General features: G+C 69.1%; 192 protein-coding genes, 1 tRNA gene, 1 other RNA gene, 4 pseudogenes and 1 riboswitch (1 of these 199 only partly in view). Of the genes and pseudogenes, 113 read left to right on the top strand and 85 right to left on the bottom strand.

Annotated elements, in window-relative coordinates; translation table 11 throughout:
• Positions 1–341: 341 nt before the first annotated feature.
• The 3 genes from ACQEVY_RS34390 to ACQEVY_RS34380 all read right to left on the bottom strand — a co-directional run bounded on the left by ACQEVY_RS34390 (position 342) and on the right by ACQEVY_RS34380 (position 3,637).
• Positions 342–1,250: a sugar ABC transporter permease gene (locus ACQEVY_RS34390; RefSeq protein ID WP_432953264.1), complete on the bottom strand. Its 909-nt coding sequence runs from the start codon at positions 1,248–1,250 to the stop codon at positions 342–344.
• Positions 1,251–1,263: 13 nt separating this feature from the next.
• The gene (locus ACQEVY_RS34385; RefSeq protein ID WP_432953263.1) at positions 1,264–2,268 is read right to left on the bottom strand and encodes a carbohydrate ABC transporter permease; all 1,005 of its coding nucleotides are present in this window, start codon (positions 2,266–2,268) and stop codon (positions 1,264–1,266) included.
• A 97-nt stretch (positions 2,269–2,365) separates the two neighbouring features.
• Positions 2,366–3,637, bottom strand: a complete 1,272-nt coding sequence (locus tag ACQEVY_RS34380) for an extracellular solute-binding protein (RefSeq protein ID WP_432953262.1) — start codon at positions 3,635–3,637, stop codon at positions 2,366–2,368.
• Positions 3,638–4,018: 381 nt separating this feature from the next.
• Here ACQEVY_RS34380 and ACQEVY_RS34375 point away from each other — a divergent pair, with 381 nt between their 5' ends.
• A complete protein-coding gene (locus ACQEVY_RS34375) occupies positions 4,019–5,053 on the top strand; it encodes a LacI family DNA-binding transcriptional regulator (RefSeq protein WP_328772131.1) in 1,035 nt (344 codons plus the stop codon).
• A gap of 108 nt (positions 5,054–5,161) precedes the next feature.
• Positions 5,162–6,043: a phosphatase PAP2 family protein gene (locus ACQEVY_RS34370; protein ID WP_432953261.1), complete on the top strand. Its 882-nt coding sequence runs from the start codon at positions 5,162–5,164 to the stop codon at positions 6,041–6,043.
• Positions 6,044–6,373: 330 nt separating this feature from the next.
• On the opposite strand, the gene ACQEVY_RS34365 is transcribed toward ACQEVY_RS34370, so the two are convergent.
• Positions 6,374–9,379: a bifunctional [glutamine synthetase] adenylyltransferase/[glutamine synthetase]-adenylyl-L-tyrosine phosphorylase gene (locus ACQEVY_RS34365; RefSeq protein ID WP_432953260.1), complete on the bottom strand. Its 3,006-nt coding sequence runs from the start codon at positions 9,377–9,379 to the stop codon at positions 6,374–6,376.
• Positions 9,380–9,554: 175 nt separating this feature from the next.
• On the opposite strand from ACQEVY_RS34365, the gene ACQEVY_RS34360 reads away from it, so the two are divergent.
• Together ACQEVY_RS34360 and ACQEVY_RS34355 are read left to right on the top strand one after the other, a co-directional pair.
• Entirely contained in the window at positions 9,555–10,058 is a 504-nt protein-coding gene (locus ACQEVY_RS34360) for a pyridoxamine 5'-phosphate oxidase family protein (RefSeq protein WP_432953259.1), read from the top strand.
• A 34-nt stretch (positions 10,059–10,092) separates the two neighbouring features.
• Positions 10,093–10,542 (top strand): VOC family protein, encoded by a 450-nt coding sequence (locus ACQEVY_RS34355; RefSeq protein WP_432953258.1) that lies wholly within the window; start codon positions 10,093–10,095, stop codon positions 10,540–10,542.
• A 63-nt stretch (positions 10,543–10,605) separates the two neighbouring features.
• Here the strand turns inward: ACQEVY_RS34355 and glnA are convergent, their stop codons facing one another.
• Positions 10,606–11,967, bottom strand: a complete 1,362-nt coding sequence (gene glnA / locus ACQEVY_RS34350; RefSeq protein WP_328772124.1) for a type I glutamate--ammonia ligase — start codon at positions 11,965–11,967, stop codon at positions 10,606–10,608.
• Between the two features lie 317 nt (positions 11,968–12,284).
• Here glnA and ACQEVY_RS34345 point away from each other — a divergent pair, with 317 nt between their 5' ends.
• The 3 genes from ACQEVY_RS34345 to ACQEVY_RS34335 all read left to right on the top strand — a co-directional run bounded on the left by ACQEVY_RS34345 (position 12,285) and on the right by ACQEVY_RS34335 (position 15,442).
• Entirely contained in the window at positions 12,285–12,947 is a 663-nt protein-coding gene (locus ACQEVY_RS34345) for a DUF3105 domain-containing protein (RefSeq protein WP_432953257.1), read from the top strand.
• A gap of 52 nt (positions 12,948–12,999) precedes the next feature.
• Positions 13,000–13,620: a DUF305 domain-containing protein gene (locus ACQEVY_RS34340; RefSeq protein ID WP_432955558.1), complete on the top strand. Its 621-nt coding sequence runs from the start codon at positions 13,000–13,002 to the stop codon at positions 13,618–13,620.
• A 67-nt stretch (positions 13,621–13,687) separates the two neighbouring features.
• Complete coding sequence (locus ACQEVY_RS34335; protein ID WP_432953256.1) at positions 13,688–15,442, top strand: NAD+ synthase; 1,755 nt, start codon at positions 13,688–13,690, stop codon at positions 15,440–15,442.
• Between the two features lie 60 nt (positions 15,443–15,502).
• On the opposite strand, the gene ACQEVY_RS34330 is transcribed toward ACQEVY_RS34335, so the two are convergent.
• From ACQEVY_RS34330 to ACQEVY_RS34315, 4 genes are all read right to left on the bottom strand, one after another.
• Positions 15,503–16,720, bottom strand: coding sequence for an MFS transporter (locus tag ACQEVY_RS34330; RefSeq protein WP_432953255.1), 1,218 nt, complete (start codon positions 16,718–16,720; stop codon positions 15,503–15,505).
• A gap of 89 nt (positions 16,721–16,809) precedes the next feature.
• Positions 16,810–17,769, bottom strand: coding sequence for an endonuclease/exonuclease/phosphatase family protein (locus ACQEVY_RS34325; protein WP_432955556.1), 960 nt, complete (start codon positions 17,767–17,769; stop codon positions 16,810–16,812).
• Between the two features lie 354 nt (positions 17,770–18,123).
• The gene (locus ACQEVY_RS34320; RefSeq protein ID WP_432953254.1) at positions 18,124–18,744 is read right to left on the bottom strand and encodes a TetR/AcrR family transcriptional regulator; all 621 of its coding nucleotides are present in this window, start codon (positions 18,742–18,744) and stop codon (positions 18,124–18,126) included.
• A gap of 42 nt (positions 18,745–18,786) precedes the next feature.
• Positions 18,787–20,379 (bottom strand): MFS transporter, encoded by a 1,593-nt coding sequence (locus ACQEVY_RS34315; protein ID WP_432953253.1) that lies wholly within the window; start codon positions 20,377–20,379, stop codon positions 18,787–18,789.
• 252 nt (positions 20,380–20,631) lie between these two features.
• Between ACQEVY_RS34315 and panB the strand changes: the two genes are divergently transcribed.
• The 4 genes from panB (at position 20,632) to ACQEVY_RS34295 (ending at position 24,249) form a co-directional block, all read left to right on the top strand.
• The gene (panB, locus tag ACQEVY_RS34310; protein WP_432953252.1) at positions 20,632–21,495 is read left to right on the top strand and encodes a 3-methyl-2-oxobutanoate hydroxymethyltransferase; all 864 of its coding nucleotides are present in this window, start codon (positions 20,632–20,634) and stop codon (positions 21,493–21,495) included.
• A 685-nt stretch (positions 21,496–22,180) separates the two neighbouring features.
• On the top strand, positions 22,181–23,254 hold the full coding sequence (locus ACQEVY_RS34305; RefSeq protein ID WP_432953251.1) for a sialidase family protein: 1,074 nt from the start codon (positions 22,181–22,183) through the stop codon (positions 23,252–23,254).
• Positions 23,255–23,291: 37 nt separating this feature from the next.
• Complete coding sequence (gene npdG, locus ACQEVY_RS34300; protein WP_328772117.1) at positions 23,292–24,008, top strand: NADPH-dependent F420 reductase; 717 nt, start codon at positions 23,292–23,294, stop codon at positions 24,006–24,008.
• Between the two features lie 58 nt (positions 24,009–24,066).
• Positions 24,067–24,249, top strand: a complete 183-nt coding sequence (locus tag ACQEVY_RS34295; protein WP_328772116.1) for a hypothetical protein — start codon at positions 24,067–24,069, stop codon at positions 24,247–24,249.
• Positions 24,250–24,303: 54 nt separating this feature from the next.
• Here ACQEVY_RS34295 and ACQEVY_RS34290 read toward each other — a convergent pair whose 3' ends face one another.
• Positions 24,304–25,104: a site-2 protease family protein gene (locus tag ACQEVY_RS34290; protein ID WP_432953250.1), complete on the bottom strand. Its 801-nt coding sequence runs from the start codon at positions 25,102–25,104 to the stop codon at positions 24,304–24,306.
• A 165-nt stretch (positions 25,105–25,269) separates the two neighbouring features.
• Between ACQEVY_RS34290 and ACQEVY_RS34285 the strand changes: the two genes are divergently transcribed.
• Positions 25,270–28,569, top strand: a complete 3,300-nt coding sequence (locus ACQEVY_RS34285) for an AfsR/SARP family transcriptional regulator (protein ID WP_432953249.1) — start codon at positions 25,270–25,272, stop codon at positions 28,567–28,569.
• Between the two features lie 46 nt (positions 28,570–28,615).
• Here the strand turns inward: ACQEVY_RS34285 and ACQEVY_RS34280 are convergent, their stop codons facing one another.
• Together ACQEVY_RS34280 and ACQEVY_RS34275 are read right to left on the bottom strand one after the other, a co-directional pair.
• On the bottom strand, positions 28,616–29,431 hold the full coding sequence (locus ACQEVY_RS34280) for an ABC transporter permease (RefSeq protein ID WP_432953248.1): 816 nt from the start codon (positions 29,429–29,431) through the stop codon (positions 28,616–28,618).
• Entirely contained in the window at positions 29,428–30,456 is a 1,029-nt protein-coding gene (locus tag ACQEVY_RS34275; protein ID WP_432953247.1) for an ATP-binding cassette domain-containing protein, read from the bottom strand. The genes ACQEVY_RS34280 and ACQEVY_RS34275 overlap by 4 nt, the downstream gene beginning before the upstream one ends.
• A gap of 245 nt (positions 30,457–30,701) precedes the next feature.
• Between ACQEVY_RS34275 and ACQEVY_RS34270 the strand changes: the two genes are divergently transcribed.
• The gene (locus tag ACQEVY_RS34270) at positions 30,702–31,511 is read left to right on the top strand and encodes a maleylpyruvate isomerase N-terminal domain-containing protein (RefSeq protein WP_432953246.1); all 810 of its coding nucleotides are present in this window, start codon (positions 30,702–30,704) and stop codon (positions 31,509–31,511) included.
• Positions 31,512–31,538: 27 nt separating this feature from the next.
• Here ACQEVY_RS34270 and ACQEVY_RS34265 read toward each other — a convergent pair whose 3' ends face one another.
• Positions 31,539–31,769, bottom strand: coding sequence for a hypothetical protein (locus ACQEVY_RS34265; RefSeq protein WP_432953245.1), 231 nt, complete (start codon positions 31,767–31,769; stop codon positions 31,539–31,541).
• A 61-nt stretch (positions 31,770–31,830) separates the two neighbouring features.
• On the opposite strand from ACQEVY_RS34265, the gene map reads away from it, so the two are divergent.
• On the top strand, positions 31,831–32,688 hold the full coding sequence (gene map / locus ACQEVY_RS34260; RefSeq protein ID WP_432953244.1) for a type I methionyl aminopeptidase: 858 nt from the start codon (positions 31,831–31,833) through the stop codon (positions 32,686–32,688).
• 208 nt (positions 32,689–32,896) lie between these two features.
• A complete protein-coding gene (locus tag ACQEVY_RS34255) occupies positions 32,897–33,556 on the top strand; it encodes a heme oxygenase (biliverdin-producing) (protein WP_432953243.1) in 660 nt (219 codons plus the stop codon).
• 166 nt (positions 33,557–33,722) lie between these two features.
• On the opposite strand, the gene ACQEVY_RS34250 is transcribed toward ACQEVY_RS34255, so the two are convergent.
• Both ACQEVY_RS34250 and ACQEVY_RS34245 read right to left on the bottom strand, forming a co-directional pair.
• Positions 33,723–34,367, bottom strand: a complete 645-nt coding sequence (locus ACQEVY_RS34250; protein WP_432953242.1) for a PhzF family phenazine biosynthesis protein — start codon at positions 34,365–34,367, stop codon at positions 33,723–33,725.
• A gap of 37 nt (positions 34,368–34,404) precedes the next feature.
• Positions 34,405–34,836: an HtaA domain-containing protein gene (locus ACQEVY_RS34245; protein WP_432953241.1), complete on the bottom strand. Its 432-nt coding sequence runs from the start codon at positions 34,834–34,836 to the stop codon at positions 34,405–34,407.
• A gap of 7 nt (positions 34,837–34,843) precedes the next feature.
• Between ACQEVY_RS34245 and ACQEVY_RS34240 the strand changes: the two are divergent.
• The 7 genes and pseudogenes from ACQEVY_RS34240 to ACQEVY_RS34210 form a co-directional block, all read left to right on the top strand.
• Positions 34,844–35,332: pseudogene (locus ACQEVY_RS34240) on the top strand (heme/hemin ABC transporter substrate-binding protein); the annotation flags it as partial.
• A complete protein-coding gene (locus tag ACQEVY_RS34235; protein ID WP_432953240.1) occupies positions 35,329–36,438 on the top strand; it encodes a FecCD family ABC transporter permease in 1,110 nt (369 codons plus the stop codon). The pseudogene ACQEVY_RS34240 and the gene ACQEVY_RS34235, both read left to right, overlap by 4 nt.
• Entirely contained in the window at positions 36,435–37,295 is an 861-nt protein-coding gene (locus ACQEVY_RS34230; protein WP_432953239.1) for a heme ABC transporter ATP-binding protein, read from the top strand. Before ACQEVY_RS34235 ends, ACQEVY_RS34230 begins: the two co-directional genes overlap by 4 nt.
• Before the next feature lie 188 nt (positions 37,296–37,483).
• Positions 37,484–38,638 carry an iron uptake system protein EfeO gene (gene efeO, locus ACQEVY_RS34225; protein ID WP_432953238.1) on the top strand — a complete coding sequence of 385 codons (1,155 nt, stop codon included), beginning with the start codon at positions 37,484–37,486 and terminating at the stop codon, positions 38,636–38,638.
• 89 nt (positions 38,639–38,727) lie between these two features.
• Positions 38,728–39,981, top strand: coding sequence for an iron uptake transporter deferrochelatase/peroxidase subunit (efeB, locus tag ACQEVY_RS34220; RefSeq protein ID WP_432955554.1), 1,254 nt, complete (start codon positions 38,728–38,730; stop codon positions 39,979–39,981).
• Positions 39,982–39,984: 3 nt separating this feature from the next.
• Positions 39,985–40,842 carry an iron uptake transporter permease EfeU gene (gene efeU, locus ACQEVY_RS34215; protein ID WP_432953237.1) on the top strand — a complete coding sequence of 286 codons (858 nt, stop codon included), beginning with the start codon at positions 39,985–39,987 and terminating at the stop codon, positions 40,840–40,842.
• Between the two features lie 122 nt (positions 40,843–40,964).
• Positions 40,965–41,960 (top strand): hypothetical protein, encoded by a 996-nt coding sequence (locus tag ACQEVY_RS34210; protein WP_432953236.1) that lies wholly within the window; start codon positions 40,965–40,967, stop codon positions 41,958–41,960.
• 200 nt (positions 41,961–42,160) lie between these two features.
• Here the strand turns inward: ACQEVY_RS34210 and ACQEVY_RS34205 are convergent, their stop codons facing one another.
• From ACQEVY_RS34205 to ACQEVY_RS34195, 3 genes are all read right to left on the bottom strand, one after another.
• Positions 42,161–42,895, bottom strand: a complete 735-nt coding sequence (locus ACQEVY_RS34205) for a bifunctional DNA primase/polymerase (RefSeq protein WP_432953235.1) — start codon at positions 42,893–42,895, stop codon at positions 42,161–42,163.
• Positions 42,896–43,108: 213 nt separating this feature from the next.
• Positions 43,109–43,753 (bottom strand): TetR/AcrR family transcriptional regulator, encoded by a 645-nt coding sequence (locus ACQEVY_RS34200; protein ID WP_432953234.1) that lies wholly within the window; start codon positions 43,751–43,753, stop codon positions 43,109–43,111.
• Positions 43,754–44,315: 562 nt separating this feature from the next.
• Entirely contained in the window at positions 44,316–45,305 is a 990-nt protein-coding gene (locus ACQEVY_RS34195; protein WP_432953233.1) for a small ribosomal subunit Rsm22 family protein, read from the bottom strand.
• A 78-nt stretch (positions 45,306–45,383) separates the two neighbouring features.
• On the opposite strand from ACQEVY_RS34195, the gene ACQEVY_RS34190 reads away from it, so the two are divergent.
• Positions 45,384–45,683: a zinc-ribbon domain-containing protein gene (locus tag ACQEVY_RS34190; protein WP_432953232.1), complete on the top strand. Its 300-nt coding sequence runs from the start codon at positions 45,384–45,386 to the stop codon at positions 45,681–45,683.
• Between the two features lie 36 nt (positions 45,684–45,719).
• Here the strand turns inward: ACQEVY_RS34190 and ACQEVY_RS34185 are convergent, their stop codons facing one another.
• From ACQEVY_RS34185 to ACQEVY_RS34170, 4 genes are all read right to left on the bottom strand, one after another.
• The gene (locus tag ACQEVY_RS34185) at positions 45,720–46,550 is read right to left on the bottom strand and encodes a hypothetical protein (RefSeq protein ID WP_432953231.1); all 831 of its coding nucleotides are present in this window, start codon (positions 46,548–46,550) and stop codon (positions 45,720–45,722) included.
• Between the two features lie 64 nt (positions 46,551–46,614).
• Positions 46,615–48,276, bottom strand: coding sequence for an arginine--tRNA ligase (argS, locus tag ACQEVY_RS34180; protein WP_432953230.1), 1,662 nt, complete (start codon positions 48,274–48,276; stop codon positions 46,615–46,617).
• A 358-nt stretch (positions 48,277–48,634) separates the two neighbouring features.
• Positions 48,635–49,006: an antibiotic biosynthesis monooxygenase family protein gene (locus ACQEVY_RS34175; protein ID WP_432953229.1), complete on the bottom strand. Its 372-nt coding sequence runs from the start codon at positions 49,004–49,006 to the stop codon at positions 48,635–48,637.
• A 91-nt stretch (positions 49,007–49,097) separates the two neighbouring features.
• On the bottom strand, positions 49,098–49,892 hold the full coding sequence (locus tag ACQEVY_RS34170) for an alpha/beta fold hydrolase (protein ID WP_432953228.1): 795 nt from the start codon (positions 49,890–49,892) through the stop codon (positions 49,098–49,100).
• 144 nt (positions 49,893–50,036) lie between these two features.
• Here ACQEVY_RS34170 and ACQEVY_RS34165 point away from each other — a divergent pair, with 144 nt between their 5' ends.
• The 5 genes from ACQEVY_RS34165 (at position 50,037) to ACQEVY_RS34145 (ending at position 55,128) form a co-directional block, all read left to right on the top strand.
• Positions 50,037–50,636, top strand: a complete 600-nt coding sequence (locus ACQEVY_RS34165) for a TetR/AcrR family transcriptional regulator (RefSeq protein WP_432953227.1) — start codon at positions 50,037–50,039, stop codon at positions 50,634–50,636.
• A gap of 906 nt (positions 50,637–51,542) precedes the next feature.
• Positions 51,543–52,727 (top strand): amidohydrolase family protein, encoded by a 1,185-nt coding sequence (locus tag ACQEVY_RS34160; RefSeq protein ID WP_432953226.1) that lies wholly within the window; start codon positions 51,543–51,545, stop codon positions 52,725–52,727.
• A 175-nt stretch (positions 52,728–52,902) separates the two neighbouring features.
• Entirely contained in the window at positions 52,903–53,301 is a 399-nt protein-coding gene (locus ACQEVY_RS34155) for a glycosyltransferase (protein ID WP_432953225.1), read from the top strand.
• A complete protein-coding gene (locus ACQEVY_RS34150) occupies positions 53,270–53,974 on the top strand; it encodes a response regulator (protein WP_432953224.1) in 705 nt (234 codons plus the stop codon). Before ACQEVY_RS34155 ends, ACQEVY_RS34150 begins: the two co-directional genes overlap by 32 nt.
• A gap of 23 nt (positions 53,975–53,997) precedes the next feature.
• Positions 53,998–55,128 (top strand): sensor histidine kinase, encoded by a 1,131-nt coding sequence (locus tag ACQEVY_RS34145; RefSeq protein WP_432953223.1) that lies wholly within the window; start codon positions 53,998–54,000, stop codon positions 55,126–55,128.
• Positions 55,129–55,309: 181 nt separating this feature from the next.
• Here ACQEVY_RS34145 and ACQEVY_RS34140 read toward each other — a convergent pair whose 3' ends face one another.
• Complete coding sequence (locus ACQEVY_RS34140; RefSeq protein ID WP_432953222.1) at positions 55,310–56,491, bottom strand: serine hydrolase domain-containing protein; 1,182 nt, start codon at positions 56,489–56,491, stop codon at positions 55,310–55,312.
• On the bottom strand, positions 56,443–57,834 hold the full coding sequence (locus ACQEVY_RS34135; protein ID WP_432953221.1) for a Bcr/CflA family multidrug efflux MFS transporter: 1,392 nt from the start codon (positions 57,832–57,834) through the stop codon (positions 56,443–56,445). Before ACQEVY_RS34135 ends, ACQEVY_RS34140 begins: the two co-directional genes overlap by 49 nt.
• A gap of 89 nt (positions 57,835–57,923) precedes the next feature.
• On the opposite strand from ACQEVY_RS34135, the gene ACQEVY_RS34130 reads away from it, so the two are divergent.
• Positions 57,924–58,925 carry a Gfo/Idh/MocA family protein gene (locus ACQEVY_RS34130; RefSeq protein WP_432953220.1) on the top strand — a complete coding sequence of 334 codons (1,002 nt, stop codon included), beginning with the start codon at positions 57,924–57,926 and terminating at the stop codon, positions 58,923–58,925.
• Between the two features lie 267 nt (positions 58,926–59,192).
• Here the strand turns inward: ACQEVY_RS34130 and ACQEVY_RS34125 are convergent, their stop codons facing one another.
• Positions 59,193–60,854 (bottom strand): alkaline phosphatase D family protein, encoded by a 1,662-nt coding sequence (locus tag ACQEVY_RS34125; RefSeq protein WP_432953219.1) that lies wholly within the window; start codon positions 60,852–60,854, stop codon positions 59,193–59,195.
• 142 nt (positions 60,855–60,996) lie between these two features.
• Here ACQEVY_RS34125 and ACQEVY_RS34120 point away from each other — a divergent pair, with 142 nt between their 5' ends.
• A complete protein-coding gene (locus ACQEVY_RS34120; protein ID WP_432955552.1) occupies positions 60,997–61,776 on the top strand; it encodes an SDR family oxidoreductase in 780 nt (259 codons plus the stop codon).
• A gap of 417 nt (positions 61,777–62,193) precedes the next feature.
• Positions 62,194–63,606, top strand: a complete 1,413-nt coding sequence (gene lpdA, locus ACQEVY_RS34115; protein WP_432953218.1) for a dihydrolipoyl dehydrogenase — start codon at positions 62,194–62,196, stop codon at positions 63,604–63,606.
• A 48-nt stretch (positions 63,607–63,654) separates the two neighbouring features.
• Here lpdA and ACQEVY_RS34110 read toward each other — a convergent pair whose 3' ends face one another.
• From ACQEVY_RS34110 to ACQEVY_RS34095, 4 genes are all read right to left on the bottom strand, one after another.
• Entirely contained in the window at positions 63,655–64,020 is a 366-nt protein-coding gene (locus tag ACQEVY_RS34110; RefSeq protein WP_432953217.1) for a MazG-like family protein, read from the bottom strand.
• A 100-nt stretch (positions 64,021–64,120) separates the two neighbouring features.
• Complete coding sequence (locus tag ACQEVY_RS34105) at positions 64,121–64,411, bottom strand: hypothetical protein (protein WP_432953216.1); 291 nt, start codon at positions 64,409–64,411, stop codon at positions 64,121–64,123.
• Positions 64,408–65,121 (bottom strand): SigE family RNA polymerase sigma factor, encoded by a 714-nt coding sequence (locus ACQEVY_RS34100; protein ID WP_432953215.1) that lies wholly within the window; start codon positions 65,119–65,121, stop codon positions 64,408–64,410. Before ACQEVY_RS34100 ends, ACQEVY_RS34105 begins: the two co-directional genes overlap by 4 nt.
• Entirely contained in the window at positions 65,118–66,680 is a 1,563-nt protein-coding gene (locus ACQEVY_RS34095) for a sodium:solute symporter family protein (protein ID WP_432953214.1), read from the bottom strand. Before ACQEVY_RS34095 ends, ACQEVY_RS34100 begins: the two co-directional genes overlap by 4 nt.
• A gap of 227 nt (positions 66,681–66,907) precedes the next feature.
• Between ACQEVY_RS34095 and ACQEVY_RS34090 the strand changes: the two genes are divergently transcribed.
• The 5 genes from ACQEVY_RS34090 (at position 66,908) to ACQEVY_RS34070 (ending at position 72,463) form a co-directional block, all read left to right on the top strand.
• Entirely contained in the window at positions 66,908–67,156 is a 249-nt protein-coding gene (locus ACQEVY_RS34090) for a DUF3311 domain-containing protein (RefSeq protein WP_432953213.1), read from the top strand.
• A gap of 140 nt (positions 67,157–67,296) precedes the next feature.
• The gene (locus ACQEVY_RS34085) at positions 67,297–69,474 is read left to right on the top strand and encodes a carbon starvation CstA family protein (protein ID WP_432953212.1); all 2,178 of its coding nucleotides are present in this window, start codon (positions 67,297–67,299) and stop codon (positions 69,472–69,474) included.
• Between the two features lie 11 nt (positions 69,475–69,485).
• A complete protein-coding gene (locus ACQEVY_RS34080) occupies positions 69,486–69,683 on the top strand; it encodes a YbdD/YjiX family protein (RefSeq protein WP_432955550.1) in 198 nt (65 codons plus the stop codon).
• A gap of 293 nt (positions 69,684–69,976) precedes the next feature.
• Positions 69,977–70,870 (top strand): LLM class F420-dependent oxidoreductase, encoded by an 894-nt coding sequence (locus ACQEVY_RS34075; protein WP_432953211.1) that lies wholly within the window; start codon positions 69,977–69,979, stop codon positions 70,868–70,870.
• 132 nt (positions 70,871–71,002) lie between these two features.
• Positions 71,003–72,463, top strand: a complete 1,461-nt coding sequence (locus ACQEVY_RS34070; protein ID WP_432953210.1) for an FG-GAP repeat domain-containing protein — start codon at positions 71,003–71,005, stop codon at positions 72,461–72,463.
• 140 nt (positions 72,464–72,603) lie between these two features.
• Here the strand turns inward: ACQEVY_RS34070 and ACQEVY_RS34065 are convergent, their stop codons facing one another.
• Together ACQEVY_RS34065 and ACQEVY_RS34060 are read right to left on the bottom strand one after the other, a co-directional pair.
• On the bottom strand, positions 72,604–74,016 hold the full coding sequence (locus tag ACQEVY_RS34065; RefSeq protein ID WP_432955549.1) for a family 43 glycosylhydrolase: 1,413 nt from the start codon (positions 74,014–74,016) through the stop codon (positions 72,604–72,606).
• 118 nt (positions 74,017–74,134) lie between these two features.
• Positions 74,135–75,658: a family 43 glycosylhydrolase gene (locus ACQEVY_RS34060; RefSeq protein WP_432955547.1), complete on the bottom strand. Its 1,524-nt coding sequence runs from the start codon at positions 75,656–75,658 to the stop codon at positions 74,135–74,137.
• Between the two features lie 319 nt (positions 75,659–75,977).
• Here ACQEVY_RS34060 and ACQEVY_RS34055 point away from each other — a divergent pair, with 319 nt between their 5' ends.
• The 4 genes from ACQEVY_RS34055 to ACQEVY_RS34040 all read left to right on the top strand — a co-directional run bounded on the left by ACQEVY_RS34055 (position 75,978) and on the right by ACQEVY_RS34040 (position 82,815).
• Complete coding sequence (locus ACQEVY_RS34055) at positions 75,978–77,447, top strand: alginate lyase family protein (RefSeq protein ID WP_432955545.1); 1,470 nt, start codon at positions 75,978–75,980, stop codon at positions 77,445–77,447.
• A gap of 240 nt (positions 77,448–77,687) precedes the next feature.
• Entirely contained in the window at positions 77,688–80,339 is a 2,652-nt protein-coding gene (locus ACQEVY_RS34050) for an FG-GAP-like repeat-containing protein (RefSeq protein WP_432953209.1), read from the top strand.
• Between the two features lie 242 nt (positions 80,340–80,581).
• Complete coding sequence (locus ACQEVY_RS34045; RefSeq protein WP_432953208.1) at positions 80,582–81,778, top strand: Gfo/Idh/MocA family protein; 1,197 nt, start codon at positions 80,582–80,584, stop codon at positions 81,776–81,778.
• A gap of 38 nt (positions 81,779–81,816) precedes the next feature.
• Positions 81,817–82,815 carry a sugar phosphate isomerase/epimerase family protein gene (locus ACQEVY_RS34040; RefSeq protein WP_432953207.1) on the top strand — a complete coding sequence of 333 codons (999 nt, stop codon included), beginning with the start codon at positions 81,817–81,819 and terminating at the stop codon, positions 82,813–82,815.
• A gap of 26 nt (positions 82,816–82,841) precedes the next feature.
• Here the strand turns inward: ACQEVY_RS34040 and pgm are convergent, their stop codons facing one another.
• Entirely contained in the window at positions 82,842–84,479 is a 1,638-nt protein-coding gene (gene pgm / locus ACQEVY_RS34035) for a phosphoglucomutase (alpha-D-glucose-1,6-bisphosphate-dependent) (protein ID WP_432953206.1), read from the bottom strand.
• Between the two features lie 285 nt (positions 84,480–84,764).
• Here pgm and ACQEVY_RS34030 point away from each other — a divergent pair, with 285 nt between their 5' ends.
• On the top strand, positions 84,765–86,120 hold the full coding sequence (locus ACQEVY_RS34030) for an FAD-dependent oxidoreductase (RefSeq protein WP_432955543.1): 1,356 nt from the start codon (positions 84,765–84,767) through the stop codon (positions 86,118–86,120).
• Between the two features lie 62 nt (positions 86,121–86,182).
• On the opposite strand, the gene ACQEVY_RS34025 is transcribed toward ACQEVY_RS34030, so the two are convergent.
• Complete coding sequence (locus ACQEVY_RS34025) at positions 86,183–86,401, bottom strand: hypothetical protein (RefSeq protein ID WP_432953205.1); 219 nt, start codon at positions 86,399–86,401, stop codon at positions 86,183–86,185.
• Between the two features lie 23 nt (positions 86,402–86,424).
• Between ACQEVY_RS34025 and ACQEVY_RS34020 the strand changes: the two genes are divergently transcribed.
• The gene (locus ACQEVY_RS34020) at positions 86,425–86,973 is read left to right on the top strand and encodes a pyridoxamine 5'-phosphate oxidase family protein (protein WP_432953204.1); all 549 of its coding nucleotides are present in this window, start codon (positions 86,425–86,427) and stop codon (positions 86,971–86,973) included.
• Between the two features lie 222 nt (positions 86,974–87,195).
• Here the strand turns inward: ACQEVY_RS34020 and ACQEVY_RS34015 are convergent, their stop codons facing one another.
• Complete coding sequence (locus ACQEVY_RS34015) at positions 87,196–87,480, bottom strand: AMP-binding enzyme (RefSeq protein WP_432953203.1); 285 nt, start codon at positions 87,478–87,480, stop codon at positions 87,196–87,198.
• 268 nt (positions 87,481–87,748) lie between these two features.
• Here ACQEVY_RS34015 and ACQEVY_RS34010 point away from each other — a divergent pair, with 268 nt between their 5' ends.
• From ACQEVY_RS34010 to ACQEVY_RS33985, 6 genes are all read left to right on the top strand, one after another.
• Complete coding sequence (locus ACQEVY_RS34010) at positions 87,749–88,852, top strand: sugar ABC transporter substrate-binding protein (RefSeq protein WP_432953202.1); 1,104 nt, start codon at positions 87,749–87,751, stop codon at positions 88,850–88,852.
• 126 nt (positions 88,853–88,978) lie between these two features.
• Positions 88,979–89,755 carry an ATP-binding cassette domain-containing protein gene (locus ACQEVY_RS34005; protein WP_328774327.1) on the top strand — a complete coding sequence of 259 codons (777 nt, stop codon included), beginning with the start codon at positions 88,979–88,981 and terminating at the stop codon, positions 89,753–89,755.
• A complete protein-coding gene (locus ACQEVY_RS34000; RefSeq protein WP_432953201.1) occupies positions 89,752–91,029 on the top strand; it encodes a sugar ABC transporter permease in 1,278 nt (425 codons plus the stop codon). Before ACQEVY_RS34005 ends, ACQEVY_RS34000 begins: the two co-directional genes overlap by 4 nt.
• Positions 91,030–91,042: 13 nt before the next feature.
• Positions 91,043–92,248 carry an ROK family protein gene (locus tag ACQEVY_RS33995; RefSeq protein ID WP_432953200.1) on the top strand — a complete coding sequence of 402 codons (1,206 nt, stop codon included), beginning with the start codon at positions 91,043–91,045 and terminating at the stop codon, positions 92,246–92,248.
• Positions 92,249–93,831: 1,583 nt separating this feature from the next.
• Positions 93,832–94,920, top strand: coding sequence for a restriction endonuclease subunit S (locus tag ACQEVY_RS33990; protein WP_432953199.1), 1,089 nt, complete (start codon positions 93,832–93,834; stop codon positions 94,918–94,920).
• 41 nt (positions 94,921–94,961) lie between these two features.
• Positions 94,962–96,464 carry an N-6 DNA methylase gene (locus ACQEVY_RS33985; RefSeq protein WP_432953198.1) on the top strand — a complete coding sequence of 501 codons (1,503 nt, stop codon included), beginning with the start codon at positions 94,962–94,964 and terminating at the stop codon, positions 96,462–96,464.
• Positions 96,465–96,601: 137 nt separating this feature from the next.
• Here the strand turns inward: ACQEVY_RS33985 and ACQEVY_RS33980 are convergent, their stop codons facing one another.
• On the bottom strand, positions 96,602–98,194 hold the full coding sequence (locus ACQEVY_RS33980; protein ID WP_432953197.1) for an HNH endonuclease: 1,593 nt from the start codon (positions 98,192–98,194) through the stop codon (positions 96,602–96,604).
• Between the two features lie 220 nt (positions 98,195–98,414).
• On the opposite strand from ACQEVY_RS33980, the gene pglW reads away from it, so the two are divergent.
• Both pglW and pglX read left to right on the top strand, forming a co-directional pair.
• On the top strand, positions 98,415–103,106 hold the full coding sequence (pglW, locus tag ACQEVY_RS33975) for a BREX system serine/threonine kinase PglW (protein WP_432953196.1): 4,692 nt from the start codon (positions 98,415–98,417) through the stop codon (positions 103,104–103,106).
• Positions 103,107–103,178: 72 nt separating this feature from the next.
• Complete coding sequence (pglX, locus tag ACQEVY_RS33970) at positions 103,179–106,928, top strand: BREX-2 system adenine-specific DNA-methyltransferase PglX (protein WP_432953195.1); 3,750 nt, start codon at positions 103,179–103,181, stop codon at positions 106,926–106,928.
• Here the strand turns inward: pglX and ACQEVY_RS33965 are convergent, their stop codons facing one another.
• Positions 106,929–107,591 carry an ATP-binding protein gene (locus tag ACQEVY_RS33965; RefSeq protein WP_432953194.1) on the bottom strand — a complete coding sequence of 221 codons (663 nt, stop codon included), beginning with the start codon at positions 107,589–107,591 and terminating at the stop codon, positions 106,929–106,931. It lies immediately after the preceding gene.
• A 186-nt stretch (positions 107,592–107,777) separates the two neighbouring features.
• Here ACQEVY_RS33965 and ACQEVY_RS33960 point away from each other — a divergent pair, with 186 nt between their 5' ends.
• Both ACQEVY_RS33960 and ACQEVY_RS33955 read left to right on the top strand, forming a co-directional pair.
• Positions 107,778–108,650, top strand: a complete 873-nt coding sequence (locus ACQEVY_RS33960; RefSeq protein ID WP_432953193.1) for a helix-turn-helix domain-containing protein — start codon at positions 107,778–107,780, stop codon at positions 108,648–108,650.
• Positions 108,647–108,850, top strand: coding sequence for a DUF397 domain-containing protein (locus ACQEVY_RS33955; RefSeq protein WP_432953192.1), 204 nt, complete (start codon positions 108,647–108,649; stop codon positions 108,848–108,850). The genes ACQEVY_RS33960 and ACQEVY_RS33955 overlap by 4 nt, the downstream gene beginning before the upstream one ends.
• Before the next feature lie 106 nt (positions 108,851–108,956).
• On the opposite strand, the gene ACQEVY_RS33950 is transcribed toward ACQEVY_RS33955, so the two are convergent.
• On the bottom strand, positions 108,957–109,109 hold the full coding sequence (locus ACQEVY_RS33950) for a hypothetical protein (RefSeq protein WP_432953191.1): 153 nt from the start codon (positions 109,107–109,109) through the stop codon (positions 108,957–108,959).
• Between the two features lie 21 nt (positions 109,110–109,130).
• Entirely contained in the window at positions 109,131–109,802 is a 672-nt protein-coding gene (locus tag ACQEVY_RS33945; protein ID WP_432953190.1) for a tetratricopeptide repeat protein, read from the bottom strand.
• A 462-nt stretch (positions 109,803–110,264) separates the two neighbouring features.
• Here ACQEVY_RS33945 and ACQEVY_RS33940 point away from each other — a divergent pair, with 462 nt between their 5' ends.
• Complete coding sequence (locus ACQEVY_RS33940) at positions 110,265–112,013, top strand: pentapeptide repeat-containing protein (protein WP_432953189.1); 1,749 nt, start codon at positions 110,265–110,267, stop codon at positions 112,011–112,013.
• 59 nt (positions 112,014–112,072) lie between these two features.
• Positions 112,073–112,300 (top strand): AlbA family DNA-binding domain-containing protein, encoded by a 228-nt coding sequence (locus ACQEVY_RS33935; RefSeq protein WP_432953188.1) that lies wholly within the window; start codon positions 112,073–112,075, stop codon positions 112,298–112,300.
• Positions 112,301–112,328: 28 nt separating this feature from the next.
• On the opposite strand, the gene darG is transcribed toward ACQEVY_RS33935, so the two are convergent.
• Together darG and darT are read right to left on the bottom strand one after the other, a co-directional pair.
• A complete protein-coding gene (darG, locus tag ACQEVY_RS33930; RefSeq protein WP_432953187.1) occupies positions 112,329–113,414 on the bottom strand; it encodes a type II toxin-antitoxin system antitoxin DNA ADP-ribosyl glycohydrolase DarG in 1,086 nt (361 codons plus the stop codon).
• 39 nt (positions 113,415–113,453) lie between these two features.
• Positions 113,454–114,095, bottom strand: coding sequence for a type II toxin-antitoxin system toxin DNA ADP-ribosyl transferase DarT (gene darT / locus ACQEVY_RS33925; protein ID WP_432953186.1), 642 nt, complete (start codon positions 114,093–114,095; stop codon positions 113,454–113,456).
• Between the two features lie 312 nt (positions 114,096–114,407).
• Here darT and pglY point away from each other — a divergent pair, with 312 nt between their 5' ends.
• Both pglY and pglZ read left to right on the top strand, forming a co-directional pair.
• Complete coding sequence (pglY, locus tag ACQEVY_RS33920; RefSeq protein ID WP_432953185.1) at positions 114,408–118,334, top strand: BREX-2 system ATPase PglY; 3,927 nt, start codon at positions 114,408–114,410, stop codon at positions 118,332–118,334.
• Positions 118,335–118,368: 34 nt separating this feature from the next.
• Positions 118,369–121,266 carry a BREX-2 system phosphatase PglZ gene (pglZ, locus tag ACQEVY_RS33915; RefSeq protein ID WP_432953184.1) on the top strand — a complete coding sequence of 966 codons (2,898 nt, stop codon included), beginning with the start codon at positions 118,369–118,371 and terminating at the stop codon, positions 121,264–121,266.
• Between the two features lie 52 nt (positions 121,267–121,318).
• On the opposite strand, the gene ACQEVY_RS33910 is transcribed toward pglZ, so the two are convergent.
• Complete coding sequence (locus ACQEVY_RS33910) at positions 121,319–122,371, bottom strand: CBS domain-containing protein (protein WP_432953183.1); 1,053 nt, start codon at positions 122,369–122,371, stop codon at positions 121,319–121,321.
• Between the two features lie 7 nt (positions 122,372–122,378).
• A complete protein-coding gene (locus ACQEVY_RS33905) occupies positions 122,379–124,187 on the bottom strand; it encodes a GmrSD restriction endonuclease domain-containing protein (RefSeq protein WP_432953182.1) in 1,809 nt (602 codons plus the stop codon).
• Positions 124,188–124,424: 237 nt separating this feature from the next.
• Between ACQEVY_RS33905 and brxD the strand changes: the two genes are divergently transcribed.
• Complete coding sequence (gene brxD, locus ACQEVY_RS33900; protein ID WP_432953181.1) at positions 124,425–125,762, top strand: BREX system ATP-binding protein BrxD; 1,338 nt, start codon at positions 124,425–124,427, stop codon at positions 125,760–125,762.
• Positions 125,763–125,782: 20 nt separating this feature from the next.
• On the top strand, positions 125,783–127,888 hold the full coding sequence (locus ACQEVY_RS33895) for a DEAD/DEAH box helicase (protein ID WP_432955541.1): 2,106 nt from the start codon (positions 125,783–125,785) through the stop codon (positions 127,886–127,888).
• Positions 127,889–127,997: 109 nt separating this feature from the next.
• Here ACQEVY_RS33895 and rnpB read toward each other — a convergent pair.
• The 4 genes and pseudogenes from rnpB to ACQEVY_RS33875 form a co-directional block, all read right to left on the bottom strand.
• An RNA gene (rnpB, locus tag ACQEVY_RS33890) (RNase P RNA component class A) lies at positions 127,998–128,410 on the bottom strand.
• A gap of 154 nt (positions 128,411–128,564) precedes the next feature.
• Positions 128,565–129,416 (bottom strand): annotated as a pseudogene (locus ACQEVY_RS33885) (DMT family transporter); the annotation flags it as partial.
• 19 nt (positions 129,417–129,435) lie between these two features.
• Positions 129,436–130,335: a helix-turn-helix domain-containing protein gene (locus tag ACQEVY_RS33880; protein WP_432953180.1), complete on the bottom strand. Its 900-nt coding sequence runs from the start codon at positions 130,333–130,335 to the stop codon at positions 129,436–129,438.
• A gap of 45 nt (positions 130,336–130,380) precedes the next feature.
• Positions 130,381–130,959: a Uma2 family endonuclease gene (locus tag ACQEVY_RS33875; RefSeq protein ID WP_432953179.1), complete on the bottom strand. Its 579-nt coding sequence runs from the start codon at positions 130,957–130,959 to the stop codon at positions 130,381–130,383.
• Positions 130,960–131,136: 177 nt separating this feature from the next.
• Between ACQEVY_RS33875 and ACQEVY_RS33870 the strand changes: the two genes are divergently transcribed.
• From ACQEVY_RS33870 to eda, 4 genes are all read left to right on the top strand, one after another.
• Positions 131,137–131,937 (top strand): MerR family transcriptional regulator, encoded by an 801-nt coding sequence (locus ACQEVY_RS33870; protein WP_432953178.1) that lies wholly within the window; start codon positions 131,137–131,139, stop codon positions 131,935–131,937.
• Between the two features lie 8 nt (positions 131,938–131,945).
• On the top strand, positions 131,946–132,575 hold the full coding sequence (locus tag ACQEVY_RS33865; RefSeq protein ID WP_432953177.1) for a hypothetical protein: 630 nt from the start codon (positions 131,946–131,948) through the stop codon (positions 132,573–132,575).
• A 12-nt stretch (positions 132,576–132,587) separates the two neighbouring features.
• Positions 132,588–133,370: a peroxide stress protein YaaA gene (gene yaaA, locus ACQEVY_RS33860; RefSeq protein WP_432953176.1), complete on the top strand. Its 783-nt coding sequence runs from the start codon at positions 132,588–132,590 to the stop codon at positions 133,368–133,370.
• Positions 133,371–133,437: 67 nt separating this feature from the next.
• Positions 133,438–134,082 carry a bifunctional 4-hydroxy-2-oxoglutarate aldolase/2-dehydro-3-deoxy-phosphogluconate aldolase gene (gene eda / locus ACQEVY_RS33855; protein WP_432955540.1) on the top strand — a complete coding sequence of 215 codons (645 nt, stop codon included), beginning with the start codon at positions 133,438–133,440 and terminating at the stop codon, positions 134,080–134,082.
• Here the strand turns inward: eda and ACQEVY_RS33850 are convergent.
• The 3 genes and pseudogenes from ACQEVY_RS33850 to ACQEVY_RS33840 all read right to left on the bottom strand — a co-directional run.
• Positions 134,057–134,698, bottom strand: a pseudogene (locus ACQEVY_RS33850) (histidine phosphatase family protein); the annotation flags it as partial. The gene eda and the pseudogene ACQEVY_RS33850 overlap by 26 nt on opposite strands.
• Positions 134,699–134,759: 61 nt before the next feature.
• A complete protein-coding gene (locus ACQEVY_RS33845) occupies positions 134,760–135,503 on the bottom strand; it encodes a zinc ribbon domain-containing protein (RefSeq protein ID WP_432955539.1) in 744 nt (247 codons plus the stop codon).
• Positions 135,500–136,345: a Nif3-like dinuclear metal center hexameric protein gene (locus ACQEVY_RS33840; protein ID WP_432953175.1), complete on the bottom strand. Its 846-nt coding sequence runs from the start codon at positions 136,343–136,345 to the stop codon at positions 135,500–135,502. The genes ACQEVY_RS33845 and ACQEVY_RS33840 overlap by 4 nt, the downstream gene beginning before the upstream one ends.
• A 316-nt stretch (positions 136,346–136,661) precedes the next feature.
• Between ACQEVY_RS33840 and ACQEVY_RS33835 the strand changes: the two genes are divergently transcribed.
• Positions 136,662–137,936 carry a hypothetical protein gene (locus ACQEVY_RS33835; RefSeq protein WP_432953174.1) on the top strand — a complete coding sequence of 425 codons (1,275 nt, stop codon included), beginning with the start codon at positions 136,662–136,664 and terminating at the stop codon, positions 137,934–137,936.
• Between the two features lie 933 nt (positions 137,937–138,869).
• Here ACQEVY_RS33835 and ACQEVY_RS33830 read toward each other — a convergent pair.
• The 3 genes from ACQEVY_RS33830 to ACQEVY_RS33820 form a co-directional block, all read right to left on the bottom strand.
• A complete protein-coding gene (locus tag ACQEVY_RS33830; RefSeq protein WP_432953173.1) occupies positions 138,870–139,811 on the bottom strand; it encodes a 3-oxoacyl-ACP reductase in 942 nt (313 codons plus the stop codon).
• Between the two features lie 109 nt (positions 139,812–139,920).
• Positions 139,921–140,997 (bottom strand): Zn-dependent alcohol dehydrogenase, encoded by a 1,077-nt coding sequence (locus ACQEVY_RS33825; protein WP_432953172.1) that lies wholly within the window; start codon positions 140,995–140,997, stop codon positions 139,921–139,923.
• A gap of 21 nt (positions 140,998–141,018) precedes the next feature.
• Positions 141,019–141,876, bottom strand: coding sequence for a MaoC/PaaZ C-terminal domain-containing protein (locus ACQEVY_RS33820; protein WP_432953171.1), 858 nt, complete (start codon positions 141,874–141,876; stop codon positions 141,019–141,021).
• Positions 141,877–142,199: 323 nt separating this feature from the next.
• Between ACQEVY_RS33820 and ACQEVY_RS33815 the strand changes: the two genes are divergently transcribed.
• Genes ACQEVY_RS33815 through ACQEVY_RS33800 form a run of 4 tightly spaced genes read left to right on the top strand, consistent with a single transcriptional unit; the run spans position 142,200 to position 145,949 of the window.
• Positions 142,200–143,138: an ATP-binding cassette domain-containing protein gene (locus ACQEVY_RS33815; RefSeq protein ID WP_432953170.1), complete on the top strand. Its 939-nt coding sequence runs from the start codon at positions 142,200–142,202 to the stop codon at positions 143,136–143,138.
• A 17-nt stretch (positions 143,139–143,155) separates the two neighbouring features.
• On the top strand, positions 143,156–143,875 hold the full coding sequence (locus tag ACQEVY_RS33810; RefSeq protein ID WP_432955537.1) for an ABC transporter permease: 720 nt from the start codon (positions 143,156–143,158) through the stop codon (positions 143,873–143,875).
• A 42-nt stretch (positions 143,876–143,917) separates the two neighbouring features.
• A complete protein-coding gene (locus ACQEVY_RS33805; protein WP_432953169.1) occupies positions 143,918–145,264 on the top strand; it encodes a sensor histidine kinase in 1,347 nt (448 codons plus the stop codon).
• 52 nt (positions 145,265–145,316) lie between these two features.
• On the top strand, positions 145,317–145,949 hold the full coding sequence (locus ACQEVY_RS33800; RefSeq protein ID WP_432955535.1) for a response regulator: 633 nt from the start codon (positions 145,317–145,319) through the stop codon (positions 145,947–145,949).
• Positions 145,950–146,269: 320 nt separating this feature from the next.
• Here the strand turns inward: ACQEVY_RS33800 and ACQEVY_RS33795 are convergent, their stop codons facing one another.
• The 6 genes from ACQEVY_RS33795 to ACQEVY_RS33770 all read right to left on the bottom strand — a co-directional run bounded on the left by ACQEVY_RS33795 (position 146,270) and on the right by ACQEVY_RS33770 (position 155,436).
• Entirely contained in the window at positions 146,270–147,691 is a 1,422-nt protein-coding gene (locus ACQEVY_RS33795; RefSeq protein WP_432953168.1) for a DHA2 family efflux MFS transporter permease subunit, read from the bottom strand.
• 173 nt (positions 147,692–147,864) lie between these two features.
• Positions 147,865–149,916, bottom strand: a complete 2,052-nt coding sequence (locus tag ACQEVY_RS33790; RefSeq protein WP_432953167.1) for an RICIN domain-containing protein — start codon at positions 149,914–149,916, stop codon at positions 147,865–147,867.
• 112 nt (positions 149,917–150,028) lie between these two features.
• Positions 150,029–152,080: a beta-galactosidase gene (locus ACQEVY_RS33785; protein ID WP_432953166.1), complete on the bottom strand. Its 2,052-nt coding sequence runs from the start codon at positions 152,078–152,080 to the stop codon at positions 150,029–150,031.
• Between the two features lie 59 nt (positions 152,081–152,139).
• Positions 152,140–153,471 carry an ABC transporter substrate-binding protein gene (locus tag ACQEVY_RS33780; protein WP_432953165.1) on the bottom strand — a complete coding sequence of 444 codons (1,332 nt, stop codon included), beginning with the start codon at positions 153,469–153,471 and terminating at the stop codon, positions 152,140–152,142.
• A gap of 83 nt (positions 153,472–153,554) precedes the next feature.
• Entirely contained in the window at positions 153,555–154,505 is a 951-nt protein-coding gene (locus ACQEVY_RS33775; protein WP_432953164.1) for a carbohydrate ABC transporter permease, read from the bottom strand.
• A gap of 4 nt (positions 154,506–154,509) precedes the next feature.
• On the bottom strand, positions 154,510–155,436 hold the full coding sequence (locus ACQEVY_RS33770) for a carbohydrate ABC transporter permease (protein WP_432953163.1): 927 nt from the start codon (positions 155,434–155,436) through the stop codon (positions 154,510–154,512).
• A 195-nt stretch (positions 155,437–155,631) separates the two neighbouring features.
• Between ACQEVY_RS33770 and ACQEVY_RS33765 the strand changes: the two genes are divergently transcribed.
• Entirely contained in the window at positions 155,632–156,714 is a 1,083-nt protein-coding gene (locus ACQEVY_RS33765) for a LacI family DNA-binding transcriptional regulator (protein WP_432955534.1), read from the top strand.
• A gap of 744 nt (positions 156,715–157,458) precedes the next feature.
• On the opposite strand, the gene ACQEVY_RS33760 is transcribed toward ACQEVY_RS33765, so the two are convergent.
• Entirely contained in the window at positions 157,459–159,648 is a 2,190-nt protein-coding gene (locus ACQEVY_RS33760) for an acyl-CoA dehydrogenase (protein WP_432953162.1), read from the bottom strand.
• 194 nt (positions 159,649–159,842) lie between these two features.
• Between ACQEVY_RS33760 and ACQEVY_RS33755 the strand changes: the two genes are divergently transcribed.
• The 6 genes from ACQEVY_RS33755 (at position 159,843) to ACQEVY_RS33730 (ending at position 166,158) form a co-directional block, all read left to right on the top strand.
• Entirely contained in the window at positions 159,843–161,363 is a 1,521-nt protein-coding gene (locus ACQEVY_RS33755) for an MFS transporter (protein WP_432953161.1), read from the top strand.
• A 593-nt stretch (positions 161,364–161,956) separates the two neighbouring features.
• Positions 161,957–162,613: a class I SAM-dependent methyltransferase gene (locus ACQEVY_RS33750; RefSeq protein ID WP_432953160.1), complete on the top strand. Its 657-nt coding sequence runs from the start codon at positions 161,957–161,959 to the stop codon at positions 162,611–162,613.
• Positions 162,614–162,647: 34 nt separating this feature from the next.
• Positions 162,648–163,631, top strand: a complete 984-nt coding sequence (locus ACQEVY_RS33745; protein WP_432953159.1) for an N-acetylmuramoyl-L-alanine amidase — start codon at positions 162,648–162,650, stop codon at positions 163,629–163,631.
• Between the two features lie 161 nt (positions 163,632–163,792).
• Positions 163,793–164,686: a hypothetical protein gene (locus ACQEVY_RS33740; RefSeq protein WP_432953158.1), complete on the top strand. Its 894-nt coding sequence runs from the start codon at positions 163,793–163,795 to the stop codon at positions 164,684–164,686.
• A 106-nt stretch (positions 164,687–164,792) separates the two neighbouring features.
• Positions 164,793–165,800 (top strand): LLM class F420-dependent oxidoreductase, encoded by a 1,008-nt coding sequence (locus ACQEVY_RS33735; RefSeq protein ID WP_432953157.1) that lies wholly within the window; start codon positions 164,793–164,795, stop codon positions 165,798–165,800.
• Between the two features lie 61 nt (positions 165,801–165,861).
• Positions 165,862–166,158, top strand: coding sequence for a hypothetical protein (locus ACQEVY_RS33730; RefSeq protein ID WP_432953156.1), 297 nt, complete (start codon positions 165,862–165,864; stop codon positions 166,156–166,158).
• 91 nt (positions 166,159–166,249) lie between these two features.
• On the opposite strand, the gene ACQEVY_RS33725 is transcribed toward ACQEVY_RS33730, so the two are convergent.
• Genes ACQEVY_RS33725 through ACQEVY_RS33715 form a run of 3 tightly spaced genes read right to left on the bottom strand, consistent with a single transcriptional unit; the run spans position 166,250 to position 169,523 of the window.
• The gene (locus ACQEVY_RS33725; protein WP_432953155.1) at positions 166,250–167,317 is read right to left on the bottom strand and encodes a prenyltransferase; all 1,068 of its coding nucleotides are present in this window, start codon (positions 167,315–167,317) and stop codon (positions 166,250–166,252) included.
• Positions 167,314–168,072 (bottom strand): methyltransferase domain-containing protein, encoded by a 759-nt coding sequence (locus tag ACQEVY_RS33720; protein WP_432953154.1) that lies wholly within the window; start codon positions 168,070–168,072, stop codon positions 167,314–167,316. The genes ACQEVY_RS33725 and ACQEVY_RS33720 overlap by 4 nt, the downstream gene beginning before the upstream one ends.
• Positions 168,066–169,523: a glycosyltransferase family 4 protein gene (locus ACQEVY_RS33715; RefSeq protein ID WP_432953153.1), complete on the bottom strand. Its 1,458-nt coding sequence runs from the start codon at positions 169,521–169,523 to the stop codon at positions 168,066–168,068. Before ACQEVY_RS33715 ends, ACQEVY_RS33720 begins: the two co-directional genes overlap by 7 nt.
• 221 nt (positions 169,524–169,744) lie before the next feature.
• On the opposite strand from ACQEVY_RS33715, the gene ACQEVY_RS33710 reads away from it, so the two are divergent.
• Positions 169,745–170,521, top strand: coding sequence for a TetR family transcriptional regulator (locus ACQEVY_RS33710; RefSeq protein ID WP_432953152.1), 777 nt, complete (start codon positions 169,745–169,747; stop codon positions 170,519–170,521).
• 41 nt (positions 170,522–170,562) lie between these two features.
• Here ACQEVY_RS33710 and ACQEVY_RS33705 read toward each other — a convergent pair whose 3' ends face one another.
• Both ACQEVY_RS33705 and ACQEVY_RS33700 read right to left on the bottom strand, forming a co-directional pair.
• Positions 170,563–170,796, bottom strand: a complete 234-nt coding sequence (locus ACQEVY_RS33705; protein WP_033324547.1) for a ferredoxin — start codon at positions 170,794–170,796, stop codon at positions 170,563–170,565.
• Positions 170,797–170,799: 3 nt separating this feature from the next.
• Positions 170,800–172,263, bottom strand: coding sequence for an aldehyde dehydrogenase (locus tag ACQEVY_RS33700; RefSeq protein ID WP_432953151.1), 1,464 nt, complete (start codon positions 172,261–172,263; stop codon positions 170,800–170,802).
• A 194-nt stretch (positions 172,264–172,457) separates the two neighbouring features.
• Here ACQEVY_RS33700 and ACQEVY_RS33695 point away from each other — a divergent pair, with 194 nt between their 5' ends.
• From ACQEVY_RS33695 to ACQEVY_RS33680, 4 genes are all read left to right on the top strand, one after another.
• Positions 172,458–173,483, top strand: a complete 1,026-nt coding sequence (locus tag ACQEVY_RS33695; RefSeq protein ID WP_432953150.1) for an MBL fold metallo-hydrolase — start codon at positions 172,458–172,460, stop codon at positions 173,481–173,483.
• A 105-nt stretch (positions 173,484–173,588) separates the two neighbouring features.
• A complete protein-coding gene (locus tag ACQEVY_RS33690) occupies positions 173,589–175,133 on the top strand; it encodes a fused MFS/spermidine synthase (RefSeq protein WP_432953149.1) in 1,545 nt (514 codons plus the stop codon).
• Positions 175,134–175,153: 20 nt separating this feature from the next.
• On the top strand, positions 175,154–176,014 hold the full coding sequence (locus ACQEVY_RS33685; RefSeq protein WP_432953148.1) for a hypothetical protein: 861 nt from the start codon (positions 175,154–175,156) through the stop codon (positions 176,012–176,014).
• Positions 176,015–176,242: 228 nt separating this feature from the next.
• Positions 176,243–177,037 (top strand): SDR family oxidoreductase, encoded by a 795-nt coding sequence (locus tag ACQEVY_RS33680; protein WP_432953147.1) that lies wholly within the window; start codon positions 176,243–176,245, stop codon positions 177,035–177,037.
• 37 nt (positions 177,038–177,074) lie between these two features.
• Here ACQEVY_RS33680 and ACQEVY_RS33675 read toward each other — a convergent pair whose 3' ends face one another.
• Positions 177,075–177,764 (bottom strand): phosphotransferase, encoded by a 690-nt coding sequence (locus tag ACQEVY_RS33675; RefSeq protein ID WP_432953146.1) that lies wholly within the window; start codon positions 177,762–177,764, stop codon positions 177,075–177,077.
• 88 nt (positions 177,765–177,852) lie between these two features.
• A riboswitch (cobalamin riboswitch) is annotated at positions 177,853–177,935 on the top strand.
• A 241-nt stretch (positions 177,936–178,176) separates the two neighbouring features.
• Between ACQEVY_RS33675 and ACQEVY_RS33670 the strand changes: the two genes are divergently transcribed.
• The 7 genes from ACQEVY_RS33670 to ACQEVY_RS33640 all read left to right on the top strand — a co-directional run bounded on the left by ACQEVY_RS33670 (position 178,177) and on the right by ACQEVY_RS33640 (position 184,624).
• The gene (locus ACQEVY_RS33670; RefSeq protein WP_432953145.1) at positions 178,177–179,463 is read left to right on the top strand and encodes a prenyltransferase/squalene oxidase repeat-containing protein; all 1,287 of its coding nucleotides are present in this window, start codon (positions 178,177–178,179) and stop codon (positions 179,461–179,463) included.
• 62 nt (positions 179,464–179,525) lie between these two features.
• Positions 179,526–180,170 carry an SCO2322 family protein gene (locus ACQEVY_RS33665; protein WP_432955533.1) on the top strand — a complete coding sequence of 215 codons (645 nt, stop codon included), beginning with the start codon at positions 179,526–179,528 and terminating at the stop codon, positions 180,168–180,170.
• A gap of 16 nt (positions 180,171–180,186) precedes the next feature.
• Positions 180,187–181,359 carry an energy-coupling factor transporter transmembrane component T gene (locus ACQEVY_RS33660; protein WP_432953144.1) on the top strand — a complete coding sequence of 391 codons (1,173 nt, stop codon included), beginning with the start codon at positions 180,187–180,189 and terminating at the stop codon, positions 181,357–181,359.
• Complete coding sequence (locus tag ACQEVY_RS33655; RefSeq protein ID WP_432953143.1) at positions 181,356–183,107, top strand: ABC transporter ATP-binding protein; 1,752 nt, start codon at positions 181,356–181,358, stop codon at positions 183,105–183,107. Before ACQEVY_RS33660 ends, ACQEVY_RS33655 begins: the two co-directional genes overlap by 4 nt.
• The gene (locus ACQEVY_RS33650) at positions 183,104–183,967 is read left to right on the top strand and encodes an ECF transporter S component (RefSeq protein WP_432953142.1); all 864 of its coding nucleotides are present in this window, start codon (positions 183,104–183,106) and stop codon (positions 183,965–183,967) included. Before ACQEVY_RS33655 ends, ACQEVY_RS33650 begins: the two co-directional genes overlap by 4 nt.
• Before the next feature lie 7 nt (positions 183,968–183,974).
• Positions 183,975–184,136 (top strand): type II toxin-antitoxin system Phd/YefM family antitoxin, encoded by a 162-nt coding sequence (locus ACQEVY_RS33645; RefSeq protein WP_432953141.1) that lies wholly within the window; start codon positions 183,975–183,977, stop codon positions 184,134–184,136.
• Positions 184,137–184,195: 59 nt separating this feature from the next.
• The gene (locus tag ACQEVY_RS33640) at positions 184,196–184,624 is read left to right on the top strand and encodes a VOC family protein (protein WP_432953140.1); all 429 of its coding nucleotides are present in this window, start codon (positions 184,196–184,198) and stop codon (positions 184,622–184,624) included.
• A gap of 180 nt (positions 184,625–184,804) precedes the next feature.
• On the opposite strand, the gene ACQEVY_RS33635 is transcribed toward ACQEVY_RS33640, so the two are convergent.
• The 4 genes from ACQEVY_RS33635 to ACQEVY_RS33620 form a co-directional block, all read right to left on the bottom strand.
• Entirely contained in the window at positions 184,805–185,788 is a 984-nt protein-coding gene (locus ACQEVY_RS33635) for a phosphotransferase family protein (protein ID WP_432953139.1), read from the bottom strand.
• Positions 185,775–186,011 (bottom strand): hypothetical protein, encoded by a 237-nt coding sequence (locus ACQEVY_RS33630; protein ID WP_432953138.1) that lies wholly within the window; start codon positions 186,009–186,011, stop codon positions 185,775–185,777. The genes ACQEVY_RS33635 and ACQEVY_RS33630 overlap by 14 nt, the downstream gene beginning before the upstream one ends.
• Positions 186,012–186,872: 861 nt before the next feature.
• Complete coding sequence (locus ACQEVY_RS33625) at positions 186,873–187,277, bottom strand: hypothetical protein (RefSeq protein WP_432953137.1); 405 nt, start codon at positions 187,275–187,277, stop codon at positions 186,873–186,875.
• Between the two features lie 77 nt (positions 187,278–187,354).
• Positions 187,355–187,723 carry an ATP-binding protein gene (locus tag ACQEVY_RS33620; protein WP_432955532.1) on the bottom strand — a complete coding sequence of 123 codons (369 nt, stop codon included), beginning with the start codon at positions 187,721–187,723 and terminating at the stop codon, positions 187,355–187,357.
• 159 nt (positions 187,724–187,882) lie between these two features.
• Here ACQEVY_RS33620 and ACQEVY_RS33615 point away from each other — a divergent pair, with 159 nt between their 5' ends.
• Both ACQEVY_RS33615 and ACQEVY_RS33610 read left to right on the top strand, forming a co-directional pair.
• Positions 187,883–188,731 carry a helix-turn-helix domain-containing protein gene (locus ACQEVY_RS33615; protein ID WP_432953136.1) on the top strand — a complete coding sequence of 283 codons (849 nt, stop codon included), beginning with the start codon at positions 187,883–187,885 and terminating at the stop codon, positions 188,729–188,731.
• A complete protein-coding gene (locus ACQEVY_RS33610; protein WP_432953135.1) occupies positions 188,691–188,978 on the top strand; it encodes a DUF397 domain-containing protein in 288 nt (95 codons plus the stop codon). Before ACQEVY_RS33615 ends, ACQEVY_RS33610 begins: the two co-directional genes overlap by 41 nt.
• Here ACQEVY_RS33610 and ACQEVY_RS33605 read toward each other — a convergent pair.
• Positions 188,962–189,104: pseudogene (locus ACQEVY_RS33605) on the bottom strand (steroid 3-ketoacyl-CoA thiolase); the annotation flags it as partial. The gene ACQEVY_RS33610 and the pseudogene ACQEVY_RS33605 overlap by 17 nt on opposite strands.
• A 263-nt stretch (positions 189,105–189,367) precedes the next feature.
• On the opposite strand from ACQEVY_RS33605, the gene ACQEVY_RS33600 reads away from it, so the two are divergent.
• Positions 189,368–191,863 carry a beta-glucosidase family protein gene (locus tag ACQEVY_RS33600; RefSeq protein ID WP_432953134.1) on the top strand — a complete coding sequence of 832 codons (2,496 nt, stop codon included), beginning with the start codon at positions 189,368–189,370 and terminating at the stop codon, positions 191,861–191,863.
• Positions 191,860–193,452, top strand: a complete 1,593-nt coding sequence (locus ACQEVY_RS33595; RefSeq protein ID WP_432953133.1) for a carboxylesterase/lipase family protein — start codon at positions 191,860–191,862, stop codon at positions 193,450–193,452. The genes ACQEVY_RS33600 and ACQEVY_RS33595 overlap by 4 nt, the downstream gene beginning before the upstream one ends.
• An 84-nt stretch (positions 193,453–193,536) precedes the next feature.
• Here the strand turns inward: ACQEVY_RS33595 and ACQEVY_RS33590 are convergent, their stop codons facing one another.
• Complete coding sequence (locus ACQEVY_RS33590; RefSeq protein WP_432953132.1) at positions 193,537–194,706, bottom strand: steroid 3-ketoacyl-CoA thiolase; 1,170 nt, start codon at positions 194,704–194,706, stop codon at positions 193,537–193,539.
• A 367-nt stretch (positions 194,707–195,073) separates the two neighbouring features.
• Between ACQEVY_RS33590 and ACQEVY_RS33585 the strand changes: the two genes are divergently transcribed.
• The 3 genes from ACQEVY_RS33585 (at position 195,074) to ACQEVY_RS33575 (ending at position 199,168) form a co-directional block, all read left to right on the top strand.
• Entirely contained in the window at positions 195,074–196,309 is a 1,236-nt protein-coding gene (locus ACQEVY_RS33585; RefSeq protein ID WP_432953131.1) for a cytochrome P450, read from the top strand.
• Positions 196,310–196,816: 507 nt separating this feature from the next.
• Positions 196,817–197,284 (top strand): hypothetical protein, encoded by a 468-nt coding sequence (locus tag ACQEVY_RS33580; protein WP_432953130.1) that lies wholly within the window; start codon positions 196,817–196,819, stop codon positions 197,282–197,284.
• A 228-nt stretch (positions 197,285–197,512) separates the two neighbouring features.
• Entirely contained in the window at positions 197,513–199,168 is a 1,656-nt protein-coding gene (locus ACQEVY_RS33575; RefSeq protein ID WP_432953129.1) for a hypothetical protein, read from the top strand.
• Here the strand turns inward: ACQEVY_RS33575 and ACQEVY_RS33570 are convergent.
• Positions 199,122–201,170, bottom strand: coding sequence for a bifunctional glycosyltransferase 87/phosphatase PAP2 family protein (locus ACQEVY_RS33570; RefSeq protein WP_432953128.1), 2,049 nt, complete (start codon positions 201,168–201,170; stop codon positions 199,122–199,124). The two genes, ACQEVY_RS33575 and ACQEVY_RS33570, sit on opposite strands and share 47 nt — an antisense overlap.
• A 292-nt stretch (positions 201,171–201,462) precedes the next feature.
• On the opposite strand from ACQEVY_RS33570, the gene ACQEVY_RS33565 reads away from it, so the two are divergent.
• Positions 201,463–202,143 carry an O-methyltransferase gene (locus ACQEVY_RS33565; RefSeq protein WP_432953127.1) on the top strand — a complete coding sequence of 227 codons (681 nt, stop codon included), beginning with the start codon at positions 201,463–201,465 and terminating at the stop codon, positions 202,141–202,143.
• 43 nt (positions 202,144–202,186) lie between these two features.
• Here the strand turns inward: ACQEVY_RS33565 and ACQEVY_RS33560 are convergent, their stop codons facing one another.
• Positions 202,187–202,582 (bottom strand): hypothetical protein, encoded by a 396-nt coding sequence (locus ACQEVY_RS33560; protein WP_328771991.1) that lies wholly within the window; start codon positions 202,580–202,582, stop codon positions 202,187–202,189.
• Between the two features lie 162 nt (positions 202,583–202,744).
• On the opposite strand from ACQEVY_RS33560, the gene ACQEVY_RS33555 reads away from it, so the two are divergent.
• Positions 202,745–203,158, top strand: a complete 414-nt coding sequence (locus tag ACQEVY_RS33555) for a DUF1992 domain-containing protein (RefSeq protein WP_432953126.1) — start codon at positions 202,745–202,747, stop codon at positions 203,156–203,158.
• Between the two features lie 74 nt (positions 203,159–203,232).
• Here ACQEVY_RS33555 and ACQEVY_RS33550 read toward each other — a convergent pair whose 3' ends face one another.
• The gene (locus tag ACQEVY_RS33550) at positions 203,233–203,634 is read right to left on the bottom strand and encodes a hypothetical protein (protein ID WP_432953125.1); all 402 of its coding nucleotides are present in this window, start codon (positions 203,632–203,634) and stop codon (positions 203,233–203,235) included.
• Between the two features lie 5 nt (positions 203,635–203,639).
• A complete protein-coding gene (locus ACQEVY_RS33545; protein ID WP_432953124.1) occupies positions 203,640–204,317 on the bottom strand; it encodes a hypothetical protein in 678 nt (225 codons plus the stop codon).
• A gap of 133 nt (positions 204,318–204,450) precedes the next feature.
• Here ACQEVY_RS33545 and ACQEVY_RS33540 point away from each other — a divergent pair, with 133 nt between their 5' ends.
• Positions 204,451–204,990 (top strand): GNAT family N-acetyltransferase, encoded by a 540-nt coding sequence (locus ACQEVY_RS33540; protein WP_432953123.1) that lies wholly within the window; start codon positions 204,451–204,453, stop codon positions 204,988–204,990.
• A 63-nt stretch (positions 204,991–205,053) separates the two neighbouring features.
• Here the strand turns inward: ACQEVY_RS33540 and ACQEVY_RS33535 are convergent, their stop codons facing one another.
• Both ACQEVY_RS33535 and ACQEVY_RS33530 read right to left on the bottom strand, forming a co-directional pair.
• Entirely contained in the window at positions 205,054–207,129 is a 2,076-nt protein-coding gene (locus ACQEVY_RS33535; protein ID WP_432953122.1) for a DHA2 family efflux MFS transporter permease subunit, read from the bottom strand.
• 289 nt (positions 207,130–207,418) lie between these two features.
• Positions 207,419–207,592, bottom strand: a complete 174-nt coding sequence (locus ACQEVY_RS33530; protein ID WP_432953121.1) for a hypothetical protein — start codon at positions 207,590–207,592, stop codon at positions 207,419–207,421.
• 730 nt (positions 207,593–208,322) lie between these two features.
• Between ACQEVY_RS33530 and ACQEVY_RS33525 the strand changes: the two genes are divergently transcribed.
• The 4 genes from ACQEVY_RS33525 to ACQEVY_RS33510 all read left to right on the top strand — a co-directional run bounded on the left by ACQEVY_RS33525 (position 208,323) and on the right by ACQEVY_RS33510 (position 213,199).
• The gene (locus ACQEVY_RS33525; RefSeq protein WP_432953120.1) at positions 208,323–209,138 is read left to right on the top strand and encodes a peptidoglycan-binding domain-containing protein; all 816 of its coding nucleotides are present in this window, start codon (positions 208,323–208,325) and stop codon (positions 209,136–209,138) included.
• Between the two features lie 788 nt (positions 209,139–209,926).
• A complete protein-coding gene (locus ACQEVY_RS33520; RefSeq protein WP_432953119.1) occupies positions 209,927–210,271 on the top strand; it encodes a hypothetical protein in 345 nt (114 codons plus the stop codon).
• 115 nt (positions 210,272–210,386) lie between these two features.
• Positions 210,387–211,040: an ABC transporter ATP-binding protein gene (locus ACQEVY_RS33515; RefSeq protein ID WP_432955530.1), complete on the top strand. Its 654-nt coding sequence runs from the start codon at positions 210,387–210,389 to the stop codon at positions 211,038–211,040.
• Positions 211,040–213,199 carry a permease gene (locus ACQEVY_RS33510; protein ID WP_432953118.1) on the top strand — a complete coding sequence of 720 codons (2,160 nt, stop codon included), beginning with the start codon at positions 211,040–211,042 and terminating at the stop codon, positions 213,197–213,199. Before ACQEVY_RS33515 ends, ACQEVY_RS33510 begins: the two co-directional genes overlap by 1 nt.
• Before the next feature lie 216 nt (positions 213,200–213,415).
• On the opposite strand, the gene ACQEVY_RS33505 is transcribed toward ACQEVY_RS33510, so the two are convergent.
• Positions 213,416–214,096 (bottom strand): HAD family hydrolase, encoded by a 681-nt coding sequence (locus ACQEVY_RS33505; RefSeq protein WP_432953117.1) that lies wholly within the window; start codon positions 214,094–214,096, stop codon positions 213,416–213,418.
• A 377-nt stretch (positions 214,097–214,473) separates the two neighbouring features.
• Between ACQEVY_RS33505 and ACQEVY_RS33500 the strand changes: the two genes are divergently transcribed.
• From ACQEVY_RS33500 to ACQEVY_RS33480, 5 genes are all read left to right on the top strand, one after another.
• Positions 214,474–215,118 (top strand): HNH endonuclease family protein, encoded by a 645-nt coding sequence (locus tag ACQEVY_RS33500; protein ID WP_432953116.1) that lies wholly within the window; start codon positions 214,474–214,476, stop codon positions 215,116–215,118.
• 99 nt (positions 215,119–215,217) lie between these two features.
• Positions 215,218–216,951: an alkaline phosphatase D family protein gene (locus ACQEVY_RS33495; RefSeq protein ID WP_432953115.1), complete on the top strand. Its 1,734-nt coding sequence runs from the start codon at positions 215,218–215,220 to the stop codon at positions 216,949–216,951.
• Between the two features lie 191 nt (positions 216,952–217,142).
• Positions 217,143–219,092: an FAD/NAD(P)-binding protein gene (locus ACQEVY_RS33490; RefSeq protein ID WP_432953114.1), complete on the top strand. Its 1,950-nt coding sequence runs from the start codon at positions 217,143–217,145 to the stop codon at positions 219,090–219,092.
• Between the two features lie 87 nt (positions 219,093–219,179).
• Complete coding sequence (locus ACQEVY_RS33485; protein ID WP_432953113.1) at positions 219,180–219,632, top strand: DoxX family protein; 453 nt, start codon at positions 219,180–219,182, stop codon at positions 219,630–219,632.
• 317 nt (positions 219,633–219,949) lie between these two features.
• Positions 219,950–220,573 carry a DedA family protein gene (locus ACQEVY_RS33480; RefSeq protein WP_328771980.1) on the top strand — a complete coding sequence of 208 codons (624 nt, stop codon included), beginning with the start codon at positions 219,950–219,952 and terminating at the stop codon, positions 220,571–220,573.
• Between the two features lie 92 nt (positions 220,574–220,665).
• Here the strand turns inward: ACQEVY_RS33480 and ACQEVY_RS33475 are convergent, their stop codons facing one another.
• Together ACQEVY_RS33475 and ACQEVY_RS33470 are read right to left on the bottom strand one after the other, a co-directional pair.
• Positions 220,666–220,899, bottom strand: a complete 234-nt coding sequence (locus ACQEVY_RS33475; protein ID WP_328771979.1) for a DUF2277 domain-containing protein — start codon at positions 220,897–220,899, stop codon at positions 220,666–220,668.
• Positions 220,900–220,988: 89 nt separating this feature from the next.
• A complete protein-coding gene (locus ACQEVY_RS33470) occupies positions 220,989–221,345 on the bottom strand; it encodes a YciI family protein (RefSeq protein ID WP_432953112.1) in 357 nt (118 codons plus the stop codon).
• Positions 221,346–221,561: 216 nt separating this feature from the next.
• Here ACQEVY_RS33470 and ACQEVY_RS33465 point away from each other — a divergent pair, with 216 nt between their 5' ends.
• Both ACQEVY_RS33465 and ACQEVY_RS33460 read left to right on the top strand, forming a co-directional pair.
• Positions 221,562–221,900, top strand: a complete 339-nt coding sequence (locus ACQEVY_RS33465; protein WP_432955528.1) for an ArsR/SmtB family transcription factor — start codon at positions 221,562–221,564, stop codon at positions 221,898–221,900.
• A 1-nt stretch (position 221,901) separates the two neighbouring features.
• Positions 221,902–222,633, top strand: coding sequence for a cation transporter (locus ACQEVY_RS33460; protein ID WP_432953111.1), 732 nt, complete (start codon positions 221,902–221,904; stop codon positions 222,631–222,633).
• A 96-nt stretch (positions 222,634–222,729) separates the two neighbouring features.
• On the opposite strand, the gene ACQEVY_RS33455 is transcribed toward ACQEVY_RS33460, so the two are convergent.
• Positions 222,730–223,215: an SRPBCC family protein gene (locus ACQEVY_RS33455; protein WP_432953110.1), complete on the bottom strand. Its 486-nt coding sequence runs from the start codon at positions 223,213–223,215 to the stop codon at positions 222,730–222,732.
• A gap of 47 nt (positions 223,216–223,262) precedes the next feature.
• Entirely contained in the window at positions 223,263–223,835 is a 573-nt protein-coding gene (locus tag ACQEVY_RS33450; protein ID WP_432953109.1) for a GNAT family N-acetyltransferase, read from the bottom strand.
• Between the two features lie 138 nt (positions 223,836–223,973).
• On the opposite strand from ACQEVY_RS33450, the gene ACQEVY_RS33445 reads away from it, so the two are divergent.
• On the top strand, positions 223,974–224,321 hold the full coding sequence (locus ACQEVY_RS33445; RefSeq protein ID WP_432953108.1) for a hypothetical protein: 348 nt from the start codon (positions 223,974–223,976) through the stop codon (positions 224,319–224,321).
• Between the two features lie 86 nt (positions 224,322–224,407).
• Here the strand turns inward: ACQEVY_RS33445 and ACQEVY_RS33440 are convergent, their stop codons facing one another.
• Positions 224,408–225,799, bottom strand: coding sequence for a Tat pathway signal sequence domain protein (locus tag ACQEVY_RS33440; RefSeq protein WP_432953107.1), 1,392 nt, complete (start codon positions 225,797–225,799; stop codon positions 224,408–224,410).
• Between the two features lie 201 nt (positions 225,800–226,000).
• Here ACQEVY_RS33440 and ACQEVY_RS33435 point away from each other — a divergent pair, with 201 nt between their 5' ends.
• Positions 226,001–226,429, top strand: coding sequence for a GntR family transcriptional regulator (locus ACQEVY_RS33435; protein ID WP_432953106.1), 429 nt, complete (start codon positions 226,001–226,003; stop codon positions 226,427–226,429).
• Positions 226,430–226,514: 85 nt separating this feature from the next.
• On the opposite strand, the gene ACQEVY_RS33430 is transcribed toward ACQEVY_RS33435, so the two are convergent.
• Positions 226,515–226,586 (bottom strand) — tRNA-Val (locus ACQEVY_RS33430).
• Between the two features lie 231 nt (positions 226,587–226,817).
• Here ACQEVY_RS33430 and ACQEVY_RS33425 point away from each other — a divergent pair.
• The 4 genes from ACQEVY_RS33425 (at position 226,818) to ACQEVY_RS33410 (ending at position 230,371) form a co-directional block, all read left to right on the top strand.
• On the top strand, positions 226,818–227,585 hold the full coding sequence (locus tag ACQEVY_RS33425; protein ID WP_432953105.1) for a DUF4097 family beta strand repeat-containing protein: 768 nt from the start codon (positions 226,818–226,820) through the stop codon (positions 227,583–227,585).
• A gap of 74 nt (positions 227,586–227,659) precedes the next feature.
• The gene (locus ACQEVY_RS33420; protein ID WP_432953104.1) at positions 227,660–229,114 is read left to right on the top strand and encodes a hypothetical protein; all 1,455 of its coding nucleotides are present in this window, start codon (positions 227,660–227,662) and stop codon (positions 229,112–229,114) included.
• A 66-nt stretch (positions 229,115–229,180) separates the two neighbouring features.
• Positions 229,181–229,405 carry an FmdB family zinc ribbon protein gene (locus ACQEVY_RS33415; protein WP_432953103.1) on the top strand — a complete coding sequence of 75 codons (225 nt, stop codon included), beginning with the start codon at positions 229,181–229,183 and terminating at the stop codon, positions 229,403–229,405.
• Between the two features lie 141 nt (positions 229,406–229,546).
• Complete coding sequence (locus ACQEVY_RS33410) at positions 229,547–230,371, top strand: DedA family protein (RefSeq protein WP_432953102.1); 825 nt, start codon at positions 229,547–229,549, stop codon at positions 230,369–230,371.
• Here the strand turns inward: ACQEVY_RS33410 and ACQEVY_RS33405 are convergent.
• On the bottom strand, positions 230,280–230,686 hold the 3' end of the coding sequence (locus tag ACQEVY_RS33405; RefSeq protein ID WP_432953101.1) for an HAD family hydrolase. Its footprint extends 433 nt past the window's final position; the window shows 407 of its 840 coding nt (coding positions 434–840); its start codon lies beyond the right edge, outside the window; its stop codon occupies positions 230,280–230,282. The genes ACQEVY_RS33410 and ACQEVY_RS33405 overlap by 92 nt on opposite strands.

Here is a 230,686-nt window from a genome sequence, read left to right as displayed (position 1 = left end):
GGCGTCCTTGATGCGTAACTGGGGCTGGTTCACGGAGTTCGGTTCACGAAGGTCTGTCGTTGGGGCTACGGATTGACGGGTCCATGGATTCACGGTTCTGGGGAATTGTGGCGCTTGCAGGTTTTCGGCGTTTTACGGAAATCTCGAGGCTCGCCGGGGTACGGCTGTGAGGCGGCCGCGGTGCCGGCGGGGTCGGATGGACACCGCGACCGCCTCTGTCTTCCGGGGGCGCCCCTGTAGGGGCGCGGGGCTGTATGCAACTTGCGGCTCCGCCGCGCGGGCGCGACCAGCCACGATGGCGCCGCAGCCAACCGACGGCCAATCGCGGCCCTCAGCGAGCGTCACCCTTTCGTGCCGCCCGCGGTGAGCCCAGTCACCAAGTTCTTCTGCACAAGGTAGAAGAACGCGGAGACCGGCACCGCGATCAGCACAGCCGTCGCAGCCATGTAATGCCGCTGAGCGTCATGCTCGCTGATGAAGCTCTGCAACCCGACCGCGAACGTGTACTTCGTGTCGGACAGCATGAACGTCGAAGCGAACGCGACCTCGCCGAACGCGGTGATGAAGCTGTAGAACGCGGCGACCGCCAGGCCCGGTTTGGCCAGTGGCAGGATCAGCCGCGCGAACGTGCCGAAGGGGGTCAGCCCGTCGACGCGCCCGGCCTCGTCGATCTCGAACGGGATCGTGTCGAAGTACCCCTTGAGCAGCCAGGCGCAGTACGGCACGGCCGTCGAGCAGTAGACGAGGACGAGGCCAAGGTAACTGTCGATGAGCTGGAGTTCCGACAGAATCTGGTACATGGGCACGATCAGTACGGCGATCGGGAACATCTGGGTCACCAGCAGCACCCACATGAACTTCTTGTAGCCCGGGAAGCGCATCCGCGAGACCGCGTAACCGGTCGTCGAGGCGACCAGTACGCCGATGAGTGTCGCGCCGAGCGAGACGATGAGCGTGCTCGTCAGCCAGTCGAAGAACTTCGTCTCCTGGAGCACGAAGACATAGTTGTCGAAGGTCATCTTCCCGAAGATGCGCCCGGGGTGGAGGTAGTCGTCCTTGTCCGGGCCGAGGGACAGGAAGACCAGCCAGGCGATCGGGAACAGCGCGATCAGGCTCGCGACGATCAGGATGCCGTGGGAGGCGAGGGTGGCGCCGAGGCCCTGCTCACCGCGCCGGCGGACCTTGCGCGGCCGGATCTCGTCCGGGTCCTGATCCGCGGCGGACGTGGTCGGAAGCGTCGTAGTGCTCATGGGGACTCCTGCCTCAGATCGCGAGCTGCGGATCGTTGCGGTTCAGCCAGCGGCGGTAGACGGAGGTGAAGACGATCAGGATGGAGAGGAGCAGGATGCCGTACGCCGCCGACTGCGCGTAGTCGCGTGGCTGCTGGCCGAAGCCCAGGTAGTACGCCCAGGTCACGAGGATGTCGACGTCGGGGGCGGTGTTGCCGAACAGCAGGAAGATGATGGCGAACTGGTTGAAGGTCCAGATGATGCCGAGGAGTACGACGGTGGAGCTGACGGACCGCAGGCCCGGCAGAGTGACGTACCGGAACCGCTGCCAGGCGGTCGCGCCGTCCATCTCGGCGGCCTCGTACAACGTCGAGTCGATGGACTGCAGTCCGCCGAGCAGCGAGACCATCATGAACGGCACCCCGCACCAGGTGTTGACCATGATCGCGGCGAACCGCTGCCAGAAGGTGTCCTCCAGCCACAGCGGCGTCGGGAGGTGGAGCGCGTCGAGGGCCGAGTTGATGACGCCGCTGTCGGCGAGCATGAAGCGCCAGCCGAAGACGGTGACGAAGGTGGGCACGGCCCACGGCAGGACCAGGATGAGCCGATAGAAGGTCCGTCCGCGCAGCTTCTGATTGAGGAGCAGCGCGAGGCCTAGGCCGATCGAGTAGTGCAGGGCGACGCAGGCGGCCGTCCAGGAGACCGTCCAGATGAAGTGCGACCAGAAGCGGTCGTACGCGGTCTCGCCCCACAGGAGGTCGGCGTAGTTGTCGAGGCCGATGAACTTGTACGTGGCCGCGATCTCGTTGACGCCGATCGTGCGGGCCGTGTTGAGGCTGTTGGCGTCGGTGAGCGACAGGTAGAGGCCGTACCCCAGGGGGTAGAGCACGAGGACGCCGAGCACGACGACCACGGGGGTGATCATGGCGTACGCGTACCAGTACTTCTGGTAGCTGTGCCTGAAGCGCCTCAGTGGCCCGGGGCGAGGCGCTCGCTCACCGCGGCGCTTGCCGGTCGCGCGGTCGATGGCGACTGTCATGGTTTCGACACCTTCGGGAGATCAGGGGCAGGGCACGCAGGCCGGTGGCCGTCGGGTCCCTCCCCCGAGTTGAGGGGAACCCGACGGCCACGCGGTGTCACTTGCTGAAGTCCGGGACCAGCTTGGCGATCGCGGTCTCAGCGCTGCTCAGGCCCTCGTCGAGGGACTTCTTGCCGCCGGCGACCTCGTTGAGTTCGGTGTCGAGCGGGGTCCACAGCGAGCTGTACTCGGGCAGCGCCGGGCGCGGCTGGGCGGCCGGGAGTACGTCCTGGTAGCCGGCGATGCCCGGGTCGGCCTTGACCTCTGCGGTGTAGGCGTCGTCGCGGGTCGGCAGCGTGGAATTCTTGAGGGCGATCGTCTCCTGGGACTTCGCGGAGGTCATGAACTTCAGGAACTTCAGCGAGGCCTCCTGGTGCGCCTGGTCCGAGCCGGCGTACACGGAGAGGTTGTGGCCGCCGGTCGGGGCGCCCGCCTTGCCGGTGGAGCCGGCCGGGACGGTGGCGATGCCGAGATTGGCCTTGTCCTTGAAGGCCGAGCCCTTGTAGAAGTTCGTGATCTCCCAGGGGCCCTGGATGATCGAGGCGACCTTGCCGCTGACGAACGCCTCCTGGATATGGGCGTACGCGTCGGCGGTGGTGTCGGCCTTGTGCAGGCCCTTGCCGTCGAAGAGGCTCTCCCAGGTCTCGTAACCCTTGACCGCGGCGGGCGACTTCACGGTGATCTTCTTGGCGTCGGCGTCGACCGTGTCGGCGCCCTCGCCGTAGAGGAAGGACTGCGCGTAGTAGGCCTGGGTGGAGCCCCAGTAGCCGTCGACGCCGGTCTTGTCCTCGATGGTGGCGGCGGCCTTCTTCAGGTCGCCCCAGGTGGCGGGCGGCTTGCTGATGCCGGCCTGCTTGAAGAGGCCCTTGTTGTAGACCAGCGCGAGCGTGTCGGTGACCAGGGGGACGCCGTACGTCTTGCCGTCGTACTTGGCCTGCTCGATCAGGCTGGACTGGAACTTGTCCTGGTCCGCGAGGGCCTCGGTGCCGTCCAGCGGCAGGAAGAAGCCCTTCTTGGCGAAGGCGGGGGTCCAGCCGACCTCGGAACGCAGCACGTCCGGGGCACCCTTGGCGCCGGCGGCGGTGTCGAACTTGTTCTGCGCCTGGTCGAAGGGCACGTTGACGTAGTTGACCTTGATGTCAGGGTTGGCCTTCTCGAATTCCTTGACCAGGGCCTTGTACGTGGGTGCCTCATTGGTGGCGTTGGAGGTGTCCCACCAGGTGATGGTGACCGGACCGCCGGCGTTGTCGCCGCTGTCGCTTCCGCCGCAGGCCGTCGCCGTGAGGGCGAGGGATGCCACCAGCGCGGTGGCCGCTATGCCACGCCGCATGAGTTCTCCTTGAGGGTGAAAGCCCGTGTGGTGTTGAGAGCGGCCCCGTCCGCCGCTCGCCGCCGACTCGCGGACCGCGTCGCTGCCGCCGCCGGGCGACGCTGAACGTAACAGCGCTGCAAGCGTTGCGAAAGAGCTTGCAGCAAAAAAGTGCAAGTGATCTACGAAGTTATCCGGGCGTGACCCTGGAGCGACCGCCGTGAGACGCTTATTTACAGACGTAGGCCAGTCGGCACTGCCTATGCAAGACTCTGCAAGCCCTTGCCGTCACTCTCACCAGGGAGCGCGATGACCCAGCAGCCCGGACCGGGCCGGTCACCAGGTCGCCCACTACGCCGGACCGGTGTGCAAGGCGATCACCGGCCGGTACAGTCCAGCCCTGTGACCACACGGCTTGCCGACATCGCAGCCCAGGCGGGGGTGAGCGAAGCGACCGTCAGCCGCGTCCTGAACGGGAAGCCGGGCGTCGCCGCCACCACCCGCCAGTCCGTACTGGCCGCACTGGACGTCCTCGGCTACGAACGCCCCGTACGCCTGCGGCAGCGCAGCGAGGGCCTGGTCGGCCTGATCACTCCGGAGCTGGAGAACCCGATATTCCCGGCGCTTGCCCAGGTCATCGGCCAGGCCCTGACCCGGCAGGGCTACACCCCCGTCCTCGCGACCCAGACTCCGGGCGGCTCCACCGAGGACGAGCTGACGGAGATGCTCGTCGACCGTGGTGTCGCCGGCATCATCTTCGTCTCGGGCCTGCACGCCGACACCTCCGCGGACATGCAGCGCTACGAGCGACTGCGTGGCCAGGGCGTTCCGTACGTCCTCGTCGACGGCTTCTCGCCGAAGGTCCAGGCCCCGTTCATCTCGCCGGACGACCGCGCGGCGATGGCCCTCGCCGTCACCCACCTCGTCTCGCTGGGTCATACGAACATCGGGCTCGCCCTGGGCCCGAAGCGGTTCGTGCCCGTACAGCGGAAGATCGAGGGCTTCGTGCGGACGATGCAGGACCTGCTGGGCCTGACGACGGACGACGTCGAGAAGCGCCTCGTACAGCACTCCCTCTACACCCTGGAGGGCGGCCAGGCCGCCGCCACCGCTCTGATCGACCGCGGGTGCACGGCCGTCGTCTGCGCCAGCGACATGATGGCGCTCGGTGCGATCCGTGCGGCGCGGCAGCGCGGCCTGGAGGTTCCGCGGGACGTCTCGGTCGTCGGCTTCGACGACTCCCCGCTCATCGCGTTCACCGACCCGCCCCTCACCACCATCCGCAAGCCGGTACCGGCCATGGGCCAGGCCGCCGTACGGACGTTGCTGGAGGAGATCGGCGGAACACCGGCTCCCCACAGCGAGTTCGTGTTCATGCCGGAGCTGGTGGTACGGGGATCGACCGCTTCGTCCCCTGGGGAGCGAAATCGTCCCTAGGCAGTAGAAAACGCCGCGTTCCTACGTCCCTCAGACGTAGAACGTGCGGCCAGGACCCGACCGACGGATGATCGGTGGGGGACGGATTCTCTGGCAGACTCTTTCCCCATGGGCGAGACGACGGTGACGACTCTGGAAGGCCAGCAGGCCGGTCCGACGCCCGTCGCGGACGAGGTGGACGGCCGCCGCCGCGCGGGCCAAGTCTTCCTGCGCCGACTGCGTGCGCCCCGCCGTCCCCGCCTCTGGTTCGAGATCCTGCTGATCGCGGTGAGTTACTGGACGTACTCGCTCATCCGCAACGCCGTCCCCGAGCAGAAGGCCGAGGCGCTGCGCAACGCCGACTGGATCTGGAAGGTGGAGCACCACCTCGGGATCGCCGTCGAGGAGAGCGTCAACCATGCCGTGAACTCGGTGACTTGGCTCATCGTCGGCATGAACTACTACTACGCGACACTGCACTTCATCGTCACGCTCGGTGTCCTGGTCTGGCTTTTCCGTAGCCATCCCGGCCGTTACGCGGCGACTCGCATGGTGCTGTTCGCGACCACCGGTGTCGCCCTCGTCGGCTACTACCTGTATCCGCTCGCGCCGCCGCGGCTGATGAACGGCAGCGACTTCATCGACACGGTCGTCGTCCACCAGACCTGGGGCTCCATGGCGTCGGGCGACCTGAAGAACATGTCGAACCAGTACGCCGCGATGCCCTCCATGCACATCGGCTGGTCCGTCTGGTCCGGCCTGACCATCTTCGCCCTCGCCTCCGTCCCCTGGGTCCGCGTCCTCGGCCTCCTCTACCCCACGGCCACGCTGATCGTCATCGTCGCCACGGCCAACCACTTCTGGCTGGACGCGGTGGGGGGTGTGCTGTGCCTGGGGTTCGGGTTCGGGGTGGCGTGGGTCTGGTACGGGGTGCTGCCGTACGGGTTGCCGCGACTGGTTCCGGCGCCGGCGGGCGGGCGCGAGCGGCGGCTCTTGCCGAGCAGGGCGTGAGGGGGCGGGCCGGGGGGTGTTCGCCCCCGCCGCCCCTACCCGTCCCATACCAAGGGGCTCCGCCCCTGGACCCCGCTGGGGCTGCGCCCCAGACCCCGCTATCGGCCTGAACGGCCTCGTCCTCAAACGCCGGACGGGCTGAAATTCAGCCCGTCCGGCGTTTGAGGAGCGGGGGTTCGGGGGCTGGCCCCCGAAACGGGGTCCGGGGCGGAGCCCCGAGCGGGTCCAAGGGCGCAGCCCATGGCCGGGTCCGGGGCGGAGCCCCGTGGGGGGTCAGGGGCGAAGCCCCAGGGATGGGACGGGTAGGGGCGGCGGGGGCGAATCAAAGCCCTACGCCCCGTAGAACAGCTCCTCCACCACGCCCCGTGCCCGCCGCGTCGTACGCCGATACGCGTCCAGCATGTCGCCCACATGCCCCGGGCCGAACCCCAGATAACGGCCCACGGCCGCCAGCTCCCGCCCCGCCGACGGGAACGTATCCCCGGCCCTCCCCCGCACCAGCATCACCGCATTCCGCACCCGCGTAGCCAGCACCCACGCCTCATCCAGTATCGAGGCGTCCTCGGCGGAGATCAGCCCGGCGGCGCACGCAGCGGCCAGGGCCTCCCGCGTGCGGGTCGTGCGCAGACCGGGCTCCGCCCAGCCGTGCTGGAGCTGGAGAAGCTGCACCGTCCACTCCACGTCGGACAGCCCGCCGCGACCGAGCTTGGTGTGGAGGGTGGGGTCGGCGGCCCGGGGCAGACGCTCGGACTCCATCCGGGCCTTCAGGCGGCGGATCTCGCGTACGGCATCGTCGCCGAGACCCTCCGCGGGATAGCGCAGGGGGTCGATGAGTTCGATGAAACGGCGGCCCAGGTCCGCGTCTCCGGCGACGGGTTCGGCCCGCAGCAGGGCCTGGGACTCCCAGACCAGAGACCACCGGCGGTAGTACGCCTCGTACGAGTTCAGCGTCCGCACCAGCGGCCCCGACTTCCCCTCCGGCCGCAGATCGGCGTCGATCATCAGCGGCGGATCGGAGCTCGGAATCTGCAGCAGCCGCTGCATCTCCGCGACCACGGCGTGGGCGGCCTTCGAGGCCTCCTGCTCGGGCACACCCTCGCGCGGATCGTGTACGAACAACACGTCCGCGTCGGATCCGTAACCCAGCTCGTGCCCGCCGAACCGGCCCATCCCTATCACCGCGAACCGGGTCGGCAGCGTGTCCCCCCAGCCCTGCCGTACGACGGCCCGCAGCGTCCCGGCGAGCGTCGCGGCCGTCAGGTCGGACACCGCGCCGCCGACCATGTCGACGAGCGCGCCCTGGTCGACCTGGTCAGCGGGCGACTCCTCCGTACCGTACGAGCGGACGATGTCAGCGGCGGCCGTACGGAACAGCTCGCGCCGACGCACCCCGCGCGCAGCGGTGACTGCGGCCTCTCCCCCGTCGGCGCGCCCCACGGCGGAGAGGATCTCCTGCTCCAGGTGGGCGCGGTCGCGGGGGCCGAGGCCGCCGCCGTCACCGTTGCCGTCGCCGAGCAGCGCCACCGCCTCCGGGGCCCGCATCAGCAGGTCGGGGGCGAGCCGCCCGGCGGACAGGACGCGGGCGAGGTTCTCGGCGGCGGCTCCCTCGTCGCGGAGCAGCCGTAGGTACCAGGGGGTTTTGCCGAGCGCGTCGGACACTTTGCGGAAGTTGAGCAGTCCCGCGTCGGGGTCGGCGGAGTCCGCGAACCAGCCGAGGAGCACGGGCAGCAGCGTCCGCTGGATCGCGGCCTTGCGGGTGACCCCGGACGCCAGCGCCTCCAGGTGGCGCAGCGCGGACGCCGGGTCCGCGTAGCCGAGGGCGACCAGCCGCTCGCGGGCCGCGTCCGCGCTCAACCGGGCCTCAACGGGCGCGAGTTGAGCCACGGCGTCGAGGAGCGGCCGGTAGAAGAGCTTCTCGTGCAGGCGCCGTACGACGGAGGTGTGCCGCCGCCACTGACGGTTCAGCTCGGTGACGGGGTCGGTGCGCAGACCGAGCGAGCGGCCGATACGGCGCAGATCGGCGTCGCTCTCCGGCACGAGATGTGTACGCCGCAGCCGGTAGAGCTGGATGCGGTGCTCCATCAGGCGCAGAAACTTGTACGCCTCGTCCAGCTGTACGGCGTCGGAGCGACCCACGTAGCCGCCCGCGGCCAGTGCCTTCAGGGCTTCCAGCGTGGTCCGGCTCCGTAGCGACGTATCGGCCCGGCCGTGCACCAACTGCAGGAGCTGTACGGCGAATTCGACGTCCCGCAGTCCACCGGGACCGAGCTTCAGCTCGCGCTCGATCTCGGCCACGGGGATGTTCTCGACGACGCGGCGGCGCATCTTCTGGACATCGGGAACGAAGTTCTCGCGCTCAGCCGCCTGCCAGACGAGGGGGGCGAGCGTGGCGACGTACTCCTCGCCGAGTTCGATGTCCCCCGCGACCGGCCGGGCCTTGAGCAGGGCCTGGAACTCCCAGGTCTTGGCCCAGCGCTGGTAGTAGGCGAGGTGGCTGGAGAGCGTGCGCACGAGCGGGCCGTTTCTGCCCTCCGGCCGCAGATTGGCGTCGACGGGCCAGATCGAGCCCTCGACGGTGGTCTCGGAGCAGATCCGCATCAGGTGGGAGGCGAGCCGGGTCGCGGCGCGCAGGGCCTTGCCCTCGTCGGCTCCGTTCGCGGCCTCCGCGACGAAGATGACGTCGACGTCGGAGACGTAGTTCAGCTCCTGGCCCCCGCACTTGCCCATCGCGATGACCGCGAGGCGGCACATCGCGGCGTCCTCGGGGGCGGCGGCCCGGGCGATGGCGAGCGCGGCGCGCAGGGTGGCGGTCGCGAGGTCCGCGAGTTCAGCGGCGGTCTCGGCGAGGTCGGTCGTTCCGCATACGTCGCGTGCGGCGATGGACAGCAGGCAGCGGCGGTAGGCGACGCGCAGGGACACCGGGTCGGAGGCTTCGGCCAGGCCGCGCTCGAACTCCGCTATCCCGGGGTGCAGATCCTGCGGCTCGTACATCACGAGCGCCTGCCAGTCGAGCGGATGCCGGGCGAGATGGTCGCCGAGCGCGGCGGAGGCGCCGAGCACTCCGAGCAGCCGGTCGCGCAGCGGCTTCGACGCGATCAGTGTGTCCAGCAGCTCGCGCTGTCCCGCGTGATCCTTCTGCGCCTCGACGAGCCGTACGAGCCCGAGAAGCGCCAGGTCCGGATCGGCGGTCTCCCCGAGCGCGTCGAGCAGCACCGGATCGTTCCGTATCGGCGCCAGCTCACCGCTCTCCAGAAGCCGCTCGGCAGCCGACGGATCGGTGAAACCGTGCCGCAGCAGCCGCGAGAACGTACTGCTCCTGCGCCCCGGCGTCGCCATCCCCGGCCTCCCCTCGGATCAAGGTCATACGGCCTTGAGCCTAACCGGAGTGCTTGCGGGAAGCGCCCGGACGGGAGCGCATGCGGTGCAAGCGATGAGTTCGGGCGGGCGGCGGAGTCTGCCGTGGTGAGGAGAAGTCTGCCCTGATGAGGATGAAGAGAAAGGGAGAAGCCGTATGGAACCACTAGCCGAACTCGACGCCCGCTACAGCAGCGAAGACGCCACCGCACCCCCCTGGCCGGAGGCGGAGGCGATGCTCTCCGCGGCCGAGTTGTTCTGGATCTCGACGGTACGGCCCGACGGGCGGCCGCATGTCACGCCGTTGCCCGCGGTGTGGTCGCAGGGCGCGCTGCACTTCTGCACCGGGCCGGAGGAGCGCAAGGCGCGGAATCTGGAGCGGAACGCGAATGTCGTGCTGACCACCGGCACCAACACCTGGAACAAGGGTTACGACCTGGTGGTGGAGGGCGAGGCGGTCCGGGTCACCGACGACGGCCGGCTGCGGGAACTGGCCGCCGTGTGGGAGGAGAAGTACGGCAGTTTCTGGCACTTCGAGGTACGGGAGGGGTATTTCCACCACGGTGCGGGACATGCCGTTGTCTTTTCGGTGGCGCCCCGGGTCGTTTTGGGCTTCGGTAAGGGGGAGCCGTTCAGTCAGACCCGCTGGCGGTTCGAGTGACTCTTTCGTCGGGGCGAACTGGAGGACACCAGTGATGGAGTACACGCTCGAAGTGATCCCGCTGCCCGTGAGCGACATCGACCGGGCCCGCGACTTCTACCGGGACAAGGTGGGCTTCCACGTCGACATCGACCAGGAGGTCATGCCGGGCATGCGGATCGTCCAGCTGACGCCTCCGGGCTCGGGCTGCTCGATCGCCCTCGGCGACTCCCTCTGGGAGACGATGGACGGCCCGACGCCGGCCCCCGGCACGTACCAGGGCCTTCAGCTGTGCGTCACGGACATCAAGGCGGCCCACGCCGAACTGACCGACCGCGGCCTGGAGGTCTCCGAGCCGGTGCAGTACACGCCGGACGACGGCGCCACCTTCATGTACTTCAAGGACCCGGACGGCAACGGCTGGGCCATCCAGGAGTACCGCCGCCGGGCCGAAGAGCCCTTGCACGAGCTGCTGGCCGAGCAGAGGCGGCAGCGGGAGAGCTGAGTACGTACGGGAAGGGGGCGCCGGAACAACCCGGCGCCCCCTTCCCGTCTACACCTGCGGCAGCTACAGAACCGGCAGGTTCTTCCGCAGCTCGAAGGCCGTGACCTCGCTGCGGTACTCCTCCCACTCCTGGCGCTTGTTGCGCAGGAAGAAGTCGAAGACGTGCTCGCCCAGGGTCTCGGCGACCAGGTCGCTGCGTTCCATCAGGGACAAGGCCTCGCCGAGGTTCTGCGGCAGCGGCTCGATGCCCATCGCGCGGCGTTCGGCGTCCGTGAGGGCCCAGACGTCGTCCTCGGCGCCCGGCGGGAGTTCGTAGCCCTCCTCGATGCCCTTGAGGCCGGCGGCCAGCAGGGCCGCGTAGGCCAGGTACGGGTTCGCGCCCGAGTCCAGGGAGCGGACCTCGACCCGCGCGGAGCCGGTCTTGCCGGGCTTGTACATCGGGACGCGGACCAGGGCCGAGCGGTTGTTGTGGCCCCAGCAGATGTACGAGGGAGCCTCGCCGCCGGCGCCGGCGGTGCGGGCTGCGCCGCCCCAGATGCGCTTGTACGAGTTGACCCACTGGTTCGTGACCGCCGCGATCTCCGCCGCGTGCTTCAGCAGGCCCGCGATGAAGGAGCGGCCCACCTTGGAGAGCTGGTACTCCGAGCCCGACTCGTAGAACGCGTTCCGGTCGCCCTCGAAGAGCGAGAGGTGGGTGTGCATGCCGCTGCCCGGGTGCTCGGAGAACGGCTTCGGCATGAAGGTGGCCTGGACGCCCTGCTCCAGCGCCACCTGCTTCATGACCAGGCGGAACGTCATGATGTTGTCAGCCGTGGACAGCGCGTCCGCGTACCTGAGGTCGATCTCCTGCTGGCCCGGCGCGCCCTCGTGGTGCGAGAACTCGACGGAGATGCCCATCGACTCCAGCATCGTGATCGCCTGGCGGCGGAAGTCCATGCCGACGTTCTGCGGGGTGTGATCGAAGTAGCCGGAGTTGTCGGCGGGCGTCGGCCGCGAGCCGTCCAGCGGACGGTCCTTCAGCAGGAAGAACTCGATCTCCGGGTGGGTGTAGAAGGTGAAGCCCAGGTCGGAGGTCTTGGCGAGGGCGCGCTTCAGTACGTACCGCGGGTCCGCGAACGACGGTGAGCCGTCCGGCATGAGGATGTCGCAGAACATACGGGCCGTACCGGGGGCCTCCGCGCGCCAGGGCAGGACCTGGAAGCTCGACGGGTCCGGCTTGGCGATCATGTCGGACTCGTAGACCCGGGCGAAGCCCTCGATCGCGGAACCGTCGAAGCCGATGCCCTCGTCGAAGGCCTGCTCCAGCTCGGCCGGGGCCACGGCCACGGACTTGAGGAAGCCCAGTACGTCCGTGAACCACAGCCGTACGAACCGGATGTCGCGCTCCTCCAGGGTCCGGAGTACGAACTCCTGCTGCTTGTCCATCTTCCGCTTCCACCCATCCTTGCTGGTCAGGCCGCCTGCTCCCGCGCCAGGAAGGCGGTCGGGCACATGAGCATCCCACCACAACACCATTTCGTGCGCGTTGCGGACCTTGATCGGGCGGCCGACCTCGGTCTGAACGCCTCGCGTACGGCAGGTGTCCTGCTCTGCTGCCCATAGTGCCTGCTCACTCGCGCCCCTGTAATGCCGGGGCGGGAAATGTGCGGCCGGCCACCAGGGCCACTACGTACGCCGCTGCCGGCCGGACTACGATCAACCTCACCCGACCGTCTCTCCCCCAAGGCCACGAAGGACTCACCATGGGTTCCGCGAAGAACAAAGCGTCCGCGTCACGCAAGGCGCGCATAGAGGAGATGCGCCGCGCCGAAAAGGCCCGCGAGCGCCGCAACCGGATCCTCACGATCACCGCCAGCGTGGTCATAGTCGGCGGCCTCGTGGCCGGCGGTGCGTACCTGATAAGCACGCAGTCCGAGGACGACAGCAGCACCTCGTCGGCCGCCCAGAAGGGGAAGTTCGTCAAGGGCGAGGACGGCGTCAGGACCTGGAACACGAAGCTGACCCAGGGCCATGTCAGCGGCGACGTCAAGTACGCGATGAACCCCCCGGTGGGCGGCGACCACAACCAGGTGTGGATGAATTGCGACGGCGACGTCTACACCGATGAGATCAAGAAGGTGAACGCCGTGCACTCCCTGGAGCACGGCGCGGTCTGGGTGACGTACAACAGCAAGGCCTCGGACGCGGACGTGAAGGCGCTCGCGGAGAAGGTCGAGAAGACCCCGTACTCGCTGATGAGCCCGGTCGAGGACCAGAAGGACCCGATCATGCTCTCCGCGTGGGGCGCGCAGCGCACGGTGACGAGCGCGAAGGACCCGAACGTGAACAAGTTCTTCGAGAAGTACGTACAGGGCGAGCAGACGCCGGAGAAGGGCGCCGCCTGCACCGGTGGCCTCGCCAAGTAGCAGCCGAGCTGCAGATACGTACGCACGAAGGCAATAGGAAGCTGTGGCAACGATGAAGCACGTCGGCTGGATCGCCGGGGCCGCCGCGGCCGTCCTCGTGGCGGCCGGCGGGGTCACCTACGCGATCGCCGACGGCGACTCGGGCACGCCGGTCCCCGCAGCCGACTCCGCGGACGCGGGCTTCGCGCGCGACATGGCGGTCCACCACCAGCAGGCCGTCGAGATGTCGTACATCGTCCGCGACCGCACGGAGGACGAAGAGGTACGCCGTCTCGCGTACGACATCGCGCAGACGCAGGCCAACCAGCGCGGCATGCTGATCGGCTGGCTGGACCTGTGGCAGCTGCCGAAGGTGTCCTCGGACCCGCCGATGACATGGATGGGCATGGGCAACATGCCCTCCGGCGAGGACGGCGCACTGATGCCCGGCATGGCGACCGACACCGAACTGAAGTCGCTCGAGAAGGCAAGCGGCAAGGCCGCCGAGATCCGATTCCTCCAGCTGATGTACGCCCATCACGTGGGCGGCGTGCACATGGCCGAGGGCTGCGTGAAGCGCTGCGAGGTCGACGTGGAACGCGACCTCGCGAGGGGCATGGTCGAGGCCCAGGAGTCGGAGATGAGGCTGATGACGGACTTGTTGAGGAAGCGGGGGGCTAAGCCGCCCCAGTAGCACCGGAGGCCTTGGCGTGTGGCTCGCCACACCCCATTGTGTCTCTTTGACGATTACACTGGGCCCCGTGCCTCAACTACGCCTCGCCCTGAACCAGATCGACTCGACCGTCGGCGATCTCGCCGGGAACGCCGAGTCGATCGTCCGCTGGACCCGGCACTCCGCCGAGCAGGGAGCGCATCTGGTGGCGTTCCCGGAGATGGTGCTGACCGGGTATCCCGTCGAGGACCTGGCCCTGCGGCCGTCCTTCGTCGAGGCCTCCCGCACGGCCCTGAGGGACCTCGCGGCTCGCCTCGCCGACGAGGGCTTCGGCGGGCTGCCGGTGATCGTCGGCTACCTCGACCGGTCCGAGGCCGCCCAGCCGAAGTTCGGCCAGCCAGCCGGAGCGCCGCAGAACGCCGCCGCCGTGCTGCACGGCGGCGAGGTCGCGCTCACCTTCGCCAAGCACCACCTGCCGAACTACGGCGTCTTCGACGAGTTCCGCTACTTCGTACCCGGCGACACCCTCCCCGTCGTACGGGTCCACGGCATCGACGTCGCCCTCGCCATCTGCGAGGACCTCTGGCAGGACGGCGGGCGCGTACCGGCCACCCGCACCGCCGGGGCCGGGCTGCTGCTCTCCGTCAACGCCTCCCCGTACGAGCGCGACAAGGACGACACCCGTCTCGAGCTGGTGCGCAAGCGGGCGCAGGAGGCCGGCTGCACGACCGCGTACCTCGCCATGATGGGCGGGCAGGACGAGCTGGTCTTCGACGGGGACTCGATCGTGGTCGACCGGGACGGTGAAGTCCTCGCGCGGGCCCCGCAGTTCGCCGAGGGCTGCGTCGTACTCGACCTGGAGCTGCCGGCCGCTGCCGCCGAGCCGCTGTCCGGCATCGTGGACGACGGGATGCGCATCGAGCACCTCCTCATCTCCGGGGACCCGCTGCCCGCGTACGAGCCTGTGCTGGCCGGTGGCTACGCGGACCGGCTGGACGACGACGAGGAGGTGTACTCGGCGCTGGTGGTGGGCCTTCGGGCGTACGTCGCGAAGAACGGTTTCCGTTCGGTGCTGATCGGGCTCTCCGGCGGCATCGACTCCGCGCTGGTAGCCGCGATCGCCTGCGACGCGCTCGGGCCGGAGAACGTGTACGGAGTCTCCATGCCGTCCAAGTACTCCTCGGACCACTCCAAGGGCGACGCGGCCGAGCTGGCGCGGCGCACCGGGCTCAACTTCCGGACCGTACCGATCGAGCCGATGTTCGACGCATACATGGGTTCGCTGGGGCTCACGGGTCTCGCCGAGGAGAACCTCCAGTCGCGGTTGCGCGGCACGATGCTGATGGCGATCTCCAACCAGGAGGGGCACATCGTGCTGGCGCCGGGCAACAAGTCCGAGCTGGCGGTGGGCTATTCGACGCTCTACGGCGACTCGGTGGGGGCGTACGGTCCGATCAAGGACGTCTACAAGTCATCGGTCTTCCGTCTCGCCGCGTGGCGCAACCGTGCGGCGGCCGAGCGGGGCCAGACCCCGCCGATCCCCGAGAACTCCCTCACGAAGCCGCCGAGCGCGGAGCTGCGCCCCGGCCAGGTCGACACGGACTCGCTGCCCGACTATCCGGTCCTGGACGCGATCCTGGAACTCTACGTCGACCGCGACACGGGCGCCGACGCGATCGTCGCGGCCGGCTTCGACCGCGAACTGGTCGTGAAGACCCTGCGCATGGTCGACGCGGCCGAGTACAAGCGGCGCCAGTACCCGCCGGGCACGAAGATCTCGGCGAAGGGCTTCGGCAAGGACCGGCGGCTGCCAATAACGAACCGCTGGCGGGAGCGGGCGTAGCAGTACGAGAGTGGGGCGCCCGGTGCACACCGGGCGCCCCCACTCTCGTATCCAGGCAGGTCAGCGGCGAGCCGCCTCCCGTCGCTGCGGTACATGCGCGGCCACCACACGACCGGTGTGCGTCGGCACCCGTCGCCGGTCCACCGCGTACGCGACCGCCGCAACCCCCAGCCCCAGCACCGCAAGCCCCGCCCCCGCCACCGCCGGCGACGTCGCCCCGAAGCCCGCCGCCAGAGCGAGCCCGCCGACAAGCGCACCACCCGCGTTGGCCAGGTTGAACGCGGCCTGGTTCGCCGAGGAGGCGAGCGAAGGCGCCGCGGAGGCCTTCTCCATGACCATGAGCTGGAGCGGAGAGCCGGTGACGAAAGCCGCCGTGCCGAGCAGGACCACCGCCAGCGCGGCGCTCCACTGCGTGGTCATCAGCAGCGGGAACACGGCGAGCACCGCGGCCAGCGCCGTGAGCCCGCCGAAGAGCGTGCCCCGCAGGGAGTGGTCGGCCAGCCGCCCGCCGAGCAGGTTCCCGACGGTGGCACCGACACCGAACAGCGCCAGCAGCACGGTCACCCGCGAGTCGGCGTACCCGGCGGAGTCCGTCAGCATCGGCGTGATGTAGCTGTACGCGGAGAACAGCGCCCCGAAGCCCGCGACGGTCGTCGCGAGAGCGAGCCAGACAGGAAGGGGGCGCAACGCGGCCAGTTCACCGCGCAGCCCGGCGGCCGGAGCCTGCGTGTGGTCGTGCGGCAGAAGCAGCGCCAGCGAGGCGATGGCAGCGAGCCCGATCGCGCTGACGCCGAGGAACGTGGCGCGCCAGCCGAGGTGCTGGCCCATGAGGGTCGCCACGGGAACCCCGGCGATGTTCGCGACAGTCAGACCGAGGAACATCAGCGAGACCGAGCGCGCCTTGCGCTCGGGAGCGACCAGGCCGGTGGCGACGACGGCGCCCACGCCGAAGAAGGCGCCGTGCGGCAGACCGCTCAGCAGCCGGGCGGCCAGCAGCCAGTGGTGGTCGGGCGCGAACGCCGAGAGCGCGTTGCCCGCGACGAACAGCGCCATCAGACCGATCAGCACCTTGCGGCGCGACATCTTCGCCGTCACCGCGGCGAGCAGCGGGGCGCCGACGACGACACCGATCGCGTACGCCGAGACGAGGTGCCCGGCGGTGGGGATGGATATGTGCAGGTCGTCGGCGACGTTGGGCAGCAAGCCCATCATCACGAATTCGGTGGTGCCGAGACCGAAGGCGCCCACGGCGAGCGAGAGCAGGGGTGCCAGGGGCATGGAGGGCCTTTCAAGTGGAGCGAGCGGAGTTCCGTACATCGTATGTTCAAGTACGGAACAAACTCTCTCAGGCCCAGTATTCCCAGGGGTTACGAGCCGGTGTCCGCAAGCTTCACGCGGGCGGCGATCGGGAGATGGTCGCTGCCCGTCTCCGGCAGCGACCAGGAGGTGACCGGCTCGACGCCCTTCACCAGGATCTGGTCGATCCGCGCCATCGGGAACGACGCCGGCCAGCTGAACCCGAAGCCGCTGCCCGCGGCGCCCTGCGTGGAGCGCATCTGCGAGGTGATGCCGTTGAGCGCACGGTCGTTCATCGTGCCGTTCAGATCGCCGAGCAGGGCGGCCTGCGGCAGCTTCTCGTCGGAGATGGCGTCACCCAGCGCGTCGGCGCTCTTGTCGCGCTGCCGCGCGGTGAACCCGGCCTCGATCTTCACCCGTACGGAGGGCAGGTGTGCCACGTACACCGCGAGCTGCCCGCTCGGCGCGGTGACGGTCGCCCGCATGGCACGGGTCCAGCCGAGCTTGATATCGACGGCCTTGACCTCGCTCAGCGGGTACTTGCTCCACAGGCCGACGGTGCCCTGCACGGAGTGGTACTTGTACGTCGAGGCGAGGGCCTTCTCGTACACCGGGACCGCGGTCTCCGTCAGCTCCTCGAGGGCCACCACGTCGGCGCCGGAGGCGGCCACGGCGCGGGCGGTGCCGGCCGGGTTCGCGTTGTCCGCGTTGACGTTGTGGGTGGCGACGGTGAGGTTGCCGCCGCTGCCGGTCTTGTCGAAGACCAGTCCGCCGAAGAGGTTGAGCCAGACGATCGCGGGCACGAGCACGGCGATCAGTGCGGTCGCGGACCGCCTCAGCAGGGCGAGGCCGAGCAGCAGCGGGATGAAGACGCCCAGCCAGGGCAGGAACGTCTCGTTGAGGGAGCCGAAGTTGCCGACCGCGTTCGGGATCTGTGAGTGCAGCAGCATCACGAGGGCGATGAGGACCGCGAACACGGCGAGGATGATGCCGCGACGCCAGATACGGCGGTCGTTGCGCAGGGCGTCCATCAGGCGCTGAAGCCGGGGCTCTCTGCGGTCGGGCTCCTGGCCGCCGCTGCCCGTCTCCGTCTTGTACGCCTGCGCCATGCTCTCGACCTCACAACGTGCCGTTCACCCATCCCCCGCACCCAAGAACCCTAGGGGATGATCGCGTTCAGTTCGGCCGCCTCGGGGACGGCGATACGGGCACGATGACGTGCCTGCCTGCATGCCCAGTTCCGATGGTCCACCCGGCGGTTGTGGTCTGTGACAAAACACTCACATTCATTCAGGGGTCGGCCGGACTTCATGACTTGGGGCCGTTGCGGCACGGCACCTTCACGACCGGGCGCCTGTACGAAGTGTCGCCTTTTCGACGTGCCTCTACGACTTGGCGGGGCGCAGTCCCTCCAGGACGGCGTCGACGATGTTCTCGGCGAGGTTTTCGGGGAGTTCGGCGTCGGGGCGCATGGAGGTGCGTACGAGCATGGGGCCGCTGAACAGGTCAGCGATCAGCTCGACATCGACGTCGGAGCGGATCTCGCCGTTCTCCTGCCCGCGGCGCACCACCTCGTAGGTGAGCCGGCGCCGTGGCTCGATCACGTTCGCCTGGTACGCCTCCCACAGCTTGGGGCTGCTCTTCATCTGGGCGAAGACGTTGTGCACGAGCGCCGAAGTGCGGTTGGCCAGGCCGCGTCTGCGTATCGACTCGAGGAGGGCGATCAGGTCGTCGCGCATCGAGGTGCCGGGGAGGTCCGAGTCGTCCGGCTGGGCGGCGCGCATGACGTCGCAGAAGAGCTCCTCGCGGTCGCTCCAGCGGCGGTAGATGGTGGCCTTGCCCACCCCCGCGGTGCGGGCGACGCGCTCGATGGAGATCTCCGCGAGCGGGACGCCGTCCTCCAGCAGTCCGATGACGCCCTCGATGATGGAACGCTCCACGCTCTCACTGCGCGGGCGCCCCCTGACAGCCCCACCCCGTCCGGCCCCCTGCTGCGCGAGGTCCACGCCAACTCCGTTCGTCCGACGCCCTGTTCGGGCCCGATTGTCTCAGTGCTCGGCAGCCACCAGTTCGGTTTCCTCGCCTCCGGGCTCCTTCGAGGCCGGTTCCCGGCCAGGCAGGAAGAGCGCCACGACGAGGGTTCCGACCAGGGCGACACCGGCTCCGCCGAGGGCGGTGAGATGCATGGCGTGCAGGAAGGCGTCGTGCGCCGGGGTGACCAGGGCCTCGCCCTGGGGCCCGAGCTTCGCGGCGGCGCCGAGGGTGGCCTCGATGGACTCGCCCGCGTGGTGCCGCAGGTCAGCGGGCAGCAGGGTGAGCTTGTCCTCGATGCCCGAGCGGTACGACGCGGACAGGACCGAGCCGAGTACGGCGATGCCCAGGGCGCCGCCGACCTGGCGGAAGGTGTTGCTGAGCGCGGAGGCGGAACCGGCCTTCTCGCGGGGCATGGTCTGCATGATCACGACGCTGGTGGGTGTCATGACGTGGGCCATCCCGGTGCCCATCAGGAAGAAGATGACCTCCAGGATCCAGATCGGCGTATCGGCGTCGAGGACGGTGAACGCGGCCAGCGTCGCGGCGATGAGCAGCATGCCGCCGGCGGTCGTGACCCGGTAGCCGAAGCGGTCGACGACCAGCCGGGCGCGTGGCGCGAAGGTGAGCTGCGCCGCGGCCAGCGGCAGCATCAACAGGCCGGTCTGGAAAGGCGAGTAGCCACGCACGGTCTGCGTGTAGAAGACCGCGAAGAACGTCACGCCCATCAGCGCGAAGAAGACCAGCCCTATGGCGCCGATCGCCGCCGAGAAGACCCGGTTCTTGAAGTACGTGACGTCGATGGACGGGTGGTCGATGCGCTTCTCGTACCAGACGAATCCGACGAGTACGGCGAGTCCGGCGCCCATGGTGGCCAGCACCTCGGCGTCGGTGAAGTCGGCGAGCTGGCCGCCCTTGATGATCCCGTACACGAGCAGGACGAGCCCGACGACGGACAGCAGCACGCCCACCGGGTCGATCCGGCCCGGCTTCGGGTCGCGGGAGTCGGGGACCAGCCACAGCATGAGCCCGAGCGCGAGGATCACGATCGGCACGTTGATGAGGAACACGGAGCCCCACCAGAAGTGATCGAGCAGCACCCCTCCGGTGATGGGCCCGATCGCGATGGCGAGTCCGACGCCGCCCGCCCAGATACCGATGGCCTTGGGCTGCTCCTCCCGCTCGAAGACGTTCATGAGGACGGCGAGGGTCGCGGGCATCACGAACGCGGCGCCGAACCCCATCAGGGCGCGAAAGCCGATGAGCTGCTCCGGCGATCCCGAGAAGGCGGCGAGCGCCGAGGCGCCGCCGAAGACGACGAGCCCGCCGAGCAGCACCTTCTTGCGGCCGAGCCGGTCGCCGAGGAGGCCGGCCGTGAACAGCAGTCCCGCGAAGACGAGCGTGTACGCGTTGATGGCCCACTCGAGCTCGCTCTGGGTGGCGCCAAGACCGGTCGGGGCGGGCGTAGAGATGGTCTTGATCGCGACGTTCAGGATCGAGTTGTCGAGTACGACGATCAGCAGGCTCAGCATCAGCACGCCGAGGATCAGCCAGCGACGCCGATGCACGGCCTCCGGTACACGGGGCTCGGTGGCGGCGGGAGTAGTCATGCCGTCGAGGCTAGCGAATAACGATACGAGACGGTCTCGTATCGGAACTCTTTTACCGAGTCCTTACATGGGAGGGGGCGGGAGGAGCGCGCCAGGTGCGGGCGGGACTGGAGGAGCCCGTGGAGTTACGGGGATCACAACGGGCCGCGGGTGAGGGCGGACCCCTAGCCGTTCCATGGCACGAGGTGCCACCATGGAAGGGATCCGGGGACGCCGTCAGGGCGCCTCGAGATGACAGAAGGAGCCGTTGCGATGACGCAGCTCTCGGCTGCCCAGAAGGCCCCCGACAGCAGCAAGGCGCTGTACGGGGGGAAGGGCACCCGCCGCATCACTGTCCGCGACCTCAACGCCGCCAAGGAACGCGGCGAGAAGTGGCCCATGCTCACCGCGTACGACGCGATGACCGCGTCCGTCTTCGACGAGGCCGGCATCCCGGTCATGCTCGTCGGCGACTCCGCGGGCAACTGCCACCTCGGGTACGAGACGACCGTGCCCGTCACGCTCGACGAGATGACCATGCTCTCCGCTGCGGTCGTACGAGGCACCTCGCGCGCCCTGATCGTCGGCGACCTGCCCTTCGGGTCGTACCAGGAGGGCCCCGTACAGGCCCTCCGCTCGGCCACCCGCCTGGTGAAGGAGGCGGGCGTCGGTGCCGTCAAGCTGGAGGGCGGTGAACGTTCGCACCGCCAGATCGAGTTGCTCGTCGAGTCCGGCATCCCGGTCATGGCGCACATCGGTCTGACGCCCCAGTCCGTGAACACCATGGGCTACCGCGTGCAGGGTCGTGGCGAGGAGGCCGCCGCCCAACTGCTGCGTGACGCCAAGGCTGTGCAGGACGCGGGCGCGTTCGCGGTCGTGCTGGAACTCGTGCCGGCTGAGTTGGCCGCGGAGGTTACGCGGGTCCTCCACATTCCGACGATCGGGATCGGGGCGGGGCCGTCCACCGACGCGCAGGTTCTCGTCTGGACGGACATGCTGGGACTGACGTCCGGCAAGGTTCCGCGCTTCGTGAAGCAGTACGCGGACCTTCGGTCGGTCATGGGTGCCGCCGCGAAGGCTTTTGCCGAGGATGTCGTCGGCGGGACGTTCCCGCAGGAGGAACACTCCGTCCACTGAGCCATTGCGGCACCGAGGCAGCCCGCCGATCTTCCCCCGTCGGCGGGCTGTCGCCGCGCTTGCCTCCGGCGGTTGAGCAGGGCGCCTACGGGCGAGGTGCCTCCGGCGGTTGGGCGGGTGCGGGTGCGTTGTGGTTGCTCGCGCAGTTCCTCGCGCCCCTTGGGTGGGTGGTGGGTGCGGGGCCGCGTCGGGGGTGTCCGTCCTCGGACCGGCGCGCGTTGCTGTTGGCTGGGAGAGGGTGCCGGTGTGGGCGCGCCGGCCGCTGCGGGCGCACACCCCCGCCCCGTCCCCTTGCCGCCGCGGGCGGCCGCGGGGCCGTGGGGCGCGGGCTCCCTCCGGGCGGGCTTACCAAGCCGCGGGCTTGCTCGGGGCGCAGGCGCCTTCCGGGTGCCGGCAGTCGCAGGCTTTTGCTTTTTAGGGGCGCGGGGAACTGCGCGACCAGCCACAACGCACCCGCACCCGCGACACAACTGTCACCCACCACCCCGGTAGACACCCCACCCACCGCCGAAGGCGCCCACCCACCCCGCCGGAGGCAGGGGGCCTGGGGGCGCAGCCCCCAGTTTCGGGAAGGGGCGGGGCTGGGGAAGAAAAACCCCAACCGCCCACTCGTAACGTGGCGTTCACCCCGAATTGGCCCGCGGCGGGCAAGGGGCCCACCCCACCCCCACCCGTGGAGGCCCCGATGGCAGAAGCATCCGTACCCTTCCGCGCAGGCCAGCACGGCTACGCAAGCTTCCGGATCCCGGCCGTTGTCACCACGGCGGCCGGAACCCTGCTCGCCATGTGCGAAGGCCGCGTCGGCTCCCACGACGACTTCGGCAACATCGACATCGTGCTGAAGCGCTCCACGGACGGCGGCCGCACCTGGGGCCCCCTGGAAGTCGCCGCCAAACACGGCGACAACCTGGCCGGCAACCCCGCCCCGGTCGTCCTGGACACCGGCCGCCTCCTCCTCGTCCACGTACGCAACGCGGCACTGGCCACCGAAGACGCCATCCGGCGCGGCAAGGTGAGCGCCGCCGACGGCCGCCGCGTCTGGGTCCAGCACAGCGACGACGACGGAGTCACCTGGTCGACGGCACGCGACATCACCGCACAGACGAAGAAGGCGAGTTGGCGCTGGTACGCCACCACACCGGGCCACGCCGTCCAGCTCACCGGCGGCCGAGTGGTCGTACCCGCCAACCACTCCCTCCCACCCACCGGCAGGGACAACGGCACCGAGGGCAAGTACAACGGCGGCCACTGCCTCCTCAGCGACGACCGCGGCGAAACCTGGCGCATCGGCTACCTCGACGACAACACCGACGGCTACATCAACGTGAACGAGACGACCGCCGCCGAACTCCCCGACGGTCGCGTCTACTTCAACACCCGTAACGACGCCACAGCGCCCGGCACCCGCGCCGACGCCTACTCCACTGACGGCGGCCAGACCCTCGTGAAGCCCTTCCGGCCGCAGGCGGGGCTGGTCGCGCCCGTCTGCGAGGGCAGCGTTCTCCAGCTCCGCGACCCCGACGTACTGCTCTTCTCCGGCCCCGCCGTCCCCAACTACCGCGCACTCATGACGATCCGCGCCAGCACCGACGCCGGCGTCACCTGGCGGCCCGTGCACACGGTGGACGGACTGCCCGCCGCGTACTCCGATCTCGTACGCCTCGACGCCTCCACCGTCGGCCTCCTCTACGAGACGGGCGACTTCAGCGCGTACGAGACGATCACCTTCCGGAGAGTCCCCGTGACGGACCTCACCTGAGCGTCGGCGCGGCGCGGCGCGGACGTAAAGTCGGGCCATGACCTCTACCGACAACAGTGCACAGCAAGCCGCCAAGGCCCCGGCCAAGGACCCCTGGGACCTGCCCGACGTGTCAGGGCTCGTCGTGGGCGTGCTCGGTGGCACCGGCCCGCAGGGCAAGGGTCTTGCCTACCGGCTGGCCCGCGCAGGGCAGAAGGTGATCATCGGCTCGCGGGCCGCTGAGCGCGCGCAGTCCGCCGCGGACGAACTCGGGCACGGCGTCGAGGGCGCCGACAACGCCGAGTGCGCGCGGCGCAGCGACATCGTGATCGTGGCGGTGCCGTGGGAGGGGCACGGCAAGACGCTGGAGTCGCTCAGGGAGGAGCTGAGCGGGAAGCTCGTCGTCGACTGCGTCAACCCGCTCGGTTTCGACAAGAAGGGCGCGTACGCACTGAAGCCCGAGGAGGGCAGCGCCGCCGAGCAGGCCGCCGCGCTGCTCCCCGACTCGCGCGTCACCGCCGCCTTCCACCATCTGTCCGCCGTACTGCTCCAGGACCCGGAGGTCGAGGAGATCGACACCGATGTGATGGTGCTCGGCGAGGTACGGGCGGACGTCGAGATGGTGCAGGCGCTGGCCGGCCGTATCCCCGGTATGCGCGGCATCTTCTCCGGGCGGCTGCGCAACGCCCACCAGGTCGAGTCGCTGGTCGCGAACCTGATCTCGGTGAACCGCCGCTACAAGGCCCATGCGGGCCTGCGCGTCACCGACGTATGAGCGGTTGGGGGACACTGGTGGGCAGGAAAGCAGTGTCCCCCTGACAGGAGCCCACCCCATGCCCCGCCTGGCCCTCTACGCCCTCGCCGTCTGCGTCCTCTCCGTCGCCGCGGCCGTCGTCTCCTTCGCCAAGGGCTACTGGCTGGGCATCGTGTGGGTACTGCTCGCGGGCCTGTCGTCCAACATGACCTGGTACTACCTGCGGCGCGGCAAGGCGCGGAACGGGTCCGTCACGAACTGACGGTCTGCACGGTCATGCACGGGCGGTCATGCACTGGCGGTCATGCACTGGCGGTCACGAACCGACGCCGCAGAACTGGTCCGTCTCCGTCCAGAAGCGGTAGAGGTTCTGACCGCAGTACGTACTGATCTCGTCGATCCCCAGGCCGCGCAGCAGCGTGTCGATCACGTCGAAGAACACGCTGTTCACGGCCGGTATCCACAGGATGGCGATCACGAGGAGCAGCCCGAAGGGTGCGAGCGGCTCCACCTGCTGGCGGATCTTGTACGACAGCCAGGGCTCGAGCACGCCATAGCCGTCCAGGCCCGGCACCGGCAGGAAGTTCAGCAGCGCGGCCGTGACCTGGAGCAGCGCCAGGAACGCCAGGGCGAACCGGAAGTCGGCCGGCACACCGTCGAGCGCGTCCAGCCAGAACGGGGCCGTGCAGACCACGGCGAACAGCACGTTCGTCAGCGGGCCCGCCGCCGAGATCAGACTGTGCTTCCAGCGGCCCTGGATACGGCTCCGCTCGATCCAGACCGCACCACCCGGCAGCCCGATCCCGCCCATGATCACGAAGAGGACGGGCAGCACGATGCTCAGCAGGGCGTGCGTGTACTTGAGCGGATTGAGGGTCAAGTAGCCCTTCGCGCCTATGGAGATGTCGCCGCTGTGCAGGGCCGTACGCGCGTGTGCGTACTCGTGCAGACAGAGCGAGACGATCCAGGCAGCGGTCACGAACAGGAACACGGCGACGCCGGGCTGTTCCGCGAAACCGGTCCAGGTGGCCCAGCCCGTGACCGCCATGACGGCGACGATCCCGAGAAAGACGGGACTGATCCGCCGGTCGCTGTGGCGAGTGGTAGCGGTGGTCATGGGGTCGGGCTCCCTGGGGTTCGTACAAACGGGCGTGCCCGACCGTACCGGGCGTATGTGGAAAACGTCTCGCGCTCGGCTGTGAGTTCCGTACAGGGTGGGGGGATGTTCGCTCGTCAGCCACGCCGCCCAACCCTGTGACCTTCCCCCAAGCCACCAGAGACAATGGACCCCGTGCGCTATCGCATCCTCGGTACCACCCAGGCTCTTCGTCCCGACGGCAGCACCGTTCCTGTCGGTGGGGCGCGGTTGCGTGCTCTGCTGACCGTGCTTGCGTTGCGAGCCGGTCGTACCGTGCCCGTGGGGCTGCTGGTCGACGAGGTGTGGGACGGGGATCCGCCCGCCGATGCCTCGGGGGCGTTGCAGGCCCTGGTCGGGCGGCTGCGGCGGGTACTTGGGGCGGAGGCGGTCGTGTCCGAGGAGGGCGGGTACCGGCTTGCCGCCTCGGCCGACGACATCGACGTGCACCGGTTCGAGCGGCTCGTCGGCGAGGGTACGCGCGCGTTGGGCGACCGGGACCCCGCCAAGGCGGCCGACGCTCTCGACGACGCCCTCGCTCTGTGGCGCGAGCCCGCCCTCGCCGATCTCCCGGACCGCACCGCCGAGTCGGCCCGCCTGGAGGCCCGGCGGCTCGACGCCCTCCGCGCCCGGCACACCGCCGCCCTCGCCCTGGGCCACGCCGAGCAGTCCCTGCCCGAGCTGACCGCCCTGTGCGACAGCCACCCCCTGGACGAACCCCTCCAGGCCCTCCGCCTGCGCGCCCTGCGCGACGCGGGCCGCCCGGCTCAGGCGCTGGCCGCCTACGAGGACGTACGACAGCTCCTGGCGGACCGGCTGGGATCGGACCCGGGGCCGGAACTGCGGGTGCTGCACGGGGAGTTGCTGAGTGCGGGAGACAGCCTCGCCATGGCCGCGTCCGCTGCTCCGGGCGCCGACAGCCCCCGTACCTCCGAACCCCGTGCCCGTGGCAACCTCCGCGCCCGCCTCACCTCCTTCGTCGGACGTGAGGGCGATATCGAGGCCATCCGTGGTGACCTTGCGACCGCGCGGCTTGTCACCCTGCTCGGGCCGGGCGGGGCCGGGAAGACGCGGCTGTCGCAGGAGGCCGCCGAGACCGTACGGGATGTCGTACGGGACGGGGTGTGGCTGGCCGAGCTCGCGCCCGTGGACGACCCGGAGGCCGTTCCGGAGGCCGTGCTCACCGCCGTCGGGGCCCGCGAGACCGTGCTGTACGGCGCCGGGGCCGAGACCATGCGGGCCGGATCCGAACGGCATGACGACCCTGTCGAGCGGCTCGCCGACCACTGCGGCAAGCGGCGCATGCTGCTGGTCCTCGACAACTGCGAGCATGTCGTCGGCGCCGCCGCCCGGCTCGTCGAGGAGCTGCTGGAACGCTGCCCGGAGCTGACGGTGCTGGCCACCAGCCGTGAACCCCTGGGCGTACCGGGGGAGTTGCTGCGGCCGGTGGAGCCGTTGCCGGAGCCGTACGCGCTGCGGCTGCTCGCCGACCGGGGGGCCGCCGCCCGGCCGGGGTTCCGGATCGAGGACGATCCGGAGGCGGCGGCCGAGATCTGCCGGCGCCTCGACGGTCTCCCCCTCGCCATCGAACTCGCCGCCGCCCGGCTGCGGATGCTCACGCCCCGGCAGATCGCCGATCGGCTGGACGACCGTTTTCTGCTCCTCACCTCGGGCAGCCGTACGGTCCTGCCGCGCCAGCAGACGCTCAGGGCCGTCGTCGACTGGTCCTGGGAGCTGCTGGACGAGGGCGAGCGGGATGTGCTGCGGCGGCTGTCCGTCTTCGCCGGCGGCTGCGACCTCGCCGCCGCGGAGGCTGTCTGCGGGCCGATAGCCTTCGAAGCGCTCGGCTCGCTGGTCGACAAGTCCCTTGTGGTGGCGGCCCCTTCGGGCGACGGCGAGATGCGGTACCGGCTTCTGGAGACGGTCGCGGAGTACGCGGGTGAGCGGCTCGACGAGTCCGGGCGGCGGGCGGAGGCCGAGCGCGCGCATCTGACGTACTTCCGTGAACTTGCCCGCACCACCGAGCCGTTACTGCGCCGCCATGGTCAACTCGCCGCCATCGAACGCCTGGAGCGCGAGAACGAGAACATCCGTGCCGCCCTGCACCATGCCGTCGCCGCGCGGGAGGAGCAGGAGGCGCTGTGCCTCATCCTGTCGATGGCCTGGTACTGGCAGATGCGTGACCTGCGGATCGTCGCCCGCAACTGGTGCCGCGAGGTCGAGGCCCTCGGCCCCGACCCGTTCACCGAGCCCGTGCGACCTGCCGCCCCGCTGTGGGAGCGCTGCACGGACACGCCGCCTCCGTGGAGCGGCGAGGTCCTCGACGAGGCCCGGCGCCAACTGCAACTGATCCATCTCGCCTGCATAGACACGGAGTTGCCTGCCTGGCAGACACTCGAGGCTCAGACGAAGCTCCGAGTCATCTCCGAGACGTATGAGCCGGGACTTCCGCAGGTGAGCCGTTTCCCCGGTGCGGTGTGGTTCTTCGCCGTCATGCTCACCGGTGACATGGAGCGGGTGCGGACGATCGTCGACGCGGCCATCGACACCTGCCGTGATGTGCCCGGATACGAGTGGGATCTGGGCTCCAATCTGCAGATGCGCGCCAACCTTCTCGCCAACCGCGGCGAATGGGAGGGCGACGCCACCCGGGACGCCGACGAGGCGCTGGAGATCTACCGCCGCCTCGGCGATCTCTGGGGCATCGCCGATGCGCTCGCGGCGCGTGGAGAGGCGTATGAGCGCAAGGGCGAGTACGGCAGGGCCGTCGCCGACTTCGAGGCGGCCATCGAAAGTGCCGAACGTCTCGGTGCCCGCGCCCAGATGGGCGTGCTCACCGCCCGGCTCGGCGGCTCGCTGATCCAGGGGGGCGAGGCCGAGCGGGGAGAGCGCCTCCTGCGCGAGGTCATCGAGCAGGGGCGCGGCACCAACGACCAGTCGATGCCCTTCGCCCGGCTGTTCCTGGCCAACTGGCTCGGCATGACCGACCGGACCACCGAGGCGCGTGAGCAACTCCGGCTGCTGCGTGAGGAGTTCACGATCTCCTACTTCATCATCTTCGACGCGTACATTCTCGGCGCCGAGGCCTTCGTCGACGCGGTCGACGGCTGCTACGAGGAGTCCCTGGAGACGATCAGGCGGGCGCTCGAACTTGCCGAGAACCCGCTGTCCGAGGCCATCGCCCCACAGATGCGCTCCACGTATCTGACCACCGCCGCATACGCCCTCGCCCGCGTCGACGGCGGCAGCCGTGCCGGCGACGCCGCCCGCTGCCTCGGCGCCGCCGACGCGCTGCTGCCGCCCCGGCACTGCTGGTCGCCCCTGGAGCGTGAGGTGTACCAGCGGGCGGTGGAGCGCACGCGCGCCGTGCTCGGCGACGAGGCGTACGAGGCGGCGTACGCAGGGGGCGGCGGCCTTTCCTCCGTAGAGGCCGCCGCCCTGGTCTGAGACGCACCGGCGCGGGGCCGGGTACGTCAACCTCAGGTCTTCAACCTCAGGTCTTCGTACGGAACTTGTGGATGGCGATCGGTGCCATGACCGCCGTGAGCCCCACCGACCAGGCGACGGTCACCCACAGGTCGTGCGTGACCGGGCCGCCCACCATCAGCCCGCGCGCGGCGTCCGCGAGCGAGGACAGCGGGTTGACGTCGGTGAAGGACTGCAGCCAGCCCGGCATCGAGTCGGTCGGCGCGAAGATCGACGAGCCGAACTGGAGCGGCATCAGCACCAGGAAGCCAAGACCCTGCACGGACTGCGCGGTCTTCAGCACCACGCCCAGGGTGAGGAACACCCACATCAGCGCCGAGCCGAACAGCGAGGCCAGCGCGATGGCCGCGAGCAGCCCGCCCCAGTTGGTGATGTCGAAGCCGACCAGGACGCCGACGACCAGCATGATCGTGGTGGCGAGCAGCATCCGCAGCAGCTCCACCGCGATCTTGGCGAAGAGCACCGAGCCACGTCCGATCGGCAGGGACCGGAAGCGGTCCATGACACCGGAGTTGAAGTCCGTGTTGAAGCCCGTCCCGACCGACATGGCCATGCTCATGCCCATCATGGCCATCATTCCGGGCACGACGTACTGCACGTAGTCTTCCTGGCCGCCACCGAGCGCCTGCCCGATCGAGCCGCCGAAGACGTACACGAACAGCAGCGTGAAGACGATCGGCATCAGGATGGCGTCGAACATCGACTCCGGGTCCTGCCGGATCCACAGCAGATTCCGGCGGATCAGGGCGCCGGTGTGCCGCAGATGGGCCCGCGGACTGATCCGGGCGTCGCCCTTGATGATTTCGGTACTGATCGCGCTCATACGGAGACCTCTTCGCGGGCGTCGGTGGGCACGGTGTCCTGCGGGGCGCTCGCGCGGTGGCCGGTGAGGGACAGGAACACCTCGTCCAGGCTGGGGAGTTCGGTGGTGATCGAGGCGATTGTGATCCCGCGTGCGGTGACCGCGCCGACCACGGCGGTGAGCTGCTCGTCGCTGAGAATTGGCACGAGGAGCGTGCCGTTCGCGCTGTCCACCGTCGTGCTGGCGAGCCCGGTGATGCCCATCTCGTCGAGCGCGCCGGCGAGCGGGCGCAGTTCAATCGGATCGGCCGGGCGGATCCGCAGGGAGCGGCCGCCGACCTTCGCCTTCAGCTCGTCGATGGCGCCGTTCGCGATGACCTTGCCGTGGTCCACGACGGTCAGTTCGGAGGCGAGCTGCTCGGCCTCCTCCATGTACTGGGTGGTGAGCAGTACGGTCACGCCGTCGCCGACCATGCGCTTGATCTCCGTCCACACCTCGTTACGGGTGCGGGGGTCGAGGCCGGTGGTCGGCTCGTCGAGATACAGCACGGTCGGCTGCCCCATCATCGACGCGGCCAGGTCCAGGCGCCGCCGCATCCCTCCGGAGTACGTGTTCACCGGGCGCTTCGCCGCCTCGGTGAGCGAGAAGCGCTCCAGCAGCTCGTCCGCGCGGGACCTTGCGTCCTTGCGGGGCAGGTCGAGCAGGCGGCCGATCATGTAGAGGTTCTCCCAGCCGGGGAGCTTCTCGTCGACGGAGGCGTACTGGCCGGTGAGGCCTATCACGCGGCGCAGCTGGCGGGGCTGTCGTACGACGTCGTAGCCGGCGACGGTCGCCTGGCCGGCGTCGGGCTGGATCAGGGTGGACAGGATCCGTACGAGGGTGGTCTTGCCGGCACCGTTCGGCCCGAGCACGCCCATCACTGAGCCCTCGCGTACGTCCAGGTCCACGCCGTCCAGTGCCTTGGTCTCGCCGTAGTGCTTGACCAGTCCCCTGACGGTGACCGCACTGCCTGCGCGGGCGTTGGGGTTGTTGTCGATTCGCGTCATGCCGCCACGGTGCCAGGGGGCACTGACAAACCGCCGACAGCCCGCCTACAGGCGGCTGTCGGCGGTTTGTCGACTACGGGGAGGTGGCCCGCAGCCGCGACTCGAAGTGTCACCCACCACCCCCTGGCGGAGGGCTGGGGCGGAGCCCTCCCACGCGGCGGAGCCGCAAATTGATACAGCCGGGAAGGGGCGGGGCTGGGGACAGAACCGCCCGACCGCCGGAGGCAACCCGTTAACGTGACGGAATGACCAGCCCTGGCCCCCTCCTCGACCGCTACGCCGCCCGAATCATCGACCAGACCGCCCAGTTGACGAGGGCCGTCGACGGGACGGGCGCCACGTCGCCCGTGCCCGGCTGCCCGGGCTGGACGCTCGCCCACCTGCTCCGCCACGTCGGCGGCACACACCGCTGGGCCGAGACGGTCGTGCGGACCCGCGCTACGGGCCCCGTCTCGGACGAGCAGGTCAACCTCGTCGAGCCGCACGCGGACGACGACCTCGGCACGCTGTCCGACTGGCTCACCGACGGCGCCGCCCAGCTCGCGGCGACCTTGCGCGAGGCAGGCCCGGACGTCGCGGTGTGGACCGTGGCACCGGGCGGCACCCCGCTGTTCTGGGCCCGCCGGATGACGTACGAAACGGTGATCCACCGCTTCGACGCGACGGCCGCGGTCGCCGCGCCGTACACCCTCTACGCGGACGTCGCGCTCGACGGCCTCGACGAGTGGATGGAGTTCAGCACCCTGCCGCAGGCCTACGCATCGGCGACCGAGCAGAGGGCGCTGATCGGCCCCGGCGACCGGACCCTCCACTTCCATGCCACGGACGCCCCCGAGGGGACCGGGGAGTGGCTGATCGACCTCACCGCGCTCCCGTTCACCTGGAGCCATGCCCACAAGAAAGCGACCACCGCAGTGCGCGGCCCGCTCAGGGACCTCCTGCTGCTCCTGTACCAGCGCCGCTCACCGACCCCTGCCCAGGGCATCGAAGTCCTGGGCGACGAGGCCCTGCTCACCACCTGGCTGCAGGCAGCCGGCGACTGGCTGCGCAGGTGACGGGGTGACGGGCCCCCGACCACCTGCTCAGTCGTCCTCCCCGCCGCGCGGAGCGCCGTCGTGCCAGCGGGGATCCGTCTCCCATTCCACGTTGCGCTCGCGGGCGATCTCCAGCGCGTGTTCGGCCTCGCCTCGGGACGTGTACGGGCCGATGCGGTCCTTCGCGGGGCATTCGGGGCCCTCTTCGACCTTCTTGTGCTCCAGGCAGTAGTACCACTCGCCCGGTTTGCCAACCGTGCGCTTCTTGAACAGGGCCATGGCTCCGGCTCCTTTCGCCAGGGTCATCGTCCCCCAGCCGCCGCTGGTTAGACTCGCTGGCATGTCTGGCCAGTCGCTGCTCGTACCAGGGGAGCTCTCTCCCACCCGTCCCTTCCCGGGAAACATCAGGCGTCCCGAGTACGTGGGCAAGCCCGCCCCGACGCCGTACAAGGGTCCGGAGGTGCAGACCCCCGAGACGGTCGAGGCCATGCGGTTCGCCGGGCGGATCGCCGCGCGGGCGCTGGCCGAGGCCGCGAAGAAGATCGCGCCGGGTGTGACGACGGACGAGCTGGACCGGGTCGCCCATGAGTACATGTGCGACCACGGGGCATATCCGTCCACGCTCGGCTACCGCGGTTTCCCCAAGTCCTTGTGCACCTCCGTCAACGAGGTGATCTGCCACGGCATTCCGGACTCCACGGTGCTGCGGGACGGCGACATCATCAACCTCGATGTGACGGCGTACATCGGCGGGGTGCACGGCGACAACAACGCCACGTATCTCGTGGGCGAGGTGGACGAGGAGTCGCGGCTGCTCGTCGAACGCACCCGCGAGTCCCTGAACCGGGCCATCAAGGCCGTCAAGCCCGGCCGGCAGATCAACGTCATCGGGCGGGTCATCGAGTCGTACGCGAAGAGGTTCGGCTACGGGGTCGTACGGGACTTCACGGGGCACGGGATCAACTCGTCGTTCCACTCCGGGCTGATCATTCCGCACTACGACAACCCGAACGCGACCACCGTCATGCAGCCCGGGATGACGTTCACCATCGAGCCGATGCTCACGCTGGGCTCGTACGAGTACGACATGTGGGACGACGGGTGGACGGTCGTGACGAAGGACCGTAAGCGGACGGCTCAGTTCGAGCACACGCTGGTCGTCACCGACAGTGGGGCCGAGGTTCTTACGTTGCCCTAGGCCGTTGGCCTGCTGCGTCAGGTGTGAGAGCCGCCCGCTCCCTCCCCCTGGGAGCGGGCGGCTTTTTCATGTGGTCCGGCATGTGGGTGTGCTGTTGATTCGGGGTAGGGTTTTGCCGACAGGGTGTCGGGAAATCCATTGACTTAGGTAAGCCTAACCGTAGAAGATGAGCTCGGCTCTCGTCTTCCCTTCGGCCTCGGAGGTCCACATGAACTCGTCGGGTACACCGTTCTCGACGCTCATCCGCACGGCGTCGCATGAGCAGCATGTGGAGGCGGAGACGTCGACGTTCATGAGCGACCTGCTCGGTGGGCGGCTCGGTGTGGACGCTTACGCGCGCTACACCGAGCAGTTGTGGTTTGTATATCGGGCGCTGGAGGAGGAGGCGGAGCGATTGTCGGGCGACTCGGTCGCCGGGCCTTTTATCCAGCCCGAGTTGCTGCGGCTTGCTGCGCTCGAGCGGGATCTTGCGCACTTGCGGGGCGCGGACTGGCGGGCTGGGCTTACGGCGCTGCCGGCGACGGAGGAGTACGCGCGGCGTGTGACGGAGTGCGCGGTCACCTGGCCGGGCGGGTATGTCGCGCACCACTACACCCGTTATCTCGGCGATCTCTCCGGGGGACAGATCATCCGGGACAAGGCGGAGAAGACGTGGGGGTTCGCGCGGAAGGGCGACGGGGTGCGGTTTTACGTGTTTGAGCGGATCGCTAATCCGGCGGCGTTCAAGCGGGGGTACCGCGACCTGCTGGACGGTGTTCGCGCCGATGACTTGGAGAAGCAGCGGATTGTTGCTGAGTGCAAGCGGGCGTTTGCGCTTAACAGCGCGGTCTTTTCTGCGTTGGGGGAAGAGTTTCGCGTCAGCGCGTGAACGCTCCGGGGGGCGCGGTTTGAACGTGCGGGTTCGTTGTGGCTTGTCGCTCCCCCACTCTCGGCTCCGCTCGAGCGGGGGGACCCCCATCGCGGCGGAGCCGCAAATTGACACAGCCCCGCGCCCTAAGAGGCCTGCGGCCTCCCTAGGAGCGCCCCTGTAGCCCTCAGCGTTCCAAGGTCACCCTGCCGCCCACCTCTACCCAGCCCTCCGGCTGTGGTGCCGTCAGGAGTTGGGAGCCCGCGCCCTGGGTGATGTTCAGGGCTCGGCCCAGTTGGGCTGTCAGCTGGAGAGCTGCCGCGCCCGTTGCCTCGTCCTCCTCTATGCCGTCGCCCCGCCCTGGGAAGCCGCGGGCTCGGACACGGCCCGCTGCCTCGTCCTGCCAAGCCCAGGCGTAGAGCCACTCCCCTGGTGGGGGTACCTCCAACGCGTCGACCTCGGCTGCCGAGCCGTACTGGCGCAGCGTGCGCGGCAGGGCCCACTCTGGCCGGGCCTCGATCCAGCTGAACTCGCCGTCCAGGCGGGTCCCCACCACGCCTGCGGGCGTGACGAGTTCCGGCACGTCGAGGAGCCAGGCCGCCCCGACACACGGGTAGCCGGCGAAGGGCAGGCGTGCGCTGGGGGTGTAGATGTCGATGACCCCGCGTTCGGGGTCATCGACGAACACCGTTTCGCTGAAGCCGAGTTGGGCCGCGAAGGCCTGGCGGTCGTCGCGTTGCGGCATTCGGGAGCCGTCGCGTACGACCGCCAGGGCGTTTCCGTGGCGCTCGCCGGGGCCGCAGAACACGCGCAGCACGTCGTAGTCAGTCACTCGGGCATTCAAACATCAACCTGCGGGCGGCTACGGATCAGCCCTTCTCCCCCGCCCTGCGCCGACGTACCGCGAAGACCACGCCAGCGCCCGCCGCGACCGTCACGGCGGCCACGGCGCCAAGGGCTCCGGCCGGGACGGAGGAGCCGGTGGCGGCCAGGCCGCCCGTTACGCCGCCAGTGGTGCCGCCCGTGGTGGAGCCGGTGGTGCCCGCGCCCGTGCCGCCAGCTGTGCCGGAGGCATCCGTCGGGGTCGCGGAAGCGCTCGGGTCGTCAGTCGGCGGGAGCTCGGCGTCAGCCGAAAGGGCTACCGCGAGGTCCAGCGGGTCGAGTTCGGCGCCGGCCTTGTAGAAGCCGCCGAAGGCGTCCGAGCCCGCCGCGGTGAGCTTGGCGGTGACGTCCTGCAGCGTGATGACGTCGCCCTCCGTGACCAGGTCCGCCGACCCCGGCTGAAGGTCGGCGAGGACCACGTCGGCGGCGGTGGCCGGCGCCCTCGGCGTACCCGCCGCCGGGGAGGAGCTGGCACAGCGCTCCGAGCAGCGAATCGCCGCCGTACGCAAGGGAGTTCCGCAGGACGGCGACCAGCCGCGCGTCGTGTTCCTCTACCTCCGTGGCTCCGCCTCCGTCTATCTGATCGGCGGCAAGGGCTCGGGCGCCACCTCACTGCTCGAAGCGGCGGGAGCGGTGGACGCCGGGGCCGAGTCGGGCCTCGAGAAGGACTTCACCGCGATCACCACGGAGGCCCTCGCGCAGGCCACGCCCGACGCGATCCTCGTGATGTCCAAGGGCCTCGAGTCCGTCGGCGGCATCGACGGGCTCGTGAAGATCCCCGGCATCGCACAGACCCCGGCCGGCATGGAGCGCCGGGTCGTTTCGATCGAGGACGGCGTACTCCTCAACTACGGGCCGCGTACGGATGAAGTACTGAAGTCGCTGGTCAGTCAGTTGTACGGGGACGCCGAGTGACCGTGACGGACAAGGGCGCGGTCTCTGACACCGAGGCCCCGGCCAAGGAGGCACCGCCGGCTCCCCGCGAAAGACTCCGGCGTGGCGCCCCCTGGCTCCTCACCGTCACCATGACCGCTCTCCTCGCCCTGCTCACCCTCACCTCCGCGGGGCTCGGCGCGTACGACATCTCCCCCGGCGACGTCCTCACCTCCATCGCCCACCGCGCGGGCCTCGGTGGCAGCGAGCTCGCGCGCGTCCCCGAGTCCGTCCTGTGGAACGTCCGCTTCCCGCGCATCGTTCTCGCGCTGCTCATCGGCGCCTCGCTGGGCTGCGCGGGCGCACTGATGCAGGGCGTGTTCGGTAACCCGCTCGCCGAACCGGGCGTCATCGGCGTCTCGTTGGGTGCGGCGGTGGGCGCGGTCGCCGCGATCTCGCTCGGTCTGAACTTCCTCGGCAACTGGACCATCCCGGCCTTCGCCTTCGTGACGGGCCTCGGCACGGTCCTGCTGGTGTACGCGATGTCGCGCTCGGGCGGCCGTACGGAGGTGGTGACGCTGATCCTCACGGGCATCGCGGTGAACGCCTTCGCGGGCGCGCTGATCGGCCTGTTCATCTTCCTCGCGGACACCGCGGCGGTGCAGCAGATCGCCTTCTGGCAGCTCGGCTCGCTCGCCCAGGCCACCTGGCCGAAGGTGCTCGCCGTGCTGCCGTGCGCGGCCGTCGGATTGGCCGTCGCGCCGCTGTACGCACGCAAGTTGGACCTCCTCTCGCTCGGTGAACGTCCGGCCCGACATCTGGGCGTGGACGTCGAACGGCTCCGGATCACCCTCATCCTGGTCATCGCGCTGCTCACGGCAGCGGCGGTCTCCGTCTCCGGGGTCATCGGCTTCGTGGGCCTGGTCATCCCGCATCTCCTGCGGATGGCGGCCGGCCCCGGCCACCGCTTCCTCATCCCGGGCAGCGCACTCGGCGGTGCGGTGGTGCTGCTCGCGGGCGATCTCGCGGCCCGTACCGTCGCCGAGCCCGCCGAGCTGCCGCTCGGGGTACTGACCGCGCTGTTCGGCAGCCCGTTCTTCTTCTGGCTGCTGCGCAGGACCCGCCGCAGGCAAGGGGGTTGGGCATGAACGGCATGCGCGGCACTCGCGGCATGGGGTGGCTCCGGTTGCCCGGCGCGAGGCCCACGCCTCCCGCCGCCGTGCACCCCGGCGACGTACTCGCCAAGGCCGAGGCCCTTCACGTACGGCTCGGCGCCCGCGAGGTGCTGTCCGGCGTGGACGTCACGGCCCGCGCGGGTGAGGTGCTGGCCCTGGTCGGTCCCAACGGGGCGGGAAAGTCAACGCTGTTGAGCGCGCTCGCCGCTGATCTCCCGGCTGCCGAGGGGGTCGTACGACTCCATGGTCGCCCGGCGTCGGCCTGGTCGGCGCATGAACTCGCCCTGCGCCGCGCCGTGTTGCCGCAGTCCGCGACGCTCTCCTTCCCGTTCGCGGTCGAGGAGGTCGTACGGATGGGCCGGGCGCCCTGGGCCGGAACGGCGCTGGAGGACGAGGACGACCCGGCGGTGGCCGCGGCCATGGCGGCAACGGAGACCACGGAGTTCGCGGCCCGCCCCTTCTCCGCGCTCAGCGGCGGCGAACGGGCCAGGGTCTCACTCGCCCGCGTACTCGCCCAGCGCACCTCGCTCCTGCTCCTCGACGAGCCGACGGCCGCACTGGACCTGCGCCACCAGGAACTGGTGCTGCGGATCTGCCGGCAACGGGCCCTCGCCGGGGACGCGGTGGTGGTCGTACTCCACGATCTGGGGCTCGCGGCGGCGTACGCGCACCGGGTGGTGATCCTGTCCGCCGGACGCGCCGTGGCCGACGGGCCGCCGGCCGAAGTCTTCACGGACCGGCTGCTGTCGGACGTCTACCGGCAGCCCGTCGAGGTCTTCCCGCATCCGCGCAGCGGGGAGATTCTCATTACTCCCCTACGGGGTTCTTGACCCGGCATTGACTGTTTCGTGGGGCGCGGATTGAGCCACCGTGATCTGGCTGTTCTGTACGCGTTTTATGAGAGCTGAATCACTTTACGGGCGGGCTGTACTGAGGTAAGCCTCAGATAAGTTAGGGCGGCCTCACTTGGAGTCTTCGGCTCCTCTGTGCACTTCCCTTGAGCTTCCTTGGAGCCCGTATGCGCGCCGTCCGCCTCTCCGTCGTCACCGCCGCCGCCACCGCGGCGGCGCTGGCCGCCGTCACCGGCTGCACCGAGAAGAGCGATGCCGCGGGCGGCGACGGCGCCATCGCGGTGACCGCTACCGACACCAAGTGCGAGGTGTCCACAAAGGAGTTCCCGGCCGGGCATGTCGAGATCGACGTGGAGAACAAGGGCTCCAAGGTGACCGAGGTCTATCTGCTCTTCCCGGACGACCGGATCGTCACCGAGCGCGAGAACATCGGTCCCGGCACCAGCCAGAAGGTCACCGCCGAGGTGAAGGCGGGCGACTACCGGATCGCCTGCAAGCCGGGCATGAAGGGCAAGGGCATACGCCAGGACGTCACCGCCACCGGCGGCGGCAAGGTCGCCAAGCGCGACCCGCGCCTGGACAAGGCCGTCGCCGACTACCGGGCGTACGCGCAGCAGCAGGCCGACGAGACGCTGCCCAAGGCGAAGGTCTTCGCCGAGGCGGTCAAGGCGGGCGACATCGAGGCCGCGAAGAAGGCGTACGCCGACTCGCGCATCGGCTGGGAGCGCACCGAGCCGGTCGCCGAGTCCTTCGGCGACATCGACCCGAAGGTCGACCTGCGCGAGGACGGTCTGGAGGAGGGCCAGTCCCTGGAGAAGGACTGGACCGGCTGGCATCGCCTGGAGCGGTCGCTGTGGCAGGACAAGAAGCTCACCGACCGCGATTCCGAGCTCGCCGACCAGCTGATCACGGATCTGACGGACTGGCAGAAGCGGGTCGGCAGGGCCGAGATCACCCCGACCTCGATGGGCAACGGCGCCAAGGAACTCCTCGACGAGGTCGCCACCGGCAAGGTCACCGGCGAGGAGGAGCGCTACTCGCACACGGACCTGGTCGACTTCAAGGCGAACGTCGAGGGCGCCGAGAAGTCGTACGAGCTGCTGAAGCCGGTCGCCTCGGAGAACGACGCGGCGCTGACGAAGGAGCTCGACACGCAGTTCGCGGCGCTGAACACGCTGCTCGACAAGTACCGCGCGGACAAGAACTCCTACGAGTTCACCTCGTACGACAAGGTCGGCAAGGCCGAGCGCAAGGAGCTCTCGGACGCGGTCAACGCCCTTGCGGAGCCGCTGTCCAAGCTCGCCGCCGCGGTCGTGAAGTAAGAGGGCCTGCCGCCATGACGGACACCACGAACAGCACGGACAGTACGAGCAGCACGAACAGCACGGAAGCCACGGACGATGCCGAGGCGATGGGCGGGATGGAGGAGTCCAACTCCCGTGCTCCGTCCCGGCGTTCACTGATCGGCTGGGGCGGTGCCGGGCTCGCGCTCGGGGCCGCCGCGGCCGGCGGTGCGGTGGCGATGGCCCGTACGGGCGATGACGCCGAGCCGACCGCCGCCGCGGCGGGCGCCGCGGTCGCCTTCCACGGCGTGCACCAGGCGGGTATCGCCACACCGGTGCAGGACCGGCTGCATTTCGCCGCCTTCGAGGTGAAGACCGAGGACCGGGCCGAGTTCGTCCAGTTGCTGAAGGACTGGACGGTGGCGGCGCGGCGGATGGCTGCCGGGCACACGGTCGGTGAGGGCGCGTATGGCGGTCTGGCCGAGGCGCCGCCGGACGACACGGGTGAGGCGCTGGGCCTCAAGCCGTCGCGGCTGACGCTGACGATCGGCTTCGGGCCGTCTCTGTTCGGGAAGTTCGGGCTTGAGGGTGCGCGGCCCGAAGCGCTCGTTGACCTGCCGAAGTTCGCGGGCGACAACCTCGACAAGAACCGCAGCGGCGGCGATCTGTGCGTCCAGGCCTGCGCGGACGATCCGCAGGTGGCGGTGCACGCGATCCGCAATCTCGCCCGGATCGGCTTCGGCAAGGTCGTCATCCGCTGGTCCCAGCTGGGGTTCGGCAAGACCTCGTCGACGACTCCCGAGGAACAGACCCCCCGCAACCTCATGGGCTTCAAGGACGGCACCCGCAATATCGCGGGCACGGAGACGGACCGGCTCAAGAAGTTCGTGTGGGTGGACTCGGAGGGGCCGTCGTGGATGACCGGCGGCTCGTACCTGGTAGCGCGGCGCATCCGCATGAACGTCGAGACCTGGGACCGTACTTCGCTCCAGGAGCAGGAGGACATCTTCGGCCGCGACAAGGGCGAGGGTGCTCCGGTGGGCAAGGCGAAGGAGCGCGACGAGCCGTTCCTGAAGGCGATGAAGCCCGACGCGCATGTCCGGCTCGCGCACCCCGACTCCAACAACGGGGCGACGCTTCTGCGCCGCGGCTACTCCTTCACCGACGGCACGGACGGTCTCGGCCGCCTGGACGCGGGGCTTTTCTTCCTCGCGTACCAGCGTGATGTGCGCAAGGGCTTCATCCCGGTGCAGCGCAGCCTGGCGATCGACCCGCTCAACGAGTACATCCAGCATGTGGGTTCGGCGATATTCGCGATCCCCCCGGGCGTCCGGGACAAGGACGACTGGTGGGGCCGGGCGCTGTTCTCCGAGGAGGCGTAGCCCGTGTTCAGCAACTATCTGATCGGCCTGCGCGAGGGCCTCGAAGCCAGTCTCGTGGTCTGCATCCTCGTCGCGTACCTGGTGAAGACGGAGCGGCGGGACGCGCTGAAGCCCATCTGGATCGGCATCGGCGTCGCAGTCGGCATCTCCCTGGGCTTCGGCTTCGCCCTCGAATTCGGTTCCCAGGAGCTGACGTTCCAAGCACAGGAGGCGCTCGGCGGTTCGCTGTCGATCCTCGCGGTGGGCCTGGTGACGTGGATGGTCTTCTGGATGCGGCGTACGGCCCGTCATCTGAAGGCCGAGCTGCACGGGAAGCTGGACGCGGCGCTGCAGATGGGTACGGGTGCGCTGGTCGCCACCGCGTTCCTGGCGGTCGGCCGGGAGGGCCTGGAGACGGCCCTGTTCGTGTGGGCGTCCGTGCGCGCCTCGGGCGACGGCACCCAAGCTCCCCTGATCGGCGTCCTGTTGGGCATCGTGACCGCGGTCGTACTCGGCTATCTCTTCTACCGCGGGGCCCTGCGGATCAACCTCTCGAAGTTCTTCACCTGGACCGGCGGCATGCTGGTGATCGTCGCCGCCGGCGTTCTCGCGTACGGCTTCCACGACCTCCAGGAGGCCGACTTCCTGCCCGGCCTGACCAACAAGGCCTTCGACATCAGCACCACCATCCCGCCGGACAGCTGGTACGGCACGCTCCTGAAGGGCATCTTCAACTTCCAGCCGGACCCGACCGTGCTCCAAGTCATCGTGTGGGCGCTGTACTTGGTGCCGACGCTCGCACTCTTCCTGTCGCCGATGCGGCTCGGGGGCGGGCCGGCGAAGAGGCCGGCACCGGTGCGCGAGAAGGTCGAGGAGGCCTGAGGAACGGTCGAGGAGGCCTGAGAGGGGCCTGAGGTGGGCTCTCCGTACGTGGTCCCGTGTGCGGCGCGTTTCCCTGCCCCGATAGGGTTCGCCTCCGGGAAGGGGAAGGTGAAGACGATCCGATGAAGACGCCGCAGACACTTCGCAGGTGGGGCCGGTTGAGCACGTCGGCGGCAGCGGTCACCGTGCTGTCGGTGACGGCGAGCGGGTGCATGGTGGTGCACGGGGAGCGGGAGATCCTCCCGGGGGCCACGAAGACCGAGGCCGCACGCGCCCTCAAGGACTTCACGGCCGCCTACAACGAGGCCAACGCGGCCAACGACCAGGCCCTCGACGCCGCCCGGGTCACCGGCCCGCTCGCCGACATCGACGGCGCCAAGCTCAGGGCGGGCGCGAAGAACCAGCCGGGCGGCAATCCCGACTATGCCCCGCTGAAGCTGACGGACACCGAGTTCACCATCCCCAAGAAGGCGGGCTGGCCGCGCTGGTTCGTGGCCGACTCGAAGGCCAACAAGGGCGCCGGCAACACCCGTTGGCTGCTGGTCTTCACGCGGGGCGGCGCTGACGAGGTGTGGGAGGTCGCGTATCTGACGATCTTCGCCGCCGACGACGTACCGGAGTTCAAGAAGGACAAGGACGGCTGGGCCGAGCCGGTCACCGCGAACGCCGCGGATCTGGCCGTACCGCCGCGGGACCTGGCCGAGACGTATGCGACGTATCTGAAGGACGGCGGCGCCGCCTTCGCTCAGGGCCCGCACACCTCCGCGTGGCGGGACCTCCGCGAGAAGAACGCGGAGAAGCCGGGCTTGGTCCGCCAGTACCTCGACGAGCCGCTGACCTCCGGCGACTACGCCCCCCTCGGCCTGCGCACCACGGACGGCAGCGCCCTGGTCTTCTTCACCACGCGCCACTACGAGAAGCAGACTGCAGCCCAGGGCGTCCCGCTGAACGTCTCCGATGCGAACGTAAAAGCCCTGATGACGGGCGAGGCCAAGCAGTCGATCACCCTGGAGTCGGTCTCGAACCAGGCGGTACTGGATCCGGGGCCGGGCTCGGCGGACCAGAAGGTGCAGTTCTTGGCGCGGATTCAGGGGCTTACTGGGGCGAAGGGGGAGTAAGGGCGTCTTTGGGGGCGGTGACGGGCAAGTAAGCGCCCCTTCGGAGGCGAGGGCCAGGGCGAGTATGGAGGCCCGGGGCCAGTATGGCTCCCTTTGGAAGCGGGGGATGCCGGGCAGCGCCCCGTCAGGGGCGCGGGGAACGGCGCGACCAGCCACAACGCACCCGCAGCTAAATCACAAGCCCCGCGGAGCGCCCGGCGTCAGCCCCGCAGGGGCCAAGCCAATTGCTCCGGCTGCGCCCCGGCGTACCGGCCGCACTCATCCGTAAGGATCTCGAGCAGGGTCAGCGGGTCCGGGAGCGCGTACTCGGGCCCACGTACCCACGTGACCGAAAGGTCACCGGGAAGCTGCGCCGGCGGCACCAGCACATAGGACCCACGGCAGTGCCACCGCAACCCCGGATGCTCATCCATCGTCTCGGGGTGACAGTCCAGCTCACAGGGCCACCACTCGTCCTCGTCCTCAGGCGTACCGCGCGTCGCCGTGAAGAAGAGCATCCGGTCACCGCCGGACTCGGCGACGGGCCCGACCTCGATCCCGGAGGCAAGCAACCGCTCCAGCGCCTCACGACCGGCCTCGAGGGGCACATCGAGTACGTCGTGAACCATCCCCGTCGCGGTGATGAAGTTGGCCTGCGGCTGATGCCGGGCCCACCGCTCGATCTGCGCGCGGTCGGTCGTGGACTGGGTCTGCCAGGCGAACGACACGGGGTGCCGGGCGGGAGTGGGACAGCCGACGCGGTCGCAGGAGCACCGGTAGCCGGAGGGGTGGGCGGCGGGCGCGAGCGGCAGCCCGGCGCCTGCGGCGGCGAGGAGCAGTTCCTCACGGCTGGTGTCGTCGGCGGCATCGCTCGTCGAGGGACGTCGGCGGCCGCGCAGCCACTGGGAGATCCTGCCCTGCCCGCCGCTCGAACGGCGGCCGAACTCTGCGCTCATCTATCCCCTCGCCTCGCTGTTGTGCGGACAGCGTGTTGCGGACAGCATGCCTCATGGTCTCACCATTCGGCGGCACGGGGTGCCGAAGCGCCCGTCCTGGGGTGGGTGGGGCGATGCATGCGTGACACAGGGATCAGGCGCTATCACGCACTTTGAGGGGATTTGGCGGCCGGTTCTACGTACCCCCGGTGTCGCCCTGGTCACAATTGCGAGTCATCGCGGGGCGAGGCCGTGGAGCGCGTAGTCGACGAGGGTCTCGACGTACTCGTACGAGATCGGCCCCGTGCGCTGGAGCCAGCGCTGGGCGAGGGGCGAGACGAAGAGCTCCAGGGCGATGCGGGGGTCGATTTCGGGGCGTACGGCGCCCTGGTCCTGGGCGGCGCGCAGGCGTTGGACGTAGAGCTGGAGCGAGGGTTCGAGGAGCTTGGCCACGAAGACGGCGCCGAGTTGTTCGTTGACGACTCCCTCGGCGGCCAGTGCGCGGCTCGGCGCCTCGAACCGGGGGTTGAGTAGTTCGTCGACGGTGGCGCGCAGCACGAATTTGAGGTCGGCTGCGAGGTCGCCGGTGTCCGGGAACTCGAAGGGCGCCTGCCCTTCCTTCACGGCCAGTTCCGAGGCCTGCTCGCTCAGATCGAGAAAGGCTTCGAGGAGTACGTCGGCCTTTGACGGCCACCAGCGGTAGATCGTCTGCTTGCCGACTCCGGCGCGGGCGGCGATGCCCTCGATGGTGGTCTTGGCGTAACCGACCTCGCCGACGAGGGCGAGGGCGGCGTCGTAGATGGCACGCCGGGATCGCTCGCTGCGGCGGGTGGAGTTGGGGGCGGGCTTCTGCGAGGGCTGGGCGGACTTCTGGGCCATGCGCCGAATTTACCAGCTTGGCAAGACGTGGCGTCTCGCCACGGGCCGCCTCCGGCGCGGGGGTTTCGCCCCCGCCGCCCCTACCCGTCCCATACCAAGGGGCTCCGCCCCTGGACCCCGCTGGGGGCTGCGCCCCCAGACCCCCTCGGGGCTGCGCCCCTGACCCCCCACGGGGCTCCGCCCCGGACCCGGCCATGGGCTGCGCCCCTGGACCCGCTCGGGGCTCCGCCCCGGACCCCGTTTCGGGGGCCAGCCCCCGAACCCCCGCTCCTCAAACTCCCCCAGCTACCGCTGGGAGGTGCCCCCAAGGGGCTGAATTTTTGCGGCCGGGCCGAATTTTCGCAGCGGGGCTGAGTCTTCGCGGCCGAACTTTTTCAGCGCAGGCCCGCATCAACCAGCCCGTCCGGCGTTTGAGGACGAGGCCGCCAGGCCGATGCGGGGTCTGGGGCGGCAGCCCCAGCGGGGTCCAGGGGCGGAGCCCCAGGTGGGGTTCGGGGCAACGCCCCGAGGATGGGACGGGTAGGGGCGGCGGGGGCGAAACAAACCCCGCCGCGAGTCGGCGCTACGCCCCCGAGGGAGGCCACGCGTCTCCCCAGTCCGCGTCGCGAGCCGCCCGGTAAAGCGGGCCATGGCGCTTCGTCACCGTCTCCCGCCGCAGGCGCTCCTCGGTCTCGCAGAGGTCGAGGAGCACCTGACCCTTGCGGATCTGCGGTCGGCGGACCACTCGGGCCGGAGCCGGAGTCGTCGGGAAGCGGGCGGCGGCTACGTAGCTGAACTTCTCGTCCTCGTAGGGCAGGGAGCCGCCCTTGACCTGCCGGTGCAGGGAGGAACGGCTGACCCGGGCCGAGAAGTGGCACCAGTCCTCGCCGGGGACGATGGGACAGGTCGCGCTGTGGGGGCAGGGGGCCGCGATGTGGAAGCCGGCGTCGATCAGGCGGTCGCGGGCCGCGATGACCCGGGCGTAGCCGTCGGGGGTGCCCGGCTCGACGACCACGACCGCCTGGCCGGAGGCCGCGGCGGCGTCGACGACGGCGGCACGGTCGCCATCGGTCAGCTCACCGAGCACGTACGAGATCGTCACGAGATCAGCGCTCTCGATCGTGAGCGCCGCTCCAATGCGAGAGCGCTGCCACTCGGCCGCCTTCAACTCCGGGTTGGCGGCGGCGATCTCACGCCCGACTGCCAGCGCGGGCTCGGCCCAGTCGAGCACGGTAACCGCCCGCTCCCCCGCCCAGGTGGCGCTCACGGCCCAGGTCGCCGCCCCGGTCCCGCCTCCGACATCCACATGACCGGCGGGTACCCACCCGGGCACCGCCTCCGCGAAGGCCTCCAACGCCGAGCGCACCGCCTCGTACGTCGCCGGCATCCGGTACGCCGCATACGCGACCACATCGGAACGATCCCGCAACACCGGCGCATCCGTCGGCGTCCGCCCCCGATAGTTCGCGATCAACCGCTCGACCGCCTGCGCGGCCACCCGCGGCGGCAGTCCGTCGACCAGCCCGGCCAGGGCGGTGCGCAGGGAGTCATCAGGGGATAGTGGGACGTTCACATGGTGATTCTAGGGTTGGGGCCACGACGGTTGAGGCCGCGACGACGACCGAGAGCAGTCCGGGAAGGACAGGCCGACATGATCATCTTTGGCACCAAGGGATACCTCTACCAGCTCGCGATACTGACGGTGATGTGCGGCAGCTGCGGCAACCCCGCCGCGCACACCCTCAAGAAACGCGTCACGAAGTTCACCCTGTTCTTCGTGCCGCTGTTCCCGTTCTCGACGAAGTACATGACGCAGTGCACCTTCTGCGGCGCGGAGACGAAGATCACCAAGGAGCAGGCGGAGCAACTGCAGGCACACGGAACGAACGGACCCGGCGGCCAGGCGTACGGACAGGGCCAGCCCCACCAGCAGCAGCCGTACCAGTCCTGAGGAGCCGAAGGAACCGAGCGGACTCGGACAGACCGCTCAGCCCTCCCCGCCCTTCAGCAGGTCCGCATACCCCCGCGCCCGCTCCGACGCGTTGCAGTGCCAGTCGGACAGGGTGCGGTGTTCTTCCGCGAGGGAGGGTTCGGCGGTGGCGAGTTGGTCGTAGATGGTGGCTATCTCGTCGTGGACCTCGGCGATGGCCAGGCGGTTGGCGCGTACCGCTTTCGCGTGGCCGCGGTGGGCAGCGATCACCAGGGGGTCGCCGGTGGGTGAGGCCGCGGGGCCCTGGGCATGCAGCGTGCCGTACTCGTCGTTGAGCTTCGTGGCCCGCGCGTCCAGGTCCATGCGCCGGGTGTGCAGGGCCAGGCCGCGGGTACGCAGGCTGGCCTCGTACGCGTGGGAGCCGGGGAAGCGGACCGCGTCCAGGCCTGAGGTGACCGCGTGCGGACGGTCCGGGCGCAGGGCGGCGTAGCGGGCGTCCGCTTCCGCCGCCACTTCGAGTGTCTTCAGGTCCGGCGGGAGGGCGCTGCGGCCGGTGGCCGCCCAGGCGTGGACGTCGCGGTACCACTTCTCGTGGGCGGACTGCCGGGTGATGCCGGCGGCCTCGCCGATCTGGTACCAGGTGGTGCCGCGTTCGCGTTCGGCGACCACTGCCTCGCGCACCACGTCCTCCGTACGACGCTGGAGCCGCAGCGCGGTGCGCAGCAGGTCACCAGGCTCGGGGTCCGGCTCGACCGGTACGGCATCCAGTACGGCGTCGGCCAGTTGACGGAGCGTGAGGGCCAGGGCGACTCGGGACTCGTCCCGGGGCGACAGCCTGTGGAACTCGGGTGCGGCCGGAGCGGAGGACGCGTCTGCGGCATCGTTCATGCCGTCAGGCTAGCCCTGACGTCCTGCTGTCAAGAGGGACTTGAGGGCTAGGGCGGTTGGGCGCTCACATTCGTTCCGGTGCCGCGACCCCGAGCAACTGGAGCCCGTTGCGTAGCACCAGCCGGCTGGCGTCCGTGAGCCACAGCCGGGCCCGGGTGCGGTCGTCCGGGTCCTCGCCGGCCCGCGGCAGGACCCGGCAGGCGTCGTAGAAGCGGTGGTACGTGCCGGCCAGCTGCTCCAGGTAGTGCGCGACCCGGTGCGGCTCGCGCAGCGTGGCGGCGGTGGCCACGACCTGCGGGAACTCGGCCAGCATTCCCAGCAGGTCGGCCTCCCGCCCGTGGGTGAGCAGGGAGGGGTCGAAGTCCTGCGGTGTGCCCTTCTCGATCCCGGCTTCCTCCGCCCTGCGCTGTACGGCGCACGGCCGCGTGTGCGCGTACTGGACGTAGTAGACGGGGTTGTCGTTCGACTGCCGGGTGAGCAGGTCGATGTCGAGGTCGATCATCGCGTCCACGCTGGCCCGCGCGAGCGCATACCGCGCGGCGTCCACGCCGACCGCCTCGACCAGGTCGTCGAGGGTGAGGACGGTACCCGCCCGCTTGCTCATACGGACCGGCTCCCCGTCCGTGACCAGGTTGACCAGCTGGCCGATCAGGATCTCCAGGTGCGTGTCGGGGTCGTCACCGAAGCAGGCCGCCATGGCCCGCATCCGGCCCACATAGCCCGCGTGGTCGGCGCCGAGCATGATGACGACCCGCTCGAAGCCCCGGGACCGCTTGTTCAGGTAGTACGCGCAGTCCGCGGTGAAGTACGTCCAGGACCCGTCGCTCTTCATCAGAACCCGGTCCTTGTCGTCACCGAAGTCCGTGGTGCGCAGCCAGACCGCGCCCTTGTCCTCGAAGACGTGACCGCCCTCCCGCAGGCGGGCGACAGCAGCGTCCAGGTCCCCCTGGTCGTGCAGGTCCTTCTCGTTGAAGTAGACGTCGAAGCGGGTACCGAACGCGGCGAGCGACGTCTTGATCTCGTCGAACATCAGCGCCGTGCCCTCCGTCCGGAAGGCGGCAAGGGCTTCGGACTCCGGCAGTTCCAGGGTCGCGGGCCGCCGACGCAGTACCGCTGCGGCAATCTCCTCGATGTACGCCCCGCTGTAGCCGTCCTCGGGCACCGGCGAGCCCTGCGCCGCGGCGAGCAGCGAGCGCGCGAAACGGTCGATCTGCACGCCGGCATCGTTGAAGTAGTACTCCCGCGACACGTGTGCGCCCGCTGCCTCGAGCAGCCGGGCGAGCACATCGCCCACGACCGCCCACCGGGCCCCGCCGATGTGCACCGGCCCGGTGGGGTTCGCCGAGACGAACTCCACATTGAGCCGAAGGCCTTCGAGCCGGTCCGTGCGGCCATAGGCGTCACCGGCCAGGACGATGTCGCGCGCGAGGGCGCCGATCGCCGCGCTCTCCAGCGTGATGTTGAGGAATCCGGGGCCCGCGACCTCGGCCTTCGCTACTCCGGCGGCCGCGCTCACCAATGGGGCCAGCACTTCGGCGACGGCACGGGCTGGCAGACCCGCGGACTTGGCGAGTTGCATGGCGACGTTGGTCGAGTAGTCGCCGTGGCTGCGGTGGCGGGGGCGCTCCACGCGGATCTCCTTGGGCGCCTCTGCTGAGATGCGTCCGGACTGGATGGCCGTGTGTACGCCGTCGGAGATGACGGCCGCGAGATCTGCTGGAGTCACGGCGGCGACGCTACCGGGGCGGACGCCGCAGGAGACACCGATTATTCGGGCGGAGCCCCAGCCCCCTCGAACCACGTCGCTCATCCCGCTCGCCCGGACTGCTCGATGCAGCGGCGGGTCGGCGGTGGCGCTCCACCATGACAGCCTCGCCCATTCGCCGGGCAGACTCCCTCGAGGCGGTGTGACGGCGTTCGCCGCCGCAGAGGACGGGCCGACGACGTTGCGGTGATGCTGCCGCTTCCCCTGAGGGAGTCGAAGCTGCTTTGCCGGCCCTCTGGCGGTACCTGCGGCCCAGGGAATACACGTCGCCACACGTCGTGTGCGTGGCGAACGGCAGCCCGCAATCGGGGAGCGGTCATCATTCCCCTTGGCAGACGCCCTCGACAGCGACCTTCTGATACAGGTGCGGGTAGGCGACGGTGCCGGCAGGGTAGCCCGCCAGGTGCGCAGCGAACTCCGGCGTGCCGAGCGCTGCACGGAGGTGCTCGGTGGATTTCCAGACCGCGACGTTGGTGAAAAGCCGGCTGCCGCCGATGCCCCGGTACAGCTGCACCGAAAGAAGGCTCCCCGACTTCTTCATGTACTCCGCGTCGTCCGCCCAGGCGGCCACCACCTCGTCTTCCTCGCCTTCCGGGGCGACAAACGTGTTGATGATGGTGACCGGGCCGGCCTTCTCCTTCTGCTGCTCGCGGAAGGGGGTGGACTCGTCGAGGTTGCCGAACTTGAGCATGATTCCTCCATGAACTCGAGGGAAAGTGGTGGGCGGTCCGGGTAAGGGGCTACGCCGCCGTTCGCTGCGTGGCCCCACCCGTGGTGCGCTTTCAGGCGTTGCGCTTGCCGAGGAAGTCGGTGATGAGCTGCAGCCACTCCTCGGTCCGCTCCAGCATCGGCAGGTGGCCGGTGGCGATTTCCGCGAGTTGGGCGCCGGGGATGGTCTCGGCGAGGTGGCGGTGCAGGGCGGTGGAGACGAGGCGGTCGTCGGTGGTCGAGACGACCAGGGTGGGGACCGTGATGCCGGTGAGGTCGTCCCGGACGTCGACCTGGCCGACGAGGTCGGTCTGCTCGGGGCTGCCGTCGGCCGCACTAGCGGCGGTGTAGCCGAGGGTCTGCTGCAGTTGCTCGGCCGGCATCGACTCCAGTGCCTGGGTGCCGAGGGCCATCATGAGGAGGAATTCGGCGAGCAGCTCGCGGTCGCCGGACGCGGCGATCTTGCTCTGGATCGAGGAGGCGAGAGCGAGCCGGTTGTCGCGGTGCGGGAAGGCGGCGGTCAGCACGAGTGCGGTGACGCGCTCGGGGTGGCGGGCGGCGGCGCGGATGGCGACCGGGCCGCCGAGGGAGTAGCCGGAGACGGCGAAGCGATCGAGGCCCTCTGCGTCGGCGGCGGCGACGAGCTGGTCGGCGAGGTCGTCGACGGACAGCGGGGTGGTGGAGCGGGGGGTGTCGCCGCTGCCGGGGTAGTCGATGCCGACGACGGTGTGGCGGGCGGCGAGGGCTTCCAGGACGGGGCCGTAGGTGCCGGCCAGGCTGCTGCCGGCGCCGTGGGCGAGGAGCAGGCCAGGGCCGGAGCCGAGACGCGTGCGGGCGAAGGTGGGTGCGGTGAGGCTGCGAGGTGACATGGCCGGTCTGCCTTTCGAATGCGTCGACACGCAAGAATCATCCAGTGCGTGTGATTACTTCCTCAGGTTTATCACACGTCACGTATGATTCGGGCCTGTGACGTCAATCACACGCGCCGTATGATGTGCCGTTAGGCTGGCGGCATGAAGCAGCCCCTCCATCGCCGCCAGCCAACCCCGGGCAACCCGCGCGTGCAGCGCACCCGCAACCGCGTACTGGCCGTCGCGCGAGAACTGCTGCCCCAGGTCGGACCGGCCGGCCTGACCTATGCCCTGCTGGCCGAGCGGGCAGACGTCACCCGCCAGACCCTCTACCGGCACTGGCCCACCCGAGCCGCACTGCTCTTCGACCTCATCCTCGAAGGCCCCGACCTCGGCACCTACCCCGAACCGGGCAGCGACGTGCGTGACGTGGCCACCGCCTGGCTGAAGAGCCTGCGCGCCGGCGTCAGCGTGCCGGCCGTGCGAACCGCGGCCCTGGCCGTCACCGCCCAGGCCGACCACGACCCCGACAGCGCCCAGGCACTCGTCCGCATCGGCGAGGACCGCTACACCGGCTTCAACAGACTGCTGGAACCTTCGGGCATCCAGATCAGCGAAGACGAGTTCACCCTGCTGTACGGGCCCGTCCTCGCCCGGCTCTTCCTCGACCGCGGCCAGGTCACCGACACCTTCATCGACACTGTCGTGGCCCAGTGGCTCACCACGTTGCAACATGCCGACGCACCCCAGGACTCCCGGTAGCACTAGCCGAGCTCTTGACGAAGGCCAACCGGAACAACCGCGTTCAGGCAGCGAAACCGGAGTCGTGTCAACCCGTCATCGCCCCCGCCGAGTCCGGGACATACGCCGGGCCAGATCCGCACCGGTGAACCGTGGATCGCTGTGGACCGCGATCAAAAGGCACGGTCGGCCGACCGTGCCGGTGCGGTCGATCACCGACCTGAGCGAGGCCAGGAAAGGGGCGCCGATCCGGCGATCGGCTTCATGGAAGCTTCATGCGCTGAGTGGTACGTGCCTTATGAGGCGGCTGTTGTCTGGCGGTCATGCACGCACTCCTCGTCCCGCCGGTGGACAGCGTTGACCACCCTGCTGTGCGGCACCTGACTACGGCGGTTCCCACCGCGCTGTCCGGTTCCGTCGTGGTCGGCGCGTTCCTTCGTCTGGAGCCGGCCAGACACGTGGACCCCGTTGGGCCGGCGGTCGGCGAGTACGCGCTGCATGAAGGAAACGCCGGCCTGTTCACGGCCTGTGTGGAGTCTGCGGCGGCGGGGTCGGCGGCGTTGCTCGCGGGTCCGCTTCACAGCCGACTGCCGGCCGGCGCGGCTACGTCGGCGCCATGGAGTTCCCACGCATGCGCACCGCATGGGCCTGCTGGCGGCGACCGGCCCGGCCGAGGAGTGACTTACCCGCTGGCACTCCCCGATCGGCGTGGACCGCGCGCACGCACGCCCGTGGAGACAGCGGTCTCCATTACGGCGAGGGCGGGGGCGGTCGCCGCCCAGCCCAACCAGGACACCGGCCCGCCCCGTTTGGCACGGCACCGGCCCCATCCACCGTCCTGCGCAGACCCTGCCCGGCCTGGCGACGACGCCGTGGCGCACACACATACGACCTGACTCCCACACAGAACGAAGAGGGGCACTGGAAATGAACCTGCGACGGAACATCTCGCGTCGAAGGATGATCGAAGGGGCATCGGCCGCGGCGCTTGTCACGGCGGCGGCGGCCACGGTGCCGGCTGCCATGGCCAGTCCGGAGGCGGCGCCGTCCGGTCAAGGCCTGCCGAAGGGCAACTGGCGTATCGATACCCACGCGCACTACGCCCCCGACGTGTACAACGACTACCTGAAGCGCTATGGCCTGCTCGGCGCCATTACCGGGGCGTACGGTCCGTGGTCGGTCGATCGGCACCTGGCCTTCATGGACCAGTACCGAATCCAGGCCAGCGTCCTGTCGTTCGGCGACCTCCAGGTCACCGTCGGCCCGGTCGACGACCGGCGCGCCACCGCCCGCGCGGTCAACGACTACGCCCGCGACCTGGTGCAGACCCGTGGTGACCGGTTCGGGATCTTCGCGGTCACCCCGATGCCCGACATCGAGGGCTCGGTGGCCGAGGTGGACCGCGCGCTCGGCGAACTGGATCTCGACGGCATCTGCCTTCTCACCAACTACAAGGGCACCTACCTGGGCGACCCTTCCTTCGCGCCTCTGTACGAGATCCTCAATGACCGCGGTGCCTACGTCTACGTCCACCCGACGGGTCCGGAGAACAACCCGGCTCCCAAGCTCTGCTTCGGGCCCGACATCCCGGCCGGGAACAACGTCTTCGAGTACACCTTCGACGCGACCCGCGCCATGACGAGTCTGATCTACAACGGTGTCCTGCGGGACTACCCGAACATCCGCTGGCACTTCACGCACTGCGGCGGGGCACTGCCGTTCCTGGCCTACCGGCTCGCGACCCGGCACTCCGCCTTCCCACCGTTCAACGAGGTGCTGCCGGAAGGCCCCCTCACGTACCTCTCGCGGATGTACTTCGACGACGCACAGGCGTTCACCGCCGCACAGTTGCAGCCGCTGTCGTCGCTGGTGCCCCCCGACCACATCATGTTCGGCAGCGACTGGCCGGCGACCCGCCACCTCTACGCGGCCGACAACGTCGAGACGATGCCCTTCCTCAAGGGCAGCCTGCCGCTTCTCAAGGCAGGCGACCCCGAACCGACCGTCGATGAGGTCTTCAGCCGGCGCCAGCGGATCGCTCTCGAGCGGACCAACGCCCTCGAGCAGTTCCCTAAGCTGCGGGCGCGTATACGCCGCTCCAGCTCGCGCTGAGCCGCGACCGCGCGACAAGCCCGCCGCCCGATGCCCCGCCGACGGGGCGCGGGTGGCGCTCTGTGCAAAGGTCAGCGCCGGCCAGCAGGGGAGGCCGTCGACGGAAATCAGCGTCGGCGCCGGGCAACGCGGCCCGCAGGATGGGGAAGCCGGTTTGCGCAGGTGCGCTTCGTACGTGGCGGGTCGTCTCTCCTGCCGCGCGGAGCTGCAGGGCCTGGTCACCATGGAGGCCGTGGCCGCGGGCAAGCCCGTCGTCGAGGCCGACTCGATGGCGCTGCCGCGCCTGGTCCACCTCGGCCGCGACGGCTACTTCTTCCCGCCCGGTGACGTGCGCGCCGTCGACACCCGCCTCATGGAACTGCTCGACGACCCGGCGGCCAAGCGGCCCGGCGCCGGATGGGCGAGGCCGGCCGGGAGATCGTCGCCGACCGACGTCCCCCGTACGCTGGCCGCATTCGAGGCCCTCTACCTCCATGCCGCCGGTCACACCGCGGCTACGACGGCCCTCCCGATCCCCACGTCGGCGATGGAAAGCGAGCACGATGAGTACGCAGCGCGTTCTGGTCGTCGATGACGAACCCAAGATCCGCATGACCGTGCGCGGCTATCTGGAGGCGGACGGGTTCCACGTCCTCGAAGCCGCGGACGGACCGTCCGCCCTCCAGGCGGTCACCCGTGACCGGCCGGACCTCGTGGTGCTCGACGTGATGCTCCCCGGGCTCGACGGATTCCAGGTCCTGCGCCGCATCCGGGAAGCGAGCCGGATCCCGGTGATCCTGCTCACCGCCCGGGACGAGGAGGTCGACCGGCTGATCGGCTTCACCACCGGCAGCGACGACTACGTCACCAAGCCGTTCAGCCCCCGCGAACTGGCACTGCGCGTACGCGCGATCCTACGGCGCGCCGACAACCGGCCTGAGGCGGCCCACGAGGACGGGGTGCTGCGCTTCGATGGCCTTCGTATCGATCCCGGGACACGGACCGTCCTCGCCGACGCCGACCGGACGGTGGAACTGTCCGCCCTCGACTTCGATCTGTTGTTCGCGATGGCCCGGGTCCCGGGACGGGTCTTCACCCGGCGCGGACTCCTGACGCAGGTGTGGGGCGAGGACTTCTTCGGCGACGAGCGCGTCGTGGACGTACACATCCGTACCCTGCGGCGCGCACTGGGCGACGACGCGAGCGCACCCCGGTTCGTGGGCACCGTCCGCACCATCGGCTACCGGTTCATCGGGCGCCCCGCATAACGGGTCAGGAAGGACACCCACCCATGCCGCCCTCCCGCTTCCCGGCCTACCACAGGTGCCGTGCGCGGCTGCGCCGACTCCAGGAGCGGCTGTCGCTCCGCAACCGGCTGGTGCTCTCGCACGTCATGGTGCTTCTCATGGCACTGGCGGCTATGGCGGCAATCAGCGCGCTGATCGAGGTGTGGCTCGGGTTTGACGACATCGAAGGCGACGTGGTCCTGCAGATCGGCCTCCTGTTCGGCGTGGCCGCGGCCTTCCCGGCGTCCCTCGCCCTGTCCCGGTTTCTGCTGCGTCCGCTCGACAGGGTGCGCGTCGCCACGCGCCGGCTCGCCGAGGGCCACTACGACGACATCCTCGAACTCCCCAGCGAGCCGGGCCTGGCAGCGCTGGTCGAAGACGTCAACACGCTGGCGGCAGCCCTCGCCGACACCGAACGCCGCCGCGCCCGGCTGATCTCCGAGGTCGCCCACGAGATGCGGACCCCCATCACCCTCCTACGCGGCCAGATCGAGGGCGTGGCCGACGGCATCTTCACCCCCGATGAGGCGATGTTCGCCTCCCTCGCCGACGACCTTCACCGGCTGCAGCGGTTGGCAGGCGACCTCTCCAGCCTGTCCCGGTCGGAGGAGGGCGCCTTCGATCTCCACCGCCGGCCCACCGACATGGCCACGGTGGCACGGACGACAGCCGAGCGACTGCGCCCCCAGTACGACGACCAGACGGTGACTCTCGTCGTGGACGCGGGCACCCCTGTCAGCGCCTTCTGCGATCCGGACCGGATCACCCAGGTCCTGGTGAACCTGCTCGGCAACGCACTGGCCGCATCCGATCCGCACGGGCATGTAGCACTGTCCGTGCACACTGAACCGTCTCCCGGCCACCACGTGATCGTCCGTGTCATGGACGACGGCGTCGGCATCGCCGACCACGACCTCGAGCGCATCTTCCACCGCTTCGAACGCCTTGAGCATCCCGGCCGCCCCGCTGCCGCCGGCGGCAGCGGCATCGGCCTGGCCATCGCCCGGGGCATCGCCCGAGCCCACGGCGGAGACATCACCGCGGAATCCGCCGGGCTGGGCAAGGGAGCAACGTTCACCTTGCGCCTACCGCAGGAACCCGCCCCAGGAGGCGGCATGCCTCCGGTCTCCCGCTGACTCCGTCGGCCCATCGGCCCCGGAGGCTTCCTTGCCCACATGGCCGCACACGGGTACGTGGCCCCGCCGCCGGACGAGGCCGCATGGCGCGCGGCACTCGACCAGATACTGGGGCGATAGCAGCGTACGGCCGTCCCTCCGGCCCATCAGCAGGCGCAATGCTCGCTCCGAAGAGCACCGCTCACATCCCCCGCACCGCCCCCGCCAGCCGCGTTCCCGCCGCGGCTCGCGGGCCGTTGTCCGGGGCGGGGCGCCGTCGTGGATGCACCGCGTTCGTCAGCAGGACCAGGAAGGTGTCCGTTGCCGGGTCCAGCACCAGTGACGTACCTGTGAAGCCTGTATGCCCGGCCGCCCCCCGCCCCGCCAACTCCCCCATGAACCAAGGCTGGTCGAGTGCGAAGCCGAGGCCCGGTGGGGTGAAGAGCAGCTCGACGTAGTCGGGGCCGAGGACGCGGGCAGTGCCGTACGAGCCGCCCACGAGTAGCGTGCGGCAGAAGACCGCCAGGTCGCGGGCGGTTGAGAAGAGGCCGGCGTGGCCGGCGACGCCGCCGACGGCCCAGGCGTTCTCGTCGTGGACCACGCCGCGCAGCATGCCGCGGTCCGCCTTGGCCCAGGGTCTTCGCTGGTCCTCGGTGGCCGCCGCAGCCGGGCACGGCCCGAAACGGGTCGCCGTCATGCCGAGCGGCCGGGTGATCCCCTCCCGTACGAGGACGTCGAGCGGGCGGCCGGTGATCCGTTCCAGGACGTGCTGGAGGAGGAGCATGTTGAGGTCGGAGTACGTCTGCTCCTCGCCCGGCTCCGACACCGGCGCCTCCGCCCGCAGCAGGTCGAGCCGTGCCGCGTTGCTGCGGCAGTCGTACAGCGGGAGTTCGGGGCGCAGCCCGGAGGTGTGGGTGAGTAACTGCCGTACGGTGATGCCGTGTTCGGCCGCGGCCGTGAAGTCCGGGAGGTACGCCGCCACGCGCGCGTCGATGCCGAGCGTGCCGCGTTCCAGTTGCTGGACGGCGGCGACGCTCGTGAAGAGTTTGGTGAGGGAAGCGAGGTCGAAGGGCGTGTGCACGCTCGCCGGAACCCATGCGCTGCGCGGCAGCTCGAGGCCGCGGCCGGTGGTCTCGTCGTAGGCGGCGTACCGTACCGCCCAGCCGGCGGCCTCCTCGACGGCGATCACGGGGCCGCGGCCGGCGATCACCACGGCGCCGGCGGCCCAGGGCGGGTCCCCGGTGGTGAGTTCGCGGACCTCCCGTACGAGTTGAGCCAGTTCATCAGGATCGAGCCCGGCACGTTCCGGTGTGCCGGGGCGCAGTCTCGGTGCGCTCAGCTGTCCTCTCCTTTCAGCTCCGCGCGTCGCTGCCAGGGACGGCACAGTCCCATGAAGCAGCCCACGGCCACCAGTGCGCAGGCCAGTTGGACGACGGCCATCGGGACGGCCGTGTGTTCGCCGGCGATGCCCACCAGGGGTGTGGCGATCGCGCCGACGAGGAAGGAGGAGGTGCCGAGCAGCGCGGACGCGGAGCCCGCAGCGTGTGGGGTGCGCATCAGGGCGAGTGCGTTGGTGTTGGGCAGGCACAGGCTCATCGCGGACATCAGCACGAACAGGCCGACGGAGATCGGTACGAGGCCCACCTCGCCGAAGACTCCCGCCGCCATCAGCAGCAGCGCGGCCGACGCGGCGGTGATGATCGCGAGGCCGACCGCGAGCACCTTGTCGAGGCTGACCCGGCCGACGAGGATCTTGCCGTTGATCTGGCCGAACAGCACGAGGCCGACCGAGTTGACGCCGAAGAGGATGCTGAACGTCTGCGGGGAGGCGCCGTAGATCTCCTGGATCACGAACGGCGAGGCCGAGACGTACGCGAAGAGCGCGGCGAAGGCGAAGCCGCCGGTGAGCATGTAGCCGGTGAAGACGCGGTCGGCGAGCAGTCCGCGCATGGTGCGCAGGGCTTCCGCAACGCCGCCGGTGTGGCGTTGTTCGGGCGCGAGCGTCTCGGGCAGGAAACGCCAGACGACGACGGTCAGTACGACGCCGACGGCTGCCAGGATGTAGAAGACGCCCCGCCAGTCGGTGATCCGCAGCACCTGGCCGCCGATGAGCGGCGCGATGATCGGCGCGACTCCGGAGATCAGCATGAGCGTGGAGAAGAACCGCGCCATGTCCACGCCGTCGTACAGGTCGCGTACGACGGCCCGCGCGATCACGATCCCGGCCGCGCCCGCGAGCCCCTGGAGCAGCCGGAAGGCGACGAGGAGTTCGATGGTGGGCGCGAACGCGCAGACGGCGGTGGCGACGATGTAGATCAGCAGCCCCACCATCAACGGCCGCCTGCGCCCCCACTTGTCGCTCATCGGCCCGACGACCAGCTGCCCGAGCGCCATCCCCGCGAGGCACGCGGTGAGCGTCAACTGCACGGTGGCCGCGGGCGCGTGGAGCGCGTCGGTGACCTCCGGGAGCGCCGGGAGGTACATGTCCATGGACAGCGGCGGTACGGCGGTGAGGCCACCGAGGATGAGCGTGACGAGCAGGCCTACGGAGCGGCGGGTGCCCGGCGACCGTACGCCCGGTTCCACACTCGCCCGGGGCGCAGGGATCGCGTCCGCGGCGGCCGCTTCCGTAGCCGAAGCAATCGCCGCGCCTGGCATGTGGCCCTTTACGCCCCCCTGCCCGTCCTGCCCATCCTCGTCCCGCCTCGTACCGCCCTGCTCGGGCATATGCCCCTCCCTGCCGGTTGAACGTTGGACCTATGCTCTCAGCTCGTACAGGGTGGCGAATCACAGATCCGTGGAGCGAGGGGTCGGGGATGGCGGAAGTGGCGGCGGAACGCGTGCGCTGGGGCGTACTGGCGACCGGCGGGATCGCGGCTGCGTTCACGGCGGACCTGGTGGATCTGCCGGACGCGGAGGTCGTGGCGGTGGCGTCGCGGACCGAGGAGTCGGCGAAGGCGTTCGCGGACCGGTTCGGGATACCCAGGGCGTACGGCGACTGGGGCGCCCTCGCGCAGGACGAAGACGTGGATGTGGTGTACGTCGCCACTCCGCACTCGGCGCACCGTGCCGCGGCCGGGCTATGCCTGGAGGCGGGGCGCAATGTGCTGTGCGAGAAGGCGTTCACGCTCAACGCGCGTGAGGCCGAGGAGCTGGTCGCCCTCGCGAAGGAGCGCGGCAGCTTCCTGATGGAGGCCATGTGGATGTACTGCAATCCACTGATCCGGCGCCTCAAGGAACTCGTCGACGACGGCGCCATCGGTGAAGTCCGCACGGTACAGGCCGACTTCGGCCTGTCCGGCCCCTTCCCGCCCACACACCGACTGCGCGACCCGGCACAGGGTGGTGGCGCGCTGCTCGATCTGGGCGTCTATCCGGTCTCGTTCGCACACCTGCTGCTCGGGGAGCCCTCGGAGGTCGTAGCGAGAGCAGTGCTCTCCGACGAGAGCGTCGATCTCCAGACGGGAATGCTGCTCTCCTGGGAGAGCGGCGCTCTCGCTTCATTGCACTGCTCTCTAGTCGGCGGCACCTCCACCTCCGCCTCGGTCACCGGATCACAGGGCCGCATCGACATCCCGTACGGCTTCTTCCACGCAGACCGCTTCGTCCTGCACCGCGACGGCCGCGACCCACAGGAATTCACCGCGGCCGACGCAACAAAGGCCAGCCTCAAACACGAGGCCATAGAGGTCATGCGCTGCCTGCGCGCGGGCGAGACAGAGTCTCCGTTGGTCCCACTGGACGGCACGCTGGCCGTGATGCGAACACTCGACGCAGTACGAAAGCACGTCGGCGTCACTTATCCGGGAGAGGCGTGACCTTTCCGGGGAGGCGTGGCCTTTCCCGGGGAGGCGTGGCCTTCCCGGGGAGGCGTGACCTTTCCCGGGGAGGCGTGACCTGTCCGGGGGAGGCGTGACCTGTCCGGGAGAGGCCAGCTGAGGGAGCGCCCCTTTCAGGCGGGTTCAGCCTGAACAGCGGACGCCCAGGCAAGCGCCCCTTTAGGGGCGCGGGGAACTGCGCGATCAACCACGACGAGCCCGCAGTCGACCATGCACCGCAGTTCCCCGCCTAACCCAGCGGAGCGCCTACGCGGGCTTCAGCCCTTGATCCCCCACCTCGGTGACAAACGACGCGGCGGTCGTGATCGGCGCCCCCGGCGTCGTAACGGCGGACACAGTCTTGAAGTCCACGTTCGCCGCGCCCCGACCAAGCGCAACGGTCACATACCCCCGCTGCCCGTTGTAGTGCTTCATGTGCGGGTTGGCGGCCAAGTACCCCGCCCAGTTCGGCGGCTGAGCAGCCCCGTTCTGCCCGCTGGAGATCGACGTAGTGACGATCTCCGTCCCCACCGTGCGGGAACCCTGGTTGTCGAAGTCCCGCTTGATGTCGAAGCCGTACGACACATGAACGTCACCGGTGAGAACCATCAGGTTCTCCACACCGGCCGCCTCGGCCCCCTTGAGGAGCCGCTCGCGGGACGCCGGGTAACCGTCCCAGGCGTCCATGCTGCGCGTGGTGTTGCCGGCAGTGGCATGGTTGCGGCGGGCGAAGACGACCTGCTGCGGAAGGACGTTCCACAGCGCGTTCGACTGCTTCCAGCCGTCGGTCAGCCAGCGCTCCTGCTCAAGGCCGGGCAGTGTCTGCGACTCGGCCTCGGACTCGGGCGTGGGCGTCTTCCAGCCGTCACCGTTGGCCTGGTTGGTGCGGTACTGCCGGGTGTCGAGGATGTCGAACTGCGCGAGCCGGCCCCAACGCAGCCGCCGGTAGAGCCGCATATCGGGACCCTGCGGCTGCTGCGGACGGCGCAGCGGCTGGTTCTCCCAGTACGCGCGGTACGCGGCGGCGCGGCGCAACAGGAACTCCTCCGGCGGGACATCGTTCTCGGGGTTGTCGTCCGCGTAGTTGTTCTCGGTCTCGTGGTCGTCCCAGGTGACCACGAAGGGGTGCGCGGCGTGCGCGGCGCGCAGATCCGGGTCGGACTTGTAGAGGGAGTACCGCAGCCGGTAGTCCTCCAGCGTGATGGTCTCGCGGTTGAAGATGTCGGGCAGCGTGCGGTCGGTGTAATTGCGGGCGCCGCCGACGGAGTTGACGGCGTACTCGTAGAGGTAGTCACCGACGTGGAAAACGATGTCGACGTCGTCCTCGGCGAGGTGCTGGTACGCGGTGAAGTAGCCGTCGTGGTACGCCTGGCAGGACACGGCCGCCAGCGTCAGTTCGGCTACGCGGGCGCCGGACGCGGGCGCGGTGCGCGTACGGCCGGTCTCGCTGACCCAACGGCCCGTACGGAAGCGGTAGTAGAAGGTGCGGTCCGGGTCGAGGCCGGTCACCTCGACATGCACGGAGTGGTGGAACTCGGGGTGCGCGGCGGTCGTCCCGCGTCTGGCGATCCGGCGGAACTTCGCGTCGTGGGCCAACTCCCACTGCACGGAGACGCGCTGCGGGGGCAGTCCGGAGCCGGCTTCGAACGGGGCCGGTGCGAGGCGGGTCCACAGCAGTACGGAGCCGGGCTGCGGATCGCCGGAGCCGACGCCCAGCGTGAAGGGGTCGTCGGTGATCTTCGCCGCGTCGAGTTCGGCGGCTCCGGCCACGCCCGCGGTCGGCAGGTTGGTGGCGAAGGCGAGCGCGGCGGCGGCGCCGGTGACGGTGAGGAAGCGACGCCGGCCGAGGTGACGGGCGGCGGCGCGAAGCTCGGGGGCGTGCCGTGAAACGCTTTCCTGCGGCGGTAGTTGACGGGCTGCGGGTGTCATCTGGCCCTCCCCTGACGGTTGTTGTACAACGCATTGGAGTGGTCAGGGTCAACGGCAGCCTGTCGCGTACACAACAGACGGATGGCCGAAGGATGAGTTCCGGATGGCGTGCCCTCCCGTACGCTGCGGGCCCATGGACGACATGGACGGCAAGGAAACGAAGATCGCGGTGATCACCGGGGCGGGGTCCGGCATCGGCCGCGCCGTGGCCGTCGAACTCATGGGCAGCGGCTGGTCCGTGGTGCTCGCGGGCCGCCGCGCACACGCGCTGGAGGAGACGGCGGACCTGGCGATCGTCCGGGCGGACGCCCTGGCAGAGGGCGCCTCCCTCTGCGTACGCGCCGATGTCTCACAACCCGACGACGTGGCCGGACTCTTCGCCGCCGTGCGCAGGCGGTTCGGGCGGCTCGATCTGCTCTTCAACAACGCGGGTACGTTCGGCCCTGGCGGCGTCCCGTTCGAGGAACTGCCCTACGACGCCTGGCGCCACGTGGTTGCCACCAACCTCGACGGCGCGTTCCTGTGCGCGCAGGCTGCGTACCGGCAGATGAAGGAGCAGGACCCGCAGGGCGGCCGGATCATCAACAACGGTTCGATCTCCGCGCATACGCCCCGGCCGCACTCGGCGGCATACACCGCGACCAAGCACGCGCTGACCGGGCTCACCAAGTCACTGTCCCTGGACGGCCGTCCGTACCGGATCGCCTGCGGTCAGATCGACATCGGCAACGCGGCGACCGACATGACCGAGCGCATGCGGACGGGAGTACTCCAGGCGAACGGCGAAGTGGTTCCGGAGCCCGTGATGGATGTCGCGGACGTGGCCCGGACGGTGCGGCACATGGCGGAGTTGCCGCTGGAGGCGAACGTGCAGTTCGCGACGGTGCTGGCGACGACGATGCCGTTCATCGGTCGGGGCTGAAGTCGCCGTAAGCGGAATCTGCACAATCGGAATGGAAACATCCGGGGCATTCAGGCCGGTGGCAGGCTTATGCTCGACACTCCTCCACCAGAGCTTCACATTTGGAGCACGAAACTTCCTGATCCACTTTCAAGGGGGATGGGGGGTGGGCAGCCGTTCCGGGCCGCACGGATGGGGGTGGGCTCCCGCGCGGGACCGCGGGAAGACCCGGGCCACGGAACGGCTGCCCCGTATACGAACGCCGATGCCGCCCGCGTGACCAGACGAGTCAGCGGGCCAGGGCTGTGTCCAGCGCCATTGCGCCACACGGGTGACCGGGTCACCCGCCTGTCACCCCCGATGGCGCATGCTGTTTTGAGGACGAGGGCGGTCGCGGCGAGGTGCCGGGTCGCCATTCCTCATTGGAAAGGACACCCCATGGACGAGCAGGGCGAGCGCTTCGATGTCGTCGTACTCGGTGCGGGACCCGGCGGCTACGTCGCCGCCATCCGCGCCGCCCAGCTGGGCAAGCGCGTCGCGGTGATCGAGGAGAAGTACTGGGGCGGCGTCTGCCTGAACGTGGGCTGCATCCCCAGCAAGGCCCTGCTGCGCAACGCCGAACTCGCGCACATCTTCACGCGCGAGGCGAAGACCTTCGGCATCAAGGTCGACGGGCAGGTCTCCTTCGACTACGGCGAGGCCTACCGGCGCAGCCGCAAGGTCGCGGACGGCCGGGTCAAGGGCGTCCACTACCTGATGAAGAAGAACAAGATCACGGAGCTCAGCGGCCGCGGCACCTTCCTCGACGCGCACACCCTCCAGCTGGCCGACTACGACGGCAACACCCGCACCATCTCCTTCGACCACTGCATCATCGCCACCGGCGCCACCCCCAAGCTGCTGCCCGGCACCCGCCGTACGTCGCGCGTGGTGACGTTCGAGGAGCAGATCCTCGCCGAGGACCTGCCGGACTCGATTGTGATCGCGGGCGCGGGAGCCATCGGGGTCGAGTTCGCGTACATCCTGAACAACTACGGCGTGAAGGTCACGATCGTCGAGTTCCTGGACCGTATGACGCCGCTGGAGGACACCGAGGTCTCCGCCGAACTCGCCAAGCAGTACCGCAAGTTGGGCATCGACGTGCTCACCTCCACCCGCGTCGACGCGATCGACGAGTCCGGCCCCCGGGTCCGCGTCACGGTGACGGCGAAGGACGGCTCCCAGCAGGTGCTGGAGGCCGACAAGGTGCTCCAGGCGATCGGCTTCGCCCCGAACATCGAGGGCTACGGCCTGGACAAGACGGGCGTACGGGTCACGGACCGCGGCGCCATCGATGTCGACGGCCGCTGCCGCACCTCCGTCCCGCACATCTACGCCATCGGCGACGTCACCGCCAAGCTGATGCTCGCGCACGCCGCGGAGGCGATGGGCATCGTCGCCGCCGAGACCATCGCCGGCGCGGAGACCATGGAACTGGAGTACGTGATGATCCCGCGCGCCACCTACTGCCAGCCCCAGATCGCCAGCTTCGGCTACACCGAGGCGCAGGCCCGCGAGCAGGGTTACGACGTCCAGGTGGCCAAGTTCCCGTTCACGGCGAACGGCAAGTCGCACGGCCTGGGCGACGCCACCGGTTTCGTGAAGCTGATCAGCGACGGGAAGTACGGCGAACTCCTCGGCGGCCACCTCATCGGCCCCGACGTCACCGAACTCCTCCCCGAACTGACCCTCGCCCAGCAGTGGGACCTGACGGTCCATGAGGTGGCCCGCAATGTCCACGCCCACCCGACGCTCGGCGAGGCGGTCAAGGAGGCGGTCCACGGACTCGCAGGCCACATGATCAATTTCTGAGGGCGGACGCCAGGGGAACTGACCGACGTCAGGGGAACTGACCGACGTTCAGGAGAGCTGACCCGGGCCGAGCGACCGCTTCCGCACCTGCTCCAAGTGGCTCGTGAACACCTCACGAGCGTCGGGTGTCAGCGTGCGCAGCGCGACGGCCGCCGTGATGATCACGTCGCACAGCTCCGACTGCACGTCGTCCCAGGTGTGGCTCGTACCCTTCCGCGGGTTCTGCCCGGTGGCACCGATGACCGCCTCGGCAACCTCACCGACCTCCTCGGAGAGCTTCAACATCCGCAGGAGCAGGGCCTCTTGAGGGGGACGCTCGGGTTGCGCCCGTACGAGCCACTCCTGGAGGCGGCCCACCGTGTCCCACATGTCGTCGTACGTGGCTGGTGTCGCCGTCGCGTCGTGATCGCTCATGGCGGTCAGGGTGCCATGCGCGTCCGCGTGGCGATGGCCGGCTTGCGGACAAGGCCGACGGCCGGGGGGCCGAGCCATCAGTACGCCGCCCCGGCCACCGTCACCTCCAACCCGCCCCCGCCGGAGGCGCACTCACCCCGTAGGAAAAGATCACGCTCGGATCCGACGGCGCCTGGTTCAGTACCCAGAGGCCGATCAGGGTGGCGAGGGTGAAGACCACCGCGATCAGGACGGCCAGGACCACGCGGCGGCGGCGTTCGCGGCGGAGCCAGTCGCCGCGGGCCGTGCGGTAGGCGTCGGGGGCGGCTTGGACCCCGCCGGCGAGCGTTCCGAGCGCTTCGCGGAGGGCCTGCTCCGTACGATCCACTTCGTTACGGTCCACTTCGTTCATCGCCGGGCCTCCATCGCCTGAGTCAGGGCGGCGATACCGCGCGACGTGTGCGTCTTCACCGATCCGGCGGAGATTCCCATCGCGGCGGCTATCTCACTCTCCTTCAGACCGAGCCAGTGCCGGAGCACCAGCGCTTCCCGTTGCCGGGCGGGCAGTTGCTGCAGGGCGTCGATCAGTACGCGCTGGTCGTCGCGGAGCAGCGCCGTGCTCTCGGCGGAGGCGACGACCTCGCTCGGCGGCTGCTGGACGTGCTTGCGGGCGACCTGGAGATGGCGGATGCGCATACGGGTCAGATTGCAGACCGTGGAGCGCAGATACGCCTCCGCCGCCTCGGCGTCTCTGAGACGGCGCCACTTGCGGTAGATCTGGTAGTACGCCTCGGCCACCACGTTCTCCGGGTCGTCGGCGCCGAGGAGGACGGCAAGGCGCAACATCGAGGCGTAGTGCAGCTCGAAGAGGCGGGCCAGGGCGGCCTCCCGCTCGATGTCGGCCGGATCGCTCACGGGCGGGGACAGCACCTCGTCTCCGGTCGGGGCTCCGGCCGGCGGGGACGTCGCCGTCGCGCCGGTGGCGGCGGGTCGCGGGATGCGATCGGTGTCGGCCGGCCGCGGGAAGTGGTCCGTGTCTGCCGGCCGTGGGATGCGGGGATCGGTGACGGCGGCCGGAGCGGCCTGCGGCGCCGGCAGTCGCGTGTGCTGTCTGCGTCTCACGGGTTGCTCGCTCCCGTCTCGGGGCGCCGCCTGACGGTCAGGCGGGACGGTAGGTCGGTGAGGTCGGCGCCGCGCGGGACGCCGAAGCGTTCGAGGGCCGCGGTGGCGGCCACCGCGACGGTGAGGTTGAGCAGCAGGGCGACGAGCCCGGCGTAGATCTCCAGCGGCTGGTCGCCGCCGCCGAACGGAACGATGGACGAGAACCCCTCGCGGACCACCAGGAACGTGCCGGCCACCATGCCCACGGCCCACCCGGCGAGCAGCGCCCGCGGATGCAGCCGGCCCGTGAAGAGCCCTATGGCGACGGCCGGGAAGATCTGAAGGATCCATACGCCGCCGAGGAGTTGGAGGTTGATGGCGTCCTGGTCGCGCAGCCCGAACACGAACGCGACCGCGCCGACCTTCGCGGTGAGCGAGACCGCCTTGGCAATGCGCACCTGTCGTTTGGGCGTGGCGGTGGGGTGGACGTACTCGACGTACACATTGCGTACGAAGCAGGTGGCGGCCGCGATCGACATCACGGCCGCAGGGACCAGCGCGCCCACGGTGATCGCCCCGAAGACGAGTCCGGCGAGCGGGCCCGGCATCAGCCGGTCGACCAGCATCGGTACGGCGGTCTCGGCGCCGCCCTCGGGTGCCCGTACCCCTGCCGCGAGTGCCGCGATGCCGAGGAGGCCGAAGAGGGCGAGGAGTCCCGTCCAGGCGGGCAGCGCGACGGAGACCTTGCGCAGGGTGCGCGGGCTGTCGGCGGCGAAGGAGGCGGTGAGCACGTGCGGGTACATGAGCAGGGCGAGCGCTGAGCCGAGGGCGAGGGTGGCGTAGGCGGGCTGTTGCTCGGGGGAAAGCAGCAGGGCGGAGTCCGCGACGCCGGTGCCCCCGAGCCGTTGTGCTGCGCCGTCGAAGACCGCGCCGGGTCCGCCGAGCCGGGCGAGGACCAGCCAGCACACGGCGGTGAGCGACACGAAGACGGCCACCGCCTTGAACGCCGAGATGACGGTGGGCGCCCGAAGCCCATGCCGGTACGTCGCCACCGCGAGCCCCGCGAACAGCGCGATCAGCACCAGGTCGCCGCTCGCGCCCCGCGGGTATACGCCTCCGGCGGTGAGCACGGCGCGGATGCCCAGCAGTTGCAGCGCGAGGTAGGGCATCGTCGCGAGAATCCCGGTCAGCGCCACCACCAGGGCGAGCGGCGCCGAACCGTACCGCCCGCGCACGAAGTCGCCGACGGTGATGTAGCCGTGCCGGCGGGCCACCGCCCACAGCCGGGTCAGCAGGACGAAGGCGAGCGGGCAGACGATCACCGTGTACGGCACGGCGAAGAAGGCGGGCGCCCCGTTCCCGTACGCCAGTCCCGGTACGGCGGTGAAGGTGTACGCGGTGAAGATCGTGCCGCCGAGCAGCATCCACGTCCAGACGGGGCCCAGGCTCCGGTCGGCCAGCGCCCAGCCCTCCAGGGACGGCAGGCGATCGCTCGGACGCAGCCGGCGCGCGGTGACGGCGAGCAGCGACGCCCCGCCGGTCACGGCGAGAAACGTCGCGGTCATGGCGCTGTCCGCCATGGGTCACCGTCCTTGGTGTGCCTGAGGTCCCATGGCCTGTCCGCCGGACAGGCCATGGCCCGAGCCCTTGCCGGAGAGTTGCGCGGGCGTGCGGTCCGGTTGACACGGGTTTCGGAAAACCGGCGGGAAATCTTCTGGAAATTCCCTGTCAACCACTTCCGGCGGGTGGGCAACTCTTGCACAGACCGACCGCGATCGGGAGAGGCAAGGGGAGAGGAGCGCAGGTCATGGCATCGACCGGCAGCACTGGCCATCAACGGCTACGGCGCTTCGCGATCGCCGTACTGCTTCTCGCGCCCGCCGCCGGACTGCTGTGGGTTCCCTGGTACGCCGGTGCCGAACCGCGGATCGCCGGGACGCCGTTCTTCTACTGGTACCAGCTCGCCTGGGTGCCGGGGTGCGGACTGTGCCTGCTCGCCGCGTACGCGCTGATCAGGCACGACCGCGACGACCAGCACGACCGGCCCGATCCCTGAGCCACCTTCCCGCCACTTCCCCACCGAGTACCGCCCGGCACCACCGCCCACTCAGCACCGCACGCCACCTTCCAGTAGCGCCGCACACCACCACTGAGTAGCGCCGCACACATCACCCAGCACCAAAGCCAGGAGCCGCCATGCCTACGTCAGCCATGCCCGAATCCGCTCCCCCGGCACCGGAAAGCCCGCCCCCCTCCGGATCCGCCCGGCCTCGTATGACCCCCCGCTCCATCCTCCTGTGGACCGCCGTCGCCCTGGTCGGCGCCGTCTGCTGGGGTGTCCTCGCGCTCTCCCGGGGCGAGGAGATCTCCGCGGTCTGGCTGGTGCTGGCCGCCCTCGGCTCGTACGCCATCGCGTACCGCTTCTACAGCCGCTTCGTCGCCCGGCGCGTACTGAAGCCGGACGACAAGCGGGCCACTCCCGCCGAACGCCTCGAGGACGGCGTCGACTTCCAGCCCACCGACCGCCGGGTGCTGCTCGGCCACCACTTCGCGGCCATCGCCGGCGCCGGACCACTGGTCGGGCCCGTACTCGCGGCGCAGATGGGCTATCTGCCCGGCACGATCTGGATCGTGGCCGGCGTGATCTTCGCCGGGGCGGTGCAGGACATGGTGGTGCTGTTCCTGTCGATGCGGCGGGACGGGAAGTCGCTCGGGCAGATGGCCCGTGACGAGATCGGCCGGGCGGGCGGGGCGGCGGCCTTGATCGCGGTGTTCGCGATCATGATCATCCTGCTCGGTGTGCTGGCCCTGGTCGTCGTCAACGCCCTCGCCCACTCCCCCTGGGGCACCTTCTCCGTCGCGATGACCATCCCCATCGCCTTGTTCATGGGCTTCTGGCTGCACCGGATCCGGCCGGGCCGGGTCGTCGAGACCAGCCTGATCGGTGTGGCGCTGCTGCTGCTCGCGATCATCGGCGGCAGCTGGATCCAGGACTCCTCGCTGGCCGACACCTTCACGCTGAGCCCGACGACCCTGGTGTTCTGCCTGGTCGGATATGGCTTCGTCGCCTCCGTACTCCCCGTATGGATGCTGCTCGCGCCGCGCGACTACCTCTCCACCTTCATGAAGATCGGCACCATCGCGCTGCTCGCGGTCGGAGTCGTCGTGGCCGCGCCCGTCATGCGTGCGGAGGCGGTCAGCGACTTCGCCTCCTCGGGCGCGGGCCCGGTCTTCGCGGGCTCCCTCTTCCCGTTCCTGTTCATCACCATCGCCTGCGGCGCGCTGTCCGGCTTCCATGCGCTGGTCGCCTCCGGTACGACTCCGAAGCTGATCCAGAAGGAGTCGCAGGTCCGGATGATCGGCTACGGCGCCATGCTGATGGAGTCGTTCGTCGCGATCATGGCGCTGATCGCCGCGGCCACCCTCGAACCCGGCCTGTACTACGCGATGAACGCACCCGCCGGGCTCCTCGGCACGACCGCCGAGTCCGCCTCGCAGGCGGTGGCGGGCCTCGGCTTCAGCATCACCCCCGACCAGTTGACCCAGGCGGCGAAGGCCGTGGAGGAGCAGACGCTCATCGCCCGTACCGGTGGTGCGCCGACCCTCGCGGTCGGTATGTCGGAGATCTTCTCCGGGGTGTTCGGCGGGGCGAGTATGAAGGCCTTCTGGTACCACTTCGCGATCATGTTCGAGGCGCTGTTCATCCTGACGACGGTCGACGCGGGCACCCGGGTCGGGCGCTTCATGCTCCAGGACATGCTCGGCAACGTCTGGAAGCCGATCGGCCGGGTCACCTGGAAGCCCGGGATCTGGCTGTGCAGCGGACTCGTCGTGGCCGCCTGGGGCTACTTCCTCTACACCGGCGCCACCGACCCCCTCGGCGGAATCAACCAGCTCTTCCCGCTCTTCGGCATCGCCAACCAGCTGCTCGCCGCCATCGCCCTCACCGTCTGCACCACCGTGCTGATCAAGTCCGGGCGGCTGCGCTGGGCCTGGGTCACCGCGGTTCCGCTGGCCTGGGTGGTCGCGGTCACCTTCGTCGCCGGCTGGCAGAAGATCTTCTCCGACGACCCGCGCATCGGCTTCTTCGCCCAGCGCGACCGGTACGCCGACGGCATCGACGCCGGCGAGATCATCGCGCCCGCCAAGACCCTCGACGACATGCACACCGTGGTCACCAACTCCACGGTCGACGGCGTCCTGATCGCCCTGTTCCTGCTCCTGGTCGCCGTGGTGATCGTCAACGCGGCGGTGGTCTGCGTACGGGCCATCCGCTCGCCCGGTTCGCTACCGACGACGGAGGCTCCGTACGTCGAGTCCCGCATCGACGTCCCCGAGCAGGCGGACGAACCGCTGGTGGGAGCCCGTACATGAGCCTGCCGTCCATGAACGCCCGGCACTGGACCAAGGGCGTGCGCTGGGTCCGCTGGTACCTGCGCGAGCTGACAGGCGAGGCGGAGTACGACCGCTACTGCGCCCACCACCGCCGCCGACACCCGGACGCTCCGCTGCCGAGCCGCCGCGAGTACGAGGTCCTGCGGACACACCACCGGGAGAACCACCCGCAGAGCCGCTGCTGTTAGCTCCGCTGGTGGTGCAGTGATTCATCCGCGGGCCGGTGGGGGCTGGTCGCGCCCACGCGGCGGAGCCGCAAATTGATACAGCCCCGCGCCCCTAGGGAGGCCGCAGGCCTCTCAGGGGCGCGGGGAACTGCGCGACAAGCCACGACGTACCCGCAGATACGAACCGCCCCTTCAAGCGGAGCGCCCGGCTTCCGGTCAACGGAATATCCAGCAGGGGCTGCCCGTTGGGGCTGCTGCGACAGGTTCGTACGAGACGTACGACAGTGCACAGCACTCGGAAGGAGTCGGAGCCGATGACGGACAGCGCCACGACTGGGGTTCGCAGCAGTTCACCCAAGGAGGCGGTCGGGCGGTACGGCATTTGGAGTCCCGGGCTGCGTTCGGAGGATCCGGCACAGCGGAGCGAGATTGCCGAGTCCGCCGCCGAGCTCGAACAACTCGGCTTCGGCGCCGCCTGGTTGGGCGGCAACAGCGCGGTACAGCACGCCGTGCCGCTCATCGAGGCGACCTCACGGCTGACCGTGGCGACCGGCATCCAGAGCATCTGGCAGTACGAGGCTGCCGACACGGCCGCGCGTTTCGCCGAGCTGGACGCGACGCACCCAGGCCGGTTTCTGCTCGGACTCGGGGTGAGTCACGCCAAGCTGGCGGACCAGTACCGGCGCCCGTATGCGTCCATGGTCGGCTATCTGGACGCCTTGGACGCCGCCGGACTGCCCGCCGAGCGCCGGGTCCTGGCCGCCCTCGGCCCCAAGATGCTGAAGCTGTCCGGCGATCGCGCCGCCGGCTCGCACCCGTACCTGGTCACTCCCGAGCACACCGCGGACGCCCGCGAGATCCTCGGCGAAGTGCCGCTGCTCGCACCGGAGTTGAAGGTCGTCCTGGAGACGGACCCGGACCGCGCACGCTCGCTCGCCCGCGGCGCTCTCGCCATGTATCTCACCCTGCCGAACTACACCAACAGCTTCCTGCGCTTCGGCTTCACCGAGGACGACTTCGCGAACGGCGGCAGTGACCGACTGATCGACGCGCTCTTCGCCTGGGGCGACGACGACCGCATCCGCGAGCGGATCGACGCCTTTTACACCGCGGGCGCCGACCATGTGGCCTTCCAAGTCGTCACCGACCAGGACGGCTTTGCCCTCCCACGCCCCGAATGGCGCCGCCTGGCCGAGCTGTTGACCTGACGGCGACGGGGTTACGAGCCGACTGTCGGGCGTGGTCCCGTGGTCCCGTTCCCAGAACGGCTGAGCGACGACTGGGCAACGGTCGTCGCATTCGCTGGAGCAGGCTCGGCACGGGATGTGACGGTGAGGCGCATGAAGTCGCGTATCGCCTTGTCGGCCGCCGCCACGTGCGTCGTACTCGCCCCGCTCACCGGATGCGGCAGCGACGGAACGAGCCGCGAACCGTCCCCCTCGGACGGTGGGGCATCGGCCGCCCCGGTCCCCAGCGCGCCCGCCGAGAGCCGGCCACCGACGCCGGGGAAGGGGTCGAAAGACCCCGACGACATCAACGGCGACGGTCATCGCGATCTCCTGGTTCCCGTCGGGGTCGGCAGCGAGCCGGAAACCCCCGGCCGCGAAGAACGGATCGGTGTGGTCTACGGATCTGCCAAGGGCCTCGATCCGGCGACCCGCACGGTCTACGGCCGCGGCGACCTGGGCCTGCCCGGTCTGCCGCCGGGGCAGGCCGGTCCCGACAGTGTTTACGGGCAGTCCTTCGTCACCGCCGATCTGGACGGCGACGGGTTCCCGGACTTCGTCACGAGCATCGCGAGGGAGGAGGCGAAGGAGGGCCAGATCTGGGACCAGCGCATGGTCCCGTACGTGGCGTGGGGCAGCCCTTCAGGACCGCGAACAGGCGCCGAGACAACCGAGGTACGGCTGCCGCAGAACGTGGCCAATCTGGGCGTAGGCCTCGTGGAGCGCGGCGACTTCGACGGCGACGGACACCACGACCTCGCGGCACTCGCACAGAACGAGTCGTCGCTGGTGGTGCTGTACGGCCCGTTCACGCGCGCGGGTGCACCCGCGCGCACCGACACCACCCTCCCCTGGTCGGACGGCAAGCTCATCGCGGACGACATCGACCCGACGGGCAAGACCCGCGCGACGTCTCTACTCCTCCAGGGCACGAACGACGGCGAACAGTCCGCCAACACCCTCTACTCCGCCCGCCAAGGCGAGGGCCCGTCCCCGAACGTCAGGCAACTCCGCCGCGGAAACGCCCACGCCTGGGGCGACTTCGACGGCGACGGCCAACGCGACGTAACCATCGGAGACGACGGCGGCCGCAACAACGAACCGGGCTACGAATCGGAGGCCCCCGAGGTCGACGGCTCACTCACCGTCTACCCCGGCACCGGCGCCACACCGATCACCCACCGCCTGCCCGAGCCACCCGAGAACGCAGAAACCGACTACGGCCCAGGCGACTTCGCAGCCGCCGACCCAGACGGCGACGGCCGCGACGGCATCCTCGTCGCCACATACGAAAACGCCACACTCATAGACGGCAACAAACGCACCCCGGTCCTACGCGAAGGCCCAGCCAAGGCCGACGGCAAAAAGATCCCACCGAAATGGCGCCACGCCCGCCCAGCAGGAGCCGCCGACTTCGACACCGACGGCAAGGACGAACTAATCCTCAACTGGGCCGCAGACTCCCTATTCGGAATCTACGGCCAGCACCCCACCCACTGGTGGATCACAGACGGCACGACCACCCAAGACAAGGTGTCATTCACGACGACGAGCTTCGCCCCGCCCGGCTCTTGAGCACTGATTGCCGGGCGGGGCGGGATCCCGAGGGGGGCCTTGTTGAAGTGCGCTGCGGTATGGCGCCCCTTCAGGGGCGCGGGGAACTGCGCGACCAGCCACAACGAACCCGCAGCCGTCGAACTGCCTAACCAGCGGAGCTATTCGGCATAGTAGGTAGCGTCCTGCCGGTCAAGGCTCGTACTAATCGGCTGGATGTACATCAGGTTCTCGTAGTGCCGGATGTAGCGGCCCGGGAAGTTGTACGACTCGAAGGAGACACCGCTCGCGGTGTCGGCGAGGCCCGCGCGCCGCGAGAAGGTGGCGTCGTTCTTGAAAGTGGTCGACCCGTCGTTCTTCTCCACCCACAACTCATAGTTCTTGTGCCGCAGGAAGTACCCGGGAAAGTTAGCCGACTCCAGGGACACGGTCCCGCTCCCAGCAAGACCGGCAACAACCCGAAACTGCGAGTCGGCAAGATTCGTAACGTTCGGCTCAAGCTTCGCCCGGTACTCCCAGTGCCGGATATACCGGTCGGGGAAGTTGTACGAGGAGAACCGCACCGGAGTCACCCCGTCCGCGACCGGAATGCCGAAGTTCGGCGTACCGTCCGCATTCCAGTAAAGCTTCTGGTAACGAGTCCGACGGTTCGGGTCGTTCAGCGGATCGCCGCTGATGTCCTTGTAGTTGCGGTCGTGATAGACGATCACGTCCGACTTCCCGTCCTCGGAGACGGTGAAGCAGTTATGGCCGGGCCCGTACTGCCCGGTGGCGTCGTTGCTCCGGAGGACCGGCTGCGAACTCTTCGTCCAGGAGCCAGGGTTGAGCAGATCGGCCGAGGCAGAGGCGGTCAGCAGACCGAGGCAGTAGTTGGCGTCGGTGGCGGCGGCGGAGAAGGCCATGAAGACCTTGCCGTTCCGCTGGATGACGGCCGGGCCCTCGTTGACGCGGTGGCCCACGGTCTCCCAGGCGTGGGTCGGCGTGGAGATCCGTACCGGAGTGCCGGTGATGGTCCACGGGTTGGACAGCTTCGCGAGATAGAGGTTGGTTCCGCTGCCCACGGCCGGATCGTTCTGAGCCCAGCTCAGATAGCGGCTGCCACCGACGACGAAGGTCGTGGCGTCCAGCGAGAAGGTGTCCAGCGGCAGGGCGATCCGCCCCTTTTCCGTCCACGTCCCGGTCAGCGGGTTGGCGGAGCTGCTCTCCAGGACGTACGGCCGGATCTTCCAGATGTCGTCGGCGGCACCGGCGGCGAAGTAGATGTACCACTTGCCGCCGATGAAGTGGATCTCAGGGGCCCAGATGTGGGCGCCCATCTCACCGGTCGAGTGCTTGGTCCAGATGGTGGTCTCCGGGGCGGTGGACAGGCCCTGGAGGGTGGTGGCCCGGCGCATCACGATCTTGTCGTACGCGGGCACGGTGGCCGTGAAGTAGTAGTAGCCGTCGGTGTGTTTGTGGATGTGGGGGTCGGCGCGCTGCAAGGCGATCGGGTTGGTGAAGGTCACGGCGGGCGAGGCGGGGGCGGCGGCGTACGCGGTGCCGCCCACGGCCAGTACGGCCGGCCCGGCGGCCATCGCCGTGGCCGCCCCGGCGAGGAAGGTTCTGCGTCTCATGAGGGTCTCCTGATCAGACAGGGTCAGGCGGAGGTCACGCGGTGGTCAGGCGGAGGTCACGCGGTGGGTCAAGCCGCGGTCAGGCGGTGGTGGGCTGGAGCCGCCACTGCTGGCAGTTGTTGTTGAGCCAGCTCCACTGGCGTACGTCGTTGCCGTTGGCCGTGCCGCAGTTGGCGACGTCCATGACCTTGTTGGTGGCTGCGCTGACGATCCGCACGTAGTCGCCGCCGGTGTAGACCATGCGGAACTTCTGGCAGTTGTTGTTCAGCCAGGACCACTGCCGGACGTCGGCGCCGTCGGCCGTGCTGCAGTCGGCGATGTCGGCGACCTTGCCGGTGGCGACGTTGACGAGGCGGCTGGTGTCGTCGGCGCGGTCCTCGATGCGCCACTTCTGGTTGGCCCCGCCGTTGCAGGTCCACTGGAAGATGTTGGCGCCGTCGGCGCTGCTGCCGCCGTTGACGTCGAGGCACTTGCCGCTGTTGCGGTTGACGATGGTGTAGGCGTTCGGGGTCGTGGCCGTCTCACCGGAGGGGCCGGCCATCGTCGTACCGAGGCGGGCCGGGGTGCCGAAGTTCGGGGTGCCGTCGGCGTTCCAGGTGAACTTCTGAGCACGGGTCGTACGGCCGTTGTCGCAGCCGTCGCCCGCCGCGTCGTTGGCGTGGTAGACGATCCAGTTCTCGGTGCCGTCGGGCGAGGTGAAGAAGCCGTTGTGGCCGGGCCCGTACACGCTGTTCGCGTCGCTGCGCTGGAAGACCGGGGTCTGCTTCTTGGTCCAGGAGGAGGCGAGGAGCGGGTCGGAGCCGGTCAGTTCAAGCTGGCCGAGCTTGTAGTCGGGGCCCCAGCAGGCGCTGGCGGAGTAGATGAGGAAGGTGCGGCCGTTGCGGTAGAGCGGCTCGGGGCCCTCGTTGACCGTGCCGCCTTGTGTCTCCCAGCTCAGCGTCGGGCTGGAGATCACCGTGAAGTTGTTGCTGGCGAGGGTGTACGGGTTGCTGAGCGGCGCGATGACGAGGCTCTGCTTGCTGCCGCCGGCCGAACCGCTGCCCACGAGGTACAGCTTGTTGTTGTGCTTGAGCACGCTGGCGTCGATGAGCCAGCCGTTGGGGTCCAGGTTGGAGCCGGTGAAGGTGTTCTTGTGGGTGTACGGCCCCATCGGGTCGGAGCCGGAGCTCTCCAGCACATGGGTGCGCTGGTCGTCGCAGCAGGCGGAGTCGCGTGGCCCGGCGGAGTAGTACAGGTACCACTTGCCGTTGAAGAAGTGGATCTCCGGCGCCCACATGTTCCAGTTGCGGCTGCTGGTGTTGTCCGACCAGACCTGCACACTGGGCGCGGTGTTCAACCCGGCGAGCGTCGGTGACTTACGCATGGTCAGCTCACCGGTGAACGAGGTCGTCACCAGGTAGTAGTTGCCGTTGTAGTACTCCAGCCACGGGTCGGCGCCCTTCTGCGCCTTGACCGGGTTGGTGTACGGCCGGCCCTCGGCGGCGGTCCCCGGCCGAGCGGTGACGAGCGACCCCAACAGGGCCAGCAACGCCGCCCCGAGGATGAACCAGTGGCGTGTGCGGAACACGGTAAGTCCCTTCTGGGGGCGGGAGTTGAACGGCATCCCGGACCATGGCGACATCAGGCGTTCACAGACGTTCGAGATCGCGAACACTGTGCGTAACTTCGACCAGAAGGTAGAGGTGAGGCGGATGGAGCGTCAATGGATGCGACGGGTTTGATTTCGATCAGTTTTCCGGGACGTGACGGCTCCCCGGAGTGTGGCTGCTCTCTTGGATGCGAGAGGCCACTGGATGCGAGAGGCCACTCGATGCGAGGGGCCACTTTTTTGTTATCGCCCGCGGGCTCGTGCGTCTCCAGTCCGTACGCATACGCATCGGCACGCACCCCACCCCCTGAGGACCGAAGCCGTGAGAGCAGAGATGAACCGCCGGAGCTTGCTGAAGATCGCCGGGACGGCCGCGGGCGCGGCAGCCATCGGCGCCGCCGTCCCCGCGGCCTCCGCGTCAGCGGCAGGCACGGCGTTCGCGCACCCCGGCCTGCTGCACACCCGAGCCGACCTCGACCGCATGGCCGCCAAGGTGAAGGCGGGCGCGGCCCCGTACACGGCGGGCTTCGCCAAGCTCACCGCCAACCGCCACTCGCAGAGCACATGGCGGCCCAACCCGCAGGCCACGGTCTACCGGGGCGAGGGCCATCCGCAGAACTACACGATCCTCTACAACGACATCCACGCGGCGTACCAGAACGCCCTGCGCGGCCATGTCACCGGCGAGGAAGCGCACCTGGACACCGCCGTCGCCATCCTCAACGCCTGGTCCGCGAAACTGACCGCCGTCGAGGGCTCGGCGGACCGCTTCCTCGCGTCCGGCCTCTACGGCTACCAGTTCGCCAATGCCGCCGAACTCGTCCGCGACCGCGTCGACTTCGACCTGGCCCGCTTCCAGAAGATGATGCTGGAGGTCTTCTCGCCGCTCGCCGAGGACTTCCTCAGGAACCACAACGGCGCCGTCGTCTCCAACTACTGGACCAACTGGGACCTGGCGAACATGGCCTGCGTCCTCGCAGTCGGCATCCTCTGCGACGACCAGGCCAAGGTCGACACCGCGGTCGAGTACTTCAAGCACGGCGAGGGCCTGGGCGCCATCAAGAACGCCATCCCGGTCGTTCATGAGGATGACGGCCTCGCCGAGTGGGTGGAGGCGGGCCGCGACCAGGGCCACGCCCTGCTGGGCATAGGCCTGATGGGCACGTTCTGCGAGATGGCCTGGAACCAGGGCATCGACCTGTACGGCTACGACGACAACCGCTTCTTCAAGGCCGCCCAGTACGTGGCCAAGTGGAGCATGGGCGGGGACGTGCCGTTCACACCCAACACCCGCGCGAAGGGTGCGATCAACGGCTGGTCGGGCTCGGAGACCGTGAGCGAGGCGGCCCCCGTGGATCCGGCCCATACCCGCCCCATCTGGGCCACGATCGCCAACCACTACACCAAGCGCCGGGGCCTGTCCGCGTCGTACCTGACCCAGATCGCGGCCAAGTCGGCACCCGAGGGCGGCGGTGGCGACTACGGCCCCAACAGCGGCGGCTACGACCAACTCGGCTTCGGCACCCTGGCCTTCACCCGAGACCGCTCCACCAAACCGGAGTCCCCAACCTCCCCGGCGGGTTCGCCTTCCCCCGCGTCCGGCTCCAACTCCGGCTCCGACTCAGGCGCCGCCCCCACCTCACCGTCCCCCTCCCCCAGCCCTCAGGGCGGCAGGGACGGCGACCTGGCCGCCACCGGTTCCTCGGACCTCCCGGCCTGGACCGCCGCCACCGGCCTCACCGCCGTCGCGGGCGGCCTGCTCCTCCTACGGCGCCGGGCCCGCGCGAACCGCGACGTCCAGTGACGGGGCATCCGGGCCCCTGAGGGCCGGACCGCACCGATGGGGCTCTGCCCGGGCCGTACGGCCCGGGCAGAGCCCCATCGGCGTGATCTGCGCCACTTCTCGCTGCTGAGCAGTGATGTTTCACGGATGGAGCGCGCTTGATCCATCGCTACCTGAGTGACAGGTGGTTCTCATGTGAGGCATTTCTAGGGGTGGGGCAAGTTGAGTCCACGCAAGACCCATGCGTACACACCGCTGAGTTTGAAGCGAAGAGCATGGCTGACGATCGGTGCCGTCCTCGTGGGTGGCGCGGGAGCCGTCACGTACGCCATCGCAGACCCGGCGGCGAAGCCGGACGACGCCCGGGCCGCGCGCAAACCCGCCGTGCACACCGTGAAGCTGAAGGACAAGGGGGCGGGGCGCAAGGGCCTGGACAAGCAGGGCACGGACCGTTACAGCGCGGTCATGCTGACCTGGGACAACCCGCACGCGAAGCTGAAGGGCACGCCCGAGGTCCGCTACCGGGCCACCGAGACCGGTGACTGGTCCGGGTGGCAGAAGGTCAATGACGTCGAGTTCTCCGCCGACGGAGCGGAGGCCGAGCGGGCCGGCATGCGCGGCGGCACGACCTCCCTGTGGACGGACGAGGCCGACGGCCTCGAGGTACGGATCGTGAACGCGGACGGCACGCTCACCACCGGCCTTCCGGCCGGCCTGGACGTCAAGCTGCTCGACCCCGGCACCGACCCCAAGGGCCCCGCGGACGTGCCCGCCGAACCCGCCGCGTACGCCGAGGACACCACGGCCGCGCCCACGCCGACCGACACGCAGACCCCGGGCGACCCGGCCACGCCGACCGATACACAGCCCCCCGGCGACCCGGCCACGCCCCCCAGCGACGCCCCCACGCCCACGGACTCCGAGTCCCCGACGGCCTCCCCGTCGCCCACCGACACGATCCCAGCCCCCCGGCCCTCCACGGTCGTCAAGCCACCGGTCATCACCCAGGCCGAGTGGGGCGCCTCGACCGACTACAACGGCACGCCCGAGTACGGCGCCGAGATCAAAGCGGCCGTCATCCACCACACGGGCATGGACAGCGACAACAAGATCTCCTGTGGCCAGTCCCGCCCCCGGATGCGGACCATCCAGCAGGAGCACTTCGCCCGCAACTACTTCGACCTCGGCTACAACTTCGTCGTCGACAAGTGCGGCCAGATCTTCGAGGGCCGCAGCGGCGGCATGGACCTCCCGGTGATCGGCGCCCACGACGTGGGCTTCAACACCAACACGCTCGGCATCTCGTACATCGGCAACTACGAGACCGCCAAGCCGAGCCGCGCCGGCCTCGAGGCCATCTCCCGGATCGTCGCCTGGAAGTTCGGCATGTACGGCCTCGACCCGAACGGCACGGTGACGCTGACGTCCGGCAGCCCCAAGGGCCAGGACGGCAACCTCGTCGAGAAGGGCACGTCGATCGAGCTGCCCCGCGTCTTCGGCCACCGCGACACCAACGCGACGGCCTGCCCCGGCGCCAACCTCTACCCCAAGCTCGCCGAGATCCGCCGCTACGCGGCAAGCGCCGGCAAGAACTCCGCCGTCCCGACCGCCGACTTCAACCGCGACGGCATCACCGACCTGGTCGCCGGAGTACCGAAGGCCTCGGGCAGCGTCGGAAACGTGGTCGTCGTTCCCGGCGGCCCGGACGGACCGGTCGCCGGCGCCAAGGTGAAGCTCACCCAGTCCAGCCCGGGAGTCCCCGGCGACTCCGAGTCCGGCGACAGCTGGGGCGCGTCGACCGCCTGGGGCGACATCAACGGCGACGGCCACGCCGACCTGGCCGTCGGCGCGCCGGGCGAGGACGACACCTCCGGCAACGCGGAGCGCGGCTCGGTGACCATCTTGTACGGTCCCGGCTTGAACTCCGGCTCCTCGTACGCCACTTCGGGTGTCACCGCGGCCGGCGCCAAGCTGGGCTCGGCCGTCACGGTCGGCGACTTCAACGCCGACGGCAAGGCCGACGTGTTCGCGGCGGGCACCGGCAAGGGCGGCAACTGGAACGTCCACCTGACCGGCGGCGCCACCCAGTACGGCACGCTGACCACCGCGACCGGCTCCGTCGGCTACGTGGACGCCGCCACGGGTGACTTCAACCGCGACGGTTACGCGGACGTGGCGCTCAACTACCGCGACACGTCCGGCATCGGCCGCGTCACCTGGTTCAAGGGATCGCCCACCGGCCTGACCAAGGTCAGCGTCCTGTCCGTCAAGGGCGGCCGCTCCCTCGCCGCGGGCGACATGAACGGCAACGGCTACGACGACATCGTCATCGGCCAGCCGTACACCGGGGAGTCCGGCGGGGCCTCGGGCGGCCAGGTCACCATGGTCCCCGGCACATCCACCGGCTTCACCACCACCGGCATGCGCACCGTCCACCAGGACACCACGGGCGTACCGGGTGCCAACGAGTCCGGTGACGCCATGGGCTGGTCCGTCTCGGCCGGCGACTACAACCTCGACGGCTACGCGGACGTCCTCACCGGCCTCCCGAACGAGGACATCACCCGCGACGGCGCCAATCAGTCCAACGCGGGCACGACCCTGCTCCTGAAGGGCACCTCGACCGGCCTGACCGGCTCCGGCGCACTCGGGTACTCCCAGGACACGTCCGGCGTCACCGGCTGGACCGAGCCCAACGACAAGTTCGGCTCCTCGGTCGTCCTGCAAGACCTCTCCGGCTTCGGCCGCGCCGACCTGGCCTTCGGCGCCGAGGGCGAGAACAGCTACGACGGCACCCTCTACCAACTGGACTCGGGCAGCACCGGCATCGCCACCAAGTACGGCGTCTACTACGGCCGAGACACCCTGGGCACTCCCGCGGGCGCGTACCTGGGCCAGGCCCTGACCCCATAACCCGTAAACCGCAACCACGCCCGCACATCACCAGGGTGGGGCCCTCCACACGGAGGGCCCCACCCTGCTGCGTCTGCTGCCGCGTCGGTAATCCCCTGGCACAAGCCCTTGACACGCTCTCGGAACGGGGCTGATAGTACCGAGAACTTAAAGCGCTTTAAGACGGGGAAGTTCGCCGCGCTGGGCACCCGCTGATCCGCCCGCCTGATCACCTCGTCTTCCACTTCCAGAAAGGCACCTTCATGCCCCCATCCGCCAAGCCCCTCTCCGTCGCGGTCATCGGAGCCGGCATGGCAGGCCGTAGCCACGCGGCCGGTTACCGCAACGTCAACACGGTCTTCGGTGCCGGTCTGCCGCCGGTGCGGCTGGCCGCTATCGCGGACGCCAATGTCGTACTGGGCGAGGACGCCGCCCGTCGCTATGGGTACGAGAAGGCGCTGCCGAGCTGGGAGGCCGTCGTCGAGGACCCGACGATCGATGCCGTCAGCATCGTCGTCGGCAATGACCTGCACCGCCCGATCGCGGAGGCGCTGGTCGCCGCGGGCAAGCATGTGCTGTGCGAGAAGCCGCTGGCCGGATCGCTCGAAGACGCCCGCGCCATGGCCGAGTTGGAGCGCGGCGCCGAGGTCGTGACCGCCGTCGGGTACACCTTCCGCCGCTCCCCCGGTATCGCCGCGATCCGCGAGCACGTCCAGCGCGGCGAGCTGAGTGACCTGACCCTGTTCAGCGGCCGGTACTGGTGCGACTACGCGACCGACCCGAACGGCCCGCTGACCTGGCGTTTCCAGGGCGGCCCCGGCTCGGGTGCGCTCGGGGACGTCGGTTCACATGTCATCGACATCGCCGAGTACGTAGCCGGGCCCATCACCTCGGTCTCCGGAGCGACGCTGGCGACGCAGATCCCCAAGCGGCCCCTGCCCTTGGGCGCGGTCGTCGGGCACAACGCGGCGCCCGTCTCCGACGAGTTCGGCGAGGTCGAGAACGAGGACACCGCATCCTTCACGGCCCGCTTCGAGTCCGGGCTCGTCGGTACGTTCTCGATGTCGCGCACCGCTTTCGGATTGCCGAACGGGCTCGCCTTCGACGTCCTGGGCCTCGGCGGCCGGGCGGCGTTCGACCAGCACCGGCCCGCCGAGTACCTCTTCGACGACGCCCAGCCCGAGGCCCGTACGCGAGGCGCCCGGCAGATCATCGCCGGGCCGCAGCTGCCGTACTTCGCGGGCGGCGTCCCGATGGAGGCGCCGGGGGTGGGCGCCAGCAATGCCGACAACTTCACGTACCAGGCCCGGGCGTTCCTCGACCAGGTCGCGGGTGTCACCGAGCCGCTGCCGGCCTGCGCCACCTTCGCCGACGCACTGCGGACCATGGAGATCATCCAGGCCGTCGTCGAGTCCTCCCGGAGCGGCGGCTCCGCCGTCACGGTTCCGCCCGCCGCCTGACCCGCACGTAACCCCCACCTACAGAAGGACCTTGACACGTGGCTCTCAAGCTCGGCGCCTACACCGCCTGCCTGCACGACCGCACCGTCACCGAAGCCCTCGACATCCTCAAGGAGAACGGCCTGACCTCGGTGGAGGTCAACACCGGCGGCTTCATCCCCGCCCCGCACTGCCCGGTCGACCTGCTGCTGTCCTCGGCCACCGCACGCGCCGAGTACCTGGCGACATTCGCCGACCGCGGCATGGAACTGACGGGTCTGAACTGCAACGGCAACCCGCTCAACCCGCTCCCCGGGGTGGGCCCGAAGCACGCCGACGACCTGCGCCGTACGATCCGCCTCGCGGGCCTTCTCGGGGTGAAGCACGTCGTCACCATGTCCGGCACCCCGGGCTCCGACCCCGACGCCAAGTACCCCTCCTGGGTGGTGAACCCGTGGGACGGCGTCTACATGGACGTACTGGACTACCAGTGGGGCGTGGCCGTCGAGTTCTGGAAGGAGATCGACGCGCTGGCCCGCGAGAACGACGTCCGGGTCGCCATCGAGATGCACCCGCACAACGTCGTCTTCTCCCCGGTGACCTTGAAACGGCTGGTAGACGAGACGGGCGCGACGAACCTCGGCGCCGAGATGGACCCCTCCCACCTGATGTGGCAGGGCATGGACGTCGTGGCCTCCATCAATTGGCTGGGCCCGCTGGTGTTCCACGCGGCGGCGAAGGACGCCACGTTCTGCCCCGGCGCCGACATCCGCGGCGTACTGGACACGTCGTTCACCCGCGTCCCCGCAACCGCCCCCGACAAGGTCCCCACGGGCTACGACTTCTGGTGCAACGCCTGGCCGGAGAACCCCGCGTGGAAGTTCGTAGCCGTAGGCCTCGGCCACGACGTCCCGTACTGGACCGACTTCCTGCGCGCCCTCGCCGACATCAATCCCGACATGGCGGTCAACATCGAACACGAGGACGCGGCGTACTCCCAGACGGACGGCCTCGCGCTGTCGGCGAAGAATCTGCATGGCGCGGCGGCGGGGGTGTAGGACACCGTCACCCCGCCCCCGCCCTGTCAGCTCCCCAGCGCCCCCAGCACCACAGACCTCGCCTCCTCCTGGACCTGCCGCAGATGATCCGGCCCGAGGAAGGACTCCCCGTAAATCTTGTACACGTCCTCGGTGCCCGAAGGGCGGGCCGCGAACCAGGCGTTGGCTGTGCCGACCTTGATGCCGCCGAGGGCGGCGCCGTTGCCGGGGGCCTCGGTGAGGACTGTAGTGACCGGGTCTCCGGCGAGGGTGTCGGCCGTGACCTGTTGCGGGGACAGCTTCGCCAGCAGGGCCTTCTCCTCGCGGGTGGCCGGTGCGTCGACGCGCGCGTAGGCGGGGGCGCCGAAACGGTCGGTGAGCTGGGCGTAGTGCTGCGAGGGGGACTTGCCCGTGACCGCCGTGATCTCGGAGGCGAGCAGGGCCAGAATGATGCCGTCCTTGTCGGTGGTCCACACCGAGCCGTCGCGGCGCAGGAAGGACGCGCCCGCCGACTCCTCGCCGCCGAAGCCGAGCGTGCCGTCGGACAGGCCGTCCACGAACCACTTGAATCCGACCGGCACTTCGACCAGCTGCCGGCCGACGTCCGCCGCGACCCGGTCGATCATGCTCGACGACACCAGGGTCTTGCCGATCCCGGCCCCCGCGGGCCACTGCTCCCGGTGCGAGAACAGGTACGAGATCGCCACGGCCAGATAGTGGTTGGGGTTCATCAGCCCGTCCGGCGTGACGATGCCGTGCCGGTCGGCGTCGGCGTCGTTGCCGGTGGCGATGTCGAAGCGGTCGCGCTGCTCGATGAGCGAGGCCATGGCGTATGGCGAGGAGCAGTCCATACGGATCTTGCCGTCCCAGTCCAGCGTCATGAAACGCCAGGTGGGGTCGGAGAGCGGGTTCACCACCGTCAGGTCGAGCCCGTGCTGTTCGGCGATCCGGCCCCAGTAGGCGACCGAGGCGCCACCGAGCGGGTCGGCGCCGATGCGCACGCCGGCGGTCCGGATCGCGTCGAGGTCCAGGACGTTCGGCAGGTCGGCCACGTACGTGCCGAGGAAGTCGTAGCGGCTGGTGCCGCGTGCGGCCAGAGCGCGGGTGTAGGGGATGCGTCGTACGTCCTTCAGGCCGCCGGTGATGATCTCGTTGGCGCGGTCCTGGATCCAGGAGGTCGCCTCGGAACCGGCGGGGCCGCCGCTCGGCGGGTTGTACTTGAAGCCGCCGTCGGCGGGCGGGTTGTGCGAGGGGGTGACCACCACGCCGTCGGCGAGGCCGGAGGTGCGGTTGCGGTTGTGGGTGAGGATGGCGTGCGAGAGGGCCGGGGTGGGTGTGTAGCCGTCGGTCTCGTCGATGAGGACGGTCACGTCGTTGGCGGCGAACACCTCCAGTGCCGTGATCCGCGCGGGCTCGGACAGGGCGTGGGTGTCGGCGCCGAGGAAGAGGGGGCCGTCGGTGCCCTGGGCGGCGCGGTACTCGCAGATGGCCTGGCTGGTGGCCGCGATGTGGTCCTCGTTGAACGCCGCCGTGAGGGACGAGCCGCGGTGTCCCGAGGTGCCGAACGCCACCCGCTGCCCGGGCTCGGCCGGGTCGGGATGCAGCGCGTAGTACGCCGTGACCAGACGGGCCACATCGATGAGATCCTCGGGTCCGGCGACCTGCCCCGCTCGCGCATTCTGCATTTCCCGCTCCTCCGCCAAGGGTCGACCGTTTCGTACGGTCCTCATTCGGTCCTCATTCTCTCCTGCCCGGCCCGATCACCGACGTGAGGGAGTGATACGGAGGGTGCGTCCGGGACGCGCAGAACGGCCGAAACAACGGCTGAAACAAGGTCAACTGCCCCTGCGGCGCGGGATAATGGTGTCTTCTCGCGACGTGGCGACCAGGGGAGCGGATCGGTGAACTCTGCCGGAGAAACGGACCGTTGGGGCGTGGGCGGCGGCTGGGGCGGGCGGCATGCGGTCGTCGTGGGCGGGAGCCTCGCGGGGCTGCTCGCGGCGCATGTCCTGGCCGGGCACGCCGAGCGGGTGACCGTCGTCGAGCGCGACCGGTTCCCGGACGGTACGAATCCGCGGCCGGGCGTACCGCAGGGCCGGCATCCCCATGTCCTGCTGGAGGGCGGGCAGGTTGCCCTGGAGTCGCTGCTGCCGGGTTTCCTGGAGGAGCTGCGGGCGGCGGGGGCGCCGCGGGTGGGCATGCCGTCGGACATGGTGATGTGGCAGACCGGGCACTGGTTGCGGCGGCTGCCCGCGTCGACGCACATCTACACCGGTTCCCGCGCGCAGCTCGAGGAACTGGTGCGGCGATGGGTTCTCGCCAACCCGGTGATCAGCGCGGTCGAGGGGACCGATGTCGTCGGGCTCCTCGGTGACGCCGCGCGCGTACGGGGCGTACTGCTGCGGGACCGCTCCGGCGACGCCCGCGGGGAGGAGCGCGCCCTCGAGGCCGACCTGGTCGTCGACGCCTCCGGCTGCGGCACGAAGGCCCCGCAGTGGCTGACGGCGATCGGCGCCGAGGCCCCGCACGAGGAGACCATCGACACCGGGCTCGCGTACGCCTCCCGCGTCTACCGCGGCAAGAGCGGCGTCCTCGACGGCGACACCCGCGGCTACTACGTCTACCCCGACCCCGAGCAGGTCCACGCCGGAGGTGCGCTGCCGCTGGAGGACGGCAGCCATCTGGTCATCGTCTCGGGGCTGCGCGGCGACGAACCACCCACGGACGACGACGAGTTCGAGACGTACGCCAAGAGGCTGCCGCACCCGCTCCTGCACCGATGGCTGGACGAGGCCGAACCGCTCTCACCGCCGTTCGGCTACCGGCGCACCGCGAACATCCGCCGCCGCTACGACCTGCCCGGCCGCCACCCCGCCGGATTCCTCGCCACCGGCGACGCCCTGTGCACCTTCAACCCGATCTACGGGCAGGGCATGGCCGTCGCCGCGATGAGCGCGGTCGCCCTGCGCGACGCGCTGACCGACCCACGCCGAACGCCCACGACGCGGCGCGTGCAACGGGCCATCCTCACGGCGTCCCGGCAGGCCTGGGACATCTCCGCCGGCGCGGACCGCAAGATGCCGGGCGCGATCGGCAACGCGGTCACCACCACGCCCGCGGACCGCGCCGCCGACTGGTACCTGCGCCGGGTCCAGGAGCGCTACCCCGGCGACCCCGTCGTAGGGAACGCCTTCCGCTCCGTAATCACCCTCTCCGCGCCCGTCACCGCCCTGTTCGCCCCACCCGTGGCCCGGGCCGTCCTCTTCAGCCCACCGCTGCCGACGTCCACCGAGCCGCCGACGGCACCGGAGGAAGCGGGGGCCTGAGGGAGGTGCCTTAGGGCAGCGGGGAGCTCGTGTGATGCTGTCTCGCCATGGGGCGGACGCGGTCAGCCTGACTCTTCGCTGACCAGCCGGTCCAGCATGCGCTCCAAGGGTTGGTTGTCGCCCAGGAAGCTCTTGACCGAGGCGTCCTCGTTCTCGTCGCGGGCCAGCGTGAGCCAGCTGATCGGCCAGCCAGCCAGGTCGAGCGGTGAAGTGGGCCCGTCGACGAGTGGGCGCCGCCGGGCCGGGCTGCGTAGCGTCGTCACCAGACGAGGCTTCGTCACAAGACGAGGGAAAGGAGTTCCGCATGACTCCGAAGCAGCCCACGACCGAGCTCGACGCCCGTTACAGCTCCGCGCTCAACCCGCGCCCCGGCGCGGAGAACGTCACCGCCACCGACTGGGCCGAGGCCCAGCGCCGGCTGCGGGCCGCCGAGGTCTTCTGGATCACCACGGTCCGGCCGGACGGCAGGCTGCACGTCACGCCGCTGATCGCCGCCTGGCACGACGGGGCACTGCACTTCAGCACCGGCCCGGGCGAGCAGAAGGCGAAGAACCTGGCCGCCAACGCCCACTGCGCCCTCACCACAGGCCACAACGCACTCTCCTCCAAAGGCCTCGACCTCGTGATCGAGGGCACGGCGGAGCGGGTAACGGATCCGGCGCGGCAGGAGCAGGTCATCGCCGCGTTCGAGGCCCAGTACGGCGACCACATCACCTCACCGGACGGCGTCTTCTACGGCTTCGGCGACGGCATCCGCAAGGGCAACGACCTCCTGTTCGCGGTAGCCCCCGGCACGGCATACAGCTTCGGCCACGACGGCCAGGTGTTCAGCCACACCCGGTACACCTTCTAGGCCGGCACTTCGCGGGTTGGGCGGGCCTGCACGCAAACAGGCCCCCCGGCCCGAGACGCCTTGGCCGTACCCGGCGCCAACGAGGACACTCCGCTGGTCGCGGTGTCCCGATCGGGGGTCACGGTGGACGGGCTGGCTGCGACGTACGGGCCTGAGCAGCTGATGGAGGCATGGGCTCCCGCTGCAAGAGGGATCATGCCGACCCCGGCCACCCGCACCTTGTCAGCCATGCGAACTCCCCTGCAGCCAGCGGGATCTGACCTCCCCCTTGAGGACCTTGCCGACCTTCGACCGGGGGATGTCCGGCCACACCTCGACCCGCTTGGGGGCCTTGACGCTGCCGATGCGGGCCTTCACGAAGGCGCGTACGTCGTCGTCGGTGACGCTCCGTTCAGGGTGGAGCTGCACGACCGCCGTCACCCGCTCGCCCCAGGAGCATCGACGTGCTGACGCGGTTGCCCTTGCACCTGACCGCCAGGACGACCGACAACCCCCGACACATCCCACTGCACTCCAAGTACGGACCCCTGCCGCACAGCAGCCCCAAACCCGCCACGTTTCGACAGCGTCACCTAATTGTTATGGCGGATGACAAATAGCCCCTCCCGCGCTCTGGCGCACGGGCTCCAGAGTGCCATAAGTTCCCGCTCACAACATTCAGCCGGGCGGATCGCCCGACACCCGGCAATTCAGCCGAGAGCTCGCTTCTCGCCTTTCTCCTCACCACCCTCGTGCGTCCGGTCGTCCGGCCGTAACACCAGAAAGGACCCTGCCCATGCGCAAGGGACTCCTCCTCACCGCCGCCTCCGTGGCGCTGGCCAGCTCGCTCACCGCCTGTGGTGGCTCGTCGTCGAGCGACAGTGACACCGGCTCCGGCTCTGGCTCCGACGCCAAGCCGAAGATCGGCGTGATCCTCCCGGACAGCAAGTCCTCGGCCCGCTGGGAGACCGCGGACCGCAAGTACCTCTCCGAGGCGTTCAAGGCGGCGGGCGTCGAGTACGACATCCAGAACGCGCAGGGCGACAAGCAGGAGTTCCAGACCATCGCGGACCAGATGATCACCAGCGGCGTGAACGTCCTGGTGATCGTGAACCTGGACAGCGGCACGGGCAAGGCCGTTCTGGACAAGGCCAAGGCACAGGGCGTCGCCACGATCGACTACGACCGGCTCACCCTCGGCGGCTCCGCCCAGTACTACGTGAGCTTCGACAACACCGCGGTCGGCAAGCTGCAGGGCGAGGGCCTCAGCAAGTGCCTGACCGACATGAAGGCCAAGAAGCCCATCATCGCCACGCTCAACGGCTCCCCGACGGACAACAACGCCACCCTCTTCGCCGAGGGCTACAACGGCGTCCTCGACCCGATGTACAAGTCGGGCGACTACGTGAAGGGCCCGGACCAGTCCGTCCCGGACTGGGACAACGCGCAGGCCGGCACCATCTTCGAGCAGATGCTCACCAGTGAGCCCAAGATCGGCGGCGTGCTCGCCGCCAACGACGGTCTCGGCAATGCGGCCATCGCCGTCCTGCGCAAGCAGAACCGCAACGGCGAGGTCCCGGTCACCGGCCAGGACGCCACCGTGCAGGGCCTGCAGAACATCCTCGCGGGCGACCAGTGCATGACCGTCTACAAGGCCGTCAAGAAGGAGGCCGACGCCACGGCCAAGCTCGCCATCTCCCTCGCCAAGGGCGAGAAGGGCGAGACGAACGCGACCGTCGAGGACCCCGAGGGCAAGCGCAAGGTCCCGTCCGTGCTTGAGACGCCGGTGGCCATCTACAAGGACAACGTCAAGGACGTCGTGGACGACGGCTTCGTCACCAAGGCAGAGCTGTGCACGGGCAAGTACGCCGCCCTGTGCACCAAGGCCGGCATCCAGTAACCCTGACCGGCCGGCCGGACCGTCACACCTGGTCCGGCCTGCCCGACCGCGGGCCCCGGGGCTCCCACCCCCCGGGGCCCGCGCCCTCACGACCGTAAGGAGCCGTCTTCCATGACAGCGTCTTCCATGAAAGCGACCCCGATCCTCCGACTGCGCGGGATCGACAAGAGCTTCGGCGCCGTGCAGGTGCTGCACGACGTGTCCTTCGACGTCCACCCGGGGGAGGTGACCGCCCTCGTCGGAGACAACGGCGCGGGCAAGTCCACCCTGGTCAAGTGCATCGGCGGGATCCACCCGTACGACGCCGGTGAGTACTGGTTCGAAGGTGAGCAGGTCCAGGTGCACAGCCCGCGTGAGGCGGCGGCCATGGGCGTCGAGATCGTGTACCAGGACCTGGCGCTCTGCGACAACCTCGACATCGTGCAGAACATGTTCCTCGGCCGCGAGAAGCGCCGGGGAATCGTCCTGGACGACGCGACGATGGAGGAGATGGCCGCCCAGACCCTCGAAGGGCTGTCGGTCCGTACCGTCAAGTCCATCCGCCAGCAGGTCTCCAGTCTCTCCGGCGGCCAGCGGCAGACCGTCGCCATCGCCAAGGCCGTGCTGTGGAACAGCAAGGTCGTCGTGCTGGACGAGCCGACCGCCGCGCTGGGTGTCGCCCAGACGGCACAAGTCCTCGAACTGGTCCGGCGGCTGGCCGACAACGGTCTCGCCGTGGTCCTGATCTCGCACAACATGAACGACGTCTTCGCGGTGTCCGACCGGATCGCCGCCCTCTACTTGGGCCGTATGGCCGCCCAGGTCAGCACGTCGGACGTGACGCACTCCCAGGTCGTCGAACTCATCACCTCAGGACGCAGCGGGGACCTCGGCCTCGCCCACAGCAACGGAGCCACCGCATGACCGCCGTCGCCCCCGAGAAGCCCGAGCTGCCGGGCAGTCCCGGTATGCCGAAGAAGAACGGAACGGCCGGGACCACGAGTCTGCGCTCGGTCGCCCGGAACTACGTAGAGCGGGTACGGGGCGGCGAGTTGGGCGCCCTGCCCGCCGTACTCGGTCTGATCGTGCTGTGCGTGTTCTTCGCCGCCCTGCGCCCGGTCTTCCTGTCCGAGCTGAACTTCGCCAACCTGCTGACCCAGGGCGCGGGCAGCATCGCCATCGCCATGGGCCTGGTCTTCGTCCTCCTCCTCGGCGAGATCGACCTGTCCGCGGGGTACGCCAGCGGGGTCTGCGCCGCCGTCCTGGCCATCCTGCTCACCGACCACGGCTGGCCCTGGTACGGCGCGGCCGGCGCCGCGATCCTCACCGGCACCGTCATCGGCCTGCTGCTCGGCGTGCTGGTGGCGAAGATCGGCATCCCCTCCTTCGTGGTCACCCTGGCCGCCTTCCTCGGGTTCCAGGGCATCGTGCTGATGCTGCTGAAGGAAGGCACCAACATCTCCATCCGGGACCAGACGATCCTGGCCGTCGCCAACAACAACCTCTCCCCCGCGCTGGGTTGGGTCCTGCTCGCCGTCAGCGTCGGGGCGTACGCGGCGGTCCAGCTCCGGAAAAACCGCAACCGCCGCCAGCGCGGGCTCGCCACCGCCCCGCTCACCCTGCTCGCGTTCAGGATCGGCGGCATGGCGGTGCTCGGTGCGATCGCCGTCCACCTGCTCAACCAGGAGCGCAGCCGCAACGTCATCGTCGACTCGCTCAAGGGCGTACCGATCGTGGTGCCGGTCATCGCCGTCCTGCTCGTCGCCGGTACGTTCCTGCTCCAGCGCACCTCGTTCGGCCTGCACATCTACGCGGTGGGCGGCAACGCCGAGGCGGCCCGCCGGGCCGGCATCAACGTGTCTGCCATCCGGATCTCCGCGTTCGTCATCTGCTCGTCCCTGGCCGCGGTCGGCGGCATCATCGCCGCGTCCCGGGGCAACTCGGTCGACCCCAACACCGGTGGCAGCAACGTGCTGTTGCTGGCGGTCGGCGCCGCCGTGATCGGCGGAACGAGCCTGTTCGGCGGGCGGGGCAGGGTAGTTGACGCCGTGCTCGGCGGCATGGTGGTCGCGGTCATCCAGAACGGCATGGGCCTGATGGGGTACAGCTCAGGGGTCAAGTACGCTGTCACGGGTTCGGTTCTGCTGGTGGCCGCAGGCGTGGATGCCCTGTCCCGTCGCCGGGCCGTACAACGATGAGGTCTGTGGCTCCATGAAAGCCGGTCCCTCGCAGGAGGAGATTCGCCGGCACAACCTCGGCACCCTGCTCCGTCATGTGCACATCGGCGGATCCATGTCGCGGGCCGTACTGGCCGAGCGTATGGGGCTCAACCGCAGCACCATCCTGGGTCTGGTGAGCGAGCTGGGCTCGGCCGGCCTGGTCCGTGAGGAACTGCCCCGCGAGACCGGCAGGGCCGGCCGGCCGTCCCTGGTCGTACGGCCCGAGTCCGACCGCGTGTACGTTCTCGCCTTCGACGTGGGCGTGGACCGGCTGGCCGCCGCGCGCATCGGCCTGGGCGGTGTCTTCCTCGACCGCAGGGAGATCCCCGTACTTCCCGGCCGTCGCGACGCCGACAAGGTGGCCGAGGTACTCGCCGGCTCGGCGCTGGAGATGGTGGGCACAGCCCCGCACGGAACCTACTGCGTCGGCGTGGCCGCCGCCGTCCGCGGAATGGTGCGCCGCCCCGACGGCCTCGTCCGCGCCGCCCCCCATCTGGGCTGGGAGGACGAGGAGTTCGGCGAGGACCTCATGCGCCGACTGGGCCTCGGCCTGCCCGTCTCGGTGGGCAACGAGGCCAGTCTCGGTGCACTCGCGGAGCACCTACGCGGCGCCGGGACCGGCTCCGAGGACCTCGTATACCTGCATGGCGACATAGGCATCGGCGGCGGTGTCATCACCGCCGGCCAACTGCTGGGCGGCGACAGCGGATACGGCGGCGAGATCGGTCACATGGTCGTCAACCCGCGGGACGGCAGGCCCTGTGGCTGCGGGGCCCGCGGCTGTCTCGAAGCCGAGGCCGGGGAGCGCGCCCTGCTGGAGACCGCGCGGCGCGACCCGTCGGCCACCGGCCGGGAAGCCGTACGCGCCGTCGTAGAAGCAGCCGACCGCGGCGACATCACCGCCCGCGCCGCCCTGCACGACGTCGGCGACTGGCTAGGCATCGGCGTCGCCAACCTGGTCAACCTCCTCAACCCCCGCACGGTCATCTTCGGCGGCACCCTCCGCGAGGTGTTCCTCGGCTCGGCCGCCCAAATCCGCAGCCGTATCAACCGCCTTGCCCTCACGGCCTCCCGCGAGAACCTGCGGCTGCGAGTGGGGGAACTCGGCGACGATGCGGTGCTCATCGGGGCCGCGGAACTCGCCTTCTCCGAGATCTTGGTCGGGCCTTTGGAGACGCTGGCTCGGGCGGGGGCGTAGCTGGTACGGCGACGTGACGGGCACGGAGGCCGGATGGTGGGGCTCGCCCCGAATCGCGTCCATGACATCCACCACCGACGAGGCGATCCAGCTCCCGGCGGCCCGGGGCTATGCCGTGACTGCTCCATGGAAGGTCATCAACCGACGTCCGACTGAGCTCGTAGCGCCACCCGGCCTGCCGGGCCTCCGTGAGGCCGTCAACCGCCATCTCGGCGATGTCCTCGGCGTCGGCGAACGCCCGGTGCGCGTATGGGCGGGGTCGGTGGTCGAAGGCAGAGAAACGGCAGACGAGTCGGGCTGTACGCCGGGGACAGGTGCGCGGTGTGCGAGAAGGGCCTCTGAGCTGTGTGGTCTTTCCGGGTGACAAGAGGACCTGCACATTGCGTGCCCGCCATCATCGGGCACTGCGTAAGCCGCCGTTGCGTCATCCGGCTCACAGACCGTGTTCCATCAGCCGCAGCACGGGCGGTGCGCGGGGCGGTGACGTACGCGGTGAACTCGTCCGGTGTGCCCAGGAAGCGGCGGCAGTCAGGAATGCTCAGCAGCAGGCTGACAAGCTGCTCGTAGACCACATTGCCACCCTGTCCTGGCGTAGTTCGTGGCGACCGTCAGCTTATGACTGCTGGTCAGTCCGGTCCGCCGGTCCGAGCTCCTCAGCCGCCGTGGTCTACCGGCCTGTCACGAGCGTGCGGAACAGAGCGCACGTCTCCTTGTCCGTGGAGAAGGAACTCACCGCAAGGCGGGCGACGACGGTGCCCCTCGGCGGCCTTCCAGGCGGCGCCCTACACGCCGTCACGCCACACAGGCGGAGCCTAGGGTTACACAGTTCCAGTCGTATTGTCGGTGACTGCTGATAGATCTCTCAGGGAGCCGCATCGTGAGGAGGATCCGGAAGTGCCTACCGCAGCCGGAGACCCAGAACTGCAGGTGACGGCAACCCGTCAATCCGACCACGCATGTGACGAGTCCCCACCCGAACAGCGGACCCCGCTTCCTCCAGCCCTGTTGACTCACGATCAGGTGGAACGAGAGTGGCGGGTTCAGTGGGCGTACGAAATCCGAGCGCTGAGCAGAACGACACAGGGAATGACGCCTGGGCCGCGACGCAGACGGGTGCGCCACACAAACTACAGAAGTTGTGGCTGCGGCCGGATTCGGCACGAGCCGAGGAAGCTTCCAATACGCCTGCCACGGCATGCGATGCATCATTTCTTTCACGGTGAACCGAATGGAGAATCGACGTGAGCGAAAAGGAAATTCCGGCAGGATGGGCACGGGTCCGTTTGGCGGACGTACTCGGTGAGCCGCTCATCAACGGTCGATCCGTGAGGACCACGGCCGATGGATTTCCTTTTCTACGCCTTTCGGCACTCAAAAGAGGAGGCGTGGACTTCTCCGAACAGAGAAATGGCGCGTGGACAAAGGAGCAAGCCACCCCATTCATCGTCTCCGATGGAGACTTTCTTGTGGGCCGTGGGAACGGATCTCTCGAGCTGGTTGGACGAGGAGCCCTCGCACGGCATGTACCTTCTCCCGTAGCCTTTCCCAGTACCATGATTCGCGTCAGACCACATCCAGGGGTCATGACTCCCGAATATCTGGCGAGCATTTGGGAGTCTCCACTCGTACGGTTCCAAATCGAGAAGGCCGTGCGGACTACCGTACACCGCGCCTACACGATCAGCCATGACACCTTGGCAGATATTCGTATCCCCTTGCCGCCAATAGCAGAACAGCACCGCATCGTCGAAGCACTGGAAACTCATCTCGTCCGCCTCAATGCCGGACAATGCAGTCTCCAGCGAGGCATCTCACTCATACCAAAACTCCGCTCAACGGTACAAAATACTGCGATTTCAGGACTCGCCCAGTCCACCTCTACCCCCAGCCATTGGAGATGCGGAGAACTTGGCGACGTTATTGCACGGATCGAGACAGGGAGATCCCTTCGCTGCGAACGCCGGCCCGCCAAAGAAAATGAGTGGGGCGTAATCAAAGCCAGCGCCATGACGCGGGGGAATTTCGACAATGACGAACACAAGGCCGTTCTGGCCGACACGAATATTGACCCGCGGAACGAGATAAAGCAGAATGACATATTAGTCAGCCGCGCCAACACCGCCGTCCACGTAGGCGCTGCGGTCCTTGTAGGTGAATGCCGTCCGCGACTGCTACTCAGCGACAAGAGCCTTCGTCTTGTCCCGAAGGATGGAATAGAGAAGACATGGCTCATCCAGATTCTTTCATCACCCTATGTCCGCGGACAGATCTCAAGTAAGGCCACTGGCGCCCTGGAGTCCATGCGCAATATCACTCAGCAGAATCTGATGCGTATACAAATCCCCATCCCGTCGCGCGAGGAACAATCAAGAATTGGCGAAGCGATCAAGACTGACATCGAGCGCATTGATCGGCTAGCGGAGCAACTAGAGTCACTCCGGTTTGGGTCGGAGCACCTAAGGCAGTCCCTCCTGACTCGCGCCTTCGAGGGCCAACTCGTTCACCAGGACCCCGCCGACGAGCCGACCAGTGCCCACCTCACTCGCATCCGGGCCGAGCGGGAGGCCCATGGCCGCAGGCTGCAATCGACACGTCGGCGTCCCTGCAGGACAGAGCCTTCATCACCCGTGCCCCTTGCCCACCCTGCCATTCAACTGGAGTTCGAGCTTTGACACACGCATTCCCTACCCAGACGGACAAAAAAGTCAACCCGGTGGCCGCCAAGCTCTGGGAATATTGCAACCTTCTCCGTGACAACGGTTTATCCACCGCCGAGTTCGTCGAACAGCTCACGTATCTCATTTTCCTCAAGATGGCCGACGAGATCGCCGCCAGGCCCGTCATAGGAACGAAGGAACGCACTGCCATCGTGCCAGGAGGATACGACTGGAACTCGCTGATGGAAAAGACGGGTTCGGACCTCGGAGACCACTACCGTGTCATCCTCGCCGAACTCGCCAAGAAGGAGCCTGCCACTACAGTTGGTACTCTCTTCACACGGAGCCAGAATCGCATCCCCAATGATGACCTCCTCCGAAAATTGATCGTTGATCTGATCGATACAGTGGGCTGGAAGGGCTGGGCCATCGATCCCATGGGCGACGCATTCGAGGTCCTGCTCGCCAAGAGCGCGGAAGATACCAAGACCGGGGCGGGCCAATATTTCACTCCACGCCCGCTCATCAAAGCGATAATGGATGTGATGCAGCCGCGGCCGACCGACACCATCACAGACCCTGCCTGTGGTACCGGTGGTTTCCTGATCGCCGCGTACCACTACATTCTCGAGCATCACAGGCAGGAACTATCCGCGCAGGAAGGTCGAGCCCTTGGCTCGGGCAGAATCTGGGGGCAGGAACTGGTCCCGAACACCGCGCGCCTGGCTGTGATGAACATGCTGCTGCACGGCTTGGGATCCGCCGCCGGGCAGTCGCTCATCACGGCGGAGGACGCTCTCCTCACGCAGCCGAATCGGCACGCTTCCCTCGTCCTCGCCCATCCGCCGTTCGGCAAGAAGTCCGCGATAACCGCCGTCGACAGAAACGGCGTGGCGCAGAAAGAGGACGTTCACTACCCACGCAACGACTTCCTGATCACCACCACCAACAAACAGATCAACTTTCTTCAGCACATCATGTCGTTGATGGAGATGAATGGGCGCGCAGCTGTCATTGTCCCCGACAACGTGCTGTTCGAGAGTGGCATTTGTTCGACACTGCGTCGTCGCCTGCTCAATGATTTCGACCTGCATACGATTCTGCGACTGCCCACCGGCATCTTCTACGCCGGTGGCGTCAAGGCGAACGTCCTCTTCTTCGACAAGAGACCCCGCATCGACGGAAAACCCAACACCTCTAAAATCTGGGTCTACGACTTGCGAACTGGCATGCAATTTTCGCTCAAGCAGAGACCACTGCAACAAACCGATTTGGCCGAGTTCGTCGAAGCGTACCTACCGGGAAGATCTCACACGGACAGGATCGAGACGGCACGCTTCAGGTGTTTTCCCTACGACGAACTGATCGCCCGTGACCATCTCAACCTGGACATCGCCTGGGCGGAGGACTCAGCGCTTGATGAAACCCACAACACACCTCCCCCCAGAGTGATCGCCAGGGAGATCGTCGAGGAGCTGGAGGCCGCTCTGAACCAGTTTGCCTCCATCGCCGAGGACCTGGGCGGTGAGCCCTTGCCTCAGACGGACATGCAGCAATAGCCGTTCCTGGACTGCGAGTTGGCTGATGCCGGACGAATGGGAGCAGCCGTTCGCACCGCGCAGACCGGAGCGAGGAGCGAGAGGGGCAGCTCGGGACTCCGCAGCCAAGCCCTCATCCACCGCTCCGGCCTGGAGAATCAGTCCGGGCCGGGGCTGTAGCGACCACGGCCGCACAGCCCTCTGTGGTATTCGACGCACTCTTCGTCGATGGCGTGCTCTGGACGGCGTATCAGAGGGTTGATCAGTTCCCTGTCTCTGCTTCGCCGCACGTTCCAGTCCTCGTCGATGAAGAGGAAGAGCCTGTCGAACTGAACATGATGGTTGGGGCAGAGACACAACAAGTTGGACAGTTTGTCCGGTCCCTCGTGCGGGGTTCCGAGCCCTTGGATGTGCGCGGCCTCGCTGTAATGACCGAAGCGTGTCTCCAACTGCACTCCGCATACCTGGCACCGGTGCTGATAGAGCAGCTTGATCTCCTCGACGAGGTGAGGGTCCCGATCGGGGCGCGACGAATTCACCTGTCGACGCGCTCCGCGTCCAGTGGTTTCATCCGCGCCGTCTCGGTCCTCGGCCTCCTCCTCCCCTGCGTTCCCGCTGGCATGGGCGTATCCGGCTAGACCGAGGCGCGTCAGCAGAGCCCCCTGGTCGACATCCTGGAGGTAGGTGGTGCAGAGCAAGCCGATCGCTTCGGCACGGGTGAGCGGCTGCTTCAGCAGCTTCGCTGCCTCTGGCCGAAGCCCCGCCGCGACTCCGGACTCGGCCGAGCTCATCGCCAAAGCCGATTCGAGCCCCTCATTCTCTACCCCTTCTGTCTCCCACAGTCCGCTGGTCCGCAGGTGCAGAAATGGGTACTCAGGCGCCACTCCGGTATCAGAGCCGCCGAACTCCACCAGGAGAGGACCGACCTCGGTTCGGAAGTCATTCCATGACACAAGGCGGCTCTGCCTCGATACGAGACGGCTGATGGACCACAACAGCGTCAGCGATGCGTGGTGCGTACGTGACTCCTCCGGTACGCTGGCGTCCAAGGTTCCGAGGGCGCGAAGAAGCTCCTCGCGCCCCAGCTTGACTGCCGCCACCACAGCAGCCTCTCCGCTCGTTGGCTGGCCTACAGGGGTCACTTTCCCGTCCAGCAGCCTGTCCAGCAGCCCCAGCTGACGCCGCCGCTCGGCAGCCCGCACCAGCGTGAGGTAGCGCACCTCCTTGTGCAGGGCCAACGCTGTCAGAATCGGGGCTGCCGGGACCTTGAACTCGACGATGTCCCCCAGAGCCATGATGTGTTCCCAGGTCCGCCCGTCCTCGAGCTCCCCCCAGATCTCTCTGGCCAACTCGGAATTGCGGAGCAGCCCCAGAACGCGGGCTCTGGCGATGAACGCCTTGTCGGCGTAGAACAACACCTCGTCGCCGACCTTCTGCCCTCGCAGTGCGGCGCCTTTGGGATGGCTCTCCTTCTTGACCGGCGTTGCCCCCCACAGCCGCGCCACCCCGTCAGGGAAGAGTTGCTTGAGTTGCTCCGCGTGCTCGCCCAGGACGTGCTCATACTCCGCGACCCGGATGCCCTGGCGTATCGAGCGTTCGAAGTTCTGAGGCCCACGAATTTGGGGCCCGCCCCTGGGCTGCAGCAGCCACTGCACCGAGGCATCGGCTTCCCTGGCGGGGTCCGTACCATCCCGATTGTCCGTTACTGCGCCAGCCTCGAAGACCGAGCGGTCACCATACTCATTCCCCATGGTGATCAGATTTTCATACTAACGAGGGTCACCCGTCAGGGACTTGGCTCAGCAGTCGCAAGCGGCTTGCTCGAGAGGCGGCCGGGCACTCCCGTGCCCGAGGGTTGATCACCGACGTGAGGCAGCACCTTCCGTACCCCAACCGCTACGATCTGAGCGGGGAATTTGTCTGCCTGAGCAGCAGCAATCGACACAGAGCGACACGAAGCGGGGATGGCACATGCGGGACGGCCGGTGGACCGCGGTCACCGACTCCGAGTTCCAGCATGAGCACCGGGGCCTGGAGGCCATCCGCGAGAAGCTCCGGGACAACGATCCGTGGCGGGCCTGGTCAAACTTCACCTTCACCGCCCACACCGGCCACGTCCGGGAAGTGGACCTGCTGGTGATCGCCCCGGGCGGGGTCCACCTGATCGAACTGAAGGACTGGCACGGCTCCGTCGAGTCCCGCAACGGCACCTGGCTGCAGACCCAGCCCAGCGGTCGGCAGATCCCCCACGGCAACCCACTGCACCTGGCCAACAAGAAGGCCAAGGAACTGGCCGCGCTGCTCAAACAGCACGGCGAGAAGGTGTGGGTCTCGGAAGCCGTCTGCTTCACCGACTCCTCCCTGCGCAACAGGCTGCCCGCCCACGACCGCAACGGCGTCTTCACCGTCCACCAGCTCACCGAGATGCTGAAGGAATCGCCGAAGGACGAGTACCGCCGGATCGACGCCGCGCGGTCGCGCCGGATCAAGGCGGCCTTGGAGCGCATCGGCATCGCGCGCAGCGACGCCGAGTACAAGGTCGGCCCGTATCTGCTCAGCCGGAAGGCGTTCGACTCGGGCCCGACCTGGGCCGACTACCTCGCCCAGCACAGTGAGCTGCCGGAGGCCGCCCGAGTGCGTGTCTATCTGCGCGAGCGCGGCTCCGACGCCGAGCTGCGCGCATCCGTCGAGCGGGCTGCGCGCCGCGAGGCCGCTGTGCTGCGCCACTTCCGGCACCCCGGTGTCGTCCAGCTCAAGCAGTACGACCCCTCCGGGCACTCCGCGGGCCCCGCGCTGATCTTCGACTTCGATCCGCGGACCCTGCGCCTGGACGAGTACCTGATCCAGTACGGCGAGAAGCTGGACATCCTCAGCCGGATGGCGCTGGTGCGACAGCTCGCCGAGACAGTGCGCTCGGCGCACGGCCGACGGATCTTCCACCGCACCCTGGCGGCCCGCGCGGTCCACGTCATCCCGCGCGGGCGTACCCGCCGGGGCGACTCCGAGAGCGAGACCGGCGCCTGGTCCAGCCCGCACCTGCAGATCTCCGACTGGCAGGTCGCCGTCCAGCGCAGCTCCGAGCACGGCGTGGCGGGCAATGGCGAGCGGTTCGCCCCCACGACCTTCTCGCGAGCGGGCGCACATCTCGCCGAGGGCGCTGACCCGTATCTGGCCCCGGAGCTGACCGCGCTCAGGCCCGACCCGGTCGCCCTGGACGTGTACGGACTCGGCGTGCTCACCTATCTACTGGCCACCGGCAGGCCCCCGGCCGCCAGCCAGGCCGAACTGGTCGCCCGATACGAGGCGGGCGAAGGCCTGCGCCCCAGCTCCGTGGTGGACGGCCTGTCCCCGTACATCGACGAGCTGGTGCAGGCGGCCACCGCCTACGACGTATCCGCCCGGCTGTCGTCGGTGGAGGACTTCCTGGAGATGCTGGAGGTCGTCGAGGCGGACCTGACCGAGCCTCCGCCGGCCGAGGCCCCTCGCCCGGCCGAACCCGAGAAGGACCCCCTGGACGCGGTCGCGGGCGATGTGCTGGCGGGCCGCTGGGAGGTCAGGCGCCGCCTCGGTACGGGTTCGACGAGCCGCGCGTTCCTGGTGCGGGACCTGACCGCCGGCCCGGATGTGCGCTTCTCAAAGTCCCTGGCGGTGCTGAAGGTCGCTACGTCGGACAGCCGCGGCGAGGTGCTGCGTCGCGAGGCCGAGGTGCTGGGGCGGCTGCGCCCGGACTCCCGCGTGATCCGGCTGGTCGAGCCGGAGCCGCAGCGCATCGGCCCGCGCACGGTCCTGGTCATGGAGTACGTCGGCGACGAGCGCGAGGAGAGCGGCGAGCCGTCCGCGACGGGTGCGAAGCGCCGACGCCGGGAGGAGACGGTCGCCCGGCAGCTGCGCGAGTTCGGCCGCCTGTCCGTGGACCAGCTCGAGGCGTACGGCGACTACCTGTTCGGCGCGGTGGACTTCCTCGAGGGCGAGGGCGTGTGGCACCGCGACATCAAGCCGGACAACATCGCGATCCGCATCCGCCCGAACCGCACCCGCGAGCTGGTGCTGATCGACTTCTCGCTCGCGGGCTACCCGGTGAACGAGACCGCGGCCGGCACGGACGGCTACCTGGACCCCTTCATCGGCACGCTCACCGACCGCTCGGTCTACGACGCCCACGCCGAGCGATACGCCCTGGCCGTCACCCTGCACGAGATGGCGTCCCGCGAGCTCCCGGTGTGGGGCGACGGAAAGGTCTCGCCGCGCCAGACCGACCCGAAGAAGGAGCCGCACCCGAGGATCGCCGCCGACGCCTTCGACCCGGCGGTACGGGACGGCCTGGTCGCGTTCTTCCAGAAGGCCCTGCACCGGGACGCCTCCCAGCGCTTCCCGGACCTCAAGCCGATGCGGGACGCCTGGAAGAAGATCTTCCTCGCCATGGACGAAGCGAAGCCCTCGTCCCGCCGCCCGTCACAGCACGCGGCGCCACCCGCGCAAAGCGAGGTGGCGCAGCCCGCCCCGGACGCCGCCATCCCGGAGGCCGAGGAGGAGAGCGCCGAGCAGCAGCGCGAGCGGCTGGCAGACCGCGTCGACCGGGACACACTGATCTCGTCGTCCGGCCTGAGCCCGGCCGCGGAGTCGTTCGTGTACGGCCTTGACGTCAACACCGTCGGCGAGTTGCTCGACTACAGCCAGCGCCAGCTCGTCAACGCCCCCGGCCTCGGCGCCAAGACCCGCAAGGAGGTCCTGGGCCGCATCAAGCAATGGCGGCTCAAGCTCGCGGAGAAGCCCGCCGCACCGCTCACACCCGAGGGCCGCAAGGCCGCGAAGGAGGAGTTGTCGGCCGCCGAGGCCGCGGCGGCCGACGCGGTAGCGGCCAACGGCGGCGCCGGTGCGCATTCGCTGCCGGAGCGCGCGCTGCGCAGCGTCAGCCTCGACACCCTCGCCACGGTGTTCGTACCGCCGCTGCGCAAGGACGGCTCGAACCACAACGAGTGCGAGATGGTACGGCTGCTGCTGCGCCTGCCAAACGAGCAGGGCGTAGTGCCGTCGGAGGTCGGGGTCTGGCCGACGCAGACGGACGTCGCGCACGTGCTCGGGCTGTCGCGGGGCCGCATCCCTCAGATGCTGAAGAACCAGCGGACCCGCTGGAAGAAGCACGCGGCGGTACGAGCACTGCGCGCCGAGGTCCTGGACCTGCTGCACGACCTTGGCAGGGTCGCTTCGGCCGCGGAGGTCGCGGACGCGCTGACCGTGCGGCGCGGCACCCAGCTCCAGGAGCGCGAGCAGCGCCGGGCGCTGGCCCTGGCCGCCGTACGGGCCGTGGTGGAGGTGGAGCAACTCGTCCCGGACGAGGCCGAGTTCGGGCACGCCCCGAACCGTGACGCGGCCGACGAGAGCATGGGCGCGGGGCTGTTGGCGCTGGAGGTGGGCGCGGACGACGCGCCGGACACGCCGTCCGCGCCCGGACTGCTCGACTACGCCCAGCGGCTCGGCCGTATCGCGGACCGGCTGGCGGGGCTCGACACCTTGCCGACGGCGGCGACCGTGGTGGCCGAGCTGGGCGCCGTACCGCCGCCGAGCACGGCGGTGCAGTGGGACGACCGGCGGATGGTGGAGATAGCGGTGGCCGCGTCGCGCCATGCCGCCGCGACGCCCCGCCTGGAGATCTATCCGCGCAAGCTGCCGCTGGTGCGGGCGTTGCGCCTCACCCAGGCCGGCCTGGTACCGCTCATCCCGGGGGTGGCGGAGGCCGAGCAGCCGGGCCTGACGGGGGAGGACGTCCACGAGCGGGTACGGGCCCGCTTCCCGGAGCTGCTGAACGAGCGGGGTGGCCATGCGCTGCCCACGGGCGGCCCACTGACGAGGGCTCTGCGTGAGGCCGGTTTCGACCTGGTGCTGTCGACGCGCAAGAGCACGGGAACGCTGCGCTACCTGCCGAGCAGTCCGGATGGCGTGTCCGCCTACCTGTCGTCGGACGCCCGGCGGCAGCCGACGGGCACCGTCTCCGCACACCGCTACTCCGACGACCCGGAACTCGCGGCGGCGGGCACGGCCGAGGACCGGCTGAAGGCCTCGGCGCAGCGGGACGGTTTCCGCGTGCTGACGGTGCCGACGGAGTGGGCACGGGATGCGATCGACGAGCTTGGGCGGGACGACTTCGCCGGTGGGGCCGTGGTGGTGTCGGTAGCCGAGTTGTTCGTGCGGGCGCTGCACGAGTTGGTCGACCCTCGGCCCAAGCCCACGTGGGAGACGATCCTGCGTGCGGATGTGGCGAAGACCGGGTCGCCCGGGGCGATGAAATTCGCCGAGTACGCGGGGACTGCGTGGGGACTGGTGGAGCCTCGGATCGGTGAGCTGTTGGAGCCGGGGAGCGTGAGTTCCGAGAACAGGGGCGGGGGCAGGTTGGCTGCTCCGTTGCTGCTGACGGACGGCGGGGTCTTCGCTCGGTACGACGCGATGGGCGCACTGGAGCGGCTGGCGGAGCGGTCGCGGGGTGGTGGCCGCGCGCTGTGGCTGCTGTGTCCGCAGAGCGACCCGGCCCGGCCGCCGCGGCTGGGGACGGTGGCGGTGCCGTATCAGTCGGGGCTGGGTGAGTGGATCGTGCTGAATGAGTTCTGGGTGCGGAACGCGCACCGCGCGAAGCCGGAGAGTACCGCGGCCGCCGGCCTACGGGGATGATGCGCTGAGCGCGTGCGCCGCATGCGGAGCCGCTCGCGTGTGGGTGGGGATGACGACAGGAGACGTGACCAGGTGATCGACCGCAAGTCCAAGGCACTGCTGACGGACCTGATCAAGCAGGTGAAGGCGGTCGAGGTCGACCTCGGCCAGCAGGTACGGGACGGCGAGACCGTCCTGAAGCCGCTGCGCACGGAGTACGGCAAGCTGCAGAAGGCCGATCCCAAGGCGAGCCCAAAGTGGGAGGCCTGGCTGGAGGAACGGCTGGTCGAGCTGCCTGAGGACCGTGCTGAGCGGGTGCGGGCGACCGGGAAGCTGTGGGTCGAACACGAGGAAGCATTCAGGCTCGGTCGTACTAATGACTCGTGGGCCTCATGGCTGTACGGCACGCCGCAGGTCTCGGGTCGCGTCACGCAGGTGGCCGTAGCGTGGGTACTGGGTACGGTGTTCGTACGGTTCTGCGAGGACAACCGGCTGATCCCCGAGCCGTACCTCACTGGTCCGGATACCGAGCAGCGGGACCTGGCGGAGGCACGGTACCGACAGTACGTGGAGCAGGAGCAGGACCCGACGTACCGAGGGTGGCTGGAGCGGGCGTTCGCTGAGTTGGGCTCCGGGCAGGCTGGCAAGTTGCTGTTCGACAAGCGGCGGAATCCGCTGTACCAGATCCCGGTCTCGCACGACGGCGCGCGGGCGCTGGTGGAGTTCTGGCGGGAGCGGCGGGAGAACGGTGACCTGGTGCACAACTTCACCGACCCGCTGAACGCGGACGGTACGAAGGGGTGGGACACGCGGTTTCTGGGCGACCTGTACCAGGATCTGTCGGAGGCGGCCCGGAAGACGTATGCGCTGCTCCAGACTCCGGAATTCGTGGAGAAGTTCATCCTCGACCGGACTATGGATCCGGTGGTACGGGAGCTGGGCGGGCGGTTCGGCAAGCTGAAGATGATCGACCCTACCTGTGGGTCGGGGCACTTCGTGCTGGGTGCGTTCCGGAGGATGGTGCAGCTTTGGGCAGAGCGGGAGCCTGGGCGGGATGTGCACGAGCGGGTACGGGATGCGTTGAACTCGGTGCACGGGGTGGACATCAATCCGTTCGCGGTGGCTATTGCTCGGTTCCGGTTGCTTGTGGCGGCGATGGCAGTGTCGGGGGTGCGGACACTGGCCGAGGCAGGACAGTACGACTGGCCGATCCATCTGGCGGTGGGCGACTCGCTGATCAAGGCTCGTCAGCTTGAACTGACTTTGGGCGACGAGGAGTCGGGGGATCCGCTGGCAGAGTTCTCTTATGCCACGGAGGACTTGGACGAGCATCCGGGGATTCTGGAGCAGGGACGCTACGACGTGGTGGTGGGAAACCCGCCCTATATCACGGTCAAAGATAAGAAGCTCAACGCGTTGTACAGGGAACTGTATGCGTCCTGCGCGGGTAAGTACGCCCTGTCCGTCCCCTTCGCCGAGCGTTTTTTTCAATTGGCAAAAGCGGGCCTGAACGACGGACGCGAGTTCGGTATGGTAGGCCAAATTACAGCCAACTCTTTCATGAAGCGAGAATTTGGCACCAAGCTGATCGAGGAATACTTCGCACACAAAGTAGAATTGACTGAGGTCATCGACACATCGGGTGCAGTTATTCCCGAACACAGCACGCCGACAGTGATTCTTGTAGGGCGGCGACGCTCCGGAAGTGCGCGAACGGACACGATCCGCACAGTGCGCAGTGTTCAAGGTGAGCCGACCACACCAGAGAACGGCGAAGAGGGCGTGGTCTGGAATGCCATTATTGAGCAGATTGATAAGCCAGGATCTGTTAGTTCATGGGTCTCCGTGGAGGATCTGCAGCGCGAACGATATTTCGCCAGGCAGCCCTGGATCCTGACCGATGGCGGCCTGGAGCTCAATGAGCAGATCGAGACGGCCAGCCAAGCCAAACTGAAGAGTTTGCTGTCTCGGGATATTGGCTTCGCAAGTTTTCCGGGCCAAGATGAGGCCTTCATTGGCACACCCGAAACATTTCGCCGTAAACAGATCAGCAAGCAGCTCGTAAAGCAGCTCATCATCGGGGAAGTCGTACGTGACTGGGGAGTCCATTGCACTGAAAGTGCGATCACTCCCTACAATGAAGACCTCGAGCCAGTCAGCTACGAGGCTGACACCCCATGGGCCCGGCATCTTTGGATCACGAGAAGCCACCTCCGCTCAACCACTGACTTCGACGGCCGGACCCAGCAGACCCTCGGCAAGCCTTGGTGGGCTTGGTACCGATGGGTCCCCGAGAGATACCGCACCCCACTTTCAATTACATTCGCCTTCGTGGCAACGCATAATCATTTCTCCTTGGATCGAGGTGGCAGGGTTTTTAACCGGTCTGCACCTGTAGTCAAACTGCGCCGGGAGGCAAACGAGGAAGAACACCAGCAACTCGTCGGAATCCTCAACAGCTCAACAGCCTGCTTCTGGCTTAAGCAAGTTAGCCACAGCAAGGGGAACGCCACGGCCGCTAGTGGAATGCCAGACCAGCCTTGGTCATGGAATCTTGAGTTCACGGGCACAAAGATTGAAGAGTTTCCACTTCCGCCTCGGTACCCTGCAGCCATCGCAATAATCCTAGACGGTTTGACGCAAGAACTGGCGGAAAGCACTCCCTCAGCACTTGTATCAGCCGATCTAGTACCGACGGCCGCTAAACTCCGCGAAGCCCACGCCCAGTGGGACTCTACTCGCACTCGCATGGTCTCCCTGCAAGAGGAACTGGATTGGCAGGTGTACTCAATTTACGACCTGCACAGCGCCGATCTAACCATTCCCCTGAGCGACGTGCCAGAAATTACTCCGGGTGAGCGCGCCTTCGAAATCGTCCTCGCCCGCAAACTGGCCAAGGGGGAGGTTTCGACAAAATGGTTCAGCCATCACGGTCACACCCCAGTCACTGAAATTCCTGATCATTGGCCTGCCTCATACAAGTTGGTCGTCCAGAACCGCATCGACGTCATCGAGTCGTCCCGGGCCATCGGCATGGTCGAGCGCCCTGAGTACAAGCGCCGCTGGACAACTGAGGGTTGGAACGCGCTCCAGGAGAGGGCCCTGCGTTCCTGGCTACTCAACCGCATCGAGGACCGCGAACTCTGGTTCCAGGACGGCCAGCCGACAATCCTCACCCATGCCCAGCTCACTTCCGCACTCGCCCTCGACGAGGACTTCGTCTCCGTCGCCGAGTTGTACGCCCCCCGCAAGGAGCTGGCGACCGTGGTCGCGGATCTCCTCGCCAACGAACATGTCCCCTTCCTCGCCACCCTGCGCTACAAGCCCACCGGCCTGAGGAAGCGCGCCGACTGGGAGCACGTCTGGGATCTCCAGCGTCAGGAAGACGCCGCCCCGGACGAACCCGCCAAGCGGAAGATCCGGGACTCGATCCCCGTACCGCCGAAGTACACGTCGGCCGACTTCCTCAAGCCGTCCTACTGGCGCGCCCGCGGGAAGCTGGACGTCCCGAAGGAGCGGTTCATCTCCTACGCCACCGGCGCCATCTCCGGCACTCCGGACCTGTTCGGCTGGGCGGGCTGGGACCACCGTGAGCAGGCCCAGGCCCTCAGTACGTACTTCACGAATCACGACGAGCTGTCCGACGAGCAGATGACCCCGCTGCTCGCCGGCCTCCTCGAACTCCAGCCCTGGCTCACCCAGTGGCACGACGAGTTCGACCCCCTGTACGGCGGCTCCCCCGCAGCCTTCTTCGCGGGCTACCGAGCAACCAAGCAGGGCGAACACGGGCTGACCGACGACGACTTGCGCGCGTGGCGTCCCAGGAAGCCGACCAAGGGGTGATCATCCCGGCGTGCCCTCCCCTCTCTCCGGCACGGAGGGCACGCCATCGTCCCGCACGGTCAACGGTTCGGCCGCGTGTACCCGTAGCGCCGGGCCCTCGTCCAGTCCGAGCACAACGGCGAGTCCACCAGCCGCGTACGGCTCGGTACGCACCGTACGGACAGCGCGCCACTCGCCCCACACCCGCACTCGCTGCCCGGCCCGAACCATGACCGCCGCGACCTCCCGCATGTCGGGCTCAGCCACGATGTCCGGTGCCTTCAGCTCCGCCCACACGGTCTTCCCAATCCCGCACGCCCGCTCCTCAACTCCCCAGCGGTGAGCCAACGCCTCCACGAGCAACAGCCCGCGCCCGCCGGTCTCCTCGTCACCGGGTGCCCGCACTTCGGGCCTGCCTGAACCCGCGTCGCTGACCTCCAGCCGCAGCAGCCCGTCCTCCAGCGATCGCGCGATCCGAACGCCCACCTGTCGATCACTGGGCACGCGTACGCGCAGCGCGTTGGTCACCAACTCCGAGAGCACCAATTCCGCCGACTCCAGGACGTCGTGGCCCACACTCCAGCCGCCGAGCACGGCATGTAACGCCGCCCGGGATCTCGGCACGCTTCGACGGCAACGGGACAGCCGGAACGTGACTTCGTTCGAGCTCAGGCTCTCTGTCATGACGCTCCCTAAGGGTCGATGGCTGATGTTCAAGTCCCCGCGAGCCGAGGGAAGTTCCGGCTCCGCCAGGACGAGGGTGCCGTGAAACAGCGAGACGGCGCAACGTTGAAGGGAGAGTCAGACCTCAATTCACCCTTTCGGGTAACCTGCGGGCAGTCCGGCAACAGCCCTGGTAGGGAGGTACGTATGCCAAACGTCAAACCATCCACCGTGCTCGGGCGCCAACTGGGCGACGAACTAAGGCGCTTGCGTGAAGCCGCGGGCCTGACCACCACGCAAGCGGCCGATGCGCTCGACTGCACCAAGGGGAAGATCAGCCGCATCGAGAACGGTCACGTGCCCGTGCGCACCCCAGACCTGATCGCCCTCATGCAGACGTACGAAGTGGAGGACTCGGAGACGCGCGAACGCCTCGGCTCCCTCGCCCGCAGAGCCAACCGGCGTCGACGCGAAGGCTGGTGGCATCAGTACGGTGCCGTCCTCGCTGATACGTACCGCGACTACATCGAGATGGAGAACATCTGCGACGGCATCAAGACGTTCCAGGTTCAGCTGATCCCGGGGCTCCTGCAAACACCCGCGTATGGACGAGCGATCACTGTGGCGTCTCGCGCGTGGAAGACGGCGGAGGAGATCGACCAGTTCGTGCAAGTGCGGATCGCCCGGCAGGAACGGCTCGTCGGCGAGGCGCCGTTGGAGCTCTGGGCCGTACTCGCCGAGGGTGTTCTCCGCCAGCAAGTTGGGGGACCCGCCGTGATGCGTGACCAGCTTGAACACCTGGCGACCATGGCCGAAATGCCCAACATCACCGTCCAGGTACTGCCGTTCTCGCGCGGTGCGCACTCAGGTATGTTCGGCCCATACCTACTGCTGAGCTTCCCGCGGGTGTCAGCGCTGGACCTCGTCCTGACGGAGACCCCGATCGGCAACATCTGGATGGAGCAGGAGTCCGAGGTGGCCCACTACCGCGAACTCTTCGACGACGCTCGCACATCGGCGTTGCCGCCAACGGAATCGCTCAGGCTGATCCGTCGCATCGCCAAGGAGTACACACAATGAGCCGGGACCACCTCCCCTCACCCGTTCCCGCAGAAGCGATATGGCGTGCCAGCAGCTACAGCGGCGGGCAAGGCGAATGCGTCGAAGTCGCCGACAACATCCCCACCCTCATCCCCGTCCGCGACAGCAAGCGCCCCACCGGCCCAGTGATCACCTTCACCCCCGACGCCTGGACCGCGTTCCTCGACCACCTGCGTTGAGCGGAGCCTCATGTGGTGAGGAGTGGGCCCCAGCCATGGGCGTGCGCGTGCTCACCACATGCCGCGCTCCCGCTCCCGCGCCTGAACTGCCGCAGGGACGTGCCTGTCATGCCCCGGGCGGGCGCCATTGCCCCGATGTGAAAGCGCTCAGCAGCTGTCGGCTGGCAACCGTGAAGGGGTGGTCGAGGCCCAGGCCGCGTTCCCGCCTGGCCACGACATCCGTCATCTGGTCGATCATCAGGTCGATCCCCGCGTCCACGTGGCCAAGCGCGGCCTGAGTTCAGGAGAGGAGCTGCTGAGCCGAGAGCGCGATCGGGTAGTCGGGGCCGAAGCGTCGCCGGTACGACTCGGTGACCAGCTGTATCTCCTGGTCGGCCTCGTCGAAGCGGCCCAGCAGGTACAGCGCCCAGGCGCGGTTGTGGCGGGCACCCAAGGTCACCGTGTGGTCCGGGCCGAGGAACCGGACGCATTCCGAGGGCAGGTGAAGCAACACGCCGTCTTCTTCAGTGACAACCTCGGAGGCTGACAGCAGTACCAGAAGGCTTGAGCGGGAGCGCAAAGTCAAAGGGTGCGCGTGGCCCAGCGTCGTGCGTCGGCCGGCGATCGTAGACCGGAGAAGGGAGAGGGCGTCGTCCCGTCTGCCAAGGTTTCCGAGCACAAGTTGAAGGCCATGGCCGCTGTCCAGTGTGTCGGGATCATCGGCCCCGAATAGTCGCTTCTGAGCGGCACGGACGCGCTCGAGCAGCAGCTCGGCCTCGGTATACCTCTCCAGACGAAAGAGTGCCCGGCCGGCCCTGGAGCGGGTGGCCAGTACGAGTCGGTGCTCCGCGCCGAGTTGCCGCTCGCTGAGGTCCGCTGCGGCTCGGGCGGTCTCCCAAGCGGAGAGGTAGTCTCCGGTGCGGTGCAGGGCGACGGACAACCGGGTCGCCACGACCAGTGCATCAGCCAACATCGGCGGGTCGTCGATGCGTCGCAGCAAGGCGGGCGCGTGGGGAACGAGCAGCCGGAGCCGGTCTTGTAGGGCTTGCGCTCGCTCACGGCGACCAGCCCAGCACGCCCATCGCCGCCGACCGGCCGAGATACTGTCCTGCCACACGTCCAGGTGACGACAAATCACCTATGCACTCACATCCCGCCCTCTGAGGAGACGTTCTAGATGATCCCGCCACCTCCGCCGGACTGGCCGTACTGCGGGCATGGCGCCGACCCGGCTACAGACCCGACGGGGTGTCGTGGTGAACGTTTGGATGGGCACAATGCGTGTCTGGCTCACGTCTCGGACGGGGAGCGCAACGCTCACCTCGCCAGTCTGGCTCCTGGTGACGACCTCGTGCACCGCGGAACTCCCTTCACAGACAGCCTCCTCCGGAGCCTTCTGACGTCACTTCGCGATCCCGCTACGGGCCAGGTACGCGTGGGACACGCGCGGCTCAACCAAGCACAGTTCCTCGGTATTACGAACCTCTCCAGAGTAGAGTTTCAGTACGACGCCGATTTCGATGAGGCAGAGTTCGCTGACGTTTTCTTCACTGGCTCAGAGTTCCATAGCAGTGTCAGCTTTCACGGTGCGAATGTTCGCGGCGTAGTTCGTTTCGATGAGGTTGTGTTCCACCGTTCAGTGGATTTCATGCAGTCGCGGGTTGGCGGTTCGGCCTCGTTCCTGGGAGCGCGATTCAAAGATTTTACATTGTTCGAGCATGCCGAGATCTGCCACAATGCGGATTTTTCCACTGCACAGTTCGACGAGATGGTTAGCTTTGCCAGTGTACGCATAACCGGCACAGCGGAGTTCCAGAGGGCGACTTTTACGGGCACGCCTTCGTTCGATGATGCGAAATTTATGGATCATGCCGTTTTCGACGGTGCCCAATTTTTGAGCCGCACCCTATTCCTTGGCTCCGTGTTCTCTGCAGGCGCTAGCTTCCGTAAAGCCCAGTTCGCTGATTCGGTTGATTTTGATGGGTCCCGAATAGTAGGTGATATAGGGTTTCAAGGGGCGGAGTTCGCTGGCGTGTCCGACGTGGGACCGCTGGTATGCGCAGGCTGTGTCGATTTATCTGGGGCAGTCTTCGCTCTACCAGTAACGCTGGAAATTTCGGCGTGTGATCTGGTGTGCAATAGAACTCGGTGGGAGTCGACAGCAGTATTGCGTGTCAGATACGCCAGCATCGACCTGGCAGACGCAGTCCTCAGCGCCCCGTTGGCCGTGACGTCCCAGCCTGTCCCATTCTCGAGTGTTCCAACTTTCGGGGCCATGGACGAGACACTCCTGGATGGCCGGGTCCAGACGGCATCGGTGACCTCTGTCCGGGGTGTTGACGCCTCTCACCTCGTGCTGACTGATACAGACCTCAAAGACTGTCTGTTCACAGGAGCCTTTCACCTCAACCAGATCCGCCTAGAGGGCCGCACAGTTTTCCCGTCCGTTCCCAAAGGCTTTCACCGCCGAAACCATGCTTGGCCAACTCGTTGGTCTCAGCGCCGCACCCTCGCCGAAGAACATCACTGGCGCGCACAGGCGGCCCATCAGGCCGTACCCATCGCCGGTCAGTCGGGAAGTGAACCAGCGCGGCAGTGGCGTACCGGGCCGCACCACGGCGACCCGGCCCGTACCCCGGATCCCGAGGACGTCGCGGCGGTCTACCGACAGCTGCGCCAGGCATTTGAGGACGGCAAGAACGAACCAGGTGCCGCGGACTTCTACTACGGCGAGATGGAGATGCGTAGGCACGATCACGACGCGACGCCGCGCGGTGAGCGCGGTTTACTCCATGGGTACTGGCTGCTGTCCGGCTATGGTCTGCGCGCCTCCCGCGCTCTCCTGTGGCTCCTCGCGGCGATGTCCTCAACGATCCTGCTGCTCATGGGCCTCGGCCTTCCCCAGCACTCCCCCAAGCAGGAAGCCAGCGCCATCGTCCCGGCCGGCGGCGGCCCCGTCACCTTCACCATCGACAAGGACGACCCGCAAAATCCCACCGGTGACCGGTTCACCGGCAAGCGGTTCGAGAAGGCCCTCAACGTTACCCTCAACTCCGTAGTCTTCCGCTCCAGCGGACAGGACCTCACCACCGCCGGCACCTACATCGAGATGACGTCCCGCCTACTCGAGCCTGCCCTCCTGGCCCTCGCCGTCCTCGCCGTACGCGGACGTATCAAACGTTGACCGGTGGACCATGCCGCTTGAGGACCGTCGCTGTGCGAGCCCGACAGTAGGGTCTGGATATGGTGACGCGACTGCGCAGGCTCGAAAGCCTGCTGGGCGGGCGGCTCAACGACATCGACTACAGCAGCATCGCTGATCTGGTCGGGAACGCCGAAGCGGCCGAGAGCGAGGATCTCGACTACAAGCGGGCGCACTACAGCGCCGATGACAAGGGACGCGAGGAACTGGCCAAAGAAATCGCCGCCTTCGCCAACCACACGGGCGGCCTTCTCATCGCTCTGTTGTAGAAAAAGGCGATGCTCAATTTCACGGCTTCTACTGTGAAGGCTGCGTCGCAGAAGGTGTGAGTGAGCATTTCGTCAAACGTTCCCACGCTGCCGAAAGGTGCGCGTCCGTGAACATGCGCTGCTTGCGGGGTGTCCATTTCTTCACGTACTCCGCTGCCGTGGCATAGGTCGCCGGGTCGGACACAAGCGCTTCCGACGCGAAGAGGAGCGTACCGAGCAGTTCCATGCCATAGGGGTGCTCATATCCGTCGACGAGCTGCTCAAGGCGCTCAATCGCAGCGCTGAACTGCCTGTCCGAGCTGAGGAGTTCAGCTGCCTGAGCCACAGCTTCCGGCGCAGGTGACAGAGGGACTGAGGCTCCTCGCGTACCGTCTCCGTAACCGCTGACGTAATGGCCCTCAAGTGCCGCGATGGCACGGTCCAGACTGGCCGAGTAGGGGCCATAGTGGCCTTTGGTGAAGCGCAGGCCGAGATCGAACCCTAGACGTTGCAGCAGGTAGACGAGCTTATGGGCCTCCAGCAGGGTCGCCTGCCGCTCGATGGAGAATCCCCCGGCAAGTCCGCGTTTGATGTACCGGTCGAGGGCGACCAGGAAAGCCGCCCGCTCACGGTTGAGCGCAGGAGGCTCCTGGTTGTTCGGCATGGCGGTCGCAGGCGGAGCACCGTGCGGGGGGTAAACGCACACCTCGACGTCCGGCAGATCGCCCAGCGCGGCGATGATCATAGGGTGGACGTCATCCCAGGCCAGCCCTCCGTTACCGCATCCCAACGGAGGTACTGCGATGCTCCGGATCTGCCGTTCGACAATGACGCGCCGGAGATCCTGCAGGCCGTGCTGCACGTCTTCGAGACGTGATGGCGAGCGCCAGTGCCGCTTGGTCGGGAAGTTGACAATGTACCGAGGCTTGGCCGACTCGCCTCGATCATGCATGTGCATGGAGCCGGGCTGCACCTCGCCCGCCGCACACGCCTTCTCGTACGACGCGAAGTTGTCCGGGTAGGCCCGCTTGAACTGCAAAGCGATTCCCTTGCCCATGACACCGACCGTGTTGACGGTGTTGACCAGAGCATCCACTTGCGCAGTCAGGAGGTTACCCTCCGCATAGATGATCACGGCTACCTTCCCTCCTTCTCCCTGCTGGACAGCTTCGTCTTAGTAATACCAAGCGGGTCTGACAATCACGTCGAGCCGGAGGTTCCTACCGTCCAGGAGCTGCCGCACAGCATCCGCCCGTGACTGTGTCCGCACTGCCAAGTGGGTAACGGCCGCGACGGGAACACGCTCGTGTACGAGGAACTCCGCCATGCGCCGCCGCATGCGATCAGGGTCTTCAGGAGTATTGTTCCATCGTTCCCGCTCCATCACCGACCAGTCCACGTGACTGCCCAGACGCGCCAGGTCGCTTTCGATCGCGGTGATGTCCGCCGCGCAGTTCCCATCGCTGAACACGCTGACGCAGCCGGTTTCAACCAGTCTCCGGGGACTCGTCACCAGGTAGACCAGCGGATCCTGCCCATCCGCATAGGTCGGCACCGATCCTTTACGGATCTTGTAGAGCATGGGCGAGCGAGGGGCGAAGTAGAACGGCACGTAGTCTGCGACCACTCCGCCCGGGAACGGGTCGACCTTCCGCAAGCGTCGCCGCTCCTTGATGGCCTGGTCTCCGCACTCCACCTGCAGACTGCGGTCCTCACGCACGATGCGGTCGCAGTTGATACAGCCCTGGTCCAGCACATTGGGCAGGTTGCTTATGTGCGTGAAGTGATAGATGGGGCGATCCTCTGGAGGCAACACAGCCGGAGAGTATCTGATCGTCCCTTCAGCCACTCGGGCCATGCCCTGACCGTCGGGTTGAAACAACACTGCCTTACCCCGTACCGGACTGGCCTGCACCGCTCGCGCCGGCCTGCACGAGACGTCTCCTCCGCGTCGTACCCACCCGATACGATCGAAGACCGTTCGCAGCCGTGTGAACAGCGGCGGACGGTACCTCCGGGACAGCGGGCCGCGCTGAGCGTCACACGCCGTCCTGGTCGACGGGGGACGCGCCGCGCTGCCCGGTGGACGCAGACGTAGTACACGGAAAACAGGAGACGCGAGACAGAGATGGCCCCGACCGCCGCCACGGCCCCCCTCCTCCGCGATGTCATCGACATCAAGACGTCCATCTCCACGTCGGACTTCGTCCTGAAGCTGGCCGAGGCCGTCACCAAAGAGGGCGCCGAGCGGGCGCTGCGGGATTACGTCGTCACCGAGCGTCTTCTCGAGAACTTCGACGAGGCTCTGAGTCTGATCAAGACCGCGCTGGACGGGCAGACGTCGAAGGCCGCGTATCTGCACGGCTCGTTCGGTTCCGGTAAGTCGCACTTCATGGCCGTGCTGCACGCCCTGCTCCGGGGGGACGAGGCCGCACGCGCCCGGACCGACTTCGATCCGGTGCTGGCCAAACACGAATGGCTGAGCACCGACGGGAAGCGGTTCCTTCTCGTGCCGTACCACATGCTCGGGGCCAAGTCCCTGGAGCAGCGGGTGCTCGGCGGGTACGTCAGCCACGTCAAGGCACTGCATTCCGATGCGCCCACTCCGCAGGTCTACCGGACCGACTCCCTCTTCGCGGACATCCGCGCGCTGCGGGATCGTATGGGCGACGACAAGTTCATCGAAGGGCTCGCCGGAGCCGCGGCCGACGGAGACACCGTCGATGCCGACGACGAGTGGGGTGACTCCTTCGCCTGGACCCAGGCGCTCCTCGACACCGCCCTCACCGCCGAGGAACTGGACGGCGCCGAGGTCAACCTCAACCTGGTCAACCCGACCACCCCGGCCGAGCTGCGCGCCAAGCTGGTGCACGACGCGAGCACCAGCTGGTTCCCCGGTTTCGCGAAGAACGCCGCCGAGGACGAGCACGGCTTCATCTCGCTCGACGCAGGCCTCGCCGTCATCGCCGAGCATGCGAAGTCGCTGAAGTACGACGGGCTGATCCTGTTCATGGACGAGCTGATCCTCTGGCTCGCCAACCGCATCCACGACCAGAAGTTCGTCTCCCGCGAAGCCGACAAGATCACCAACTTCGTGGAGGGCGCCGACTCGCGCCGCGCCATCCCGATCGTGTCGTTCATCGCACGGCAGCGCGATCTGCGGGAGCTGGTCGGCCAGGAGGTCTCCGGGGCGGCCGAGACCGCGATCCAGGACAGTCTCAACCTGGCTTCCGGGCGCTTCGACAAGATCACGCTGGAGGACCGCAACCTCCCGCAGATCGCCCACGCCCGTCTCCTGAAGCCCAGGAACGCGGAGGCCGCCGCCAAGCTGGACGCGGCGTTCGCGAAGATCAAGCGGGTCGGGCCGCAGGTGTGGGACGTGCTGCTGGGCTCCGACGAGGGGACGACCGGGGCCGACGAGGCGTCGTTCCGGCTGACGTACCCCTTCTCCCCTTCGTTCATGGACACTCTCGTCCACATCTCCTCGGCGCTGCAGCGCTCCCGTACCGGTCTGAAGCTGATGGGCCAGCTGCTGGCCGACCATCGCGACGACGCGACGCTGGAACAGCTCATCCCGCTCGGCGACCTCTACCCGGTCATCGCCGATGGCGGCGACCGGCCGTTCGTCGACAGTCTGAAGGTGGAGTTCCAGGCCGCGGACAAGCTGTACCGCACCAAACTGCGGCCCTATCTCCTGGCGATGTACGAGGTCACCGAGGAGGACATCGAGCGCTACCGCCACCGCCGCGAGACCATCACCGATCAAGGGCACCTGCAGCGGTGCAAGGCGTTCGTGGGTGACGACCGGCTGATGTGCACGCTCCTGCTGTCCGCATTGGCGCCCAGCGTGCCCGCGCTGCGGGACCTGACGATCCGGCGGCTCGCGTCCCTCAATCACGGCTCGGTCATCTCCCCCATCCCGGGGGCGGAGGTCGGCGCGATCAAGTCGAAGATCGACGAGTGGGCGGCGCGCTTCGCGGAGATCAAGCCCACCGGTACCAAGGTCAACCCGGGCGTACGGCTCGAGTTGGCCGGCGTGGACGTGGACTCCGTCATCGCCAATGCCAACGTCAACAACAACCGCTCCAACCGCCGCTCCCTCGCCAAGCGACTCCTCGCCGAAGAGCTGGGCATCGACCTCCAGGAAAGGCTCACCGCGGACGAGCTGAAGTTCGTCTGGCGCGGCTCGAACCGCACGGTGGAGGTCATCTTCGGCAACATCGCCGACCACGACGACCTGCAGGACCACGAGTTCGCCCCCAGCCAGGACGGGCTGTGGCGGATGATCATCGATCTGCCGTACGACGAGGGCGAGTACGGGCCGCGCGAGGACGCCAACCGCATGGCCGAGCTCCGTCGGCTTCCCGGCAATCGGCCACGGACGGTGGGGTGGATTCCCACGCATCTGTCCACCGGCCGCTTCCAGGACTTCCAGCGGCTGGTCGTCATCCACTACGCACTCGCCGACCAGCGGCGCTTCGACACCAGCTACGCGCAACACCTGAATGCCGACAACCGAGCCCGTGCCAAGGCGCTGCTGGAAGACCAGCGCGAGACGCTCACCAAGACGGTGAAGGCGGCGTTCAAGCAGGCCTACGGCCTTGCGGCCAAGAAGCCCGGCGACGTCAATCCGGACTTCAACGAGCACTTGGAGCCGCTGCCCGACGTGCCGGATCTACGTGTCTCCATCGGGCAGTCCCTGCACGACGCGGCAAGGCATGTGGCGGGCAAGCTGCTGGCCCACCAGTTCCCCGCGCATCCGGACTTCGACCCTGAGGGCACGGGTACGGTCGTCAAACTCGCCGACGCGCGGACCGTGTTCGGGCACATCCGCGCCGCCGCGGAGGCCGGTGACCGGCAGGCCGAGATCCCGGCCAAGGAGCGTCCGCTCATGCGGCGCATCGCCGCGCCGCTGGGGCTCGGCCAGCAGAAGGAGGCGTACTTCCGGCTCTCCAGTCGCTGGCCGGAGCACTTCGCCCTCCAGGCGCGTGGCGAGGCCGGCCCCGGTGATCTGAGCGTCGTCCAGCTCACCGAGTGGATCGACCGTCCCGCGACGATGGGTCTGGAGCCGTTCCTCGCCCACCTGGTCATCGCGTCGTACGCGGAGATGGACGACCGGGTCTGGGTACGGGCGGGTGCGCTGCTCGACCCCTCGCCCGAACTCTCGGCGATCAAGCCGCAGGACGCGCTGCGTTCCCAGCCACTGCCGGAGGAACACGTCTGGGAGGAGGCGGGGCGCCGCTACTGGGAGATCTTCGGGGAGGAGCCGCCCAGGCTTCGCAGGGGCCGGATGGTCGGGCAGTTCGCCCGGCGGATCTCAGAGCAGGCCCGCACGTACCAGCCGCACGCAGCCGATCTGGTGGCGCAGCTGGAGATGCACGCGACGCTGTTCGACCTGGACGGCACCGACGAGTCCGGCCGACTGGCGATCGCCCGCCGGGCCCGGGACCTGTTGGACGAGCTGCGCGGGCTGGATCAGGGCGCGGCAGGCGGTTCCGCTGCGGCCAAGCAGATCATCTCCGCCTTCGCCGGCTTCGATCTCGGCGAGGTGCCGACGAGCCGCTACGGTGCGTCGATCAAGCAGGCCGAGGCCGTCGCGGCTGCCTTGGCCACCGCCGCTTGGGACATGCTCAAGCTCGCGCCCAACTACGGGCCGCAGGGCGAGGCGGTGCTGGAGGAGTTGCGCGGCGCGGCGCGTGTCGATCAGCGGACCAAGGACCTCAAGGAGGCGCTGCGGGAGGCACGGCGGTCGATCGTCGCCGTCATCGAGCGCAGCCAGGCACACACCGCTGACCCGCGTAGGGCGTACACCGCGGCCAATCCGACCGAACCCCTCACAAAGCCCGACGCGATCAGTCTGAACACCGACACCAGCCAACCGCCCGTGCCCTCCACCCACCCTGACACCGGCAGCGGACGGCGTGCGGGACGCCGCTCGGGCGGGGGCCGGACCACGGCCTCCCGTGCGCTGGACCGGCTGCGGGCCGAACTGGCCGAACTGGCCTCTGCCGAGCCGGACGCAGAGATCGAGATCAACTGGCGGGTCGTGGAATGAGCGGAAGGCAGCGAACGAAGAAGGTGTGGGACCAGTGAGTGCGGCGGCCGTGACCACCACCAGCGCGGTGCGGCTGAACGCCGCGACCATCACCCAGTACCTGGCGTCGCAGCCCGGTCTCAAGCCGGACAAGCGCAGAGTCGTGCTGCTGCGGGCCGCGCCCTCCTGGGACGGCCCGGCCGAACTGCCGTGGGGTGAGCAGCGGCGGGCCACGGTCGCGGCGGCGCCCTCTCCTCTCGGCGTGTACGAGCTGCTCCTCGCGCACCAGAAGCCGTCGGCCACCGGGCCCGACGTGCTGGTGGTACTCACCGACCGCGAGGAGGCGGAGCTCGGGCCCGATCTGCTGGCCAAGGTGCACCGGCAGCGGGTCAACGCCGTCGACACCTGGGACGTCGTACGGGAGGCGTTCGGTGCAAGCGCCTCGGACCACCGGCTGTTCGAGGAGAACTGGGCTGCCGAGGCGCTGCTGGACGCCGCTCCCCCGCACGGTGGGTGGCCGAAGCTGGCGGGCGGTGTGCTGTCGCGGCGCGAGGCGCTGACCTCGCTCGCCCTGCGCAGGCTGGGAATCGGCCGCTACGACCCGGACGCCGAAATCTCCCGCTCCGCGGCGGGAGTCGGTGACGAACTGGACATCCACACCCTGCTGCGATGGTCCCTCGCCCCTGGCGGCCCCGAACGGCTCCTGGCGCTGCGAGCGCCCGAGCGAGCCGGGCTCGTGCAGTTCCTCGGCGAAGAGGAGCAGGCCGGACGCGCGGGACAGGCCATGCTCGCCCTGGTGACGGCGGAACACGGGCCGGACGCCGTCGCATTCGGGCTGGTTTGCGCGGCGCTGTGGGGACACGCCGACGCCGCAGCAGACGCTGAGGACTACCGGGCCCGGGGGCGGGCCGAGCGCTGGTTCGGAGAGGAGCCGCCCGCCCAAGGTCAGCACCTGGACGTCCTCGCGGCGGCGTTCGGACGGTCCTGCGAGGAGTTCGTCTCCGCCCTGCTGCTGACGGGACGGTCGGACAGTGCCGAAACGGCAGCGGAAGCCCGGCGGCTGACCGGCTCCGTCCTCGACCGGGCGGCCGCGCTTGCGCGCCAGTTCGGGGCGGAACGAGCCGCAGGGACGAGTCCCGTACTGGCGGCAGGACTTGAAGCACGCTTCACTGCTGCCGGCGAGGCGCTGTCGAGCGGCGCCCCCGAGCGGATCACACCGGCCGTCAAGGCCCTCAGCCAACACCGGCTCGCCCGGGATCCCGACTACAGCATCCGTATCGAGCGGGTGCGCATGGCGCAACGGCTGGCACGTTGGCTCGCGACCGACCCGCCGGCGGAGACCCACACGGTGGCGGATGCCATCGCCCGTCACGTCACCGAGACGGGCTGGGTGGACCTGGCGCTGGAGCACATCGAGTCCGGGGGCGACCCCGATCCGGCGCTCCGGTCCGCATACGACGTTCTGTGTGCCTCGGCGCACGACCGTCGGCGCGAGATCGACCGGCACTTCGCCCAGGTGCTTGCCGCCCGGACGGCGACCGACCGAGGCCCCGGCTCGATGCTGGCCGTGGAGACGTTCCTCCCCGAGGTCGTCGCCCCGGTAGTGAAGGCCGGCGAGCGGAGAGTGCTCCTCCTCGTGCTCGACGGGATGAGCGCGGCCATCGCCGCCGAGCTCGGCGACCAACTGCGCGACCACTGGGCCGAGTACGACCCGCTGCCAGGGGCGAAGGACGCCCCACAGCGCCGCGCGATGGCAGCCGCGCTCCCCACCATCACGGCCGTATCCCGGACCTCGCTCTTCGCGGCGCGGCTGATGAAGGGCACACAGGCCGACGAGAAGAGGCTGGTCCCCGCTCACCGCTTCTGGGGCGGGGAGGACGTGGCGGTCTTCCACAAGGACGATCTGCGGGCCGAGAGCAGTGGTGAGCCGTTCGGGCCCGAACTGCACGACGCGCTCGTCGGCGACCGCACGCATGTGGCGGTGGTCCTCAACACTGTGGACGACCGGCTGGCCTCCGAGCAGAAACTCGGTGACGGTGCCTGGCGGCTGTCCCACATAGGGGGGCTGCGAGCGCTGCTTCGGTCTGCCGCGGACCAGGGCCGTGCGGTGATCCTCACCAGCGACCACGGTCACGTCATCGACCGGCGGACGGCTCGGGTGGACGCCGAGGACGTGCGGTCCGCGCGGCACCGCGGCCCCGGAAGTCCGCTCATCGAGCCGGAAATCGTGCTGACAGGTCCTCGGGTTCTCGACCCGGAGCCGGAGAGCGAGATCGTCGCACTCTGGGACGCCGGCACCCGCTACACGTCTCGCAAGGCCGGCTATCACGGCGGCGCATCCCTGGCCGAGTTCGCCATCCCGGTGCTGGCCTTCCTGCCCTTCGGGGCGAAACCGCCGAGCGGCTGGCGGGAGCTGGGGAACCAGCAGCCGACCTGGTGGTCACTGGCCTCGCCAGGGGAGAAGCAGCCGCCGCGGGCGGCCCATGCCGCCGCGGTCTCGGCACCCGTACCGAAGAAGTCGCCCAAGAAGACCAAGAACGAGGCGGAACTCGCCAAGAGCCACGAGGCGCTGTTCGACGTGGCGCTGGTTCCTTCGGGATCCGAGGGCGGCGCTCTGTTGTCCGTAACCCCGGTGTCTCCGGGTGATGCCTTGGTCGATGCCCTCCTGAAGTCCGAGGTCTTTGCGGCGCAGGTGCAGCTGCTCGCTCGTAAACCGGACCTTGTTCGGGTGGAAAAGGCCGTACACGCTCTGCTGGACGCGGGCGGCACCCTGCCCATGACTGCTCTCGCTCAGCGCGTCGGCCTGCCCGCGAATCGGCCGGCCGACGGCTTCGCCGCCGTGCTACGGCAGTTGCTCAATCACGACGGTGTCCAGGTGCTGGAGACGCTGCCGGACGGGCGGACCCTGCGGTTGCACACCGGACTGCTGCGGGACCAGTTCGAGTTGAGCTGAGGGAAACGGTGTAGTCGGTCGCGGGGCGCCCCAGGACCGACCACACCATGCCTCAGGTGAGCTGGCGCAGCAACCCCGCGAACTGGCGCAGCTCTTCGCTCCGTTGCGCCGACAGCGGCTCCGGGTCGAAGTGCGCGATCTGGTTGCGGATGCTGCGCACCCGGTCGAGCTGGTGCACGAACTGGACGCGGTTCACCCCGGTCCACCCCAGGGTCTGCCAGTTCTGGTCGGCGGCGGCGCACAGCGCTTCTTTGCGGTGACCCTGTCTGTTGCGCTGATCGCCGTCCAGCAGCATCACGTACTGGCCGAACATGAGGTCCGCGATCTTCCCCGTCTTCCTGTCGTTGTGCTGCACGGCACGGATGGCGTCCTCGCTCATCTTCGCGCCGAGGCACTTGCGGAGCCGGAACTCGATCTCGCCCACCACGAAGAACGGCCATGCGGTCGCGTCAAAGCGCTGGGTGATGTCCGCAGCGGTGACGATGCCGCTAATGCGCCCGTTGTGGGCCCGGACCAGCACGTATCCGTGCTCGCAGACGTTGGAGAGCATGGCGAAGAAGTCGTCGTGGGCGTGTGCGACCGGCGGGTCCTCCACGATCGCGTTGCCCATTGCCGCTTCCGCGCCCGTGGCGTACATCTTGGCCACGGAGCGCCAGGTGACGACACCTGCCACTGTGTACTGGTCCTCCAGGACCGGGACCTGGGAGTAGTTCTTCGTGTGCATGATGTACGTCGCCTCGGTGAGGTCCGAGGCAGGCGTGACCGAGTCGACTCCGGCGTGTGCGCAGGGCAGGTCGCCGATCCGGAAGGGCTGCTGCGGCATGGCACCGGGCAGCAGCCCCGCCTCGTCCTCCTGCTCCTCGTCCGCGCCGTCCCCCTGGTCCCCTGCTGCGGATTCCTGGGCAACAATGTGGATCTCGGACTGGCTGCTGCAGGTGGCGAAGTACGGCAGGGTCGCGAGACCGACATCCTTCAGCTTCTGCTCGATGTGCAGGATGGCCTGGTCGTTGCGGAACCGGGTGTTGAAACAGGTCAGGAGCTCAACGAGAGGTATGCGCCGGCCTTTGAGCGCCAGCAGTTCTTCGTCGGAAGGTGTCCGGAGCACGGCCGCGTCACCCGGCCTTCGCGTCGCGGAAGACGGTGCGCTTGCCCATGGCCGACATGACCAGCTCCAGCAGCTGCTTGGACCTGTTCTCGTAGAACTGCTCGAAATCGCCCGAGTGCAGCGCGACAGGGTCGATGAGGTGAGTGCCGATGACGTCGTCGAACCACTCGGGGCGCATTCCCGACTCGAGCGCGAGCGTCTTCAGGTATCCGGCGGGCGATCCAGTCATGCTCTTGCTGGCCCGGAGCGACAGGGGCGTCTTGTTGATGATCGAGTTCGCCCTGTTGCTGTAGGCCCGGTGGTTCTTGTCGATCCACACCTTCGGGAAGATCTGACGCACCTCCACGCTGTACTCGGCCAGGCGCGCGGCGTTCAGGGGTGCTTCCGTGAAGTACCAGTCCACTGCCCCCTGCTTGACGAGAAGGGCGTAAACCCCCTTGTAGGCAGCACTGTTGCGCGTGCTGAGGGTGTCCAGCCGGTCATCCAGGAAGGCCGCCTCGGCAATCGTGTCGGGGACTACTTCAGTGTTGCCCCGCAGGCGTTCGATGAGTTGCTCGACGTCGCGGGTGAAGCGGCTCTCCGTGGAACCGCCGTACATCTCACCGAGCACACCGCACCAGTACCACTGGGTGAGCAGTTCGTCGGCCTCCACGGTTTCGGTCTGCTCGCCCAAGATTGTCCGTACGGCAGCCAGCGGCACAAGTTGGGTGCGATACGGCAGGTCCGGGGTGCGCACGATGCACTGCCGCTCCAGGAAAGTCCCCACCCACTCAAAGGCTTTCGCCACCCGCGGAGCGAGCAGGCTGAAGTCGGCGAGCGGCAGTTCCAGCAGGTCACGGCGCTTGCAGGAGACCGCGGCCCGCGGCTCCTGGCGCTTGCGCTCCCAGGTTCGGACGAGCGCCACGGCCTGGAGGAAGTCGCTGCTGCTGAGCCCGTCCTCGACGCCGGCCTCCATACGTCCGAACACGGGGTATGACGACGTCAGGCCCTTCTTGATGTCCAGCCAGACGTCGGGGAGCTTGTAGTAGTCGCCATGCTCGGCCACGTACTCCTGGTTGCCCGCATAGGTGGCCGTCAGCAGTTCGAAGACATTGAGCGGCACACCACCGGTGTTCACCCGCTCGAACACAGCACAGACCGCGTCCATGGTCGTGGAGGCCGCGAGCTTGATCATCGGGACCTGGAACGACTGCATGCGGTTGAGCACGTGCATCTGGAACTGTCCCCACAGCCCCCAGTTCGTGACGTCGACCTTCACGTACTCCTGGTGCCAGTCATTCACTCGCTCGGTGTCGAACACGAAGTGGAGGGGGAAGTAGCCTGCCGCGCACTCACCTTCGACGGTACTCAGGTCGATGAGGTCCCTGCGGTTGAAGCCGGTCTTGAGGATCTTGTCCTCAGGCACGGACACGATGGCGTCGTCGCGTTCGGCCGGTGGCCCGATGGCCTTGGCGATGTCGACGTAGTACCAGCGCCTCAGCTCCTTGCCGCGAGCATCCACCGTCTCCACCGGGCGATCCCGGTGCAGGGCCTGGAAGAGGGAGGTCAACCGCTGCTGGCCGTCGAGCAGCAAGAGATCGGGCACCCGGCCCTCCGCGTCTTCGGCACCTTTGAGTGTCCGAGTGCGGAACAGCGAGGTGCCATTGGTCTGCAGCGCCATCACCACCCCGAGCGGATAGTCGAGTGTCACCGTCGCGATGAGCGCTCTGATGCGCTCGTCGTCCCACTTCCACTCGCGTTGGAAGTCGGGGAGCTGTAAGGCGCCGGAAGCGACGTCCGCAAGGGCGTCGCTGAGTTTCAGACTGTCTAGTGCCACGCTATGTCTTTCGGTCTAGGACTGAACGCTGCGTCACCGCTCCTCACGCGGTGAACATGCCATTGCATCAATGGGGTTGGCGGCAGTCAAGGCGTCCGGCAACGCCGCTACCACGCACCATCATCGGCAATCCAGAGCCTGCCGGACAATCCGTCCGCACCGCGGTCCAAACGCACTATGGTGCCGCTCGTTTCGCCCTGCGCCCTCGTGGTCTCAGGCCGATGGGAGACTGTCGGGGTGAGTACAGACAACCCTGGCCGAAACGGACCCGTCAGTGCCGCCCGGCGTCGTGACGTGATCGATGCGCTGCGCCGGGGAGCTGTTCCCGAGAGCGGGCTCGACCTGCTGGCCACCGGCCTGGACCGGTTCCAGAGTGCCCTGGACTCCGAACTCGACGCCGTGGCGTCGGGCGCGTCGGTGTTCAAGGCCGTACGCGGCGAGTACGGGTCGGGCAAGACCTTCTTCGCGCGGTGGCTCGGCGAGCGGGCCAAGCGGCGCAACTTCGCCGTCGCCGAGATCCAGGTCTCGGAGACCGAGACCCCGCTGCACAAGCTGGAGACCGTCTACCGCCGCCTCACCGAGCGGCTGGCCACGCCCGGATTCCCTCCGAGCGCGCTCCGGCCGGTCGTGGACGCCTGGTTCTACGCCCTTGAGGAGGACGCCCTCGCCGCGGGCGCGTCCGAGGAGGACCTGCCCGCAGAGGTGGAGCGGTTGATGACAGCCCGGCTCACCGAGGTGTCCCGGCACGCCCCGTCGTTCGCGACGGCGCTGCGCGGATACCGAACGGCACTCGAGTCGGGAGACGAGGCCACCGCCTCGGCCGTCATGGCATGGCTGGGCGGACAGCCGCACGTGGCCGCGGCGGCCCGCAGGTCCGCCGGGGTGCGCGGCGACCTCGACCACTTCGGCGCCCTGGGGTTTCTGCAGGGGCTGCTCACCGTGCTGCGTGACTCCGGGCACGCGGGCCTGTTCGTTGTGCTGGACGAGGTGGAGACCCTGCAACGAGTCCGCTCCGACGCCCGTGACAAGGCGCTGAACGCGCTGCGCCAGCTCATCGACGAGGTGCACTCCGGACGCTTCCCCGGCCTCTATCTGCTGATCACCGGCACACCGGCGTTCTACGACGGACGACAGGGCGTGCAGCGTCTGGCTCCGCTGGCCCAGCGACTGGCCACCGACTTCACCACCGATCCACGCTTCGACAACCCACGTGCGGTGCAGCTCAGACTGCCGGGCTTCACCCTTGACTCGCTGATCGGTCTAGGACTGACCATCCGGGACCTGTATGCGTCCGGGTCTTCGGCGACCGAGCGAGTCAAGGAGATCACAGACGACGTATATGTCGCCGACCTGGCCAAGGCCGTCGGCGGAGCGCTGGGGGGCAAGGTGGGGGTAGCGCCTCGTCTGTTCCTCAAGAAACTCGTCGGCGACGTCCTCGACCGTGTGGACCAGTTCGAGGACTTCGATCCGCGCAAGCACTACGCACTCACGGTGAACTCCTCGGAGCTGACCGAGGTCGAGCGCAACGCCGCGGCGGTCGACAGCGCCGACGATGTCGAACTGGACCTCCCGTGAGCGATGTGGCGCCCGACCCGATGGACCTCCTTCACCCTGGGTTGGTCCACCACGTCGTGAACACCCTGGGCTGGCCCCGCCTGCGGTTCCTCCAGGAGGAGGCGATCACCCCCCTGACAGACGGGGCGGACGCCGTGCTGATCGCCCCCACCGCAGGCGGGAAGACCGAGGCTGCGTGTTTCCCCTTGCTGTCGCGGATGGCGCAGGAGAAATGGGACGGCACCTCGGTCCTCTACGTATGTCCGCTGAAGGCGCTGCTCAACAACCTGCTGCCCCGACTGGAGACGTACACCTCTTGGCTCGGACGTACAGCCGCACTCTGGCACGGCGACGTCACGCACTCCCGCCGCAAGCGCATCCTGCGCGAACGACCGGATGTGCTGCTGACCACTCCCGAGTCCCTGGAGGCCATGCTGGTCAGCGCCAACGTCGACCACCAGGCGTTCTTCTCCGGGCTGCGGGCGATCGTCGTCGACGAGGTGCACGCTTTCGCGGGCGACGACCGAGGGTGGCATCTACTGGCCGTGCTGGAACGGCTGGAGCGGGTGGCCGGGCGCCCCGTGCAGCGGGTCGGCCTGTCCGCGACCGTGGGTAACCCGGAGGAGCTGCTCACCTGGTTGCAGGGAGCAAAGGCCGGGCAGCGCACGGCACACGTCGTCGCCCCGCACCTGAAGGAGAAGGTACAGAAACTGCCCCCGCCCGGGGATGTCCAACTCGACTATGTGGGGTCTCTGGCCAATGCGGCGACGGTGATCGCGGCATTGCACCGGGGCGAGAAGCGCCTGGTCTTCTGCGAATCGCGCAAGCAGGTCGAGGAGCTCGGCGCGGCGCTACGTGCGAAGGGCATGACCACTTTCCTGTCCCACGCGTCACTGTCCGCAGACGAGCGACGGCGGGCGGAGGAAGCCTTCGCGGAGGCTCGCGACTGCGTGATCGTCTCCACCAGCACCCTGGAACTGGGCATCGACGTCGGCGACCTCGACCGGGTCGTCCAGATCGACGCACCAAGCACCGTGGCCTCTTTCCTACAGCGACTGGGCCGCACCGGTCGACGGCCCGGATCCAGCCGCAACTGCCTGTTCCTCGCCACCGACGACGCCGGCCTCCTGTCCGCGACGGCACTTCTGCTGCTCTGGTCGCGCGGCTGGGTGGAGCCGGTCATCGCTCCTCCGGAACCCCGGCACATCGCCGCGCAACAGGTGCTGGCGCTCTGCCTCCAGGAGCACCGGGTCGGTGACCGGCTGTGGCAGGAGTGGTGGGGAGGCCTCGGTCCGTTCGGCCCTTCCGCCGAGCCGATCGTGCGTCACCTGGTCGAGGAGGGCTATCTGGACCGGGACGGCGAACTGCTGTTCATCGGCCCAGAGGCCGAAAAGCGGTTCGGCTACCGGCACTTCATGGATCTCACCGCGGTCTTCACCGCCGCTCCGGAGTTCACCGTGCTGTCGGGCCGCACCGAGATCGGCAGCACAGATCCCGTGCTGCTCACGGACGAGGTCGTCGGCCCTCGCCGACTTCTGCTCGCCGGGCGCAGCTGGCAGGTGACGTACATCGACTGGTCGCGCCGCCGCTGCTTCGTCGAGCCGGTGGAGAGTGGCGGGCGGGCCCGCTGGGGCGGCGTCGGCCTCACCCGCACCGCGTCCTACGAGCTGACACGGGCGGCCCGCGAAATCCTGCTCGGCGCCACCCCGCCGGTCACGCTCACCCGCCGTGCCGAAAGCGCTCTCGCCCGCGTGCGCGATGAGAGCGCCGAACTGGTGTACCACGACGGCACCGTCATCATGCGGGGAGGCCACGACACGAATGTGCGGTGGTGGACGTGGGCGGGCTATCGCACCAACGCCACCCTGGCCGCGACCCTCTCCGCCATCGCCGACCCACTTCAGCGTCCCACGGACACGTACGTCCGGCTACGCGAGGACATCACGCCCCAGGACTGGAAACGGGCAACTGCGGACGCATCTGGCCATCTGTGTCTCCCGACGGTGGACCCACGCGCAGTGGCCGGGCTGAAGTTCGGTGCGGCCCTTCCGCCACGTCTGGCCGAGGCGACGCTCGCAGGCCGGCTGGCCGATCTGGACGGTGCAGCCGCCTCGCTGCGCGAGGTCGTCAGATTCACGACCAGTTGAAGGGATGAGCCCGTCCTAGATGACCTACGGAGTGCTTGTGTGAGTCCCCAGCTCTCCCGCAGGCACCAGAGTGACGAAGGCTGTTCCTCTCTTGGCCGAGCAACAATGGCAGACGAGTCGGGCTGTACGCCGGGTTCTGTCACCCGACCGCCTCGCGGCGGCCGGGGAGACGGTCATCCATCTAGGACCGGTGTTGCCACCGGCCTCGTGCGGTCTACCCGCGGACTCGGGCGGGCAGCCCTCGGGCGTCCGCGCAGAGTCGCCCTTCTTTCGAAGAGGCGGCTCCTCTTGACCTTGCTCCGGGTGGGGTTTACCTAGCCGCCTGAGTCACCTCAGGCGCTGGTGGTCTCTTACACCACCGTTTCACCCTTACCCAGCGCCTGAGCGCTGGGCGGTTTGTTTTCTGTGGCACTGTCCCGCGGGTCACCCCGGGTGGCCGTTAGCCACCACCCTGCCCTGTGGAGCCCGGACGTTCCTCGGGGAGGTCCACAGGGACCTCCACGCGACCGTCCGCCCGGCTCGTCTGCCGTGTCGACCATGGTACCGGGCGTGCGGCCCGCCCCGGTCCCGAGGTCCTGGAGCCGGCGGAGGCCGTGGATGCCGTGGATGCCGTGGATGCCGTGGATGCCGTGGATGCCGTGGAAGAAGAGGCAGGGGATGCCGTGGGAGAAGTAGCAGCCGCCGTGGCCAGGAAGGAGCCCAGGAGGATCAGAGCGAAGGCCGCCACCACCCCTGCGGTCAGCTCCTCGTCCAGGAGCACCACTCCCGCCGACACCGCCACCGCCGGGTTGACGTACGTGAAGACCACGGCTCGGGTCGGGCCCGCCTCCCGGATCAGTTCCAGGAAGACGACGAAGGCCAGCGCTGTGCAGATCACTCCCAGGCCGGCCAGGGAGGCCAGGACCTCGGCGGTCGGAAGCTCGGCGGGCCAGGAGGCGGCCGCGGCCGGGGCGTACACCACCGTCGCCAACAGCAGGCAAGGAGCGATGAGTTGGAGGGTCGGGACCTGCTTGAGGTAGCGGGCCATGATGAGGGGGGCGGTCGCGTAGCCCACGACCGTCACCCCCATTTCCGCGAGAGAGCGGGCGTTGCCGCCCGTCAGGTGCGGGGCCGTGAGGACCGCCACTCCGGCCAGGCCCAGCGCCAGGCCGGTCACGCGGCGGACGCCCAGCCGTTCCGTCTCGCCGAAGAAGCGGGCCAGTACGACGCCCACGATCGGTACTCCCGCGATCAGCAGGCCCGCCGTCGAACTGGACAGGTGGCGTTCGGCATCCGTGAGCGTCCACCAGGGGCCGATGATCTCGATGCAGGCGAAGGCCAGCATGGGGCGCCAGTGGGTGCGTACGACAGTGATCAGGCCCCCTTGGCGGACGGCGAAGGGGAGAAGCAGCGCCGCGCCGAGCGCACAGCGCGCGAACACCACCATGGACGGGGACATACCGCCGTCCACCGCCACTTTGATCATCAGGTAGGGGATGCCCCAGAACACTCCCATCAGGGAGAAGAGAAGCCAGCCGCGTGCAGTCATGCGGGGAGTCTCGGCGGGGTCAGGGGCGTACGTCTTGAACGCTGTTGCGCGATGCGTTGTCGCGCTGAACGCGGTTGCGGTTGCCGTTGCGTTGAACGCTGTTGCGGTACGCCGCCGGGGTCACCCCCAGCACTCGCCGGAACCAGCGCGTCAGGTGCGCCTGGTCCGCGAAGCCGACGAGTGCGGCGGCCTCGGCGGGGCGGTGGCCGGACTCGAGCAGGCTGCGGGCCCGGGTCACCCGGTGCTGGGCGAGCCAGGCGTACGGGGGCAGGCCCATGGTCGTACGGAAGGCGCGCAGGAGCTGGTAGCGGGACAGGCCCAGGTCGGTGGCCAGGTCGGCGAGGGAGGGTGGGGCGAGGAGTTCGTCGGCGAGGCGGTCGCGTACGGCGTGGGCGATGCCGTCCGCGCCGGGGACCGTGTCCGGGACCGGGCGGGCCGTGGAGTGGCGGCGGGCGAGGGCGGTGAGCAGCCACGGGAGACGGGACTCGGTCTCCAGGGGGTCGGGGCAGGCGCTGAGTTCGGCGTGTGCGGTGAGCAGGGCTGTGGCCAGGTCCGGGTCGTGGAGGAGGGGTTCCCGGAAGTGTGGTGTGCCGCTGCCGAGGGTTCCGTCGGCGAGGAGGGAGGGGGCCGGGTACAGGGCGCGGTACGCGTAGCCGTCGGGGTCCGCGATCCCGGTGTGGGCCTCTCCGGGGGCCAGGACGATGATCGCGCCCGGGCCCGCATGGATGCCTCCGCCCCGGTAGTCGATGAAAGAGGCACCCCTGAAGCAGACGCCGACGCTGAACTCCTCGTGGGCGTGGGGTGCGTAGCGGTGGCGGTCGAAGCGGGCGGTGAGGAGATCCAGCGGACGGCCGGTCTGGCCCAGCGTTGCCCTGGTCCAGACTGCCTGCTCACGGCCGGTTACCGTCTCTCCTCGCACGCTCCGTGCAACGCCCGTGCGGGCCTTTTCTATGCCCGGTGCGGCTCAGACGAACTCCGAGGTGTCCAGGTCGAAGCCGAAGGGTTCAGGGAGGGTCAGATGCTTGCCGAAGGGGATACGGCAGTGCTGCCTGTAGTCGTCCTCCTCGGGCTCGCTGAACAGCGTCACGGAGGACTTGCCCCGGTCGACGAGGAGGTAAAGGGGGATGCCGCTGCGGGCATAGGAGCGGCGTTTTTGTTCGCGGTCGACGGACGGCTTGGAGGAGGTGACCTCCACGACCATGGCCACACCTGTGCAGGGCATCCATGACTCACCGCTGCGGAAGAGGCGCAGCTCCTTCGGCGCGAAGGTGCCGTCAGGGATGACGTGATCTTTCAGGATGTCGAGTGGGCTCCGCAGCTTCAGGCCCTTGTTGCCGGAGAACTGCATCTTGGTGTGGGACCGCTCAAATACCTGCTCCAAGACCAGGCTGATGTAGTCCTCGTGCTCCCCGTCCGGCGGCGGTGTCACGACGATCTCCCCCTCGATCAGTTCCGCCCGGAAACCCTCCGGGGTGTCCAGGGCGAGAAAGCCCTCGAGCAGGACCTCTTCCTGCGTGAGCGGCTCATGGGCCATGGCAGTCATGTCACGCCCCTCCTTCTGTCGCTCGCCAGGCTCGGACATCGGCTGATCACCCCGTCCATGAGATCGGGACCCATTCCCTCGATCGTGTCACAGCGCACGCGGCGTCCGCCCGGGTTCGCCTGGGTCCACGCGCCGCTCCCTTGACCCCGCCGCAACGTCAACGTTTCTACTGATCGCATGCGAATCGGAGAGCTGGCCGCGGCCATCGGCGTGACGACGCGGACCCTGCGGCACTACCACCACCTCGGGCTGCTGCCCGAACCCGAGCGGCTCCCCAACGGGTACCGCGACTACGGGCTGCGGCACGCCGTCGTGCTCGCCCGGATCCGGCGGCTGACCGAGCTGGGGCTCGGGCTGGCCGAGGTGCGAGACGTGCTCGCGGACGACGCGGGGCGCGAGCTCGCCGAGGTGCTTGCCGAGCTCGATGACGACCTCGCGCGGCAGGAGCAGGCCATCCGGGAGCGGCGGGCGCGGCTGCGGGCCCTGCTGGCCGATGCCGAGGCGGGGCGGTTGCCCGTCGAGGGGCCCGTATCCCCCGAACTGGCCGCGCTCTTCGGTGACTTGGACCGGGGGTCACAGGGGCGGCCCGAGTCCCCCATGGCCGCCAAGGACCGCGAGATCATCGCCCTGCTGGATACCGCCGCGCCCCCGGAGGAGCGGGAGCGGCTGCTGTCCGCGCTGGGCAGCTTTGCCGACGAGCCGGGCGCGGTGGATCGGGCGCACGAGGCGTACGCGTTGCTCGACGCCCTCGTGGACGCCGACCCGGGCGACCCCCGCGTGGACGAGGCCGCCGAGCTGCTCGCCTCCTGCCTGCCGGACTCCGCTCTCGACGGGCTCGGCATCGGGAGCATCGAGGACGCGGCCGGGGAGCAGAGCTTCCTGCGGGCCTTCCTCGACGACTTCGCGCCCGCGCAGGCGGAGGCCATCCGGCGCACGATGCGGCTGCTCGTGCAGCGCCACGCGGGCGGTGCGCGGTGAAGGCCGCCGTGAGGGCTGTCGTGCCGGCCTTCGTGAAGGCCGTCGAACTCGTGCGGCGGCTGTCCGCGCACGAGCTGCGGCTGATCGTGAGCATCGCTCTCTGGGCGGCGCGGCGGCGGCATGGCGCCACGAGCGGGCGGGCGTTCGGATATGTGCGGGGCCAGGGCGCGATGATGTTCGGCTTCGGCTTCGTGTGCGTGCTCGAGACGGTCGCCCTGGCGGTGCTGCTACGGCCCTGGCCCGCCGTTGAGCGGCCCGTACTCGTCCTCGACCTCTACGGCGTACTCCAAGTCGTCGGCTTGCACGCGGCCTCCGTGAGCCGACCGCACATCCTGGACGCCACCGCGCTGCGCATCCGCCGAGCCGCCCACCTCGACCTCCGCGTCCCCCTGGACCTCATCGCGTCCATACGCCGCGAGACGCGCTACACACACGAGAAGCGCGAGGGCGAGCTCGATCTGGCCGTCGGCTCACAGACCACGATCACCCTCGAACTCACCGAATCCATACGGCACTTCACCTTCCTCGGCCGCCCCAGGTACGTACACCTGATCCGCTTCCACGCCGACGAACCGGACGTCCTCGTTCAGGCGATCCGCGAGATGCGTACGCTGGCGCCTGCCCCTCGTACGCATTGAAGGAGAACCACCGTGCTCGTGCTGCTGCCGCCGTCCGAAGGAAAGGCTCCCTCCGGGCGGGGCGCGCCGCTGAAGCCGGAGTCGTTGTCGCTGCCGGGGCTGGCGGAGGCGCGGCAGGCGGTGCTCGACGAGTTGGTCGAGCTGTGTGCGGGCGATGAGGAGAAGGCGCGGGAGGTCCTCGGGCTGAGCGAGGGGCTGCGGGGCGAGATCGCCAAGAACGCCGTACTGCGGACCGCGGGGGCACGGCCCGCCGGGGAGATCTACACGGGGGTGCTGTACGACGCCCTTGACCTGGCCTCGCTCGATACGGCGGCCAAGCGGCGGGCAGCGCGTTCGCTGCTCGTCTTCTCGGGCCTGTGGGGCGCCGTCCGCGTGACGGACCGGATTCCCTCGTACCGCTGCTCGATGGGCGTGAAGCTGCCGGGGCTTGGGCCGCTCGGCGCGCACTGGCGTAGGCCGATGGCCGACGTCCTGCCCGAGGCCGCCGGGAACGGGCTCGTGCTCGATCTGCGCTCCTCCGCGTACGCGGCGGCGTGGAAGCCGAAGGGGGAGGTGGCGGGGCGTACGGCGAGTGTGCGGGTGCTGCACGCACCGACCCGCAAGGTGGTCAGCCACTTCAACAAGGCCACGAAGGGCCGGATCGTACGAAGCCTGCTGCTGGCCGGGGCCGCGCCGAAGGGGCCGGCGGAGCTGGTGGAGGCGCTGCGGGACCTCGGGTATGCGGTGGAGGCGGAGGCGCCGGGGCGGGCGGGGACGGCTTGGGCGCTGGATGTGCTGGTGGACGAGATCCATTGACGTACTAACGCTCTGACCATTGCAGCATGCGCAACGCTCTTTGCGCATGCTGCTCGGCGGCGGCACGATGTCGTGCATGACCGTCTCCGTGCTTGATCTCGCCCCCGTAGTCCCCGTGGTCGTCGTGCGGGACGTCGCCGACGCCGTTCCGCTTGCGCGGGCGCTCGTCGCTGGCGGGCTGCCCGCGATCGAGGTGACCCTGCGGACGTCGGCCGCGACGGACGCGATCCGGGCGATCGCCGATGCGGTACCGGGCGCGACGGTCGGGGCGGGGACGGTGATTACGCCGGAGCAGGTGACGGAGTCGGTGGTGGCCGGGGCGCGGTTTCTGGTGAGCCCGGGCTGGACGGACGTACTGCTGGAGGCGATGCGGGGGTCGGGGGTGCCGTTCCTGCCGGGGGTGTCGACCACGTCGGAGGTGGTGGCGCTGCTTGAGCGCGGGGTGCGGGAGATGAAGTTCTTCCCGGCTGAGGCGGCGGGCGGTACGGCCTATCTGAAGGCACTGGCCGGACCGTTGCCGCAGGCTCGGTTCTGCCCGACGGGCGGGGTCGGGCTCGCCTCGGCTCCCGGCTACCTGGCGCTGCCCAACGTCGCCTGCGTGGGCGGGAGTTGGATGCTGCCGGAGGATGCCATCGCCGCGAAGGACTGGGCGCGGGTGGAGGCACTGGCCCGCGAGGCGGCGGCGCTCAGCGCAGGTGGGACGCGTCGTTGAGCAGGCGCAGGCTGGCGTTGCCGTCCGCGTAGTACGCCACCTCCGAGAGCGAGGCGGCCGACAGTTCCATACGGAACAGGGACTCGGGCGGGGCGCCGAGAGCCAGTCGTACGAGGGTCTTGATGGGCGTGACGTGCGAGACGACGAGCACGGTACGGCCCAGGTGGGCGGCGAGCAGCTTGTCCCGGGCGGCGGCCACGCGCTCGGCGACCGCCGCGAAGCTCTCTCCACCGCCAGTGGGTTCGGCATCCGGCGCCGCCAGCCACTCGTCCAACTCCTCCGGATACCGCTCCCGGACCTCCCCGAAGGTCAGCCCTTCCCAAGCCCCGAAGTCGGTCTCCCGCAGCCCGTCCTCGATCCGCACGTCCAGCCCGAGCCGCGCTCCCACGATCCCCGCGGTCTCCCGGCACCGGGCAAGGGGCGACGAGGCGATCTCCTGCACGCTCCCCCGCCCGGCCAGCGCCTCTGCCACCCGCTGGGCCTGCCCGCGCCCCACATCCGACAGCCCCGGATCGCTCCCGCCACTCCCGGAAAACCGCTTCTGAGGCGTCAGCGGCGTCTCCCCATGCCGCAGCAGTACGAGGCTCACGGGCGCCCCGAGATCAGCGGGCGCGGCGGCCGGGGCGACGACGACGCTCGGAGCCGCCGCCGGCACGGACTCGGGCAACGCGCGGTCCCTACAGCCCGGACTCGGACGTACGGACCAGAATGCGGCGGCAGTTCTCGCAGCGCAGGACCGTGTCCGGGGCGGCTGCCTTCACCTCGTTCACCTCGGTGATGTTGAGCTCCAGACGGCAGCCCTCACAGCGGCGCTGGAAGAGGCGGGCCGCGCCGATGCCGCCCTGCTGCGCGCGGAGCTTGTCGTAGAGCTTCAGCAGGTCGGCGGGGACCGAACCCGCGATGACCTCGCGTTCCTTCGTGGCCGTCGCGATCTCGCTGTCGAGGGACTCCGTGGCCGCGTCCCGCCGCGCCATCGCGTCGTCGGTCTTCGACTGGACGGAGGCGACCCGCTCGGTCAGCTCGGCCACCCGCTCCTGCGCGGACTCGCGGCGCTCCATGACCTCCAGAACCACGTCCTCCAGGTCACCCTGCCGCTTGGCGAGCGAGGCGATCTCGTGCTGGAGGTTCTCCAGGTCCTTGGGGGACGTGACGGCGCCGGAGTCCAGGCGCTGCTGGTCACGGGCGGCGCGCTGGCGCACCTGGTCGACGTCCTGCTCGGCCTTCGTCTGCTCGCGGGCGCAGTCGCTCTCCTCGGTCTGCGCGGCGACGAGCAGGTCACGCAGCTGGGTGAGGTCCTTGTTCAGCGACTCGATCTCGGCATGCTCGGGGAGCGACTTCCGCTTGTGCGCCAACTGCTGAAGGCGTACGTCGAGGGCCTGGACGTCGAGAAGTCGGATCTGGTCGGCGGGCGCGGCGTTCAGTTGGGGGCTCCAGGTGAAAGCGAAGGGGAGTGGGTGGTCCAGGGGTCGGTGACCGTCTTGGAGACGTGGACGCGAAGTCCCCATCCGTTCCGGTCGGAAATCTCGTCGAGCTGGGAGGCGGCCAGCTCGCACCAGGGCCACTCGGTGGCCCAGTGCGCCGCGTCGAGCAGCGCGAGAGGACTGTGGGCGCGGGCCTCGGATGCCGGGTGGTGGCGGAGGTCGGCGGTGAGGAAGGCGTCAACGCCAGCGGCGCGTACGTCGTCGAAGAGGCTGTCACCGGATCCGCCACTGACCGCCACGGTCCGTACGAGCGCCTCCGCGTCGCCCGCGACCCGGATGCCCTGCGCGGTGGCGGGCAGCCGCTCGGCGGCGCGCGCGGCGAGTTCGCGGACGGTCAGCGGATGGTCCAGTTCGCAGATCCTGCCCAGGCCGCGGCGGCCTTCGGGGTCGGTCGGGTCCGGTACGAGGGGTCGTACGACCCGGATGTCCAGCGCGCCGGCGAGGGCGTCACTGACGCCCGGATCCGCCTGGTCGGCGTTCGTGTGGGCGACGTGCAGCGCGATGTCGTTCTTGATCAGGGTGTGCACCACGCGGCCCTTGAAGGTCGAGGCCGCCACCGTCGTCGTACCGCGCAGGTAGAGCGGGTGGTGGGTGACCAGCAGGTCGGCGTCCAGTTTCACCGCCTCGTCGACGATCTCCTGGACCGGGTCGACGGCGAACAGTACGCGCGTGACCTCGCCATCCGGGTCTCCGCAGACGGTGCCCACCGCGTCCCAGTCCTCCGCCCTCTCGGGGGGCCAGAGGGAGTCGAGCGCGGCGATGACTTCAGACAGACGGGGCACGTAGGAAAGGCTACCCGCCCCTGCGGCGTGTGCCGTAGGCAGAGGCAGGGAGGCAAAGGTCGAGGCAGAGGTCGGGAAGGCTGAGGCCGGGAGGCAGAGCCCGGGCGCCGGTCGGTGGTGGGGCTTGTCGCCGGGGGGCCTACACGGAAGGCATGGAAGACGACATGGAAGGCGGTGCCGGGGAGCCGCCAGCACACTGACCCTCGTTTCCTCAGGCGAATCGCCGATGGGCCACCCATATGTGTGAAGCGCCTGCCTGTCGATGCTCCGTCTGTGCGTACGAAAACTACCTTCATGGCCGGAGGTGACCCAGACGATGACGGCCTGTGCCATCGAATCCGCCGCAGAGAACGGGACGCGAGCAGGTTGCGTGATCACCGCCGACGGGTCCTACGCGGCCCGCCTCGCCTCACGCGGCGACTCCTGGTTCCCGGAGCGCTGGACCCTGGACGGCCCCGAGCCGTACGCCGTACCGCTGCCCGGCAAGGAGCCCGAGGAGCCCGGCACGGAGGTGCAGCCGATGGCGGACGGGCGGGTGCTCATCCACCGGGTACCGGAGGGGCGGCACACGTTCGCGCTGCTGTATCCCACCGGGCCGGGGACGGGTGAAGTACCGCTGGGCGCGGTGGAATGCCGGGACGGGACGACGGAGTTGCGGCTGCTGCCACCCGCTCCGGGCGGCCTTCGGGCGTACGCCGTTGCCGTGGGCCGGAGTTCCACCACGGTGTGGCTGGTGGCGGGCGGCGCCTTCGGGCCCGAGCGGCTCGCTACGGTGCCGGGGCGCTGTTCGGGCGGGGTGTGGCTGTCCGGCGACGACCGACTGCTCGCCCTGGACCGGGAGTTGGACGGCCGGACCAAGACGGTGGTGGTCGACCTGGGGTGCGACGGCGAGGTGTCGCCGCTTCTCCAGATCGCCGAGACCAGCAACGACCGGCTGCTGCTCGCGGATGCCGACAGCGGGCTGCTGCTGATCCGCTCGGATGCGCCGTCGCCGGGGCGGGAGCGGCTGGGCTGGGGCGTGTTGGGGAGCACGCTTCCGGTGCGTTTTCCGGACTCGTTGCGGATGGCTGAGCATGTGGTTTCGCCATTTGCTATCCAGCCGGGGCAGATGCTGACGCCGGAGTGGTGTGGGGTGGCTTTGCGGATCGCTGTCGCCGGCGCTGACGGTGACGGTGACGGCCGCGCTGGCGGGGGCAGTTGGCTGGGGGTGTGGCGGCCTGTTGAGCGGCGGGTTCGCCAACTTGCCGCGCCTGTGGGGTGGTTGGTGGGTTCGGGGTTGTGGACCCGGGACGGGGTACTTCGGCTGCCGTACTCGACGGGGGCGTTGCCTTGTGGGGTTTCGCGGGTGGTGGTGCCTGCGGAGGTGGTGGACGAGGTGTCGTTGGTCTCGCGTCCTGCGGAGGCGGGGATTGCGGCGGAGGTGGAGTACGCCGAGTCCTCCGATCCCTCCGATTTCCCGGGCTCCTCGGAGCCGGCGGTGTCGTTCACCGTGCGGAGGCTCTCGAGTGCCTTTGCCGGGCGACGGTTGGCGCAGGCGGCTCGTGCGGGCGGCTCGCGCCGGGCGGGTGCCGAAGAAGTGACCGTTGAGTAGCCCTACCGCCTCTCACCGGCCAGAAGAGCGCCTATTAGACTCGCCCGCGTTCCAAAGAAGGATCTTGTCAACGGGGTGAATTTCTACATGAACGAGGTAAGTAACACAGCCACGGATCCGCGTGTGGCGGGGAGCGACTCGCGGGATCCGCGGATGGCGATGTCTCAGCCTGTCGATGGTGGGCGGGGGCGGCACCGGGGGCCTGTTTCGGTGTCGGACGACGAGGCTGCGCCTCGGGGCCGACACCGGAAGCCGGCTGGGCCGAGCGAGAGCTAACGCTCCGCGAAGGCGCTCCGCTGGGGGCGCGGTTGGAAGCTGCGGGTTCGTTGTGGCTTGTCGCGCCGCCCCGCGGGGTGCCTCCGGCGGTTGGGGGGTTTCTTTCCCCAGCCCCGCCCCTTCCCGAAACTTGGGGCTGCGCCCCCAGGCCCCCGCCCGGGAGTGGGGCGCCTTCGGCGGGTGGGTGGGATGCCTACTGGGGTGGGGGGGACACTGCGTGTCGCGGCTGCGGGTGCGTTGTGGCTGGTCGCGCAGTTCCCCGCACCCCTAAACAGCCTGCGACTGCCCGCACCCCGACGAGCAAGCGAACCGACAAGCCCGCACCCCGACGAAACCGGCGCCCTCCCTCCGGGGGGAGGGGACGTGGGCCGGTGCGTCCTATGCCCGTCGCTTAGCTTCGGTCTGGGCACACCAGAACCCTGTGGAAGCAAGGGGCCGTATGCCCCGTTGGCGACGGGCTGACGCACCGGACCGCGGCCCCGCACCCACCAACCACCTAGGGGCGCGGGGAACTGCGCGACCAGCCACACTCAACCCGCAGCCGCGACACGCAGTGTCACTCGCCACCCCCTGGCGGGGGGGCCTGGGGGGCGCAGCCCCAGCTTCGGGAAGGGGCGGGACTGGGGAAAGAAAAACCCTCCCCCACACCGGGAGGGGTCAGGTGTCGCGCTTCAGACCCAGCACCTCCGTCGCCGCGAACGTCTCGTTCAAGGGCCGTTCCGCATAGTGCGGAGTAAGCACCGTGTCCAGTTCCTCATAGCTGAAAGCGTCCCGCTTGGTGTCGAACTTGGCGGACACCCGCGGCCGTTCGACGATGGCGACCATCCCCCCGTGAACGACCAGGAGCTGGCCGTTGATGCGCGCGGCAGCGGGTGAGGCCAAGTAGCCGACCAGCGGGGCTACATGCTCGGGGGCGAGCGGGTCGAGGCCCTCACTCGACTCCCCGGATCCGGCGAAGACGTCCGCCGTCATCCGGGTCCGGGCACGCGGGCAGATGACGTTCGCGGTGACGCCGTACTTGGCGAGAGCCAACGCTGTCGAGGTGGTGAGCCCGACGATTCCGCCTTTGGCGGCCGCGTAGTTGGGCTGACCCGCGGACCCCGCGAGGAACGCCTCGGAGGAGGTGTTGACGATGCGTCCGTACACCGGGGCCCCCGCCGCCTTGGAGCGGTTACGCCAGTGCGCGGCGGCGAAGTGGGTCGTGTTGAAGTGGCCCTTCAGATGGACGCGGATGACGGAGTCCCACTCGTCCTCGGTCATCGAGAAGACCATCTTGTCGCGCAGGATGCCCGCGTTGTTGACGAGGATGTCCAGCTGACCGAACGTAGAGACCGCCAACTCGACCAGTTCCCGCGCCTGTTGGTGATCCGCCACGTCACCGATGTGGGCGACCGCGCGACCACCCGCCGCCCGGATCTCATCCGCGACCTCCTGGGCAGGCCCGGCCGACGCCTCGCCGGAACCGTCCCGCCCCGGCTGACCGAAGTCGTTGACGACGACGGCGGCACCGAGCCGGGCGAGTTCCAACGCCTCGGCCCGGCCGAGCCCCCGGCCCGCACCGGTAACGATCGCGGCTCGCCCTTCAAGTGGCAGTGACATCAAGGCCCCTTCAGCCATCGGAAGTCAGTTGGCAGTCGACTGGCAGTCGATTGGCGGAATGTGACACCTCGACCCCGAGGTGTCACATTCCGCGCACCCACACCCTGGGTCAGATCTCGATGCACGTACGCAGCGCGACCCCCGTACGCATCTGATCCAACGCCTCATTGATCTCGCTCAGCGGCACCCGGTGCGTGATCAGCCCTTCCAGGTCGATGCGCCCGGCACGCCACAGCGCGATGGTCCGCTCGTACGAACGAAGGACGTCCCCACCGCCGTACATGCTCGGCAGAATCCGCTTCTCGTCGAAGAACAGCTCGAACATGCTGAGTTGCAGGTAGTCGTCCATGGCGCCGGCGCCGACGACGACCAGCGTGCCGCCGCGGCGGGTGTTCTCGTATGCGGTGCGGGCGGTGGCGGACTTGCCGACGACCTCGAAGACGTAGTCGAAGCCCTCGCCCGCGGTCAACGTCTGCTTGGTGTCGGGGAGTTCGTCCGGCGATACGGCCCTGGTGGCGCCGAACTTCAGCGCGGACTCGCGGCGTGAGGCCACCGGGTCGACGGCGACGATCTCGGCGGCGCCCTTGAGCCGCGCGCCCTGGATCGCGGAGATGCCGACGCCGCCGCAGCCGATGACGGCGACCGACGAACCGGCTTCCACATCGGCGGTGTTGAGGGCGGCGCCGAGTCCCGTGGTGACCCCGCAGCCGATGAGGGCCGCGATGTCGAAGGGCACGTCGTCGGGGATCGGTACCGCGCAGCCCGCGTCGACCACGACCTCCTCGGTGAAGGTTCCGGTGCCCGCCATGCCGAAGACATCGCCTGTGGGGCGCTTAAAGTTGGGCGTGCCGGCGTTCATGAACCCGGACAAGCACAGCTCGGTCTGGCCGCGTTTGCAGGAGGGGCAGGCGTTGCAGGCGGGCAGCCAGCACACGACGACGCGGTCGCCCGGTTTGAGGTTCGTGACGCCGTCGCCGACGTCCAGGATCTCGCCGGCCCCCTCGTGCCCCGGCACGAACGGCGCGGGCTGCGGCAGGACCCCTGACATCCCCGAGAGGTCCGAGTGGCACAGTCCGGTGGCCCGCACTCGGATCTTCACGCGGCCGGGGCCGAAGCCCGCCGCCTCTACGTCGTCGAGGACCTCTAGCTTTTCCTGGCCGATCTCGTGCAGTACGGCTGCCCGCATGGTGCGGCTCCCCTCAAGAGTTCATGCGTGTTCGATGATCGTGTCGGCCAGCACCGGCGCGTCGTCCCGTTCGACCGCCGTTACCGTCACCTGGGCCCGGCCGTCCTGTTGCCACATCCGGATGCGGAGGGTCTCACCGGGGAAGACGATCCCGGCGAAGCGCGTGCTGTAGGAGCGGACCCGTGCCACATCGCCGCCGAGCAGCGTGTCGACGACCGCCTTGAGCGTGATCCCGTACGTGCACAGCCCGTGCAGGATCGGCCGGTCGAACCCGGCGCGCTTGGCGAACTCCGGGTCGGCGTGCAGCGGGTTCCAGTCGCCGGACAGGCGGTAGAGCAGGGCCTGGTCCTCGCGGACGTGCCGCTCTACTTCCCTGCTCGGGTCGCCGGTCGGCGGGTCGAGGCGGGTGGAGGGGCCGCGTTCGCCGCCGAAGCCGCCTTCGCCGCGTACGAAGATCTGGGCGTCGTTCGTCCACAACGGGCCCTCGTCGTCGGCGACTTCGGTGCGCATGACGAGGATGGCGGCCTTGCCCTTGTCGTACACGGCCGCGATCCGTGCGGTGGCACGCGCCTTCCCCTCGGCGGGAATCGGGCGGTGCAGCTCGATGCTCTGGCCGCCGTGCAGGACGTGGGCGAGGTCGACCTCGATGCCCGGCATGGACAGCCCGCCGATCACGCCCGGGGAGCCCGCGCCCGCGACGGTCGCGAAGCTCGGCAGGACGTGCAGCCTGGACTCGAGGGTGTAGCGCAGCTCGTCGGGGTCGGTCGCCGGGATGCCCGCGCCGATGCCCAGGTGGTAGAGCTGGACGTCCTTGTGGTTCCAGGTGATCTCGCCGGTCCGGGGCTCGGCGGCGAGGGCCTTGGCGGGGTCGATGGGCATGCGGCTCCTGACTGCTGGCGGATCTTCGGCGGAGAAGACCTCGGTGCGGCCGTCCGCACCGTCGGACGCACCGAGGTCGACCTCGGGCCGCGGAACCCGCCCGTTCTAGAACGCGTTCCAGTACGGCGACCCTCTGTATAGCCCAGCTCCCGGTAGTTGTGAAGACTCCTGACGCTATGTCAGATGAGCAGACTCCGGGCTATGACGATTGCTATGGACTGCGACACGGCTACGCCCGGAGCCTGGGCAGTGACATTTGTCCCGCCCGAGTCCGTACAAGCGCATCTGCCGGGCGCTGCCTCCGGATTCGTAGCGTCGTACCCATGACGAAAACGAATGGGACACAACAGGCCGTGTCCTTCACGGGGGCGGTCAAGACCTTCGGCTCGGTACGGGCCGTGGACGGGATCGATCTGGAGTTGGCGCGCGGCGAGACGGTCGCCCTGCTCGGGCGCAACGGTGCCGGCAAGTCCACCGCGATATCGCTGCTCCTCGGTCTGAACGAGCCCGACGAGGGTGTCGTACGGCTCTTCGGCGCGGCGCCGGAAGTGGCCGTACGCGCGGGCCGGGTGGGCGCCATGCTGCAGGACGGGCGGCCGGTGCCGCGGGTGACGGTGGGCGAGCTGGTCGGATTCGTCGCCCGTACGTATCCGGAGCCGATGCCCGTCGCCGAGGCACTGGAGCTCGCTGGCATCGCCGAGCTGGCCGGGCGGCGCGTCGACAAGCTCTCCGGGGGTCAGACGCAGCGGGTGCGGTTCGCGGTCGCGCTCATCGGGAACCCCGCGCTGATCGTGCTCGACGAGCCCACCGCCGCGCTGGACGTGGAGGCGCGGTATGCCTTCTGGGACTCGATGCGGGCGTACGCGCGGCGCGGCCACACCGTCCTCTTCTCCACCCACTATCTGGAGGAGGCGGACGCCAACGCCGACCGGATCGTGGTCATCGACCGGGGGCGCATCGTCGCCGACGGCAGTGGTGAGCAGCTCAGGCGGTCGGCGGGCGGCAACCTGGTCGCCTTCGACCTGGCGGGCCGCTCCACGGAGGGCCTGACCCTGTTGCCCGGCGTGGTGTCGGTGGAGATACGCGGGGACCGGGCCCGGCTGCGTACGGAGGACTCGGACGCGATGGTGATCGCGCTCGCCGAGATGGGTGCCATACGGGGCCTGGAGGTGGCGCCCGCGTCGCTGGACGACGCGTTCATGGCGCTGACGTCGGGTTCGTCAGGTTCGTCGAGTACCTCGAGTGTCCTGGAGAGGGTGTGATGGGGGTGAGCGGTGTGGTGTGGGAGTACCTGCGGCTCGAAGTGCGGCGGACGCTGCGCGATCCCGGCTTTGTGGTCGGCACGGTCGTGATGCCGGTGACGATGTACTTGCTGTTCACCAATCTCGGTGACGGCGACGACAGCGGCTGGAAGACGGCCTCGATGGTCGGCATGGCCGCGTACGGCGCGATGGGCTCGGCCTTGAACATCGGTGCCGGGGTCGCCGAGGACAAGTCGACCGGCTGGCTGCGGCAGTTGCGCATCACGCCGATGACTCCGCGTCAGGTCGTGATCGGCCGGGCGTTGACGGGGGCGGTGACGGTGTTGCCGGCGATCGTCGTGGTGCTGGCTGCGGGCGGGCTCGTCAACGGCGTACGGCTGGATCTGTGGAAGTGGGCGGTGATCGCACTGCTGCTGTGGCTGGGCTCGATCCCGTTCACGCTGCTCGGTCTGGGCAACGGCTACCGGCTGACCGCGCAGACCACCGGGGTCGCGAACATGGCCTGCAACCTGGTGCTGGCCGTCGTCGGCGGCCTGTGGTTCCCGCTCGAACTCTTCCCGGAGTGGCTGCGCTCGCTGTCCGCGTACCTACCGACGAATCGGTTCGCGCAGCTCGGCACGGCGGTCGCCGACGGGCATGCGCCGACCCTGGGGGCGGTACTGGTGCTGAGCCTCTGGCTGCTGGCCTTCGGCTCGTACGCTGTTACTTCGTACCGCAGGACCGCGCGAAGCGTCTGAATCTGCTGGAACCATCTGGAACCGTTTGAGCGGGGGCAGGGCATGTCCTGGATGACCAGGGTCAATTTCTGGCTGGCCTTGCGGCACGCCGAGGGCTGCGAGCGGGCCCGGGGCCAGAAAAAGACCGACCGGAAGAAGACCGGCCGACCGCCGGAGGAACTCGGCCCGCCGCCCAGCGGCTTCGCCCTCCTCCCCTGGCTCCTGATGGGCCTGGGCTCCTTCTCCAACCTGTACCAGGGCAAGACCCCGAACCCCTGGATCGGCGGCATCGGTCTGGTGGCCTTCAACTCCCTCTACATCGCGCTGGTGTTCCGCGCCTTCGTTAAGGAGGTGCGCGAGGCCCGCTCCACGCGCCTGATGCTGATCGCGCTGGGCGTGGTGACCTTCACGCTGGCCATCGTCTACGGCGGCAGCTGGCTGCTCTTCTTCCCGCTGCTGGGCCTGGCGACGGGCGCGATCGTACGAGGCCCGTGGCTCGGCAAGGTCGGCGTCGGCCTGACCCTGCTCGCGGGGGCCACAGCCGCGGTCCGGGACGGCTGGGGCGCGGTGAACGTCGCGTACGGCACCTTCCTCTCCACCATGGTGACGGCGGCGATCCTCTCCCTCTCCGAGGCCGTACGTGAACTCCGCGCCGCCCGCGAGGAGTTGGCCCGTCGCGCCGTCGAGGAGGAACGGCTCCGCTTCTCCCGGGACCTGCACGATCTGCTGGGCCACACGCTCTCCGTGATCGTGGTGAAGTCTGAGGCGGTCCGCCGGCTGGCCCGCCGGGATCTGGACGCGGCGTTGGTCCAGGTCGGGGACATCGAGTCGGTGGGCCGGCAGGCGCTCACGGAGGTTCGCGAGGCGGTGACCGGGTACCGCGAGGGCAGCCTGGCCACCGAACTCGACCGGGCCCGCTCGGCGTTGCAGGCCGTCGGCATCGAACCGGTGGTGCGCCAGTCGGGCCCGCCCCTGGCCGCCCGGACGGAGGCGCTTCTGGGCTGGGTGATCCGTGAGGCCGTCACCAACGCCGTACGCCACAGCGGCGCGACCCGCTGCGAGATCGCGGTCGAGGGCGGCAAGGAGCGTGTCCGCCTGCGCATCTCGGACGATGGCCGCGGGCGGCCCGCCGAGCCCGCCGGGCCGCCTCCGCCCGGCCCCGGTATCGGCGCCATCGGTGGCATGGGTGGCATGGGTGGCATGGGTGCCATCGGCGGCACGGGGCTCAAGGGCCTCACGGAACGCCTCGCGGTGGCGGGCGGTTCGCTGGAGGCGGGGCCCGGCGCGAGGGGCGGGTTTGTGGTGACGGCTGAACTGCCGGTGGAAACGGCGGAGTTGAGCGAGGAGGGGGAGCCGGCTGACGTTTCGGAGGGGGCGCGCGTGCTGAATCTGCCGGGGACGGCGGCCTGAAGTGCAGGGATCGGAGTGCGTCCCCCCGGCCTACGCTTGGGCCGTGAACGAGATGCCCCGGGACCACCGGCCCACCAAGTCCATCCGCGTACTGCTCGCCGAGGACCAGGGGATGATGCGGGGCGCCCTCGCTTTACTGCTCGGGCTTGAGGACGACATCGAGGTGGTCGCGCAGGTGGCAGCGGGTGACGTGATCGTGGACGCGGCGCTTGAGTCGCGGCCCGATGTTGCGTTGCTGGACATCGAGTTGCCGGGCATCAGCGGCCTCGACGCCGCCGCACGGTTGCGGGACGAGGTCCCCGACTGCCGGGTACTGATCCTCACCACCTTCGGCCGACCGGGCTACCTGCGGCGGGCCATGGAGGCGGGCGCCGCAGGCTTCTTGGTGAAGGACGGCCCCGTGGAGGAACTGGCCGCCTCGATCCGCCGGGTACTGACCGGCGAGACGGTAATAGACCCAGCCCTGGCCGCAGCCGCACTGAGCGCCGGCCCGAACCCGCTCACAACCCGAGAGTGCGACGTCCTAAAGGCCTCCGCAGACGGCTCAACAGTCGCCGACATAGCCACCAGACTCCACCTCTCCGAATCCACAGTCCGCAACTACCTCTCCTCCGCAATCGGCAAAACGGGCACCCGCAACCGCATGGAGGCAATGAGGGAGGCGAGACAGCAGGGCTGGCTCTAGCCTGCTGAAGTCGGGCTGCGATACAGCGCCCGGAAGGAGGCCGCAGGCCTCTTTAGGGGCGCGGGGAACTGCGCGACCAGCCACGACGCACCCGCACTCGCCCGCGAACCGAACCCACCCTCCCGGTAGGCGCCCTGTGCGGCTCCCCCGCGTGGGCGCGACAAGCGCCCCGAAGGAGGCCGCAGGCCTCTTAGGGGCGCGGGGAACTGCGCGACCAGCCACAACGCACCCGCACTCGCCCGCGAACCGAACCCACCCTCCCGGTAGGCGCCCTGCTCAACCGCCGGGGGCAGTCGTACCCGCAGATACGAACCGCCCCTTCAAGCGGAGCGCTTCGGTAGCCACAGAAGCATCAGTACCGCCCCACCCAGCAGCACCCCCATCCCCGTCCGAAAGACCAGCGCATACCCCTCCGTCAGTGCGGCGGCCGACGAACCGCCCCCCGTCCGCGCCGCCGCGATCGTAGCCATCACCGACAGCCCCAGCGAACCCCCCATCGTGCGCGAGGTATTGACGAGCCCCGAGACCAGCCCGGCGTCCCCCGGCGCCGCCCCCGACGTGGCCAGCGAGCCAAGCGGGGTCGCCGCCAACCCGCCGCCGAGCATCATCAGGATCCCGGGAAAGAGGATCGCGGTGACGTACGTACCGTCCGCGCTCATCGTCGACTGCCACCCGAACCCGACAACAGCCACCATCGTCCCGAGCACCGCGACATGCCGCGCCCCGACGAGACGCATGAGACGGGGCGCGACCTTCGAGCCGAGGATCACCGCCAGCGAGCTCGGCATGAGCGCGAGGCCGGCCTCCAGGGGCGTATAGCCGAGCACGTTCTGGGCGTACAGCGTCATGAAGAACCACGTGCAGAACATGGCGGCGCCGCACAGGAACATCGCCACGTTCGCCGACGACACGGACCGTATGCGGAACAACTTCAACGGCATCAACGGCGTCTTCGTACGGGCCTCGACCAGCAGGAAGAGCCCGATCAGCGCGGCCCCGGCGAGCAGCGGGACGAGGGCCGCGACCGAGGTCCAGCCCTCGGCCTCCGTCTGCACGATCCCGTACGCGAGAGTCGCGAGGCCCCCCGTCACCAGCAGCGCCCCCGGCAGATCGAGCCGCCGCCGCTCACCGGCCCGGCTCTCGACGAGCCAGAGCAGGGCGCCGGCCAGGACGACGGCGCCGACGGGCACGTTGATCAGCAGCACCCAACGCCAGGACAGCCCCTCGACCAGCAGCCCGCCGACGAGCCCACCCGCCGTGCCGCCGCCCGCGCCGACGGCGGTCCAGGTAGCGATGGCACGCGCGCGTGCGGCCCCTTCCGGTACGGCCGACGTCAGGATCGTCAGCGTCGAGGGCGCGAGCACCGCCGCGCCCAACCCCTGCACGGCCCGCGCGAGCAGCAACTGCCACTCCGCCTGGGCGAGCCCGCCGCCGAGCGAGGCGAGCGTGAAGAGGGCGAGGCCGATCAGGAACATCCGCTTGCGCCCGTACAGATCCCCGGCCCGCCCGCCGAGCAGCATGAATCCGGCGAAGGCGATCGTGTAAGCGTTGACGACCCACTGAAGGCCCGTCGCGCTCAGCGCCAGGTCCGCCCGCATCGAGGGCAGGGCCACGTTGACCACGGAGATGTCGAGCACGACGAGGAACTGGCCCGCGCAGGCGAGCGCTACCACCACCCAGGCGGGCGGTGCGGAACGGCGGGACACGGGTCTCTCCACGGCGGCTCTGAGCATGGCAGTCATGCTCTCAACCGCCCCGCGCCCCGTACATGGGAATTTCGTCCGAGTAGGCCCTAGGCCGTGGGACCTACCACCCGCCAGTACGGCAGAAAAACACCCCAGTACGGCAGAAAAAAGCGTGACGCCCCCGGCCGCCGGACCGGAGGCGTCACGCCCCACGCACAGGTGCGAGTGGATCAGTCGGTCACGTCCGTGACCCTCCAGCGCTGGTTGGAGCCGGAGTTGGGCGTCCACAGCGTCACGGCCGCGCCCTCGTTGGTGGCCTGTCCGCCGACCTCCAGGAGGCGGCCGGTGGCGGCGTTGACGAGGGTGAAGGTGCCGTCACCGGTCGTGGACATGATCCACTGGGTGGCCTTGTCACGTCCGCCCTTGTCGCGCTCCACGATCGGGGCGCCGTCACGGACGGCGAGGCGCTTGTCCTCCACCGGGTTGGTGAACACGTACCGCTGCCGGTTGTCCGTGCTACCGCTGATCTTCCGCAGCTTCCACTCCTGGCCGGCCGCGGCGGCACCCGTGGCGGCCGACCTGATGACCAGGTTGGTGCCGTTGTCGGCGACGGTCAGTGCCTTGCCGCTCTGCACGCCGGTCAGCTCGTAGGTGTGGCCCTTCTGGAGCAGCGCGGCGTCCTTGGCGACACCAGACACGCCCTTGACGACGAAGGACGTCACCGACTGGGCGGGCACAGTGAAGGTGGCTTTGCGGTCGCTGACCTTGATGGGCTTGTGCCGCTCGAGCTTGTTGTCGGCGCTGGTCACCACGGGGGTTACGGTGGCCTTGCTGCTGACCTTGCCGAACTTCGACAGGTCGACGGTGACCGAACGGGCGCCGGTGGTGCTGTTGACGTGGACGACGCTCGCCCCGTCGCCCTTCTTGGAGACGGCGGCGGCGCTGGAGGTGTCGTTCACCTGGATCAGCCGGTCACCGGGCTTGATGTAGTGCGTGAAGTTCCGGGCGGTGTCGAACTTCGTGTTGGTGTAGATCGGGCACGACTCGAGGGTGTCCTCGGAGGTGCAGCTGAACGGGAGCTGGATGGAGCCCCAGTTGCCGCCCTTCGCGGACTCGCCGCCGGGCTTCATGTTGTCGTAGTCCTCGACCGGCTGCCAGAACACCCAGGCGCTGGGCTCCAGTTCACGCAGATCGTCGACCATGCGCTGGGCGAGGCCCAGGCCCGGCCGCATGTCCGTGAAGCTCTGGCCGTCGCCCCAGTCGCCCTCGACCTCGCTCATCCACAGCGGCTTGTCCTCGGCCTTGGCGAGGTCGCGTGCGCTGGTGCGGCCGGCGGTGCCGTAGGTGTGGACGTTCATCTGCTCGACGAGGTCACGCACCTCCTGCGGGTAGCTGAGCCAGTTCTGCGTGAAGATGTTCGGGTTCGTCTCGTCCATCGCCGAAATCTCAGCGTCGGTACGGGACTTCTTCAGGACCGGGGCCAGCGCGCGGAGCACCTTCTGCTGGAGTTCGGGGCCCATGTGGGCGCCTTCCTGACGACCGCCGACGGGCTCGCCGTCGGGTCCCAGCTTGGTGCCCCAGTAGTCGGTGTTCGGCTCGTTGAACGGGTCGAGGGTGTCGACGTCGATCTTGTGGGCCTTCTCAAGGCGCTCGGTGGCGCCCACCAGGTACTTCGCGAAGTCCTCGACGGACTCGGGCTTCAGCTGGTCGGTCTTGGAGTCGAAGCCGCCGGAGACGTAGCCGCTCTCGGTCATGAACCAGGGCGGCGAGTTGCTGAACGTCTCCCAGTGGGTGATGTCCTTCTTGATCCGGTCCACCCACCAGCGCTGGGTGGCGTCGGCCTTCGGGTTCCAGTCGTTCTTGTCCTCGGCGCTCCACCAGTCGGTGTCCTCGCGGGTGGTGCCCGCGGGGGCCTTCCACCAGCCCTCGACGGCTCCTCCGGCGCGCAGGTAGTCCTTGACGTCCGGGGCGTTGCCGCCGCCGATGTTGTAGCGGGCGATGTTCAGGGCGAGACCGCTGTCGTCGAAGAGGAGCTTCGCCAGCTTCTCCCGTACCGCCGGCGGATAGTCGCCGGTGGCGTTCGCGAACCAGACCAGGCTGGTGCCCCAGCCCTCGAACTTGTCGTGCTTGTACGACGGGTCAGGCCGGACGGTAACGGTGGGTGTGTCCGCCGCGGCGACCTGTGCCGTGGACGACGGGGCGGAGACCAGGGCGGCCCCGGTGGCCAGGGCAGTGAGGCCGGCGGCTCCGAGGAGCCGTCTGCTGCGGGTACGGCGTGCCATCAAGTGCTCCCAACTGCGGTGGTGGTAGCTGTGCTCGTCCTCCCGCCCGTCTGGCAGGAGGGATGGCCCTCGGATGAGTGCGGTGCGGTCCGAGGAGGTCGGTGGGTGGGGATCAGGTGGCGGGCTGTCGCAGCACTGCGACGCCCCTGGGTTCCAGTACGAGACTGCCGTCGGCGTCGGTGCTGCCGACCAGGGCCTCTCCGTCGAGGCCGGTCAGCGGCACCGCGGAGTCGGTCCGGTTGACCAGGAACACGAAGCGGCCGTCGGCTGAGCGGCGTACGGTCTGCTCGACCAACCCCCGTGCGTCGGCGGGCAGTTCGCTCTCGACGTCGGCCGGGGCGAGCAGCCGGGGCAGCAGGGCGGTGAGCCCTTCGACGCCGAGCCGGGTGGAGACGTACGCGGCCGAACCCCGGCCGGTGTCGCGGCGGGTGACGGCGGGGCGGTCGGCGTACGTACCGGTGCGGTAGCGGGCCAGTACCTCGGCCGCCGGGTCGGTGACGGTGATCCGGTCGGTCCACAGCGAGCCCGTACCGGCGTCGTCCAGGCCGTCCAGCTCTACGGTCTCGCCGTCGAGCAGCGGCCCGAACTCCTCGATGCGGATGCCGAGCAGCTCGCGCAGGGCACCCGGGTAGCCGCCGAGCCAGATGTGGTCGTTCTCGTCGACGATTCCGGAGAAGTACGTGGTGACCAGGTGGCCGCCGCTCTCGACGTACCGCGTGAGCTCCTTGGCGAGTTCGGCGGGGACGACGTGGAGGACGGGCGTGATCAGGACCCGGTAGCGGTCGAGGTCGGTGCGCGTGGTGACGAGGTCGGCGCGGATGCCGAGGGCGAGGAGCGCGGAGTACCAGTCGAGCGCTTCCTGGCGATAGTCGAGCAGCGAGGTGGGGTGCGAGTCCTGCTCGCTTGCCCACCAGGATTCCCAGTCGAAGACGATGCCCACGGGGGCGGGTTCGCGCTCGCTCCCGGCGACGGGGGCCAGGGTCTTGAGGCTGTCGCCGAGGGCCACGACCGCGCGGAACAGGTCGCTGTCCTCCCCGGCGTGCGGCACCATCGCCGAGTGATACTTCTCGGCGCCGGCCGCCGACTGCCGCCACTGGAAGTAGCACACGGCGTCGGCGCCGTGCGCGACATGCAGCAGCGAGTCACGGGCCAGGTCACCGGGCCGCTTGGCCACGTTGACGGGCTGCCAGTTGACGGCGCTGGTGGAGTGCTCCATGAGGAACCAGGGCTGTCCGCTCGCGATGCCGCCGGTCAGGTTGGCGGAGAAGGACAGCTCGTCGCGGTCCTGGGGGCCTGGGTGGACGTAGTGGTCGTTGGAGACGAAGTCGATCTCGGGGGCCCAGTCGGCGTAGTTCATGCCCTTGGTGCCGTTCATCACCATGAAGTTGGTGGTGATGGGCACGTCGGGGGTGATCTCCCGCAGGACATCCCGCTCGGCGCGCAGGTATTCCTTCAGCGCGTCGGAGGAGAACCGCTTGAAGTCGAGCTGCTGTGTGGGGTTCGGGTGGGAGCCGGTCAGCCGGGGCGGCAGGATCTGCGCCCATGCGCTGTAGCGCTGGGACCAGAAGGCCGTTCCCCAGGCGTGGTTGAGCGCGTCGAGCGTCGTATAGCGGGCGCGCAGCCAGTCGCGGAAGGCGGCGGCCGCGTCGTCGGAGTAGTCGTAGATGTTGTGGCAGCCCAGCTCGTTGGAGATGTGCCAGGCCACCAGGGCGGGATGGCCGGTGTAGCGCTCGGCCATCTTCCGCACCAGGTGGAGCGCGTACTGACGGAACACCGGCGAGGTGGGCCGCCAGTGCTGCCGCGCCCCCGGCCACACCGTCTCACCGGAGGCGGTCACCGGAAGGATCTCCGGGTGCGCCGTGGTGAGCCAGGGCGGCGGGGACGCGGTGGCGGTGGCTAGGTCGACCCCGATACCGCCCGCGTGCAGCAGATCCATGATCTCGTCGAGCCACCCGAAGTCCCACTCGTCCTGGGCCGGCTGGATGCGGGCCCAGGAGAAGATCCCCACGGAGACCAGGTTGACGCCGGCCTCACGCATCAGCCGTACGTCCTCGTCCCACACCTCACGAGGCCACTGCTCGGGGTTGTAGTCAGCACCGAACACGAGGCGTGGGGTGAAGTCACCGTCCGGCCCGTGCAGCTGGGACAGGAGGGTGGAGATCATGGTGGTCCTTCCGGTGTGCGACACGGGCGGCGGGGGCGTACGTCGGCTGCTCGTCCGAACTACTCGACGGTGAAGCCCTGCTCCTTGCCGTACTTGACGGAGGCGTCCTGCCAGGTCTTCAGGCCCTCGGAGAGCTTGGTGTTCGAGACGTACGCCTTGCCGACGGTGTCGTTGAAGATCGAGTTGGCGTACTGCTGGAAGGGCAGGTACGACCAGTCGCTGGACACGTTGGCCGCGGACTCGGCGAAGATCTCGTTGGCCTTCTGGCCGCCGAAGTACTCGAACTCCTTGCCCTGGAACTCAGGGGACTCCAGCTCCGCCTTGGTCGCCGGGAAGGCGCCCTCGTCGATGCGGGTCTTCACACCGGCGCCGGAGTTGGCGTACTCGACGAAGGCGTAGGCGAGTTCTTTGTTCTTGCCCAGCGTGGGCAGGGTCAGGGAGCTGCCGCCGTTCTCCGCGCTGGCCTTGTCACCCTTGGTCCACTGGGGCATGGGGGCCGCGCGCCAGTCGCCGGAGGCGTTCGCGACACCCGTGACGAAGTTGGCGGGCATCCAGGCGCCGGTGACCAGGGTGGCGATGGTGCCGTCGCCGAGGCCCTTGTACCAGTCGTCGGTCCAGCCGGTGATGGGCGCGAGGAGCTTCTCGTCGATGAGCGGCTGCCAGGTGTCGGTGTACTTCTTGGCGCCCGCGTCGGAGAAGTCGACCTTCACATTGGTGCCGTCGACCTTGTAGGGGCGCGAACCGGCCTGCCACAGCATGCTGGTCGTGCCGCCCGCGTCACCGGCGTCGGCGGCGATGAAGGACTTGGGGTCGGCCTTGTGCAGCTTGCGGGCCGCCTCGACGTACTCGTCCCACGTCGTCGGGACCGCGATCTTGTGCTTGTCGAAGACCTTCTTGTTGTAGAACATCGCCATCGGGCCGGAGTCCATCGGCAGGCCGAAGACGGCGTCACCCTCGTTCACCGCGTTCCACGGGCCGGGGGTGTACTTCTCCTTCAGCTTGTCGGCACCGAAGGGGGCCAGGTCGCTGAGGCCCTTGGTGAGGGCGTACTGGCTCAGCGCGAAGTACTCGACCTGCGCGACGTCGGGGACGCCCTTCTCGGCCGAGATGGCGTTCGTCAGGGCGGTGTAGTGCTTGTCGCCGGACCGCTCGCCGACCAGGTTGATCTTGACCTTGGGGTACTTCTTCTGGAAGTCGGCGGCGACCGTCTTCAGCGTGGGCTCCCACGCCCAGACCGTGACCGTGCCGCCCTTCTCCAGGGCCGCGTCGATGTCCCCGGCGGAGACCGGCTTGTCGGCGCTGTCGTCGGAGCCGCCGCAGGCGGTCGCCCCGAGGGCCAGGGCGGAGACGAGGGCTATGCCGCGCAGCAGGCGGCTCGTAGTTCTGCGCATGGAGGTGCTTCCACTTCTTCGTGGGTGGGACAGGGCGAGGGTTTTGACGTTGTGTGGGGGCGTGGGGCCTTCGGGAACGGCGGTCACTCCTTGACGCTTCCGGCGGCGAGCCCGGACTGCCAGTACTTCTGCAGCAGCAGGAACGCGGCGATCAGCGGCACGATCGTGAGCAGCGAACCGGTGATCACCAGGTTGAAGATCACGTCACCGCCGATCGTCTCGGCCTGGGAGTTCCAGGCACTCAGACCCAGGGTCAGCGGATACCAGTCCGGGTCCTTGAGCATGATCAACGGCAGGAAGTAGTTGTTCCACGTCGCGACCGTGGTGAACAGCAGGACGGTCACGATGCCGGGGGCGAGCAGCGGCAGGGCGACCTGGAAGAAGGTACGCGCCTCACTCGCTCCGTCCACCCGGGCTGCCTCGAGCAGTTCGGCGGGGATGGCCTCGGTGGCGAACACCCACATCAGATACAGGCCGAAGGGCGAGACGAGCGAGGGCAGGATCACCGCCCACGGGGTGTCGGTCAGCCCCATCTTGCTGAACATCAGGAAGGTCGGCACCGCCAGGGCCGTACCCGGAACCGCGACCGCGCCGATGACCACGGCGAACACACCGCGCTTCCCGGGGAAGTCGAACTTCGCCAGCGCGTAGCCGCCCAGGATCGCCAGGAAGGTGGCACCGCCGGCGCCGAGAACGACGTACAGCAGGGTGTTCAGCAGCCAGCGCGTGAAGATGCCGTCGTTGTACGTGAACGTGTCGCTGATGTTGGAGAACAGGGCGAAGTCGTCGGCGAACCACAGCCCGGACGAGTCGGCAAGACCCTCCTGGGTCTTGGTGGCGCCGATGACCAGCCAGATCAGCGGCACCACGGTGTAGAGCAGCATCAGGCCGGTGAGCACGGTCAGCAGCACACTGCGCTTGGGGCGCCCGGGGGTGTGCTTCTTGCCGGGCGTACGCAGCCGGGGGGTGCCCTTGCCGGAGCCGGCGGCCGGAGGGGTCGGGGACTTGGCGGCGGCGGTGAGAGGGGTGCTCATCGGGTCACGCTCCCTTGCGCATGCCGCGAAGCTGCACGATGTAGGCGATCACCATGGTGATCAGCCCCATGATGATGGCGACCGCCGCGGAGTAGTTCTGCTGCTGGCCGTTGAAGGACAGCGAGTATGTGTAGAAGTTCGGCGTGTAGTCCGTCGTGATGGTGTTGCGCGCCAACTGCCGAAGGATGTTCGGCTCGTTGAAGAGCTGGAAGCTGCCGATGATCGAGAAGATCGTCGCGATGACGAGGGCGCCGCGGATGGCGGGCAGCTTGATCGCGGTGATCACGCGGAACTGTCCGGCGCCGTCGATCTCCGCGGCCTCGTAGAGCGAGTGCGGGATGACCCGCAGCGCGGAGTAGAAGATCAGCATGTTGTAGCCGACGAACTCCCAGGTCACGATGTTGCCGATCGACGCCAGGACCAGATCGGCCGAGAGCGGGTCGGGCAGCGTGACACCGAAGGCCTCGTTGATGTCGCCGACCAGGCCGTAGCGGGTGCCGTACATGAAGCCCCACATCAGGGTGGCGACGACGGCGGGCACCGCGTACGGCAGGAAGATCGTGATCCGGAAGAAGTCCTTGCCGTACAGCCGCCCGCTGTCCAGGGCGAGCGCGATCAGCAGGGCGATGCCCAGCATGATCGGCACCTGGACGACGAGGAAGAGCGAGACCCGGATCAGGGAGTCCCAGAACCGGTCGTCCTCGAGGGCCTGGGTGTAGTTGTCCAGGCCGACGAAGGTGGTGCCGCCGATCAACTGGTCACGGAACAGGCTGAGATAGATCGAGTACGCGATCGGTGCCAGGAAGACGAGGGCGAAGACCGCCACGAAGGGGCCGATGAACCCCCAGCCCGTCCAGGAGCGGCGGTTCCGTTTCGCCGGGGGCCGTGGTCCAGGAGGCCGGTCCGCGGCCACCGCGTCTAGCGTCGTCATGTCGTTCCTCGTTCAATTCATCCCGGAACCGGCGTTGTGCGCCGCCGAAGATGTTTGCGTAAACATTCCTGTTTGCGAGTGTCCATGGGCTGTTATGTTTACGTAAACATCTGATGGCGGAATGTCTACACTGCCCCGATGACGACGGTCAAGGGTCGGCAGCGGAAACTGCGCCCCGAGCGACTAGGGAGACGGGTGGACACTGCGGACGGCGCGTCGGCGCCTCGGGCACGAGTCCGTACCAGAACAAGAGCAGGTCGCCGCACACAGAGCGCGTCCATGGCGGACGTCGCGCGGCTGGCCGGCGTCTCCTCACAGACGGTCTCCCGTGTGTCAAATGGTTATACGGGCGTAACCGAGGAGACGCGGCGGCAGGTGCTGGCGGCGATGGAGGAGCTGGGCTACCGGCCCAACAGTGCCGCGCGGGCCCTCAAGCGCGGCGAGTTCCGCACGATCGGTGTCATCACCTTCGGGCTGGCCACGACGGGCAACGTCCGTACGCTGGAGGCGATTGCCACGTCCGCGGCGCATGAGGGCTACGCCGTGACGCTGCTGCCTGTCGCCGTGCCGACGCAGAACGAGGTGCGTGGCGCGTTCTCCCGGTTGGGGGAATTGGCCGTCGATGCCGTCATCGTCATTCTCGAGGTGCATCTGCTGGATGCGGTGACGCTGTCGCTGCCGCCGCATGTCCGTATTGTCGTGGCCGACTCGGATGCCGGGGATCGGTACACCGTGGTCGATACCGATCAGGCGGGGGGCAGCCGGACCGCTGTGCGTCATTTGCTGGATCTCGGCCATCAGACGGTTTGGCATCTGGCCGGGCCCGAGGAGTCGTATGCGGCGGAGCGGCGGGCTCAGGCGTGGCGCACGGAGCTCTCCGAGGCCGGGCGGGTCATTCCTCCTCTTGTACGGGGGGACTGGTCGGCCGAGTCCGGGTATCGGGCTGGGCTTGAGCTTGCCCGGCAGGAGGAGTGCACGGCGATCTTTGCGGCCAATGACCAGATGGCGCTGGGGTTGTTGCGGGCGCTGCATGAGCGGGGGCGGGGGGTGCCGGATGACGTCAGCGTGATTGGGTTCGACGACATCGCGGAGGCCGGGTCGTTCCTGCCGCCCTTGACTACGGTTCACCAGGACTTTGCTGAAGTGGGGCGGCTTTGTGTGGAGGGGGTGTTGCGGCAGATGCGGCATGAAGAGACGGAGCATGGGACGACGCTTGTGCCTACGCGGCTTGTGGTGCGCAGCAGTACGGGGCCGCTGCGCGCTCGGCGAGAGCGGTGATGAACCTGCGGGTTCGTTTGGGCTGGTCGCGCAGTCCCGGCGGGGTGCCTCCGGCGGCTTAGCGGGTGCGGGTTGAGTGTGGTTGCTCGCGCAGTTCCCCGCGCCCCTTGGGTTTGTGGTGGGTGCGGGGCCGCGTCGGGGGTGTCCGTCCTCGGACCGGCGCGCGTTGCTGTCGGCTGGTAAAGGGTGCCGGTGTTGGCGCGCCGGCCGCTGCGGGCGCACACCCCCGCCCCGTCCCCTTGCCGCCGTGAGCGGCCGCGGGGCCATGGGGGTGCGGGCTCCCTCCCGGCGGGCATTCCGGGCCGCGGGCTTGCCCGGGGCGCAGGCGCCTCCCCGGCCGCGGGCTGCTCGAGTGCGGGCGCCTTCCGGGCACGGGCTGCTCGAGTGCAGGCGCCTTCCCGGCCGCAGGCTGCTCGGGTGCGGGCGCCTTCCGGGGCCGGGCTTTTCCGGTTCGCTTGCTCCTCGGGGTGCGGGCAGTCGCAGGCTTTTGCCTTTAGGGGCGCGGGGAACTGCGCGACAAGCCACAACGCACCCGCAGCCGCGACACGACTGTCACCCCCCACCCCGGTAGGCACCCCACCCACCCGCGACAGACTCCCCGCCCACCCCAAGAACCCACCCACCCGCCGAAGGCACCCCACCCACCCGCCGGAGGCGGGGGCCTGGGGGCGGATCCCCCAGTTTCGGGAAGGGGCGGGGCTGGGGAAAGAAACCGCTCGGGGCCCACACCGGGGCTCGGTGGGCTCAGTCCCTTGGGAGGCCGAGGATCCTCTCCGCGACCACGTTCAGTTGTACCTGGGTGGTGCCGCCGGCGATCGTCAGGCAGCGGGAGAGGAGGAAGCTGTGTACGGCACGCTTCCCCGCTGCCTCGTACAACGCGCCCTCCGGGCCTAGGAGTTCGAGGGCCAGTTCGGCGGTCTTCTGCTGGTGCGTGGTCTGGATGAGTTTGCGTACGGAGGCTCCTGCGCCGGGCTCTATGCCCGACACCTGTTGCATGGTCGTGCGGAGGCCGATGCAGGCCAGGGCGTGAGCCTCCGTGATCAGGGTGCCGAGGCGGAGCCGTACGGCGTCGTCCAAGTCTCTGGCCAGGAGCGCCTCGATGCCGGTGCCGAAGGTCAACTGGTCGGCCATGTGGACGCGTTCGTTGCCGAGGGTGTTGCGGGCGACCTTCCAGCCGTCGTCGACGGAGCCGACCACCGCATCGGCAGGGAGGAGGACGTCGTCGAAGTAGACCTCGTTGAACAGGGACTCCCCGGTGATCTCCTTCAGCGGGCGGACATCGATACCGTCCGTGTGCTTCATGTCGACGACGAAGTACGTGAGCCCCTTGTGCTTCGGCGCCTCCGGATTCGTACGGGCGAGGAGGATCCCGTAGTCCGCCCGTTGGGCCGAACTCGTCCACACCTTCTGCCCGTTGACCCGCCAGCGCCCGTCGGCGGCCCGCTCGGCACGCGTCCGCAGTGAGGCGAGGTCGGAGCCGGCGCCGGGTTCCGAGAACAGCTGGCACCAGAGCACGTCCCCGCTCAGCGTCGGCAGCAGATACCGCTCCTGCTGCTCCCGAGTCCCGTACGCGATGAGTGACGGTACGACCCAGGTGGCGATCCCCAGATCACTCAGCCGTACGCCCGCAGCGGCCAACTCCTCCTGAACGGCGAGCTGTTGGACGGGCCCGGCACCGAGTCCGTACGGGGCGGGCAGATGCGGAGCGGCGTATCCGGTGGGCGCCAACTCGCGTCGTACGGCAGCCGGTTCGAGGCCGCGTACGCGCTCGACGACCTCACGGGCCTGGGCACGGTAGGCCGCCGCCTCTTCCGGCAGGTCCAGCCGCAACTCCCTCCGTACGCCGCCCTCCGCGAGCCGCACAGCGCGCAGCCGGTGTACGTCGCCCGTGCCGAACAACTGCCGCGCCACCACCGCCCGCCGCAGATACAGATGGGCATCGTGCTCCCAGGTGAACCCGATCCCGCCGAGGACCTGAATGCAGTCCTTGGCACAGGAGTACGCGGCGTCCAGGGCGTCAGCGGCAGCTAGGGCGGACACCAACTCCCCTACTCCGTCCGGTTCTTGAACGGCCCGTGCCGCGTCCCAGGTGAGCGCGCGGGCCCGTTCGACCCGTACCAGCATGTCGGCGCACAGATGCTTCACGCCCTGGAACCGCCCGATGGGCTGCCCGAACTGCTCGCGGACCTTGGCGTACTCGGAGGCGGTGTGCAGCGCCCAGGCGGCGGTGCCGCAGGCGTCCGCGGCGAGGACGACGGCGGCAAGATCGCGCACGAGCGCGGAGTCGATGGATGCGGTAGGGAGCACGCGGTCGGCGGGAACACCCACCCTGTCCGCCCGTACCTCCGCGGTCGCCCGCGTGGGGTCGGCGCTCTCATGCGGCCGTACGGCGAGGTCGGCGGCATCGACGGCCAAGCACACCGGACCGCTGGCGCTGTCTGAGGCGGCGGCCAGGATCAGCAGGTCGGCGTCAGCCCCGGACAGCACGGGCGGGGCGGTCCCGTCGAGGACGTACCCGCCCCCCTCGCACGAGACAGCGGTCATCGACCCCGCCCCGAACGCCACGGCGGCCACCCGCTCACCCGAGGCCAGCGACCGCACCAACTCCTCCGCCTCATCCGTCCCCGCACGGAGGAGCACGAGCGAGGCGATCAGAGTCGGGGCGTACGGCCCCGGCAGCGCGGCACGCCCCGCCTCCTCCACCACGACGGCGAGGTCCAGGACGTCGCCGCCACCGCCGCCGTACGCCTCGGGCAGATGCATGCCGAGCAGCCCCTGCGCGGCAAGCGCGTCCCAGTACGGTGGCCTGCCCTCGCCGGGCGAATCGAGGAGTTTGCGCACCTCCTCGGGAGGCACGGCCCTTGCGATCCAGCCGCGCACGGCTTCGGCCAACTCCCGCTGTTCATGCGTGATCCCAATGCTCCCGATGCCCATACCGGCCTCGCCTCCCCAAGGTCGGCGAAAGAGTAGAACACGTTCCAATCTGACGGAAGGTCAGACGCTGCCGGAAGTTGACGACGGGTCAGATGGTCAAGAATTCGTTAGGTACTCGAAACAATGGAATAGTTGCCTTGGCGCACGGGGTTCACCGTGCACGTACCGCACGCACGCCCCCGGAGGCCCACCCGATGCCCGAGCCCCAGACAACGACGGCCCAAGACCCCACACAGGGGCCGACCGGCAAAGATGCCGGTACCGGTACCAGCAGGGGAATCGTCCCGGTACTGGCCTTCGCGGGCATCGTTGTCGCGGTGATGCAGACCCTGCTCGTGCCGGTCATCAAGGACCTGCCGGAGCTGCTGAACACCTCCCCCGGCAACGCCACCTGGGTCATGACCTCGACCCTGCTCGCCGGCGCCGTGGCCACACCGATCATGGGCCGCCTCGGTGACCTCTACGGCAAGCGGCGAATGCTGCTCACGAGCCTGGCCGTGATGGTGGTGGGTTCGCTGATCGCCGCTTCCACCAGCGAACTGCTCGTGATGATCACCGGCCGCGCCCTCCAGGGCTTCGCGATGGGCACCATCCCCTTGGGCATCGGCTTGATGCGCGACGCGCTACCGCGCGAGAAGCTCGGCTCGGCGATGGCGCTGATGAGCTCCTCGATCGGCGTAGGCGGCGGACTGGCGCTGCCGCTGGCGGCCCTGGTGGCGCAGAACACCGACTGGCACGCACTGTTCTACGGCGCGGCGGCCATCGGCGTGGTGTCAATCATCCTCACCCTGATCTTCGTACCGGAGTCCCCACTGCGCGCGAAGGGCACCTTCGACGTACTGGGCGCGCTGGGCCTGTCCGCGGGCCTGCTGCTCTTCCTCCTCCCGATCACGAAGGGCGGCGACTGGGGTTGGGCCTCGGGCACGACGCTCGGCCTGTTCGCAGCGGCGGCGGTGGTCCTCTTCCTCTGGGGCGTGATGGAGCTGCGCGTCCAGGCCCCGCTGGTGGACCTGCGCACCACGGCCCGCCGCCCCGTGCTCTTCACGAACCTCGCCTCGATCATGGTCGGCGTCGCCTTCTACGCCGTATCCCTGGTCCTGCCCCAACTCCTCCAACTACCGACGTCGACCGGCTACGGCCTCGGCCAGTCAATGGTCGTAGCGGGCCTGTGCGTGGCCCCGCTCGGCCTGACGATGATGCTCACGGCCCCGGTCTACGCCCGCCTGTCCGCCAAGTACGGCCCGAGGGCAACCCTCATGACCGGCATGCTCATCATCGCGATCGGCTACGGAGCCGGCCTCGGCCTGATGAGCGCGGCCTGGCAGACGGTGGTCATCGCGGTGCTCCTCGGAGCAGGCATCGGCCTCGCGTACTCCTCACTCCCTGCACTGATCATCGGGGCAGTGGACCCGTCCGAAACGGGCGCGGCGAACGGCCTCAACACGTTGATGCGCTCGATCGGTACGTCCGTATCGAGCGCCGTGATCGGGATGGTGCTGGCCAACACGGCGAACCAGGTGAACGGGGTCGCGATCCCCACGATGCACGGCTTCCGGGTGTCGTTCTTGATCGCCACCGGGGCCGTGGCGGTGGGGCTGCTGTTCGCGCTGCTCCTGCCTCGCCAAGGCAAGCCGCGCACTCCGCGGGTAGAGCGGTTCACAAGCCGCGGCTCGGCTACGCCTGAGTCCACCCTCGCCACACGCTCCGCGGGGTAGCGCCGTACAAGGACTGCCGGCCGGCTGTGGCTGAGCGCGCCCACGCGGCGGAGCCGCAAATGGACAGAGCCCCGCTCCCCTTCCGGGGCGCCCATGCCGAGGTCACTTCGATCGGTCCCCCACCGATACGGGGAGGTCGGGACCCTGGAGCATGAAGATGTGACACTTCGGGGGGCACCTGTCACATTCTCAAAACTGCCTACCCCTCCCCCCACCCCTGCACCAGCGAGCCACCGCCCTCACCCCACCCAGCCACCCACCCACCCACTTACCGTTAGCCGCTAAACCGACCCGGCGTGCTGGCGAGACGCGTTCGCGCCCGCGAGCCGGAGGCCCACGGCCCAACCCACCTCAGCGCAGCTGCACCCGGTGGACCCCCACCCTTCCGGGCCGCCCGCTCGCTTCTCACCCGTGGTTCCGTGGCCCGTGTCAAGGGTCGGCCGAAGGCCGATCGGCGGCAGCCGACGCGTAGCGCAGCGGAGCGCCCTTTACTCGGGCCGCGGAACCACGACACTGGCAAAGAAGCGGGCGGTCCCCACGGCACCCAAGCAGCCAGGGCCCACCGAAAGCCACGTACAACCAGGAGGACCCCCATGCCCGCCGCGGCCGCCCCCAAGCCCGAAACCCTCGCCGCCTTCGAGCAGGCCAAGGGCTTCATGCCCACCCACGAGGGCCTCGCGCTCTACGCCGCCGCAACCGAAGCGGCAGCACTAGGCCTCCCCCTCCTCGAAGTGGGAACGTACTGCGGCCGCTCCACCATCCTCCTCGCCGCCGCCGCCCGCGAGACCGGCGTCACCGCGATCACCGTCGACCACCACCGCGGCAGCGAGGAACAACAGCCCGGCTGGGACTACCACGACCCAGAGACGATCGACCCCGAACTCGGCCGAATGGACACGCTCCCCACCTTCCGCCGCACCCTCCACAAGGCCGGCCTGGAGGACCACGTGGTCGCGATGGTCGGCCGCTCCCCCCAGATCGCGACGTTCTGGCGAACCCCCCTCGGCCTCGTCTTCATAGACGGCGGCCACACCGACGAACACGCCACCGCCGACTACGAAGGCTGGGCCCCCCACATCGCGGAAGGCGGCCTCCTACTGATCCACGACGTCTTCCCCGACCCGGAGGACGAGTTCACCGGCCAGGCCCCATACCGCATATACCTCCGCGCCCTGAACTCCGGCGCATTCACCGAGATCTCGGCCACGGACTCCCTGCGCGTCCTCCGACGGACGAGCACGGGGAACTGACGGCGCCCGGCGGCAGCCCCGTAAGGTGGCTGCCGTGTCGTACGTAGGCCCGGACTTCGATCCCCCCCGCCCGCCCCGCCGCTTCCGGCGAGGCCCCCTGACCGTCGCCGTCGCCGCGCTCGTGCCAGGCGCACTGGTGGGCTGGCTGGTGTGGCAGACCGTGGGCGATCCAGGCGGAGGCGGCGGCTCGAACGGATCGGTGGCGCAGTCACCGAACACGCCCGTACCGGACAAAGCCTCCTCCCGCACCACCCCCGGAACGGAAGACGCCGAGAAGCCGGCCAAGCCCGCCAAGCCGTCGCCCTCCCCCTCCGGCTCCTCGACCTCCCGCCCCGCCGCTTCCGGCCCCCTCAAGGGCAAGGTCGTCGTCATCGACCCAGGCCACAACCCCGGCAACTTCCGCCACACCACCGAGATCAACCGCCAGGTCGACATCGGTACGAACTCCAAGGAATGCGACACCACGGGCACGTCCACCAACGACGGCTACACAGAAGCCCGTTTCACCCTCGACGTCTCCCACCGCCTCCGCACGCTGCTCGAAAAGCAGGGCGCCACGGTCAAGTTCACGCAGGACGGCGACCGCCCCTGGGGGCCGTGCGTCGACGAACGCGCCCGCATCGGCAACAAGGCGAAGGCCGACGCCGTGGTCTCCGTCCACGCGGACGGCTCGGGCGCCGGAAACCGCGGCTTCCACGTGATCCTGCCGGGCGCCGTGAACGAGGGCGAAGCCGACACCCGCCCGATCGTCGCCCCGTCCCGCGAACTCGGCGAACGCATCGCGGGCAACCTCGTCAGCACCACCGGCAGCGCACCCTCCAACTACATCGGCGACGGCACCGGCCTCGACGTCCGCACAGACCTCGGCGGTCTCAATCTGTCAACGGTTCCCAAGGTGTTCGTCGAGTGCGGCAACATGCGCGACAGCAAGGACGCGGCCCTGCTGACCAGCGGCGCGTGGAGGCAGAAGGCAGCGCGTGGGATCTCGGCGGGAATCGTGAGTTTCCTGCGCGGGTAATGATCTGCGCACGGATCCGGCCACACACCCTTCACGGGCGGACGATAGTGTCGCCCCTACGATGAGGGGCCACCCCCGCGCTTCACACCGCGGCCATACGGCGACATGGTGACAGCGACGCCTCCACCGAAGACGAGACGACGACTGATGAAGGACTTGAAGTGAATATCCGCTCCCTCACTCGAGGCGACGGCGTGGTGATCGGAGCAGCGGTATTGCTGTTGATCGCGTCGTTCCTTGACATCTATTCGCTCGACGGGGCCCCTGACGACTTCGCCATCCCGAATGCCTGGGGAAGCGCGCCTGTGCTGATGGGCGTCGTACTTGCCGGCATCATCGGCGCCGCGCTCATCGTCGTCGCCCACGGGCTGCCGCAGGCCCCCAAGGTCGCGGGTCTCGACCTCGCTCCGTTCGGCATCGCGTTCACGGTCTTCGCCGCCTGGAGCGCGCTCGCGAACCTCTTCGACCCGCTCAGCGGCACGGACAATGTCGGAGACGGCTCGGACAACGGCGTCAGTGCGGGCATCGGCCTGATCCTGGCACTCATCGCCACCCTCCTCCTCGCCGCCGCCGCGATCGCCGCCCCCCTCGTCCCGGCCCTGAAGGGCCCCCTCCTCCCCGCCCCCAAGCCCGCCGCCCCCCAGCCCTACGGCGCCCAGCCACAGGGTGGTTACGGCTACCCGGGCGCCCCCGGCGCCCAGGGCCAGCCGGGCCAGGGTCAGCCCTTCGGCGGTCAGCCGGGACAGCCGCAGCCGGGCCAGCCGTTCGGCGCGCAGGGTGGCCCGCAGCCCGGTCAGCAGCAGCCCCAGCCGCAGCAGGCTCAGGCCCCGCAGGCGCAACAGCAGCCGCCCGCCTCGGACTTCTCGCCGTTCTGGTTCGCCGTGCCCGTGCCGCGTCCGCTGTACGGCGAGGACGGCTCCCCGACGCCGATCGCCGAACTGGCCCCCGGCACCTGGTACTTGGCCGTCGAGCAGCGCGGCCCCGGCCTGGTGGCCCAGACGCAGGACGGCCGCCGAGGCGTACTGCAGGACACCAGCGGAATCCAGCGCGGCTGACCCGCCCGCGCACGACTGACGGCCCACGGCCCTTCGCTCTTCCGAGCGGGGGGCCGTTGTCGTACAGTCACCGTCTCGGCTGACGGACCGTCAAAAAGGGGCAAGCATGCGACTCGGTCTCGCACTCGGCTACTGGGGACGCGGCCCCAACCCGGACCACATCCCGCTGGCCCAGGAAGCGGAACGCCTCGGCTACGACTCCGTATGGACCGCCGAGTCCTGGGGCTCCGACGTCTTCACCCCCCTGACATGGATCGCCGCGCATACGTCCCGTATCAAACTCGGCACAGCAGTCGCCCAGATGGCCGCCCGCTCCCCCACCACGACCGCCATGCACGCCCTCACCCTCGACCACCTCTCCGGCGGCCGCATGATGCTCGGCCTCGGCCTTTCGGGCCCGCAGGTCGTGGAGGGCTGGTACGGCCGCCCGTTCCCGAAGTCCCCGCTCACGGCGACGAGGGAGTACGTCGATGTCGTACGCCAAGTCCTCCGCCGCGAGGCCCCCGTTGAGCTGAACGGCCGCTTCCACACCCACCCGTACCAGGGCCCGGATGCCACAGGCCTGGGCAAACCGCTCAAGCCCATCACGCACCCCCTGCGCCCCGAACTCCCCATCCTCCTGGGCGCGGAGGGCCCGAAGAACATCGCGCAGACGACCCGTATCGCGGACGGCTGGCTCCCGCTGTACTGGTCTCCCCTGCGCCCCGACGTGTACGAGGCGTCCCTGACGGACGTCCGCGGCGACTTCCTGATCGCCCCCATGGCCCAGGCCAGAGTCTGCGACGACGTGTCAGAAGGCCTGCTCCCCGTAAAGACGATGCTCGGCTTCTACATCGGCGGTATGGGCCACGCAAAGCGCAACTTCCACGCCGACCTGATGGCGCGTATGGGATACGAGGAGGAGGCGCGGCGGATCCAGCGCCTGTTCCTGGAGGGCCGCCGCGAGGAGGCCGTCCTCGCCGTACCGGACGCCTTCGCCGACGAGATCTCCCTCGTCGGCCCTCGCGAACGCATCGCCGAACGCCTGGAGTTGTGGCGGAAAGGCCCGGTGACAGACCTGCTGGTCCTGTCCCCCGACCGCCACACCCTCCAAGTCCTGGCGGAGCTCAACTAGACCTGGACATAAGGTAAATCGAACCCCCGGGCGGTTTCATTCAGGATTCAAGGGGCACTCGATGAGCATGCCCTCTCGATCTCGCAGCAACCAGGCAGGCAGAGCCATCGCGATCGTCGCCGACATCATGGCGTCGATCCTCGGCCTGTGGATCCTGATGTATCTACTGGACGCGAACCGGGCGAACGACTTCGTACAGTTCATCCAGGACGCCGCCCGCTGGCTCGCCGGCTGGTCCCACGACCTGTTCACCTTCGACGCGGACTGGGCCCGAGTCGTCGCCGGGTACGGCCTGGCCGCCATCGTGTACCTCTTCGTGGGCCACGTGATCGCCAACCGCATGTACCGCCACCACTGAGCGCTCCGCGGGTAACGCAGTACGAAAGCTGCAGGCCGTCTGTGGCTGGTCGCGCAGTTCCCCGCGCCCCTGACGGGGCGCTAGAACAGCGCTAGCAGCACTCCGTTTCCAGCCCCCAAGGCAGCCGCTCCCCGCTGAACACCGCACACGTCGCCTCGTCCCCGCCCAGCGCCGCAACGGCGAGCAGCAGCGAGCCCGCCGTCCACGCGGTCAACTCCTCGGGCCAGATGGCCTCGTCCTCGAAGACGTAGCCCGTCCAGTACAGGCCGGTCTTCGGGTCGCGCAGGTGCTGGATGGACTGGAGGATCTCCAGAGCCCGGTCGGACTCGCCCACGGCCCAGAGCGCCAGGGCGAGTTCGGCGGACTCGCCGCCCGTCACCCACGGGTTCGGGACGACGCACCGTACGCCGACTCCCGGGACCACGAAGCGGTCCCAGTCCCGTTCGATACGTTCCTTCGCCTCGGCCCCGGTGAGCGCGCCGCCCAGCACGGGGTAGTACCAGTCCATGGAGTAACGGCTCTTGTCGAGGAACCGCTCCGGATGCCGCCGTATCGCATGCCGCAGCGTCCCCACCGCCAACTCCCAGTCGGGCTGCGCCTCTTCCCGTTCCTCGGCGATCGCGAGCGCGCAGCGCAGGGCGTGGTGCACGGACGAACTCCCGGTCAGCAGCGCCTCATCGGCCCCGGTCCCGTCGTCCTCAGACCGCCAGCCGATCTGCCCGCCCGGTAGTTGGAGCCGCAGCACGAACTCGACCGCCGAGTAGACGGTGGGCCACATCCGGTCCAGGAAGGTGTCGTCGCCGGTCGCCAGATAGTGGTGCCAGACGCCGACGGCGACGTATGCGCAGAAGTTGGTCTCCCGGCCGCGGTCGGTGACGTCGGCGGCGTCCCCGTCGGCGTACGCCGCGTACCAGGAGCCGTCCTCGTTCTGATGCCGGGCCAGCCAGTCGTACGCCCGCTCGGCGGCCTCGTGCTCGCCCGCCGCGTCCAGCGCCATCGCGGCCTCGGTGTGGTCCCACGGGTCGAGGTGGTGTCCGCGGAACCACGGTATGGCGCCGTCAGGGCGCTGCACGGCGAGCATGCCCCGCACTGTCTGGGCGGCCTGCTCCGCGGTGAGCACCCCGGACAGGACGAGGTGTTCTGTACGGGGCGTCGTCACGAAGCGTCCACCGAGGCGTCGGTCGAAGCTGCCTCAACTGGAAGATGCGGCTTGGTCGCGTACGCCACGAAGCTCTTCCCGATCAACGGGTTCAGGGCCTGCTCGGCGACCCGCGTGGCCAGCGGCTTCTTCATGATGTCCCAGACCAGAAGCTTGTGGTACGCCCGCACCGGCAACACCTTGTCGTTGTCGACGCCGAACGCGCACTTCAGCCACCAGTACGGGCTGTGCAGCGCGTGCGCGTGATGCGTGCCGTACGGCTTCAGCCCCGCCTCGCGCATTCTGCCCAGCAGTTCATCGGCCTTGTAGATGCGGATGTGTCCGCCCTCGACCTCGTGATACGCGTCGGACAGCGCCCAGCACACCTTCTCGGGCCCGTAACGCGGGACGGTGACGGCGATCCGCCCGCCCGGCTTCAGCACGCGCACCATCTCCGCGAGTACGCCCTTGTCGTCGGGTATGTGCTCCATGACCTCGGAGATGATCACGACGTCGAACGACTCGTCGGGGAACGGGAGTTGAAGCGCGTCGCCCTCCATGGCGACGGCACTCGACCCCTCCGGCGCCTCCCCCGCCTCCTTCATCGCGGCGAACCAGGTGGCGACCTCGCGGATCTCCTCGGCGTTCTGGTCCAGGGCCACCACGTGCGCTCCGCGCCGGTAGCACTCGAAAGCGTGCCGACCGGCTCCGCACCCGAGGTCCAGTACGCGGTCGCCCGGGGCGAGCGGGAACCGGGAGAAGTCGACGGTCAGCACGTGGCCCTGCTTTCACGATCGGTTACGACTACTTCTGCGGCTGCTTCGGCTTCAACAGCCCGTGCTACGGCGGGCCGGCGCACTCCCCCAGCGTCGGCGATCGCCTCGCGATACCGCGCCACCGTCCCCTCGGCCGCCCGCGCCCAGGTGAACCGCTCAAGGACCCGCGCACGCCCGGCAGTTCCGAGCCGCGCACGCAACGAGGAGTCGCCGAGAAGCCTGCTCAGGGCGGCGGCCAGCGCCCCGGAGTCACCCGGCGGGACGGCCAGGCAGGTCTCACCGTCCCGTCCCGCCACCTCGGGGATCGCCCCGCCGGTGGTGGCGACGAGCGGCGTGCCCGTCGCCATCGCCTCCGCGGCGGGCAGCGAGAAGCCCTCGTACAGGGAGGGCACGCAGGCGACCTCGGCGGACCGTACGAGGTCGACCAGTTCCTCGTCCGAGATTCCCTTCACGAACTCGACGGCGCCTTCGAGCCCGTACCGCTCGATGGCCTGCGCGACCGGCCCGTCCTCGCCGCGCTTGCCGACGACGACGAGGTGCGCGGCGGGGTGCTCGGTGCGCACCTTGGCGAGCGCCTCGAGGAGGAAGACGAGCCCCTTGAGCGGGACGTCCGCGCTGGATGTCGTGACGATCCGCCCCGGCACCTGCGGCACGGACGGATCCGGCGAGAAGAGATCGGTGTCGGCGCCGATGTGCACGACGTGGATACGTTCGTCGCGTACGCCGAGCTGGTCGACGATCTCCTGGCGTGACGTACCGGAGACGGTGAGGACGGACGGGAGACGGCGCGCGACACGCTTCTGCATGCGGGTGAAGGCGTACCAGCGGCGTTTGGAGGCGCGCTCGCGCCAGCCGTTCGCCGCGTCCAGTTCCAACTGGCGGTCCACGGTGATGGGGTGATGGATCGTCGTGACGAGGGGGGCGCCGATGTCACCCAACAGTCCGTAGCCGAGCGTCTGGTTGTCGTGCACGACGTCGAACTCGCCGCGGCGGGCGCGGAGATGGCGCCGGGCGCGCAGCGAGAAGGTCAGCGGCTCGGGGAAGCCGCCGGTCCACATCGTGCCGACCTCGAGGGCGTCGATCCAGTCGCGGAACTCGCCGGGGCTCGGGGTGCGAAAGGGGTCCTCGGGGCGGTACAGGTCGAGGCTGGGCAGCTCGGTGAGGGAGAGCGGTCCGAGCCCGCTCCGGCCCCCGAGCCCGCCGCGGCCCTCACTCACGCCGCATACGTCCTCGTCGAGTACATCTACATCGAGTACGGGATACGGCTGGGCTCCGATGACCTCGATCCGGTGACCGAGGCGGGCGAGTTCGCGCGAGAGGTGCCGTACGTAGACGCCCTGGCCGCCGCAGAACGGGTTCCCTTTGTAGGTGAGGAGCGCGATGCGCAACGGTCGGTCGCCGTCGGCGGCCGAGCCCTCCTCGGGACCCGCCTCCATGGCCTCAGCGGTCACTCCGGGCCCCCTTCTTCCAGCAGTTTCCCGCGAGATTACTTCGGGACGGTAATCTAGAACAAGTTTCAGAGTTGATCGTTCAGGGAGCACTGAATCTACCGGCAGGTAGTCCTTCTGTGAGCGGTGGATCGGGTGATTCACGCCACGACGAGGCTCTACTCTGCTGTCGCTCACCCCGCCCCCACCCGACCCTTTTGCACGAACGTCATGGAACGGGACACATGCCAGCGGAAGCCACCCCACCGGCGAAGACCGCGCAGCCGACGACCGCACAGCCGGCGATCGCTCAGCCGGCGACGAAGGCCAGTCGCTCGGCCACGGACGCCGAGAAGCCCGCCGCCAAGTCCGCCGTCGCCAAGCCATCCGCCGCGAAGAGCGCGCAAGCGGTGGTACGAACGCTCCAGTCGGACTCGCCGCCGCTCACCGAGCGTCAGGAGGCCCGGCGGCGGCGCATCCTGCACGCGAGCGCGCAACTGGCCAGCCGGGGCGGTTTCGACGCGGTGCAGATGCGCGAGGTCGCGGAGTCCTCGCAGGTCGCCTTGGGCACCCTCTACCGCTACTTCCCGTCGAAGATCCACCTGCTCGTCGCCACGATGCAGGACCAGCTGGCCCACATGCACGGCACGCTCCGCAAGAAGCCCCCGGCCGGTGACACGGCGGCGGAACGCGTCGCCGAAACCCTGATGCGGGCCTTCCGCGCCCTGCAGCGCGAGCCGCATCTCGCCGACGCCATGGTCCGTGCCCTGACGTTCGCGGATCGCAGCGTCAGCCCGGAGGTGGACCAGGTCTCCCGCCAGACCACCCTGATCATCCTGGACGCGATGGGCCTGGACGACCCCACCCCCGACCAGCTCTCCGCGGTCCGCGTGATCGGCCACACCTGGCACTCGGCCCTCATCACCTGGCTCTCGGGCCGCGCCTCCATCGCCCAGGTCAAGATCGACATCGAGATGGTCTGCCGCTTGATCGACCTGACGGAGCCGCGCGAAGAGGGCTGACTCCCGCATGACAGCCATGCGGGAGTCAGCCCGAGCGATGGTCACTCCTCAGGCGGGAAAACCGGCTCCCCCGACCCCACCAGGCTGATCATGATCGCCTCCACCGGGCAGCCCTCCGCCGCCTCCAGGACCTTCTCGTTGGCGTCCGTGTCCGGGTCCAGGGGGTGGGACTGGCGGGCGGAATCGAGGTGGAAGGCGTGGGGAGCCTGGTTGACGCACTGGGACGAGCCGATGCAGACCGAGCGGTCGACCTCGATGTGCCAGCGGTCACCCATCTTCTAGGCCTCGCCTTCGTAGCCGTTGGGCAGGTGGATCATCTTGTGCTCGAAGTACTCGCCGTACCCCTCGGGCCCGAACTCCCGCCCCAGACCGGAGTTCTTGTAGCCGCCGAACGGGCCGAGCATGTCGAGGCTGAAGGTGTTGACGGAGTACGTTCCCGTACGGACCTGCCGCGCGACCTCGATACCGCGCTCGACGTCCGCGGTCCACACGCTGCCGCTCAGCCCGTACTCCGAGTCGTTCGCGATCTTCACGGCCTCGCTCTCGTCGCCGTACGGGATGAGGCAGATGACCGGCCCGAAGATCTCCTCGCGGGCGATCCGCATGGAGTTGTCGACGTCTCCGAAGAGCGTCGGCTCGACGTACCAGCCCTTGTCGAAGCCGGCCGGACGCCCGCCGCCGGTGAGGATCTTGGCGCCTTCCTCCTGGCCGATGCGGATGTAGTCGAGGGAGCGCTGCTGCTGGCGCCGGGCGACGAGCGGGCCCACCTCGGTGGCCGGGTCGAGCGGGTCGCCGACCTTCAACGCGCCCGCAGTGGCGGCGAATGCCTCGGCGAACTCGTCGTAGCGGGTTTGCGGTACGAGGATGCGGGTCTGGGCGACGCAGGCCTGACCGTTGATCATCCAGGCGAAGGGCGCGATGCCGCCCACCGCCGTCGCCGCGTCGGCGTCCGGAAGGATCACCGCCGCCGACTTGCCGCCCAGTTCGAGGGTGACGCGGGTGAGGTTGCGCGAGCAGACCTCCATGACGCGCTTTCCGGCGCCGACGGACCCCGTGAATGACACCTTGTCGACGCGCTCGTGCCCCACCAGGTACTCACTGACCTCCCGGTCGGCGGGCAGGATCGACAGCACGCCCTCGGGCAGCCCGGCCTCGGCGGCGATCTCCGCCAACAGGTAGGCGTCGAGCGGGGTTTCGGGCGACACCTTCAGGATCGCGGTGCAGCCCGCGAGCAGCGCGGGCGCGAGTTTGGCGGCGGCGGTGAACTGCGGCACGTTCCACGGCACTACGGCCGCGACGACGCCGACGGGTTCGCGCCGCACGAGGATCTTCCCGAGGACACCGTCACGCTGCTCCTCGTATGTGAAGCCGCGCGCGGTGGTGATCGCCGAGTCCCACACCATCATCGAGGACAGCGCCTGCACCATCACGGAGGAGGTGTACGGGGTGCCGTTCTCGGAGGAGATGACACGGGCGAACTCCTCGTGCCGTACGGCGAACGCGTCCTTGATGCGGCTGACGACCTCGATCCGCTCGTCGAGCGTCATCTGAGGCCAGGGCCCCTCGTCGAAGGCCCTGCGCGCCGCCGCGACCGCCCGGTCCACATCGGCCGGCGAGGCGTGCGGCACCCTCCCGATGACCTCTTCCGTGTGCGGCGAGACCACCTCGATGACGTCCTGGCCCAGGGGGTCCGTCAACTCCCCGCCGATGAACAGCTGTCCGTGTTCCACGAGCTCGGTCATGAGCGACTGCCTCCTGCGGAGCCGGGCGATCCCAGTTACTGATCCAGTTACTGATCTCAGTTGCTGATCTCTGTTACGTCGGATACTTCCTGACGCTGTTTCAGATACGCACGAGGAACTGATACCAGTTCTAGTTATCATGGGCAATGGCCATGCCGAAGAGGAGCCCGGATGCGGATCAGGACGGGGAACCCATGACGCAAGTGACCGACCACGGCGGCGGCGTACGGTCCATCAGGGTCCCCATCCCTGACAACCCGCTCGGCTACACACTGGTGTACGTCCTCGACACCGACCGCGGCCCGGTCCTGGTCGACACGGGCTGGGACGACCCGGCGTCCTGGGAGACGCTGGCCAACGGCCTTACCGCGTGCGGCACTTCGCCATCCGAGATCCACGGGGTGGTGATCACCCACCACCACCCCGACCACCACGGGCTGTCCGGCAAGGTACGGGAGGCCTCCGGCGCCTGGGTCGCGATGCACGAGGCGGACGCGTCGATCGTCCGGCGCACGCGCGGGACGCGGCCGGAGCGCTGGTTCACGTACATGACGGACAAGCTCACGGCCGCCGGCGCCCCCGAGGAGCACGTGGCGCCCCTGCGCACGGCCCACCCCCGCACCCTCCCAGGCCTGTCCCCCGCGCTCCCCGACCGCGAGATAGTCCCCGGCGAACTCCTCGACCTGGCGGGCCGCCGCCTCCGCGCGATCTGGACGCCCGGCCACACTCCGGGCCACGTCTGCCTCCACCTGGAGGAGGACCACCCGGCCCAACTCCCCGGCAAGGGCCGCCTGTTCTCGGGCGACCACCTGCTCCCGGAGATCACCCCGCACATCGGCCTGTACGAGGACCCGGACGACGCCACGGTCATGGACCCCCTCGGCGACTACCTCGACTCCCTCGAACGCGTCGGCCGCCTGGCCCCCGCCGAGGTCCTCCCCGCCCACCAGCACGCCTTCACCGACGCCCCCTCCCGCGTACGGGAGCTGCTGACCCACCACGAGTCCCGCCTGACCGGCCTCCTCTCCCTCCTCGCCACTCCCCTCACCCCCTGGCAACTCGCCGTACGCATGGAGTGGAACCGCCCCTGGTCCGAAATCCCGTACGCCTCCCGCAACATCGCGGTCTCGGAGGCCGAGGCCCATCTGCGTCGACTGGTGAAGCTGGGGCGCGCGGAGGCGGTCACGGGGAGCGATCCGGTGACGTATGTAGCGGTGTAGCGATCCGGTGACCCATGTGGCGGGGTGAGGGCGGGGGCTCGCCGAGGTAGCTGGAGGATTGCGGATTTCCGCAACGCTGTTCGGCCTGCGCGTCACGATGCGAGGATGTCGCCCGTGACCGGAACGTCTTCCTCGCCCGTCGCCGAGGGCACGCCTCGCAGCCAGGGCCTGGGTGCCCGGGCCGCCGCCGTCCTTGTCTTCGGGTCCTCGGCCGCGGTCCTGGTGGTCGAGATCGTCGCGCTGCGGCTGCTGGCCCCCTACCTCGGCCTCACCCTCGAGACCAGCACGATGGTGATCGGCATCGCGCTCTCCGCGATCGCCGTCGGCTCGTGGCTGGGTGGGCGCGTCGCCGACCAGGTCGATCCGCGTCGGCTCATCGGCCCTTCGCTCGGGGTGTCGGGAGCGGTCGTGGCGCTCACCCCCGCGGTGCTGCGCAGCACCGCGGAGTGGGCGGCACCGCTGCTCTTGTTGATCGCGGCGCTGACCATCCTCGTGCCGGGCGCGCTGCTCTCCGCAGTGACGCCGATCGTGACCAAGTTGCGCCTGACCAGCCTCGCCGAGACGGGGACGGTGGTCGGCCGGCTGTCCGGCGTCGGTACCGTCGGGGCCATCGTCGGCACCGTCCTCACCGGCTTCGTGCTCGTGTCGCGGCTGCCGGTGAGCGGCATCCTGATCGGCCTCGGAACGCTGTTGGTTGTGGGTGGCGGGCTGGCTGAGTGGCGTACGCGCGGGTGGACCGGCACCCCCGCCCTCACCCTCGTGGTCGTGGCCGGCGGCCTCGCCACCACGGTCGCGCCCGGTGCCTGCGACACGGAGACCAAATACCACTGCGCACGAGTCGTCGCCGACCCCGACCGGGACGGCGGCCGCACCCTCATCCTGGACGGCCTGCGCCACTCCTACGTCGACACCGACGACCCGACCTTCCTAGAGTTCGAGTACGTACGCGCCATCGCGTCGGCGGTCGATTCCGCCTTCCCCGAACGCGAGCCACTCACCGCCCACCACCTGGGCGGCGGCGGGCTCACCTTCCCCCGCTATCTCGCCGCCACCCGGCCCGGGACGCACAGCCTCGTCTCCGAGATCGACAACGGCGTCGTACGCATCAACCGCGAGCAACTCGGTCTGCGACCGGGAACCGGTATCGACGTACGCGTCGAGGACGGCAGGCTCGGCCTGCGGCGCGTGGACGACGGCAGTCGTGACCTCGTCGTCGGCGACGCCTTCGGGGGTGTCAGCGTGCCGTGGCACCTCACCACGGTGGAGGCGATGAGGGACGTACGGCGGGTGCTCAACGAGGACGGCGTGTACGTCGCCAACCTCATCGACCATGGCTCCATGGCCTTCGCACGGGCCGAAGTAGCCACCCTCAGCGACACCTTCGAGCACGTCGCCGTCCTCGGCGAAGCCGCCGACATCGGCCTCGACCCGACCGCCACCCGCCTGGGCGGCAACCTGGTGGTGCTCGCCTCCGACCGGCCGATCGACGTACGGGCGACCCAGGACGCGCTGGACGACCGGCAAACCGGCTGGAAAATCGCCACCGGCGAGACCCTCACGTCCTGGATCGGCGACGCCCAACTCCTCACCGACGACTACGCACCGGTCGACCAGCTCCTTGAGCCGTACAGCCCGCAGAGCATCCAGTGACGGGTGGTTGGCGGGTCGAGGTGCTCGATCACCAGCTGCTGGACGGCCCCATGTGGGGCGAGGGCGAGACGCGAGAAGCCGTCCGGCCACTGGCTCAGAGCGCGCAGCCGGTGGTCCTGGCCGACGTCGGCGACGGCGACGGCGACGACCGGATCGTGGCGGACGGCCAGGACCTCGCCAGGGTGGGCGCGGACGGGCGCCGACGGTGGCGTCACCACTGTGCGGGGAAGCCGCACGAGGCCCATGTCTCCGCGGACCGCCTGCTGGCGCTGACGTATTCGCTCGACTACCACGCCTGGGGTTTCCTCGGCCCCGCGCTGCTCTTCGACCTGGACAGCGGACGGCTGATCGCCCAACTGCGCGGCGAGCGAGGCGTCGCCGTGAACGGCGGACGGTTCCTCCTCGGCCTGGAGGGCTACGACAACTTCGACACCTGGCTCCACGACCGGGACGGCAACCTGCTGACCACGTGGCGCAGTTACGGCCACTACGTCCCCGACCCGGACGGAACAGTCCGCGTCGTGGAATGCGACCGAAAGCTCCCCACCGCCTCACGCGTCGTACGACTGCTGCCGGACGGAGCCATCGAACGCGGCCCACAACTGTCGGACCCCACGGTCCCAAGCCCCGTGGTCCTCCCCGACGGCACAATCGTGCTGCTCGACGCGGGCGTCCTACACGCGGTGGACCCCCACCTCCAGGACACCGTCCTGGCCGAACTGTTCCCCGTACCTCCGCGCGAGACGTGGCGCTTCTCGGGCGAACTCTCCCTGACGGACGACCGGTTGACGGTGACGCTCCGGGAGCGGTCGACCGAGGTACCGATCAGCTATGTGACGAGGTCGTGGACCCTGTCGCTCGTTTTCGCCGAAGGCGCCTAGGGCCTGCTGCGAAAGTTGATCTTGATCATTTGGTGATCACGTCGCCATCACAAGCAGGTGTTCGTCGGCTCCCTGCGTGGTGACCGGCTCGGCGGGCGTCGTACGGGCGAGGGTCGGGGCTGATCCGCTTGCTTGGAGTGCACTCCACGGCCATAGCGTCGAGACAGCTGAACCGAACACCCGACGCGTCGACGCACCATCGCGCACGACCAACGAGAAAGTCGGCAAGTGGTAGACAACCAATTCACAACGCATGCAGAACTTTTCGATCTGCGGGGAAAGCGCGCGCTCGTCACCGGTGGCACCAGAGGCATCGGGATGATGATCGCGCGTGGCCTTCTCCAGGCGGGCGTCCGCGTGGTCATCAGCTCACGCAACGCAGAAGCGTGCGCTCAGGCGCAGGAACAGCTGTCCACATTCGGTGAGGTGCGGGCCATCCCCGCCGACCTGTCCCGCCACGACGAGTGTCGGCGACTGTCCGACCTCGTCACCGCCGACTCGGAGCGTCTCGACATCCTCGTCAACAACGCAGGCGCCATGTGGGACGAGCCGCTGGCGACGTTCCCGGACGCGGCCTGGGACACGGTCGTCGACCTCAACCTGAAGTCGCCGTTCTGGCTGGTCCAGGCGCTGCTGCCCGCACTTCGCAAGGCGGCCACCGCCGACGATCCCGCGCGGATCATCAACATCGGCAGCATCGCCGCCATCCACATCCCCCAGCGGCCCAACTACTCGTACTCCAGCAGCAAGGCCGCTCTGCATCAACTCACCAGAGTGCTCGCCAGGGAACTAGGACCGCAGCACGTCACAGTGAACGCCGTGGCGCCGGGACCGTTCCCGTCGGCGATGATGGCTGCAACCCTCGATGAGCTCGGCGAGGCGATCGCGGCGTCGGCCCCACTACGCCGGATCGGCCGCGACGACGACATGGCGGGTGTCGCCGTGTTCCTCGCCAGCCGGGCAGGCGCCTACCTGACGGGCGCCGTGATCCCCGTCGACGGCGGCATCGCCACAACCGCGTAGGCCGCCTGGGGTCTGTTGCGAAAGTTCACAACAGGCCCTAGTACAGCAGGCCACGTATCAACTCCTCGGCGTCGCCCAGGACTTCGACTTCCCTGGTCGTCATGGTCACATTGGCGGCACGCCGGCGGCGGGCCTCCGCGAGGCCCTCCTCCGTTATGGCGCGCTCGTTGCCGTCGAGCAGCGCGGCGAGTAGCGCCCCGGCTGGCTCCCCCAACGGGTCGTCGCCGACTGCGACTTGGGCGAGGATCACTGCTGATATGCCCCAGTCCAAGCCGGGTGGGCCTTCCTCCGAGTTGGTCCAGTCGATCACTCGGGGGCCGGTCGGGGTGAGCATCACGTTGTCGGGGTGCAGGTCCAAGTGCAGGACTCGGGCGGTGGGGTCGGTGGAGACGCGGGGCGGCAGCGCGTGCAGGTCGCGGAGCAGGCGCGCGAGCGTGGCTCCGGCATCCCGGGGTCCGATCAGGCCATCGGCGAGCGCCTGCAGCATGGTTGGACCGGAGAGGCGCTCCATCATCAGGTCGGTGCGCTTATGCGTCGGCCGTACGCGCGGTACGGGGTAGCCGTGGCCGCGTACGTACTCCATGACGGCCGCCTCGGCGGGCGCGTCGCCGTAGCCGTCTCGATAGCGGCGCAGTACCCACGCCTCGTCCGCCTCGTCGTCGAGCGCGTACACATCCGCCGTGCGGCCGGAGCCGAGCAGAGGGCCGAGCCGTAAGTCGCTACTCATGGGCCGAACTTATCGGCGCCGCACAGCCGGGCCTCAGCGTTTTGATACGGGCCGGTACAGTAAACAGGTCGTCATCACACCCGTACGGGGGGAAGCCGGTGCAAAACCGGCGCTGACCCGCAGCCGTGAATCGTCCGCCGTCTCGACAGCGGGCGGTGAGCCGGAATGCCCCGTACGGACGTGACCGGCTCGACGTCACCGGGAACCGCCGGTGACGGGCACCGTCGAGGCATACGGAGCCGAGCCGCCCGGGGCTCTGGGCTGCCCGGCTCCCTGTCTGGAGAGCCGAAGGGGCGCGCCGGTGTCGAGACGGCGAACGCGCGGAGGCCCGAAGGGGTGAGCACGTTCGTCGTCTCGACACCGGCTGTGGCGCCCCGGAGGCGACCAATTGAGCAGGGAGAAACCGCCGATCATGAAACTTCGCCGTAGCGCTGCCGTGCTGGCCGCCACCGCCGTGATCGGTGCGGCCTGCGCGCCGGTCGCCCTCGCCGCCGAGTCGCCCTCCCCGTCGTCGTCCCCGTCGCCGTCGCCGTCGCCGTCGCCGTCGCCGACCAAGGAGTTGCCCACGGGGCTGTTCGGCAGTACGGATCCGACGTACGACGGTGTCTGGCGGCAGTCGCTCGCGTTGCTCGCTCAGCACAGCGTGGGCGTGGAGCCCGCGCCGGAGGCCGTCGACTGGCTGGTCGGGCAGCAGTGTGAGAGCGGGGCGTTCGCGCCGTATCGCGCCGATACGAGCGTGAAGTGCGACGCCAAGACGCCGGTCGACACGAACAGTACGGCCGCCGCGCTCCAGGCTCTGGAGCCGCTCGGCGCCGACGACTCGGTGACCGGCGCCGCCGTGAAGTGGCTGAAGTCCGTGCAGAACGACGACGGCGGCTGGGGGTACGCCCCGGGCGGAGCCAGCGACACGAACTCGACCTCCGTCGTGATCGGCGCCCTGGAGGCCGCGGACATCGACCCCACGGACCTGCCGACGGAGGAGCAGAAGACGCCGTACGACGCCCTGCTCGCGCTCTCCGTGCCGTGCGAGGAGGACGGCGGCGGCGCGTTCGTCTTCCAGCCCGACAAGAAGGGCAAGCTCGTCGCGAATGCGGACGCCACGGCGGCGGGCGTCCTCGGCGCGCTGGGGAAGGGGCTGACGAAGGTCGGGGACACTGCGAAGATTTCCGCGGAGTGCGTACGCGGTGACTCCTTCACGCGCGAGGACGCGGCCGCGAACGGTGCCCTGTATCTCGTCGACGCGATCGCCAAGGACGGTTACCTGAAGTCGGCCCTCGCCGGCGCCGAGGACCAGCCCGACCACGGCAACACCGCCGACGCCGTCGTCGCGCTCGCCGCCGCGGGCCGGACCGCCGGGGCCGAGAAGTCGCTCGCGTGGCTGGAGAAGAACTCCGCTGAGTGGGCGGCACAGAACGGCCCCGCCGCGTACGCCCAGCTGATCTTCGCGGCGGACGCGACCGGCAAGAACCCGCGCGACTTCGGCGGCGCGGACCTGGTGAAGCAGCTCGGCGCGACCGGCCCGGAGGGCTCGAACAACACCGCTGCCGGTACCGCCACCCCCAGCCAGGAGAAGGCGAAGGAGCAGGACGAGGACGACGGCGGCGTCAGCGTCTGGTGGATGATCGGTGTCGGCCTCGTCGGCGGCATCGGCGTCGGCTTCCTGATCAGCAGCCGCAACAAGAAGCAGCCGAAGCCGTGATCCGCCTCCGCCACCGCCGTACGGTCCTGTCGGTCCTGGCCCCGCTGTTCGCCGTCCTCGCCATGCTCGGGGCGACGGGGCAGGCCCACGCGGCCGGTTACCGCTACTGGTCCTTCTGGGACCGCGACGGCGACACCTGGGTGTACGCGACCCAGGGACCGTCGATCGTCCGACCCTCCGACGGCGATGTCCAGGGCTTCCGCTTCTCGGTGAGCGAGGACGCCCAGGACGCGGCGAAGCCGCGCGGGGCGGCGGAGTTCGCGACGATCTGCGCGAAGACGCCCGCGCGGGAGGATTCGAAACGGGTCGCCCTCGTACTCGACTTCGGCACCAGCGCGGACGCGCCGTCCGGCGAGACGCCGCCCCGTGCGCGTATGGCCTGCGCCCGCGTCCCCGAGGACGCCACGACGGCGGACGCGCTCGCGAAGGTCGCCAAGCCCTTGCGCTACGACACGAACGCTCTGCTGTGCGCCATCGCGGGCTATCCGCGCACGGGGTGCGGCGAACCGGTCTCGGCCGCCGAGCCGACGGCGGAACCGTCGGCCACGCCTCGCGATACGAGCGCCTCCGGCGAGAACGACTCCAGCGAGTCCGGTGGCGGCTCCGGCGATCAGGGCCCGTCGCTGGGCCTGGTTGCGGGCATCGGGGCGGTGGCTGTACTGGGCGCGGCGGCGGTCTGGCAGACGCGTCGCCGGCGGCGCGACTGACGGGCGGAGGTGCGCGATGAGCGAAGTCAGCAGTGCCGTGGGCAACCGTGCCGCACTCGGCGGAGCCCGGCGTCAGTGGCCGCTCAGCCCGCCGCAGGCGACCCGCTCCAACGCCCTCCACCCCGGCGCCTGGTGGCTCTGGGCCCTAGGCCTCGGCACCGCCGCCTCCCGCACCACCAACCCCCTCCTCCTCACCCTCCTCATAGCGGTAGCGGGCTACGTAGTAGCCACCCACCGCACCGCATCCCCCTGGTCCCGCTCCTACACCGCCTTCGTCAAACTCGCCCTCGCCGTACTGGCCATCCGCCTCGTCTTCGCCGTGTTCCTCGGCTCCCCCATCCCCGGCACCCACACCCTCGTCACCCTCCCCGAACTCCCGCTCCCCGACTGGGCGCAGGGCATCCGCATCGGCGGCCGGGTCACCGCCGAGGGCCTGGTCTTCGCGCTGTACGACGGCCTGAAACTGGCCACCCTCCTCATCTGCGTGGGCGCCGCGAACGCCCTCGCCAACCCCGCCCGCCTCCTCAAGTCGCTTCCAGGCGCCTTGTACGAGGCGGGAGTTGCCGTGGTCGTCGCGCTAACCTTCGCCCCGAACCTGATCGCGGACGTCCAACGCCTACGCGCCGCACGCCGCCTCCGCGGCCGGCCCGACCGCGGGATACGCGGCCTGCTCCAGGTCGGACTCCCGGTCCTGGAGGGCGCGTTGGAGCGTTCGGTCGCGCTCGCGGCGGCGATGGACGCCCGCGGTTACGGCCGTACCGCCGAGGTATCGCCCACCGTCCGCCGCACCACCGCCGTACTCACCCTCGGCGGCCTGGTCGGCGTCTGCGCCGGAACGTACGGCCTGCTCACCGCCGAAGGCGGCACGTACGGCCTGCCCGTGCTGCTCGCCGGCCTCGGCGCGGCCCTCGCCGGGCTCTGGCTCGGCGGCCGCCGCTCGCTGCGTACCCGCTACCGGCCGGACGCATGGGGCGTACGGGCATGGCTGGTCGCCACGTCCGGCGCGGGAGTCGCGGCGCTGCTGATCCTGTACGCCGCGTACGACTCGCCTGGCTCCGCCGCCCTGCACCCCGGCGTCGTCCCCCTGACGTCCCCGACCTTCCCGCTCTGGCCGGCCGCCGCGATCCTGCTCGGCCTCGCCCCGTCCTTCATCGCCCCGACGCCCCCAACCGCCAAGGAGCCCTCATGATCCGCTTCGAGGATGTCTCCGTGACGTACGACGGGCAGACCGAGCCAGCCGTACGAGGCGTAGAACTCACCGTCCCCGAGGGCGAGTTGGTGCTGCTGGTCGGGCCGTCCGGAGTCGGCAAGTCGACGATCCTCGGTGCGGTGAGCGGACTCGTCCCGCACTTCACGGGCGGCACCCTGCGCGGACGCGTCAGGGTGGCCGGCCGGGACACCCGTACGCACAAGCCGCGCGAACTCGCCGACGTCGTAGGCACGGTGGGCCAGGACCCGCTCGCGCACTTCGTGACGGACACGGTCGAGGACGAACTCGCGTACGGGATGGAGTCGTTGGGCCTCGCGCCGGATGTGATGCGCCGCCGGGTCGAGGAGACCCTGGACCTGCTGGGCCTCGCGGACCTCCGCGACCGCCCGATCTCCACCCTCTCCGGCGGCCAGCAGCAGCGGGCCGCGATCGGCTCGGTGCTCACCCCGCACCCCCGCGTCCTGGTCCTCGACGAGCCGACGTCGGCGCTCGACCCGGCCGCCGCGGAGGAGGTACTCGCCGTCCTCCAACGCCTCGTGCACGACCTCGGCACCACGGTCCTCATGGCCGAACACCGCCTGGAACGCGTCATCCAGTACGCCGACCAGGTCGCCCTCATCCCGGCCCCGGGCGCCCCGCTGGTGCTGGGGCCTCCGTCCGAGGTGATGGCCGTCTCCCCGGTGTACCCGCCGGTCGTCGCCCTGGGGCGCCTCGCCGGATGGTCACCGTTGCCGTTGACGGTGCGCGACGCACGGCGGAGGGCGGGGGCGCTGCGGGAACGGCTGTCGGAGGTGGCGTACGAGGACGAGCGCTCGAGTGCGACTCCGGCCGCGGCGCCCGCACCCCGCCCCGTACCGGCCCGCTCCCGCCTCTTCCGCCGACGCGACACCCCAACTCCCGCTCCCGGGAACACAGTTGCCGCAGCCGTCGATCACCTCACCGTCCGCCGAGGCGGCATCGACGCCCTCCGCGACGTCACCCTGACCGTCGCTCCCGGCGAGACCATCGCCCTCATGGGCCGCAACGGTGCCGGAAAGTCCACGCTGCTCAGCGCACTGGTCGGGCTGGTGGAACCGGCGTCGGGTTCGGTACGAGTCGGTGGCGCCGTACCGCATCGGACGGCGCCCCCTGAACTCGTACGCCGAGTCGGCCTCGTACCGCAGGAGCCTCGCGACCTGCTGTACGCGGACACGGTGGCCGCCGAGTGCACGGCCGCGGACCGCGACGCGGACGCGGAACCGGGCACCTGCCGCGCCCTGGTCTCCGAACTGCTCCCAGGTATCGCGGACGACACCCACCCCCGCGACCTCTCCGAGGGCGGCCGCCTCACCCTCGCCCTGGCCCTCGTCCTGACGGCACGCCCCCCACTCCTCCTCCTGGACGAACCGACCCGCGGCCTCGACTACGCGGCCAAGTCCCGCCTGGTATCGGTCCTTCGGGACCTGGCAACGGCAGGCCACGCCATCATCCTGGCCACCCATGACGTGGAACTGGCCGCCGAACTCGCCCACCGGGTAGTGATCCTGGCCGACGGCGAACCGGTGGCCGACGGCCCGACCGCCGAGGTCGTCATGGCGTCCCCGTCCTTCGCCCCGCAGGTGGCGAAGATCCTGGCCCCGCAGAGGTGGCTGACGGTCTCACAGGTACGCGCTGCTGTGGGCGCAACGGAGTGGGAGTGGGAGCCGGAAGGCCGGGAGACGACGGCAGACCGGGAGGCGGAGGCGTGACCCCCCAGGCGATCCCCCAAGCCCGCGCGACCCCTCAAGCCCGCGCGATCCGCCTCGGCCCCCGCTCCATCAGCACCCTCGCGCTCGTCAGCGTCATCGGCCTCGCGGCCTTTGCCTGGCCGCTATTCGCCGGGCCGACATCCCAGGTCAGCGCCCATGCGCAGGACGCGCCCTGGCTGTTCGCGGGGCTGCTCGTACTGCTGGTCGGGGTGGTGGGCGCGGCGGTCTCGGAGTCGGGGATCGGGCCGAAGGCCGTGGCCATGCTCGGGGTACTGGCGGCGACGGGGGCGGCGTTGCGGCCGATCGGGGCCGGGACGGCCGGGATCGAGCCGATGTTCTTCCTGATGGTGCTGAGCGGGCGGGTGCTGGGCCCTGGCTTCGGCTTCGTACTCGGGGCGGTCACGATGTTCGCGTCCGCGCTGCTGACTGGCGGGGTCGGGCCGTGGATGCCGTTCCAGATGCTCAGCATGGGCTGGTTCGCGATGGGCGCGGGCCTGCTCCCGGGCCCCGACCGCCTACGCGGCCGTGCGGAGTTGGTGATGCTCGCGGCATACGGCTTCGTCGCGGCCTTCGCGTACGGCACGCTCATGAACCTGTCCGGCTGGCCCTTCATGAACGCCCTCACATCAAGCGTGGCCTTCGACCCGAACGCGGACGTCGCCACCAACCTGACCCGTTTCCTCGCCTACTGCCTGGCCACATCCCTCGGCTGGGACCTCGGCCGAGCCGCCGTCACGGTCGCCCTGACCCTCACCCTGGGCCCAACCATCCTCAAGGCCCTACGCCGGGCCACGCGGAGGGCGGCTTTCGAATCACCGGTCACGTTCGAGCACCCGCACACCCGCGAGACCCGAAAGTAGGTCCCACATGTCCACCGAGGACCACGCCGCCTGGCAAGAGACGAACTACCTACTCCGATCACCGGCCAACGCTCGCCGTCTCATGGAAGCTGTCGCCCACGACCAAGCCGGCCAGCCAGTGATCACCAAGTCCCTCGAAGAGCTCCAGGAACTGGCCGGTGGAGAGTGAGAGACGTCAGTTTCGACCCGTGACGCATTGACGACGAACACCGCCTCTATGGTGGGCCGATGGCATCGGTCAAGCAGTTCCAGGTCACCTTCGACTGTGCGGAACCTAAGCGCCTCGCCCGTTTCTGGTGCGAGGTGTTGGGGTACGTCGTACCGCCGCCACCCGAGGGGTTCGCCACGTGGGACGACTTCAAGCGCTCGCAGCCACCTGAGCAGCAGGACGCATGGTTTGCCTGCATTGACCCCTCAGGCGTGGGTCCGCGACTGTACTTCCAGCGCGTCCCCGAAGGAAAGGCCGCCAAGAACCGGCTGCATCTTGACGTGCGGGTCGGCACCGGACTCGTGGGTAAAGAGCGCCTCGCCGCACTTGAGGCCGAATGCGCACGGCTGGTCCCGCTCGGCGCGGTACACGTGCGAACGCTGTATGACGGCAATGATTCGTGCATCCCGATGCTGGACATCGAGGGCAACGAGTTCTGCATCGACTGAGTGACCGCGAACGTGACACCGTGGATCTTTCTTTGGGACAACCACGCGCTGTAGTGCAGAAACGGATTGATCGCCATCTGCGCGCGTGACGAGCGTTGCCCGCCATGACGACGACCCCGGACGCAAACCGTCGACAAACGTTGCTCGTCCCTGCTTAAAGACCGTCCCAGCGGCGATAGTTCAGGCATAGCCACTGAAAAGGGATTCAATGTATCCCTCCAGCCTTTGAGTCAGGACAGTGGCTGTCAGATCGACGCGGCCCAGTTCACGCCAGGGGACAGCGACCTTCTCCGCATCCGGAGCAAAACTCAACGCGTCCAGCAGCCGCCAATAGATATGGGCGGTGCCGTCTTCGGCCAAGGTTCCGCCCGCAGCGACGTAGCGATCGGCGAAGCGCATGCCTGCGGGAACCCCGTGCAGCAGGGCGAGGGCCGTCGAGCAATGTGCCACGTCCAAGTCGGCCGGCCCCCAAGAGGTCTCCACCCAGTCGACGACACCACTGATCTGGAGATCATCATCGGTGCCTGTGAAGAGGACGTTGCCGGGGTGGAAGTCCCGGTGCAGGAAGCAGCCCTGATAGGCCGGGGGCTCCTGGCGGATGACGTCGACAGCCCGCTGCCAGAGCTCGGGCCGCTCGGTGGCCGTGGGCAGAGTCACTCGCTCGGGAGAGGCCCAGGCCTGGTAGGTGCGAGGTCGTTGTTGCGCGGTCACCGGCAGCTGATGGATACGCACCAACTGCCGGGCCAGCAGGTCAGCGCGGTCATCAGCACCCTGATCGCCCAGGCGCACAGTCCCCGGCAACAGGGACATGAGCAAGGAGGGGTGATCGCAGTACTGCGCCGTCGCATCCACCGCCGCGAGCGTGGCCGCGGGCACGTCTGTGTCACCGAGCAGGCGCAGGACGGTCGCCTCACGGGTCAGCAGACCCTCCGCGTGCCGAACGAAGAAGGGCTTGACGAAGGACCGTAGGACGAGTGAACGCCGACCACCCGGACCACAGAGGTCCAGGCGGCGCATCTCCGACGTCCAGCCACCACGCAGCCGCACAACGTTTTCGATGCGCTCCGCCTCGGACAGCCCCTTCTCCACCCAGGAACGCGTGGCACCCCAACCCTGACTGCCAATATCCGCGCCGATGCCCTCGGCCCCCTCATCCGAACCCATGAAGGCAGGCTATCCGTCGCCCGCCAACGCATCCCGCGAACCGAAATTCGCCAACAGTGTCTCTTGACTGGGGCGGCGGATCAGTACGCCGGTCGTAAACCAGCTGGCCGAGGTCGAGGGCCAGCCCCGCCTCCTCGTACAGCCGGTCGTACTCGGCGTTACCCTCGACCGCTTCGCCGAGGAGCGCGCGCTGGCGGCGGGTCTTCCACTCGGCGTGGTTCATCGCAGTTCCTCCATGAGTCCAGGAATTCCCAGAGTTCCAGGTTCCGAGGTGGTCCGATCATGCTGTCCAGAATCCCATGGCGCGGTCAATAGTCCCAGACCGAGAGGTATTCAACGGCTCCCAAGTCGCAGCACAGGGCAAATTCCACTCCCGACAGCACCTTCGAGACGGTGGATCTTCACTCATCTTCCGAAGGCCCCTTGAGTATTTTGTGGTAGCCGGGGTTGTCCCACACCCTGAAGATGAAGCCCTGACTGCTCTGCCACTTGAGAAAAGAGGAAGCAGCGTACGGGAGACAACACAATGCCCCCCATCCAAGCGTAAAAGCTAACCATTCGCGACCTTCAAACACGGGTAGCGAAAAACTCCAAAAAAGTCCCACCATCAGCAGCAGCTGCAACACACCCAGCATCAGGTACCGCCTCCGCGCCCTAAGGGTGCGACTGTGACTGTGGACACGCATACGGACGGACATGCCGCATACACTGCAAGGAAGTTCGAGGAGATTACTTCCCTGATCAGGTCGACGGAGCCGGAATCGGATGATCGCGAATCTGGTTACGGCTTCGTCTTCGTTTCTCCATTGCTCAATGCGGCACCCTAAGTCGATCTCGAACTCTTCGACAATCTTTTCCACTATTCACCAATATTCTGGGATCCAGGGCCCATACGTATTGAGTTGAGTGGTGCCGGGCGGCCTGGTGACCGGGGCCGGGATTCTCCTCGTCGCCTATTGCCTGGCGACGTCCCGGGACTGAAAATAGGTTCCGCGTGTCCGCCGAGGACTACGCCGCCTGCCAGTAGACGAACTACCTGATCCGATCGCCGACGAACGCCCGCCGTCCATTCCCGGCATCGGGATCATGGCCCAGTTCTCCCGGCCGCCAGGGTGTTGTCGACGAAGACCAACGCGACGAAGTACATCGGCAATGCGATCAGCGCGAGTTGCCAGAACGGCCGACGCCGCCTCCGCGTGACCCACCATGTCAAGAGGGCGGCCAGCAGGGTCGATGCCGCGAGGAGGACGATCACATACGCGAACACCTCTCCTGGATCAGGCGCCGCCACCACCGCCACCGCGAAGAGGATGACGAGGGGCGCGGCCCACAATGCCGCAGCGGCGCTTGCCCGCTGGAAGGTCGTGCCCTCAGGTGGTGTGAGCGGAGCGGCCGGAGGGCTGGGCGGGACGCGGTGATGCCAGGGCCTCGATGGGCGCCCTGCGGAATCCGCCGACCCTCTCACCTGGGGTTCATCATCATCGCTCATGCTTCTGGATGGTAAGAGGCTGGCCCCGGGAGGGGTCCCGACTTCATAGCCGCAGTTCGCCAGCGGTGAAGGAAAACTCATCGTTCCCCGCACTCGAACCACACCGTCTTCCCACCCCCGACCCCCGGCCACACGCCCCACTTGGCGACCACCGCATCGAGCAGGACCAGCCCGCGCCCACCCTCCGACTCCATCGACAACTCGGCTGGCACTGCGGGCAGTTGGGGCGAGCCGTCCGTGACCTCCACCCGCACCCCCGCCGCGCCCTGCCGCAGCAACAGCAACTCGCAACGCCGGTCCGGGACATGCCGTACGACGTTGGCGATCAGCTCGGTCACGCCCAGTTCCACGGCGTCGGACAGCTCGGCCATGTCCCACTCGTCGAGAAGCGAGCGGACGATGCGCCGGATGTGCAGGGCCGAGTGCTCGCCGGCGGTGAGCCGCATGCGGTACTGGGCGGGGCGAGGGCCCACGAGGAAGCCCGGGAGCGTGGGAGGAATGTGTTCGTTCACACCACGAGAGTGACCCAGCGCAACTACTCTCGGCTACGGAACGGATACAACCGGTCCCGTAGTGGGCCGAGTTGCGCGAGAGGGGATCGCCGCGTGACCCACATCAACATCCTCGACCCGGGCGCCTCACCGCTCGACTACTACGGCTTCGAGCTGCGCCGCCACCGCGAAGCCGCCGGTCTGACGCAGAAACAGCTCGGCGAAATCGTCAACTACACCGGCTCTTTGATCGGCCAGATCGAGACCGCCCGCAAGCTTCCGACCCCGACATTCAGCGAGCGGGTGGACGCGGCACTGGGGACGGGCGGGCTGTTGACCCGGCTGGTCGACCTTGTGCTGCGCAGTCAACTTCCGGCCTGGTTCCAACAAGTGGCGGAGTTGCAGGCTCGGGCTGTCGAAATCTGCTCCTTCGAAACGCATATGATCCACGGTCTTCTGCAGACCGAGGCGTACGCGCGCGCCGTGCTTGGGGCACTGGACCAGAGCAACCTCGACGACCGCACCGCCGTACGGCTGGCCCGCCAGCGCATCTTCGAGAAAGAGGAGCCGCCGGTCTTCTGGGCGATTCTCAGCGAGGCCGCGCTGTACCAGGAGATCGGCGGCCCGGAGACCATGCGGGGGCAACTGGAGCGCCTGTTGTCCTTCGAAACCAACCCCCGGATCAACATCCAGATCCTGCCGTTCTCAGCCGGAGCGCACGCGGGGCTTACGGGCTCGTTCGACCTCTACCGCTTCACGAGCGACCCGACCATCCTCTACACCGAGGGCTACGGCAGCGGGCATCCCACCGCCAACCCGGACACCGTCAAGGACTGCTCACTCCGTTACGATCATCTTCAGGCCGCCGCACTCTCCCTCAGCGACTCGGCGGGGCTGATCCGGCGCGTGATGGAGGAACGCTATGGACAACAACGCGATGCCGACGGTGGTCCAGTGGCGTAAGTCCAGCTACAGCAGTGACCAGGGAGGCAACTGCGTAGAGTGCGCACCCCTCGGCCCCCTGGCCTGGCGCAAATCGACGTACAGCGGCGATCAAGGCGGCGAGTGCCTGGAGATCGCCGAAACCCCCCGCACCACCCTCGCCGTACGCGACTCAAAGAACCCGACGGGCCCCCATCTCACCTTCGCCCCCGCCACGTTCATCAACTTCGTCGACTGGACGAGGAACGCGACTACAGCCGCTGAATGATCGTCCCGGTGGCCGATGTCCCACCCGCGCACATCGTGGCGAGCGCGAACTCCTAACCCCACCCCTGCACTCCAGTTCATGCAGCGCGGTCGCGATGAGCCGCGCCTCCATACCCCTCACGGGGTGGACCCGACGCCCCCGCACCCCCACCCCGTGGCGTGATCCCTTCGCTTCTTGTGGAGACTTCAGCCCTCTTCAGTTCACTTCATTGACACGAGTCATCAGCGGACATAGTTTCCGCCGCGTACTCGTAGCACCTGATGGCACGTCAATAGCTCTGACCCCACCGTGGGTTCAAGGGTCGAACGCCGACTGCCGTCGGTGGCACGTGTACACGCGTCCACGCGGTCCCCACAACGACGTGCCCGCACACGAAGGAGTGACGGCTCTTGTCCGACACCGTGTCCCGGCGATCGGCCCTGCGTCTGCTGGGCGGTTCGATCGCGGTCGCAGCCGCGGCCACCTCCACCGGATTCACCACCACCTCGTACGCCTCCTCGCACACCACCGCGCTCAAGAGAGCCGAACCCAGCGCGGGTCCGCGCGTGGAAGGCCTGATCGCCAAACTCACCCTCGACGAGAAGATCTCCCTGCTGCACGGCGCCACCGACCCGAACTCGCTCGGCCAGGCCGGCTACATCCCCGGCGTCAAGCGCCTCAACATCCCCCCACTCCGTCTCGCCGACGGCCCCGCCGGAGTCCGTATCACCCAGCACGCCACAGCCCTGCCCGCCCCCGTTCTCCTCGCCTCCGCCTTCGACCCCGAACTGGCCCGCCGCTACGGCCAGGTCATCGGCCGCGAGGGCCGCGCCCTCGGCCAAGACGTACTGCTCTCGCCGATGGTCAACGTCATCCGCACCCCGTACGCGGGCCGCAACTTCGAGACCTTCAGCGAGGACCCGTTGCTCTCCGCCGACCTGGTGGCCGAGGAGATCAAGGGCATCCAGGGCGAGGGGCTCATCGCGACCGTCAAGCACTACGCGATGAACAACCAGGAGAAGGACCGCATGACCATAGACGTGCGGGTCGACGAGCAGACGATGAACGAGGTCGAACTGCGCGGCTTCGAGTCCGCCGTCCGCGCCGGCACGGGCGCGTTCATGGGTGCCTACAACAAGGTCAAGGGCACGTACGCCTGCGAGAACCAGGAGCTCCTCACCGACATTCTCCGCGACCGCTGGGGCTTCGAGGGCTGGGTGATGTCCGACTGGTACGCCACCCACAGCACCGTCGACGCGATCACCGCGGGCCTCGACATGGAGATGCCGGACGGCAAGTACCTGGGCAAGGCACTGAAGACGGCGGTCGAGAACGGCAGCGTCTCCGAGGAGTACCTCGACCGCGCCGTACGCCGCACCCTCGCGACGATGGACGACTTCGGGCTGCTCGACGGCAGCGCCCCGCCCCGTCCGGACCGCGACCCGGCGGCGGGCGCGGCGGTCGCCCTGGACGTGGCGAAGGCCGGAGCCACGCTGCTGCGCAACGAGAACCGCACTCTGCCCCTGACCGGCGCCGCCGCCCGGAGCATCGCCGTCATCGGACCCACCGGCTCGATCCCGTTCGTCAGTGGCGGCGGCAGCGCCCATGTCATTCCGGACCGGGCCGACAGTCCGCTCGACGCCATCAAGTCCCGTGCGGGGCGCGGCGCCCGGGTGTCCTACACACTGGGCGAGGACATTTTCGGCAAGGCCATTCCCGAGGGTGCGTTCTCGCCGGGTCTCGAGAGCGAAGGGCAGCGGGTCGCCGCCGGGGAAACCTGGACGTACGAGGGAACGCTCACCGCGCAGGACGCCGACGAGTGGACCTTCGTCATCCACTACTCGGGTACTACGCGCCCCAAGGTGCTCCTCGACGGCGAGGAACTCTTCCCCGTGCTGCCCGACTTCGGCGAGTACTTCACCGGCGGCCTCGTGTCGGCGGCGCCCGACGGGCTCGCCGTGCGCCGCAAGACACTCGACCTCGCCAAGGGCACGCACAAGGTGAAGATCACCGCGGAGGGCGGCGACGAGGGGCAGTTGTTCCGGCTGCGGCGCATCACCGGCGCGACCCGCGCCAAGGACGTCGGCGAGGCTGTACGGGCGGCGCGCGCCGCTCACAGTGTCGTGCTCTTCGCGTACGAGGACGCCACTGAGGGCCAGGACCGCACGACCGTCGCGCTGCCCGGTCACCAAGTGCGCCTGATCGAGGCGGTGACGGCGGTGAATCCCCGTACCACCGTCGTCCTCAACACCTCGTCCTCGACGTCGATGCCCTGGCTGCGGCGCACCGCCGCCGTGCTGCAGATGTACTACCCGGGCCAGGAGGGCGCGGCCGCCACCACGGCCGTCCTGTTCGGCGACTGCGACCCCGGCGGCCGTCTCACCCAGTCCTTCCCGGTGGACGACGACCACCACCCGGTGGCCGGCGACCCGCGCCGTTACCCGGGCGTGGACGGCACCCAGGAGTACTCGGAGGGCATCCACGCCGGCTACCGCTGGTACGACTCCGAGGGAGTGCGCCCGCTGTTCCCGTTCGGGCACGGCCTCTCGTACACCACGTTCTCCTACAGCGACCTGCGCATACGCGGGTCACGACATGGTCTGGAGGTGACCTTCACCGTGCGCAATACCGGGCGCCGTGACGGCGTCGACATCCCACAGGTGTATGTCGGCCCCTCGCCGGAACTCCAACTCGACCAGCCGTTAAAGCTGTTGGGCGGATACCGGCGGCTCGCACTGCGGGCGGGAGAGGAGCGCCGGGTCACCGTACGCGTCGACGAACGCACCCTCTCCTCATGGGACCCCGAACGCCACGACTGGGTGCTCGGAACCGGCCGCCGCACCGTATGGGTCGGAGCCTCGGCGGGCGAACTGCGCCTGCGTACGGTCGCGGAGGTGCACGCGTGATACGCCGACTCACCGTCCGTCGTCTCGCTGTCATGCTGACCGCACTGGCGACCACCGTCCTCACGGCCGCCGGTTCCACCGCGGCGGCGCCTGCCCCGACCGAGCAGAAGCCCCCACTCGTCCGGACCGAGTCCGGCTGGGTCCGCGGGGAGACCACGAGCGAGGGACGGCAGTTCCTCGGCATCCCGTACGCGCAACCGCCCGTCGGCAAACTCCGCTGGCGCGCCCCACGGCCCGTAGAGCCGTGGTCCGGCGTGCGTACCGCAGACGACTTCGGCAACCGCTGCGTACAGACGGCGAGTTGGGACCCGGGCTACGAGAAGCCCAGCCACACCGAGGACTGCCTCGACCTGAATGTGTACGCCCCCAAAGGCACCGGTCCGCGGCCGGTCATGGTCTGGCTGCACGGCGGCGGGCTCACCGCCGGCGCGGGCGAGGACATCGTGCCGGACACCTTCGCGCGGCAGACCGGCACGGTCGTCGTGACCGTCAACTACCGCCTGGGCGCGATGGGTTTCCTCGCCACCTCCGGCCTCGACCGCGAGGCACGCGACCGCGTCTCGGGCAACTTCGGGATGCTCGACCAGCAGGCGGGCCTCCGCTGGGTGCGGGCCAACATCGCCCGCTTCGGCGGCGATCCGGGCAGCGTCACCATCGCGGGCGAGTCGGCTGGGGGCCGCTCGGTCTGCACGCAGATGGCGTCGCCGACCTCAAGGGGCCTGTTCCACAGGGGGATCGTCCAGAGTGGTGCGTACGCGGACTGTGCGGCCCGTACGCACAAGGAAGCCGTGGCTCAGGGCGCCGAATTCATGAAGAAGCTGGGCTGCGAGAGCGTCGCGTGTGTGCGCGGCAAGCCCGCCAAGGAAGTCCTCGCCGCCCAGGCCGACTTCAACTGGGGGCCGGTGGTCGGCGGCGACTTCCTGCCGGTACAGCCCTTCGAGGCGTACGCAAATGGAGCGGCCGCCCGCGTCCCCGTACTCAACGGAGCGAACCAGGACGAGGGCCGGATGTTCGCCTTCGCCCAGTTCGACAACAACGGCACCCCGCTCACGGCCGAGCAGTATCCCGAGGTGGTACGAGGCGTGTTCGGCGCTGAGCAGGGCGAGCGCGTACTCCAGCGCTACCCGCAGTCGGACTACCCGTCGCCGACCATCGCGTACGGCACCGCCTACGGAGACTTCCTGATGGCCTGCCCGGCACTCCGCCTCAACAACGCCCTGGCAACCCGAGGCCCGGTCTACGCCTACGAGTTCGCCGACCGCACCTCGCCCCCCTTCGCCTCGCTACGAAACCTCAACAAGGACTTCGACTTCGGCGCGACCCACGTGAACGAGGTCCAGTACCTCTTCAAACACTTCGGCCTGAAGTCCCCACTGAACGCCGAACAGCGCGCGCTCTCGCGCCAGATGATCCAGTACTGGGGCTCCTTCATCCGGGACGGCGTGCCACAGGCCGACGGCCAGCCGCCGATGCCGGACGGCCAGGAGCAGGTGCTCTCCCTGCGAACCGCCTCACACGGCGGAAACAGTCCGAGCACGACGGTCCACCGTGAGCATCAGTGCGACCTCTGGGACCGAGACCGTCCATAGAGTCGTAAAGCCTTAGAGACTGTGGCGGCGGCCTTCGAACCCTGGGCCGCCGCCACGTCTCTCTACAGCCGCTGAATGTTCGTCCTACAGCCGCTGAATGATCGTCCCCGTAGCCAGCGCCCCGCCCGCGCACATCGTGACCAGCGCGAACTCCTTGTCCCTGCGCTCCAGTTCATGGAGCGCGGTGGTCAGGAGCCGGGCGCCCGTCGCACCCACGGGGTGACCTAGCGCGATCGCCCCGCCATTCACATTCACCTTCTCCAGGTCCTGCTCAAAGACCTGCGCCCAGCTCAACACCACTGAAGCGAACGCCTCGTTGATCTCGATGACGTCGATGTCCTTCAGGGTCATGCCCGCCTTGCCGAGCACGGCGCGCGTCGCGTCGATGGGCCCGTCCAGGTGGAAGTGCGGGTCCGAGCCCACCAGTGCCTGGGCGACGATCCGCGCCCGCGGCCGGAGCTTCAGCGCCCGCGCCATCCGCTTCGACGCCCACATGAGAGCCGAGGCACCGTCGGAGATCTGGGACGAGTTGCCGGCCGTATGCACCGCCGTCGGCATGATCGGCTTCAGGCCGGCCAGGGCCTCCATGGACGTGTCGCGCAGGCCCTCGTCCCGGTCGACGAGGCGCCACATGCCGTGACCAGCGCGCTGCTCGTCCTCCGTGGTGGGCACCTGGACGGCGAACGTCTCGCGCTTGAAGCGCTCTTCGGACCAGGCGATCGCGGCCCGTTCCTGGGACATCAACCCCAGCGCGTCCACGTTCTCTCGCGTCAGCCCGCGGTGACGAGCGATCCGTTCCGCCGCCTCGAACTGGTTCGGGAGGTCTACGTTCCACTCGTCGGGCGTCGGCTTCCCAGGGCCGTGCTTGGAGGCCGCGCCGAGCGGCACCCGGGACATGGCCTCGACGCCGCAGCTGATGCCGACGTCCACGACACCGGCCGCGATCATGTTGGCGACCATGTGGGAGGCCTGCTGCGAGGAGCCGCACTGGGCGTTCACGGTCGTCGCGGCCGTCTCGTAGGGCAGGCCCATGGCGAGCCACGCGGTACGTGCGGGGTTGCCGGACTGTTCGCCGGCGTGGGTGACGGCGCCGCCGACGATCTGCTCGACGCAGTCGGCGGGGATGTTCGTACGGCCCAGGAGCTCACGGTAGGTCTCGCCCAGGAGATAGGCGGGATGCAGGTTGGCGAGCGCGCCACCGCGCTTGCCGATCGGCGTGCGTACGGCTTCGACGATGACGGGTTCAGCGGCCATGTTCCCCAGTCCTCTCCTCGCCCTTCGCGCATCACGGGTGGCCCGGCCCACCCGGTGCGCTGAACTAGAACGCGTACTAGTTCTCTACGCAGTCTGCTGAGCCCACGCCGTGCACCGCAAGGGTCTTGCACCCCCCGAAGTCGCGATCTGCACGAACTCCGCACGCAATTCGACCCGTCATGCCTATTGCGACTTGTAGAACCCGTTACTACCTTCACGGCAATTCCCGGTACCTGATGGATCGTCAGAACAGACGTCAACGCAGACGCCAACACAGACGTCAACACAACCCCCGGACCAAACCCCGGAACCAAGACCCGGAACCAAAATCCCAGATCAAACCCCGTCGCATGACCCGGAGTTGCCGATGCCCTGTCCAGCGCTGCCCGACGGGTTCGATTTCACCGACCCCGATCTGCTGCACCACCGCGTGCCTCTCCCGGAGTTCGCCGAGCTGCGTCAGGCCGAACCAGTCCACTGGGTCCCCCAGCAGCCCGGCATCGCGGGCTTCGAGGACGAGGGTTACTGGGCCGTCACGCGGCACGCTGACGTCAAGTACGTCTCCACGCACCCCGAGCTGTTCTCCTCCTGGCTCAACACCGCGATCATCCGCTTCAACGAGCACATCCCGCGCGACGCCATCGAGGTCCAGCGGCTGATCCTGCTCAACATGGACCCGCCCGAACACACCCGCGTCCGCGGCATCGTGCAGCGCGGCTTCACCCCGCGCGCGATCCGCGCCCTGGAGGACACCCTGCGCCGACGTGCCCACTCGATCGTCCAGGAAGCCGTCGCTCAGACCGGCCCCTTCGACTTCGTCACGCAGGTCGCCTGCGAACTCCCCCTCCAGGCGATAGCCGAGCTCATCGGCATCCCGCAGGAGGACCGCCTCAAGATCTTCGACTGGTCCAACAAGATGATCTCGTACGACGACCCGGAGTACGCGATCACCGAAGAGGTCGGCCAGGAGTCGGCCACCGAGCTCATCTCGTACGCCATGAACATGGCCGCCGACCGCAAACAGTGCCCGGCCAAGGACATCGTGACGCAGCTGGTGGCGGCCGAGGACGAAGGCAACCTCACCTCGGACGAGTTCGGCTTCTTCGTCCTCATGCTGGCCGTCGCGGGCAACGAGACGACCCGTAACGCGATCACGCACGGCATGCACGCGCTGCTCACCCACCCCGACCAGTGGGACCTCTACAAGAGGGAACGCCCCTCGACCACGGCCGAGGAGCTCGTCCGCTGGGCGACCCCCATCGTGTCCTTCCAGCGCACCGCGACCCAGGACACGGAACTCGGCGGACAGCGGATCAAGAAGGGTGACCGCGTAGGCCTCTTCTACTCCTCCGCGAACAACGACCCCGCCGTCTTCGACTCCCCGGAGGTCCTCGACATCACCCGCGACCCGAACCCCCACCTCGGTTTCGGTGGCGGCGGACCGCACTACTGCCTCGGCAAGTCCCTGGCCACCCTCGAGATCGACCTCATCTTCAACGCCATCGCCGACGCCATGCCCGGCCTCCGCCTCGTCGGCGACCCGCGCCGACTGCGCTCCGCCTGGGTGAACGGCGTCAAGGAGCTCCAGGTCAGCGCCAGTTGACCCACGGGGTCGCGCAGAACAGGAGGCGGGGGCACCATCCCCCCATCGCCCCGCCCCCGCCTCCTGCCACCGCGCGATTCGTTCGGCGAGAGGAAGAAACGCGCCAACTGACCGGTAAACGCCGGGAGTTTGTCTGGACAAGTGCCCTGTTTGCCGCGATCCGGCGCGCCCTGTGATCGGTGTCACGGGCTCACTTTGAGTGTGGAGATCCCGGGGAGAAGACGTGACAGAAGTTCACATCTTCGCCCGGCGTGAGATACGCATCGCTACGGCTCGCGCGGCGAGGTTTACAGTTCGCCGCCGGTCGACAGGTATAAACCTTTCCCTTCGGGGTCGTCCTGAGCGTAAGTTGTGGCCGCTTCGCCGGACTGTTCAGTCACTCATGCGCAGACACCAGGGGGATACCTATGTCCATCGGCTACGCGTCCAGCCGTGTGTGGCCCTGTGGCTGACGGTACGTCCGGCAGGTCCCGGAACCGGAGCTCCGTACGCTCTCTGCTCGTCGCCGTGGTGGCGGCACCGCTCGTCCTGACCGCCTGCGCATTCCAGGGCGAAGGGGTGGCGGAGAGCAGGTCCACGGTGGATGCGACGGCTCCCGCGGACGGCGAATCCGCCGGGCCCGGGAAGACCGACGTTCGCAAGCCCGAGGACTTCGACTTCGGTCGTCCGGCGGCCACGGCGCACAACGGAGAGGTCGTCGCCTACCTGCCGCGCCTGGACAACCGCCGCGTGGTCGTGCCCCTCACGATGCAGAACACGGGCGAGAAGCGCGCCTCTTACACGGTCACGGTCACGGCCGACAGAGGCGAGAGGGGTGCTCCGGTGACGGTGACCAAGAAGGCCCTCAACGTGGCCTCCGGCACCACCTGGCCGGCCAAGGCCGACATCAGCGCTCCCGGGACCTGGATCCCCAAGGAAACGAAGATCACCCTGACGGTGACCAAGAACAACTACCCGTTGGGCGACTCTCGCTGAGCTGAAAGGCCAACGGCAGGCCGCTGGCCCCTGGGGCTGATCCCTTGAACCTCACCGGTGATTTGGGGTATCGGCTGGTGACCACGGTTGCGGTGAGTCGTTGCACGGCTCGTGAGCCCCTGGCGCCCGCGTCCCAGTGACCGAGTGAACGTTTCCGTGCCGCTCGACGTCTTCGCACGTGACACAGCAAAGTCACAGCCTCGACGACTTCGAACGGAAACGCTGACCGTGGCCTCTGCCGCCGAGCTGTCCCCCGCCCGTCCGCCCTCCGGTCCGGCCGAGCCGGCCCCCGGTGGGCGGAAGGAACCGTTCCCGGAACTCAAAGGGTTCTGGCGGCGGTATCGGGTGCCGTTGCTGGCCACGCTTCCGACGGTTCCGTTGTACGGGGTGTGGTTCGCGTTTCTCGCCACGGGTGGCGGGGATCTCGCGGCGCAGCAGGCATGGGCGGAGTTCGCGTCACGGCACGGCGGATCGGCGTACAGCCTCTTCTGGTACGGCGGGATGCACACCGCCAACTACAGCCTGATCTCCCCGTACTTGATGGCCACCTTCGGCGTGCGCACGGTCACGGTCGTCGCCGGGCTGCTCGCCACCTGGCTGGCCGCGGTGCTGCTCGTGCGCAGCGGGATCCGCCGCCCCCTCGGCCCCGCGCTGCTCGCCTCGCTCGCCCTGTGGTGCAACGTCGCGTCCGGCCGTACGACCTTCGCGCTCGGCGTCGCCTTCGGGCTCGCGGCCTGTGTGCCGCTCACGCGGGAGCGGCGGCTGCCTCTGGCCGTCGCGTACGCGGCCCTTGCGACCATGGCGAGCCCGGTGGCGGGGCTGTTCCTGGTGGTGGCGGGGGCCGGTTTCGCGCTCGTACGGGACTGGAAGCGGGCCGCCGGTCTCATCGCGCCGCCGTTCGTGGTGGTCGCGGGGATCACGTTGCTGTTCCCGTTCAAGGGCGAGCAGTTGATGCCGGCCGGCCGGATCTGGCCGCCTGTCCTCTTTGGTGTCGTGCTGTTCGCCCTCGCTCCGCGCCGCTGGGGGGTGCTGCGGTGGTGCGGCCTGGTGTACGCGGCCGGGACGGTGCTGACGTATCTGATCCCCTCCCCGATCGGCACGAACGTGGAGCGGCTCGCCGAGCTGTTCGCACCGACCGCCCTGCTCGCCGCGCTGCTCGCGCAGAGGAAGCAGGGGCAGAGACGCAGACTCGTCGCCCTCGCCGTGACCCTCATCGTCTCCGTGACCTGGCTGGGTACGAAGACCGTCGATGATCTGCGGATCTCCACCAAGGTGCCCGCCTGGGCCGCCGACACCCGCGGTGTCGTCCGTGCCCTCGACCGGCTCGGTGCCGAGCGCACCCGGGTCGAGGTGGTCCCGGCCCGCAACCATCGCGAGGCCACCGCGCTCGCCCCGCATGTGAACCTCGCGCGCGGCTGGAACCGGCAGCTGGACATCGAGCGCGGGCGGCTCTTCTACGACGGAACGTTCTCGGAGTCGACGTACCGGGCCTGGCTGGACCGCTGGGCCGTCGGCTTCGTCGTACTGCCCGCCGGGAAGCCGGACGGCTTCGCCGAGGAGGAGGCGCGGCTGGTCAGGAGTCGGCCCGCCTGGTTGGAGCCGGTCTGGCAGGACGCGCACTGGCAGGTGTTCCGGGTGCGCGGCGCGGTGCCGTTGGTGTCGTCGCCCGGCTCCGTCGTACGGGCCTCCAGTGCCGAGGTCGTCGTACGGATGCCGGGGCCCGGCTCGGTCACCGTGCGCATCGCCTACTCGCCGTGGCTGTATGCCGAGGGCGGCTGCCTGAAGAAGCGGGGCGAGTTCACGCGGCTGACGGTGACCGAATCGGGCGTGTACCGGATCAGCTCGGGGTACGGTCCTTCGCCTGGTCCGGCTCCGCGATGCTGACCTCGGCGGGCTTGCCGCGCGCGCTGACCCGGGGGCCCTGGAGCAGATAGGTCAGCACGAAGCCGATGCCGACGACGGCCGCGCCGCCCGCCGCGTCGAGCACCCAGTGGTTGGCGGTCGCCACGATCGCCGCGATCGTGAACAGCGGATGCAGGAGACCGAGCGCCTTCATCCACCCCGTCGGCGCGAGGACCGCGATCACCAGACCGCACCACAGCGACCAGCCGAAGTGCAGTGAGGGCATCGCCGCGTACTGGTTCGTCAGCGCGGTCAGCGTTCCGTAGTCCGGCTGGGAGAAGTCCTGTACGCCGTGCACGGTGTCGATGTAGCCGAGGCCCGGCATCAGGCGCGGTGGGGCCAGCGGATAGAGCCAGAAGCCGAGCAGCGCGAGGATCGTGGCGAAACCGAGCGCCGAGCGGGCCCAGCGGTACTCGGCGGGGCGGCGCACATAGAGGACGCCGAGGACGCTGAGCGGGACCACGAAGTGGAACGACGTGTAGTAGAAGTCGAAGAAGGCGCGCAGCCAGTCGACGTTCACCACCGCGTGGTTGACCCAGTGCTCGATGTCCATGAACAGGAACTTCTCGATCGCCAGGATCTGCTCGCCGTGCTGCTCGGCGGTGGCCCGGGCCGCCTCGTTGGAGCCGCCGTGCGCCTCCAGCCTGACCTGCTGGTAGGCGGAGTAGCCGACGCGGATCAGCAGCAGTTCGAGGAGCAGGTTCGGGCGGGAGAGGACCCGGCGCAGGAAGGGCAGCAGGGGTACGAATTTCCAGCGGGCCTCGGCGGGTGGCGCGTACTGCGTGGGGATCGGGACCTGGTAGTGCGGCGAGGTGCGGGACAGGAACGGGACGACGCAGGCGGCGGTGAGCGCGGCGAGCAGCACGACGTTGTCCCGCAGCGGGTAGAGCACCGGCATGTTCGGCAGCATCATCTTCGCCGGGAGCGTCATCACCAGGACGACGGCGACCGGCCATACGTACCGGTCCGAGGCCTTCTTGCCGACCCGGCCGACCAGTGCGAGCAGCACCCACAGCAGCTGGTGCTGCCAGGTGGTGGGCGACACCGCGATCGCCACGCAGCCGGTCAGCGCGACGGCGAGCAGCAGCTGCCCGTCGCGCGCGTAGCGCACGGCACGGCGCAGGCCGAGGAACGCGACGGCCGCGCCGAGCAACAGGAACAGGGCGATCTCCAGGGGCCCGGTCAGGCCGAACCGCAGCAGGGCGCCGTGCAGCGACTGGTTGGCGAGGTCGTCGGCGGGCCGACCGAGACCGACTCCGGCCAGGTGGTGCACCCAGTACGTGAACGAGTCGTGCGGCATCGCCGCCCAGGCCAGGGCCGTCGTCGCGGCGAAGGTGACGCCGGTGGAGAGCGCGGCCCGGCGGCGGCCGGTGAACCACAACAGCGGAGCGAAGAGCAGGACGGTCGGCTGGAGGGCCGCGGCGACACCGATCAGCAGTCCGCTGGCCCGTTCCCCCCGGACCGCGAAACAGCCGAGCAGTACCAACAGCACCGGGATGATGCTGGTCTGGCCGAGATACAGCGTGTTGCGCACCGGCAGGGACAGCATCAGCAGGCTGATCGCCACGGGGGCGGCGAGCAGGGCCGTGCGTCTGCTCACCGGCTGCGGCAGGGCACGGGCCGCGACCAGACCGAGCGCGACGACGAGCAGCAGGGTGCCGAAGGTCCAGCCCCAGCCGAGGGCCTGCTCGGCCGCGCGGGTGAGCGGTTTGAGGACGAGTCCGCCGAACGGCGTGCCCGTGAAGCGCGTCGAGTCGTACAACGATCCGTTCACATGCAGCACGCCGCCCGGGCCGACCCAGGTCTCCAGATCCGTCAGGCGTTCCCCCTTCGGCGTGCTCAGGACGACGGCGACCTGCCGTACCGCCAGTACGGCCGCGACCAGCCAGAGGGCCGCGCGCACCATGCCCAGCCGTGCCTTCGCCGTGCCCGCGGCTCCCGCCGCGAAGGCATCACCTGGTCGTCCACTCTCCACATTCGCCACGCCCCGTCGGCCCTCCCGCCCCGTTGGTCACCCATGTCCCACGGGTGTCAGCTGATCGTTGTCACTGTGCGAGCCCTATGAGGCTCGCACTACCCCCGCGGAGAGACGCAGGCAACCCCCGCTTTACCTGACGTCCTTCCATCTTTTGTCCTGAAGAGGGTGTAGCGCGACCGGAGGTTGCGGTGATGTTCCGGGGACCTGCGTGACCGCCGGGCGGATCCGCCCGTAGCGGTCTATATTCGACGACGAAACTAGTTAGAGCCTCTAACTAGCCAGACGAAAGGCATGGTGCATGACCGAGCCACGGCTCTGGAACGACGTCGACGACTACCTCACCGCGCTCCTCGCCCCACCCGACGACGCCCTGTCCGCCGCACTGCGCGACAGCGACGCCGCCGGACTCCCGCACATCAACGTCGCCCCCACCCACGGCAAGCTGCTCCACCTGCTCGCCGTGATCCAGGGCGCCCGCCGCATCCTGGAGATCGGCACCCTCGGCGGCTACAGCACCATCTGGCTGGGCCGCGCGCTGCCGGCGGACGGGCGCTTGATCAGCCTCGAGTACGACCCGAAGCACGCGGAAGTCGCCCGCCGGAACCTCGCGCGGGCCGGCCTCGACAAGATCACCGAGGTACGGGTGGGCCCCGCCCTGGACTCGCTGCCGAAACTGGCCGACGAGCAGGCCGAGAACCCGGCTCCGTTCGACCTGGTCTTCATCGACGCGGACAAGGTGAACAACCCGCACTACGTCGAGTGGGCCGTCAGACTCACCCGCCCCGGCAGCCTGATCGTCCTCGACAACGTCGTACGCGGCGGCGCCGTCACCGACGCCACCAGCGACGACCCGTCGATCCGAGGCACCCGCGCGGCGCTGGAACTCTTCGCGTCCCATCCGAAGCTGGACGCTACGGCGATCCAGACGGTGGGGTTGAAGGGGTACGACGGGTTTGCGCTGGCGCGCGTATTGGCGTAGGGCGCCCGGGCTTACCGCCCGCCTGGTCTTACGCCGCCCGACCTCACCCCTCGTGGTAGAAACCCACGTTCACGCTGCGTGGGGAGGTGCGGTCGTGGATGATCAGTTCGCCGGAACCGTTCTGGGGGAGCCTCGCCGTTCCGCCGTACGGGAGGGGCTGCGGGGTCCCGCCGACCAGCACGAGCCGCACCTCGGACGAGGGGTCGGCGTGCGAGCCCCGCAGCCACGTCACCTGCCAGGTCCCGTCCGGGCCGCACAGGAACTCCAGGTGCACCCGCGAGACGAACAGCCAGTCGTCGGGCGTCGCGAGGCGGCAGAAGCCCCGGTCCCGCCCCACCCGCAGCACGGCACCCGGTTCGCTGGGCGAGTCGGCCATCTGCATCCCGGCCGTCGCACCCGCGTCGGCCTCCGACACCGTGGCCATGGTGAGTTCGAGCACGTGCGCTCCTTCGGTTCCCGCAAGTCCAGTGGTTCGGCGCCGAAGCGTGGTGGGGTCCTGGTCGGACCCCGGACCCCGGGACCCGGGGCTCCTCGCTCCGGCGACATGTCGCGGCCGAATGATAGATCGCCCGGGTGACATGCCGTCCGGCACACTTAACGCATGACCGAGCGAAAACCTCCCGGTGTCAGCTTCGAGTCCTGGATCGACAAGCAGATCCGCGAGGCGGAGGCGCGTGGGGAGTTCGATCAACTCCCCGGTGCCGGTAAGCCGCTGCCTGCCACCAGCGACACCACGTACGACGAACTGTGGTGGATCAAGCAGAAGATGGCCCGCGAGGGGCTGTCGGTGCTGCCGCCGACGCTGGCGTTGCGCAAGGAGGCGGAGGACGCGCTCGCCCGCGCCGCGGAAGCCCCTTCGGAACGCGTGGTGCGGCAGATCGTCACGGAGATCAACGCAAAGATCCGCGAGATGATGTTCAAGCCGCCACCGGGTCCGCCACTGGGCCTGAAGCCGTACGACGTGGAGGAGATCGTACGGGACTGGCGCGAGCGACGTGGACGGCACGAGGGCTGACGCGCACAACCCGCGTACGCAGACTGTGCTGCGTACGCGGGTTGCTGTGCTGTGTAAAGGAGTTGTACGGGAGTTCAGATGCGCAGGAGGCGTTCCGCGAGCTCCCGGTAGTCGCGCAGGGCGAGCCGTAGTTGCTCGGTGTCGGCCTTCTCGTCGCCCGGCGTCTGCCAGGACGTGCGGAGGGTGCGGCGGCGTTGGGTTACGGCTTCTGTGAAGCGGGCCGCCACCTCCTCCAGTACCTGGTCCGCCTCCTCCAGGGAATCCCGCGGGCCGTCGACGAAGCCGGCGACCGCGTGCTGGAGCCGCAGGGTCCACTTGTCGGCCTCGTCGTGGGACATCAGCCGGCCGGTGGAGCCGCCGACGGTCTTGTCGCGACCGATCGTCTTGCCGGGGCTGACTGCCTTGTCGGGACCGATCGCGGCCTCACGCTCCGGCTGCTTCGCCGGCGTCGGCAGACCAGCCATGTTGTCAGTCATGCGTCTCAACTCCCCTTGGCGTGGCGCCTGTTGAACGCCCACGGCGCGTGCAGGCGTTCGCCCAGGCGGTTCGAGCGGGCGGGAGCGGGCTCGTCGGCCGCGCGGTGGCGCCGTGTGTCCTCACGGCCCGGCGTCACCAGGTCGTCGAAGAGGGCGCGGGCCTCGATCATGGCCTCGCGGAGTTCCTCCGTACCGGTACGGCTCTCGTCGCCGTCGGCGAGGGGTGCGTGGGCGGCCCGGTGGATGCGCCGGTAGCCATGGACGTGGTGTGCGTGGTGCACGGAGAGCGCGGCGAGCTGCTCGTCGTAACGGTCGCCGTCGGGGAAACCGCGGGCGCCGGCCAGTTCGCCGAGCAGCCGGTCCGCCTCGGCCACGGCCTCCCGCGGCGAGTCGACGAACCGCTCCTGTGCGGCAGCCCAACGCGCCTCGTACCGCTCCCGCGCCGCAGGCTCCAACGGCTGCTTGTGCAGCGAACCGTGCCGCTTCACACGGTCCGTGAGCTCGCGTTCGGCGGCCTTGGCGTCGCCGTCGTGCTGGGCGACGGCCCGGTCGTACTCGGGCCCGAAGCGCCGCCGCAGGTTACGCCCGCCGCCGCCCGCTCCGCGGGACGTGGCGAGCCAGACGGCCGCGCCGATGATGATCGCCGCGACCACGATCAGAACAATGATCACGCCAGTGGACATGGAATACCTTCCGGTTACGGCCCGTTGAGGCCGGCTCCCTGCCCGAGTTGCCCACAGGACGCCGGCCAAACGACACCCGTGCCCGGGTAATTGGCTTGCGGACGGCGGACCGTACGTACGGACAATGCCCGCCATGACCACTCGTACTACGACGACGACGTCCTGGACCGTCGCCCCCGAGCCCTTCGACTCCCCCGCCGCGGCAGCCCTCTGGCGCGCGTACTACACGGAGGTCAGCGACCGCTGGTACCTGCTCCACGAGGGGCACACCACCGACCCGGCCGAGCTGGAGCGCGAGATCGCCGCCGAGACCGGGGCTGAACTCGCCCCGCCCACCGGGGTGTTATTGCTCGCCCGGTACGACGGAGAGCCGGCCGGCACAGTGGGCGTGCGACTTCTCGTGAGCGGGGGAACCGCCGTCACGGGCACGGGCGAGCTCAAGCGGATGTTCGTGCGGAAGGAGATGCGCGGCAAGGGCGGCGGTTCCGTGCTGCTCGCGGCAGCCGAGGAGGCGGCCCGCGGGCTCGGCCTCGAGCGGCTCGTGCTCGACACCCGCAACGACCTGGTCGAGGCACGCGCGATGTACGCACGGCACGGGTACGTGGAAATCGAGCGGTACAACGACGAGGAGTACGCCGAGCACTGGTTCGCGAAACGGCTGCGCTCCTCTTGAAGTCCGGCTAGAAGCCACGGGACCAGCCACAACGAACCGTCAGTCGACAACGAACCCAACCCCTCAACCGCCGGAGGCAGGACGTTCCGCCACCGAGCCGCACATCTCCGCACTCAGCTCCCTGACGAGCTGGGCCAAGTCCGTGGGCCGGTCCGGCGTCCACCAGTCGCCCAACAGCTCGGCGAGGGACTCCTCGCGGGCCGCGGCGAGTTGGGCGGCGACCTCGCGGCCCTCGGTGGTGAGGACGAGGTCGAGGCCCTCGCGGACAGCGAGGTGGCGTTCCTCGACCTGGCGGGCCGCCTGCATGATGACGTCCAGCGGGACGGCGCTGCGTTCGGCGAGGACGCCCGGCTCGGCCCAGCCGTAGCGCCGGATGCGCAGCAGGAGCCAGCTCGCCGCGGGCAGCAGGTCGTAGCCGGCGCGGGCGGTGATCTTCTCGTAGATCGCGCGCCGCCCCTCGCGCGTGCCGAGCAGCGACAGCGCCCGGCAGACCTCGTCGTACGAGGAGCGCTCCACCGGATTGCTGGCCAGCGTCTCCGTGGCGTCGGGCACCGTCACCGAGCCCCGCAGCTTGTCCTCGCGCAGGAACCAGGCCAGTACGAAGCCGAGAACGGCGACGGGAGCCGCGTACAGGAAGACGTCCGTGATGGCCGAGGCGTACGACTGCACGGCCGACAGGCGCAGCGCGGAAGGGAGTTCGGAGATGCCGCGCGGGTCGCTCTCGAGGGCGTCCGGAGTGATGCCGGGCGGCAGCGGCTGTCCGGCGAGCGCGGTCGTCAGCTTGTCGGCGAGGCGGCTCGCGAAGATCGTGCCGAAGATGGCGACGCCGAACGAGGCGCCGATGGAGCGGAAGAAGGTGGCGCCGGAGGTGGCGACGCCGAGATCCTCGTACGAGACGGCGTTCTGCACGATCAGCACCAGGACCTGCATGACGAGTCCGAGGCCGAGGCCGAACACGGCGAAGTACGCGCTCATTTCACCGGTGGAGCTGTTCTCGTCGAGCTGATGGAGCAGCAGCAGGCCGAGCGTGGTGACGCCCGTGCCCGCGATCGGGAACACCTTCCAGCGGCCGGTACGGCTGACGATCTGGCCGGACACCGTGGAGGCGAGCAGCAGACCGGCCACCATCGGCAGCATGTGCACGCCCGACATGGTGGGCGAGACCCCCTGGACGACCTGCAGGAACGTCGGCAGATACGTCATCGCACCAAACATCGCGAAGCCCACGATCAGGCTGATCACGGCGGAGAGGGTGAAGGTGCGGATGCGGAAGAGTTTCAGGGGGAGTACGGGCTCGGCGGCCCTCCGTTCGACGGACACGAAGGCCACGGCCAGCACAGCGGCGAGTACCGCGAGGCCGATGATCTGCGGCGAGGCCCAGCCCCAGGTGGTGCCGCCGAGCGAGGCGACGAGGACGAGGCAGGCGGCGACGGACGCGATCAGGAACGTACCGAGGTAGTCGATCGTGTGCCGCGCGGTCCGGACGGGGATGCGGAGGACGGTGGCGATGACGGCGAGTGCGACCACGCCGACGGGGAGATTGACGTAGAAGACCCAGCGCCAGCTCAGATGCTCGGTGAACAGGCCGCCGAGCAGCGGGCCGAGCACACTGGTCGCGCCGAAGACGGCTCCGAACAGGCCCTGATACTTGCCCCGTTCGCGGGGCGGGACGAGATCGCCGACGATCGCCATCGACAGCACCATCAACCCGCCGCCGCCCAGGCCCTGGAGCGCCCGGAACCCGATCAACTGGGGCATGTTCTGCGCCATTCCGCAGAGCGCCGAGCCGATGAGAAAGATCACAATCGCCGTCTGGAAGAGCCTCTTTCGGCCGTACTGGTCACCGAGCTTGCCCCAGAGCGGGGTGGCGGCGGTGGCAGCGAGCAGATACGCCGTGACTACCCAGGACAAATGGTCCAGGCCGCCGAGTTCGCTGACGATGGTCGGCAGCGCGGTCGACACGATCGTCTGGTCCAGCGCCGCGAGCAGCATGCCCAGCAATAGGGCGCCGATCGAGACGAGGACGCCCCCTCGTACGTACTCCTGACCGGGAGCGCCGCGTGAGTGGTCGCGGGGCGGTGGCGGGTGAGCCCCGTCCGCCGTGTCGTGGGTGTTCGTACGGTGCGCTTCCTCGGCCATGCCGACCTCCCGGCCGCGAGAGCCCTCGGGTCCCCGTCGTCCTTGCATTCTGGTCGGTGTGACCGGTTATGGCCCGTTGAATCCACAGAGGAGTTCGAGATTCTGGTGGTAGCTGGGAGATGGTGTGGAGGCGGTCTGCATAATCGCTGAAGTTCGTTTTGGGGAGGGATCCATACGTGAGTGGCCGGAGTGTGCACGTCTGCCCGGAATGCGGGACACCGCGCGAGCCGGGAGGCGCGCCCTCGTGCGCATGCGCTCAGCGGGCGGCGGACGAACTCCTGGAAACCCGCTACGCGGAGGCCGCCGCAGCGGAGGACTTCGATCCGCTGCGCATCCGGCCGTACGTGGATCTGGAGGCGGTTGAGTACGAGGTCGACCTGGAGAAGGGGTCGGGGGTCTCGGGGGTGGACCCGGGTGCCTTGGGCTCGGGCTCGGGTTCCATGGGTTCGGACTCGGGTTCCATGGATTCGGGCTCGGGTGCCTTGGGTGCGGGGTCGGGCGTCTCAGGAGTGGGCTCGGGTGATCCGGGTGCGGGCTCAGGCGTCTCAGGAGTGGACTCGGGCGGCCCGGGTGCGGGCTCGGGTGCCTTGGGCGCGGGCTCGGGCGTATCGGGTGCGGGCTCAGGTGCCTTGGGCGCAGGCTCGGGTGCCTTGGGCGCAGGCTCGGGCGTTTCGGGTGCCTCGGGCGCGGGCTCGGATATGGGGCCTCCTAGGTCGTTAAACGGGGCCAAGTCGTGGGAGGCCGCTGACCCGTTGGTCGAGCCGATGCCCTCGGGGGCGGGCGACGCGCTTCGTGAGCCCGGGGGCTCGGGGACGGGTGACCCGTTGACCGAGGCCGGGCGCTCCGGGGCGGCTCACCCGGCGGCCAAGCGGAGGGGCTCTGGGGCGACTGACCCACCGGCCGAGCCCGGAGGCTCGCGCGCAGGCGACCCGTTTGTCGAGCACACGCCCTCCGGGGCGGGCAACCCGTTGGTCGGGCCCGGCGGTCCGGGCGCGCCCGCGACACCCCCGGGGCCGTCCGGACCGGCCGCAGGGCAGCACCGGTCCGAGCCGCCGGTGGGGCGGCGCCAGTCCGGACCGCCCTCGGAGCAGCACCCGTCCGGACCGCCGGTGGGGCAGCACCGATCTGCGCCGCCCACGGAGCAGCACCAGTCCGCACCGCCCGCGAGGCAACACCAGTCCGGGCCGCCCTCGGTGCCGAACTCGCCCCCGGCGGCCGCGACCCCGTCTCAGGCCGCCCCGGCTCCGGCACCCCAGGCCCATTCGCCCGACGACGCCCCCACGGCCGACCTCCAACTGACGGACCTCCACCGGTTCGACGCACAGTCCCCCGGCCCGGACCCGGTGACCGGCCCGCTGTCCCTGACCGAGCCCGAGCAGCCGGCTCGCAGGCGCGGCCGTCGGCGTCGGCTCGCCTTCGTCGGCACAGCGGTTGGCGCCGTGGTAATGACCGCCGCCGGGTTCGCGAGCGGGTTCTTCTCGTACGACACGCCGTCGCGGGACAGCGCAGGCCCTCCGGGCGACATGCGCGCGAGCATCCCGGACGCGGTCTCGCCGGAGCCGCCGTCCCCGAGCCCGTCGAAGACGTCACCGCCAGCCCAGCCACCGCAGGCGGCCCCACCGACCAAGCCGTCCAAACCAGCCACGCCCAGCACGTCCGCGCCGACCAAGGAGCCCACGCCCGAGCCCACCCCGACCCGCGAAACCCCCACGCCCCGCCCACCGTCGGCCGAGCCGCCGGCCGACTCGGCACCCCCCGGCTCCGGCGGAGGCGGCGAGCGCAGCAACGAGCGGGTCCTGCGCCCCGGCGACTCCGGCAACGAGGTCACAGAACTCCAACTCCGCCTACGCCAGCTCTTCCTCTACGCAGGCCCCACCACAGGCACGTACGACGACCAGACAGAAAACTCCGTACGAAGCTTCCAGGGCTCCCGAGGCGTCAACGACGAACTGGGCATCTACGGCGAGCCAACACGAGAAAGCCTGGAGTCAGAGACGGACGAACCGTAAGCCGACCACGAGCCGGTGCTGCCACAACTCGCGCCCCACACCCAGGCACGCACGGACCCGCGAAGCCACGGCCAAGAGCCCCCCGGACCGGTCAGGACGCTGTCGGCCAACCCCTCCACTGGGCCAGCAGGGGTGCGCCGTTCCGCCCTGCCAGACCATCCACCACACGAGCCGCTGCGCGCACGGCGCAGCGAACTGCGTAGCGAACCGGGCATTCCAGTCGTCGAGCACGTCGCGCCGACTCCGCGGGGTATCTCGCCCTCGCTGAGGTTCAGCTGCACCTGGGGGCAGGAAGCTCTTTCAGGCCCACACCCAACACTGCACAGCGCACACAGCGGATCATCAAGGAACGGGACGGCCTGCGACAACGGCTCTTCGGCGCGGGCCATGTCCCTGCCCACTCCCGTGCCTCACGGGTATCGCTACCGATCAATTCTCGCCAAAAAACAGTCTGCAGCCTCAACGGAGTGCTCGTTGCCGCACATTCGAGTCTGGGCGCCCTCGTGATCCGTTTCAGTTCGACACAGCAACTACGTCAACGTGAGCTGGCCTCCACAACTTATTCCGGTTTCCTCCAAACTCTCACCCAATACTGTCGGACGTAAGCGAAGAATCCGACATACAACCAAGGCTGCCATTAAGTCATTACCTCGTAACCGCCTGGCTACCTGAGAGTCACTTGTGTGATCGTTGCGGCAACTGGGGCGGCAGTGCAGGGCCGTTACATCGGCGCCATGTCACGGCAACTCGACTTGTCGGCCCGCCAGTTGACCAACGAGGGGAACAAAGTGAAGAGAGTCAGATTCGTCGCCGCCGCGCTACTCACCGCGGCACTCGCGGTACCCACGGCCACGGCGGTTGCCGCCAGCGCCCACGGCGGCGGCGCACACGCCTGGTCTCCGGCCGGCGGCGACAGCGGGAAGATATCCGTAAAGGACAACAGCAGTGACGGGGACCCGGTGAAGGCCGAGTACTACCGGACTGCCAACCCGGACACGAAGCGGACGCTGTGGAACCACAGCGGCCCGCGCACCACCACCACATCTGGCGACGGGTCCAGGATCTACAAGTTCAAGGCGTGCGACGAGAACTACGGCAATCCGGACGACTGCTCCGGCTGGGTAATCCCGTAAGCCGGACGTCCACGGATGGTTTTGCCGCACCAGCCCGAACCGGCTGGTGCGGCGCTCCCTTTTCTGACACAAGAGGCCAGATTCTGTGAAACCAAGTGATGCGCCCGGGCTCCGGGTGAGCGGCCTGTGCTATCAGGTCGAGGGACGAACCCTTCTCGACAGCGTGAACTTGTCCGTCTCTCCCGGCGAGTCGGTCGCGGTGACCGGCCCCAGCGGCTCCGGCAAGTCGACGCTGCTCATGTGCATCCTCGGCCTGATCAAACCGCAGGCGGGCGTCATCACCGCCGGGGGCCGGGAGATCACCGGACTCGGGTCCGCCCAGCTTGCGCAAGTACGGCGAGTGACGCTGGGCATGGTGTTCCAGTTCGGCGAACTCCTCCCCGAGCTCAGCCCGGTGGAGAACGTCGCCCTGCCGGTCCTGCTCGACGGGGGCCGCCACCAGGATGCGTACCGGCGCGCGGAAGAACTCCTCGGCGAACTCGGCGTCCCCACCGGCTCCACGCCCACCGGGATGCTTTCCGGAGGCGAGCGCCAGCGCACCGCCGTGGCCCGCGCCTTGATCACCGAGCCCGCTGTCCTCCTTGCCGACGAGCCCACCGGTGCCCTCGACCCCGATGCCAAGGAAGGAGTCGCCCGGCTGCTTTTCACCACGGCCCGTGACCGCGGTTGCGCACTGCTCGTCGTCACGCACGACCCCTGGGTCGCCGGCCGGGCCGACCGCCGCCACGAGCTTCAGGGCGGGATCCTCGCCGAAGTCGGAGCCGCCTGATGCGAACGAGCACGCGCACCGCGGGCACGCTGATCAGGATCGGCCTCGCCGCGGGCCGCTCCACTCCCGGCGACCGCCTGCGCTGGTGGGGACTGTTCGGCGCCGCCCTCGCCGTCGCCTTCGTCACCCTGGCGACCGTGGCCACCGTCGCCACCTATGACGGCCGGGAGAGCCGAGCAGACGCCCGCGGAGCAGTGTTCACCAGCAGTAAGCACGCCGCACTGCTGTACAGGGAGGGCGCCGACTCCGTCGGCAGACGACCCGTATCGGTCGTCTTCGTCCACCCCCTCACTCCCAAGGCCCCTGTTCCCGCCGGCGTGAACCGATGGCCCGAACCGGGCGAAGTCCTGCTCTCCCCCGAACTCCTCCGCACCGGAGACGCGGAGGGGATCCGTACCCGGTACGGATCGTTCGCTGGGACCATCACTGCCGACGGCCTGGCCTCCCCCTCAGAGCGGCTCGCCTACGTCCGGGTGACGGACGCTCCGCCGAAGGGCGATCGCCGATGGCTTCCCGTGGCCGCCTTCGGAGGCGGCGGCGGAGCGACGGGAGAAATGGCCGATCAAGCTCCTGTGACGTCGCCTCTGACGGCTATGTGGGCCCTGACCGGGTTGCCCGCTCTCGCCCTGGTCGTGATCAGTGCACGGGTCGGCTCCCGCGCGCGTGACCGGCGCAGCAGTCTGCTGCAAGCCCTTGGCGGGACATGGCGACACCGGATGATCGTCAACATTGGTGAAGCCGCATTCCCCGCAGCGTTGGGAACCATCGTCGCGTTCGTGCCGTATGCCGTCGCCTCCGTGCGGGACATCCGCCTGGCGCCCACCGGATACCTCCTCGACCATCGCGACGTATCGGCCGCTTGGCCCACTGCCATCGGAGCGGGAGTCGTAGCCCTGCTTGCCGTGTTGGGCATCGTGGTCGCCGCACACCGAGTCCATCGGGACGGTAGATCCACCCGCCCGACCTCGTTCACCTCCCGTGTCCCGGCATGGCGCCTGCTGGCCTGCGGAGTCGGCGTCGCGCTGGTCCTGGCGAGCCAGTACGTGCCCCGCAAGGCTCAACTGATCGTGTTCACCAGCGGAACCGTCGTGATGTGGGCGTTCCTGTCCTCTGTCGTGGCCCTCGGCACCCGCCACCTGGGGGCCTGGCTCGCCGACAACGGCAGACGGCAGGGCCACGCGGGCCGCATGATCGGCGGACGCTGGACCCACGCGCACCCCGGCGTCATCGTCCGCCTCGCGCTGGCCATGGTGATCGGCATCGGGATCGTCGCTCAGATGCAGGTGTGGACCAGCAGGCTCGGAGAGCACTCACAAGCAGCGGTGGCCACACACGAGCGCATCAAGGACACCGTGATCGAGCTGACCACCGGCGGCATGACCGCGGCGCAGAGCGACCGGTTCCGCTCATCCCTTCCTCCTGGATCGCTTCTGCTGACCCGCACCATGCATGACCCAGGACCGCCCAAAGAACCGTGGGTGTCGATCGAAGGGCCGTGCCAGGACCTGCGCGCGCTGCACATCGCCTGCACCGGCGACACGAAGACCAAGGCGGCAAGTAGCGCTCAGGTGGACGAACTGCGCCGCTGGTACGGCGACATCAAGTTCGCGCAAGCCTCCCAGATCACGGTGAAGGCGGACGGCAGCCAGTCGCTCCTTGTTGTGACCCCCACACCAGGACAGCTCGCTGCGGTCAAGCAGGCCGCGTACACGCTCCCCAACCCTTCCGTGCAGGTCGATGAACTGGGCGGGACGTGGCTGGGGTCCTCCCGTATCCGCCTTCCGAACTGGATTCAGCTGTTCGGCGTCACCGGCCTCATGTTTCTTCTCGTGGCCGGCGCGGTGAGCGCGGCGGCAGAGTTCGTACGGATCCGCCACGCCCTCGCTCCGCTATCCGTCCTGACCGGCCACCGTCGCGTGTTCCGGTCCGTGAGTTCATGGCACCTGACTGTGCCCTTGCTCATCTCCACGGTGGTGGCTGGTGCCGTGACCGCATGGCACTCCGTGTTCTTCATCGCCCTGGTACAGGAAGGCTCCGTTTCCTGGACCGTCCTGGCAGCCGGCGTCACGACATGTGCCGTGGTCTCGCTCACCGTCGGGTTCCTAGGCGCACGCGCCGCAGCCCGCGAGGCCGACCAGTGGCGCCCCGCAGCCGACTGAACAGGAGCAAGCTCCACGACGATGAACTGTGCGAGTACGGCTTCGCCTTGTGGCCGCGCAGACCACGTACGCCCCCGGCTGCGACGGGCGGACACACCAGCACACCCAGGAGGCGCGGGGCTGCGTCAAAGTGCGGCTCCGCCGCCGGGGAGCGACAAGCCACAACAGCCCCGCGGTCGCCCGCAAACCGACCCACCCTCCCGGTACGCGCCCCCCTCAACCGCCAGGAGCGACGCTCACCCGAATCGCCCCATCCCCCGCAGCCAAAACCCGCACCTGCGAAAGGTCCCGCACCACCACATCCGGCCGATGATCCCCGGCCCGAGCCCCGACCCCCACAACCCGCATCCCCGCGGAGCGCCCCGCCGCGATGCCCGCCCCCGAGTCCTCGAACACCAAACACTCCGCGGGCGCGACGCCCAACTCGGCCGCCCCCTTCAAGAACCCTTCAGGATCCGGCTTGCTCGCCCCGACGGACTCGGCGGTGATCCGGACGTCGGGCAGCGGTAGCCCGGCGGCGGCCATCCGCGCGGTCGACAGGGGTACGTCCGCGGAGGTCACCAGCGCATGCGGCAACCCCAGCTCCCGCAGTGAGGCGAGGAATTCCGGGGCGCCGGGAATCGCGACGACGCCGTCCATGTCGGCCGTCTCCTCGGCCAGCATGCGTTCGTTGTCCGCGAGGTTCTTCTCCATGGGCCGATGAGGCAGCAGTTGGGCCATCGACGCGTGCCCTTGCCGGCCGTGGACGACCTTCATGACCTCGTCGCCGTCCAGCCCGTGCCGCTCGGCCCAGCGATGCCAGACGCGTTCGACTACGGCATCGGAGTTGACGAGGGTGCCGTCCATGTCCAACAGCAGGGCACGGGCGGTCAGCACGGTCGTGGCCGTCATCGGCATGCTCCAAAGCGTCGGGGAGGGGGCCGAAGGCGCCGGGGCAAGGTGCCCCAGGGCGAGGCGGCCCAAGGACAAGGTGGCCCCGCCCGCCGGTCAGGGAAAGCGGGCGGGAGCCACTTTGTTCCTCCACGGTACAAAACCGAAGGGCAATCCCGCCACCACTCAGCGGACCCGATTCCACAGAACTTCGCGTAACAAAGGCCGAACCAAAAGCCCAACAAAGGCACGCACGAGCCCAAAGCTCCGCCGCCTCAGTCCCGTACCCCTTGTTATGTCATGGCCACGACATTAAATTCTCACCCGGCGCACATCTCCCCGAAACGCGACACCGCAAGCATTCGCACGCACCGTCAACTTCCCACCCCCCTAAGGGAGTTCGCATGCCGAAGGTCTACGCGCGTCGACGGCTCAGCATACTCGCCGCCGCCGGCGGATTGATAGCCATGGTCGGGCTTTTCAACGGTCCGACCGCCTCCGCAGCTCTGCCCACCCCCGTGAGCGCCGCCACCGCCCGCTCCTACCTGTCCCAGCTCACCGTGGCCAACGAGGACCGCACCGGCTACGACCGCGACCTCTTCCCGCACTGGATCACCCAGTCCGGCGCCTGCAACACCCGCGAGGTCGTCCTCAAGCGCGACGGCGAGAACGTAGAGCAGAACTCCAGCTGCGCCGCGACCAGCGGCAGTTGGTTCTCCGTCTACGACGGCGCCACCTGGAGCGCCGCCGCCGACGTCGACATCGACCACCTCGTACCGCTCGCCGAAGCCTGGGACTCCGGCGCCGACAGCTGGACCACCTCCGAGCGCCAGGGCTTCGCCAACGACCTGACCCGCCCGCAGCTCATCGCGGTCACGGACAACGTGAACCAGGCGAAGGGCGACAAGGACCCGGCGGAGTGGATGCCGTCGGTCGGCTCGTACTCCTGCACGTACGTACGCGCCTGGGTCCAGGTGAAGTACTACTACGACCTCTCCGTCGACTCCGCGGAGAAGAACAAGCTGACGTCCGTGCTCAACGGCTGCTGACCTGCGCCAGACGTCCGCAGTTCAACATGTGGTCACCGGAACCTCCCCACTGACCTCCGTCGTTCCGTACCGTACGGGGCGACGGAGGAGGGTGATCACGTGGCGAGGCTGCGGCTGGGACCACTGCTGAGGTACGTCGACGGCTCGTCCGCGACCGTCTGGGTCGAGGCGAGCCGTCCGTGCACCGCCGAGGTGCGCTGCGCGGACGGCGCCGGCGGCGAGACCCGTACCTTCCAGGTCGCGGGCCATCACTACGCCCTGATCCCGGTGACCGGGCTGACACCGGGCACGTCGACCGCGTACGAGGTGCGCCTCGACGGTACGACGGTCTGGCCGCTGCCCGGCTCCTCATTCCCGCCCTCAGCCATCCACGCCCCTGCCTACGACGACCACGCGACCGTGCGGGTGGCCTTCGGTTCCTGTCGCTGGGCTGCTCCGCCCGCCGACGAGAAGGACCCGGTGGGCCCGGACGCGCTGGACACGCTGGCCGCACGCCTCGCCTCGGATCCGGGGGCCGAAAGACCCGACGTACTGGTGTTGTTGGGCGACCAGGTGTACGCGGACGAGACCTCCAAGGCCACCCGCCGCTGGCTGGCGGCCCGCCGCGATCTCAAGGATCCGCCGGGCAATGAGGTCGCGGACTATGAGGAGTACACGCGCCTCTACTACGAATCGTGGCTCGATCCCGAGGTCCGCTGGCTGCTGTCCACGGTGCCCAGTTGCATGATCTTCGACGACCATGACGTCATCGACGACTGGAACACCAGCGCTTCATGGCTCGCCGACATGCGGGCCACGCCCTGGTGGCAAGAGCGGCTGCTGAGCGGCCTGATGTCGTACTGGGTCCATCAGCACCTCGGCAATCTCCCGCCCGAACACCTCGCCACCGACCCCCTGTACGCCGCCGTCCGCGCCATCCCGGACGGCACGGACGTACTCCGCACCTTCGCCGCCGAAGCCGACTCGAACCCCTCCTCGGTCCGCTGGAGCTACCGCCGCGACTTCGGCCGCGTACGCCTGCTGATGATCGATACGCGGGCGGCGCGCGTTCTCGACGAGAAGGAGCGGGCGATGCTCGCGCCGGGTGAGCTTGCGTGGCTGCGGGAGCAGGTGCTGGAGGGGAGGGGTGCACCGGCCCCAACCCCAACCCCGGCACCCGTGCCGAGCGGAGCGAACGGGACGGCCGCTCCCCCGGCGGACTCCCCCGCCGCCCCCTACGACCACCTCCTCATCGGTACGTCCCTGCCCTGGCTGCTCCCCCATCTCGTGCACGACGCCGAGGCGTGGAACGCCGCCTTGTGCCGGGGGGAGCGTGGGGAGCGGTGGGCGCGGTTCGGGGAGGATCTGCGGCGGCGGGCCGATCTGGAGCACTGGTCGGCGTTTCCGGCGTCGTTCGACGCGCTGGCCTCACTCGTCGCCGAGGTCGGGTCGGGGCCCGAGGCGCCCGCGACGGTGTGCGTGCTGTCCGGGGATGTGCATCACGCGTACATCGCCGAACCCTCGTGGCCCAAGGGCGCCTCCGGGCCCGACGCCCGCGTGCTGCAACTGACCTGCTCCCCCGTCCACAACTCCATCCCGATGTCCATCAAGCTCGGCTTCCACTTCGGCTGGAGCAGAGTGGGCCGCGCTCTCGGCCGCCGTTTCGCCGGGCACGGCGGCGTCCCGAATCCGCCGATCGACTGGCGCAGAACGGGCGGCCCCTGGTTCGGCAACCAGTTGATGACGCTGATCCTGCGCGGCCGCTCGGCCCGACTGCGGCTCGACCAGGCTCGGGAGGAGAAGGGCGGCGGCGCCCGGCTGCGGACGGTCGTCGAGTCCGAGCTCACCCCATAACTCACCCTCGGCGTACGTTGCCCGGCTATCGCGCCTGTTGCCCCTGATGCTCGTGAGGCATCCCACACCGGGTGCCGAGGATCCACTCAAGTGCTCGGCTCCCGTGCCCTGCGACGGCATGATGATGCGGACCGTCCGCTTCCAGCGGGCGGTTTGCCGCATAGCGCCCCAGATGCCCGGGAGTCACAGTTTTGTCTGCAGCGACCGCGGAACCGCCGGCGAGCGCCGAGTCGTCCGCAGAGGTCTCCGTCGCCTTGGTCGGCGCAGGCCCCCGCGGCACCAGCGTCCTGGAACGCCTCTGCGCCTCCGCGCCCGAGCTCCTCGCCCCCGGGGCGCGCCTGACGGTCCATGTCGTCGACCCCTCGCCGCCCGGTCCGGGGCGCGTCTGGCGGACAGACCAGCCGGCCGAGCTGCTGATGAACACCGTGTCCTGCCAGGTGACCCTCTTCACCGACGACAGCGTGGACTGCTCGGGCCCCATCCGCCCGGGCCCGAGCCTGCACGACTGGGCCGACGGCGAGCTGGACCCGGACGCGTACCCGACCCGCGCCCAGTACGGCCAGTACCTGGAGTGGGTCTTCGCCGAAGTCGTGCGCGGGGCACCGCCGTCGGTCCGCGTCGAGACCCACCAGGCCCGTGCGATACGGCTCGACGACGCACCCGACGGCCACCAGCGACTCGTACTCGACAACGGCCGCACCCTGCACGACCTCGCCGCCGTGGTCCTCGCCCAGGGCCACCTGCCGACGGTCGCCGACCGGACACAGCAACGCCTCGCCGAGTACGCCGACCGCCACGGCCTGCGCCACATCCCGCCCGCCAACCCGGCCGACGTCGACCTCTCCCCGCTCGCCCCCGGCGAACCCGTCCTGCTGCGCGGCCTTGGCCTCAACTTCTTCGATCACATGGCCCTGTTGACGACGGGCCGCGGCGGCCGTTTCCTCCGGGCGCCGCAAGGCGGCCTGCGTTACGTCCCGTCGGGCCGCGAGCCACGCCTGTACGCGGGTTCCCGGCGCGGCATCCCGTACCAGGCCCGCGGCGACAACGCGAAGGGCCCGTACGGCCGTCATCTCCCGCTCGTCCTCACTCCGGACGTCATCTCCGCCTTCCGCAAGCGCGCGGACAACGGTGACGCGCCCGACTTCCTCGCGGAGATATGGCCGTTGGTCGCGAAGGAGGTCGAAACGGTCTACTACGAGGCGCTGTTGGTGCGCGGCGAGACTGCGGCACGGGGCGACGCGGCGGCCGTACGGGACTTCCGTGAGCGTTTTCTCGCCATTCCCTACCGCGATCCCCAAGAGGCCCTGCTCCTCGACGAGTTCGGCATCGCGGAGGCCGACCGCTGGTCCTGGGACCGCATTTCGCGCCCGTACGGGGGACAGGCCTTCAACCGCCCGGCGGACTTCCGGAGTTGGCTGCTCGGGTATCTGCGCGAGGACGCCGAGCAGGCGGCGCTCGGCAATGTCGACGGCCCCCTCAAAGCGGCCCTCGACGTGCTGCGCGACCTGCGCAACGAGGTGCGGCTGATCGTCGACCACGGCGGGCTTGCGGGAACCTCGCGGCGGGAGCACCTGGACCGCTGGTACACGCCGCTCAACGCGCTCCTTTCGATCGGGCCACCCCGGCGTCGTATCGAGGAGATGATCGCGCTGATCGAGGCGGGCGTCCTGGAGGTGCTCGGCCCGCGCCTGGAGGTGCGGGAAGAGGACGGGGCGTGGGTGGCGTACTCCCCCGACGTGCCCGGCTCGACGGTCCGTACGACCACCCTCGTCGAGGCGCGGCTGCCGGAACCGGAACTGCGACGCACCGCCGACGACTTGCTCGCGCGGCTGCTGAAGACGGGTCAGTGCCGGCCGCACACGGTGGACGGTTACGAAACCGGAGGGCTGGACGTAACACCGCGCCCGTACCGTCTGATCGACCGCGGGGGGCACGCGCATCCGCGGCGGTTCGCGCTCGGCGTGCCCACGGAGGGCGTGCACTGGGTGACGGCGGCGGGGGTCAGGCCAGGGGTGGACTCAGTCACACTCTCCGACACGGACTCGGTGGCGCGAGCGGTGCTGCGGGCTGTCTCAACTGCGGCGACGTCGGAAGACGCGGCCGAAAATCGGCCGAATGTTGAACTTGCAACAATCGATTGAGCTAGCCTACCGTCGATCACTCGCTCGGTTTACGTCCCCAACGGCGGTCCCCCCATGACCGCATCAGACCGAAGGAGTTCCCCCATCATGACCGGACGCCTAAACAGCGCCCAGCCGTACGCCATCGGCCTGTTCCGCATCGTTATCGGTCTGCTCTTCACCTGCCACGGCGTCATGTCGCTCTTCGGCGAGTTCGGCGGCGCCGACGGCAAGGGCGGCACCGTGGAGCCGACCACCTGGCCGAACGGGTACGCGGCCGTCATCGAGCTCGTCGGCGGCAGCCTGGTTCTGCTCGGCCTCGGCACCCGGTTCGCGGCGTTCATCGCCTCGGGCGCCATGGCCTACGCGTACTTCAAGGTCCACCAGCCGCAGGCGCTCTTCCCGATCGAGAACCAGGGTGAGGGCGCGGCCATGTTCTGCTGGTCGATGTTCCTGCTCGTCTTCACCGGCTCAGGCGCGCTCGGCCTCGACCGGATCTTCGCGCGGCGCACCTCGTCGTCCACGGCGGACCAGCGCAGCTCGGAGCCCATCGCGGCCTGACGCCCGAACCGGCGTACCGCAGCACGCAAGTAGCACGAGATACGCAGGGCGTATGAAAACGGCGCCCGCCCCTTCGCACCGGGGGCGGGCGCCGTCGTCGTATCGGGCGGCTCCTCCGACGTCGTATCTTGCGGCTCTCTGAACGGCACCATGGCGGCTGGGTGAACGTGGTGTAGCGATCACACGTGCCCCCTGTGGATCTCCGGTCCCACCCCCCGCGTACGCTGTATGGCTGTCACAGGCCGCACCTGCCGCTCCCCCGCGACATCGCGGCTCTCGGCCAGGTTCGGGCTACGGGGGAGACACAGGGAGTTCGGGTGCTTGAGAGTGTGGGGCTGCTGACGGGCAGCCCATGGATCTACGCCGTGGTGGCCTTGTCCGTGCTGTTCGACGTGTTCGTGCCGGTGCTGCCGAGCGGGGTCCTCGTCATCGCGGCGGCGACCGCGGCCGCGGCCGGCTCCGGCGCGGCGACCGGGCACGTACCGGACCTTCTGCCGCTGACCCTCACCGCGGCCACCGCCTCGGTCCTCGGCGACCTGATCGCGTACCGCCTTGCCCGGCGCGGCGGCGAGCGCCTGGACCGGGCCCTCGCCCGTTCCCGCCGCCTGACCGGCGCGCAGGAACGTCTCGGCGCGGCCCTCGCACGCGGCGGCGGCGCCCTGGTCGTCGTCGCCCGCTTCGCACCCGCGGGCCGCTCCCTTGTCTCACTCGGCGCGGGCGCCGCCCACCGCCGCGTCCGCGAGTTCCTGCCCTGGTCGATCCTCGCGGCCCTGGCCTGGGCCGCGTACAGCGTCGCCCTCGGCTACTTCGGCGGCCACCTGCTGGGCACGACATGGCTCGCCACGGGCGTTTCGCTGCTCGCACTGTTCGGCGCGGGGGCGGGGGCGGCGTATCTGATACGGCGTCCGGTGGCGGAGACGGGCACGGGCACGGGGGTCTGAGGCGTACGCGGTCGGCCCGTGCGGGCTGCGTAGGGGGCCCGTCCGGGGTGCGTACGGGCTGCGCATGAGCTGCGTATGGGCTGCTTACGGAGTCAGCCGGCCCGGCGTGCGGCCGTCTGGCCCCGGACCTCGAGGCCGTCCAGCAGCTCGGCCGTCGCCTCCGTGATCGCGTCGACCGCCCGGTCGAACACCTCACGGTTGTGGGCTGCCGGGGCCCGGAAGCCGGACACCTTGCGGACGTACTGAAGAGCGGCGGCCCGAATGTCGTCCTCGGTGGCCTCTTCGGGGAGTACGGGCGGGCGGAGAGTCTTGATGCTTCGGCACATGGGTCCAGTTTCGCGCGTGACCGGGGGTCGTGGGGGCGGTAGCGGCAGTACGCCTGTGGAGGCGTACTGCCGCTACCGGCTCGAGTCGCTCAGCCCTCGGCGATCTCGCGGACCTCGACCGTGAGCGTGAACTCCGGCGGGTGGATCTCGAGGAAGCGCTTGGCCCACTCCATGGCCTCGGCCTTGTCCTTGCACTGAGTGATGGAGTAGCCGCCGATCACTTCCTTGGTCTCGGTGAACGGGCCGTCGACCTGGCTGAACTTGCCGCCGGTCCAGGTGATCCGGGTGCCGTCGGAGGTCGGGTGAAGGCCGGCGGTGTCCAGCATGACCCCGGCCTTGGTGATCTCCTCGAGCAGCGCACCCATACGCTCCTCGAAGTCCGGGCCCAGCCCTCCGGCGGGAACGTCGTTCTCCTCGATACGAACCAGCGTCATGAAACGCGGCATGGTGACTCCTCGGTTGTCTTGGTCGCCTTGGCGATGAGGGCGGGGCTTCTCCCCGCCTCTCACCTCTGCGTCGAGCGGGCGACGGCGGAATCGACATCTGTCCGGAGATTTTTTCCGAAGCCCGCACGACATGAGTAACAGCAGGCACAGCCACAGCCCTTGGCTAACTGTCCACGATTTGCTGAATCCAGGATTTCCTGTACGTTCGTGAGTGTGCTGAACGTTGCTCTTGCTTCCGACATCGAGGTGCTGGCCCGCTTCGGCCGCGCGCTCGCCGACCCGATCCGCTGTCGCCTCCTGCTGGCGCTGCGCGATGCTCCCGCCTACCCGTCCGAGCTCGCCGAGGCCCTGGGCATCTCCCGTACGCGCCTGTCGAACCATCTGACCTGTCTGCGCGACTGCGGACTGGTCGTCGCCGTCCCCGAAGGCCGCCGCGCTCGCTATGAACTCGCCGACGAACGTCTCGGCCACGCGCTCGACGACCTGCGCACCGCCGTCGTCGCCGTGGAGACCGACCGTAGCTGCCCGGACGCAGAGGCGAAGGACTGCTGCTGAGATGACCGCGATATCCCTCGGCCCGACCCCGACCCGCCGTGACGCGCTGGCGAAGCGCATACGGTTCCTGGTCGCGGCGACGATCATCTACAACGTGATCGAGGCGATCGCCGCCCTCACCGCCGGCACCCTCGCTTCCTCCACCGCGCTCATCGGTTTCGGCCTCGACTCGGTCATCGAGGTCTCTTCCGCGGCCGCCGTCGCCTGGCAGTTCTCCCCCCGCGACCACGCCCTGCGCGAAGCGCGGGAGCGGACGACCCTGCGGATCATCGCCGTCTCCTTCTTCGCCCTCGCCCTCTACGTCACCATCGACGCCGTCCGCGCACTGGTCGGCACCGGTGAGGCGGAACGCTCCATACCCGGCATCGTGATCGCCGCCCTGTCCCTGGCGGTCATGCCCTTCCTGTCGGCCGCCCAGCGCCGCGCGGGCCGCGAACTGGGTTCCGCCAGCGCGGTCGCCGACTCCAAGCAGACCCTGCTGTGCACCTACCTCTCCGCCGTCCTCCTGCTCGGCCTGGTCCTCAACGCCACGCTCGGCTGGTCCTGGGCGGACCCGATCGCGGCCCTCGTCATCGCCGCCATCGCGGTCAGGGAAGGCCGCGACGCCTGGCAGGGCAAGGGCTGCTGCGCTGCCCCCGTCACCGCGGCGGCGCACCCAACCGAGGCCGCCGCGGACGCCGAGGCGGAAGCCGGTGCGTGCGGCTGCGGACCCGGCAAGGACTGCTGCTCCTGACTTACGACGGAATCGGCCCGACAACCGACGGCCCGCCGACAACCGACGAGCCGCCGTCGACCGACGAGCCGCCGTCAACCGACGAAAGAGCCATCGTCAACCGGCGAGGATGCCGTCCATCTGGCCGACCGCCTCCCGCAGACCCTCGACCATGCCCATGTTCACCAACTGCTCCATCTGTTCCCGGGAGTCGAAGGTCGAGCGCATCTCCATCCGGGTGCCGCCCTCGCGCTCGGTGAGCCGCACCCGCATATTGCTGGTCGGCTGGTCGGGGATCGGCTTGCCTTCCTGGTCGGCGAAGCCGTCGGTGAACTCCAGGGACGTAGGCGAGTCGACCGAGGTGACGCGCCACCAGCCGTGGTGCCGCTCGCCCTCCGGGCTGGTCATGAAGTAGCTGACGTCCCCGCCGGGGCTCAGGTCGTGCTGCTCCACGGTCGCCGGATAGGTCGGCGGTCCCCACCAGCGCTCCAGCTGCCGCGGGTCGGCCCACAGCTGCCACACCCGCTCCACGGGTGCGGAGAAGTCGGCGATCAGGGTGAGGGTCAGGTGGTCGAGGTCCTTGTCCACGCTGCTGACGGTCATGTGTCGGGTCCTTCCGTGGGTGGTTCTCCAAAGGGGTCGGGAACGCGTCAGCGCAGGTCGAGCCGCATCAGGATCCGTGGATGGCCGGCCAGCACGGAGGTGGTGTCGGCGGCGTGGACGAACCCGGCGCGTTCGAAGTTCTTGCGGATTCCGGCGTACGCCATCGTCAGGTCGACCTTGGCTTCACCGTTGTCGAGCGGGTACGCCTCGATCGCCGGCGCTCCGTGGGCGCGCGCGAACTCGACCGCGCCGGCGATGAGGGCGTGCGAGATCCCCTGCTTCCGATGACCGGGGCGTACGCGGATGCACCACAGCGACCAGACCGGCAGGTCGTCGACGTGCGGGATCTTGCGGTTGCGCGCGAAGGACGTGTCCGCGCGCGGTGCCACGGCGGCCCAGCCGACCGGTTCGTCACCGTCGTAGGCGAGCACACCCGGAGGCGGATCGGCGCGGCACAACTCGGCGACGTACTCACCGCGGGCCGGCCCTCGAAGCTCGTTGTTGAGCTTGGACGGGATCCGATAGCTCAAACACCAACAGACGGTAGCCGTGGGCGACTTGGGCCCGACCACAGCACGTACGTCCTCGAAGACCGACGCCGGGCGAACCTCGATGGCCATGGAACCCACGATCCCACGGCGCGCGGCGCGCCGCCGCTCAGTCTTCGGGCGGCAGGGAGTCGCACCCGACCGCACCCGTACGTGTGAAGTCCCCCAAGGAACTCGCATCCCAAATTCGAACAGGCGTAGCATTGGCGCGTGGCTGAGACCTATGACTTTCCGAGTGACCTCCTGGCCGGTCAGGAGGAGCTGCATCAGGTCCGGGCCGAGCTGCTGGCCCTGCTGAAGCGGCTCCCCTGGTCGGTCGAGCCCATGGAGGGCATCAGCGACGCCCACGGCTGGCGCAAGGTGGAGCTGCCCGCCTCGCCCGGCTGGAGTGCCGACGAACAGGCCGAGGTGGAGAAGCTCCGCCAGCGCGAACGCGAACTCGCTGTCTTCGTGACCTGCCACCGCTTCTGGGCCGAGGTCACGGGTCCGGAGCGGGTGGACGCGAGGATGCGCTTGAAGCACGTACGGGAGTCGGAGGAGGAGGGGCCGTCCTCCTGAGGCCTTCGGGAGGCCCTCGTGAGGCAAGGGTCGTCGAGGTGCGGCGAGCGGCTGCGCCTTCAGGCCCGCAGGGAGTTCGTACGCGTTCAGGCCCGCAAGGGATTCGTACGCGTCGCCGCCAGCAGGTACCAGGCCGTCGCCCCCGCGTGCCGGTACGGGTAGTAGCCGAAGCCGAATCCGGTGTCGAGCGGGCTGCTCGCCGAGACGACTCCGGAGCGTTCGGGCAGCGCCTTGTCGCCGACGGTCTGGCCGGTGCCGAGCAGGTCCTGGGCCTGTTCGATCGAGGCGATCAGCCGGCGGGCGCGCGCCTCGTCACCCGAGGCGTGCCGGTCCCGCAGGGCGAGCGCGAGGTGGGCGGTCCCCTCGAACCACACGCCGTTCCTGTCGGGCTTGGGCTGGAACTCGGCGATCGGGGCGTCCTCGTTCGCCGCAAGGCTCGCGGAGCTGAAGGTGACGCCCTCGTACGACTGGCCCGCGGGCACCGTGCTGTTCCGCCGGTCGGCGTGGTCGAGGACGGCCAGCTCGGCGGCGGCCCAGTCCAGCGAGCGGGAGTACTTGCGGGAGTCGAGGGCGAGATGGGTCCAGGTCTGGGTGTCCTCGGGTATAGGGGACTTGTTGACCGTGACGCCGTCATTGGTGCCGGTGTAGAAGAAGCCGCCGGACGGCTCCCACATCTTCTTGACGAAGGCTTCGGCCCGCGCCCGCCGCTCCAGCCACACCCGGTCCCCGGTGAGCCGGGCGAGCCGTCCGAAGAGGCAGACCAGGTCGGTGTTGTGCTCGGTCGAGGTGAACGGCAGCTTCTCGTTGGCCCCGTTGACCCCGAATTTGTAGCCGCCGAGAGGTTCGTCGGTACGACCGTTCCGCTCGATCCACGCACCGATCCGCACCGCACCGTCGAGGAAACGGCGCGCCCCGGTCCGGCGGGCGAGAGCACTCAGCGCGATGCCCGCCCAGGCCATGTCGCCGACCGCCGTACCCGTGAACCCAAACTGCGTGCCGACGTTGGCCGTACCGTCCGCCCGCACAAAGCCGTCCGGCTGCGGCGAACCGTCGAAGAAGGTGTACGGCCCGACGTTGTAGGCCTGACGCAGCCGACCGTCGTCGTACGCCGGGTCATGGGCCTGGGCATAGAGCAACGCGTCGCCGAGCACCACGGCTCTGGCCCGCCCTTCGCCGGTACCCACCGCGAGATGAGCCAGGATCGTAAGAGCGTTGTCGTACGTGAACGCCGTGCTGAACAGCCCCGCCTGGTCGGCGTAGCTCTGAGTCAGGCGAATGCTCCCGTGCTCTGGGTACGCGTCCATGGCGGCGGCGAGAAAGGCGTGCCCCCGACGCCGGGCGGCCGCACTCCCGCCACCCAAGTCTCCGGCGGCGTGCGCCGCACCGGAGCCGACCGAGGCGAACACCGCGGTTCCGACACCGAGTCCGGCGCCGATGAGCGTTCGACGACTGAACGCCGGGGTTTGTCTGCCGGTCATGGTTCTCCCTGGGAAACGTACGGATCGAGACGGTCGAGTGCAGGGGCGCGCCGGGCTTGAGAGCGCTCTCAAGCGGTGCGCGCTCATTGTGCTGGCACGTGCGGGGCAGGTCAACGTCCTTGACACGCGTGGCCGTTGGGGCGCGTACGCGAAAGACTCCGGCTTGAGACGGTTGCTTCTACGGACGAAAGGCCACCAGACATGCCGGAAAGGAAGTTCCCGAAGCCACCGGACGTTCTGCCGGTGCAGCTTCCGGGGCGTACTGCGGACGACGAATCGACATCAAGCGTCCTAGCCCTGATGCGACACGTAAAGGAAGGCTTGAGGGACGGCCGGTACACGTGCGGAGACATCCTCCCTTCGGAAGCTGAACTCCAAGAGCTGTACAGGGCGACCCCAGCAGAGGTGCGAGAAGCAATTGCCCACCTCAGGCGCGCGGAACGCCTACACCTTCACGACGAGTACTTGGATACGTACTTCCTGGATCCCGGCCCCGAAGCGGACGGGCTGATGCCGCCCGGCGAACTTGGCCGACGACTGGTGCAACTTGAGAGCCACTGCGCGGAGATTCTGGCGCGACTTGAGGCCGTGGAAGCGCAGCTCGCGCAACGAGGCCGCGCAGAGGCCTGACGCCTTCAACACGACGTACATACAGAACCGGGCACACAAAGAACCAGCCAGGCTGCCCGAGGGGCATCCTGGCTGGTCATACACGTGGGCGCGGACGGTTTCGAACCGCCGACATCCTGCTTGTAAGGCAGGCGCTCTACCCCTGAGCTACGCACCCGGGATGAGTCGACAGCCTACCTTGCCAGGGGCAGTGCCCGGCAAACACGTATCGGGCACCCACCGGGTCCGGTCCCGGTCCCGGGCGATGCGGGGGATTACCCCACCCGGGATCCGGGAGTGGGCCGGATCCCGCCCAGGGCCCCCGCTCCGTACGGTCGAAGAGCGTCCCAAGCAGCCGTAGGTCCACGAAGTCCGCGGCCGGGGCGCCCGACACCAGGGGGAGCCCGTCATGACCGTACGTATCCGCCGTTCCGCAGTCGTGGCCAGCGCGGCCGTCGCCGCCGTCACCCTCTTTGCCGCCGGGTGCGGCGCCGACGCGGGAGACGACAAGGAACCCGAGAACCGTTCGTTCGCGCTCGAGGGCCGGACGCTGACCGTCGACTCCGACGACTCCGCACTCGAACTCGTCGCCGCCGATGTCGACGAGGTGAAGGTCACCCGGTGGTTCCAGGGCAAGGTCGTCGTCGGCGACGACCCCAAGGTGACCTGGGCGATGAAGGACGACAAGCTCACGCTGCGGATGAAGTGCTCGGGCATGGTCACCGGCTGCTCGGCCAAACACCGGATCGAGGTGCCGCGCGGCATCGCGGTCACCGTGAAGGACGGGGACGGCAGCATACGGGCGAGCGGCTTCAAGGAGGCCCTGAACGTCCGCACGGGCGACGGTTCCGTGCGCGTCGAGGACTCCAGCGGGCCGCTGACCCTGCACACCGGCGACGGTTCGGTCACCGCGACCGACGTCGGCTCCCGGCGCGTGGACGTGCACACGCAGGACGGTTCCGTGCGGCTCGGCCTCGCCGCTGTGCCGGACCGGGTCGCCTCGAGCAGCCAGGACGGCTCCGTCACGATCGAGCTGCCCGCAGAGGCGACGTACCGGGTGAAGGCCAAGACCGGCGACGGAAGCGTCGATGTGTCCGTGCCCCGCGACGAGCACAGCGCGCACGAGGTGTCCGCCGAGACACGGGACGGGAAAGTCACGGTGCGTACGGCGAACTAACCGGGCCGTGTGTTCGTCCCTACCTGGTGGGAGAATGACACCGGGCAGGGTGGACCACAGCACGGGAGAGGGATGTGACGGCGACACCTTCACAGCCGTACACGCCGTTTGTGCCATGGGCACAGCAACTACCTCGCAACCGTGCCGATTTGAGGGCAACGAGGGCCGGGAAGTCCGGGAGGGCCGACAGAGGTACGAGGCCCCGGGGCGCCGCCCGTGACCTGCTGACCCTGGCTCTCCTCCCGTTTCCGCTGCTCGCGCTCACGCTCCCCGCCGCGTTCACCGGCGGCGGGACGCGGCGGTGGTTCGGCGGCCGTTCCGAAAGCCAGCGGGCCGAGGCGCAGGCGGCCAAGGACGCCGCCGCTGCCGCGTTCTACGAACTCGACACCGCGCAGCGCGATCTGCGCATCTCCATCGAGACCATCACGGCCGTCGACGACTCCCCCGCAGCCCGGCGCGCGGTCGCCGACTTCGACGCGCTGGGACGTCGTATCGACGAGGTCAGCCATACGTACATCAACGCGGTCGACGCCCACGACCTCGACCGCGACGACCTGGAAGCCTCCGTCGCCGCCCGGGCGCGTACGGAGCTGACCAAGGCGAAGGACGAGCTGTCCCGCGTCAAGCAGGAGCTGGACCGGTTCACCGACGGGCTCGGCCCGCTGCTCGGCAAGGCCGAGACCCAGCTGGCCCGACTCGCCCCCGCCGTCGAGCGCGCCCGCCAGGCCCTGCTCGCCGCCTCGAACGCCCTGGATGCCGTACGAGGCTCAGGGCTCAAGGCCGACGACCTGGCCGCCCGTCTCGCCGCCCTCGGCCCGGAACTGACCAAGCTCAACCAAGGCGCCGGACAGCACGGCGTCCCGGAGACGCTGGAGCGCGCCGACCGGGTCGCCCGCGACGCCGAAGCGGTACGCGCGGAGGCCGAGCGCCTGCCGGAACGCGCCGCCGAGATCGACCGCCGCCTCGTCTCGCTACGTACCCGCGCCCAGGCTCTGACCACCCGCTCCGGACAGGTGGATCCGGTACTGAGCGAGCTGCGCCGCCGCTTCACGGCCGCCTGCTGGCAGGACCTCCAGCACGTACCGGACCAGGCCGCCGAGACCGTACGGCAGGCCGAAGCGAAGCTGACGGAGGCCAAGACCGCGCGCGACGAACAGCGCTGGGCGGACGCGACGGCGCTCCTTTCCACGGTGCGGGCGCTGCTGAACACGACCGACGAGGCCGTCTCAGCAGCCGGCGACCGCCTACGGCGGCTGAACGAGGTCCAGAAGGACCCCCAGCGTGAGATCGACCGCACGCGCTTCGCGATCCGCGACGCCCAGCGACTGGCGATGGCAGGCCGTCACACCCCCGACCCGCGTCACGCCCGCCCCCTCGACGACTCGGTGGCCCGCCTTGAGCGAGCCGTCGCCACCCTGGAGGGGCGGCACCCCGACTACTGGCACTTCCTGACCGAGACGGAGGCCGTACGGCGGACGGTGTCCCGGGTGGTGACCCAGATCCGCGAGGAGCGGGGCCACTCGGCCTGAAGCGCACGGGAAGTACGCGGAAGCGCGCGGCCCCTCCCCGCGCTTGCCGCCCGCTAATCTGTCCGTATGCCTCGCTACGAATACCGCTGCCGGACCTGCGGCGACACCTTCGAAAAGAGCCGCCCCATGGCCGAGTCATCGGCCCCCGCGGCCTGCCCCGCCGGCCACGACGACACGGTAAAGCTGCTGTCGACAGTCGCCGTCGGCGGCTCAGCCACGGCACCCGCGACCGCACCGGCCGCCCCCAAGACGAGCGGCGGAGGGTGCTGCGGCGGGGGTTGCTGCGGCTGACCCCAGCGGTTGCTGCGGCTGACCCCGGCGGCTTCCGGGCGCCATTCAGGCGCGGAGGAGTCGCTGCTCCACGCAGCCGCACTCCCCTCTCGCAGCCCGTCCTCAGGGTCTCTTCAGCTTCGATTTTCTAGCGTGTGTGGCATGACAGCCATCGCAGCCGGCGTCGCGGCGGACAGCGGCGCGCCACAGTGGATCAACAACCTCATGGACACGCTCGGGGCGCCGGGCGCGGGCATCGCCATTGCCCTGGAAAACCTCTTTCCGCCCCTGCCGAGCGAGGTCATCCTGCCGCTCGCGGGGTTCGCGGCGAGCACCGGACAGATGAACCTGTTCGCGGCGCTGCTGTGGACGACGGCCGGTTCCGTCATAGGCGCGCTCGCGCTGTACGGAGTGGGGGCGCTGCTCGGGCGCGACCGTACGGTGGCCATCGCGGCTCGGCTGCCGCTGGTGAAGGTCGCGGACATAGAGAAGACGGAGGCCTGGTTCGTCCGGCACGGAACCAAGGCCGTGTTCTTCGGACGGATGATCCCGATCTTCCGCAGTCTGATATCCGTGCCCGCGGGCGTCGAGCGCATGCGCCTGCCCGTCTTCCTCTGCCTGACCACGCTGGGCAGCGCGATCTGGAACACCATCTTCGTCCTCGCCGGCTATCTGCTCGGCGAGAACTGGACGGAGGTCACCGGCTATGTGTCGGCCTACTCGAAGGTGGTGCTGGTCGCGGCGGTACTGGCGGTGCTGCTTTTCGCGGGCGTACGGCTCTTCAGGCCGGGGCGGAGCGGGCGCGACGGGCGACGGCGCGCCAAGGATGGGGAAGCCGCCTCCATAGCCTCGTCCGTCGGATCGTCCGTCGCGGCCACCACGGAGAGCCCTGGCTCTACCGAGCCTCCCGCGCCGACCGCACTTCCCGCAGGAACTCCCGCAGAATCCGCTCACCCGCGGCGACACCCCGCTCTGGAAGAGAGGTGATCCCAGGGGCAGTCCAGCCCACGTCGGCCAGTTCGCCGTGGCCCGGGCGCCAGCCGCGGTCCGCGGCGAGGAGGAGGTCGGCGTCGAGGAGGGAGTCGCCCGCTGCGAGGGTGAGGTCGGCTCCGGTGCGGCGGGCGATCTCGTGCATCGCGGCGCTCTTGGTGAGCGGCTTCGGTACGGCGTAGATCTTGCGGCCCTGGAGGGAGACGGTCCAGCCGCGGTTCTCCGCCCAGACGGCCAGCTCCTTGACCCAGTCCTCGGGGAGCAGTTCGCGCTCGACGACGACATACGCGAAGAGATCCTCGGCGACGCGGT

It is taken from the genome of Streptomyces sp. CA-288835 (assembly GCF_050936385.1).
Lineage (GTDB): Bacteria > Actinomycetota > Actinomycetes > Streptomycetales > Streptomycetaceae > Streptomyces.
Note: the sequence above shows the minus strand (reverse complement) of the source record. Positions and strands in the feature narration are given on the sequence as shown.

Bases quoted from the DNA above. Each gene is read 5' to 3' on its own strand.
- ACQEVY_RS34390 (WP_432953264.1), bottom strand. From the start codon at position 1,250: ATGAGCACTACGACGCTTCCGACCACGTCCGCCGCGGATCAGGACCCG.
- ACQEVY_RS33730 (WP_432953156.1), top strand. From the start codon at position 165,862: ATGAGCATGCCCTCTCGATCTCGCAGCAACCAGGCAGGCAGAGCCATC.
- ACQEVY_RS33835 (WP_432953174.1), top strand. From the start codon at position 136,662: ATGACGGCCTGTGCCATCGAATCCGCCGCAGAGAACGGGACGCGAGCA.
- ACQEVY_RS34130 (WP_432953220.1), top strand. From the start codon at position 57,924: ATGGCGGAAGTGGCGGCGGAACGCGTGCGCTGGGGCGTACTGGCGACC.
- ACQEVY_RS34285 (WP_432953249.1), top strand. From the start codon at position 25,270: ATGGACCCCGTGCGCTATCGCATCCTCGGTACCACCCAGGCTCTTCGT.
- ACQEVY_RS34185 (WP_432953231.1), bottom strand. From the start codon at position 46,550: ATGAACGATGCCGCAGACGCGTCCTCCGCTCCGGCCGCACCCGAGTTC.
- ACQEVY_RS34085 (WP_432953212.1), top strand. From the start codon at position 67,297: ATGCCTACGTCAGCCATGCCCGAATCCGCTCCCCCGGCACCGGAAAGC.
- ACQEVY_RS33935 (WP_432953188.1), top strand. From the start codon at position 112,073: ATGGTGACGCGACTGCGCAGGCTCGAAAGCCTGCTGGGCGGGCGGCTC.
- ACQEVY_RS33830 (WP_432953173.1), bottom strand. From the start codon at position 139,811: ATGTCACTGCCACTTGAAGGGCGAGCCGCGATCGTTACCGGTGCGGGC.
- ACQEVY_RS33750 (WP_432953160.1), top strand. From the start codon at position 161,957: ATGCCCGCCGCGGCCGCCCCCAAGCCCGAAACCCTCGCCGCCTTCGAG.
- ACQEVY_RS33755 (WP_432953161.1), top strand. From the start codon at position 159,843: ATGCCCGAGCCCCAGACAACGACGGCCCAAGACCCCACACAGGGGCCG.
- ACQEVY_RS33820 (WP_432953171.1), bottom strand. From the start codon at position 141,876: ATGCCCATCGACCCCGCCAAGGCCCTCGCCGCCGAGCCCCGGACCGGC.
- ACQEVY_RS33655 (WP_432953143.1), top strand. From the start codon at position 181,356: ATGATCCGCTTCGAGGATGTCTCCGTGACGTACGACGGGCAGACCGAG.
- ACQEVY_RS33800 (WP_432955535.1), top strand. From the start codon at position 145,317: ATGCCCCGGGACCACCGGCCCACCAAGTCCATCCGCGTACTGCTCGCC.
- ACQEVY_RS34200 (WP_432953234.1), bottom strand. From the start codon at position 43,753: ATGGCCCAGAAGTCCGCCCAGCCCTCGCAGAAGCCCGCCCCCAACTCC.
- ACQEVY_RS33640 (WP_432953140.1), top strand. From the start codon at position 184,196: ATGGCATCGGTCAAGCAGTTCCAGGTCACCTTCGACTGTGCGGAACCT.
- ACQEVY_RS34380 (WP_432953262.1), bottom strand. From the start codon at position 3,637: ATGCGGCGTGGCATAGCGGCCACCGCGCTGGTGGCATCCCTCGCCCTC.
- ACQEVY_RS34275 (WP_432953247.1), bottom strand. From the start codon at position 30,456: ATGACGCGAATCGACAACAACCCCAACGCCCGCGCAGGCAGTGCGGTC.
- ACQEVY_RS33995 (WP_432953200.1), top strand. From the start codon at position 91,043: ATGAAAGCCGGTCCCTCGCAGGAGGAGATTCGCCGGCACAACCTCGGC.
- ACQEVY_RS34230 (WP_432953239.1), top strand. From the start codon at position 36,435: ATGAACGGCATGCGCGGCACTCGCGGCATGGGGTGGCTCCGGTTGCCC.
- ACQEVY_RS33990 (WP_432953199.1), top strand. From the start codon at position 93,832: ATGACTCCCGAATATCTGGCGAGCATTTGGGAGTCTCCACTCGTACGG.
- ACQEVY_RS33530 (WP_432953121.1), bottom strand. From the start codon at position 207,592: ATGGAACCCGAGTCCGAACCCATGGAACCCGAGCCCGAGCCCAAGGCA.
- ACQEVY_RS34365 (WP_432953260.1), bottom strand. From the start codon at position 9,379: ATGGCGACGCCGGGGCGCAGGAGCAGTACGTTCTCGCGGCTGCTGCGG.
- ACQEVY_RS33540 (WP_432953123.1), top strand. From the start codon at position 204,451: ATGACCACTCGTACTACGACGACGACGTCCTGGACCGTCGCCCCCGAG.
- ACQEVY_RS33770 (WP_432953163.1), bottom strand. From the start codon at position 155,436: ATGACGACGCTAGACGCGGTGGCCGCGGACCGGCCTCCTGGACCACGG.
- ACQEVY_RS34145 (WP_432953223.1), top strand. From the start codon at position 53,998: ATGCCGCCCTCCCGCTTCCCGGCCTACCACAGGTGCCGTGCGCGGCTG.
- ACQEVY_RS33635 (WP_432953139.1), bottom strand. From the start codon at position 185,788: ATGGGTTCGGATGAGGGGGCCGAGGGCATCGGCGCGGATATTGGCAGT.
- glnA (WP_328772124.1), bottom strand. From the start codon at position 11,967: ATGGACAAGCAGCAGGAGTTCGTACTCCGGACCCTGGAGGAGCGCGAC.
- ACQEVY_RS34065 (WP_432955549.1), bottom strand. From the start codon at position 74,016: ATGGCCGCCGGGCCGGCCGTACTGGCCGTGGGCGGCACCGCGTACGCC.
- ACQEVY_RS33510 (WP_432953118.1), top strand. From the start codon at position 211,040: ATGCGAACGAGCACGCGCACCGCGGGCACGCTGATCAGGATCGGCCTC.
- ACQEVY_RS34385 (WP_432953263.1), bottom strand. From the start codon at position 2,268: ATGACAGTCGCCATCGACCGCGCGACCGGCAAGCGCCGCGGTGAGCGA.
- ACQEVY_RS34165 (WP_432953227.1), top strand. From the start codon at position 50,037: ATGAAGCAGCCCCTCCATCGCCGCCAGCCAACCCCGGGCAACCCGCGC.
- ACQEVY_RS34125 (WP_432953219.1), bottom strand. From the start codon at position 60,854: ATGACACCCGCAGCCCGTCAACTACCGCCGCAGGAAAGCGTTTCACGG.
- ACQEVY_RS33645 (WP_432953141.1), top strand. From the start codon at position 183,975: ATGTCCACCGAGGACCACGCCGCCTGGCAAGAGACGAACTACCTACTC.
- ACQEVY_RS33945 (WP_432953190.1), bottom strand. From the start codon at position 109,802: ATGTTGGCTGATGCACTGGTCGTGGCGACCCGGTTGTCCGTCGCCCTG.
- ACQEVY_RS34265 (WP_432953245.1), bottom strand. From the start codon at position 31,769: ATGGCCCTGTTCAAGAAGCGCACGGTTGGCAAACCGGGCGAGTGGTAC.
- ACQEVY_RS33450 (WP_432953109.1), bottom strand. From the start codon at position 223,835: ATGGCCATCGAGGTTCGCCCGGCGTCGGTCTTCGAGGACGTACGTGCT.
- ACQEVY_RS33415 (WP_432953103.1), top strand. From the start codon at position 229,181: ATGCCTCGCTACGAATACCGCTGCCGGACCTGCGGCGACACCTTCGAA.
- ACQEVY_RS33610 (WP_432953135.1), top strand. From the start codon at position 188,691: ATGGACAACAACGCGATGCCGACGGTGGTCCAGTGGCGTAAGTCCAGC.
- ACQEVY_RS33550 (WP_432953125.1), bottom strand. From the start codon at position 203,634: ATGACTGACAACATGGCTGGTCTGCCGACGCCGGCGAAGCAGCCGGAG.
- eda (WP_432955540.1), top strand. From the start codon at position 133,438: ATGTCGTGCATGACCGTCTCCGTGCTTGATCTCGCCCCCGTAGTCCCC.
- ACQEVY_RS34045 (WP_432953208.1), top strand. From the start codon at position 80,582: ATGCCCCCATCCGCCAAGCCCCTCTCCGTCGCGGTCATCGGAGCCGGC.
- ACQEVY_RS34295 (WP_328772116.1), top strand. From the start codon at position 24,067: ATGCCCCGCCTGGCCCTCTACGCCCTCGCCGTCTGCGTCCTCTCCGTC.
- ACQEVY_RS34020 (WP_432953204.1), top strand. From the start codon at position 86,425: ATGACTCCGAAGCAGCCCACGACCGAGCTCGACGCCCGTTACAGCTCC.
- ACQEVY_RS34340 (WP_432955558.1), top strand. From the start codon at position 13,000: ATGAAGCACGTCGGCTGGATCGCCGGGGCCGCCGCGGCCGTCCTCGTG.
- ACQEVY_RS33485 (WP_432953113.1), top strand. From the start codon at position 219,180: ATGACCGGACGCCTAAACAGCGCCCAGCCGTACGCCATCGGCCTGTTC.
- npdG (WP_328772117.1), top strand. From the start codon at position 23,292: ATGACCTCTACCGACAACAGTGCACAGCAAGCCGCCAAGGCCCCGGCC.
- ACQEVY_RS34370 (WP_432953261.1), top strand. From the start codon at position 5,162: ATGGGCGAGACGACGGTGACGACTCTGGAAGGCCAGCAGGCCGGTCCG.
- ACQEVY_RS34075 (WP_432953211.1), top strand. From the start codon at position 69,977: ATGACGGACAGCGCCACGACTGGGGTTCGCAGCAGTTCACCCAAGGAG.
- ACQEVY_RS34270 (WP_432953246.1), top strand. From the start codon at position 30,702: ATGACCAGCCCTGGCCCCCTCCTCGACCGCTACGCCGCCCGAATCATC.
- panB (WP_432953252.1), top strand. From the start codon at position 20,632: ATGACGCAGCTCTCGGCTGCCCAGAAGGCCCCCGACAGCAGCAAGGCG.
- ACQEVY_RS33410 (WP_432953102.1), top strand. From the start codon at position 229,547: ATGACAGCCATCGCAGCCGGCGTCGCGGCGGACAGCGGCGCGCCACAG.
- ACQEVY_RS33700 (WP_432953151.1), bottom strand. From the start codon at position 172,263: ATGACCGAGCTCGTGGAACACGGACAGCTGTTCATCGGCGGGGAGTTG.
- ACQEVY_RS34325 (WP_432955556.1), bottom strand. From the start codon at position 17,769: ATGGACGCCCTGCGCAACGACCGCCGTATCTGGCGTCGCGGCATCATC.
- ACQEVY_RS34210 (WP_432953236.1), top strand. From the start codon at position 40,965: ATGAAGACGCCGCAGACACTTCGCAGGTGGGGCCGGTTGAGCACGTCG.
- ACQEVY_RS33470 (WP_432953112.1), bottom strand. From the start codon at position 221,345: ATGCCGCGTTTCATGACGCTGGTTCGTATCGAGGAGAACGACGTTCCC.
- ACQEVY_RS33870 (WP_432953178.1), top strand. From the start codon at position 131,137: ATGCGAATCGGAGAGCTGGCCGCGGCCATCGGCGTGACGACGCGGACC.
- ACQEVY_RS34110 (WP_432953217.1), bottom strand. From the start codon at position 64,020: ATGAGCGATCACGACGCGACGGCGACACCAGCCACGTACGACGACATG.
- ACQEVY_RS34105 (WP_432953216.1), bottom strand. From the start codon at position 64,411: ATGAACGAAGTGGACCGTAACGAAGTGGATCGTACGGAGCAGGCCCTC.
- ACQEVY_RS33590 (WP_432953132.1), bottom strand. From the start codon at position 194,706: ATGGCCGCTGAACCCGTCATCGTCGAAGCCGTACGCACGCCGATCGGC.
- map (WP_432953244.1), top strand. From the start codon at position 31,831: ATGTCTGGCCAGTCGCTGCTCGTACCAGGGGAGCTCTCTCCCACCCGT.
- ACQEVY_RS33660 (WP_432953144.1), top strand. From the start codon at position 180,187: ATGAGCGAAGTCAGCAGTGCCGTGGGCAACCGTGCCGCACTCGGCGGA.
- ACQEVY_RS33785 (WP_432953166.1), bottom strand. From the start codon at position 152,080: ATGATCTCCACCCTCCTGTCCCAGCTGCACGGGCCGGACGGTGACTTC.
- ACQEVY_RS34345 (WP_432953257.1), top strand. From the start codon at position 12,285: ATGGGTTCCGCGAAGAACAAAGCGTCCGCGTCACGCAAGGCGCGCATA.
- ACQEVY_RS33460 (WP_432953111.1), top strand. From the start codon at position 221,902: ATGACCGCGATATCCCTCGGCCCGACCCCGACCCGCCGTGACGCGCTG.
- ACQEVY_RS33790 (WP_432953167.1), bottom strand. From the start codon at position 149,916: ATGGCACGCCGTACCCGCAGCAGACGGCTCCTCGGAGCCGCCGGCCTC.
- ACQEVY_RS33960 (WP_432953193.1), top strand. From the start codon at position 107,778: ATGCCAAACGTCAAACCATCCACCGTGCTCGGGCGCCAACTGGGCGAC.
- ACQEVY_RS33500 (WP_432953116.1), top strand. From the start codon at position 214,474: ATGCCGAAGGTCTACGCGCGTCGACGGCTCAGCATACTCGCCGCCGCC.
- ACQEVY_RS34090 (WP_432953213.1), top strand. From the start codon at position 66,908: ATGGCATCGACCGGCAGCACTGGCCATCAACGGCTACGGCGCTTCGCG.
- ACQEVY_RS33690 (WP_432953149.1), top strand. From the start codon at position 173,589: ATGTCGCCCGTGACCGGAACGTCTTCCTCGCCCGTCGCCGAGGGCACG.
- ACQEVY_RS34010 (WP_432953202.1), top strand. From the start codon at position 87,749: ATGCGCAAGGGACTCCTCCTCACCGCCGCCTCCGTGGCGCTGGCCAGC.
- ACQEVY_RS34360 (WP_432953259.1), top strand. From the start codon at position 9,555: ATGGAACCACTAGCCGAACTCGACGCCCGCTACAGCAGCGAAGACGCC.
- ACQEVY_RS34095 (WP_432953214.1), bottom strand. From the start codon at position 66,680: ATGGCGGACAGCGCCATGACCGCGACGTTTCTCGCCGTGACCGGCGGG.
- ACQEVY_RS34315 (WP_432953253.1), bottom strand. From the start codon at position 20,379: ATGACTACTCCCGCCGCCACCGAGCCCCGTGTACCGGAGGCCGTGCAT.
- ACQEVY_RS34070 (WP_432953210.1), top strand. From the start codon at position 71,003: ATGAAGTCGCGTATCGCCTTGTCGGCCGCCGCCACGTGCGTCGTACTC.
- ACQEVY_RS33435 (WP_432953106.1), top strand. From the start codon at position 226,001: ATGCCGGAAAGGAAGTTCCCGAAGCCACCGGACGTTCTGCCGGTGCAG.
- ACQEVY_RS34135 (WP_432953221.1), bottom strand. From the start codon at position 57,834: ATGCCCGAGCAGGGCGGTACGAGGCGGGACGAGGATGGGCAGGACGGG.
- ACQEVY_RS33625 (WP_432953137.1), bottom strand. From the start codon at position 187,277: ATGAGCGATGATGATGAACCCCAGGTGAGAGGGTCGGCGGATTCCGCA.
- ACQEVY_RS34255 (WP_432953243.1), top strand. From the start codon at position 32,897: ATGAACTCGTCGGGTACACCGTTCTCGACGCTCATCCGCACGGCGTCG.
- ACQEVY_RS34060 (WP_432955547.1), bottom strand. From the start codon at position 75,658: ATGCCGTTCAACTCCCGCCCCCAGAAGGGACTTACCGTGTTCCGCACA.
- efeO (WP_432953238.1), top strand. From the start codon at position 37,484: ATGCGCGCCGTCCGCCTCTCCGTCGTCACCGCCGCCGCCACCGCGGCG.
- ACQEVY_RS34005 (WP_328774327.1), top strand. From the start codon at position 88,979: ATGAAAGCGACCCCGATCCTCCGACTGCGCGGGATCGACAAGAGCTTC.
- ACQEVY_RS33760 (WP_432953162.1), bottom strand. From the start codon at position 159,648: ATGGGCATCGGGAGCATTGGGATCACGCATGAACAGCGGGAGTTGGCC.
- ACQEVY_RS33585 (WP_432953131.1), top strand. From the start codon at position 195,074: ATGCCCTGTCCAGCGCTGCCCGACGGGTTCGATTTCACCGACCCCGAT.
- ACQEVY_RS33705 (WP_033324547.1), bottom strand. From the start codon at position 170,796: ATGGGTGACCGCTGGCACATCGAGGTCGACCGCTCGGTCTGCATCGGC.
- ACQEVY_RS33535 (WP_432953122.1), bottom strand. From the start codon at position 207,129: ATGGCCGAGGAAGCGCACCGTACGAACACCCACGACACGGCGGACGGG.
- ACQEVY_RS34175 (WP_432953229.1), bottom strand. From the start codon at position 49,006: ATGCTCAAGTTCGGCAACCTCGACGAGTCCACCCCCTTCCGCGAGCAG.
- ACQEVY_RS34055 (WP_432955545.1), top strand. From the start codon at position 75,978: ATGAACCGCCGGAGCTTGCTGAAGATCGCCGGGACGGCCGCGGGCGCG.
- ACQEVY_RS34080 (WP_432955550.1), top strand. From the start codon at position 69,486: ATGAACGCCCGGCACTGGACCAAGGGCGTGCGCTGGGTCCGCTGGTAC.
- ACQEVY_RS33780 (WP_432953165.1), bottom strand. From the start codon at position 153,471: ATGCGCAGAACTACGAGCCGCCTGCTGCGCGGCATAGCCCTCGTCTCC.
- ACQEVY_RS33455 (WP_432953110.1), bottom strand. From the start codon at position 223,215: ATGACCGTCAGCAGCGTGGACAAGGACCTCGACCACCTGACCCTCACC.
- ACQEVY_RS33440 (WP_432953107.1), bottom strand. From the start codon at position 225,799: ATGACCGGCAGACAAACCCCGGCGTTCAGTCGTCGAACGCTCATCGGC.
- ACQEVY_RS34000 (WP_432953201.1), top strand. From the start codon at position 89,752: ATGACCGCCGTCGCCCCCGAGAAGCCCGAGCTGCCGGGCAGTCCCGGT.
- ACQEVY_RS33965 (WP_432953194.1), bottom strand. From the start codon at position 107,591: ATGACAGAGAGCCTGAGCTCGAACGAAGTCACGTTCCGGCTGTCCCGT.
- ACQEVY_RS34160 (WP_432953226.1), top strand. From the start codon at position 51,543: ATGAACCTGCGACGGAACATCTCGCGTCGAAGGATGATCGAAGGGGCA.
- efeB (WP_432955554.1), top strand. From the start codon at position 38,728: ATGGGCGGGATGGAGGAGTCCAACTCCCGTGCTCCGTCCCGGCGTTCA.
- ACQEVY_RS33805 (WP_432953169.1), top strand. From the start codon at position 143,918: ATGTCCTGGATGACCAGGGTCAATTTCTGGCTGGCCTTGCGGCACGCC.
- ACQEVY_RS33695 (WP_432953150.1), top strand. From the start codon at position 172,458: ATGACGCAAGTGACCGACCACGGCGGCGGCGTACGGTCCATCAGGGTC.
- pglW (WP_432953196.1), top strand. From the start codon at position 98,415: ATGCGGGACGGCCGGTGGACCGCGGTCACCGACTCCGAGTTCCAGCAT.
- ACQEVY_RS33675 (WP_432953146.1), bottom strand. From the start codon at position 177,764: ATGAGTAGCGACTTACGGCTCGGCCCTCTGCTCGGCTCCGGCCGCACG.
- ACQEVY_RS33425 (WP_432953105.1), top strand. From the start codon at position 226,818: ATGACCGTACGTATCCGCCGTTCCGCAGTCGTGGCCAGCGCGGCCGTC.
- ACQEVY_RS33565 (WP_432953127.1), top strand. From the start codon at position 201,463: ATGACCGAGCCACGGCTCTGGAACGACGTCGACGACTACCTCACCGCG.
- ACQEVY_RS33505 (WP_432953117.1), bottom strand. From the start codon at position 214,096: ATGCCGATGACGGCCACGACCGTGCTGACCGCCCGTGCCCTGCTGTTG.
- pgm (WP_432953206.1), bottom strand. From the start codon at position 84,479: ATGCAGAATGCGCGAGCGGGGCAGGTCGCCGGACCCGAGGATCTCATC.
- ACQEVY_RS33670 (WP_432953145.1), top strand. From the start codon at position 178,177: ATGAAACTTCGCCGTAGCGCTGCCGTGCTGGCCGCCACCGCCGTGATC.
- ACQEVY_RS33735 (WP_432953157.1), top strand. From the start codon at position 164,793: ATGCGACTCGGTCTCGCACTCGGCTACTGGGGACGCGGCCCCAACCCG.
- ACQEVY_RS34190 (WP_432953232.1), top strand. From the start codon at position 45,384: ATGATCATCTTTGGCACCAAGGGATACCTCTACCAGCTCGCGATACTG.
- ACQEVY_RS33980 (WP_432953197.1), bottom strand. From the start codon at position 98,194: ATGGGGAATGAGTATGGTGACCGCTCGGTCTTCGAGGCTGGCGCAGTA.
- ACQEVY_RS34330 (WP_432953255.1), bottom strand. From the start codon at position 16,720: ATGCCCCTGGCACCCCTGCTCTCGCTCGCCGTGGGCGCCTTCGGTCTC.
- ACQEVY_RS34305 (WP_432953251.1), top strand. From the start codon at position 22,181: ATGGCAGAAGCATCCGTACCCTTCCGCGCAGGCCAGCACGGCTACGCA.
- ACQEVY_RS33665 (WP_432955533.1), top strand. From the start codon at position 179,526: ATGCTCGGGGCGACGGGGCAGGCCCACGCGGCCGGTTACCGCTACTGG.
- ACQEVY_RS33955 (WP_432953192.1), top strand. From the start codon at position 108,647: ATGAGCCGGGACCACCTCCCCTCACCCGTTCCCGCAGAAGCGATATGG.
- ACQEVY_RS33815 (WP_432953170.1), top strand. From the start codon at position 142,200: ATGACGAAAACGAATGGGACACAACAGGCCGTGTCCTTCACGGGGGCG.
- ACQEVY_RS34280 (WP_432953248.1), bottom strand. From the start codon at position 29,431: ATGAGCGCGATCAGTACCGAAATCATCAAGGGCGACGCCCGGATCAGT.
- ACQEVY_RS33825 (WP_432953172.1), bottom strand. From the start codon at position 140,997: ATGCGGGCAGCCGTACTGCACGAGATCGGCCAGGAAAAGCTAGAGGTC.
- ACQEVY_RS34205 (WP_432953235.1), bottom strand. From the start codon at position 42,895: ATGAGCGCAGAGTTCGGCCGCCGTTCGAGCGGCGGGCAGGGCAGGATC.
- ACQEVY_RS33895 (WP_432955541.1), top strand. From the start codon at position 125,783: ATGGACCTCCTTCACCCTGGGTTGGTCCACCACGTCGTGAACACCCTG.
- ACQEVY_RS34170 (WP_432953228.1), bottom strand. From the start codon at position 49,892: ATGTCACCTCGCAGCCTCACCGCACCCACCTTCGCCCGCACGCGTCTC.
- ACQEVY_RS33775 (WP_432953164.1), bottom strand. From the start codon at position 154,505: ATGAGCACCCCTCTCACCGCCGCCGCCAAGTCCCCGACCCCTCCGGCC.
- ACQEVY_RS34355 (WP_432953258.1), top strand. From the start codon at position 10,093: ATGGAGTACACGCTCGAAGTGATCCCGCTGCCCGTGAGCGACATCGAC.
- ACQEVY_RS33555 (WP_432953126.1), top strand. From the start codon at position 202,745: ATGACCGAGCGAAAACCTCCCGGTGTCAGCTTCGAGTCCTGGATCGAC.
- ACQEVY_RS33620 (WP_432955532.1), bottom strand. From the start codon at position 187,723: ATGCGGCTCACCGCCGGCGAGCACTCGGCCCTGCACATCCGGCGCATC.
- ACQEVY_RS33630 (WP_432953138.1), bottom strand. From the start codon at position 186,011: ATGAACCACGCCGAGTGGAAGACCCGCCGCCAGCGCGCGCTCCTCGGC.
- ACQEVY_RS33545 (WP_432953124.1), bottom strand. From the start codon at position 204,317: ATGTCCACTGGCGTGATCATTGTTCTGATCGTGGTCGCGGCGATCATC.
- ACQEVY_RS33475 (WP_328771979.1), bottom strand. From the start codon at position 220,899: ATGTGCCGAAGCATCAAGACTCTCCGCCCGCCCGTACTCCCCGAAGAG.
- lpdA (WP_432953218.1), top strand. From the start codon at position 62,194: ATGGACGAGCAGGGCGAGCGCTTCGATGTCGTCGTACTCGGTGCGGGA.
- ACQEVY_RS33710 (WP_432953152.1), top strand. From the start codon at position 169,745: ATGCCAGCGGAAGCCACCCCACCGGCGAAGACCGCGCAGCCGACGACC.
- ACQEVY_RS33795 (WP_432953168.1), bottom strand. From the start codon at position 147,691: ATGACTGCCATGCTCAGAGCCGCCGTGGAGAGACCCGTGTCCCGCCGT.
- pglY (WP_432953185.1), top strand. From the start codon at position 114,408: ATGGCCCCGACCGCCGCCACGGCCCCCCTCCTCCGCGATGTCATCGAC.
- ACQEVY_RS34290 (WP_432953250.1), bottom strand. From the start codon at position 25,104: ATGACCACCGCTACCACTCGCCACAGCGACCGGCGGATCAGTCCCGTC.
- ACQEVY_RS34120 (WP_432955552.1), top strand. From the start codon at position 60,997: ATGGACGGCAAGGAAACGAAGATCGCGGTGATCACCGGGGCGGGGTCC.
- ACQEVY_RS34150 (WP_432953224.1), top strand. From the start codon at position 53,270: ATGAGTACGCAGCGCGTTCTGGTCGTCGATGACGAACCCAAGATCCGC.
- ACQEVY_RS33875 (WP_432953179.1), bottom strand. From the start codon at position 130,959: ATGACTGCCATGGCCCATGAGCCGCTCACGCAGGAAGAGGTCCTGCTC.